Source organism: Brachybacterium sp. SGAir0954 (assembly GCF_005490785.1).
Taxonomy (GTDB): domain Bacteria; phylum Actinomycetota; class Actinomycetes; order Actinomycetales; family Dermabacteraceae; genus Brachybacterium; species Brachybacterium rhamnosum.
Genome location: NZ_CP027295.1, coordinates 1,359,295 through 1,579,400, shown reverse-complemented (window position 1 = coordinate 1,579,400; position 220,106 = coordinate 1,359,295). Strand labels below are relative to the sequence as shown.

Here is a 220,106-nt window from a genome sequence, read left to right as displayed (position 1 = left end):
GGAGGTACCGCACCTGCGCCTTGGCTTCCATCGTTTCCTGCTTTCTCTCGAATTCGAGAAGTGCTGCCGTGCTGACCGAGGTCAGCGGCGGCGGCCCTTCTTGTCGTCCTTCTCGTGGCCCTTGAAAGTCCGCGTGGGGGCGAACTCGCCGAGCTTGTGGCCGACCATCGACTCGGTGACGAACACCGTGACGTGCTTCCGACCGTCGTGCACTGCGAAGGTGTGACCCAGGAAGTCCGGAGTGATGACACTGCGGCGCGACCAGGTCTTGATGAGGTTCTTGGTGCCCTTCTCGTTCTGGACGTCCACCTTCTTCTGCAGGTGGTCGTCGACGAACGGGCCCTTGGCGATACTGCGAGGCATGTGCGGTTCTCCCTATCAGCGCTTCTTGCCGGTCCGTCGACGGCGCACGATGAGCTTGTCGCTCTCCTTGCCCGGACGACGGGTACGACCCTCGGGCTGACCCCAGGGCGAGACCGGGTGACGACCACCGGAGGTGCGGCCCTCGCCACCACCGTGCGGGTGATCGACCGGGTTCATGACCACGCCGCGGACGTGCGGGCGCTTGCCCTTCCAGCGCATGCGGCCGGCCTTGCCCCAGTTGATGTTGGACTGCTCGGCGTTGCCGACCTCGCCGATGGTCGCGCGGCAGCGCGCATCGACGTTGCGGATCTCGCCGGAGGGCATGCGCAGCTGCGCGAAGCGGCCCTCCTTGGCGACCAGCTGCACGGAAGCGCCGGCCGAGCGGGCGATCTTGGCACCGCCGCCGGGGCGCAGCTCGATCGCGTGGATCACGGTGCCCAGCGGGATGTTCTTGAGCGGCAGGTTGTTGCCGGGCTTGATGTCCGAGCCCTGACCGTTCTCCACCCAGTCACCCTGACGCAGCTTGGCCGGGGCGAGGATGTAGCGCTTCTCGCCGTCGGCGTAGTGCAGCAGCGCGATGCGCGCGGTGCGGTTGGGGTCGTACTCGATGTGCGCGACCTTCGCGTTCACGCCGTCCTTGTCGGAACGACGGAAGTCGATGACGCGGTAGGCCCGCTTGTGGCCGCCACCGCGGTGACGGGACGTGACACGACCGTTGGCGTTGCGGCCGCCGCTCTTGGAGAGCGGGCGGACCAGCGACTTCTCAGGCGTGTCGCGGGTGATCTCGACGAAGTCGGCGACGCTCGAGCCGCGACGGCCCGGCGTGGTCGGCTTGTGCTTGCGAATTCCCATGGTGGGTTTCCCTCAGACTCTCTTCGGCTCCTCGGACGTCGGCCGCGCTCAGGCGACCGACCCTCCGAAGATGTCGATGGCTCCGTCGGTCAGGGTGACGATGGCGCGCTTGGTGTCCTTGCGCTTGCCCATCCCGAAGCGCGTGCGACGCGCCTTGCCCTGACGGTTGATCGTGTTGACCGAAGAGACCTTGACGTCGAAGACCTTCTCGACGGCGATCTTGATCTCGGTCTTGTTGGCGTCGGCAGCCACCAGGAAGGTGTACTTGCCCTCGTCCATCAGCCCGTAGCTCTTCTCGGAGACGACCGGGGCCAGCAGGACGTCGCGGGGATCCTTGTTCAGCGCGCTCACTTGGCGGCCTCCTCATCGGACGAGGCGGACTCCTTGACGGCGTTCACGAACCCGGCGGCCTTGGCGGCCTCCTCCGTCGCGAACCAGACCTCGGCCTTGGTGCGGCCGTACCACGGAGAGTCCACCGTGTGGAACTTCATGGAGTCCTTCTTGCCCTTGATGCTGAAGCCCTCGGGGGCGGAGCCGTCGGCCAGGGGGGCCGCCGATCCCTCGCCGAAGGGGGCATCCTGCGCGGCAGCGGCGACCGGAGCGACCGGGGCGGACGCCTCGGTGCGGGCCTTCGCGAAGCCGGAGGTGGGCAGGGACAGGGTTGCGGCGGCCACGAAGTCCTCGAGCGCACCGGAGGTGAACACGACGTCGTCGGAGAGCATGACGTCGTAGGTGTTCAGCTGATCGGCGTACAGGACGTGCGCGGTCGGCAGGTTGCGCGAGCTCAGGGCGCCCAGGTCGTCGTCGCGACGCACGACCACCAGCAGGTGGCGACGGTCGGAGACGTTCGACAGGGTCGAGCGGACGGCCTTGGTGGACGGGGCGTCACCCTCGAGGAGGGAGGACACCACGTGCACGCGGCCGTTGCGCGCGCGGTCGGAGAGGGCACCGCGGAGGGCGGCGGCCTTCATCTTCTTGGGGGTGCGCTGCGAGTAGTCGCGCGGGACCGGTCCGTGGACCGTGCCGCCGCCGGCGAACTGCGGAGCGCGCAGCGAGCCCTGGCGCGCACGGCCGGTGCCCTTCTGCTTGTACGGCTTCTTGCCGCCACCGCGGACCTCGCCACGGGTCTTGGCCTTGTGCGTGCCCTGACGGGCGGCCGCCTGCTGGGCCACGACCACCTGGTGGATCAGGGGGACGTTCGTCTGCACGTCGAAGATCGACGTGGGGAGCTCGACGGTCCCGGCCTTCTTGCCGGCCGGGTCGAGCACGTCGACGGTCAGGTTGTCTGCCATCGGGCTCAGGCCTCCTTCGCGGGGCTCTTGACGGCCGAGCGGACCAGCACGAGGCCGCCCTTGGGGCCGGGGACGGCTCCCTTGACGAGCACGTAGCCCTTCTCGACATCGACCGCGTGAACGGTCAGGTTCTGGACAGAGGTGCGGTCGCTGCCCATGCGGCCCGCCATGCGCAGGCCCTTGAACACGCGACCCGGGGTGGAGGCGCCGCCGATGGAGCCCGGCTTGCGGTGGTTGCGGTGCGCACCGTGGGAGGCGCCGACACCGGAGAAGCCGTGACGCTTCATGACACCCGCGGTGCCCTTGCCCTTGGAGGTGCCGACGACGTCGACCTTCTGGCCGGCCTCGAAGACCGACACGTCGATCTCCTGGCCGAGGGTGAAGTCCGAGGCGTTGATGGTGCGCAGCTCCGCGAGGTGACGGCGCGGGGTGACGCCGGCCTTCTCGAAGTGGCCCTTCAGCGGCTTGGAGACCTTGCGGGGATCGATCTGCCCGTAGGCGATCTGGACCGCGTCGTAGCCGTCGGACTCGACGGACCGCACCTGGGTGACGACGTTCGGACCGGCGTGGACCACGGTCACGGGGACGAGCTTTCCGTTCTCGTCCCAGACCTGGGTCATGCCGAGCTTGGTGCCGAGCACGCCGGACACGGCGTGGGCACGCTGTCCCGTCAGTTCGTTGCTCATGTCGACCTGCCTCAGAGCTTGATCTCGATGTTGACGTCCGCCGGCAGGTCGAGACGCATGAGCGAATCCACGGCCTTCGGCGTGGGATCGACGATGTCGATCAGTCGCTTGTGCGTGCGCATCTCGAAGTGCTCACGGCTGTCCTTGTACTTGTGGGGAGAACGGATCACGCAGAACACGTTCTTCTCCGTCGGCAGCGGCACCGGGCCCACGACCGTCGCGCCCGCGTTGGTGACCGTGTCGACGATCTTGCGCGCCGAGGAGTCGATCACCTCGTGGTCGTACGACTTGAGCCGGATGCGGATCTTCTGTCCCGCCATGGCGTCCTGTCTCTCTTCTTCGTCTGTCATGGAACAGCCGCCCCGGTACCCGAGGACGGGCGTGTCGGCCTCCGCGGAGCGCGCGAGCGCGTGCGGATGCCGCCGCGTGACGGCTGCGTCTGCGCTTCTCCCTCCTCCGACGCGCGGTCGATGCGAGGCATCGTTCGCGTCCTGGGGATGGACCTCCTCCGGTGATCATTCGCCGCGGGAGGACCCACGGAGAACGGAACCGGGCATGGCGGCCCACGCAGACAACTCCCCAAGTATGCCCCGGACGCGTTCACCCCCACAAGGGAGGGGCGGGTGCGGCCAGTCACACCGGCCGCACCCGCCCCTCTCCCCCGCACCCGCGGACGAGGTCCCTACTTGTTCGTGCTGGGCCCGATCCCGCCCTGCAGCTGGCGCTGGAAGATCAGGTAGACGACGAGCACCGGCAGGATCGTGATCGTCACCGAGGCGAACATCGCCGCCCAGTCCGAGCGGTAGCCCTGCTGGGCCTGCAGGTTCGCGAGGCCCTGCGCGAGCACGAACTTCGACTCGTCGGTGTTCAGCACGACCGGGAGCAGGAACTGGTTCCACAGCCCCAGGAAGTTGAAGATCGTGACGCTGGCCATCCCCGGCCCGGCCATGGGGAGCATGACCTGGAAGAAGGTGCGGAAGTCCCCCGCGCCGTCGATCGCGGCCGCTTCGGCGATCTCCTCCGGCAGCTGCCGGAAGAACGCGTAGAGGAAGAAGACCGTGAAGGGCAGCGCGAAGCCCACGTAGCTCAGGATGAGCCCGAGGTAGGTGCCCCGCAGCCCCATCGACTCGAGGATGAAGAACAGCGGCACCACGGCCAGGAACAGAGGGAAGGTGAGCCCGGCGATCAGCGCGTAGTAGATGACCCGCCGGCCCGGGAACTCGTAGCGCGCGAGCACGTAGGCGCACATCGCGCCGAGGACCATGACGAGCACGAGCGCCGAGCCCACGACGAGCACGGTGTTGAAGAAGTACCGGCCGATCCCCGCCTGGTTCCAGGCCCGCACGAAGTTGTCGAGGTTCCAGTGCTCCGGCAGGGCGAACGGGGAGGTGAGGATCCCGCGGGTCGACTTGAAGGAGCTGAAGACCGTCCACAGCAGCGGGATGACGACGATCAGCGCCCAGAGCGCGAGGACGATCTGGGAGACCCCGCCGAAGACGCGGTCCCCGACGCTGCGGCGCGGCCGACGTCGGCGCGGGGGCGAGGAGCCCGCGGCGGCCGGTGCGGGCGCGGGCTCGGTGGCCCGCCCGGTGGTCGTGGTGCTCATGCCTCGTCCTTCCCGCGGCTGATGACGAGGACCAGCACGGCCATCGCCATCGTCAGCAGCGCCATCACGACGCCCATCGCGGAGGCGAGGCCGAACCTCGACTCGGAGAAGGCGGTCTCGTAGAGGTACCGCGAGACCACCTCGGTGCTCTTGCCCGTGCCGCCCGTCGGCGTCATGACGTTGACGAAGACGAACATGTCCAGCGCCATGATCCCCATGTAGACGGCGGCGGTGGAGACGTTGCCCCGCACCATCGGCAGGACGACCTGGACCGCGAGTCGCAACCGGCCGGCGCCGTCGATGCGCGCGGCCTCGACGACCTCCGACGGGATCGACTTGATCGCCGCGACGAAGAGCACCATGTAGAAGCCCACGAGGCTCCACACGACGGCCGCGATGATCGCCGCCATCGCGAAGCGTCGCTCACCGAGCCAGCCGATGGACACGTCCAGCCCGACCGCCTGCAGGAGTCCGTTGAGCAGGCCGCCGTTGGGCGAGTAGACGAAGGCGAACAGGATGCCGACGACGACCGCGGGGATCGCGTACGGGAAGAAGCTCACGACGCGGTAGACCGTCGCCCCGGGCACGCCGCGGATCGCCCCGCGGGAGTCGCCGCCCACCGTCACGAGCACCGCGAGGGTGAACGCGAGGGTGATGGTGATCAGCGGCAGGGTGACGAGCAGGATCAGGTTGTTGCGCAGCGCCTTGAGGAACACCGGGTCGTGGAACAGCGTCACGTAGTTCTCGAGCCCGATGAACTGCGGCGCGCGGGAGAGGCCGCGCCAGTCCGTGAGCGAGTAGTAGAACGCCTGCAGGAACGGGGAGACCACGAAGACGACGTAGATCGCGAGCGGCACCCCGAGGAAGATCAGGAAGAAGAGGACGCGGGCGGGCGTCAGCCGACGCAGCGCGCCGCGCGCCCCCCGGGGGCGGGCCGGCGCCGCCCCCGGGGTGGTGGACGTGGGGACTGCTGCCATCACTCGACGTCGAACTTCTCGATGCTGTCGTCCTCGCGCACCTTGTCGACGATCTCCTGCGTGCGCTCGAGGCACTCGTCGGCGGTGATGTCGCCGCCCAGGAACTCCGTCCACAGGGGCTTGATGTCAGGGCCCAGCCCATACCAGTCCTTGAAGTTGTAGGTGAAGACGTCCTCGCCCGCACCCTGGATGAGCTCGTTGACGGACGCGAGCGCGGTGGAGCCGAAGGCGTCCTCCGGCACCGTGTCCTTGACGATCGTGATGGAGCTCGTGAGCTTGGAGAAGTTCTGGCACTGCTCCTTGGAGAGCATGATGCGCAGGAACTCGAGGCCGCCGGCGCCGTTCTTGCCCTTGGAGGGGACCATGAACGGCTCGCCCGCGGCGCCGTGGATGGCGGCCGCCCCGAGCTTCGCGCCGTCGCTGAGCACCGGCGTGGAGAGGCCCGTCATCTTGAAGTCCTCGGGCGTGACGTCCCGCTGCTCGTTCTCGATCCAGGAGCCGGAGGGGTACATGACCGCCTTGCCGGTCACCCACTCCGCCTGGGCCTCGGTGTGCTTGATGCCGGCGCCGCCGGACATGAAGTACCCGGCCTTCACGGCCTCCTCGATCGCCTTGTGGGCGTCGACCACGGTCTGCTGGGAGAAGGCGTCGGCATCGAGCTTGTCGAGCTTCGTCGCGACCTCCTTGCCGCCCTCCTTGATCGCCATCGAGAGCGCGAGCTCCTGGTAGTAGTCCGCCGCGTTCTGACCGCCCCAGGCGAACAGCGGCAGCTTCGCGGACTTCGCCGACTCGCCGATCGCCATGACCTCGTCCCAGGAGGCGGGGGCCTTCCAGCCCTCCTTCTCGAACTGGGTGGCGGAGTACCAGAGGGCGAAGACGGTGTAGGTGTAGTTCAGCGCGAAGAGCTTGCCGGAGTAGGTGCCGGGCACGAGCACACCGGGGAGCAGGGACTCCTCGATGGTGCCCCCGTCGAGGCTCGGGGCCTTGATCAGCGCGCCGAGCTCCCCGAGGCTGCCGTCGCTGATGAGCGCCGAGGTGTTCATGCTCTGCGCGCCGGAGTTGTCGAAGAGGTCCGGCGGGTTGCCGCCGATGAACCGGGGCTGGAGATCCGGCTGGATGTTCACGGTCGAGGAGACCTTGACGTCCGCCTCCGGGTAGAGCTCCGCGTACTTCTTGCCGGCGTCCTTGCCGTACTGGTCGCCGAAGCCGCCGTTGAAGATCACGACGTCCACCGGTGCGGAGGCGTCCACGCCGAAGGGGTTCTCGTCGCTCACCTCGCCGCCGCCCTCGGCGACCGCGGCCCCGCCGCCGTCGCTCGAGGCGGCATCGTCCCCGCCGCCGCCCCCGGCGGCGCAGGCCGCGAGCCCGGCGGCACCCGCGGAGACGCCCGCGAGCGAGAGGAAGCGTCGACGGCTGGCGCCCAGCCGGTCGAGCGGGGTCTCCAGCGCGGCGGGGTCCTCCGCAGGGCGCTGATCACGTGCAGTCATGGTGGGTCCTCACTCCTCGTCGACGACGCTGTCCCCGGGACCTTACCGCGCACGGGGAGGCGCAGATCACTTCTGGCAGTTTCGACACCGTGTCGTGACATGAAAGTTTGTTCCCCCGCTCCGACGGGCCGCTCCGCGCCCGTCCCGACGGCCCTCCACAGGCCCCTTCGCAGCCCCCTCCGGCGCCGTCTCCCGGCACGGGGTCAGGGGACTCCCAGGCAGATCGGCGTCACTCCCTGGGAGCATCCGGACTCCTGTCCTAGGCTCAGCACATGACCTCACCGCAGCACTCGCCGCTCACCCAGCGGCTCTACGACCTCGAGTACCCCCGCTCCCTCGGCGTGTACAGCACCTACGCCGAGGTGCAGGCCGTCGTCGATGCGCTCGCGGACCGCCAGTTCCCCGTGCAGAACACCATGATCGTGGGCACGGACCTCAAGCTCATCGAGCGGGTCACCGGCCGCCGCACCTGGGGCAAGGTGATCGGCCAGGGCGTGCTCTCCGGCGTCTGGATGGGCCTGTTCATCGGTCTCATCCTCATGTTCCTCAACCCCGGTGGCAGCGTCGCGGCCGTCGTCTCGAGCGTGCTGCTCGGCATCATCTTCTTCACCGTCTGGGCCGTGATCGGCTACGCGATGACCGGCGGCAAGCGGGACTTCACGTCGATGACCGCGACGATCCCCATGCAGTACGAGCTCATGGTCGAGCACAGCCATGCCGAGCAGGCCCGCCGCGTGCTCGCCGAGGCCGGCGTGAACCCCGGCCCCGCGACCGGGCGCTCCTCGGTCCCCCCGGCCCAGGCTCCGGGCCTCGGCTCCCAGGGCGGCGGCGCCCCGGCCCCCGGGGCGGGCGCGAACGGCGTCGGCGACGGCGCCTCCGGTCCGGCGGTCGGCGGGACGGGTGCGCACGGCGCGTCCGGTTCCGGCGGGGCACCCATCCGACCGGACTCCCCCGCGGGCTCCTACGGGTACGGCGCTCCCGGCTCCCCCGCGGGCACGGGCGCGAGCCACCGCCCCAGCTACGGGCAGCCCGCACCCACGACGCCGGAGGCCCAGCGCGGCGCCGCCGCCCCCCGGCCCAGCTACGGCCGGCCCGCCGAGCAGGGGACGGCCCCGGCCACCGGGTCCCCGTCGGCGGCCGACGCCCCCTCCACCGCGTCGGGGCCCGACGACGCCACGCCGCCCGCGCCGACCGAGCGTGCCGACGCACCGCGCTGGGGCGAGGACGATCGTCGGGACGGCTGAACCGCCACCTCCCGACGCCGACAGGACGGGCGTCCACCTCCGGGTGGGCGCCCGTCCTGCATACGGACCGTGCACCCGCCGCCGGCTGGTCGCCGGTGCCGCACCCGCGTCGGCCGCCGGCCGCGTGCAGGTACCGGTGCCGCGGCCGGTGCCAGTGCCGGTGTCGGTGCCGGTCGACCACCGTGGACGAGCCGGGCACCGGGCCCTGTCCGGGGACCGCTGCTCCGGGGACCGCCGCTCCAGGGACCGCTGCAACCACGGCGACCACCGTCGGCCCTGCCGTCCCGCTAGCCGCCCCCGGACAGACGGAAGGACCCCTGACCGGTCTCCCGGTCAGGGGTCCTTCGAGCGCCGTTCACGGCTGCAGGGTCACCCCCGCGGTGATCACTTGGTGATCTTGGTGACGCGGCCGGAGCCCACGGTGCGGCCACCCTCACGGATGGCGAAGCCGAGGCCCTCCTCCATGGCGATGGGCTGGATGAGCTCCACCGTCATCTCGGTGTTGTCGCCGGGCATGACCATCTCGGTGCCCTCAGGCAGGGAGATGACGCCGGTGACGTCGGTGGTCCGGAAGTAGAACTGCGGACGGTAGTTCGAGTAGAACGGGTTGTGACGGCCGCCCTCGTCCTTGGACAGGATGTAGACCTGCGCCTCGAAGTTGGTGTGCGGGGTGATCGAACCCGGCTTCACGACGACCTGGCCGCGCTCGACGTCCTCGCGCTTGGTGCCGCGGAGGAGAAGACCGCAGTTCTCGCCGGCCCACGCCTCGTCCATCTGCTTGTGGAACATCTCGATGCCGGTGACCGTGGTCTTCTGCGGCTCGCGGATGCCGACGATCTCGACCTCGGAGTTGATGGCGAGCTTGCCGCGCTCCACCTTGCCGGTGACGACGGTGCCGCGACCGGTGATGGTGAAGACGTCCTCGACGGGCATGAGGAACGGCTTGTCCATGTCACGGACCGGGTCGGGGATGTTCTCGTCCACGGCCTCCATGAGCTCCTGCACGGACTTGACCCACTTCTCGTCGCCCTCGAGCGCCTTGAGAGCGGACACGCGCACGACGGGGGCGTCCTCGTCGAACTCCTGCGAACCCAGCAGCTCGCGGACCTCCATCTCGACGAGCTCGAGGATCTCCTCGTCGTCGACCATGTCGGACTTGTTCAGCGCGACCAGCAGGTAGGGGACGCCCACCTGGCGGGCGAGCAGAACGTGCTCACGGGTCTGGGCCATCGGGCCGTCGGTGGCGGCGACCACGAGGATCGCGCCGTCCATCTGAGCCGCGCCGGTGATCATGTTCTTGATGTAGTCGGCGTGGCCGGGGGCGTCGACGTGGGCGTAGTGACGCTTCTCGGTCTGGTACTCGATGTGCGAGATGTTGATCGTGATGCCGCGCTGCTTCTCCTCAGGCGCGTTATCGATCTGGTCGAAGTCCCGCTTCTCGTTGATGTCCGGGTACTGGTCGTACAGGACCTTCGAGATGGCAGCGGTCAGCGTGGTCTTGCCGTGGTCGACGTGACCGATGGTGCCGATGTTGACGTGCGGCTTGTTCCGCTCGAACTTGGCCTTCGCCATGGTGTGTCCTCCTAGGACTTCGTAATCTCTGGGTACTTCTGGTCGGGATCGGGTCCCCACCTTGCGGTGGCTCTCCGACGGAGGCGGAGGGAGCAGGCAGGAATGCTACCTGCTCCCCCGACCCTCACTCGCCCCGGGTCTTCGCGACGATCTCGTCCGAGATGTTCTTCGGGACCTCCGCGTAGCTGTCGAACTGCATCGAGTACATCGCACGACCCTGGGTCTTGGACCGCAGGTCGCCGACGTAGCCGAACATCTCCGACAGCGGGACGAGAGCGCGGACGATCTTGACCCCGCTCGCATCCTCCATCGACTGGACCTGACCTCGACGGGAGTTCAGGTCGCCGATGACATCTCCCATGTACTCCTCCGGAGTACGCACCTCGACGTCCATGAGCGGCTCGAGGATGACAGGGTTCGCCTTGCGCATGGCCTCCTTGGCGGCCATGGAACCGGCGATCTTGAAGGCCATCTCCGAGGAGTCGACGTCATGGTAGGCGCCGTCGGTGAGGGTGGCCTTCACGTTCACGACCGGGTAGCCGGCCAGGACACCGCTCTGCAGCGCGTCCTGGATGCCCGCGTCGACGCTCGGGATGTACTCGCGCGGGACGCGACCGCCGGTGACCGCGTTCTCGAACTCGTAGAACACGCCCTCCTCGGCACCCTCGAGCGGACCGAAGGTCAGCTGGACCTTCGCGAACTGGCCGGAGCCGCCGGTCTGCTTCTTGTGCGTGAAGTCGAACTTCTCGACGGCGCGCTTGATGGTCTCGCGGTACGCGACCTGCGGCTTGCCGATGTTCGCCTCGACCTTGAACTCGCGGCGCATGCGGTCCACGAGGATGTCGAGGTGCAGCTCGCCCATGCCGCGGATGACCGTCTGACCGGTCTCCTCGTCGAGCTCGACCTGGAAGGTCGGGTCCTCCTTGGCCAGCTTCTGGATGGCGACGCCGAGCTTCTCCTGGTCACCCTTGGTCTTGGGCTCGATGGCCACGGAGATCACGGGCTCGGGGAAGGTCATGGACTCCAGCGCGATCGGGGCCTGGAGGTCGCACAGCGTGTCACCGGTGTTGGTGTCCTTGAGACCGATGAACGCGTAGATGTGGCCCGCGAAGGCCTCATCGACCGGGTTCTCCTGGTTGGAGTGCATCTGGAAGAGCTTCCCGATGCGCTCCTTCTTGCCGGAGGTGGCGTTGAGGACCTGGTCGCCGGTCTTCACCTGGCCGGAGTACACGCGGACGTAGGTGAGCGCGCCGAAGAAGGGGTGCGCCGCGACCTTGAAGGCGAGCGCCGAGAAGGGCTCGTCCCAGTCGGGCTTGCGGGTGAGCTCCTTCTCCTCGTCCTTCGGGTCGTGGCCGATCATCGGCGGCACGTCGAGGGGCGAGGGGAGGAAGTCGATCACCGCGTCGAGCATGAGCTGGACGCCCTTGTTCTTGAACGCGGAGCCGGCGAACACCGGGTAGGCCTCGGAGTTCACGGTCATCTTGCGGATGCCGGTCTTGAGCTGCTCCTCGGTGAGGTCGCCCTCCTCGAGGTACGCCTCCATGAGCTCCTCGGTGGACTCGGCGACGTCCTCGACCAGCTTGGCGCGGTACTCGTCGACGGTGTCCTGGAGGTCGGCGGGGATCGCGATCTCCACCTGCAGCTGACCGAGGGTGGCGTCGCCGCCCTTCTTGCCGAACGGCGCGGCGGAGGCGTCGTCCGGGAAGACCTCGGGCCACTCGAAGGCCTTCTGCTTCACGAGGTCGACGATGCCGTTGAACTCGCTCTCGGCGCCGATCGGCACCTGCATGACGAGGGGCTTCGCGCCGAGGCGCTCGATGATGGTCTTGACGGTGAAGAAGAAGTCCGCGCCGAGCTTGTCCATCTTGTTGACGAAGCAGATGCGCGGGACGTCGTACTTGTCAGCCTGGCGCCAGACCGTCTCCGACTGGGGCTCCACGCCCTCCTTGCCGTCGAACACGGCGACGGCGCCGTCGAGCACGCGGAGCGAGCGCTCCACCTCGACGGTGAAGTCCACGTGACCCGGGGTGTCGATGATGTTGATCTGGTTGTCGTTCCAGTAGCAGGTCGTCGCGGCAGACGTGATCGTGATGCCGCGCTCCTTCTCCTGCTCCATCCAGTCCATCGTGCCCGCGCCGTCGTGGGTCTCACCGATCTTGTAGTTGACACCGGTGTAGTACAGGATGCGCTCGGTCGTGGTGGTCTTGCCGGCATCGATGTGGGCCATGATGCCGATGTTGCGGACCTTCGTGAGGTCGCTGAGCACTGCGAGTGCCACGGGCTTTGCCTTTCGTCTGGGCTGAAGCGGGAAGAGCGGCCGGGGGGTGCGGGGCGGGGGCCCGCCGGGTGGGCGGGCCCCCGACCGGACTCACCAGCGGTAGTGAGCGAAGGCGCGGTTGGACTCGGCCATCTTGTGCGTGTCCTCGCGACGCTTCACCGCGGCGCCGAGACCGTTCGAGGCGTCGAGGATCTCGTTCATCAGACGCTCGGTCATCGTGTGCTCGCGACGGGCGCGCGAGTAGCCCACGAGCCAGCGCAGCGCGAGGGTCGTGGAACGACCCGGCTTGACCTCGACCGGCACCTGGTAGGTCGCACCGCCGACGCGGCGGCTGCGGACCTCGAGGGTCGGGCGGATGTTGTCGAGAGCCTTCTTGAGGGTCGCGACGGGATCCTGACCGTTCTTCTCACGGGCGCCCTCGAGCGCGCCGTAGACGATGCGCTCGGCGACGGTCTTCTTGCCGTCGAGCAGGATCTTGTTGATGAGCTGGGTGACCATCGGGGACCCGTAGACCGGGTCGACCACGAGGTCGCGCTTCGGAGCTGCTCCCTTACGAGGCATTACTTCTTCTCCTTCTTCGCGCCGTAGCGGGAACGAGCCTGCTGACGACCCTTCACGCCCTGGGTGTCCAGAGAGCCGCGGATGATCTTGTAGCGCACGCCCGGGAGGTCCTTCACACGACCGCCGCGCACGAGCACGATGGAGTGCTCCTGGAGGTTGTGGCCCTCACCGGGGATGTACGCGGTGACCTCGACGCCCGTGGAGAGTCGGACACGCGCGATCTTGCGCAGCGCGGAGTTCGGCTTCTTCGGGGTCTGGGTGTACACGCGCGTGCACACACCGCGGCGCTGGGGCGAGCCCTTGAGCGCCGGCGTGTTGGACGCAGAGGGCTTGTCCTGCCGCCCCTTGCGCACCAGCTGCTGGATAGTAGGCACAGCTTCTCTTCCTGTTCGGCCCCGATCAGTATTGCTGAACGAGGATCAACTGCTTCGGTCGTCGAGACGACCGGCGACCCGCGGATCCGCTCCCATGCCCGGGATGACGGATGGCGACCCGCCCGTGCGGTGATGGCACCGCTCGGGCGTCCGGAGGACCGTGATCGGTGCCCGCGGGGAGGGGCCGGGCATGGCCTTCTCCCCGTCTTTCGGGCACGCCGCGAGGATCCGCTCCTCGCGGGGGACACCCTCCGTCCCCTCCGCCGCACGGGCGTCAGGTCCGGATCTCGTCCCGGGTCACGACCGGAGGGCACTCCGGACGCACGCGACAGTCTAGTGAGACCGCGTGTGAACGGTCAAAGGATCCGGCTCCATCCGACGCAGATCACACGGGATGCCCGGTGCGCCCGGTCGCGGCGACTCCGCCCCTCCCCCGGGGACGGCGAGAGCGCGCCGCGGGTTCCCGCGGCGCGCTCACGCACCGGATGTCGCCAGGGTCCTCCGGGACCCGTCGAGGGACCTCGTCAGCGGATGCCGAGCTTCGAGGTGCAGGACGGCCACGCGCCCCAGCCCTGGCCGGCCTGGACCTTCTTGCCGATCGCGATCTGCTGCTCACGGGTGGCGAGGTGCGCGTTCGAGGCGTACTGGCCGCCCCCGTAGGCGAGCCAGGTCGACTTGGTGAACTGCAGGCCGCCGTAGAAGCCGTTGCCCGTGTTGATCGACCAGTTGCCGCCGGACTCGCACTTGGCGAGCTTGTCCCACACGGAGCCGCCGGAGACCGAGGGGGCGGAGGAGCTCGACGAGGAGGAGCTCTCCTCCTTCTCGGAGGAGGAGTCGTCGCTCTTCGAGGAGGAGCTCTTCTTCTCGTCGGAGGAGCTCTCCTTCTCGGAGGACGAGGAGCGCTCGGAGCTGCGCGAGGACTCGGTGGTGCTGCGGGAGGTCGAGGCGGAGCTGCTCGAGGCGGCGCTCTCCTCGGTCTTCTCCTCGACGGGGGCCTTCTTGGTGCCCTCGACGACGACCTTCGCGACGGGCTCGGCGGTGACCTTCTCGGAGACCTTCTCGGACTCGGTGGTCTTCCCGTCGACGACGGTGTCCTTGTAGACGATCTCCTTGGAGCCCTTCTTGCCCTCGGTGGTCGTCCTCGTCGTGCCCTCGAGGAGGGTGTCGTCCTTCTTCGTGGTGGTCTCGAAGGGGATCTCCTCGGTCTCCGTGCGCTCCTTCTCGCGGGTGCGGTGCACCTCGATCGTGGCGCCGTCCTCGAGGAGCGCATCGCGCTCCACGGAGGCCGTGTCGGAGTCCTCGATGTTCGTGAGGAGCGAGGTCATCGCCTCGTCCACCGTCTTGGCGGTGGTCTCGAAGGTCGCGGAGCCGTACTGCCCGGTGAAGGTGACGGTCTTGAGCGTGGAGACGTCGACGGCGGTGGCCTCGGTCGCGGAGAGCTCGGTCTCCGGCGCGGGGGTGACCTTCGCGCCGTCGGCCTTGTAGTCGAGCTCGTCGAGCGCGTCCTGCACGGTGGTGCCGGCGGTGAGGACGTCCTTCTCGGCGCCGTCGATCGTCACGGTCGCGAGGTGGCGCTGGACGACCTGGATGTCCATGCCGTCGGTGACCGTCTCGTCGAGACCGGGGGTCACGAGATCGTTCTCCTGGACGGTGATGCCCTGGCTCTCGAGGAGCTCGGCCACGGTGAGGCTCGAGAACGTGCGGACGCTGCTCGCCTTGCCGTAGACGGTCACGTCGGCCTCGCTCGAGACGGCGTAGGCGGTGCCGCCGCCGCCCACGGCGAGCACGGCCACGGTCGCCGCGCCGATGATCCACGGGGTCTTCTTCACTGCATCCACCTGTTCCGCCGCCGGCGGTCGGCCGGCGGTGCTCGTTCCCGGAGCCGCACGCTCCGGGGGCGGAGGTGCGGGGCGGGCGCGAGCGCGTCCTCGGGTCACGAGGTGCTGCGGGGGAAGTTCGCGCGGTGTTCTCCGCCGTGGTCGATCCTCCCGGGCGCGCGCGGCGCGGCGGAAGGGCCGCCAGCGGACTTTGGGGAGACGCCCAGGGAGTCTTTACGAAGCGTTGAGGTTCGGCGCGGTCTCCGTCACCTCGGACGACCCTCCGCGTGCTCCCTGCCACGCACGACGGGAGACGGAGAGCACGCTCCAGGTCGCGGCCGCCGCACCGAGGACGACGCTCCCCCAGAGCGGGCTGGACGCGGGGAAGACGCTGCCGAGCAGGACGGAGCCGACGACGGCCGGCAGCAGCGCCCCGCCGAGCACCGCGGTCGCCGCGAGGGTCGAGGCGCCGCGCGTGGGACGCATCGCGACGGCCGTGAGGGCGCCCGTGCAGAGCACGAGCCAGGCGAGGAGCGCGGGCAGCAGCGCGGGGCGCAGCAGGGCCGCCTCGGCACGCCACCACGGCGCGCCCGCGAGCAGCGGATCGACGGCGAGGAGCAGGACGGCCGTCGCCGCGAGGGTGACGACGGGGAGCAGGCAGCGGCGTGACCTCTCCCCCGACATCACGTGCTCCTCCCCGCCGTCACCGGCACCCGTGCCCTGACCGGTCCACCGTACGGAGATCCGCCGCGGGGTGTCCTCCCCCGTACGGAGGAGGTCCCCGGGCGGATCGTCGAGCCTGCGCGCTGCGACGAGGATCAGGCGGGGGTGAAGTACTTGTGCTTCACGGCCTGGATGATCAGCTGCGCGTGGTTCGCCGCGCCCAGCTTCTCGCGCAGGCTGCGGGCGTGGCTCTTCACGGTGCTCACCTCGACGCACAGCTGCTGCGCGATCTGCTCGTACTCGAGTCCCTGGCACAGCAGGCGCAGGGTCTCCCGCTCGCGCTCGGTGAGGCGCGGGGCCGTCGCCGGCGCCTCCGGCAGCACGTCCCCGCTGATGACGATGTCCTCCGCGAGGGTGCCCAGGCGCAGCGGGGCCTCCCCCGCCGCGGCCCGGCGCACCGTGTCCACGAGCACCTCCTCCGCGGCCGTCTTGGCGACCGCGGCGATGGCCCCCGCCTCGAGGGCACGCGCGATCCCCGGGCCCGGGGAGACGGTCGTGAGCAGCACGATCCGGGCCGCGGGGTCCAGGCGGAGGATCTCGGCGGTCGCGTCGATGCCGTTCATCCCGGGCGCCATGTTCACGTCCATGAGCACGACGTCCGGGCGCAGCGCGCGGTACGCGGCGATCGCGTCCTCCCCGCTGTGCTCGGGCTCGAGCACCGTCAGCCCCGGGTCGTCGCCGAGCACGGCGGCGACGGCGCGCGTGGTCCAGCGGTCGTCGTCGACGATGAGCACCCGGACGACGGGCGCGTCGGCGCTCATGTGCAGTCCCTCTGGAAGCGCTCGTGGTCGGTGAAGCGCCAGTAGAGGCATCCCCACCGGATCTCCCCCGGCAGCCGCAGCAGCACGACGGCCCCCTCCGCGGGGACACCGCCCTCGGGGACGCCGACGGTCGCCGGCGCGCCGGCCCCCTCCGCCCGCTGCGCTCCGGGCGAGCACGGAACCAGCGCGTCCGCATGCTGCGCGGTCGTCAGTAACGACCCGGCGGCGAGGAGGAGGGCGACGAGGAGGCGCATGGCCTCATTCCACCCCGGCACGGCGATCCTCGGCCTCCCCCGCGCGGAGGAGATGCTCCCGGCGGCGGGGACGACCCGGTCCCCGGCCCTCCGCCGCACGTCCCTCGGGCGACGTGTCCGGGCCGAGGGCACCGACCGCCACGGGCCCGTCGAGGACCTCCTCGCCCTCCGCCCCCGGGGGATCCGTCTCGGGGAGCGCGGGCACCGGGAGCAGCACCCGCACCTCGAGGGTGCTCCCCGGGCCGTGCCCCACCGAGCAGTCCCCGCCGAGCGCCCGGGCGCGGCGCGTGAGGGTGCGCGGGGAGACCGGATCCGTCCCCTCCACGACGTTCCGGGAGACGAGCAGGAGCGCCTGCACACCGGGACCCTCCGCGAGGCCTGCCCGCACCGAGGCGCCGTCCGGCGAGCACGCGTGCTTGAGGACGTTCGTGGCGAGCTCGAAGAGCATCAGCTGCACCTCCGCGGCGAATCGCGCCTCGACCCGTCCGGGCAGGTCGCCGCGCGCGGTGAGGAGGTCGAAGCCTCCCGCGCGGGCCCCCGAGCGGATCGCCTCGAGGGAGGCCGGGATCTCCCGCCTCAGGTCGACGACGTCGTCGGAGTCCCGGGGCGAGTGCAGACGCGCGAGGAGCTGCCGCAGCTGACGCTGCGCGCGGGCGTTGACGAGGGCGAGCTCCGAGAGCACCCGCTCGTCGAGCCCCTCCTCCCGCGACCGCCCCATCATCCGGATGATCGCGGCCTCGGTCGCGAGCGCGTGGGAGACCGTGTCGTGGGTGTCGGTGGCGAGCTCGACCCGCAGTCGCTGCAGCTCCTGCTCGGCCAGCCGGGCCGCCCGCTCGCGGCGACGGATCTCCGCGTCGATCCGTGCCTGGAGCACGGCCGCGCTGAGTCCCAGGATCATCGTCAGCAGCCACAGGATCGGCTCAGTCCGGTCGATGCCGAAAGTCCTGTCCGGGCTCACGATGCCGCCCAGGAGCATGAGCGCCACGTACACGCCCGTCGCGGCGAGCAGCAGGCGCCAGCGACGGCCGGCGGCCGAGACGGCGACCACCGTCGCGCAGGTCGCGAGGAACGGGGTCGGGTCCGCGGGGGCCAGCACGGCGTGCACGGCCTCGCCCGGCAGGATCAGCACCAGCGCGAACGTGGGCCGCACCGTGGCGACGAGCAGGAGCGCCGCTGCCGCGGCCTCGGTGAGGTAGTCGGCGCGCAGCAGATCGGTCCCCGGGGAGGGCAGCACCATGGCCACCGCGAAGAGCCCGGCGAACAGACGCAGCGGCGGATCGATCACGCGCGGCCCCAGCAGGCGCTCGCGCAGCCGGGGCGGGAGCGCGAGCCGGCGGCGGGTGGCCCCGCGGGGCTCGCCCGGGCGCGTGCGCCGCTCCCCCGCCGCGCTCGCCGCCTGTCCGTCCTGTCCCATCGGGTCAGTATCCCAGCTCGCCCGCCCCGTCCGGCCCATCGCGCACCGGGGCACGGGCGCCCGGCGTCGAGGCCCGCGCGGGAGCGTCCGGCCGTCGCGGGCGGTGGTCACCGGCCCCGGGAACGCCGACGGGGCGGCCCCACCCGGAGGTGGGACCGCCCCGTCAGGAGCGTGCGGGCCGCAGGGCCCTCAGCAGGCTCGACTCAGCGGAAGTCCGTGCGGAACGGATCCGCGTAGTCGATGTCGTCCAGGTTCACGGAGCCGGTCGAGCCGAAGCCCGAGAAGTCCAGCTCGTCGTAGCCCGGCACCTGGTACATCTGCGCCTTCGCCTCGTCGGTCGGCTCGACCGCGATGTTGCGGAAGCGGGACAGACCCGTGCCGGCCGGGATGAGCTTGCCGAGGATGACGTTCTCCTTGAGCCCCACCAGCGAGTCGCTGCGGCGGTTCAGGGCGGCCTCGGTGAGCACGCGGGTGGTCTCCTGGAAGGAGGCCGCCGACAGCCACGAGTCCGTCGCGAGCGACGCCTTCGTGATGCCCATGAGCTCCGGGCGACCGGAGGCGGGCTGACCGCCCTCGGAGAGCACCCGACGGTTCTCCCGCTCGAAGATCACACGCTCGGCGAAGTCGCCGGGCAGCAGATCCGCGTCGCCGGACTCGATGACCGTGACGCGACGCAGCATCTGGCGCACGATGACCTCGATGTGCTTGGCGTGGATGTCCACACCCTGCGACACGTAGACCTTCTGGACCTCGTCCACCAGGTGCTTCTGCACGGCCCGCGGGCCGAGGATGCGCAGCACCTGCTTGGGGTCGACTGAGCCCTGCGAGAGCTGCTGGCCCACCGTGAGGTGATCGCCGTCCGCCACCAGCAGGGTGACGCGCTTGGAGACCGTGTAGGTGATCGGGTCGGTGCCGTCGTCCGGCGTGACCGTCAGCTTGCGCTGCTTGTCGCTCTCCTCGATCTCCAGGCGACCTGCGGCCTCGGTGATCGGCGCGAAGCCGGCCGGGGTGCGGGCCTCGAAGAGCTCCTGCACACGCGGCAGACCGTGCGTGATGTCGCCGTCCGCGCTCGCCACACCACCGGTGTGGAAGGTACGCATGGTCAGCTGCGTGCCGGGCTCGCCGATCGACTGCGCCGCGATGATGCCGACGGCCTCGCCGATGTCCACGAGCTGACCGGTGGCCAGCGAGCGGCCGTAGCATTTCGCGCAGGTGCCCACCGCGGAGTCGCAGGTCAGCACCGAGCGGATCTTCACGTCGCGGACGTTCGCCGCGACCAGCTGCTCGATCTGCACGTCGCCGATCTCCGCACCCGCGGGCAGCACCTCCTGGCCGTCCGCACCGAGGGCGGCGGCCGCGAGGATGCGTCCGTGGATGGTCGTCTCGAGGTTCTCCGCCGGGACGATCGCGCCGGCCTCCTCGACGGTCACCGCGAGGGTGAGGCCCTTCGAGGTGCCGCAGTCGGCCTCGCGGACGATGACGTCCTGCGAGACGTCGACGAGACGACGCGTGAGGTAGCCGGACTGGGCGGTCTTCAGCGCGGTGTCCGCGAGGCCCTTGCGGGAGCCGTGCGACGCGATGAAGTACTCCAGGACCGAGAGACCCTCCTTGTAGTTGGAGAGGATCGGGCGCGGGATGATCTCGCCCTTCGGGTTGTTCACCAGGCCGCGCATACCGGCGATCTGACGGATCTGCATCCAGTTGCCTCGGGCGCCCGAGTCCACCATCCGGAAGATGGTGTTGGAGCGCTCGAAGTTCTCACGCATGGCGTTGTCGACCTCGTTGGTCGCCTCGGTCCAGATGTCGATGAGCTCGATGTTGCGCTCGGCCTCGGAGACCAGACCCAGGTCGCGGTTCTCCTGGACCTGAGCGGCCTTCGCCTCGAACTTCGAGATGATCTCGCCCTTGTTCGGGGGCGCGACGACGTCGGACAGCGCGAAGGACACTCCCGAGCGGGTCGACCACGAGAAGCCGTAGGACTTCAGCGCGTCCAGGGACGCGGCGACCTGGCCCTTGTCGTAGCGCTCGGCGAGCGTGTTGACGATCGAGCCGAGGCGCTTCTTGCCGACCTGGCCCTGCACGAACGGGAAGTCCACCGGCAGCGTCTCGTTGAAGTAGACGGTGCCCAGGGTCGTCTCGAGGATGATCGGGTCACCCTCGGTCCAGCCCTCCGGAGCCTCCCAGTCGCTCGGCGGGACGATGTCCTCGAAGCGGATCTTCACGGGCGCGTTGAGGTGCAGCTCGCGGGCATCGTTCGCCATGATCGCCTCGGCGACCGAGGAGAACTGGCGCCCGGCGCCCACGGCGTCCTCGCGGACGGTCGTGAGGTGGTACAGACCGATGATCATGTCCTGTGCGGGCATGGTGACCGGGCGACCGTCGGACGGCTTGAGGATGTTGTTCGAGGACAGCATCAGGATGCGGGCCTCGGCCTGCGCCTCCGCGGAGAGCGGGAGGTGCACGGCCATCTGGTCGCCGTCGAAGTCCGCGTTGAAGGCGGCGCACACGAGCGGGTGCAGGTGGATGGCCTTGCCCTCGACGAGCTGCGGCTCGAAGGCCTGGATGCCCAGGCGGTGCAGGGTCGGCGCACGGTTCAGCAGCACCGGGTGCTCGGTGATGACCTCCTCGAGCACGTCCCAGACCTCGGGGCGGGCGCGCTCGACCATCCGCTTCGCGGCCTTGACGTTCTGCGCATGGCTGAGCTCGACGAGGCGCTTCATGACGAAGGGCTTGAAGAGCTCGAGGGCCATGGTCTTGGGCAGACCGCACTGGTGCAGGTTCAGCTGCGGGCCGTTCACGATGACGGAGCGGGCGGAGTAGTCCACGCGCTTGCCGAGCAGATTCTGGCGGAAGCGCCCCTGCTTGCCCTTGAGCATGTCGGAGAGCGACTTCAGCGGGCGGTTGCCCGGCCCGGTGACCGGGCGACCACGGCGGCCGTTGTCGAACAGCGAGTCGACCGACTCCTGCAGCATGCGCTTCTCGTTGTTCACGATGATCTCGGGGGCGCCGAGGTCGAGCAGCCGCTTGAGGCGGTTGTTGCGGTTGATGACACGGCGGTACAGGTCGTTGAGGTCGGAGGTCGCGAAGCGGCCGCCGTCCAGCTGCACCATCGGACGCAGGTCCGGAGGGATGACCGGGACCGCGTCGAGCACCATGCCGACGGGCGAGTTGGTGGTCGAGCGGAACGCGGAGACGACCTTGAGGCGCTTGAGGGCGCGGGCCTTCTTCTGGCCCTTGCCGGTCGCGATGATCTCGCGGAGCAGCTCGGCCTCGGCGTCCAGGTCGAAGTCCTGGAGGCGCTTCTGGATCGCCTCGGCGCCCATGCCGCCCTCGAAGTAGGTGCCGAAGCGCAGCTTCATCGCGCGGTAGAGCTGCTCGTCGCCCTCGAGGTCGGCGACCTTGAGGCCCTTGAAACGCTCCCACACGCGGGTGATGCGGTCGATCTCGGCGTCGTACTTCTTGCGGATCTGGGCCTGCTCGCGCTCGGAGGAGTCGCGGACCTTGCGCTTCGCGTCGGCCTTGGCACCCTCCTCCTCGAGCTGGGCGAGGTCCTTCTCCGCGGAGACGGCGCGGTCGTTCAGGGCCGCGTCGCGCTCCTTCTCCAGCTCCTTGACCTCGAGGTCGTGGCGGGCCTGGAGATCGGGCATGTCCTCGTGGCGAGCCTGCTCGTCCACGGAGGTCACCATGTAGGCGGCGAAGTAGATGATCTTCTCGAGATCCTTCGGCGCGAGGTCCAGCAGGTAGCCGAGACGGCTCGGCACGCCCTTGAAGTACCAGATGTGGGTGACGGGGGCGGCGAGCTCCACGTGGCCCATGCGCTCACGGCGCACGGAGGACTTGGTGACCTCCACGCCGCAGCGCTCGCAGACGATGCCCTTGAAGCGCACGCGCTTGTACTTGCCGCAGTAGCACTCCCAGTCCCGGGTGGGGCCGAAGATGCGCTCGCAGAAGAGGCCGTCCATCTCGGGCTTCAGGGTGCGGTAGTTGATGGTCTCCGGCTTCTTGACCTCGCCGTGCGACCAGGCGCGGATGTCATCGGCGGTCGCGAGGCCGATGCGCAGCTCGTCGAAGGTGTTGACGTCGAGCACAGGTGTCCTTCTCTCGAATCTGAAGTCGTGTGGTCTGAGGGATCAGGGCGGGGGCGGTGGGACGGGGCGCGAGGTGCGCTCCCGTCCCACCCCGTCGCTCAGACCTCTTCGATGGAGCCGACGCCCTCGTGGGGACGGCGGGACAGGTCGATGCCGAGCTCCTCCGCGGCGCGGAAGACCTCCTCGTCGCTCTCGCGCACCTCCTGGGCGGTGCCGTCGGAGGAGAGGACCTCGACGTTCAGGCACAGCGACTGCATCTCCTTGAGCAGCACCCGGAAGGACTCCGGGATGCCGGGCTCGGGGATGTTCTCGCCCTTGACGATGGCCTCGTAGACCTTCACGCGGCCGGAGATGTCGTCCGACTTGATGGTCAGCAGCTCCTGCAGGGCGTACGCGGCGCCGTAGGCCTCGAGGGCCCACACCTCCATCTCGCCGAAGCGCTGGCCGCCGAACTGGGCCTTACCGCCCAGGGGCTGCTGCGTGATCATCGAGTACGGGCCGGTGGAGCGCGCGTGCAGCTTGTCGTCCACGAGGTGGTGGAGCTTCAGGATGTACATGTAGCCCACGGAGATCGAGTCCGGGAACGGCTCGCCGGAGCGGCCGTCGAACAGCTGCGCCTTGCCGGAGGCCTTGACCATCTGCTCGCCGTCCCGGTTGGGGCGGTGGCTCGCGATCAGGCCGGTGACCTCCTCCGCGGAGAGACCGTCGAAGACGGGGACCGCGACGGGGGTGCCGGGCTCGCCGTGCAGCGCCGACGCCGGGAGCTCCGCGGCGGTCTCGCTCTCGGGGTCGATGTCCCAGCCGGACTTGGCGACCCACCCGAGGTGGGTCTCCATGACCTGGCCGATGTTCATGCGGCCGGGCACGCCCATGGGGTTGAGGATGATGTCCACGGGGGTGCCGTCCTCGAGGAACGGCATGTCCTCCACGGGCAGGATCTTCGCGATGACGCCCTTGTTGCCGTGGCGGCCGGCGAGCTTGTCGCCGTCGGTGATCTTGCGCTTCTGGGCCACGTAGACGCGGACCATCTCGTTCACGCCGGTCGGGAGGATGTCGCCGTCCTCCTCGTCGTTGAACACGTGCACACCGATGACCGTGCCGGTCTCGCCGTGGGGGACGCGCAGCGAGGTGTCGCGCACCTCGCGGGCCTTCTCGCCGAAGATCGCGCGCAGCAGGCGCTCCTCCGGGGTCAGCTCGGTCTCGCCCTTCGGGGTCACCTTGCCGACGAGGATGTCGCCCGGCTGCACCTCGGCGCCGACGCGGATGATGCCGCGCTCGTCGAGATCCGCGAGGACGTCGTCACCGACGTTGGGGATGTCGCGGGTGATCTCCTCCTTGCCGAGCTTGGTGTCGCGCGCGTCGACCTCGTGCTCCTCGATGTGGATCGAGGTGAGGACGTCGTCCTGGACCATCCGCGAGGACAGGATGATGCCGTCCTCGTAGTTGTGGCCCTCCCAGGACATGAACGCGACGAGCAGGTTCTTGCCCATCGAGAGCTCGCCCTCGTCGGTGGAGGGGCCGTCGGCGAGGACGGAGCCGGCCTCGACGCGGTCGCCCTCGTTCCAGAGCACACGGTGGTTGTAGCAATTGCCCGCGTTGGAGCGCTCGAACTTCGGCACCGGGTAGGTCTGGCGGGTGCCGTCGTCGGCCATCACCACGATGAGGTCCGCGGAGAGCTCCTCGATGATGCCGGCCTTGGAGGCGACGATGACGTCGCCGGCGTCCACGGCGGCGCGACGCTCCATGCCGGTGCCGACGAGCGGCATCTCGGTCTTGAGGAGCGGCACGGCCTGGCGCTGCATGTTCGAGCCCATGAGCGCGCGGTTGGCGTCGTCGTGCTCGAGGAACGGGATCATCGCGGTCGCGACGGAGACCATCTGACGCGCGGAGACGTCCATGTAGTCGACCTCGGCCGGCGGGACCAGCTCGGGCTCGCCGCCCGTGGTGCGGGAGAGCACGGCGTCCTCGAGGAACGTGCCGTCCTCGCCGACCTTCGCGTTCGCCTGGGCGATGACCAGGCGGTCCTCGTCGTCGGCGGTGAGGTAGACGATCTCGTCCGTCACGCGACCCTCGACGACCTTGCGGTACGGGGTCTCGATGAAGCCGAACGGGTTGATGCGCGCGAAGGTCGCGAGCGAGCCGATGAGGCCGATGTTCGGGCCCTCAGGGGTCTCGATCGGGCACATGCGGCCGTAGTGCGACGGGTGGACGTCACGGACCTCCATGCCGGCGCGGTCGCGCGAGAGGCCGCCCGGGCCGAGCGCGGAGAGACGGCGCTTGTGGGTCAGGCCCGACAGCGGGTTGTTCTGATCCATGAACTGCGAGAGCTGGGAGGTCCCGAAGAACTCCTTGATCGCCGCCGTGACCGGGCGGATGTTGATCAGGGTCAGCGGGGTGATCGCCTCGACGTCCTGCGTGGTCATGCGCTCGCGGACGACGCGCTCCATGCGGGACAGGCCCGTGCGGACCTGGTTCTGGATGAGCTCGCCCACGGCGCGGATGCGACGGTTGCCGAAGTGGTCGATGTCGTCGGTCTCGACGCGCACCGTGCGGCCGTCGACGCTCGTGTACTCGGTGACGCCGTCGTGCAGCGCGACGATGTACTTGATCGCGGCGACGATGTCCTGCAGGCGCAGGGTCGACTCCGAGAGGCTGCCCTCGAGACCGAGCTTCTTGCCGATCTTGTAGCGGCCGACCTTCGCGAGGTCGTAGCGCTTGTGGTTGAAGTACAGGTTGTTGAGCATGGCCTCGCCCGCATCGCGGCTCGGCGGCTCGCCCGGACGCTGCTTGCGGTAGATGTCCATGAGCGCCTCGTCCTGCGAGGACACACGGTCCTTCTCCAGGGTCGAACGCATCGACTCGAACTCGCCGAACTCCTCGAGGATGTCGCTGTGGGACATGCCGAGGGCCTGCAGCAGGGTCGTGACCGACTGCTTGCGCTTGCGGTCGATGCGCACGCCGACCTGGTCGCGCTTGTCGATCTCGAACTCCAGCCACGCACCGCGCGACGGGATGATCTTCGTCGAGAAGATGTGCTTGTCCGAGGTCTTGTCGATGCTCTCCTCGAAGTACACGCCGGGGGCGCGCACGAGCTGGGAGACGACGACGCGCTCGGTGCCGTTGATGATGAAGGTGCCCTTGTCCGTCATGAGCGGGAACTCGCCCATGAAGACCGTCTGGGTCTTGATCTCACCGGTCTCGTTGTTCATGAACTCCGCGATGACGTACAGCGGAGCGGCGTAGGTGAGGTCCTTCTCCTTGCACTCGTCGACCGTGTACTTCGGGTCGTCGAAGGTGTGGTCGCGGAACGACAGCGACATGTTGCCGGCGAAGTCCTCGATCGGGGAGATCTCCTCGAGGATGTCCGCGAGACCGGAGGTCTGCGGGACGTCCTCGCGGCCGGCGGCGGCGGCCTCGGCGGCACGCTCCTGCCAGCGCTCGTTGCCCAGCAGCCAGTCGAAGGACGTGGTCTGCAGGCTGAGCAGATCAGGGACCTCGATCGGGTCTCCGAGCTTCGCGAAGGTGACTCGCGGCGAAGCGGTGCGCAGCTGAATGTCAGTGGTGAGGTCGGTGCTCGAGGCAGCCAAGGGTGGGGTCCTTCCACAGGCCGATGACGGGTTCCCAGGCGCGGCGAGCGTCCTCCGGGGCGATGAGGCACAGGTGGAGCAGCGTGAAGCAGCGGGACCCGTGGACGACGCACAGCGCAAGGACCAAGCATACACAAATGCACGGATGGACGCAAGGGCCCTCAGAGCCCGGTCCATCCGCGTCGACCACCATATGCCTGGCGCGGAAGGCCTGCCTCCTGCCCGTCTCTCTCGACGTGACCGCGCCCGGTGCCCCGGGGGTCCTGCGGCAGGAACAGCAGCGCTGTTACGGGGAAGATTCTGGACCTCGGCGGCCCCGGAGTCAAGCACGCGCCGCTCCCCCGGCGCGGCGCGGCGCTCCCCGTCGAGCCGCGGTCCGCGCGCTCACGCTGGTCACAGCCGTCCACGCGACCCGCGCCATGCTCCCCCGGGAACGGCGGAGGAGCCGCCCCGCACAGCGGGACGGCTCCTCACGAAGCGATGCACGGCGCCGCGAGGGCGCCTCGGATCACTTGACGGTGACGGTGGCGCCGGCGGCCTCGAGCTTCTCCTTGGCGGCGTCGGCGTCCTCCTTCTTGACACCCTCGAGGACGGCCTTGGGCGCGCCGTCGACGAGCTCCTTGGCCTCCTTGAGGCCGAGCGAGGTGAGCGCGCGCACCTCCTTGATGACGCCGATCTTCGCGGAGCCGGCGGACTCGAGGACCACGTCGAACTCGGTCTTCTCCTCGGCGGCCGGGGCGTCAGCGGCGGCACCGCCGGCGGCGGCGACGGCCACGGGAGCGGCGGCGGTCACGTCGAAGACGTCCTCGAACTGCTTCACGAACTCGGAGAGCTCGATGAGGGACATCTCCTTGAAAGCCTCGATGAGCTCGTCGTTGCTGAGCTTCGCCATGGTGGCGTTCCTTCCTGTCGGTGGGACGGTGTCCCGGTGGTGTTGACGGCGCTCACGCGCCAGGTTCTACGGGCTGAGCCGGGGGGCTCAGGCCTCCTGCTTGGCGCGGAGCGCGTCCACGGTGCGCGCTGCCTTGGACAGCGGCGCCTGGAACACGGCAGCGGCCTTGGACATCGACGCCTTCATGGCGCCGGCGGCCTTGGCCAGCAGGACCTCGCGGGACTCGAGGTCCGCGAGCTTCTTGACGTCGTCCTCCGAGAGCGCCTTGCCCTCGAAGTAGCCGGACTTGATCACGAGCGCGTCGTGATCCTTGGCGAAGTCACGCAGAGCCTTCGCGGGCTCCACGGGCTCACCCTTGATGAACGCGATGGCGGTCGGACCGCTGAGCGTGCCATCGAAGGCGTCGATGCCGGCCTCGCGGGCGGCGATCTCCGTGAGCGTGTTCTTCACCACGGCGTAGGTAGTGTCGGAGCCGAGCGAACGACGCAGCTGCTTGAGCTGGCCGACGCTGAGCCCGCGGTACTCGGTGATGACGGCGGCGTCGGACTCGCGGAACAGCTCCGCGATCTCGGCGACGGCGTCCACCTTCTCGGGGTTCGCCATGGCCCTCCTTCCAGAGGTCTCTCGCCGCCGGCTGAAGGAGTCCCGGAACGGGAAAAGGCCTCGACACGCAGGTGTCGAGGCCAGACGCACGATCCGGCTCACCGGGGGATTCCTCCCCGCGGAGGGCGCGACCGTGCGGGTCGCTTCATTCACCTGCGCAGGCCATCCCGTGGGGGAATCCTTCGGTCGTCCTCCGGATGGAGGGCGACGACCGGCGGTCTTCGGTAGGTTCAGCCTAGACCAGCCCCCTCCCACGGCGCCACGGATCAGGGAGCACTCGGACGCACGTCACACCCGCGACGCGGACGAGGGCCCACCCGGCCGGGGCCGTGCGGAAGCGGACGAGCCCCCGCGTCCTCGAGGGATGCGGGGGCTCGTCGCAGGAGGACGACGGGGCTCAGGCCTCGTCGGTGTCCTCGAGGAGGTTGCGGGTGCGGTTCACGTCGACCGGGATGCCCGGGCCCATGGTGGTGGACACGGTGATCTTCGTGATGTAGCGACCCTTCGAGGAGGACGGCTTGAGCCGCAGGATCTCCTCGAGGGCGGCGACGTAGTTCTCGACCAGCTGCTGGTCGGAGAACGACACCTTGCCCACGATGTAGTGCAGGTTCGCCGCACGATCGGTGCGGAACTCGATCTTGCCGCCCTTGATGTCGTTCACAGCCTTCGTGACGTCCATCGTGACCGTGCCGGTCTTCGGGTTCGGCATGAGGCCGCGGGGGCCGAGCACGCGGCCCAGCTTGCCGACCTTGCCCATGAGGTTCGGCGTGGCCACGGCCGCGTCGAAGTCGGTCCAGCCCCCGGCGACCTTCTCGATGAGCTCGTCGTCGCCGACCTCGTCGGCGCCGGCCGCGAGAGCGGCCTCGGCCTGCGCGCCCGTCGCGAAGACGATCACGCGGGCGGTCTTGCCGGTGCCGTTCGGCAGGTTGACGGTGCCGCGCACCATCTGATCAGCCTTGCGGGGGTCGACGCCGAGACGCATCGCGACCTCGACCGAGGCATCGAACTTCGCCGGGTTCGTCTGCTGCGCGAGGCGCAGGGCGTCGAGCGGCGAGTACTGGCGGCCGGCCTCGATCTTGGCGGCGCCGTCCTTGTAAGCCTTGCTGCGGAATGCCATGTCGTCAGTCCTCCACCGTGATGCCCATGGAACGAGCGGTGCCGGCGACGATCTTCGCAGCGGCCTCGATGTCGTTCGCGTTCAGATCAGGCATCTTGGTCTCCGCGATCTCGCGGACCTGAGCCTGGGTGATCTTGCCGACCTTCACGGTGTGAGGGGTGGCGGAGCCCTTGGGAAGACCGGCGGCCTTCTTGATGAGCTCGGCGGCCGGCGGGGTCTTGGTGATGAAGGTGAACGAGCGGTCCTCGTACACCGTGATCTCGACCGGGATGATGTTGCCGCGCTGATCGGCGGTCGCATCGTTGTAGGCCTTGACGAACTCCATCATGTTCACGCCGGCAGCGCCGAGCGCGGGACCCACGGGCGGCGCAGGCGTGGCCTGGCCGGCCTGGATCTGGAGCTTGATGATGCTCGCGATCTTCTTCTTGGGAGCCATTGCTCTTCCTTACTGTGTCGTGGTCCGGGCGGAGCTCATCAAGCGCTCCTCCCACTGGCCCTGCGAGCCGGGGCGCGCGAGGACCGGATGCGACGCTACCTGTGCGCCGCGCCGCCGTCGAGCGGGACGAAGGGTGATCTTCGTCCGGTCGACGCCGGGGTCCGGGGTATCAGATCTTGGCGACCTGGTCGAAGGCGAGCTCGACGGGGGTCTCGCGGCCGAAGATCGAGACCAGCACCTGCAGCTTCTGGTGCTCGCTGTCGATCTCGGAGATGCTCGCCGGCATCGTCTCGAAGGGACCGTCCATGACGGTGACGGACTCGCCGATCTCGAAAGCCGGCACGGCCTTGGCGGCGGCCTTGGACGGCGCGCCGGAGCCGGAGCGCTTCTTCTCGGGCAGGCCCACGGACGGGGACAGCAGCGAGAAGATCTCGTCGAAGGAGAGCGGGGTCGGATCGGTCGCGTTGCCCACGAAGCCGGTGACGCCGGGGGTGTCGCGGACGACGCGCCAGGACTCCTCGGCGAGCTCCATGCGCACGAGCACGTAGCCGGGGATGCGCACGCGGCGCACGATCTTCTTCTGGCCGTTCTTGATCTCGGTCGCGTCCTCCATGGGGACCTCGACCTGGAAGATGTACTCCTCCATGTCCTGCGTCTCGATGCGCGTGGTCAGCTGCGTGCGCACGCGGTTCTCGTGACCGGAGTAGGAGTGGATGACGTACCAGTCGCCGGGCGCGGAGCGCAGGTGGCGCTTGAGGACCGCGACCGGGTCCTCCTCCTCGGGCTCCTCGGAGCCCTCGGACGCGGCGGCGTCCTCGTCGGCGTCCTCGGCGTCGGTGCTCTCGGCGGGCGCGCCCTCGACCGGCTCCTCGGCGGAGTCGTCGGCAGGGGCCTCGTCGGCCGCGACGGCCTCGGCGGGGTCCACGTCGACGGACTCGACGGCGGCGGGCTCCTCGGAGGCCTCGAGGGTCGCGTCGTCGGCGCCCTGCTCGGGGGAGGACGAGAACGACAGCGAGTCGTCGACGTCGTCGTAGGAGTCCTCGGGGGTGGAGGTCTGCTCGTTCACCGTCGTGAACCTGCCTTCCTGACAGCTGGGGATCGGATCGGACCGTGGTCCGGTGGGACTGCTGCGGATCCCGCTCAGTCAGGGACCGCGAAGGTGAGCCGGGACAGCCAGCTGAACAGGGCGTCGACGCCGAAGACGAAGGCGATCATCACGGCCACGAAGAGCAGCACGGTCAGCGTGTAGACCGCGAGCTCCTTGCGGGTGGGGACGACGACCTTGCGGAGCTCGGCGATCACCTGGCGCACGAACAGACCGATCGCCACGAACGGGTTGCGTGAGGCCTGGGCCTCGTCGTTCCGGCTGGAGTTCACGTCTGCAGGGTCCGATCTGGTCGTCGTCATCCGCATCCAGCCGGACGAACCCGGCCGGACGGGCAGGGTAGACAGGGCTCGAACCTGCAACCTGCGGTTTTGGAGACCGCTGCGCTACCAATTGCGCCACTACCCTTCACGGGGCGAACCCCGTGGGCCCGAGGGCCGAGGACCAGCATACAAGCAGCCGGGACCCGGGGCGAATCCGTCCGCGGCGGACCGGACCCACGTCACACTCGTCGTCCCGCTCCCCCGTCGCGCCCCGCCCGATCGCGCGCCGGCGGCCGATCGCCGGTCATCCTGGCGGGACGACGCCCGCTCTGCCACGATAGGCCCGTGAGCACCGACGACGCCCTTCCCGCCCCGTCCCTCAGCGCACGCGAGCACCGCATCTCCCAGCGGATCGCCGCGATCGCCCCATCCGCGACGCTCGCCGTCGACCAGGCCGCGAAGGCCCTCAAGGCCGCCGGCCGGCCGGTCATCGGCTTCGGCGCCGGGGAGCCGGACTTCCCGACGCCCGCGCACGTGGTGGAGGCCGCCGTGGCCGCCGCGCAGGACCCGGCGAACCACCGCTACACCGCCTCCGCCGGCCTCCCGGAGCTGCGCACAGCCGTCGCCGCGAGCGTCGCCGCCTCCACCGGGCTCGAGTTCTCCCCCGCGCAGACGCTCATCACCAACGGCGGCAAGCAGGCCGTCTACCAGACCTTCGCGACGCTCCTGGACCCGGGTGACGAGGTCATCCTGCCCGCGCCGTACTGGACCACGTACCCCGAGGCGATCCGTCTCGCCGGCGCCGTCGAGGTGCCCGTCCTCGCAGGAGCCGACCAGGGCTACCTCCCCACGATCGAGCAGCTCGAGGCGGCCCGCACGGAGCGCACCCGCGCGATCCTCGTGTGCTCCCCCTCGAACCCGACCGGCGCGGTCATGACCCCGGAGCAGGTCGAGGAGCTGGGCCGCTGGGCGCTCGAGCACCACCTGTGGGTGATCACCGACGAGATCTACCAGCACCTCACCTACGACGGCGTCGCCTTCACCTCGGTGCTGAAGGCCGTCCCCGAGCTCGCGGAGACCACCGTGCTGCTGGGCGGCGTCGCGAAGTCCTTCGCCATGACCGGCTGGCGCGTGGGCTGGATGGTGGGCCCGAAGGACGTCATCGCCGCCGCGTCCAACCTCCAGAGCCACCTCACCTCGAACGTCAACAACGTCGCCCAGCGCGCGGCGATCGCCGCGCTCACCGGTCCGATGGAGACCGTCGAGGAGATGCGCGAGGCCTTCGACCGCCGCCGTCGCACGATCGTCGAGAAGCTCTCCGCGGTGCCCGGCTTCTCGGTCCCCACCCCCACGGGCGCCTTCTACGCCTTCCCCGAGGTGACCGGGGCGCTGGGCCGGGAGATCCGCGGGACCCGTGTGGAGACCAGCTCCGACCTCGCCTCCGCGATCCTCGAGCACGCCGAGGTCGCCGCGGTGCCGGGAGAGGCCTTCGGCGCCCCCGGGCACCTGCGCTTCTCCTATGCGCTCGGCGACGAGGACCTCGCCGAGGGCATCGACCGCGTCATCGCCCTGCTCTCCGAGTGACGGCGGGCGGGCGGCGCGCATGAGCACGGGCCGCGACCTCGCGGCGCTGCCCAAGGCGCATCTGCACCTGCACTTCACGGGGTCGATGCGCCCGGGGACGCTGCGGGAGCTCGCCGAGGAGCGGGGCCTGCGGCTGCCGCGCTCGCTCACCGACGACGTCGCGCTGCAGGTCGAGCCGACCCGCCGCGGCTGGTTCCGCTTCCAGCGCGAGTACGACACCGCCCGTGCGGTGGTGGACTCCGAGGCGGCCATGCGGCGGATCCTGCGGGAGGCCGTCGAGGACGACGCCGCCGAGGGCTCCGGCCGGCTCGAGCTGCAGGTGGACCCCACGAGCTACGCCCCCTTCGTCGGCGGGCTCTCCCCCGCCCTCGAGATCGTGCTCGACGAGGCCGAGGCGAGCGAGCGCGCGACGGGCGTGAGCGTCGGCATCGTCGTCGCCGCCTCCCGCACGCGGCATCCCCTCGACGCGCGGACCCTCGCGCGGCTCGCGGCCCGGCACGCCGGCCGCGTCATCGGGTTCGGGCTGTCCAACGACGAGCGCCGCGGGGTGACCGCCGAGTTCGCCCCCGCGTTCCGGATCGCCCGCGAGGCGGGGCTGTGGTCGCTCCCCCACGGCGGTGAGCTGCTCGGGCCCGCCCACGTCGAGGCGGTCGTGGACGCGCTCGCCCCGCGGCGCCTGGGCCACGGGGTGCGCTCCGCGGAGGACCCGCGCCTGCTCGAGCGGATCGTCGAGCAGGGGATCGGCCTCGAGCTGTGCCCCGCCTCGAACGCCTCCCTGGGCGTCGTCGCCGAGCCGGAGGACGTCCCGCTGCGGGCGCTCGTCGGGGCCGGGGCGCAGATCGCCCTGGGGGCCGACGACCCGCTGCTGTTCGGCTCCCGGCTCGTGGAGCAGTACGCGATCGCCCGGCGGGTCGGCCTCACCGACGAGGAGCTCGCCGCGCTGGCCCTCTCCTCGATCGGGATCTCCGCGGCGGATCCCGCCACCGCCGCCCGGCTGCGGGCCGGGGTCGCGGACTGGCTCGCCGCTCCCCCGCCCTCAGCGGCAGCAACGGTGGATCAGCGGTCCTGACCCGCGCCCTCCGAGGGCAGGGCGAGGAAGAACTCCGGGGCGGTGAACCCGCGCTGGGCGAAGGCCTCGGCGATCGCCGCGGCGACACCGCCCGCGGCATCGGCCTCCACGAGCGCGATGATCGAGCCGCCGAAGCCGCCGCCGGTCATGCGGGCGCCGTGCGCCCCGGCCGCCCGGGCGGCGTCCACCGCGACGTCGAGCTGCTCGACGGTGACCTCGTAGTCGTCCCGCAGGGAGTCGTGCGAGGCGTTCAGCAGCGCGCCGAGCTCCGCGACGTGCTCCCGCACGGTGCCCTCGGCGAGCAGGGCGTCGACGTCCCGGACCCGCTGGATCTCGGTGACCACGTGCCGGGCACGGCGGCGCACGACATCGTCCTCGATACGCGGCAGCAGCTCCTCGAGCCGCGAGGCGTCCACGTCCCGCAGGGTCGCGACGCCGAGGGCCTCCGCGGCCCGCTCGCTGTCCGCCCGACGGGCCGTGTACTCGCCGTCCACGTGGGAGTGCTCGGCGCGCGCGTCCGTGATGAGCAGCGCGAGGCCCTGGCCGGCGAGGTCCCACGGCACGGGGCGCGTGGAGAAGTCGCGGCAGTCCAGGTACAGCGCGTGGCCGGCACGGGAGAGCACCGAGGCGGACTGGTCCAGTCCGCCGGTGGAGGCGCCCGCGAAGTCGGTCTCCGCGGTGATCGCCGCGCGCACCCGGTCCAGCGGGGCGGTGCCCAGGGTCAGGAGGGCGTCGATCGCCTCCGCCGCTGCGCACTCGAGGGCCGCGGAGCTCGAGAGCCCCGCGCCGAGCGGCACCTGGCCATCGATGAGGATGTCCATGCCCTGCGTGTGCGCGCCCGAGATGAAGGGTCGCAGCGCCCAGAGCACGCCGGCGACGTAGGCGGGCCAGCCCTCGACGGCGCCCGGCTCGAGGGCCGCCGCGTCGAGGTCGAGCTGGAGGTCGTCCTGCGCGGAGCGCAGGCGCACGCGGTCCGTGGGCGTGCGGGCGGCGGCCGCGAAGCAGCGGTGCGAGATCGCCATCGGCAGGCACAGGCCGTCCTGGTAGTCGACGTGCTCGCCGATGATGTTGACCCGGCCCGGGGCCGACCACACGCCGTCGGGGCGGTACCCGTAGGACTCGACGAACAGCTGCTCGGCACGCGCGGCGGCGGCCGCGCGGTCCGGGGCGGCCGAGAGCACGGGGGTGCCGGCGGTGGTGGCAGGGGTCATGGTGGGTCCTCCAGAGCGGGGCAGGGGGGCGGGCGCCCGGCAGAGTCTAGCCAGGGCCAGCCCGCCGCGGCGTCCAGGACCGGCCAGAGGACGGCGGGCCGTCGCCGAGGATCAGGGGCGAGGCGCGAGGCAGGAGACGCTCGGGGCGGGGATCGGGTCCCCCGCCACCTCGAGGGTGTCCTGGTGGCGGCGCAGCACGTCGATGCGGTCGCTCTCCTGCGCGGCGACCAGGATCGTCGTCCCCAGCTGGGTGAAGTGCCGCGGGTGGGCGCCGACGGGCACCTCCGCGACGAGCTCGGGACGCATGCCGGCGAGGCTGAACAGCGCGATCGTGTCCGGGCCCCGGTTGGCGACGAGGGCGTGGTGCTCGTCCGCGGCGAGCTCCACGTGCGAGAGCGCCGACTCCTCGGGGCGTCCGGACGCGGGGACCATCGAGCGCACCGACCACTCGAGCTCCGGGCCGCGCATGACCTGCAGCGCGCCGACGTCCTGCGGGACCTCGCCGCGCACGGCGACGCCGACCTTGCCGGAGAGCTCGCAGCTCACGAGGAGCTGGGAGGACTCGTGGTCCGCCGCGAGGTGCCGGGGCCCGCTGCCGCGGCTGAAGGGGATCTCCCCGGCCGGCTCGATGTGGCCGGTCTGCACCTGCCGGTAGAGCACCACGCGGTCCAGGCCCAGGTCCGGCACGGCGATCAGCTCGGTGCCCGGCAGCCGCACCACCTGGTGCGGGTGCGGGTCGCGGTCCTCCGCGTAGTCGTGGTGGTCGTCGAGGTCGAGGAGCTCGACGGGCAGGCCCTCGGCGTCCAGACGCACCGTCTCGACCGAGCCCGAGCCGTAGTTCGCGACGAGCAGGGTGTCCGGTCGGGTGCCGGGCGCGAGGTGGCAGCCCCCGGAGCCGGCGAGCTCGAGGTCGCCGATGATCTCCCCGCTCGAGCCGTCCTCCGCGACGCGGAGGGTGAGCACGTGCGTGGGGCTGGTCTCGGTGACCGCGTGCAGGAGGGAGCCGTCGGCGCTCCAGAGCAGGAACGAGGGATCCGCGGCGGCCACCTCCCAGAGGGTCTCCGCGGCGGCGCCGGAGTCGTCCGGGGTCACGCGCAGGAGCGCGATGCCGGTGCCGCGGCCGGAGCCGCTCGTGGAGTAGCCGCCGACGGCGACGAGTGCGGGAGAGGTCATGCTCGCTCCTCGGGATCGGTGCGGCGGTCCCCCGCGGCGGAGGTGGGGTCGAGCTCCTCGAGCATCGAGGGGGACAGCGCTGTCATCTCACCGGTCATCGTAGACGGCTCGACGAGGGCCACGCCGTCACGACCACGGGCGCGGCGGCGCGTGCCCACGGAGAGGCGACGGCGGCGCATCGTCGTGAAGGGCACCGAGATCATCGGCGTGTAGGCGATCTGGCGGGCGCCGACGACCCGCGAGGCGAGCAGCTGGCCCAGCACGGCGCCGGCGGCGATGCCGATTGCGATCTCCCCGGCGCTGAACAGCTCGAGCGCGCCGTCGGGCACGGCGTCGCCGAGGGCGAGCAGGCCCCGGTAGATCCGGCTGCCCGGGACGAGCGGCACCACGCCGCCCATGACGAACACGAGCGTGGGGGCGCGCATGCGGTCGCCGAGCACCACGGCCGCGACGCCGACGAGGAAGGAGGCGACGCCGACCGCGTAGACCCGGTCCACGACGTCGCTCAGCAGGTGCGAGAGCCCCGCCGAGCCCGCGGCGACCAGCGCGACCGCGGCGAGCATCCGCATGGGGACCTGGGCACCCACCCCGAACCCGAGGCCCATGACGGCTCCGGCGACCACGAGGACGAGCACGGAGGCGAGGGAGACCGGGGTCGCGGAGGAGATCGACACGTCCACCCCCACGAGGTCCGCGACGAGCAGCCCTCCGCGCACACCGGCGACGATGCCGACCGTGAGCATGAGGGTCTCGAGGATCCGCCCGGCGGCCGTCACGTACCAGCCGGTGACGGCGTCCTGCATGGCACCGATCGAGGTGAGGCCCGCGAGCAGCACGATGATGCACGCGACGACGACGATCGACGGGTTCAGCGAGGGGTCCAGCGCACCGAGCAGCACGGCGACGCCCACCGCGAGGAAGCCGCCGAGGGCCTGGCTGTAGAAGCGCGGGATGCGCCGCCGGGTGAGGACCGTGTCCACCAGGATCATCAGGGCCGCGGCGAGGGTCGCGGCGATCACCACGAGCCAGTTCGCCCCGAGGCTCAGCGCGGCGCCGCCGCCGAGCAGGCCGAAGCCCGCGCAGACGAGGGACAGGCGGTAGGGCGGCTTCTCCTGCGGGATCGCGGCGGCCTGGTGGCGGGCCTCCTCGAGGGAGAGGTCACCGCTGATGTAGCCGAAGGTGACGTCCTCGTAGGCGGCGAGCCGCGCGAAGTCCTGCACGCGCTCGCTCGCGGCGCGCACGCGGGTGAAGGGGGCGGAGAGCTCGTCCGGCAGGTAGGAGATCGTGACCTCGTCGAAGGTGACCTGGACGGCCACGTTGCGCAGGCCCGAGGAGCTCGTGATCCGCAGGACGGTCGCGGTGACCTCCGAGGCCGCGGCGCCGTTGGTCAGCAGGCCCTCGCCGACCCTCATGGCGAGGTCGAAGACGGCGTGCAGGCGGGCGGAATCGGTGGGCACGCCGCGATCGTGCCATACCCGCGGGCCTGCTCGGAACCGTGCCGGCGGGGCCTCCGGGGAGGCGCTCGGCACACTCCCGGATCAGAGGTTCGGGGAGCCCGTCAGCGCGCCGATCGCGATGCCCAGCGCGACGAGGCAGACGACGTCGACGAGCCGGGAGCGCACCGCGAGCGCGCCGACCGCGCGGGTGGGCAGCAGCAGCCGCAGGGCGGCGAGGACGAGCAGCTCGGCGCTCAGCAGCATCCCCGCGAGCGGGGCGTGCCCGGCGATGCCGAGCAGGGCGATGACCGCGAGCGCCAGGAGGGCCCCCGTGAGCACCGCCTGGCGGCGCACGGCGGCCCCGGCGGTGAAGGGTGATCTGGGCTCCGGCACGGGCACATGCTACGGGGCCGGGATGGATAGGCTGTCAGCGGCCGACGACGACGCCGGCCGTCCGAGAACCCGGAGGACAAGACCCATGACCCATCCCGGTGCGACGACAGGATCCGCCACCCGCCGCGAGCACGACCTGCTCGGCGATCGCGAGGTCCCCGCCCACGCCTATTACGGGATCCAGACCCTGCGGGCGCAGGAGAACTTCCACATCACGGGAGTCCCCCTGTCCCACTTCCCCCGCCTCATCGAGGCGCTCGCCCAGGTCAAGCGGGCCACCGCCCGGGCCAACCATGCTCTCGGGGCGCTCGACGACGAGCGTGCCGCCGCGATCGAGCAGGCCTGCGAGGAGATCGCGGGCGGTGCGCTGCACGAGCACTTCGTCGTGGACATGATCCAGGGCGGTGCGGGCACGAGCACCAACATGAACGCGAACGAGGTCATCGCGAACCGCGCGCTCGAGATCCTGGGGCACGAGAAGGGCGACTACGAGCACCTCCACCCCAACAACCACGTGAACCTCGCGCAGTCCACGAACGACGTCTACCCCACCGCCGTGCGGCTCGCGATGATGCTCTCCTTCCCCGCGCTCGCGGAGGCCATGGACACGCTCATCGGCGCGCTGCGGGACAAGGGCGACGAGTACGCGGACGTGCTGAAGATGGGTCGCACGCAGATGCAGGACGCGGTCCCGATGACGGTGGGCCAGGAGTTCCGCGCCTGGGCGACGACGATCAGCGAGGACGTGGAGCGGCTGACCCGCACGGCGCGGCTGTTCCAGGAGATCAACCTCGGCGCGACCGCGATCGGCACCGGCATCACGACCGACCCCCGCTACGCGCAGCTCGCGGCCCGCGAGCTCTCCGAGCTCACCGGGGTCGAGTTCACGGTCGCCGCGGACCTCGTCGAGGCGACGAGCGACACCGGTGCCTTCGTCACCTTCTCCGGGGTGCTCAAGCGCATCGCCGTGAAGATCTCGAAGATCTGCAACGACCTTCGCCTGCTCTCCTCCGGCCCGCGCGCGGGCTTCGCCGAGATCACCCTGCCGGCGGTGCAGCCGGGCTCCTCGATCATGCCGGGGAAGGTGAACCCGGTGATCCCCGAGGTCGTCAACCAGGTGGCCTTCGAGGTGATCGGCAACGACCTCACGGTGACCTTCGCGGCGGAGGGCGGCCAGCTGCAGCTGAACGCCTTCGAGCCGGTGATCTGCTTCAACATCCTGGAGTCCACGCGGGTCATGACCCGGGCGATGGACACGCTCGCGGAGCGCTGCATCCGCGGGATCACCGTGAACCGCGAGGTCGTGGACGACTACATCCACCGCTCGATCGGGGTGGTGACGGCGCTCGTCCCGGTGATCGGCTACGCCGCCGCGACGGACATCGCGAGCACCGCGCTCACCACGGGACGGCCGGTGCGCGAGCTCGTCCTCGAGCGGGGCCTCATCGACGAGCACCGGCTGGAGCTGCTGCTCTCCCCCGCCTCGATGACCCGCCCGGTGCGCGCGACGGCCACGGGCACGATCCCCGCGCTGACGGAGGAGGCACCCGACTCCGGGGAGATCGGCCGTCCGCTCGAGCAGGACCCGCAGGAGCTCCCGATCCCGGACGGCGGCACAGTCTGAGCCGCCCCGCCGACCCGCCGTCGGCCCGTCCCGCCCGGGGCGCGGAAGGGCCCGGCCCCGAGGGGACCGGGCCCTTCCGCACGTCACGAGGGACGGCGGGACGGCGAGCTCAGCGGCTCACTCGTCGGCCTCCTCCATCTTGCCGCGCATGACGAGCTTCGGATCGGGCTGGCCGACCACGTCGTGGTCCTTGTCCTCGTACTCGAACTGCGAGAGGAAGTAGCGCATCGCGTTGATGCGGGCGCGCTTCTTGTCGTTGCTGCGGATGATCGTCCACGGCGCGTACTTCTTGTCCGTGCGGCGGAACATCTCCTCCTTGGCCTGCGTGTAGGCCTCCCAGCGGTCGAGGGACTCGAGGTCCATCGGGGAGAGCTTCCAACGGCGCACCGGGTCGAGCTGGCGGATCGCGAAGCGGGTCCGCTGCTCCTTCTGCGAGACGGAGAACCAGAACTTCGTGAGGTGGATGCCGGAGTCCACGAGCATGCGCTCGAAGGACGGTGTCTGGTTCATGAAGGTCTCGTACTGCTCGGGGCTCGCGAAGCCCATGACCCGCTCGACGCCGGCGCGGTTGTACCAGGAGCGGTCGAAGAGCACCATCTCGCCCTCGGTGGGCAGGTGCTGGACGTAGCGCTGGAAGTACCACTGGCCGCGCTCGCGGTCGCTCGGCTTGTTCAGCGCGACGACGCGCGCGGTGCGCGGGTTCAGGTGCTCCGTGAAGCGCTTGATGGTGCCGCCCTTGCCGGCCGCGTCCCGCCCCTCGAAGATGATGACGGCCTTCTGGTCGTTGTCCTCGAGCCAGTACTGGAACTTCAGCAGCTCGACCTGGAGCTTGTACTTCTCCAGCTCGTAGTCCTCGCGGTCCATGCGGGTCTCGTAGGGGTACCCCTCCTGCCAGGTGTAGACGGGGTTGCCCTGCGGATCGATGAGGTCGGGGTCGGGGGTGTGACCGTCCTGGACCGTGTAGCCCTCCTCGCGCAGGTGCTCGATGTACTCGCGCAGGGACTGGTTGTCAGGGATTCTCACGGTCACTCCTTCGACACATGCTCATGTTGGGCACCACTGTAGGGGGCGTGCATGACGTCCAGGTGAACGGACGGCCTGCTCGGAGCGGGGACCGACCGGTCCGTCGCACGGCGTGCGCGAGGGACCGGTCGCGAGCCCCGACGGGGCTCAGTGGGCGAAGTGCCGGGTGCCCGTGAGGTACATCGTGACGCCCGCCGCGCGGCAGGCCTCGACGACCTCCTCGTCGCGGATGGAGCCGCCGGGCTGGACGATCGCCCGCACCCCGGCGTCGATGAGGATCTGGGCGCCGTCGGCGAAGGGGAAGAAGGCGTCCGACGAGGCGACCGCGCCGCGGGCCCGCTCCTCGCCGTCCTCGCCGAGCGTGTTCGCGCGGGTCACGGCGAGCCGGCAGGAGTCCAGGCGGTTGACCTGGCCCATGCCGATGCCGACGGCCGCGGAGTCCTTCGCGAGCAGGATCGCGTTGGACTTCGCGGCGCGCACCGAGCGCCAGGCGAAGGCGAGGTCCGCGAGGGTCGCGGCATCCGCCGCCTCGCCCGAGGCGAGGGTCCACTGCGCGGGGTCGTCGCCGTCCGCGTCGACCGCGTCGGCGTCCTGGATGAGGGTGCCGCCCCAGATCGGGCGCACCTCGACGCCGCCTCGGGTGCGGTCCTCGACCTGGAGGATGCGGAGGTTCTTCTTGCCCTGGAGCAGCGCGAGGGCGTCCTCCTCGTAGCCGGGGGCGAGGATGACCTCGGTGAAGATCGGCTTGACCTGCTGCGCCATCGCGAGGGTGACGGTGCGGTTGGCGGCGATGACGCCGCCGTAGGCGGAGAGCGGGTCCGTCGCGTGGGCGCGGGCGTGGGCGAGGGCGAGGTCCTCGCCCTCGGTGACGACGGCGATGCCGCAGGGGTTGTTGTGCTTCATGACGACGACGCACGGCTGGTCGTGGTCGAAGGCGGCGCGCGCGGCGGCGTCCGCGTCGACGTAGTTGTTGTAGCTCATGGGCTTGCCGCCCAGGAGCGTCGCTCCCGCGAGGCCCGGGGCCTCGGGATCGGTCACGGCGAGCCGCGCCCGCTGGTGGGGGTTCTCGCCGTAGCGGAGGGTCGCGGTGATGCCGAAGGCGGCGGCCTCGTCCTCGGGGAGGTCGAGCAGCGAGACGTCCTGGCCCTCCTCGGCGCCGTCGGTCTCCTCGCCGGCGTCCTCGGCGAGGCGCGCGGTCATCCACTCGGAGATCGCGGTGTCGTAGTCCGCGGTGACGGTGAAGGCGATCGCGGAGAGCTCCTGGCGCTCGGCGAGGGTGAAGCCGCCGGCGCGGGCGGCGCGCGCGGCGTCGGCGTAGCCGTCCTGCTCGACGACGACGGCGACGCTCGCGAAGTTCTTCGCCGCGCCGCGCACCATCGAGGGGCCGCCCACGTCGATCTTCTCGATGATCTCGTCGAAGCTGCCGCCGGCGGCGACGGTCTCGGAGAACGGGTAGAGGTTCACGACGACGAGGTCGAAGGGCTCGATGCCGTGCTCGGCGAGCTGGGCGCGGTGGGTCTCCTCGCGGAGGTCCGCGAGGATGCCGCCGTGCACGCGCGGGTGGAGGGTCTTCACGCGGCCGTCGAGCATCTCGGGGAAGCCGGTGACGGTCTCCACCTCGGTGACGGCGATGCCCGCGTCGCGGACGGTCGCGGCGGTCGAGCCGGTGGAGACGATCTCGGCGCCGGTCTCGGCGAGCGCGGTGGCGAGCTCGACGATGCCGGTCTTGTCGAAGACGGAGAGGAGGGCGCGGCGGATCGGGCGGCGATCGGTGGCGATCACGAGGGGGCTCCTGTTCGAGGGCGGGTGCGGTCCTTGCGACGAGCACCCAGGCGGTCGATGCTCGCGGTTCACTCCCCGGTGGTCCTCCCACCTGCGCCAGTCGTGTGGGGCCAGCCTACCGGGCGGCGAGGGTGCGCACCACGTCGACCAGGAGCGGCTGCTCCGCGGCCTTGATGCGCTCGTGGAGCGTGTCCTCGGTGTCGTCCTCGAGGACGGGGACGGCGACCTGGGCGAGGATCCGCCCGGTGTCCACCCCGGCGTCGACCTCGATGATGGTCGCGCCGGTGATCTTCACCCCGTGGGCGAGGGCGTCGCGCACGCCGTGGGCGCCGGGGAAGGAGGGCAGCAGGGCGGGGTGGGTGTTGACGATACGGCCGCCGTAGGCGTCCAGCAGCGGGCAGCCGACGAGCCGCATGAAGCCGGCGAGCACCACGAGCTCGGGGTCGTGGGCGGCGACGGCGGCGGCGAGCGCCTCGTCCCACGCGGCGCGGTCGGGGAAGTCGCGCAGGGCGACGACGGCGGTGGGGATCCCCGCGTCCCGGGCGATGTCGAGGCCGGCGGCGGGCTTGTCCGCGAGGACGCCGACGATCTCGTAGGGCGAGTCCGCGGCGCGGGAGGCCTCGAGGAGGGCGGCGAAGGTGGAGCCGGCGCCGGAGAGCAGGACGACGACGCGCGTGGGCGCCGTCCCGGCGGTCCCGGTGGTCGCAGGGGTCGCGGGGAGGGGGGTCGCGGGGGTCACCGGGCCAGGGTAGCGACGAGCGGGCACAATGGGGCGATGAGTCCCGCGAGCGACCCCTCCCCCGACGACAGCCGCCGGCACACGCGGCGGCTCGCGCTGCTCACGGTGCTCATGCTCCTGGCCTGGATCCTGCTGATCGCGCCGCTGCCGTGGTCGCTGCTCGCGGGGGTCGTCGCCGCGGCCGCGCTCGTGGTGCTCGTCCCGGTCACGGTCTCCGCGTTCCGCCGGGGCCGGCGCGGCTCGGCGGTGCTCGCCGCCGTGGTGGGGATGCCGGCGACGCTCATGATCATCACGAGCTCGCTCGTCTCGGTGCTGTTCTACGGCCCGATGTCGGAGCTCGAGGAGTGCCGGGACACGGCGCTCACGCAGCGTGCGGAGGCACAGTGCCGCCAGGACGTCGAGGACTCCGTCGCGACCTGGCTCGGGGACCTGACAGGGAGCTGACGGGGACCTAGCGCTCCGAGGGCGAGCCCGCCGCGAGGCTCGTCCCGCTCTCCTCCGCCGCCGCGGCATCGGACGCGGTGGAGGCATCGGGAGCGGTGGCGGCATCGGACGCGGTCGAGGCGCCGGATCCGGTGCTGTCCGCGTCAGCGGCGTCGTCGTCCATGACCTCGGAGCGAGCGGCGCCGACTCCGCGCTCCTCCTGCTCCGCGCGCTCGACCCGCTCGCGGAGGGAGCCCACGAGACCGCGCACCCACGGCACCGCCGGGGTCGCGAGCAGGCCGATCACGGCGGCGGTGCTCAGCACGACGATCCCCAGCAGCGGCAGCAGCATCGTGGACATCACCGGGCCGAGGTGCACCAGGCGGCCCTCGCCGATGCGCCCCGTGGAGAGGCCCGCGACGAGCAGGACCGCGACGACGACGAGCACCGGGTAGGCGACCCAGGCCGTCACGCGGTCCCGCAGCGCGAGCCCCGTGGTGTCCCGGACGAGCCGGTACGCGCCGAGGACCACCGCCGCGATCGGCAGCACGAGCAGCGCCCAGACCCAGACGGGGGCGGCGCCGGGCTGCGGGATCGCCGCGAGCATCGGCAGCGCGGGGAGCACACCGCTCTCGACGCCGTGCAGGGACAGGGCCGTGCCGCTGCCCACGGAGACGGTCCCGCCCAGCAGCACCGCCATCGCCCACACGATGAGCAGCGGCAGCAGGGCGAGCTGCAGCAGGGTCAGCACCGCGCCGCCCACGACGCCCGGGGCGAGCTGGTCGAAGAGCGCGGACTGGCCCGGGATCGAGATCACCAGCAGCATCACGACGAGCGCGGTCGCGGCGGCGACGAGCCCGCCCAGCGCGAGCAGCACGGCGCGGGCGACGGCGTCGAAGGGCGAGGGCAGCAGGGCGAGGACCCGCACCGCGGGGATCGTCGCGGTCGCCTCCCGGCGCACGGACCACAGCAGGCCCAGCAGCCCGCCCACCACGGCGATCAGCGCGGCGGAGACGAGCGCGGAGGCGATCACGGGGCTCGCCTCGCCGCTGCGGCCGAGCGCGCCGACGACCGCCATGCCGACGGCGTAGACCGCCGTGTACGCGCCGAGCGCCCCGCCGGCGTCCCGCAGCGCCCGGGTGCGCAGCACGCCGTCGTCGCGGACGAGGTCCAGGCCGCGGCCCACGCGCCGCATGCCGAGAGCGGAGACGGCGACGAGCAGCAGGCTGAGGCCCAGCGGCGTGAGGGTCGTGGCGCCTTCGATGACGCCTGTGCCGAGCGTGACCCCGCCGCCGTGGCCGAGGACGAGCAGGTTCAGGGCGATGAGGACGGCGTCCAGGGCGGTGGCGCTCGAGCCGCTCCCGGCGATCTGCGCGGCGAGCGCGGGGACCACGGTGATCGCGAGGACCGTGCCGAGGCTCACTGCGGCGGCGACGACCCCCCGGACCAGGGGTGTCGCGATGCTTCCGCCGCCGTTGCTGCTCACGCTCTGCTCCATCCGCCGGGTGTGCTGGTCGAGGTCCATGGTCGCACCCGGGACGGGCCGTCCGGTGTCGCATAATGACACGGATGCCATCCACGGACCTGAACCCCGACCCCGCTGCGGAGCAGCCGCGGCTCGTGGTGCGCACCTGGCGGATCGACGAGGACGTCGACCTCGCGGCGCACCTGCCGGCGGTCCCCTCGGGGGCGTGGCTGCAACACGGTCAGGGGCTCGTCGCCCTGGGCCGGGCCTGGGAGTTCACCTCCGCCGGGCCGGACCGCTTCACGGCGGCCTCCGCCGCCTTCCGGGCGCTCGCCGCCCGCGCCGACGTCGTCGACGAGGTCCTCGCCCGTGGCAGCGGCCTCGTCGCCCTCGGCTCCTTCTCCTACGCCGCCGCCTCCGAGCGCCCCTCGACGCTGCTGGTGCCGGAGGCCGTGCTCGGCGTGCACGACGGCAAGGTGTTCCTCACGCTCGTCTCCCGGGACGAGGAGCCGTCGGCCCCCGCGCACTTCACGTCGCTGTTCCCCGCCGTCCCCGCGGAGCCGCCGCTCCCCCCGGGGCGGCTCACGATCGAGGCGGACCACTCCCCCGACGAGTACCAGGCGCTCGTGCGCGAGGCCGTGCGGGCGATCCGGGCGGGGCAGGCGGAGAAGGTCGTGCTCTCCGAGACGACGACGGTGCGCACCGCGGAGCCCGCCGTGCCCGGCGCGCTGCTCGCCCGGCTCACCGCCGCCTACCCGAGCACGTGGACGTATCACGTGGCCGACATGATCGGGGCGAGCCCGGAGATGCTCGCCCAGGTCCAGGACGGCCGCCTCTTCTCCCGCGTGCTCGCGGGGACGCGCTCCGTGGCCGACGACGGGGAGCTCGCGGCGGACGACCGCCGCGCCTTCCTCGCCGATGCGAAGGAGCGCTCCGAGCACACCTTCGCGATCGACTCGGTGCTCGCGCGGCTCGCGGGCATCGCGGAGGTCGAGCACCGCTCCCCCGAGCCGTTCGTGCTGCGCCTGCCGGGGCTCGAGCACCTCGCCTCCGACGTCACCGCGCAGCTCTCCGAGGGCGTCACGAGCCTCGACGTGGCCGCGCGACTGCATCCCTCCGCGGCCGTCTCGGGGACCCCGCGCGAGGCGGCGGACGAGATCATCGCCCGGCTCGAGGCGCGGGACCGCGGCGGCTACGCGGCGCCCGTGGGCTGGATGGACGCGCGCGGCGACGGCCAGTGGGCGATCGCCCTGCGCGGCGGTCACCTGCTCGGGGACGGCGGCGTGCGGCTCCAGGCGGGCGGCGGGCTCGTCGCCGCCTCCGACCCGGTCTCCGAGCACGCCGAGGTGCTCGCGAAGTGCCGGCCGATGCTGCGGGCCCTGCGCGGCTGAGCCCCGCCGGCGCTCAGCCCCGGCCCCGGAGCGGCACCGTCAGGAGGCGGCCGTGAGGGTCACGGTGAGCTGCTGCTCGCTCCCGTCGCGCACCACCGTGAGCGTATGCTCCGAGTCCACCGCGAGGCCGCGCACGACGCCCGTGAGCGCGGCGGCCCCGTCGACCGGGGTGTCGTCGACCGCGACGACCACGTCGCCCTTGCGCAGCCCGGCCTTCGAGGCCGGGGTGCCGTCCTCCGCGGAGACGACCTCGGCGCCGGTGCGGGTGGTGCCGCTCGCCTCCGCGCTGCCGTCCGTCGTGGTGACGCCGAGGTAGGCGTGCTGGGCGGTGCCGCCGTCGATGAGCTGGTCCGCGATGAGCTTCGCGGTGCTCGCGGGGATCGCGAAGCCCAGGCCGATGCTGCCGGAGGTCTCCTGGCCGCTCGCGACGCCCGCGATCGAGGAGTTGATGCCGATCACGGCGCCGGTCGCGTCCACGAGCGGGCCGCCGGAGTTGCCGGGGTTGATCGAGGCGTCGGTCTGGATCGCGGAGGTGTAGGTCGAGTCGGACCCGTCGGGCTGCTGGCCCGTCGTCGTCACGGGGCGGGCGGTCGCGGAGACGATGCCGGTGGTGACCGTGTTCTGCAGCCCGAGCGGCGTGCCGATCGCCATGACGTCCTGGCCCACCGCGACGGAGCTCGAGTCGCCGAAGGTCGCGGGCTGGAGGTCGCTCGGCGGGTCGTCGAGGCGCAGCACGGCGAGGTCCGTGGAGGCGTCGGTGCCGACGATGCTCGCGGCGTAGACGGAGCCGTCGGAGAGGGTCACCTGCACCTGCTGGCCGCCGTCGACGACGTGGTTGTTCGTGAGGATGTTCCCCTTGGTGTCCAGCACGACGCCGGTGCCGGTGGAGGTGCCGCCCTGGGCGGCGACCTGGATCTCCACGGTGCTCGGGGTGACGGCCGCGGCGACCGCGGACCAGTCCGGGTCCGAGGTCGAGGAGGCGGTGCTCACGGGGCCCTGGGTCGAGGACGAGGACGTCGCCGCGGTGGAGGCGCCGTCGGAGCCGAGCAGCTGGTCGTAGGCGACGACACCGCCGAGGGTCACGCCGCTCGAGAGCAGCATGCCCGCGCCGACGAGCACGACGACGCCGCCCCAGCCGGGACCGCGGCGGGTGCGGGCGGGAGCGGGGGCGACCGCCGCCGACGTGTCGACCGGCACCGGTCCCGCGTACCCGGGATCGCCCGGTGCGCCGTACGAGCCGCCGGGGGCCGGGGCGCCGTAGGTCGGCGCCTCGCGGCTCGCCGCCCACCAGGGGTCGGCGGAGGCCTGCGCGGCGTCGGCCTGGGCAGGCTGCTGGGCGGTGGGCGCGGTGCCGAGCTGCTCCGTGGGCGGCTCACCCCACTGCGGGGCGAGCGTGTCGGTGGGCTGCTCAGCGCCCGGCCGGGAGTCCGGCGCCGCGTACCAGCCCTGCGGCGGGGACACAGTGGGGTCCTGGGGGGCCTGGGGCTGCTGGGGCTGCTGCGGCTGCGGGGGCGTGCTCTGCTCGTTCACGGGAGTCAGTGAAACGGAGCTTCCCCGGAGTCCGGCTGGAAGCGGCTGTGCATCTCCTGTGCGATGAGGACCCGCAGGCCGCAGGACGGTGCGGCGAGGGCGGCGGGCAGCTCCTCGGGCGCGAGGGTGCGGGACTCGGCGCCGAGCGCGGCCGCCGCCGCGGCGAGATCGGTGCCGTGCGGGGTGGTGAAGAAGCGCCGCAGCAGGGCTGGCGGCGCGGAGGCATGCTCGAGCCCGCCGAAGATCCTGCCGCCGTCGTCGTCCACCACCACGACGTCGAGGTCGGGGCGGCGCTCCTCGGGCCCGATGACGAGCCCGGTGAGGTCGTGCAGGGCGGTGAGGTCGCCGACGAGCAGTCGCACGCGGCCCGTGCTCCCCTGCCCCGAGGCGGAACGGGCGAGAGCGACGCCGCCCGCGACGGAGGTGGTGCCGTCGATGCCGGCGAGGCCGCGGTTGGCGAGGACGGTGCCCGCGACGGGTCCCGCGTGCTGCTCGAGGTCCCGCACGAGGCTCGAGGAGCCGAGCACGAGGACGTCCTGCTCACCGGTCGCGCTCCACACGGCGAGCGCGGCGCGCGCCTGCCACGGCAGCGGGGCCGCGGCGCTCTCCGGCTCAGGATCGGGCTCCTGCCAGGCGGCGAGGTGCTCGCGGCGCCGCGCGGCCTCGGCGGCGTCCGGGAGAGGCGCGGTGATCGCCGGGACCACGAGACGGGCCCGCCGGGCGGCGTCGGCGAAGTCCGGATGGGGATCGACGACGACCACGTCGACGTCGGCCGCACCGAGGAGCGCGCCGATCACGGGGCGGGAGAGCGTCGGGTGCCCCAGCACGATCGCCTGCCGCGGGCGCAGCGGGTGCGCGGGATCGGCCATGACCCGCGCGAGGAGCGCGGGGTAGCCGGGGACGAGGGAGCTCCCGCAGCGGGCGCCGGAGCTGGGCTCGGCGAGCAGCGGCAGCAGCTGCGCCTCCGCGAGCTCCCGGGCGGCGGGACCGGCGCCGTCCCCGGCGACGACGACCGCGCTCGGGTCGATCGGCACGGCGACCGGGGCGGGAGGCCCCGCGGGCACGCGATGCGTGAGGACGATCCCCGGCGCCTCGGCGGCCGGGGAAGGGCGCTGTGCGGGGGCGGCGGGTGCGAGGGGGTCGCGGAACCCGAGGTTCAGGTGCACGGGGCCGGGATGCTCGCCCGTCGCGGCGGCGACCGCGCGGGCGGCCGTCGAGACGAGCGTGCGCAGCTCGGTCGCGGTCGCGCCGGCGGCGGTCGGCGCGGGGAGGTCCGCGCGCAGTCGCGTGAAGTCGCGGTACAGGTCCGCCTGCCGGGTGGTCTGGTTCGCGCCGGTGCCGCGCAGCTCCGCGGGGCGGTCCGCGGTGAGCACGATCAGCGGCACCCGCGAGTGGTGGGCCTCCATGACGGCGGCGAGCAGGTGCGCGGTCGCGGTGCCCGAGGTGGTGAGCACGGCCGCGGGGTGCGCGGGGTCCTCCCGGGAGAGGCCCAGGGCGGTGAAGGCCGCGGCGCGCTCGTCGATCCGCACGTGCGCCTCGAGCAGCTCCGGGAGGTCGCCCTCGTGGAGGGCGTGGACGAGCGGGGCGGAGCGGGAGCCCGGCGCGGCGACCACGTGCCGCACGCCGAGCGCGGCGAGCGTGCGCCACAGGGTGACCGAGGCGTCCACCGCCCCCGATCCGGTGGGTGCCGGGACGGAGATCGTGGTGGGGCCGGGGAGAGCGGGCATGGGCCCAGCGTAGTCAGCGCCCCGGGGGCCGGTGCCCGCCGGCGGTGCGGGCCTCAGAGCAGCGCCGCGCACGCCGCGAGACGCTGCTCCCAGGCGGCCTCGAGGGCGGGGGCGGCGGCGTGCCGGTCCAGGAGGTCCTCCTCCGGCTCCGCCCGGACCACGGGGAGGACGCCGCCGCGGGCATGCAGCGGGCGCGCGGTGAGATCCGCGGTGAGCAGGCTCGCGGTGCCGAGTCCGCAGTCGTGCGCGAGCTCGGGCAGGGAGGCGGCGAGCGCGAGCCCCGCGGAGAGCCCGACGCTCGACTCGATCGCGGAGGAGACGACGACCGGCAGCCCCGCCTCCTGCGCGAGATCGAGGCAGCGGCGCACCCCGCCGAGCGGCTGCACCTTCATGACGAGGACGTCCGCGGCCTCGGCGCGGGCGACCCGCAGGGGGTCCTCGGCGCGGCGCACGGACTCGTCGGCCGCGATCGGCACGTCGAGGCGGCGGCGCAGGGCGGCGAGGTCCTCGATGCTCGCGCAGGGCTGCTCCGCGTACTCGAGCCCGCCGGCGGCGCGGTCCAGGCGGGGCAGTGCGTCGAGCGCCTCCTCGAGGGTCCAGGCGGCGTTCGCGTCCACGCGGATGCGGCCCTCCGGGCCCAGCGCGTCACGGACGGCGGCGACCCGGTCGAGGTCCTCCTCGGGGCTCGCGCCGGGATCGGCGACCTTCACCTTCGCGGTGCGTGCGCCGCCCACGCCCGCGAGCCGGGCGGCGAGCGCCGGCTGCACGACGGGGATCGTCGCGTTGACGCCGATCTCCTGGCGGATCGCGGAGGGGCGGGGCCGGGTCGCGTCCTCGATCGCGGCGCGCAGCCAGGCGGAGGACTCCTCCGCCTCGTAGTCCCAGAACGGGGAGAACTCCGCCCAGCCCTCCGGCCCGTGCAGGAGCACGCCGTCGCGCACCTCGATGCGGCGGAAACGGGTGGTCATGGCGATCGCCCAGGCGTGCGCCCGGTCGATGCCGAGGTCTCGGAGGGAGGCGGGAATCTGCATCCCTCGAGGGTAGTGCGACTCCCTCAGCCGTCCGCGCCCGGGCCGGCGGACGGGGCCTGCGGCGCGGCGTTCCAGGCGTCGGCCTCCCCCTGCTCCCGCGCGACCTGCTCGCGGAACGCGGCGCGCGCGGCGACGTGCTCGGGGCGGCGGCGCAGCAGCACGTAGCCCACCGCGATCACGACGAACCACACCGGCGTGGCGAGCATGCCCGCGAGCGTGTCCGGGTCACCGGTGAACGCCCACAGCAGGAACAGGAAGAAGGCGAGGACGACGCCCACCATGGCGCGCCCGCCGGGCATGGCGAAGCTGCTCGCGGCGTGCTCCTGCGGCCGCCGGCGGCGGTAGGCGAGGTAGCTCAGCAGGATCATCGTCCACACGAACATGAAGCACAGCGAGGAGACGGTCGTGACGACGGAGAACGCGGCGGACTCGCCGAGGCCGAAGGCCAGCAGGACGACCGAGGCGAGCAGCATCACGCCCGTGAGGTAGAGGGCGTTCTGGGGGACGCGGCGACGCGAGACCTTCGCGAACAGGGCCGGGGCGTCCTTCTGGGTGGCGAGGCCGAACACCATCCGTGAGGTCGAGTAGATGCCCGAGTTCGCCGAGGACATGGCGGAGGTCAGCACCACGAGGTTGACGATCGCGGCGGCCGCGGGCAGCCCCGCCGCGTCGAAGACCTGGATGAACGGGGAGTTGTCCGCGTCGTAGACCGTCCACGGCATGACGGACATGAGGATCACGAGCGAGCCGATGTAGAACAGCAGGATGCGCACGGGGATCGACCGGATCGCCCGGGGCAGGTTGTGCTCGGGGTCCTTGGTCTCCGCGGCGGTGGTGCCGACGAGCTCGATGCCGACGAAGGCGAAGGTCGCGATCTGGAAGGCGGCGACGAAGCCGGTGAAGCCGTTGCCGAAGAACCCGCCCTGGTCCCACAGGTGGGCGAAGCTCGCGGCGCCGTGACCCGAGTCGAAGCTCGTCAGGACGAGCACGAGGCCCACGACGATGAGGGCGAGGATCGCGACGATCTTCACCATCGCGAACCAGAACTCGGTCTCGCCGAAGGCGCGCACCGTCGGCAGGTTCAGCCCGATCAGCGCGACGATGACGACGAGCGCGATGACGGGCGTGGCCCAGGCCGGCAGCACGGGCACGAGGTGGCGCACGTACACGGAGGCGATGACGATGACGTCCGCGACGGCGGTGACGACCCAGCAGAACCAGTACGTCCAGCCGGTGAAGTAGGCGGCCCAGGGGCCCAGCAGGTCACCGGTGAAGTCGGCGAAGTTGCGGTACTCGCGGCGGGAGAGCAGCAGCTCCCCCATGGCGCGCATGACGAAATACAGCATGAAGCCGATGATCAGGTAGACGAGCAGCACGGACGGGCCGGCCACGGAGATCGTCTTGCCGGAGCCCATGAAGAGCCCGGTGCCGATGGCGCCGCCGATCGCGATGAGCTGGATGTGGCGGTTGCCGAGGGCGCGGTCCAGGTGCGGGGAGGACGGGTCGCCGTCGCCGCCCTGCCGGGTGGTGCGGGAGGTGGTGTCTGAGGTCACCGCGCGAGGCTACTCCTCGGTCATCGACCGTTCGCACGAGCGCCACGCCGTGGTCGCCCCACGGACGGACGGCCCGGGCGCCGCCCGCCGACCGCCTCCCCGGCCCTCCGCCCCGGCGATACCCTGAGCAGATGACCGTCGACCCCGCTCCCCTGCCCCGTCAGGTGTCCGACACCTTCGACCCCACACGCTGGCGGGAGGTGGGACTCGAGGAGCTCGGCGGCCCTGCGCTCACCGACGTCACCTACCACCGCGCCGTCGAGCGGATCGAGAGCCCCGACGGGGAGCGCACCGTGCGGGACCTCCCCACCGTGCGGATCGCCTTCGACCGGCCCGAGGTGCGCAACGCCTTCCGGCCGCAGAGCGTCGACGAGCTGTACCGGACGCTCGACCACGCCCGCCTGGACCCCTCCGTCGGCGTGATCCTGCTGACCGGCAACGGCCCCTCCCCCAAGGACGGCGGCCACGCCTTCTGCTCGGGCGGCGACCAGCGGATCCGCGGCCGCTCCGGCTACGAGTACGACGACGCCGAGGAGCTCGACGCGACCGCCTCCGTGCGCACCCGCTCCGCGGGACGGCTGCACATCCTCGAGGTGCAGCGCCTCATGCGCACCATGGGCAAGGTCGTCATCGCGGTCGTCAACGGCTGGGCCGCGGGCGGCGGCCACTCCCTGCACGTGGTCGCGGACCTCTCGATCGCCTCGCGGGAGCACGCGCGCTTCAAGCAGACCGATGCGGACGTCGGCTCCTTCGACGGCGGCTACGGCTCCGCCTATCTCGCCAAGCAGGTGGGCCAGAAGCGGGCCCGGGAGATCTTCTTCCTCGCCGAGGAGTACTCCGCGCAGGACGCCTACGAGTGGGGCGCCGTGAACCGGGTCGTGGACCATGCCGAGCTCGAGGACGCCGCGCTCGCGATGGCCGCGACGATCGCCACGAAGTCCCCGCAGGCGATCCGGATGCTGAAGTTCGCCTTCAACCTCGCCGACGACGGCCTCATGGGCCAGCAGGTGTTCGCCGGGGAGGCCACCCGCCTCGCGTACATGACCGACGAGGCCGCGGAGGGCCGCGACGCGTTCCTCGAGAAGCGCGTTCCGGAGTGGTCCTCCTTCCCGCACCCGCAGTGACCGCGGAGATCGCCCCGGCGGCGCCCTGGGCCCGGCCCGCCCCCTATGACGCCTCCGCGGCCTCGCTCGCGGAGCATGTCGCGGCGATCGGCGAGGTCATGGCCGGCCGCTCCCGGCTGTGGCTCGGCGCCGGGGACCCGCCGTCGTCCCTGCCCGCCGGCTTCGAGGACACGGTGCTCGTGGTCCCGACCTCCGGCTCGACGGGCACCGCGAAGTCGGTCGCGCATCCGCTGCGCACGCTGCTCGCCTCGCAGGACGCGACCGCCGCGGCGCTCGGCGGTCACGGCTTCTGGCTGCCGCTGCTGCCGCCCACGCACATCGCGGGCGTGCAGGTCATCGCGCGCGCCCATCGCACCGCCCAGGTGCTCGGGCTCGACGCCGCCGCCCTCCCGGAGGACCTGCCGGACCTGCGCGGCCACTTCGACGCGGCCGCGCTCGTGCGTGCGGCCGCTCCGGCGCTCGAGCAGGCGGAGGCCGCGGGCCTGCCGGCCTTCACCTCGCTCGTGCCCACGCAGCTGGCCCGCATCGTCACGGGCGCGACGGGGGACGACGCCCGGGCGCGCGCCCTGCTGCGCCGCTTCGCCGGGGTGCTCGTGGGCGGCGCGGCGACCCCGGGTGACGTGCTCGCCCGCGCCCGCGGCGCCCGGATCGCCGTGCGCACCACCTACGGCTCCTCGGAGACGGCGGGCGGATGCGTGTACGACGCCGCGCCGCTCGCGGGCGTGCACCTCCTCCTCGCCGATGCGCACGACGGCGAGGGGCGCCTGCTCGTCGACTCCCCCACGCTCGCGACCGGCTACCTCGGCGCGGACGGCGCCGGCGTGCAGGACGGCTTCGCCGAGGTCGACGGTCGGCGCGTGCTCGTCACGAGCGACCTCGCCCGGATCGCGGAGGACGGTTCGCTCACGGTCCTGGGACGCGCGGACGACGTCATCGTCACCGGCGGCCGGAAGGTGCTCCCGCAGGACGTGGAGCGCGCCGCCGAGGCCTCGCTCGTGCTGCGCGGGCTCGTGACCGGCTGCGCCGTCGTCGGCGTGCCGGACCCGGAGTGGGGGCAGCGCGTCGAGGCGCTCGTGACCCTCGGCGCGGGCGCCGCCCCGGAGGAGGCGACGGCACTCGTGCGTTCCGCGCTGCGGATCGCGGAGCTGCCCTCGTGGTCGATCCCCAAGCGCGTGCATGTGGTCGCCGAGCTCCCGCTGCGGGGCATCGGGAAGATCGACCGGGCGGCCGCCGCCGCGCTCGCCCGGAGCCGGGCAGAGGAGGCCACCACCGCTGTCGACGTCGGCGATGACACGGCCCCGGGCAGGACCTCCACGGGCGAACGGCGCGCCTGAGCGGCGTATCCTCGACGGGGCCGCGCAGCGCGGGACCGGACGGCGACAGGAGCATCATGGCCAGCCTCTCCCAGTGGGTGCAGGGGGCGCGCCCCCGGACCCTCCCGGCGGCCGTCGCCCCGGTCGCCGCCGGCACCGGGGTCGCCGTGCGCGAGATCCTCGCGAGCGGGGAGAGCCTCGGCTGGGGGCTGCTGCTCCCGCGGGTGCTGCTCGCCCTCGGCGTCGCGCTCGCGCTGCAGGTGGGCGTGAACTACGCCAACGACTACTCCGACGGGATCCGCGGCACGGACGACGACCGTGTGGGGCCGTTCCGCCTCACGGGCTCCCGCTCCGCGGAGCCCGCGACGGTCAAGCGCGCCGCGATCGGTGCCCTCGCCCTCGGCGCCCTGCTGGGCGTCGTGCTCATCGCGATCGCCGGGGTCTGGTGGATGCTCGTGGTCGGTGCGGCCGCCGTCGCCGCCGCGTGGATGTACACGGGCGGCAAGCACCCCTACGGCTACCTGGGCCTCGGGGAGCTGTTCGTGTTCGTGTTCTTCGGCCTCGTCGCCGTGAACGGCACCGCCTACGCGATCACCGGCGGATTCTCCCTCTCCGCGCTGCTGGTCTCCTGCGCGATCGGGCTGCTCGCGGTCTCGATCATGCTCACCAACAATCTGCGCGACATCCCCACGGACCGCGAGGCGGGGAAGACGACCCTCGCGGTGCGCCTGGGCGAGCGCGGCACCCGGCTGCTGTTCGCGGTCACCGTCATCGCGCCGTTCGTGCTCGTGGTGCCGCTCATGGTCCAGCACTGGCCGGCCGCGCTCGTGCTGCTCGCGCTGCCGCTCGCGATCGGCCCCGCGCGGGTGGTGCTCCGGGGCGCCCAGGGCCGGGCCCTGATCCCCGTGCTCGGCGCCGCCGGGCGCCTCGAGCTCGTCTTCGCGCTGCTGCTGCTCGCAGGTCTCTGCCTCTGAGCCCGCGCCGGCCCTGAGCCGGCCCGCGGCGTCGGGTGCGGACGCTCAGTCGCGGTCGCGCTCGTCGAGGAGCGCGTCCTCCTCCGCGGCGTCCTCGTCCACGACCGGGCCCCGCTTCTCGCGCCGGCGCTCGTCGACCTGCTGCAGGCCCTCCGCGGCCTTCTGCCGCCGGCCTCCCAGCAGGAGGAAGGAGATCATCATCGCGATGAGCACCGCGAGCAGCCCCGCGAGGATGACGCCCACGCCCACCAGGGTCAGCAGGTACCAGATCACCAGCCACAGGGCGATCCGGATCAGGGCGTAGCCGAGCACGTTGCGCATGGGGTCAGCGTAGGACGCCCACCTCCGAGGAGCCTCGGGAGCGGCCCGCTCCGGGGCGGAGGTCACTCCCCGGCCCGCGGTGCCGGTGCGGCCAGGACCTCCACTGCGGCCGGGACCTTCGCGCGGACCAGTGGGCGGCGTCGCCGCCTAGACTCGATCCATGCTCCGCGCCCTCGCCGCCGTCCTCTCGATCGGTCTGACGATCTTCGCCCTCGCCGACTGCGTGCAGACGGAGGACGCGAAGGTGCGCGGGATCCCGAAGTGGGCCTGGATCGTGCTCGTCGTGCTGATCCCGTGGATCGGGCCGATCACCTGGCTGCTCGTGGGCCGGGACCGGACCCCGGGCACCGGCACCGCCCGCCGCGGCGGTCCGCGCCGGGAGGGGCCCCTCGCCCCGGACGACGACCCGGAGTTCCTGCGCGACCTCGACGAGCAGATCCGCCGCGAGCGCCGCGACCGGGAGCGCCGGGAGCAGACCCCCGGGGACGACGACGCCCCCGAGGCCTGATCAGCCGGGGCCGATGCAGACCGCGGGGGCGGTCACGCCGAGGTCGGGTGGACCGTCGGCCTCGCGTGCGGCGACGGCTCAGCCGAGGCCCGAGTACGAGTGCAGGCCGTTGATCACCGTGTTGACGATCGTGTAGTTGAAGACCACGGCCGTGAAGCCGGCCAGCGCCAGCCAGGCCGCGCGCGTCCCGCGGAAGCCGCCGGTGGCGCGGGCGTGCAGGTAGGCGGCGTAGATGACCCAGATGATGAAGGTCCACACCTCCTTGGGGTCCCAGCCCCAGTAGCGGCCCCACGCCTCGCGTGCCCAGATCGCACCGAAGATCAGCGTGAAGGTCCAGCACACGAACGCGACGGAGTGGATGCGGAAGCTCAGCGCCTCGAGGGAGACCGAGCGGGGCAGGCGGTCCAGGACGTGGCCCACGCGGCCCCAGTGCTCCGGGTCCTCCTCGCCCGCGGCGACCTTCGCGGCGAGCACCTTCTCGTGCCGGGCGGAGGCGAGCTGCAGCCCGGCGACGACGGCGCCGAGGATCGACAGGGCCGTGGCGAGGATGGCGACGCCGATGTGGATGTAGATCCAGTGCGAGTTCTGCAGGCTCGGGGTGAGCTTCGCGGCGGGGACGATCCAGAAGGTCTGCGCGGCGAGCATGAGCAGCAGGATCGGGCCGAGCACGAAGGTGCCGAGGGCCCGCAGCTCCGTGCGGCGCACGGAGAAGACGAGGAAGGCGACCATGACGACCGCGGAGCTCGTGGTCGCGAACTCGTACATGTTCGCCCACGGGACGCGCTCGGTGGCGATCGCGCGCATGGCGACGCCGGCCACGTGCAGCAGGGCGCCGACGGCGGAGACGCCGAAGGCGAAGGTCTGGGCGCTCATGCCGCCGCGAGCCGCGGCGGGGGCGGCGACCTCCGCCGACGGCGGCTCGGCGACGGCGACTCCCCCGGCTCCTCCGCCGACGCCCGCGGGGACCGCGGCGCGCGCCCGGTCCTTGGCCGCGAGGCGCTCGTCGCTGCGGCGCTGGGAGGTCCCGGCGAGATCCGCCGCGAAACCGATGAGCGCGAGCACGTAGAGCACGATCGCGACGACGAGGGCGAGGTGGGAGACCTCCGCCAGCTGCTGGTCGATCACTGCGCTTCCCCTTCCGGGCTGTTCGTGGAGCCGGGACCGGCTCCCCTATCCTGCTCCGTCCCGAGCGTGCGGGCCAGGGCCCGGACGTCATCTGCGAGGGACGGGTCGTCACTGCGGGCGAGTCCCGCGACCTCGAGCACGGCGCCGCCGCCCTCACGCGGGGTGACGCGCACCCAGACGCGGCGACGCGGCACGAAGAGCGAGAGGATCAGCCCGGCGACCGCGGTGAGCGCGAAGATCAGCACCCACCGCTCGAAGGGGTCGTGGGCGACGTCGAAGGCCGCGTAGCGCTTCACGCCGTCGAAGCTCAGCGTCGAGCCGTCGGGCAGCCTCGTGGAGTCCCCCTGGTAGAGGCGCAGGAGCAGCGGGTCGTCGGAGCCCTCCGCGGTGAGCGGCGTGAGGGTCGAGAGGTCCACCTCGTAGGCGTTCTGCGGGACGCCCGAGTCCAGGCCGAGGTCCCCCTGGTAGACGGTCGCGACGACCTGCGGGTCGACGAGGTCCGGGTACGAGGAGTGCGGGCCGGTGTCGTCGATCGTGCCGGTGGGCAGGAAGTAGCCGACGACGGCGGTCTGCTCCGGGGAGGCGTCGGGCGCCTTGAGCACGAGCTGGCTGGTGTAGCCGGTGTCGCCGAGCGGCACGGTGATCAGCGGGCCGGAGGCGACGACGTTGCCCTCGGGGTCGGTGAGCGTGATCTCGGGGGCGTAGCCGTTGCCGAGCAGGTACATCGAGGAGCCGTCCACGTGCAGCGGCTTGTTGACCTGGAGCGTCTGTGAGAACTGGTCGCCGTCGGCGTCGACGGAGACGTCCGCCTCGAAGGAGAGCGGCTTGCCGAAGTTCTCCTCGGTCTGGGTCGTGTCGTACGTGGCCCGGAAGTCGTCGAGCGTGAAGCGGAAGTCCGGCAGCGAGGAGGAGTCGAACCAGGCGCCCGAGTCGAAGGAGTCGTACTGCGTGAGGGAGTTGGAGAAGCCGTCCCCCTCGATCACGGTGATCTGACCGCGGTAGGCGGTGAGCTGGCCGCCGGCCACGCAGATCAGGACGCCCACGAGCGCGATGTGGAACAGGAGGTTGCCGGTCTCGCGCAGCAGCCCGCGCTCCGCGCTCACCGAGGAGGAGCGCTTCTCCTCGCGCAGGTCGGTGCGGTAGCGGGAGCGGCGCAGGCGCTTGCGGGCGGCGCCGAGCAGCTCCTCGGGATCCGCGGCGGGCAGCTCGATGCGGGTGTGGCCCACGAAGCGGTCCAGCCGGGACGGGGTGCGCGGGGGCCGGGAGCGCAGCTGGCGCAGGTGCACGAGCACGCGAGGGATGATGCAGCCGATCAGCGAGATGAACAGCAGCAGGTAGATGGCGGAGAACCACGGCGAGGAGAAGACGTCGAAGAACCCGAGGGTGTCGAGGATCTCCCCCCACTTCCCGTTCTCGTCGAGGAACTGCTCGGTGAGGGTGGGGTTCACGCTGCGCTGCGGGTAGAGCGAGCCTGGCACGGCGGCGACGGCGAGCAGCATGAGCAGCACGAGGGCGGTCTGCATGCTCGTGAGCTGGCGCCAGAGGAACAGCAGGGTGCCGCGCAGCCCCAGCGAGGGGACGCCCACGGGCTCCTGCTTGCTGCTCCAGGAGTCGGAGCGGTCCGGGCCGGCGCTCTCGCCCTCCGGCGTCGTGTCCGTCGTTCGCTTGCGGGTCATCACACCACCGGTTCGAAGGTCGCGATCGCGCCCTGCAGGGCGGCCGTCCACTGGGCCCACTGCCCGGTCAGCAGCAGCACGCCGATGGCGATGAGCAGCGCTCCGGAGAGGAGTCCGATGCTGCGGCGGTGCCGGGAGAGCGCGCGGCTGAGGCCGAGCGCCTTCTCGAACAGCAGGGCGAAGAGGACGAAGGGGATGCCCAGCCCGAGGGCGTAGGCGAGGGACAGGAGGGCACCGCGGGTCGCGGCGCCGCCGCCCGAGCCGTCGAGCGTGAGGCCGAGGATCGCGGCGTAGGTGGGGCCGATGCACGGGGTCCAGGACAGGCCGAAGACGATGCCCATGAGCGGGGCGCCCAGCAGGCCGGCGTCGGGGCGGCGGCCGGTGAGGGACTTCGTGCCGCTGAGGCCGGGGAACACGCCCATGAACACGAGGCCCATGAGGATGACGACGACGCCGGCGATGCGGTTGATGAGCACGGCGTGGGCCTGCAGCAGGTAGCCGAGGGTGCCGGCGAAGCCGCCGAGGACCATGAAGACGATCGTGAAGCCGGCGACGAAGAGGCCGCTGCCGGCGAGCATGCGCCCGGTGCTGGGGCGGGCGGGCGGGCGCACGACGCCCGGCCCGGTGCCGGTGGTGGAGCCCTGCCCGGCGAGGCCGGAGACGTAGCCGAGGTAGCCGGGGACCACGGGCAGCACGCACGGGGACAGGAAGGCGACGAGCCCGGCCGCGGCGGCGACCGCGAGGGCGAGCAGGAGGGAGCCCGAGAGGGCGGTGGCCTGGAAGGCCTGGCCGATGTCCGCCGCGCTCATTCGTCGAGCACCCGGTCGAGCATGGCCCGCAGCACGGAGGGGTCCGCGGCGCCGGAGATGCGCGCGGCGACCCGGCCCTCGGTGTCGAGAACGAGGGTGGAGGGGACCGCGTTGGGGGCGACCTGGCCGCGCAGGGAGTACATGATCTGGGCGTCGAGATCGGGCATCGAGGGGTAGGTGATGCCGTACTTCTTCTCGAAGGCCGCGGCGGGGCCCTCCTCGTCGCGCACGTTGACACCGATGAGCTGGACGTCCTGGTCGGCGTAGTCCTGGTGGATCTTCTCCAGCTCCGGGGCCTCCTTGCGGCAGGGCGGGCAGGAGGCGTACCAGACGTTGATGACGAGCACGTGCCCGCGGGCGTCCTCCGAGGAGAAGGCGTCCCCCTCGTAGGTGGTGCCGGTGACGGTGAGCGGCTCGGCGCGGTCGGCGGCCGGGATCTCGGTGGTCACGCCGTCCCCGGAGACGTAGCCGGAGTCGTAGCGGGAGGAGGTGTCGGTGTCGCCGCAGGCGGCCAGGAGCGCCGCGCCGAGCAGCCCCCCGGAGCCGGCGAGGAACCGGCGCCTGGTGGATCGGGTCATGTGAGCCGGCCTCCGGTGGCGTCGACGGCGCCCGCGTACAGCTCCTGCGCGGGCTCGGTGTAGTCCACGCCGGCGAGGTGCGGCCCCGCGAAGCGGAAGCTGGTCACCGAGCACAGGCCGCATTCGCGGCGGCGCGGGTCGTGGACGAGCGGGCGGCCCTCGGCGCTCAGGCGCGTGAGCCAGATGGGCAGCTGGTGCAGGACGAGCACGGCCTCGTGACCCTCCGCCTCGGCGCGTGCGGCGTGCATGGCGGCGGTGACGCGGGAGACCTGCTCGCGGTACGGCTCGCCCCAGCTGGGACGGAGGGGGTTGGCGAACCAGCGCCAGTTGCGGGGGTCGGTGAGCTTGGCGTCGCCGTGGCCCATCCGCTGCCCCTCGAAGTGGTTCGCGGACTCGATGAGGCGCTGGTCCTGCGAGACGTCCAGGCCGTGGGCGGCGGCGATCGGCGCGGCCGTCTGCTGCGCGCGCAGCAGCGGGGAGGCCCGCACGAGGGTCACGTCGTTGCCGGTCAGGTGCTCCGCGACGCACTGCGCCATCCGCTCCCCGCGCTCGCTGAGGCGGTACCCGGGCAGGCGTCCGTAGAGGATGCGCTCGGGGTTGTGCACCTCGCCGTGGCGGACGAGGTGGACGGTGGTCGTGGTCATGGCGGCAGGATCCTCCTACGGTCCGTTCGCCCGCACGGTACCAACGGAACCTGCGGATCAGTCGGCCGCGGGAGCCCCTGCGTGAGGTGCCGGACACCCGAGGGCGACGGGGGCGTCCTCCGGCAGCGTCCGGGCGAGGATCCGGCCCAGCTCGAGGAGGTCGTCGTGGCCGATGACGTCGACGAGGCGGTCGCGCACCGAGCGCACGTGTACCGGGGCGGCCTGCTCGAGCAGCCGGCGGCCGACGGCGGTGAGGTGCGCCTCGCGGCCGCGGCCGTCGGCGGCGCAGCGCACGCGCTCCACGAGGCCGCGGCGCTCCATGCGGGTCACGGTGTGGGTGAGGCGCGATCGCGAATGGACGACCTGGTCGGCGAGGTCGGACATGCGGATGGCGCCGCCGTCGGCCTCGGAGAGGCGCACGAGGATCTCGTACTCGCCCAGGGTCAGATCGATCCCGGGGGCGGATTCGAGCGCCTCGGAGAGCTTCTCGCTCAGCAGCGTGGTGGCGTACAGGTACTGCCGCCAGGCCTCCTGCTCCTCGCGGGAGAGCCAGAGGTCCCCGGGGGTCGAGGCGGTCTCCACGGTTGACGGGGTGGTGTGCATCACGTTCTCCTATTCATCGGGACGAGTCCCGGTTGCATTCTCCGTCAGAACAGTTTAGATTTCAAGCACAAGCCCGGGGCGCTCGCCCCGGGTCAGCAGATCGACAGACAGAAAGGGATCTCGCATGAGCGACCTCACCCCCGGCACCTGGACCCTCGACGCCGCCCACACCTCCGCGGGCTTCACCGTCCGCCATGCGGGCATCTCCAAGGTGCGCGGCACCTTCGGCGAGCTCGAGGGCACCCTCACCGTCGGCGAGTCCGACAAGGACCTCGCGTTCTCCACGACCCTCCAGGTCGCCTCCATCTCCACCGGCAACGCGGACCGCGACGGCCACCTGCGCTCCGCGGACTTCTTCGACGCCGAGACCTACCCGACGATCACCTTCGTCTCCACCCGCGTGGAGGGCGACCAGCTCGTCGGCGACCTCACGATCCGCGACACCACTCGCGAGATCTCCCTCGACTTCACCTACGAGGGCGCCGCGACCGATCCCTTCGGCACCTACCGCGCCGGCTTCACCGGCGAGACCACGATCTCCCGCAAGGACTTCGGGCTGTCCTGGAACGCCGCGCTCGAGGCCGGCGGCGTGCTCGTCAGCGACTCGGTGAAGATCGTCGTCGAGGCGGAGTTCACCGCCCCGACCGCGGCCTGACCCGCAGCCGAGCCCTCCCCTCATACGCACAGGGGCCGCTCCCGCCACGGCGGTGAGCGGCCCCTGCCGCGTCCCGGCGATGGCTACAGTGCTCCCCATGACCTCTCGCATCCCCTCCCCCACGGACCCGGACGCCCGGGTGCTGTACCTGACCCGCGAGGGCTGCCACCTGTGCGACGAGGCGCTCCCCGTGGTGCGCGCCGAGGCGGACCGCGCAGGCAGCACCGTCGAGGTGCGCGACATCGACGAGGACCCCGCTCTGCTCGCGGACTGGAACCACGACGTTCCCGTGATCATCGTGGACGGCGCCGTCCACGCCCGCTACCGGGTCGACGCCGCCGCCCTGCGCACCGCGCTCGCGAAGCGGCCCCTGTGGCGGCGCCTGCTGCGCCGCTGAGCCGCCACCCCTCCCCACGACGCACCGACGCATCGGGGCCCCCGTCGAATCCGACGGGGGCCCCGATGTCGCTCAGCGAGCGCTCACTTCTTGTTGCGGCGCTGGTGGCGGGTCTTCCGGAGGAGCTTGCGGTGCTTCTTCTTCGACATGCGCTTGCGACGCTTCTTGACGACAGAACCCATGGGTGCCTCTGTTCTGCAGGCATGAGCCTGCGTGCGGATCGACGGATCGGGGATGCGCGGCCCGCGGATGCACCACGCCGGTGCTCATGCACCGGGTGCGCGCGGGTCCGGCGCCACGGTCGACCACCCATTTTACACGCGGATCACCCGGGCGGCCACGGCCGCCGATGCGAGATCGGACTCAACGGGCCGTGCCGGCTGCGAGGGCGAGGTCCGCATCGGCCGCGCGGGCCCGCTCGAGCTCCGCGTCGACCTCCGCGACGACGAGCCCGGAGCCCACGTCCTCGACCCGGTCGGTGAGGATCCGCCGCGCCCGGCGACGGTGCCAGGCGCCCACGGCCGCCGCGATCGCCGTGCCGAGCACGGCGAGCAGCACCCCCACGGCCACGCCCAGCACGATCAGCGCGGTGGGCAGCGGGACGGGGACGGGGAGGTCCTCGAGCATCGGGACCGGCAGCGGGGGCATGCCGAGGAAGGCGAGGCCCGCGTTCACGGCCAGCCAGCCGAGACCCACCACCCAGGTGAGGACGGCGAGCCACTGCAGCACGTCGAGCACGGGCCACCACCACGAGCCCGAGCGGGCCCGCAGATCCGCCTCCGCGACCGCCTGGTCGAGGGCGTCCGGGAGCTCCTCCTCGCGCGAGCGGGCCGCGCGGCGCACGGCCGAGCGCCAGGGGTCGCTGCCGCCCGCGCTCGCGGAGTCCGCGAAGCGGCGCACCCCGCCGGAGGCGCGGGCCCGGGTCGCGGCATCGGGCTCGGGCAGGGAGGTGCGCTCGAGACGGTTCGCGTCCCTCTCCTGGCCGATCCCCAGGCGGCGCAGCGGGTCCGGGCGGAAGCGGCGCATCCAGCGCAGCGGCGGCCAGCCCACCTTCCCCGCCGCACGGTGGCGGTAGGAGGCACCCACGGCCGTCGCGACCGGCTCGACGCGGGCCGCGACGGCGAGGTCGGCGGTGAGCGCGGCACGCTCCCGCGCGGAGCTCTGCGCCGCCATGCCGGCGGGGTCCGCGGCCGTGCGCAGACGGGTCGCGGCGGCGGTGACGTCGGCCCGCTGCCGCTCGGCGATCGCCCCGCGGGACCGTGCGACCTGCACGAGCCGCTCACGCAGCTCCTCGACCCCGTCCCCGGTCGTCGCCGAGGTCGCGAGCACCGGGGCGGAGGTGAGGCCGTCCGCGCGGGCGATCCCCTCGAGGGAGGCGAGCACGGGACGGCGCTCGTCCTCGCGGATGCGGTCGATCTGGTTCAGCACGAGCACGGTCACCGCGTCGTGCCCCGCGAGGGGGCGCACGAACTCCTGGTGGAGCACGGCGTCGGCGTACTTCTGGGGGTCGGTGACCCAGACGAGCACGTCCACCATGCCGGTCATGTGCTCGACGATCGCGCGGTTCGCCGCCTCGACGGAGTCCATGTCCGGGAGGTCCAGCAGCACGATCCCCGGGGCGCCCGGGTCCTCGCGGCGGGCGCGGCGCGAGCTGGGCACGGCGAGCGCCGCCTGCTCGAGCGCGGCCCCGGTGCCGTCCAGCAGGTGGCGGTCCTCGACGCCCAGCCAGTCCAGCAGCGGGTCGGCGCCCGTCTCGCCGACGACCGCGGCGACCGGGTGGCCCGTCGTGGGGCGGCGCACGGCGGCCCGCGTCACCTCACGCCCCACGACGGCGTTGACGAGGGAGGACTTCCCGGAGCCGGTCGCCCCGAAGACGCCGATGATCGTGTGCTCGGCGGAGAGCGCGCGCCGGCGGTCGATCCGCTCGAGCACCGCGGCGACGGCCTTCCCCTCCGACTCGGGGGCGACGGGGGCGATGACCGCGGCGGCCCGGTCCAGGGCCTCGATGCGCTCGGCGAGGCCCACGCCGGCGCGGCTGCCGCGGCGCCCGACGCGGGGGCTCATGCCTGCTCCCGGATCGAGGCGGCGAGCTGCTCGAGGGCGTCGGCGTCCCCGCCCAGCAGCTCTCCCCCGCGGAGGTCGCCGAGGGTGTCCAGCCGTTCGCGGAACGGAGCGGTGCGGCTGTTCACGAGCGCGTCCAGGCGGGCGGTGAGCCGCTCCCGGGCCACGGTCGCCATGCGCCGCACGGCCTCGTCGCCGAAGATCGACTCGAGCAGCTTCTGCCCCACGACCGCCGCGCCCGCCCCGACGCCCACCTCGAGGCCGGTCGGGATGAAGGCGGTGGAGACGAAGACGATCACCATGAGCGCGACGCCGAGCACGTTGACGCCGAGGGACAGCACGCGCGCCTTCGTGCGGCGGTCCGCGCCCTCGGTGCGCACGAGGTCCAGCACGTCCCCCTGCCAGGCGCGGATCGAGGCGGCGGCCTCCTCTCCGAAGCCGTCGGGCAGGCGGGAGAGGTCGTGGCCCTCGGCGAGGGAGCGGCCGGCGGGGCTGCGGCGCCAGGCGGTGTCCGCCCGCTCCGCGCCGCGCGCCGTCTCGTCGATGAGCACGTGGACGAGGCTCGCGCCGAGCGCCTGCTCGGCCTTCACGGCGGGGGCGGTGCGGCCGGTGAGCGCCATGCCGATGCGGTCCCGCAGCCGGCCCACGAGGCTCTCCACGCCGCGCAGGAACTCCCCCGTGCCGACGACGTCCTGCCAACGGGAGAGCACCTCGCCGCGCAGCAGCGAGCCGTCGCCGACGGCCTCGTCGATGCGCTCGCGGCTCGCCGCGAAGGCCGCGTCGACCTCGCCCTCGAGCCGCTCCGCCTCCTCGTGCTGGGCGGCGGCGTGGGCGGCGATCTCCCGGGCGGAGGCGGCGAGCCCGCCGACGGCGCCCGCGAGGGTGCGCCGGGCGATGCGGCCGCGGGTCTCGGCGTCCTCCGCGAGGGAGACGAGGCGCTCGCGCAGCGGGGCGATGACCTCCGCGGGGACCATGCCCTCCGCGTCGAGCCGGGTCTCGGGGACGAGCAGCAGGTGGTCCGCGTCGATGCCCTGCCGCTCGAGCATCGCGCGGAGGTCCCCGGCGAGCTCCTCGGCGACGCCCGGCGCCTCCGGCACCCGGTTCATGACGACGTCGACGGTCACGTCGCGCTCGGCGGCGGTGCGCAGCACCTCCCACGGCACGGCGTCGGCGTAGCGGTTCGCGGTCGTGACGAAGAGCCAGAGGTCCGCGGCGCGCAGAAGCTGCCGGGCCAGCTCGCGGTTGCCCGCGGCGACCGAGTCGATGTCCGGGGCGTCGAGCAGGGCGAGGCCCTGCGGGATCGCGGGCAGGGAGCGCAGCTCGAGGGACGTCGCCGCGACCGAGGCGTCCTCCGCCTCCGCCGTGGTGCCGCCGCCGCTGCCGGTCACGCGCGCGAGGCCGGGCAGGATCCGGGTGCCGGTGAACCAGGGCTCGTCGGCCGGGTGATGGAGCAGGACCGGCCGACGGGTCGTCGGGCGGATCGCGCCCGAGCGGCTCACCGCCTCCCCCACGACGGAGTTCACGAGCGTCGACTTCCCGGCGCCCGTCGACCCGCCGACGACGACCAGCAGCGGCGCGTCGAGGGACTCCACGCGTGGGATGACGTGGTCGTCGAGCTGGGTGAGCGCCGCGGCGACCTCACGGCGGGCGTCCTCCGCGCCCTCCACGGGCAGCGGCAGCTCGAGGGTGCGCAGGTGCTCGGCGAACGTGCCGAGCACGGCGGCGGGCGTGGTGGTCATGTCTCCCCCTCGGCGTGCGGTTCGGCGCCATTGTGGCAGGCCGCCCGTCCCGGTCCGGGGCGGGCGGGGCGATCAGTCGAGGAAGGGGTCCAGGCCCCACTCGGGGAAGGCGCCGCGGCGGGCCGCCTGGACCGCCCGGTCGAGGTCGTCCTCGGGGTCGTAGCCACCCGCCCAGTCGCGCACCGCGAGCGGGCGGCCGTCGCCGAAGGTGAGGATGCCGGGCTCCGGGGAGAGGCCGCTCTCCTCGCGGGCGCGAGCGGCGGCCTCGAGGAACTCGGCGGGCAGCGGGGCCTCCGCCGGGATCGCCTCGCCGGTCGCGACCGCCACGAGGTGCGCCCAGGAGCGGGGCACGACGTCGATCACGGCGTAGCCGCCGCCGCCGAGGGAGAGCCAGCGGCCCTCGCAGACCTCGTCGGCCATCTCCCGCAGCAGCAGCATGACCTCCCTCTGCGCCTCGAGCGTCACGCCGAGATCCGCGAGCGGGTCCGAGCGGTGGGTGTCCGCGCCATGCTGGGTGACGAGGAGGTCCGGGCGGATCGCGCGGGCGAGCGCCGGGACGACCGCGCGGATCGCGCGCACCCAGCCGTCGGCGTCGGTGCGGGGCGGCAGCGGCACGTTGATCGCGGAGCCGAGGGCGCCCGCACCGCCCGTGTCCTGCACGAACCCGGTGCCGGGGAACAGCCGCTCCCCCGTCTCGTGGATCGACAGGGTGATCGCGGCGGGCTCGTCCCACAGCGCGCGCTCCACACCGTCCCCGTGGTGGACGTCGACGTCGACGTAGAGCACGCGACGGGCCCCGCGGTCCAGCGCATGGAGCACGGCGAGCGCGGCGTCGTTGTAGACGCAGAAGCCGGAGGCGGCGCCGGGCTTCGCGTGGTGCATCCCGCCGGCGACGTGCACGGCGCGGCGCACCTGACCGTCGAGGATCGCGTCGACCGCGGCGATCGCCCCGCCCGCGATCCGTGCGGAGGCGGTGTGCATGCCGGGGAAGGACGGGACGTCGTCACCGCCGATCCCGAAGCGCAGCAGGTCCTCCCACTCGGCGCCGGGCTCCGAGGCGCGGCGCACGGCCGCGAGGTACTCCGGTTCGTGGACGCGCAGCAGCTGCTCGTCGGTCGCGACGGGAGCGGGCAGGGTGACCACTCCGGGACGGTCCAGCAGCCCGGTCGCCGCGGCGAGGGTGCGGGTCAGCTCGAGCCGGATCGGGGACATCGGGTGGTACGGGCCGAAGTCGTAGTCGCGCAGCGCGTCGTCCCACACCACCCCGGTCGCCATCGCTCCGTCATGCATGCCTCGAAGCCTACCGAGGTCAGCGCACTGCTCGACGTAGACTCCCCCGCGTCGGGCGCCGCCGGGGCGCACGGGACAGTGCACAGGGAAGGGGCGTGACATGGGACGAGGCCGTTCCCGTGCCGTGAAGGCCCCGCCCGGGACGCTCGCCCCGACCCCGCTGCACAGCGGCTGGCGCGCCACCCTGCGCGGCCTCACGAAGCCCACCCCCGCCCGGCTCGCGCTCGGCGCCTTCACGGGCCTCATCGCGATCGTCACCGTGCTGCTGATGATGCCCTTCGCGACGGCCGACGGCACCACGACCCCCTTCGTCGACGCCCTGTTCACCGCGATCTCCGCGATCTGCGTGACGGGCCTGTCCACCGTGGACACGGGTGCGCACTGGTCCGACGGCGGGCTCACCGTGATCATGGTCGCCGTGAAGCTGGGCGGCATGGGCATGCTGACCCTCGCCTCGCTGCTCACGCTCTCCGTGGCCCGCAGCATCGGCCTCGCGCAGCGGATCGGCACGGCGACGGAGACCCGCTCGGAGTCCATCGCCGAGGTGGGCGGGGTGCTGCGCACGATCGTCATCACCTCGACGAGCTTCGAGGTGCTCACCTTCATCGCGCTGACGCCCTACATGATCATCACCGACCACCCGTTCTGGCGCTCGGTGTTCCTCGGCATGTTCTACGCGATCAGCGCCTTCAACAACGCGGGCTTCGTGCCGGAGGCGGAGGGCGTCACCCAGTACGCGAGCGATCCGCTGTTCCTCGTGCCGATCGGCCTCGCGGTGCTCGTGGGCTCCCTCGGCTTCCCCGTGATCCTCGTGGTCGTGAAGAAGTGGCGCCGCCCGCGCCGCTGGTCCGTGCACGTGAAGCTGACCCTCGCCACCTCGGGACTGCTGCTCGCCGTCGCCTGGCTCGGCTACCTCGTCATGGAGTGGTCCAACGAGATGACGCTCGGGCCGCTCGGGATCGGCGAGAAGCTGCTGGCGTCGGGGTTCACGGCGATCATGCCGCGCTCGGGCGGCTTCGCGATCCTCGACGTGGGCCACCTGACCGGGGAGTCGCGCCTGCTCACGGACGTGCTCATGTTCATCGGCGGCGGCTCCGGCTCGACCGCGGGCGGCATCCGGGTGACGACCTTCGCGCTGCTCGTGCTGTCGATCTGGGCGGAGATGCGCGGCAACAAGGACGTCGAGGTGTTCCAGCGCCGCATCCCGCAGGAGACGATCCGCCAGGCGATCGGCGTGCTCGTCATGGGTTCCGCGGTCGTCCTCGCGGGCACCTTCGCGCTGCTGCGGCTGACCTCGTTCACGCTGGACCAGTCGCTGTTCGAGGTGCTCTCCGCCTTCGGCACCGTGGGCCTCAGCTACGGGATCACCGACGAGCTCTCCACGGGGGCGAAGCTCGTGCTCGCCGCGTGCATGTACATCGGCCGTGTGGGTCCCGTGACCCTCGGTGCGGCGCTCGCGCTGCGCTCGCGCACCCGAATGGTGCGCTTCCCCTCCGAACGTCCTATCGTCGGCTGACGGGCAGCCTCCCGATAGTCCGCCCCGATCCACCCATCCCCCAGGAGGAATCCCGTGCCCCGATCCCGTGCGGAAGCCAGCGGCGTGCTGGTGATCGGCCTGGGCCGCTTCGGCGCCGCGCTCGCCCTCACCCTCGAGCGGCTGGGCACCCGCGTGCTCGCCATGGACACCGACGCGGACCTCGTCCAGGCGCATGCCGCTCAGCTCACCCATGTGGTGCAGGCCGACGCCACGCAGGCGGAGGCCCTCGCGGAGGTCGGCGCGAGCGACTTCAAGGTCGCCGTGGTGGGGGTGGGCTCCTCGATCGAGTCGAGCGTGCTCATCACGGCGAACCTCGTGGACCTGGGCGGCCCCGTGATCTGGGCGAAGGCGATCTCCACCGCGCACGGGAAGATCCTGCGCCGCATCGGCGCCCATCACGTGGTGTTCCCGGAGGCGGATGCGGGCAGCCGCGTCGCCCACCTGGTCAACGGCCGGCTCATGGACTTCATCGAGTTCGACGACGACTTCGCGATCGTGAAGATGCGGCCGCCGCGCTCGATCCACGGCCTCTCCCTCACCGAGGCGGACATCCGCCGCACCTACGGCGTGACCGTGGTGGGTGTGAAGTCCCCCGGCAAGGAGTTCCGGTACGCGAGCCCTGACACGGTCGTCGAGGCGCACGACGTGGTGATCGTCGCGGGCGAGACGACGAAGATCGACCGCTTCACGCACCAGGCGAAGTAGCACCGATCGGCCCCGCCGCCCCGGCCCGAGGAGGAGCGGGGCGACGGGGCCGGGTCTCGATTTTGCAGGGAGGCGGGATCAGTTCCCGGTCATGGCGCGGGAGCGGTCCGCGGCGGCCTGCATGGCGCTCGCGATCGACCCGCGCACGCCCTGCCGCTCGAACTCGGCGAGGGCCTCGGCGGTGGTGCCGCCGGGGCTCGTGACGGCGTTCTTCGCGACGGCCGCGTGGACGCCGGTCTCCGTGAGCACGGTCGCGGCCCCGCGGACGGTCTGCTGGACGAGCTGCGCGGCGAGGTCGCGCTTGAGGCCCTGGCGCACGGCCTCGTCGGTCATCGACTCGAGCAGCGCGTAGACGACGGCGACGAGCGAGCCGGCGGCGCCGATGAAGGCGTGCACCTGGTCCTCGGTGATCGTCACGGCCACACCGGCGCGGGAGAAGAGCTCCTCGACGAGGCCGTACTGCTCGTCGGTGACGCTCGTTCCGCGCATGAGGCCGACGGCGCCCTCGCCCACGGCGATCGGCGTGGAGGGCATGGAGCGGACGACGGGGCGGCCGGCGGGCAGCGCGCCCTCCATCGCCTCGAGGGTCACGCCGGCGGCGAGGGACAGCACGACGGCCTGCACGGGCAGCTCGTCGGCGATCTCGCCGAGCAGGTCGATCACCTGGTAGGGCTTCACGCCGAGCACGACGAGGTCCGCACCGGCGAGCGCCTCGGAGCGGCTCGCGGCGGCGGTGACGCCGAGCTCGCCGGCGGCGCGCTCGCTGCTCCCGGGGGTGGAGTTCGCGACGTGGACGTTCTCCCCGCGGGCGCCGGCGGCGAGGAAGGTGCGCACGACGGGGCCGCCCATGTTCCCGGCGCCGATCACGGCGACGCGGGCGGTCGAGGGGGCGGGGACGGTGGTTGCGCTGGAAGTCATGCCGACCAGCGTAACGACCCGCTCAGGCGCCGGTCCCCCAGTGCGGGGGCCGGTCCCGGGCGAGGCGGGAGTCGTTGGACTCGTCGGCGCCGGGCTCGGGGGCGTCCTCGCGGACGCGGTCCGGGAGCACCTTGGGCTCCTCGCCGCGCGCCGCGGCCCCGGCGGGACCGGCGTGGTCCTCCGAGTCCTCCCAGGGGATCGGGCGGCCCGTCAGCGAGGAGATGACGACGCGGCCGCTCACTGGCGCTCCTGGTAGCGGCGGATCGCGCTCGAGACGGAGACGTCCAGCAGCACCGAGCGGCTCTCGAAGCCGAGGAAGCTGCGCACCTCGGTCGCGAGGTGCTCCTCGAGGCGGGCGCGGCCGTCGGAGCAGATGTACTCCACGACCTCGTCGAAGTCCTCGCTCGAGTAGAAGCTCAGGGGGTGGCCGGCGGGGATCTGCGGGCGCGGCAGGCGGTGGCGGATGGTACCCACGCCCGTCGGGGAGTCGGTGCTCTCCTCGGCCTGCACGATGCGCAGCGCGCGCTCGGTGGCACGGCGGATCCGCTCGGCTTCGCCGTCGGGATCGATGAACAGCGCCCAGGACCAGACCCGCTCGGTCGCCCAGCCCGCGGCCTCGAGGCGCTCGGCCCGCAGGCGGTCGCGCTCGCGCTGGCTCGCGGTCTCGACGTACCGGGCGCCGTCGGTGTCCACCGCGAGCAGCAGCCGGCCGGGGAGGTCGGGGTGCCCGAGGGCCAGCTCGATCCGGTCCGGGGTGGGGCCGAACTCGCGCTCGACCTGCAGGCCCATCCGCCAGAGGCGGTCGGCGAGGTCGCGCACGAGGGCGTCGGTCTCGAGCTCGCGCGGCGCGGTGGGCGCGGCCGCGGGCTCGTCGGCCGGCTCCGCGACGGGCTCGTCGGCCGGGTCGGCGGGGTCGGCGGGATCTGCGGGCTCCGCGTCGGCAGGATCGCCGGAGGGATCGACGGCGTCGGCCTCGGCGGCCTCGGCCTGCGCGCCCTCGGGGGCGTCCTCCGCCGCCGGGGCGGTCTCCTCGACGGGCTCGTCGGCGCCGTCCTCGACGACGGCCTCGGCGGCCTCGTCCGCGGAGGACTTCCGCGCGAGAGCCGCCTCGATCGCGGCGTCCATGTCCTCCTCGGACAGGTCCGCGGCCGGGACCTCGGCGTCGTCCGACGGGGCGGCGGGTGTGCGGGGCTCCTCCGTGGGCGCCGGTGCGGGGCTCGGCGCGAGGGGCGCCGGCACGGGCTCCGTGCTCCCGGCGAGAGCGGAGACGTGCGGGACGACCGGCACGTCCTGGCCGCCGCGCAGCACCCACAGCATCGCGCGCAGGTCCTCGGCGCCCTCGGTGCGCAGCCGCGCCGGATCGAGATCCTCGACGTCGATCGCGGAGACGACGGTGGTGCGGCCGCGGGCCCGGGTGATCACCGTGGCGAGGGCCTTGCGGCCGCCCGCCTCGGAGAGCGGCCCGAAGCGGTGCAGCAGGCGGCCGTGCGGGGTCTTGCCGAAGCCCACCGAGACGATGACGTCGTCGCGGACGATGCTGCTGGCCTGCGCGGCGGGCAGCACGGTGAAGTACTCCGTCGCGCCCGGGTCGAAGTAGGAGCGCAGCGCGGGGACCACGGAGACAGTGCTCATGATCCGCTCCATGAGCCGGCGCGCGTGCTCGGGCGTGAAGGTGAGCACCGCGAGGGAGCGCTCGGAGCGGGAGCGGGCGTGCTCGATGACGAGGTCGGTGACCTTGCGCAGCTCCGCCTCGGTGGACTCCACGTACTCCATGGACTCGGTGACGGGGCCGCGGCCGTTCTCGACGCGCACCAGGCGGTCGTCCTCCGGCGGGATCGGGCTCGGCACGGCGACGGTGCCCGCGCCGAGCGCGCGGCGGCGGGCGAAGGCGCGCAGTCCCTCGCGGGCCGGCTGCGGGTCCCGGGCGAGCTCGACGTGCGGGGCGATGCGGAGCATGTCGTCGAGCAGGCTCGGCTCGGAGTCGCCGCCGTACTCGAGCGGGTCGCCGACGACCACGGTGCGGGTGCCGCGCACGATCGAGGGGAGCGCCGCCGCGGTGGGCAGGCGCCCGCCGTCCGCGACGATGACCACGTCGAAGTGGCGGCCGCGCGGGATGACCTGCGGGACCAGGTAGGGCGAGGCGAGCCAGGCCGGTCGGGCGCGGAAGAGGATGTCCTCGTACTTCGCGGCGAGGTCGCGCACGGAGACGGTCGAGGCGCGGGCGAGCTCGGCGATCGCCGCCCGGGAGGTGTCCGGGTAGGACTTCATGGTCTCGACGCGCACCTCGTCCGCCGCGGCGTGCACGCGCGCGCCGGCGCCGGCGAGGTGCTCCGCGTCGAGCCGGCGGAAGCGCTCGGCGACCTGGGAGAGGGAGGTGCCGTCGTACTCGGAGATCGTGGGCTCGGCGCCCGCGATCAGCTCGAGGACGCTGCGCCACCACGCGAGCTCGAGCTCGGCGCCCACCTGGGCGGCGGGCACGCGACGCCGGCGGAGGTCCTCGACGAGCTCGCCCAGGCCGTCGAACTCGAGGCGGCGCAGCAGCTCGGTGCGGCGCGGCAGCGGCACGAGGTCCGCGCGGTCCGCGTCGAGCGCGTCCATGCGCTCCCCGAGGACGGTGAAGGACGTGGTCTGCAGGGACGCACCGGCGGGCATGCCGGCGAGCAGCACGCCGAGCTCGTCGAGCACCTTCTGGGTGCGGGCGGTGAGCGTGCGGACGTCCTCGAGGCCGGAGGGCACGGTGGGCGTGGAGCCGCTCCCGGCCGCGGCGCGGCGCCAGTCCTCGCGCACGCGGCGCGCCTTCTGGAGCTCGCCGTGCAGGTCCGGGGAGAGGGTCGCGGGGCGCTGGAGGGCGGCGGCCTCGCGGCGCAGCCGGCGTCGGACGCCCCAGCCCATGGTCACGCCGTGCTCGGCGCGCCAGGACTTGTCCCCCGTGGCCGCGACGAGGTCGGCGAGCTCGGCGCCGAAGACGGCGCCCTGGAAGGTGTCGAGGCGCTCGGCGACGCGGTCGAGCAGGGCGATCCGCTCGACGAGCGCGGCGGCGGAGTCCGCGGGCTCGAGACCGATCTCGACGCCCGTGTCCACGGAGGCCTTTTGCAGCGCGGGGAGGAGCTCCCCGCGCAGGAGGTCCACGAGCTCGGCGGCCCGCTGCGCCTGGGTGTCGGTGCTGATGGGGGCGCCGTACCAGGCGGTCTCCTCGGGGCCGGTGCTGAGCAGTCCCACCTCGGAGGCCTCGCGCAGGGCGTCCGCGTAGCGCTCGCGGTCCGCGCCGATCATCTGCTGGGCGACGTCCGCCCGCAGGCGCACGACGGTGCGCGGCGCGGGGCGACGGCGGGTGAGCGCGGCGAGGGCGGAGATCGCGTCGTGCGCGGAGGCCTGCCAGGGCTCCTGCACCCGGTGCATCGCCTCGACGTGGCCGGTGAGGATCTCGCGGGTGCGCTCGAGCTCCTCGGTGTCCGCGTCCTCGGGACCGAGCACGTGGCTGCCGGCGCGGCGCAGGCTGCGCAGCAGCGCGGCGGAGGCGTTGCGCTGCAGGGACGGGTCCGGGGAGAGGTCGAAGACGAGCTCGTCGATCCCGCGGCGGCGGGCGATCTCGACGAGCTGGGCGAGGTTGCGACGGCGCTGGGAGACGACGAGCACGCTCTTGCCGCGCGCGCCGAGCTCCTCGACGAGGTCGACGACGAGGTCCAGGGTGCCGGCGCCCGGGCCGGCCGCGACGGCGAGGTCCTGGCCGGCGAGGACCCGCTCGACGACGCGCTGGTGGTCGAGGTCCACGGCGGCGACGAGCTCGCGCTCGTCGAGGGCGGGGACCTCCGCGTCGCGCGCCTCGCGCAGGGTGCGGGCGGCCTCGGCGTCCCCGGCGAGGGCCGCGACGAGGTCGGAGGAGGTCCAGTCGGCGGGGTCGGTACTCAGGTCGGTGGCGACGGAGCCGGCGGCGTCCATGAGGTTGCCGACCACGAGGGCGTGGCTGATCCGGAAGCCGGGCAGCGGCTGGCCGAGCGCCCGGAACGCGTCGAGCACCGGAGTGGGGTCGAAGCCGTGGGTGGAGTCGGTGGTCGCGAGCAGCGAGCGGGCGTCGATCGCGACGCCCGCGTCCCGCAGGGCGCGCAGCAGCACGGGGTTCAGATCCGCGGTCGCGTCGATCTCGAGCTCGACGTCCTCGCGGGCGTTGCCGCGCAGGCGCAGGGTCAGGGGGCGCACGAGGACGGGCGCGTGGATCGGCGCGGAGCCGTCCTCCGGGTTCCAGGTGGCCTCGCCGATGCCGAGATGGCAGGTGGTCAGGCCCACCTCCTCCGCGTGGCGCTCGGCGATCTCGCGGATCGAGCGGGCGTGGGCGCGGGCGTCGGCCAGCGCGCCCACCTCGCGCACGAGGGAGGAGAGGCGCGTGGGCCCGCGGCCCGCGAGGAGCTGCGCGAGGCCCGAGGGATGGGAGTGCGAGAGGTCCAGGACGGTCGCCCCGGCGCGCATCTGCGTGAGGAAGGACGGGGCGGTGCGCCCGCCGGTGATCCGGTGGGTCCAGCGGTCCAGGGCGTCCGCGACGAGGTCCTCACGGCTGAGCGGGCGGTGCTCGCGCGGCGCGGTGAGCTGGTCGTCCTCGCTCTGCTCCGGGGCGATGCCGGCGCCGACGCTGCCGGCGGCGTCCAGGCGGTGCTGCACGACGATGCCCACGCCGTCCTGCGCGGATCGCGGAGCGGGCGCGGCGGAGGGGCTGCCGGGGCTCACGGGACCACCGGGGCGTGAGGACGCCGGGCGGTCCCCCGCCGACTGCTCCTGCTGCCCGTCCTGCTGCCGACCGCGGGCGCGATCGGCGAGGGCGGACAGGGCCTGATCACCCTCCGCCGGGGATGCCGTGACCTCGGAACGCTTCTTCCCGCGCAGGAAACTCCACATGGTCGCTCACGCTACCGGGAGCAGGGCTCCCGCACGTGCAGGCGTGCCGCGCGCGGACGCCCGGACGCGGGCGGGCTCACACCTCGTGCAGGCGCACCGAGGTCTCCTGGAGGTGCGCCCGGAGCTCCTCAGGGACGGGGCCCGCGATGACGAGGTCGGTGAGGGCGGAGACGGGGCAGATCCCGGCGAGCGCACGGTGACCGACCTTGTCCGCCGTCGCGAGGCCGACGACCCTCCTCGCGTGCCCGATCATCGTCCGGGTGACCCCGGCCTCGGCGTCGGAGTTGCAGGTGAGACCCGCAGGGACGTCGAGGCCGACGGTCCCCACGAACATCATGTCCAGCCACAGGTCCCGCATCGTCGCGGTCGCGAGCGGGCCGGTGAGCTCGAAGGAGTAGGGCTCCGCGACGCCGCCGAGGACGACCGTGCGCACCGAGGGCCGCAGCACGGTCTCGAGGGCGATGTTCAGCGCGGCGCAGACGACGGTGAGCCCAGGGACGCCGTCCTTGGAGTCGAGGTCGGGGCGGGCGACGATCCGCCGCGCGGTCGACGTGGTGGAGCGGCCGCCGTTCACTCCGATGATCTGGCCGGGCGTCACGAGCGTCGCGGCGGCCGCGGCGACGCGCTCGCGATCGGCGCCGTCCTGGTCGGTGGAGCGCGGAGAGGCGGCGAGGGAGTAGGCGACGTCCACGGCGACGATCCCGCCGTGGGTGCGCCGCGCGAGCTGCGCGCGCTCCATCTCGACGAAGTCGCGGCGCACCGTGGACTCGCTGATCCCGAGATCCGCGGCGACCTCGGAGACGCTGAGCCGCCGCTCCTGGGCGAGGAGGGAGAGCACGTGGTCCCAGCGGGCGGACTTGTGCATCCCGGAGGCGGGGTGGGGGGAGTCGGGCGCAGCGGCACTGGGGGTGCCGGCGACGGCCGGGGAGTCGGGACTGCTCGCATTCACGCAGTCAGTATTGCGCGGACCGCCCATCCCACGTGCCCGCCCGCTCAGATTCGGTCACTCCAGCGTCATTTTTCTGATCACGTTTGTGTCACAGGAGGGACGGGCCTACGTTGGGTTCTGTCGCCCCGGCTGGGGCGAGTACAGCGACGAAAGGATGTCTCACCATGGGTTTCGATGACGCGCTGAACAAGGCCAAGGACGTCGCCGGAGAGAACTCCGAGCAGGTCGAGCAGGGCATCGACGGTGCCAGCGATCAGATCAAGGAGCGCACTCCGGATCAGGTCGACGGCGGGGTCGATCAGGCGGGCGACGCCGCTCGCGATCACCTCGGCCTCGGCGGCGACGAGAACAAGTGAGTCCCGCGCCCTCGCGGCGCGCGTGACCGCAGGAACCCCCGGCACCCAAGGGTGCCGGGGGTTCCGTCATGTGCGGGCCCGCGCCACGGATCTCTCGTCCCGCACCGCGGCGCTGAGCGCGCTCGCTCCCTGCGCCGCGGGGCCGGGGTCACCTCTTCCGGCGCAGCGCGGCGACGGCCCCGCCGGCGACGGCGAGCACGGCCACGACGATGACGACGATCAGGACCACGGGGGCCCCGCCCTCGGAGTCCTCGGTCTGCGCGGCGGGAGCGGTGGTCTCCGCGGGAGCGCTCGTCGCGCCGCCCGCGTCGCTCGCCGGGGCGGAGGTCCGCCCGCCGGCGTCGGACGGCGCGCCGGCGGCACCCTGCTCGACCGTGAAGGACTGGGTTCCCTCGATGGGGTGGCCGTCGGAGGAGACCACGCGCCAGCGCACCTCGTAGTCGCCCGCGGCGAGCGGCTCGTCGAGCGCCGCGGTGACGGTGGACCCGTCGACCTCCGGATCGAGCTCGGCGACCACCTCGCCGCCCTCCCCCGTGATCCGCACGACGGGGCTCACGTCGAGGACGTCCGCCGAGTAGTCCAGCGTGACCTGCTCGGGCGAGGTCTCGAGGGTCGCGCCGTCCTCGGGATCGGAGGAGACGAGCGAGTCGTGCGCGGAGGCCGGCGCCGCGGTGAGCAGCAGCAGGAGGGCCGCGGCGACGAGCGCCGCGAGCGGGGCGAGCCGGAGCAGGAGCGGCGACGCCGCGTGCGGGCGCGCGAGGTGCACAGGAGTGGTCATACCCGGCAGGCTACGTCCGGCCTCTACCCACCCGGGGTCCAGGACCTCGGCGGGGTGTCGCGGGCCTCACAGCGGGGCCCGCGCGGCCTCACAGGGCGGAGTCGCCCGCGCCGTGCTCGAGCACGGGGAGCGCTCGACGCGCCTGCGCGATCTCCTCGAGGTCGATCTCGGCGAGGAGCATGCCCTCCTCACGGCCCAGGCGCGAGCGGACCTGCCCGAGCGGACCGATGACGGCGCTCTCGCCGATCCCGCGCGGAGCCCGGCCCGCGCACGCCGCCGGCGGGGCCTGGTCCGCGGCGAGCAGCACGCAGGTCGCGTCGAGAGCGCGGGCGCGCAGCAGGACCTGCAGCTGATCGCTCTTCCCTGGCCCGTCCCCCCAGGCGAGCGGCAGCACGACCGCCTGGGCGCCGCGTCTGGCGAGCGCCTGGAACTGCGCCGGGAAGCGCACGTCGTAGCAGGTCGCGAGGCCGATGCGCACGCCGTCGACCTCGATCACGACGAGCTCCTCCCCCGGCGCGACGGTCTCCGACTCCCGCGACCCGTAGGCGTCGTAGAGGTGGATCTTGCGGTACTCCGCGCTGACGCCGCCCCCGCGCACCAGGAGGGTGTTGTGCACACGGGTGCCGTCCGCCGGGGAGAAGGAGCCGGCGATGATCGTCAGCCCGTGCTGCTCGCCGAGCGCCTCGAGGAGGGCGGCGAAGCGCTCGTGGTGGGCCTCGGCGGCCGCGCGGAGGTCCGTGCCGAAGGGGGTGAGCGTCGCCTCGGGCAGCACGAGCACCCGCGCCCCCTCCCCCGCGGCGCGCTCGGCGGCACGGCGCACGGTCTCGAGGTTCGCGTCGACGTCCTCGGAGACCTCGATCTGGGCGAGGGCGATGCGGGGCCCGGCGGCGCGCTCCGCGGCGGCGACGTCCTCCGGGGTGTCGAGGTCCGCGGCCTCGGCGCCCGTCGCGGGGACCAGCTCGAGCTGCTCGGGCGCGAGCTGGGCGTACACCGCGCGCAGGGCGAGGTCCTGCCAGCCGGTGCCGGGCCGCTCGACGGCGGCGAGCGCCTGGCGCAGCAGGGCGAGCGGCCAGGCGGCGGTGAGGAACTGGGCGGTGCCGTCCTCCCGGGCGAGCGCCGCGACCCGGCCCAGCGCCGCCCGATCCAGCAGGGCGTGGAGCGTCTCCGTGCGCAGCAGCGGCATGTCCCCGCCGAGCACGAGCACCCGCGCCGTGTCGCCGAGATCCCCGAGCTCCGCGACGCCGCGCGCGAGGGCTGCGGCGGGGCCGGCGAGCTCGGGCTCCTCCCGCACGAACCGTGCTCCGTGGCGCTCGGCGATGCCGGCGCCGTCCTCCCCCTCGGGGCCGACGACGATCCGTCGCTGCACCGGCGCGCTGCGCAGCACCCGCTCGAGGGTGGGCACGCCACCGACGGGCAGGCGGGTCTTGTCGCGGCCGGCGAGCCGACGCGCGGCGCCGCCCGCGACCACGATCGCGGCGGTGCTCGGCGCAGGGGTGTGAGGGTGGTCCCGGTGTGCGTGCGGCATGCGGCGATCCTGCCACGGCCCGCTACGATGACCGAGGTCCGCGTCACGCCCCGACTTCGGGGCCGGCGCCCACGCCTCCGTAGCTCAGGGGATAGAGCACCGCTCTCCTAAAGCGGGTGTCGGCAGTTCGAATCTGCCCGGGGGCACCATCACGGCCGTACTGCTCCTCCCCGACGGGGCCCACCGGATGACGCCGTCGGCGGCGCGGCGAGGGTGACGCCCAGGAGTCAGGGTCCACCGAGCAGACCGCGAGCGAAGCCGTCGACGATGACGAGCACGCGCGACATCACCACACCCATCGCGGACCTCCCCGCTTTCGACACAGAACCCCCACGAACTGGATGATCGGCGGCGGCATACTCGCCGCATGACCTCCTCCGCCTCGCTCCCCGCCCGCCTCGTCGGCCCGGTCGGAGCGGCAGCCGTGCTGGCCTATGCGGCCTTCGCAGCACTGCAGATCCAGGTGCTCAACCCGCTCGCCACGATGCCCGACCTCACGCTGGAGGAGATCCACGACGTCATCGACGGGAGGGATTCCGAGGACACCATGGGCTGGGGACTGATGACGGTCACCCTCCTCATCGGACCTGTCACCGCGGTGATCGTGGCAATCCTCGGCGTGCGCGGGCGAGTGAGTGCCGGAACCGTCGCGATGATCATGCTCGGCCTGCTCTCGCTCGGCTCACTCGCCTACCTGGTGGCGTCCTTCCCGGCCGGGATGACCCTGGCCGACACCTTCATGGTCGGCGGCGCAGATCACGCTCCATGGGCGACGATCCTGCACAGCGTCAGCGCGGTCTCGCTCTTCGCACTGGCGGGGGCGGTGATCGCCCGAGCGGTGCGCACGTCGATGAGATGAGTGGCGGCGTTCCGTTGCGGCGTCGCCCCCGCAAGACATCCCGGTCCGCGACCGTCTCGAGGACGGGTCATCGAGGGACGTCGGAGCTGCTGCGCGCTCGCGGCGTGGCCGTCGTCGTCGTCGGACAGCCTCGTCCGGTCAGCTGAGAGCCGGCAGGGCCTACCTCACTCCCGGCCTGTCACCTCCCGCACCGCGCGGACGATCCTCGCCCGCGCCTCACGGCCCTCCGGGGTCGGCAGCAGCGGATGGACGTGGATCTGGCCCGGCGCCTCGTGGTGCTCGATCGGCCCCCCTCGCGCCGTGCGCGGCGCACGAACAGCCGCGTGTCGGTGTTCAGCAGGTCCCGCGTGCCGCTGAAGAGCAGCAGCGGGCCCAGTCCTCGGAGGTCGCCGAGGAACGGGTTCAGCACCGGATCCTCGCCGTGCTCGCCGATCCAGCGCTCGGTGAGATCGAGCTGCCCGGCCCTCACGAGCCAGGGGTCGTGGGGCTGCACGGCGTCGATCTCCGGGTCCTGCATCCACAGGTCAAGGGCGGGGGCGATGAGGACGGTGAGATCCGCCGCCCTCCCCCTGTCCCGCAGCAGGAGCGCCGCGGAGAGCGTGATGGTGCCGCCCGCGGTATCGCCGTGCAGCACGAGCGGGCGCGCCGCCTCCTCGGCGAGGCGGGCGACGACGGGGACGACCGTCTCCGCGGTGCCGCCGTGCTGGACCAGCGGGTAGACGGGCAGCAGCACCTCGACCCGCGCCTCGACGGCGAGCTGCTGGGCGAGCCGCGAGTGGGCCGGGGCGGCGGTCGGTCCGCTCGGGCCGGAGGGTCAGCTGCGCGAGGCGGCGCCGCACGTCCTCGCGGGTGCGGTGGTGGCGGTCCGCGCGGCGCACGCGCATGGCGGCCGGCATGAGGCGGGCCGCGAGGCTCAGCCGCGGAGCGCCGGACCCACCGGGCTCCCTCCGGTCACCGCCCACCTAGCCGGCCGGGGCCGGCTCCGGCACCTGCTCGTGCAGCGCACGGGCGAGGCCGGAGAGCTCAGGGATCTCGGCGGCCTCGGCGAGGGCGCTCTCGAGCACCCGGTCATGGGTGGGGTGCGCGGCCTCGAGAAGTGCGCGGCCGGGCGGGGTGAGCTCGGTGTAGATGCCGCGGCGGTCGTCGGTGCAGAGGATGCGCACGAGCAGGCCGCGGTCCTCGAGGCGGGTGACCAGGCGCGTGGTGGCGCTGCTGGAGAGCGCGGCGGCGCGCGCGAGCTGGCGCATGCGCATGTGCCAGCCGTCCTGCCTGCTCAGCGCGTCGAGCACGGTGAACTCGACGACGGAGAGCTGGTGCTCCTTCTGCAGCGCCTGCTCGAGCTCGCCCTCGATGAGCCCGTGGAGCGCGGCGAGCGTGCGCCATCCCCGTGCCCGGATCTCCACGGCGTCGTCCGCGATGCCCATGTGGCCTCCCTTACTCGTACGAACGCACCCAGCATACCCTCCTTGCGCCGATAGCGCGCGTGTGCAACGATCCCGTCCGTCAGATTCCTTTGCGTCTGCAACTACTGCAGACGCGCTTCATCGTCTGGCGCAGGTTATCCCGCGCCGCACACCAGGAGGATCACCCCTCATGCCCCTCGCACTCCTCGCCCTCGCCGCAGGCGGGTTCGGCATCGGACTCACCGAGTTCGTCATCGCCGGCCTCCTGCCCGAGGTCTCCACGAGCCTCGGCGTCTCCGAGGCCACCGCCGGCGGCCTCATCTCCGGCTACGCCCTCGCCGTCGCGGTGGGCGGGATCCTCATGACCGTCGCGCTCTCCCGCGTGGACCGCAAGCGCGCCCTCCTGGCCCTGATGGTCTTCTTCATCGCCGGCAACCTGCTCTCCGCGCTCTCGCCCGACTACGCGACCATGCTCGCCGGCCGCATCATCGCCGCCCTCACCCACGGCGCGTTCTTCGGCATCGGCTCCGTCGTCGCGGCCTCCCTGGTCGCCCCGCAGAAGCAGTCCGGCGCGATCGCGCTCATGTTCGCGGGTCTCACCATCGCCAACGTGCTCGGCGTGCCGCTGGGCACCCTGCTGGGCCAGGCCGCCGGCTGGCGCTCCACCTTCTGGGCCATCACCCTCATCGGGATCCTCGCCCTGATCGGCATCGCGGTCCTCGTGCCGCGCGGCGTCGCCGCCCCGCAGAGGAACGGCGGGAGCATCCTGCGCGAGTTCACGATCTTCCGCTCCGGCCAGGTGTGGGCCTCCATGCTCGTGACCGTGCTCGGCTACGGCGGCATGTTCGGCGCCTTCACCTACATCGCCTTCACCCTCACCGAGGTCTCCGGCTTCGCCTCCTCCTCGGTGCCGTGGCTGCTCGTGCTCTTCGGCGGCGGGCTCTTCATCGGCAACATCCTCGGCGGCCGCGCCGCGGACAAGCACGTGAGCCTCACCCTCGTCGTCGCGCTCTCCGCCCTGACCGCGGTGCTCGTGATCTTCGCGCTCACCGCGCAGAGCAAGCCCGCGACCATCGTCGCGCTCGTGCTCATGGGCGCCCTCGGCTTCGCGACCGTCCCGGCCCTGCAGACGCGGATCATGCGCCACGCGACCGCGGCGCCCACGCTCGGCTCCGGCGCGAACATCGCCGCGTTCAACCTCGGCAACGCCTTCGGCGCCTGGGTGGGCGGCGTGACCATCACCGCGGGCCTCGGCTACACCTCCCCGCTGTGGGCCGGCGCGGCGATCACCCTCGCGGGCCTCGCGATCCTGCTCGTCGCGGATCTCGCCCCCGGCGGCGAGCTGCGCCGACGGGGCGCCGCGGAGGTCACCCCCGCCGCCGAGCCCGCCCTCGCGACCCGGTGACCCCAGCGGCCCCCCCACCCGCTCCCCTCACCTCACCCACCTCCCGTCGGCCGACCCCGGCCGGCACCACCACCCGGAAGGACCCCTCATGACCACCTCCGTCCCCACCGTCCCCCTCCGCGACGGCAGCTCCATCCCGCAGCTCGGCTTCGGCGTCTTCCAGGTCCCGGACGACGAGACCACCGCCGCCGTGGGCCACGCGCTCGAGGCCGGCTACCGCAGCATCGACACGGCCGCCGTGTACGGCAACGAGCGCGGCGTGGGCCGGGCGATCGCCGCCGCGGGCCTCCCCCGCGAGGAGCTCTTCGTCACCACCAAGCTGTGGGTCGCCGACCTCGAGGACCCGCGCTTACCGCCGGCCAGGTGGTGCTGCGCTGGCACCTCCAGCAGGGTCGCGTGGTCATCCCGAAGTCCGTGACCCCGGCCCGGATCGCCCAGAACCTCGACGTGTTCGGCTTCGACCTCTCGCCGGAGGAGCTCACGGCGATCGACGCCCTGGAGCGCGACGGCCGCACCGGCCCCCACCCGGCCGAGTTCAACGGCTGATCCCCTCGACGGCCGACGGGGACGCCCGGCCCATCACCCGCGCGGTGGTGGGCCGGGCGTCCCCCGTTACGCTGTCCGGGACCGTTCGCCCTGAGGAGACCCGTGACCGACCGACCGCGCCGCCCCTTCGACGCCACCTGGCTGCCCTTCGGCATCCTCATCGGCACGATGCTCGGGATCGGCGTGGGGATCGAGGTGCTCGGCAACATCTGGGCCGGCGGCGCGGTGGGCGTGGGCCTGGGCCTCGCGATCGGGATCGCCCTGGGCCTGCGCGGCCGGCGCGGTCCGAGCGCCGAGGAGAGCGAGGACGCGATCATCGACGCGGCCGAGCGCGAGGCCGCCCGCCGGCGGGATCCTCGCAGCGACGACTGAGCGGGGGCGGGAGCGCGGATCGTTCCTCCCGAACGGTCTGTCATGCACATTCCAGGTGTCGTGCCCGAATCTCCGAGGTTCCGGTGCCATGCTGTGGATCACACCGGGTGAACCGGCGATGAACAGCCCCCTGCTTCCCGAGGAGGACTCGATGAAGATCACCGATACGCATGACACCGCAGCCGAGCACTTCGACTACCTGGCGGAGGAGACGGTCGACAGCGACGCCGACCTGATCGCACGCACTGCCGGCAGCTCCCGCCGCTCCGTCTCCGAGGAGCTCCAGGACAGGCGCTCCGCCTGACGGCACGGGGCGGAGCATGCTCCACCCCGTCTCCGCACCACCGCGAGCGGTGGGCGGCCCTTCCCCCTGGGCGGTCCACCGCTCGCGGCTTCTCCCTGCATCCCTGCGCGCGGCAGGGACCGGGCTCAGGCGCCGATGCCCACCTCGGCGCCCGCGGCGGCGGAGCGGTAGCAGGCCTCGAGGACCTCGGCGCGGCGCAGCGCGATCTCCCCGGTGTGCTCGGCGGGATCGCCGTTGCGCACCACCTCGATGAAGTCCGCGACCGCGGCGGCATGGCGGCCGTCGGGGCCGATGGCCGGCTTGACCTCCGCGGGGAGCCCCGCGACCTCGGTCCAGACGGTGAGGTGGTCCCCCTCCGGCGTACCGAAGACGAGCTCCGCGCCGCCCTCAGTGCCGTACAGCGTCACCGAGCAGCGGTCCGAGGGGATCATCTGCGCCCAGCTCGCCTCGAGCAGCACGGTCGCCCCGTCCTCGAGTCGCAGGAAGGCCGTCGCGAGGTCCTCGACCTCGAAGGGGACGCCGTCGGCCACGTCGGAGATGCCGAAGCCGGAGCCGCCGCGCCCGCGCGGGCCGAAGTCCGCGTAGGTGCTCGCGGAGGCCGTGCGCACGGCGGGCTCGCCCAGCAGGTGCAGGGTCATGTCGAGCATGTGCACACCGATGTCCGCGAGGGCGCCGCCGCCGGACTTCTCGGCCTGCGTGAACCAGGTCCCCAGGCCCGGGATGCCCGCGCGGCGCACCCAGCCTGTCTTCGCGTAGTGGATCTCGCCCAGCACGCCGGACTCGATGACCTGGGCGAGGGCGGCGACGTCGCCGCGGCGGCGATGGTTGAAGGACACCTCGAGGATGCGCCCGGTACGGCGGGAGGCCTCGACCATCGAGCGGGCGGCCTCGGCGGACTGCGCCATCGGCTTCTCTGTGAGGACGTGCACACCGGCCTCGAGGGCGGCGATCGCCATGGGCGCGTGGAGGAAGGTGGGCGTGGCGACGGAGACGATGTCGAGATCGGCCTTCTCGAGCATCTCCTGCCAGTCCGGGTAGCGCAGCTCGACGCCGTGCTCGTCGCCGAAGCGGGTGAGCAGATGGTCCTCCATCGCGGAGAGCGCGACGAGATCCACGGTGGGATCGGCGGCGTAGGCGGCGACGTGCTGCTGGCCGGCCCAGCCCAGGCCGATCACGCCGGCGCGGAGTCGTCGCGGGGCGGAGGTGGCGGGGGTGGCGGGGGTGGCGGTGGTCATCGGGAGGTCCCTTCGTCGGTGGAGGCGCCCGGCAACCCTAGTGGCTGCGGGGCCCCCGCGCCGTGGCGGGTCGGTGCCCGGGACCGCCGCCCCGGCGACGGCGCTCGCGGTGCACCGTCGACGGGCCGACCGACGGGGCTCCGGCTCAGGCGACGGGGACGAAGTCCTGCTCGGCGAAGTCCGCGACCTCGGTGGCCCAGCGGGAGGCGACGAAGCCGCGGTGGTCGGGGTGGGCGTCGTAGACGTCATAGGCGGCCTGGTCCGCGAAGGTCATGGCGAACTGGAAGCGGAAGGGGCTCTTGGTGCTCACCTGGCGGGAGACGGTGAAGTCCTGCACGCCGGGGATCGCGGAGAGCAGGGCGGGCCCGGCGGTGAGGAAGTCGCGCTCCTCGGCGGAGCCCTCGGCGTGGACGAGCGTGAAGGAGACGGTATGGCGGATCATGGAGGCACCGTAGCCGCCTGCCGTCCCCACGCTTGGCACGAGCCATATCGTGGGCGGTCCGCCCCGGAGGAGCACGACATGACCGCGACCGACGACCCCGCCCGGACCGTCCCCGCCCTGCTCGAGGAGCTCGACGGCCTCGCGGACCCGCGGATCCTCGAGGTCAACCGGCGCCACGGCGACGAGCACGCGGTGAACCTCTCCGCCCTGCGCGCCGTCGCGAAGCGCCTGCGCTCGGACCACGAGCTCGCCCTCGCGCTGTGGGCCACCGGTCAGGTGGACGCCCGGCTGCTCGCCCTGCTCATCGCGAAGCCGCGCCTGCTCTCGCCGGAGGAGCTCGATGCGATGCTCCGCGAGGCGGGCACCCCGAAGGTGCAGGACTGGCTGGTCAACTACATGGTCCGCAAGTCCAAGCACACCGAGGAGCTGCGGGGGCGCTGGATGGAGGACCCGGACCCGGTCGTGCAGAGCGCCGGCTGGGCGCTCACCTCCGAGGCCGTCGCGAAGCGCCCCGAGGTGCTCGACCTGCCCGCCCTCCTCGACGACGTCGAGGCGCGGATGGCGACAGCGCCGGAGCGCCTGCAGTGGGCGATGAACCAGACCCTCGCGACGATCGGCATCGAGCATCCGGAGCTGCGCGAGCGCGCCCTCACGATCGGTGAGCGGCTCGGCGTGCTGCGGGACTACCCGACGGCCGTCGGCTGCATCTCGCCCTTCGCCCCGATCTGGATCACGGAGATGGTGGCGCGGCGCGAGGAGGCCTGAGGCCCGTCGGCCACGTCGGCCACCGACTCCGCCCGAGTCACTTCGCGGAGCGCTCCGTGATCGTCAGGTCCAGCGGGAAGTCGACGGGGCTGCCGGGGAACAGCAGCCTTCCCGCGGCGTCCGCGGCGTCGCGGACCGCCTGCGCGGCCTCCTCCGCATGCTCGCGCGGGGCGTGCACGATCACCTCGTCGTGCAGGAAGAACGCCAGGTGGGGACGGTTCCCGAGCGCCGGCCCCGAGGCGGTCGCCGCATGCTCCTCGGGAACAGGGGCGATCCGCGACAGCCGCAGGCGGAGGTCCGCGAGCCACGCGAGGGCCCACTCCGCGGCGGTCCCCTGGACCACGAAGTTGCGGGTGAAGCGGCCCCGGTCACGGCCGGCACGGCGGGCCCGCTCCTCGTCGGCGGTCGTCGCGTCGACCACCCCGCCGCGGGTCTGCACCGCCGCCCACTCCGGGCCCGGCGGCGGAGAGGTGCGCCCGAGCCAGGTGTGCACGGTCCCGCCCCGCTCCCCCGTCGCCGCCGCCTCGTCCACGAGCGCCATCGCGCGGGGGAAGGTGCGCCGCAGCCGCGGGACGAGGCGCCCCGCGTCCCCCGTCGTCGACCCGTAGAGCGCCCCGAGCACGGCGACCTTCGCCTCCGCCCGGGTCGCGACGACCCCGGCCTCGACGATGCCGGAGTAGAGGTCCTTGCCGCGGCCGGCGTCGGCCATCGCCCGGTCTCCCGCCATCGCGGCGAGCACCCGCGGCTCCAGCTGGGAGACGTCCGCTCCCACGAGCATCCAGCCGGGATCGGCGCGCAGCGCGGGCCGCAGCTGCCGCGGGATCTGCAGCGCACCGCCGCCGTTGGACGCCCAGCGCCCGGTGACGACGCCGCCCGGCAGATAGACGGGCCGGTAGCGGCCCTCGTGCACCCATTCGTCGATCCACGCCCACCCGTTCGCCGTGAGCAGCCGCGAGAGCTTCTTGTAGCGCAGCAACGGCTCGATCACCGGGTGGTCGTGCTCGGCGAGCTCCCACTGCGAGGTCGAGGAGACGTCGATCCCCGCGCGGCGCAGCGCCTTCAGCACCCGCGGCGGCGAGTCCAGGGACAGCATCGGATCACCCAGCGCGGTCCGCACCTGAGCGCCCACCTCGACCATGCGGGCCGGCGGCTGGCCGTGCCCGGGCCGGGGGCCCAGCTGCTCGGCGAGGATCCGGTCGTGCTCGACCACGTCCCAGGGCATGCCCGCCGCCTGCAGCTCCGCCGCGACGAGCCCGCCGGCGGACTCCGCCGCGGCGAGCAGGCGCAGCGGTGAGGGATCCGCGGCGGAGGCGATCGCCGCCTGCTGCCGGGCGTGCTCGGCGAGCGTCTGCTCGAGGTCGTGGGGCACGGCGGAGCCCGCCGCGGGGGCGACGTCGAACAGGGTCGCGGCCGGGGGCCGGCCCTCCGCGGGGACGACGGGGCCGGTCTCCCAGGCGGTGGCGGCGCGCAGCGCGGCGCCGTCGGTGACCGCGGCGGCGTGCTGGAGGATCGTGTGGACCAGGCGCAGGTCGTGGCATCGCTCCACGCGCACCCCGGCGGCGAGCAGCCCCGGGTACCAGGTGGCCGTGTCGCTCCACACCCAGCGCGGGGTCCCCGCGGCCTCGTGCCCGGCGACGACCTCCGCCAGCCGCTCCTCGTCGAACTCCTGCCGCGGGCCGTGCTCGCCGTCCCCGCCGATCTCGCACAGCACCACCCGGCCGCCGCCCAGGCGTCCCAGGACGCACGTGGTGGGGCGAGGGGCGGCGGTCATGTGCCGAGGGTACTGCGGGTCCCCGACGCCGCCGGACGGGCGGACCGCTCACGGCCCGACCGCCCGGCGGTGGGGCCGACTACTTGATGTAGCCGTTGGGGTTCAGCACGTACTTCCTCGCCGCGCCCTGATCGAAGTCCGCGTAGGCCTGCGGCGCCTCGTCCAGCGGGATCGGGGTGGCCTTCACGGCCTTCGCGATCTGCACCTTGTCATGGAGGATCGCCTGCATCAGCCGGCGGTGGTACTTCATGACCGGGCACTGCCCGGTCGTGAACGACAGCGACTTCGCCCACCCGAGGCCCAGACGGATCGAGAGCGACCCCTCCTGCGCGGCGGCGTCCACGCCGCCGGGGTCGCCGGTGACATAGAGCCCGGGGATGCCGAGCGCGCCGCCCGCCTCCGTGAGGTCCATGAGCGAGTTCAGCACCGTCGCCGGCGCCTCGTGGCCGGCGTCGGAACCGTGACCGCGGGCCTCGAAGCCCACGGCGTCCACGCCGCACTCGACCTCCGGGACGCCGAGGATCTGCTCGATCTGGTCGCGCGGGTCCCCCTTGGAGACGTCGACTGTCTCGCAGCCGAAGGAGCGGGCCTGCTCGAGTCGGTCCGCGTTGAGGTCGCCGACGATCACGACGCCGGCGCCGAGCAGCTGCGCGCCGACGGCGGCGGCGAGGCCCACCGGACCGGCGCCCGCGATGTACACCGTCGAGCCCGGCTTCACGCCGGCGCTGTAGGCGCCGTGGAACCCGGTCGGGAAGATGTCCGAGAGCATCGTGAGATCGAGGATCTTCTCGAGGGCCTGGTCCCTGTCGGGGAACTTCAGCAGGTTCCAGTCCGCGTACGGGGCGAGGACGTACTCGGCCTGGCCTCCCACCCAGCCGCCCATGTCGACGTAGCCGTAGGCGCTGCCGGGACGGTCCGGGTTCACGTTCAGGCAGATCCCGGTCTTGCCCTCCTTGCAGTTGCGGCAGCGGCCGCAGGCGATGTTGAAGGGGACCGAGACGATGTCGCCCTTCTTGATGAACTCGACGTCCGGGCCGACCTCGACCACCTCGCCGGTGATCTCGTGGCCCAGGATGAGCCCCTCCGGGGCGGTGGTGCGGCCGCGCACCATGTGCTGGTCGGAGCCGCAGATGTTGGTCGCGACGGTGCGCAGGATCGCGCCGTGGGGCACCTTCCGGCCGACGTTGGCCGGGTTCACCCCCGGACCGTCCTTCAGCTCGAACTCGGGGTAGGGGGTGTCGACCACCTCGACGTGGCCTGCTCCCTTGTAGGCGACAGCTCTGTTCTCAGACATCATCGTCCTTCCGTGGAACCACTGACGAGCGGCACCGCGAGCGCACCGGGCGTCCGGTGCCGCGGGACCCGCGAGCACGGGACCCTCGCCGGCCAGCCTGCCCCGGCGATCAGGGAAAGACAAGGCCCGGAAGTTTTCCCTCCGGACATGACGGAGCGCCCGCCGGATCGTTCCGACGGGCGCTCCGAGAGCTGTGGGGCTCCGGGGCTCAGGCGCCCTGGATGTTCACGGCGGTGAGGCCGCGATCAGTGCGCTCGACCTCGAAGGAGACCTTCTGGTTCTCCTCGAGGTTGCGGTAGCCGGTGCCGGTGATGTTGCTGAAGTGGGCGAAGACGTCGTCCGAGCCGTCGTCGGGGGCGATGAAGCCGAAGCCCTTGTCGGCGTTGAACCACTTCACGGTGCCAGTAGCCATGTTCCTGTAATCCTTCGATGTCGTCGGCCGAGTCTCGGCCAATGATGCCTGCCGCCGGAAGACGCTCCGCCGACGACGTGGACCCCGATCAGGGTCCGGCGGCACGCCGCGGACGACGTGCCGAGCACTAGGTTCGCAGACTTTCGCCCCGGATGCGAGCACGATTCCCCGATTGTTCACCGAAGGAGACCGATCGCTCGGTGCCGACCGCTCGGAAGCGACCGATCGGAGGCCGCCGACGACGGACATCCATCTCTCACCGCTCCCCGGCGAGCGCGACCGCGTCGAGGTCCCCGTCGAGGTCCGCGGGGGCGAGGCGCGGGCCGAGCCGGGCGCCGAGGATCAGCAGCGCCGCCCCGAGCACCATGAGCAGCAGCACCGAGCCGCGGGGGCCGGTGACCCCGGCGAGCAGCGGCAGGTAGAAGGGGTACAGGGCCGGCAGCACGAGGGAGAGGCTGTAGGCGGAGCCGTAGCCCGTGGAGCGCACGGCCGTGGGGAACCGCTCGGAGAGGTACGCGGATACCGGGCCGTAGGCGGCGACGGTCACCACCTGCAGCAGCGCCGCGCAGAGCGCCGCCCGGGCGAGGCTCCCGGAGCCGACGGCCGCCCACCACAGGGGCGGCCCGAGGAGCAGGGCGGCGATCCCCCAGATCGTGAGCAGTCGGCGCCTGCCGATCACCGTCGAGAGGTGCCCGGCGAGCGCCATCGCGAGCGCCTGGGTGACGGAGGCGATGCCCATGGCGAGCGCGACCTCGGTGGCGGCGAGGGCACCGCCCTCCCCGAGCCGCGCGGTGAGCAGCAGGACGGTCGTGTTCGTGAGCAGCCAGAGCCCCGTCATCATGACGAAGGCCTGCCGGAAGGCGCCGGACCAGCGGCCCGCGAGCACCTGCCGGACGCCGCCCCGCACCGGCGCCGCGTCCCCGTCCGTCGGGGCGCGGCGGGCGATCGGCGCGTCGACGACGTGCGAGCGGTAGTACAGCAGCATCCCCAGCGAGAGCAGCGCCCCGACGACGAACAGCAGCCGCCAGCCCCAGACGGCGTACTCCTCCGGCCCGAGCACGAGCAGCAGCGTGGCGGTCGCGAAGGCGATCGCCCCCTGCGCCCACGGCGCCATCGAGAGGATCAGCCCGCTCATGAGGCCGCGGCGGCGCGGCGGCGACCACTCCATGGCGAGCGGGATCGCGGCGGAGTACTCCCCGGCGACGAAGATGCCGCCCAGGAAGCGCAGGCCGAGGATCAGCGCGATCGTCCCGGCGCCCAGCAGCTCGTGGGTGGGCATCGCGGCGATCAGCAGCGCGCAGCCGGCGGTGCCGGCGATCGCGACCTGCGTGGTGCGGGTGCGGCCCAGGCGGTCGGAGATCCGGCCGAAGACGACCCCGCCGACGGGCCGGCCGAGCATCATCGCGATGACGACGATCGCGCCGGTCGCCGCCGCGACCCCGGGCCCCGCGACCGTGGCCAGCGCCGGGGTGAGCGCGGTGAGCGGCAGGAACACGTGGACGTTGTCGATGAAGTTCCCGACCACGCCGGCGCGGAGCGCGGCACGCCCCGAGGGCGGCAGACGGTCCGGCGGGCCGGCGGGGGCGGCGGGGTCGGGGTGGTCGACGTCGTCGATGGTGGGTGCATCGGTCGCGGGCAGGCGCGAGCGCATGGCGGACATCCCTTCGTCAGTACGAGCTGCATCAGGTTCCACGGGTGTGATCTCAGCGCCGGCGGCGCACCCCGTGTCCGCGATCGAGTATCCCGGGTGCGGGTCGCGCCGGGCCGACGTGTCCACGGGACACCGCCGTCTTCGCGCCGAGGCCCGGGCGCGCCGACCGCCGTCGGCCGATCCGCTCCTGCCGGCGCGCCGCCCTCAGCCGATCTCGTCCGGCCAGCTCCCCGGCATCGAGCCGTCCTCGGCGGCGGGCACCATCCCGCAGTAGCCGGTGACCGTCCCCCACCGGTCTCCGCGGGCGCGGAGGAACAGGTAGACCTCGCCGGCGTCCTCGATGCCCGTGAGGGCGTCGCGGCTCTCCCCGCAGCTGTACGGCAACGAGAGCACCTCGATGCTCGACCCCTCGCCGTCCGCCGGGGCTCCGGAGACCCACTCGGCGACCTGAACGGTCCACAGCGGCACGTCGTACAGCTCGTAGCGTCCCGTCGCGGGCGGACCGTCGGCTGTGCCGCGCACGACGGCGTCGGACTCCGCCGCCGCGTCCGCGGGCGTCTCCAGTTCGATCCAGTCGATGCAGCTCGCGGCGGTGGTCTCGTCCTCCGGGCGCGTCGCCGGGCCGTCGCAGCCGCTGAGGGCGGCCGCTCCGGCGAGCGCGACGAGCAGAGTGCGTCGGCGGACCATGGGCACATCGTGCACCCGCCGGGCACCGTCGAGGAGGCCCGTGACCGCATCGCAACCGTGATCGCGCACCTGCCGTGGCCTGGCTCGATAGCGTGCAGGGATGACCGCTGACGCTCCCGCCTCCCCGTCCCTCGACCTCCGTGACGTGGAGGCGTTCCTGCGTGTGCCGCGGGTCTCCGCGATCGCCGCGGGCCCGGGCGGCCGGGCGGCCGCTGTGGTGCAGGAGGCCGACGAGCACCTCTCCCGTCTGGTCCCCGCCCTCTGGGAGCTCACGGCGGAGGGACCCGCCCGGCGGCTGACGGTCTCGGAGAAGGGCGAGTCCTCGCCGTGCTTCGCGCCGGACGGCTCGCTGCTGTTCACCTCCTCCCGACCCGATCCCACGGGCGAGGCGCCCGAGGGGACGACGGCGATCTGGCGGCTGCCGCTCGCCGGCGAGGCGCAGGTGCTCGCGCATGCGCCGGGCGGGCTCGAGCTGCTCGACGTGGCCGGCGACGGCACGATCCTCGCCGCGACGAGCGTGCTGCCCGGGGTGAGCCTCGAGGAGGACGCCGAGGCCCGCGCGGCGCGGAAGGACGCGAAGCGCACGACGATCTGGCACACGGGCATGCCGATCCGGCAGTGGGACCACGAGCGCGGCGACTCCTCCCGCCACCTCCTGATCGTCACCGCGCAGGGCGAGCTGCGGGACCTCACGCCGGACGCCGGCACGCTGCCGCTGCACACGTCCTCCGCCGCGCTCTCCCGTGACGGGCGCACCGTCGTCACCGAGTGGACCGAGCGGATCGCCCGCGGGGAGACCCGCACCGGCCTGGTCCGCATCGACGCGGCGACCCGCGAGCGCACGCCGCTGCTCGAGGCGACGGACGAGCACGGCTACGACTCCCCCGTGCTGTCCCCGGACGGCCGGCTCCTCGCCGTCACCCGCTCGACCGTCTCCACCCCGACGGACACGAGCTACGGGCGCCTGGAGATCCACGACCTCGAGGGCGACGGCGTGGTCGCGGTCGACCTCGGCGACCTCACCGCCGGCCAGGTGGTGTGGCAGGCCGACGGCGGCACGCTGCTCGTGAGCGGGGACCTGCACTCCTCCGGCGCGGTGCTCGCGGTCGACCCCTCGACCGGCGCCGTCTCCACGCTCGCCGACGGCGGCGTGTTCTCCTCCCTCTCCCCCGCGGAGGACGGCTCCGTGCTCGCCCTGCGCAGCGATGTGGCGACGCCGGCCCGCCCGGTGCGGATCACCGCGGAGGGCGTCGCGGAGCTGCCCGCGCCGGGCGCCGTCGGCCCCCTGCCCGGCACCCTCGAGAAGGTGACCACCACCGTGGGCGGTGTCGAGGTGCCCGGCTGGCTGTGCACGCCCGTGGGGGCGAGCGCCGAGGATCCCGCGCCCACGCTGCTGTGGGTGCACGGCGGCCCGCACTCCTCCTACAACGCGTGGAGCTGGCGCTGGTGCCCGTGGCTGTTCACCGCCCGCGGCTACGCGGTGCTGATGCCGGATCCGGCGATGTCCACCGGGTACGGGGACGCGGGGCTGAACCGCGGCTGGCCGCGCCGGCCCGACGTCGTCCTCGCCGACTGCGAGGCGCTGCTGGACCTCGTGCTCGAGCGGCCCGAGCTCGACGGGACGCGCACGGCGATGCTCGGCGCGAGCTTCGGCGGGTTCATGGCGAACTGGATCGCCGGGCACACGGACCGCTTCGACGCGATCGTGAGCCATGCGGGGCTGTGGGCACTGCCGCAGCAGCACCGCACCACCGACGCGGCCGCCTCGAAGATGCGGGTGCACGGACACGAGGACGCGGATCCCGAGTGGTACCGCGCCTGCTCCCCGCACGCGGCGGCCGCCGCGATCACCACGCCGATGCTCGTCACGCATGGCAGCCGCGACTTCCGGGTGCCGATCAGCGAGGCGCTGCGGCTGTGGTGGGACCTGGTCTCGCACTGGGACGGCGCCCCGGAGGACATGCCGCACCGCTTCCTGCAGCTCACGAGCGAGAACCACTGGGTGCTCACGCCGTCCAACGCGCTCACCTGGAACGAGACGGTGCTCGCCTTCCTCGACCAGCACGTGCGGGGAGGCGAGCCGATCCCCGAGGCGCTGCCCTGGTGACCGCCCCCGGCGACGCGACTTGACGAATGCTTGACCTTTTCTTGACCCTCTGGAACCGTGGGGCACCGCGGCCGGGGGAGCCGCGGGCGCTCGCTACGCCCCTCCCCTGCCGCGCAAGGGGGAAGAGAAGCATGGGCACCACCACACGCATCCCGCGGGCCGTCCTGGCCCTCGCCGCGAGCACGGCCCTGCTGGGCCTCGCGGCCTGCAGCTCGGGCAGCGCGACCGCCGAGGGGACGGACGGCGAGGCCACCACGAGCATCGCGGCGACCACCACGGACGCCCAGGAGAGCACGGGGATGGACGCATCCGACGGGGGCGGTACGCCGGTCGCGAGCGACGGCGGGGACGGGGCCGCCGCATCCGGCGGCGACCGCGCCTCGATCGTGCTCGAGCTCGACGTGCCGGAGGACTCCTCCGGCCACGCCGACGGGGCAGCGGTCGTCTCCGCGGAGGAACTCGGCGCCACCCTCGGAGCGACCCTCGGGGGCGACGCCACCTGCGAGGACGACCTCGACATGGAGCCGGGGAACGCCGCCACCTGCAACGGGCCCGCGAGCTCCGAGGGCACCGTGGACACGGTCCCCTGGACCGCCTACCCCGTCATGGTGCCCGCCGACGGCGCGTTCCCGGACGGGAGCACCACGGCGCTGCTCTTCGTGCGCGGGGAGAGCGCCCCCGACGGCCTCGAGTCGATCCTCGACGAGCGGGACGTGCTCACCGGACTCGGCTTCGGCTCCATGTTCGGCGCCTCGGACCTCAGCGCCGAGCAGCTCGCCCAGGACACCCTCGAGGTGCTCACCTCGGAGAATGCCTACGTCCCGCTCACGGACGCCGATTTCAGCGAGGTGACCTGCGAGGACGGCATGAGCTCGGAGCAGTTCCAGGCGCTCGAGCCGGTCACCTGCGAGGCGGCGACGGAGAGCGGGGAGAGCTACCCGCTCACCGTCGCGCCGGGCCCCTTCGCGGAGAACGACCCGGGGCTGCTGGTCGGGATCCGGATCGTCACGGGCTGATGGGATCGGGGCGGTGCAGGGCCGTGCCCCGTGCCGCTCCCCCGCCGGCCGCGATGCGACGGCGCCGGAGGTCCGGGAAGACGTACAGCCACGGGGTGCGCGGTCGCAGGTGCACCGCGCCGATGCACGCGGCGAGGGTGACTGTGCCGAGGATCAGCGCGCCCGGCAGACCGTCGGGCAGCGGCAGGTAGCGGGTGAGGATTTCGAGCACGGGCAGGTGCACGACGTACATGACGATCGAGCTGCGGCCCATCCACTCGAGCGCCCGCACGGGGGCGACGCGCGGGAGGCGCTGCGCCACCCCGATCGCGCCGAGGATCCCGATGACCACGACGACCTGGTCGAGCACGGGGATCTGCGGCTCGCCGTCCGCCCGCACGGCGAGGACCGCCCAGATCATCGCGACGACGATCCCGGGCACGGCCACCGCGAGCGGGACCTTCCGCGCGAGCAGGGTCCGGCCGAGCGCCGCGCCCGCGAAGAAGAACACCGCGTAGTAGACGAACTTGTCCGGGCGCAGCCCGTACAGGTCCGGGGAGACACCGAACAGCGGCGCGGCCGTCCAGACCACGATGCTCGCGATCGCGACCCAGCCCGGCGGCACGCGCTTCAGCACCAGGCCCACCACGTAGTAGCTCAGCAGCGCCATGAGGAACCACGTGTACATCCCGTTGATCCACCACAGCGGCTCGGCGGAGGACTCGAACAGCTGGGTGGCACCGAGGACGAGCGACCACACGAGCCACGGCCACAGGAGGTTGCGGGCCTTGCCCTCGAGGAAGCGGCCCGGCGGCTTCCTCAGCGAGCGGGGCAGCAGCATCCCGGAGACGAGCAGCAGCATCGGCATGCGGAACGGGGTCGTCGCCTGGGCGATGACCACGAGCGCGCGCGGCGTGTCGCCGTCCCAGATCCCCTGGAGGATCTCGAGGTGCAGCAGGACCACGAGCAGGATCGCCGTCCCGCGCACGAGGTCCATCCAGTGATGGCGGGCGCGCGGCACGGGCACGAGATCGGCGGCGCGATCGGTGACAGGCGTGGACATGGTCGTCCACGGTACGGTCCGTGCGCCGCGAGCGCTCCCCTTCGGGCCGACACGGTGTGTCGCGCCACGTCCTCCCGGCCGCGCCCCGGGCACCCGGCTCAAGGGGCGGGATCGTCCATCCGGGCGCGGAGCACGTCGAACTCGCAGCCCGGCGCGCCCGGGTCGAAGCCGTGCTCGAGCAGCTAGCGCGCGGCCGTCAGACTGCGCAGCGACCACCAGGCCCGGATCGCGGTGCGGTCCGCGGGCTCCCGGCCGTCGCCGTCGTAGCCGGCGAGCAGATCCTCGAGGCGCTCCTCGTGGCCGAGGGTGAGCACGGCGAGGTCCATCATCGGATCGCCCGGGGCGGCCTCGGACCAGTCGATGATCCCAGTGACCTCGTCACCATCGACGAACAGCAGCCAGTTGCATTCGCGGTCCAGCTCCGCCTGCAGCTCCGCGGCCAGGCGCATCGTGCCGGGTGGAAGCGGCGCCTCGTGCAGCCGCCGGATCACCCGCCCGGCAGCGTGCTAGGCGCCGGCCGTGGCCGGGGAGGGTTCGCCCGGCACGCCGAGCGCACGGCCCGGGACGCGCGCGATCGCGAGCACGGGCGGCCGGTGCCAGAGCACGGGCGGGGTCGGCACGGGGGCGAGCTGCACCCCGCGGATCTCGACGGCGGCGTGGGCGGGATCCGCGTCGACCTTGAGGAACACGTCCCCCACGCACAGCGTCGCCCGCTCGCTGTGGGCGACGACGACCTCGATCTCGTTCATGCCACCAGGATGTCGCTCGATCTCCGGGCTGTCCTCTACTTTCCGGCCGACGGCCGGGAGGGCCCGGTCAGGCGGGAACGGGCGGGGCGGCGAGCACGGTCGGCGCGGTGAGAGCGGCGGGGGCCGCGACCGCGGCGATCCAGTCGGCGAGCCTCTTCCCGGGGAGCGGGCCGACGGTCACCTCCGTCTCCCCGCTGGTGCAGGTGACCCAGATCCCTGCGGAGTCGGCGTGCAGGGTCAGGGCGTCGGTGTCGACGTCGGTCAGCTCGAGTGCGGGATGGTTCATGATCGCTCCGGATCCTCCGCCGGTGGCCGTCGTTGGTCGATGAAACGGCGGCACCGGATGGACGGATAGTACGCACGCCCGAAGCCCCGACAGGTCTCGGGAATGTAAAGGTTTCCGCTTTCACCGCTGTGAATCGTTTTCGCAGGTCACCCGCGTTTTTGTGACCCGTCGGAAACCTGCTGGGGAAAGCGCTTGGAGCGCCCTCGCAGGGCGATCGCGAGGGCGAGCACGAGCAGTCCCCAGAGCCCGCAGGCGGTGGGCAGGACCCCCATGAGGCGGTAGGCCTCACCACCCGTGTCGGGCACCCCCGAGTGCGCCGCACCCAGGACGAGAGCGCCGGCCATGAGCAGCGGGAGTGACAGCCAGCAGCCCCACCGGACCACGCCCGGTGCCGGCCGGACCGGTGCGATCGACTGCCTGCTGAGGCGCAGCGCGCCCCAGACGGCGAGCACCACGAGCCCGCCGATGCCCGAGGTGTACTGCACGACCTTGTAGCCGGGCAGCGGCCCCCACATCGCCGCGAGCTCCGGCACCCACTGCGTGCCGGCGCGGTGCGCATGGCTGAACGCGTCCCACAGGAGGTGGCTGCCGACGCCCGCGGCGAGCAGGAGCAGCAGGACCACCGATGCTCTCACCGAGGGGAAGGTCTCCCGGATCGCGCCGTCGCCGCTCCCGTCCCAGCACGACGGCAGCCGCTCGCCCACCCGTGGCGGTGCGAGCGCGCGGGCGGCGGGCCGCAGCAGGCCGCGCCAGATCAGCAGCAGGCCGAGGGCGAGCAGCGCGGTGACGGGGATCCAGCGTGGGTCATGGGTGAACGGGTAGACATTCGGGACGATCCCGCGCAGGAACAGCGGGAGGTCCGGGGCCATCGCACCGACGGCGAGCGGCGCGGCCACCCGGGCGCGGCGCGCGAACGGCAGCGCGACGATCGCGTGACTCGGGGTGAACGGCATGGCCGCATGCAAGATCGGCGGCGAGAGCTCAGCCGTCCGACGGCCGCCCGCGCTTTCGAAGGCGGCGGGCCACCCCGCGCTCACACCCCGGGGAAGAACGGCGCCGGCGGCGCCTGGCCGGGTGCGGCCGGCCCGTCGGCCAGGCCCTGCTCGGTGCGGCGCGCCCGGGCGGAGCGGCGGAACCAGTTCACGAGGAATCCCGGCACGAAGCGGTCCACGAACGGTGCGCCGAACCGGGAGATCGCCTCGATCACCGCGCCGATGACGAAGGCGAGCAGGGGCATCCAGAGGGCGAGGCCCATGTGCACCACGATCGAGCCCATCATCCCCAGGTGCGCCTGCGCGCTCGTCCACACCAGACCGAGCAGGACCATCGACCACGCGGTGTAGGCGAGCGGGAGGGCGGCCCACGAGGCGACCAGGGCGATGACGTTCCCCTTCTCGATCTCGCGGCCCCGGTTCCACAGCACGGCGACCAGGAGCGGCACGACGAGGGCGATCAGCACCATCGGGACCCACACGTACCAGGGCAGGTCGAAGAACCAGACGTACTCGCCGTCGCGGCGCAGCCCGAGGCTCTCGACGTCGCCCTGCGTGCTCACGCGCACCGGCACGACCAGCATCCCGAGCCCGGGCAGGAGGGCGAGGGCCGTCGGCCCCCAGATCGGGAGGGAGAGGAGCAGGGGCAGGACGGAGCCGCCGTCACCGTCGACGGCGAGGCCGATCGCGCCGCCGATCACGCCGAGGATCCCGACCGGGATCGCGAAGGTGAGCGCGTGGACGAGGGCGAGGCGGAAGCCGGCGGCGAGGTCCGCGACGAGCGGCCACCAGCGCGGCTTCGTCAGCCCTGCCATGTGGCCGAGGAACAGCGGCACCGTGATCAGCGCCCAGGTCCCGAAGAACATGTCCGCCCCGGCGGAGTGCATCGACAGCGACATCCCGAGGGACTCGTCGGCGTAGGAGAACGCGGTGAGGCGCACGATGATCACGGCGACGATCGCGACGCCCAGACCGGAGATGCCGGACCACAGGGCCGCGCCGAGCACGCCGTTGCTGCTCCAGCGGCGCTGCGCGAGGCGCGCCAGCACGAAGCCGGCGACGGCCATCGCGATCGTGATCAGCAGCGGGAGACCGCGCCAGCTCAGGCTGAAGCTGCCGAAGAACCCGAGGTCCATGTGCATCTCGTAGGAGCCGAAGGAGGCGAGGGAGACCAGCTGGAAGGGGATCCCGAGGAGTCCCACGATCGACTCGAACGCGCCGTCGCTGCTCGAGGGTGTGGTGCTGCCGCCGGTGGGGTCGAGGGTGCCGCCGGTGACGTCGCCGGTGTCCGCGGTGAGCGCGGCGGCGACGGCGGAGGCGATGACGACCAGCGAGGCCAGCAGCGCGATGATGTAGGCGACGGCCCCGGCGATGAAGGTGGGCAGCGGGTTCCCGATGCCGATCTTCTTCAGGGTCGCGCCGAGCTGCGCCGTCGACAGGTTCGAGCCGGCCGCCGGCTGCCATGCTGGCTGCGGCTCCGGGGCGCTGGGCACTGCGGCACTCGGCACAGCGGCACTGGGTGCCGAGGCGCTGGGCACCAGCGCGCCGTGCTGCCCGGGCGCCTGTCCCGGCTGCACCCCGCCCGGCTGCGCCGGGCTCCCGTTGCCGCCATAGGACTGATTCCACTCCGACATCTGCGTCCCTCTCACGTGCCTGACTCTTCTGGGCGCGGTGATGTACCCCCGAGCGGGAGTTTATCCGGGGGTGGGGACGATCCCGAGGCCGGGTGACCGGCCGTTCGGTGCCGGGCGCTAAGCCGGCGCCTGCGCCGTCGCGACCGTCGGGTGGCACTCGATCATCGCCGCGGGACGGGGCCGAGGGGCGGATCGAGGGCGGCAGGGCCAGGGCCTCCCGCGAAAAGACTGGTCATCATGTACATGATGACCAGTCTTCTCCGGCCATGAACCAGTCCGGAGCGGGCCGACGGGGTGCTCGCGGACCCCGGGATCGTGGCGTGACCAGGGTGAACCCGGAGGGGATCGAACCCTCGACCCGCGGATGAAAAGTCCGCCAGAGCATCGGCCGCAGAGCGTGTACAAGCAGGTCAGAGGGCTGGTACTGCTACCCGAAGCGCGACGGACACCATCGCGTTGCTGTCAAGAGGTGTTCGAGACGAGTCGGCATCTGTTCCTTGGGGATGGTGTCTCCAGAAGCCCTCGTCACACGTGCGCTCGGCTTTCCTCGACCTTGGATTGGAATGTCGAGTGGCTCGCGGGACAGCAAGCTGCCGATGAGCTCCTTGATGCGGGTACGGATCTCGTCGCGCACCGAGCGGACTTCCGCGACGCCCTTGCCGGCTGGGTCCTCGAGCTTCCAGTCCTCGTACCGCTTGCCGGGGTAGTAGGGGCAGGCGTCGCCGCATCCCATGGTGATGACCACATCGGAGGCCTGGACGGAATCGGGAGTGAGGATCTTCGGCTTCTGGTGGCAGATCTCGATGCCGACCTCCGCCATGGCCTCCACCGCTGCGGGGTTGATCGAGTCGGCGGGCGCAGACCCGGCGGAGGGGACCTCGATGCGGTCCCCGGCGAGCTCTCGCAGCCACCCGGCTGCCATCCGAGCTCGACCGGCGTTGTGGACACAGACGAACAAGACGCTGGGGCGAACGGTCAGGAGAGCCTCCCGACCGGGGGTGAGGTTCAGGCGATGTCGAGGAACGCACGGAGCTCGGCGAAAGCTGACGGGACGACGGAGTAGTGGGCCCAGCGGCCTTTCTGCTCGCGCGTGAGCAGGCCGGCGTCGACGAGCTTCTTCATGTGGTGGCTCACGGTGGGCTGACTGATGCCGAGCGGCTCGGTGAGATCGCATGCGCAGACCGATTCGCAGCCCTGGGCGGCGACGTGGGACAGGAGCCGGAGGCGCGTGGGGTCGGACAGCGCCTTCAGGAGAGAGGCGATCCGCTCGGCGTCGACAGTGTCGACAGGGCCTGCGGACAGCGTGCAGCACTCGCCAGAGCCGGTCCTCGCCGCGAATCCGGTGGCTGTGGCGTCGGTCGTCGTGGTCACGCCCTCACCTTACATTGACAGTCATCGATGTGGACCATAGCGTGCTCATCGATAACCGTCGATGGAAGGTTCCGAGGTCTGATGAGTACGACCACCAAGGATGCGGAGCAGCCGCGCGTGATGAAGGAGATGTCCTTTCTCGACCGCTGGCTCCCGGTATGGATTCTGGCCGCCATGGCTGCGGGGCTCCTGCTGGGGCGGTTCGTCCCCGGCCTGAACACCGCGCTGGAGGCGGTGAAGATCGGGTCCGTGTCCCTGCCCATCGCGTTCGGGCTGTTGGTGATGATGTACCCGGTCCTGGCGAAGGTCCGCTACGACGAGACCCGGCGCATCGGCGCGGACCGACGCCTGCTGGTGACCTCGCTGGTGCTGAACTGGATCGTCGGACCGGCCCTCATGTTCGGCCTCGCGTGGATCTTCCTTGCCGACCTGCCGGAGTACCGGACCGGCCTGATCATCGTCGGTCTCGCGCGCTGCATCGCGATGGTCCTCATATGGAACGACCTCGCCTGCGGTGATCGCGAAGCTGCCGCCGTGCTGGTCGCGATCAACTCCGTCTTCCAGGTGATCGCCTTCGGTGCCCTGGGCTGGTTCTACCTCCAGGCGCTACCGTCGTGGCTGGGGCTGCCGACCACGTCGGCCGAGTTCTCGATCGGCGCGATCGTCCTCAGCGTGCTGATCTTCCTCGGGATCCCTCTGGTCGCCGGGTTCCTGACCCGCATCCTCGGCGAGCGGGCGAAGGGCCGGACCTGGTACGAGGAGCGGTTCCTCCCGAGGATCGGCCCGTGGGCGCTGTACGGGCTGCTGTTCACCATCGTGCTGCTGTTCGCCCTCCAGGGCGACGCGATCCTCTCCGCCCCGGGCGACGTGGCCCGCATCGCTCTGCCGCTGCTGGTCTACTTCGTGGTCATGTTCCTCGGGTCCTTCCTGTTCGGACGGGCGATCGGCCTGAACTACGCGAAGTCCGCGACCGTCGCGTTCACGGCCGCGGGCAACAACTTCGAGCTCGCCATCGCCGTCGCCATCGGCACCTTCGGCGTCACCTCCGGCCAGGCCCTCGCCGGTGTCGTCGGCCCCCTGATCGAGGTCCCGGTCCTCGTCGCCCTCGTCTACGTCGCTCTCGCGATGGGCCGCCGGCTCTTCCCCGGCGACGCGACCGTTCCCACACGATGAACCAGCAGAGAGATCGAGTCACCATGACCGCGAAACGCCCCGCAGTCCTGTTCGTGTGCGTGAAGAACGGCGGTAAGTCCCAGATGGCGGCCGCCCTCATGCGCCATCACGCCGGAGATGCCGTCGAGGTGCACTCCGCCGGCACCCGCCCCGGCACCGCCATCAATGCCCAGTCCGCGGAGGCGATTGCCGAGGTCGGCGCGGACATGTCCTCCGCCGTCCCGCAGCCGGTCACCTCCGAGCTGCTGCGCAGCGTCGATCACGTGATCGTCATCGGCGGCGAAGCCGTCATCGAACCCGTCGAGGGAATGACCGCGCCGGTCACCACCTGGCACACCGATGAGCCCTCCCTGAGGGGCATCGAAGGGATGGAGCGCATGCGCCTGGTGCGGGACGACATCGACGCCCGCGTCCGTGCACTCCTGAACGACCTCACCCCTACCGCGAACTGACCACGTTTGCAGCGACACGGCCCGACCTCGCCACCGCATCGAACTCGCCTCCCTGGTCGTCATCGACCCTGGTCCATCGGCCCGGCCACTACCGCCCACCTCTGAGAACGCGGCTCTCGGCTCCTTGCCCCGGATGCCGGACCCGTCAATAGAGCGGCGCCTACCAGCGCCTCCGCCTGGGCACTCGCGCAGGCGAGACCGCGCTTCGACACCGATGGGTCGCCGACATGGTTCTCGCACCGTGTACACCCTGCTCGTCCCGCGGACGCAGCCGGCAGGCACTCCCCGCCATACGGGCCGGGTGTGCGACCAAGTTCCCGTCGACTCCCCACAGGACGCGGCCATGTCGCCGACGACAGGCTTCGACCAGGGTGGGCCCGGTGGGGATCGAACCCACGACCCGCGGATTAAAAGTCCGATGCTCTGCCGACTGAGCTACAGGCCCGTGCCCGCCAGGCGGGCCGTCCCATCGTAGCGGCGGGACGGGCCGTGGCGGGCACGGGCCTGCGGTGTGGGGAGGGGTGGGTCAGGCGGTGCGGCGGCGCTGCACGACCATCCTGATGATGCTCGCGAGGAGCAGCAGGAAGCCGAGGATGCCGCCGAGCACGGCGAGCAGCACGCCGTCGATGCCGCTGAAGATGCCGCCGATGGACACCGGCGGGCCGAGGGCGACGGGGCTGCCGGCGACGAGGCTGAGCACGAGGATCAGGGCACCGATGACCAGGAGGACCACGGGCCCCTTGGAGCGGCGCTTCGCGGGGGCGGCGGGGCCGGGCCGCCACTGGCCGCCCTGCGGGGCACCGGGGTATGCGGCGGTCATGAGGGGCTCCTTCATCGGTCCGTCCAGGATCTGCCCAGGCTGTCGCCCGCCCTAGACTCACCACCATGTCTGAAGCCGGTCACCGTGCCTGATCCGCTGGTCCTCGCCGCCGACGTCGAGACGGAGCTCGTGGAGAAGCGGTCCCGGTTCCTCACCCGTCTGCACCGCGTCACCTCGGTGGAGGAGGCCGACGAGCGGATCCTCGCGGCGCGCCGGGACCATCCCTCGGCCCGGCACCGCTGCACGGCGCTCGTGATCGGGGAGACGGAGACCGCCGCGGTCGTGCACCGCTCGAGCGACGACGGGGAGCCGTCGGGCACGGCGGGGATGCCGATGCTGCAGTCGCTGCTGCACGCGGAGCTCACGGACACCCTCGCGATCGTCATCCGCTACTTCGGCGGGGTGAAGCTCGGTGCGGGCGGGCTGGTGCGCGCGTACACGGCCGGTGTGGAGCAGGCGGTCGCTGCGGCGACGCTGCTGCGCCGCACCACGTTGAGCGTCGCGCGGATCGAGGTGGGCCACGCCGACGCGGGCGCGGCGGAGCATGCGGTGCGGACCTGGGCCGACGCGCACGGCGCCGCGATGGAGCCCACCGCCTACGGCTCCCGCACGGCGGTGCTGACGGTGCTCGTCGAGCCGTCCCTGCTGGAGGAGCTGCGGGCCGATGCCGCGCGGTGGTCCGCGGGCCGGGCACGGGTCGAGGAGGCTGGGAAGCGCCTCGCGGACGTCCCGCTCGCCGGAGCCTGACGCCTGCCGCTCAGAGCCCGCGCCTCAGAGCCCGGGCACGTCGACGTACCAGTCCGGCACGGTCTTCAGGGGCCGGCAGGATCCCGCCGCGGAGCCGACGAGCAGCGTGAGCACCTCGAAGGCCGTGTCCCGGGCGAGGGTCGCGAACTCCTCGATCCTCTCCTCCGGCACCACCGGATGCACCCAGCGCCAGTGGGAGGCGGGCTCGTCGCGCAGGTCCACGGGGTCGCGGGAGATCGCGAAGGTGGTGCCGGGCGGTCGCACGGCGTCGAGCACCGCTTCCAGCACGGGCCCCAGGTCGCCGTCCTCGACCCGGGCGAGGCTGTCCCCGCTGCCGCGGCCGCTCGCGACCTCGACGACGAGCGTCCCGGAGGCGGCCTCCTCCTCCCAGGCGAGCGCCTGGATCGAGTAGACCGCGCCGGGCGCCTCGAACTGCGCCATCAGCACGCGGGCCAGCAGCTGGGACCGCTCGATCGCGGCGGCCGCGCCGGTCACGCCCGCGCGCCGGGGCACGCCGACGTCCACGGCGAGCGCCCCCTCGAGCCGGCCGCGCTGCGCGTGCGCCTCCCGGGGCACGACGTTCGCGTTGTACAGCCACGCGTAGTGGGGCACCTCGAGGGCCTCGAGGAGCGCCGGGTCCGCGTGCTCGCGGTGGGCCAGGGGCCTGGCCCCCGGGCGCGCGTCGAGGCCGAAGCGATCACGCAGATGCTCCAGCTGCTCCTCGGGGGCGGGGGCTCGTCGGCGGGCGGCCATGCCCCCACGGTATCGGGACGGCCCGGTCCGGGACGGGCCGCACGGTCCGGGGACATGGCCCTCCCGCCGCTAGGATCCCTGCAGTCCCCACCCCGGAGAGAGGCACCGATGCCCGACGTGAAGGATCCCGCCCCGGCCGTCAGCCGCGCCCTGCGCGTGCTCACCGTGCTCGGCGCCTCCCCCGCGCAGCCGATGACGCTGACGACGATCGCCCGAGAGCTCGGGATCGCGAAGTCCTCGACCTCGAACCTGTGCGCGGCCCTCGAGCAGGGCCGGATGATCCGACGCGTCGAGGGCGGCTACGTGCTGGGCATGCGCACGGCGGAGCTGGGCGGCCAGTTCGCCCTCCAGTTCCACCAGATCCGGGAGTTCTTCCCCGTGGTCGAGGAGGAGGCGGAGCTCGCCGGGGAGCTCGTGCAGATCGCGGCGCACGACGACCTCGACACCCTGTACCTCGTCCGCTACGAGGGGCGCGAGCGGCGCCTCGGCTCGCCGTTGGGCACCCGCCTGCCGCTCGTGCTCACCGCGACCGGCCTCGCGATGCTCTCCGCCATGCCGGAGGCGGCGGTCGAGGACGTCCTCGCCCGCACGGAGATCCCGGCGCTCACGTCGCGCACGTCGACCTCCTCCGCGGCGATCCGCGCGCAGATCGAGCAGGCCCGCGAGCGGGGCGTCGCGATCGACGAGGGCGCCTCGACGGTGGGCGTCACCGGGATCGCGGCGCCGCTGCCGCCGTGGCACCCGGCCGATCCGATGCTCGCGGTGGGCACGGCGATCCCCTCCGCGGAGCTCGACCCTGCGCGCATCGAGAAGATCTCCGCGGCGATCCTCCGCGTCGCCGCCGCGCTGACGAATCCGCTCGGCGCGGCCTCGCGCCGCCGCTGAGCACTCTCCCCGTCTCCCCCGCCTCCGCCGCTCCTCCGCGAGAGGATGAGGGCGACCTGCCTCACACTGCCTCCCGGTTCAGGATGCTGAACCGTGTTCCCCAGAGAGGACCGGGTGTCGTAGTCTGGCGCTGGTCCTCGTCACCCGACGACGAGCACCACCGACATCGCCTCGCCAATGGAGCCGCCCCATGTCCGTCGCCGCCTTCGACCTCAGCGGTCGCCTCGCCCTCGTCACCGGATCCACCCGCGGGATCGGCCGGACCCTCGCCGAGGGGCTCTCCGCCGCCGGCGCGTCCGTCGTCGTCCACGGCCGCAGCCTCGAGCAGGCCACCGCCGAGGCCGCCGCGATCACCGACGCGACCGGCACCCCGGCCCTCGCGACCGCCTTCGACGTCACCGACACCGCCCAGATCGACGCGGCCCTCACCGCGCTCGAGGCGGAGCACGGCGCCCTCGACGTGCTCGTGAACAACGCCGGCATCCAGCGCCGCGCCCCGCTCACCGAGTTCACCGACGAGGACTGGGACGACCTCGTCGCCACGAACCTCTCGAGCGCCTTCAAGTGCGCCCGCCGCGCCGCCGCCGGCATGATCGCCCGCGGCTCCGGCCGCATCATCAACATCGGCTCCGTGCAGTCCCAGCTCGCGCGCCCCTCGATCGCCGCCTACAGCGCCACCAAGGGCGGCATCGTCATGCTCACCAAGGGCCTCACCGCCGATCTCGCGCCCCACGGCGTGCAGGTCAACGCTCTCGCCCCCGGCTACTTCGCAACCGAGCTGACCGCCGCCCTCGTGGCCGACGAGGAGTTCTCCGCCTGGGTCGCCGGGCGCACCCCCGCCGGCCGCTGGGGCGCGACCGAGGACCTCGTGGGTCCGCTCGTCTTCCTCGCCTCCGACGCGGCCGCCTTCGTGAACGGCCAGACCCTGTACGTCGACGGCGGCATGACCGCCGTCATCTGATCCCCCGGAGGCCCTCGCCTCCGCGTCCCACCACACCCCTCACCCCTCACCTCGACAAAGGAGTCCGACGATGGACGATCTCGTCCTGAACTGGGATCTCGGCACGGGCGGGCTGCTGATCCTCGCCGTCGCCGCGATCGCCGGCCTGCTCGTCATGATCATGGCGCTGCGCATGCATGCCTTCCTCGCCCTGCTCATCACGAGCCTGCTCACCGCCGTCATCGCCGGCGTGCCCGCCAACCGTTTGCTCGAGGCGATCGGCTTCGGCTTCAACTCGACGCTGGGCAACGTCATGCTGCTCGTGGGCCTCGGCGCGATGCTCGGCCGCATGATCGAGGCCTCCGGCGGCGCCCAGGTCCTCGCCGAGAAGATGATCGACCTGTTCGGCGAGCGCCGCGCGGGCATGGCCCTCTCCGTGGCGAGCCTGCTCATGGGCTTCCCGATCTTCTTCGACGCCGGCCTCGTCGTCATGATGCCGATCATCTACGCGGTGGCCCGCCGCACCGGCGCCTCGTTCCTCTCGATCGCCTTCCCGAGCGCCGTGGCGTTCTCGGCGATGCACATCTTCTCCCCGCCGCACCCCGGCCCCGTCGCCGCCTCGAACATCATGGGCGCCGACGTCGGCCTCGTGCTGCTCGTGGGCCTCGTGTTCGCGCTCATCATCTGGGCGACCGTCGCGCCGCTCGCCGGCAAGGTCTTCGGCGACCACATCCGCGTGCCCGTCCCCACGATCCTCGACTCGAACTCCGAGGAGACGGGCTTCGAGTCCCGCCCGTCGGTCCCCGCGATCATCTCGATGCTGCTGCTGCCGCTCGTCCTGATCCTGCTCAACACCGGCCTGAACACCCTCGCCGCGACGAAGGACGACCCCGACGCCTTCAAGGCCCTGCCGGTCGTGCAGGTGCTGCGCGTCCTCGGCGAGACCCCGATCGCGCTGCTCATCACCGTGCTGGTCTCGATGGTCGTGCTCGGCTGGGGCGCGGGGAAGAGCGGCACCCTCATCGAGAAGATCCAGGACTCCGCCCTCGGCCCGATCTGCTCCGTCGTCGTCGTCACCGGCGCGGGCGGCATGTTCGGCGGCGTGCTCCGCCTGACGGGCATCGGCGACGCGGTCGCCGGCTCGCTCAACAGCCTCGGCATGCCCGTGATCGTCGCGGCGTTCCTCATCGCCCAGATCGTGCGCATCGCGCAGGGCTCGGCGACGGTCGCGCTGACCACCGCCGCCTCCCTCATGACGGCCGTCGTGGCCGCCGGGGACTTCAACGCCCTGCAGGTCGTGGCGATCGTCATGGCGATGTCCGCGGGCTCCGTGGGCGTCGCGCACGTCAACGACTCGGGCTTCTGGCTGGTCTCCCGCTTCTTCGGCCTCTCGATGAAGCAGACCCTCGCCAGCTGGACCCTCATCCAGACCGCGATGGCCGTCGTCGGCTTCGCGCTCTCGCTCGTGCTGTTCGGGATCGCCTCGGTCGTCTGACCCGCGCCCAGGACGGCGGAAGCCCGGGACCGATCGGCGGATCGGTCCCGGGCTTCGTCGTTCCCGGGGGCCGGCACGGGGCCGGCGCGGGGAGGCTCAGGCGCGGTTGCGCGTGGCCAGGCCGTAGATCGCCATGACGACGATCGCGCCGACCACGGCGAGCAGGATCGTGCCGATGCTCCAGGGGTTGTTCATGATCCCTGAGATGCCGTCACCGCCGAAGAGGCTGCCGATGAAGCCGCCGACGACCGCGCCGACGACACCGAGGACGATGGTCATGCCCAGGCCCATGGCCTGCTTGCCCGGCATGACGGCGCGGGCGAGCAGCCCGATGATGGCGCCGATGATGAGCCACGAGATGATCAGGCCGATGAGACCCATGTCGTTCTCTCCTTACGTTCGGGGGAAGGGCGGAGGCGCAGACGCCTCCGTTCTCATAATGCCCTCCGACGAGCCGGAATGCCTGGAGTTCGGACGGACACGCCGGTCATCGCGACCGCGCGGTAGAGCGCACCCCTCCTGTGCAACGCGCGGGAGGGCCGACGCCGGCAGGCGCGGAGACGGCGCGTGTGATCTCGCGAACTCCCGCGGGCATCCCCGCACGTGGAAGGTGAACGGCAGATGAACGGCTCGATCGGCGGGTGGCACGGGGGCGGCGCCCGGTCGCATCCTGACGTCATGACCGGAGAACTCGTCATCCTCCTGCTGCTGATCGTCACGGCAGTCGCGTTCGACTTCACCAACGGCTTCCACGACACCGGCAACGCGATGGCGACCTCCATCGCGACCGGCGCGCTGAAGCCCAAGGTCGCCGTCGCGCTCTCGGCGATCCTCAACCTCGTCGGCGGGTTCCTCTCCGTCGAGGTCGCGGTCACCGTGACCACCTCGGTGCTGAAGATCCAGGACACCGACACGGGCGCCCTCATGGCTGGCCTCGATGCGGAGACGGCGATGTTCATCATCTTCGCCGGCCTCGTCGGCGGCATCCTGTGGAACCTGTTCACCTGGCTCCTGGGCCTGCCCTCCTCCTCGTCCCACGCCCTGTTCGGCGGCCTGCTCGGCGCGGGCCTCGCGGCGCTCGGGACCGCCGGCATCAACTGGTCCGGCCTCACCGCGAAGGTGATCATCCCGGCCCTGCTCTCCCCCTTCATCGCCGGCCTCGTCGCCGCGATCGGCGTGTGGCTCGTGTTCCGCGTGACCCGTGGCGTGCGCGAGGCCCGCCGTGAGCGCGGCTTCCGCTACGGCCAGATCGCGACCGCCTCCCTCGTCTCCCTCGCCCACGGCACGGGCGACGCGCAGAAGACGATGGGCGTCATCGCCCTCGGCCTCATCGCCCACGGCACCCTCTCCGACCAGGAGATCGAGGCCAACGGCCTCCCGGTCTGGATCATCGTCCTGTGCGCCGGCGCGATCGCGCTCGGCACCTACCTGGGCGGCTGGCGGATCATCCGCACCCTCGGCAAGGGTCTCGTCGAGCTCGACTCCCCGCAGGGCATGGCCGCCGAGGCCTCCTCCGCGGCGATCATCCTCACCTCGAGCCACCTCGGCATGGCGCTGTCCACGACCCACGTCGCGACCGGCTCGATCATCGGCTCCGGCGTCGGCCGACCCGGCGCGAAGGTGCGCTGGGGCGTCGCCGGCCGGATGGTCGTCGGCTGGCTCATGACCCTCCCGGCCGCCGCGATCGTCGGCGCCGTGACCTACTTCGTCGGCCACCTCGTGGGCGGCGTCGGCGGCGCCTTCCTCGTCTTCGGGATCCTCGTGGTCGCCGGCGGCGCGATCTACCGCCGCTCGCAGCAGCAGAAGGTCGACCACACGAACGTCAACGCCGAGTGGGAGGGTGAGGGCACCGAGCTCGCGCCCGAGCTCGCCACCGCAGGGAAGGACGCCTGACCATGGACATCGACCTCACCTCGATCGCCACCAGCACCCTCAGCGTGATCGTCGTCGGCATCCTGCTGGGCGCCGGTCTCCCCCTCCTGTTCAGCCTCGGCATCGTGCTGCAGGACCGCGGCGCCGGCGGCGAGCACGCCGACGGCAGCATCACCGCGCCGAACCCCGCCGCGCGCTACGCCTCCTGGGCGGTCTTCGCGGTCGTCGCGCTCGTGGTGCTCTACGGCCTGCTGTTCATCACCAAGGGCTCGATCAGCCACTACCTGGGCATCGAGCTCCCCCTCTGAGCCGGAACGGACCGACCATGGCCAACCCCGTCAGCCGTGTCCTGGACTGGCTGCACGCCGGCTACCCGGACGGCATCCCGCCCCGCGACTACACCCCCCTCCTCGCGCTGCTCACCCGCACCCTGAGCGAGTCCGAGGTCGACGAGATCGTCGCCTCGGTCATCACCGAGAACCCCGACGGCCGCATCGCCCCCGAGGCGGTCCACGAGAGCATCGAGCAGCGCAAGCGCGCCGCCGCGACCCCGGAGGACGTGCACCGCGTCGCCGGTCGACTCGCGGCCGTCGGCTGGCCGCTCAGCGACTCCCCCGACGACGTCGAGCTCCGCGCCGTGGCCCGCGCCCACGAGGCCGCCGCGGGCGCCGGCACGAGCACCGGCAGCGGCGCCGACGGCGGCACCGTCGGCCCGGCCGCCGTCACCACCGGCACCACCGGGGAGATCCCGCCCCCGGATCCCGCCGCCGAGGGCGCCGCGCTCGGGGTCCCCTCCCCGAACGCCGCCCAGCGGGTCATCTCCTGGCTCACCGAGGGCTACCCCGACGGCATCCCCGCCACCGACCGCGTGCCGCTCATGGCGCTGCTGCGCCGCCGGCTCACGGACAAGGAGGTCGAGGAGGTCGCCGCGCGGCTGATCGACGACGCGCGCGCCGGGGACATCGACACCGTCGACGCCGGCACGCTCATCACCCGCTACACCGACGAGCTCCCCGCCGAGCAGGACATGGCGCGCCTCGCCTCCCATCTCGCCGAGAAGGGCTGGCCGCTCCGCGCCGAGGGCTGACCCCTCCCCTGCGCCCGACCCTCCCCATGCCTCCCGGGTGAACGGCGAGCGCACGGCGGATGACCTCCTCCTGAACTGCAGGATGCGCAGGTCACACCGCACAGCAGGTCCCGTGGACGCTCCCTGTCCCCGGGGCGCGCGACGGGCGACAATCACGAGGTGACAGACCCCGTGCCCTCCCTCCTCCCCGAGCTCCTCGCCGGTGACCGCGCCCCCGCCGCGCGCACCCTCGTCGACGTCCTCGCCCGGACCGTCGCCGCGAACGGCGACGCCCCGGCCCTCGACACGGGACTGACCTCCCTCACCTACCGCGAGCTGCACGACGCCGCGGATGAGGTCGCCGACCGCCTCGCCGCGATCGGCGCGGGCCCCGGCGACGCCGTGGGCGTGCGCATCGCCTCCGGCACCACGGACCTCTACATCGCGATCATCGGGATCCTGCTCGCCAACTGCGCGTACGTGCCGGTCGACGCCGACGACCCCGACGAGCGGGCCCGCGTGGTCTTCGAGGAGTCCGCCGCCGTCGCCGTCATCGGCGACGAGCTCGCGATCACGGCGACCGACGTCGGCGCCGGCCGCGCCGCCCGCGAACGGGCCGCGGTCACCCCGGCCCAGGACGCCTGGATCATCTTCACCTCCGGCTCGACCGGCAAGCCCAAGGGCGTCGCCGTCTCCCACCGCAGCGCCGCCGCCTTCGTGGACGCCGAGTCGCGGATGTTCCTCCAGGACGCGCCCATCGGCCCCGGGGACCGGGTCATGGCCGGGCTCTCCGTCGCCTTCGACGCGAGCTGCGAGGAGATGTGGCTGGCCTGGGCCTACGGCGCCTGCCTCGTGCCCGCTCCGCGCTCCCTCGTGCGCTCCGGGGTCGACGTCGGCCCCTGGCTCACGGCCAACGCCATCACGATCGTCTCCACCGTCCCCACCCTCGTCTCGCTCTGGCCGAACTCCTCCCTGGAGAAGGTGCGCCTGCTCATCATGGGCGGCGAGGCCTGCCCGCCCGAGCTCGCCGCCCGCCTGCAGGCGCCCGGCCGCGAGGTCTGGAACACCTACGGGCCCACCGAGGCGACCGTCGTCGCCTGCGGCGCGCAGCTCGACGGGCAGGGCCCCGTGCGGATCGGCCTCCCGCTGGACGGCTGGGACCTCGCCGTCGTCGACGAGCAGGGCGTGCCCGTGCCGGAGGGCGGCACCGGGGAGCTGATCATCGGCGGCGTGGGCCTCGCCCGCTACCTCGACCCCGCCAAGGACGCCGAGAAGTACGCCCCGATGCCCACCCTCGGCTGGGAGCGCGCGTACCGCTCCGGGGACCGCGTGGTCAACGATCCCGCCGGCCTCCTCTTCGCGGGCCGCGCCGACGACCAGATCAAGCTCGGCGGCCGCCGCATCGAGCTCGGCGAGATCGACGACCAGATGCTGCGCCTGCCGGGCGTCGTCTCCGCGGCCGCCGCCGTGCGCCGCACCGCCTCCGGCAACCAGCTCCTCGTCGGCTACCTCACCGTCGACGCCGCCTACGACGCCTCCGCGGCGCGCGCCCTGCTGCGCGAGCGCATGCCCGCCGCGCTCGTGCCCCGGCTCGCGGTCGTCGACGAGCTGCCCACCCGCACCTCCGGCAAGGTGGACCGCGACGCGCTCCCCTGGCCGCTGCCCGCCTCCCGCACCGAGCAGGACGGCGGCTCCTCCCTGCACGGCACCGCCGCGTGGATCGCCGAGATCTGGGCGGACGTCCTCGGCGCGGAGGTCACCTCCGGCACGGAGGACTTCTTCGACCTGGGCGGCGGCTCCCTCACCGCGGCGCAGGTCGTGGGCCGCCTGCGGGAGCAGCACCCCGAGGTCGCCGTGGCCGACGTCTACACCCACCCGACCCTCGCCGGCCTCGCCGCCGCGGTCGAGTCGATGGGCGTGGCGACCGCCCGCAGCGACCGCGAGGTCCCGCCGCTGCGCCGCGGCTTCCAGCTCGCCCAGCTCGTGGCGCTGCTGCCGCTGCGGGCGCTCGGCGCGCTGCGCTGGGTGGCCTGGCTGCTCGTCGCCTCCGCCCTCGCCGCGCCCGTCCTGGACCTGCCGTGGCTGCCCGCGGTCCCGCTCGCGGTGACGATCCCGCTCGCCCTCGCCGTGCTGCTGCCGCCGGTGCGGATGACGATCGCGGCCCTCCTCGCCCGTCTGCTGCTCGCCGGGGTCCGTGAGGGCACGCACCACCGCGGCGGCCTCGTGCACCTGCGACTGTGGATCGCCGAGCGGGTCCAGGAGGAGCTCGGGGCGACCCACCTCACCGGGGCCCCGTGGATCCCGTTCTACGCGCGCCTGCTCGGGGCGCGCCTGGGCCGCGACGTGGACCTCCACTCCCTCCCGCCCGTCACCGGTCGCCTCCACGTCGGCACCGGCGCGAGCGTCGAGCCGGAGGTAGACCTCGCGGGGACCTGGATCGACGGGGACACCCTGCACATCGGCACCGTGCGCATCGGCAAGCACGCCCGCGTGGGCGCCCGCTCGACCCTCGGCCCCGGAGCCCGCATCGGCCACGACGCGGAGGTCGGCCCCGGCAGCGCCGTGCTCGGCGAGGTGCCCGCCGGCGAGTTCTGGTCCGGCTCCCCCGCGTCCCGTCGCGGCCGGGCCCGCGGCCCCTGGTCCCCCGAGCACCCCTCCCGCAGCCCGCTGTGGCTCGCCGCCTACGCGCTCGTCGCGCTCCTCGTCGGCTCCCTGCCCGGTCTCGCCGTGCTCGCCGGGGCCGCCGTGCTGCTGCCCGCCGCGAACGGCACCGCGTCCCTGCGCGAGGCGATCCTCGCCGCGCTCCCCTGGCTGCCGCTCGCCGCCCTCGCCGGCTACCTGCTGCTCGGCGTCGGCGTGCTCGTCCTGACCCGCCTCTTCGCCCTCGGCATCCGCCCCGGCCACCATCCCGTGCGCTCCGCCGCCGGCGTGCAGATCTGGGGCACCCTGCGCCTCCTCGACGAGGCCCGGAACTGGCTGTTCCCGCTGTACTCCGGGGCGCTCACCCCGATCTGGCTGCGCCTGCTCGGCGCGAAGGTCGGCAAGGGCGTCGAGGCCTCGACCGTGCTGCTCATCCCGAGCCTCGTCCAGGTGGGCGACCACGCCTTCCTCGCGGACGACACCATGGTGGGCTCCTACGAGCTCGGCGGCGGCTGGATCCGCGTGGAGCGCGTGAAGGTGGGCCGCCGCGCCTTCGTCGGCAACTCCGGCATGCTCGCCCCGGGCCGCAAGGTCCCCAAGAAGTCCCTCGTCGCCGTGCTCTCCGCGGCGCCGCGGCGCAAGGGCGCGAAGGCCGGCAGCTCCTGGATGGGCAGCCCGCCGCGCAGGCTGCGCCGCACCGGCGGCGAGGCCGACGAGTCCCGCACCTACGCGCCCGCGCGGCGCCTGCACGTGTATCGCGGCCTCGTGGAGACCTGCCGGATCGTGCCGCTGCTGCTCGCCGTGCTCCTGCACGCGGCCGTCAGCGCGACCCTGCTCGCGCTGCTCGTGCGGCCCGGCGACGGTCTCGCCGCGGCCCTGCTGCTCGGCGGGCCCGTGCTGCTCGCCGGCTCGGTCGCCGCGGCCCTCATGGCGGTGCTCGCGAAGTGGCTCGTCGTGGGCCGCCACCGCGAGGGCGAGCACGGTCTGTGGACCTCCTTCGTGTGGCGCAACGAGCTCGCGGACACCTTCACCGAGGTGCTCGCCGCGCCCTGGTTCGCCCGCGTCACCACCGGTTCCCCCGCGCTCGTGTGGTGGCTGCGGGCGATGGGCGCCCGCATCGGCCGCGGCGTCTGGTGCGAGAGCTACTGGCTGCCCGAGACAGACCTCGTCACCCTCGGCGCGGGCGCCACCGTGAACCGCGGCTGCGTCGTCCAGACCCACCTCTTCCACGACCGCGTGCTGAGCATGGACACGGTGACCCTCGACGCAGGTGCGACCCTGGGTCCGGGCAGCGTGATCCTCCCCGCCGCCCGGATCGACCGCCACGCGACCGTCGGGCCCGTCTCGCTGGTCATGCGCGGCGAGCGCGTGCCCCCGGGCACCCGCTGGACCGGCAACCCCATCAGCCCCTGGGCGGAAGAGGAGAGCGGATGAGCTCGCAGAGCAACCACCACCACGGCGGTCGCGGCGGCAGCGACCCGTACGTCCCCGGCCACGGCGACGCCTCCTACGGCGTGCTCCACTACGACCTCGACCTCGTCTACAAGGTCGACACGAACCGGCTCGACGCCGAGGCGACCCTCACCTGCCGCGGTCTCGCCGACGCCCCGTCGCTGCGCCTGGACCTGCGCGGCCTCACCGTCCGCGCCGTCAAGGTCGCCGGGAAGCCCGCCAAGCACACCCACGAGGGCGGCGCGCTCACCGTGAAGCACCCCGTGCGCGAGGGCGAGGAGCTCACCGTGCACGTGAAGTACGCGGGAAAGCCTCACCCGGTGCCCTCGAAGGTGCTGGGCAGCGCCGGCTGGGAGGAGCTGACGGACGGCGTCATCGTCGCCGCGCAGCCCCACGGCGCGCCCTCCTGGTACCCGTGCAACGACCGGCCGGACGACAAGGCCACCTACACGATGCGGGTCGCCGCCCCGCCCAGCCATTGGGTCGCCCTCGCCGGGGAGCTCGAGGGGAAGCACCGCAGCGGTGCCGTCACCACCTGGTCCTACCGCCAGGACGTGCCGATGCCGACCTACCTCGCGACCGTGCAGATCGGCCGGTACACGGCGGTCGAGCACGAGGGCGGCCCGGTGCCCGTGCGCACGCTCGTCCCCTCCGGGGTGGGCGAGCGGGACCTCGCGCCGACCTTCGGCCGGCAGGGCGAGATGATCGCCTTCTTCGCGGGCCTGTTCGGCGACTACCCCTTCGCCTCGTACACGGCCGTGATCACGGCCGACGACCTCGAGATCCCGCTCGAGTCGCAGGGCCTGTCCACCTTCGGGAAGAACTTCGTGGGCGAGGACTGGGAGTCCGAGCGGCTCGTCGCCCACGAGCTCTCCCACCAGTGGTTCGGCAACGCCGTGACCCTCGCCCGCTGGCAGGACATCTGGCTGCACGAGGGCTTCGCCTGCTACTGCGAGTGGCTGTGGGCGGAGGAGACGGGGCATGCGAGCGTCGCCGAGGAGGCGCGCCGCCACCACGCCGGCCTCGCCCGCAAGAAGCAGGACCTGCTGCTCGCGGATCCGGGCCCCGAGCTCATGTTCGACGACCGCGTCTACAAGCGGGGCGCCCTCACGGTCCACGCGCTGCGCCGCCGCGTGGGCGACGAGGCCTTCTTCGCCCTGGTCTCCTCGTGGATCGCGGAGCACTCGGGCGGCTCCGTCACCACCGAGATGTTCGAGGAGCACGCCCAGGCCGCCGCCGGGGACGACGACCTCTCCGACCTGTTCGGCGCCTGGCTGCACGAGCGCGAGCTGCCGGAGCTGCCGGACGAGCCCGCGCCGCGCGAGCCCACCCACCGCGGCCTGCGCGGACTGTTCAGCCGCTCCTGACGACGTGCCGGGCCCCGTCGGCCCGGTCGGCCGGGCCTGCCCTGCCGGGTCGCCCCCGTCGGCCCCGCCGCTCCGTCGGCCGGGCTGCGGGACCTCCTCGACCGCATGTCCGCTCCTGGGGCTCGACCCGTACGAAGAGGTCCCGCACTCCAGGAGCTCACGGGACGTCATCGCGCAGGTCCCCCGCATACGGGCCGCATCTGCGCGATAACGTCCCGACCCCGCCGCGGCTCAGCCCGGCGGGCCGACGGGCAACGCAACCGCGGGCCGCTACTCAGCCCGGCGGCCCGCCCGGCAGCGCGATCGCGGCGACGAAGCCGGGTGGCGCCGCGATCCGGCGCACGTCGACGTCGGCGAGCCGCACCTCCGGCATCGGGGTGCGCAGGCCCGTGCCGAGCAGCTTGAGCACTGCCTCCTTGCCTGCCCACAGCCGGGCCCGGCCCTCCGACGTGCGGGCGAGGTGCTCCTCCCCCGGCGCGAGGACGAGCGACGGGTCCCAGCGGGCATCGACCGCGGCGATCTCCTCGATGTCCACGCCGATCCCGCCTCCGAGGTGGACTGCGGTCAGCAGATGCGGACCGGACCGGGACAGGCTCACCCCGATCCGGACGCCGTCCCCATCGGCCTGCCCCGCCACCCGCGCCCAGGGCCGCCCGTGCGCGGAGGAGCCGCAGGCGGGGCACAGCCGCCCGGCGCGCACGTCGGCCGCCGTGATCCGCCTGGCCGGCACACCGGCCACGTCGGCCCCGGCGTCCGTGAGCAGATCGGCGACCTGCGCCCGCAGGGCCCTGTCGGCGTCGGTGGCCACCGGGAGCAGGCGCACATGCACGGACGGCGCCGGACCCGCTGGTCCGACGCCGTCCGCGCGCGAGGGGGTGATCACCGGGGGATCAGAAGTCCCAGTCCTCGTCGTCCGTGTCGACGGCCTTGCCCATGACGTAGCTCGAGCCGGAGCCGGAGAAGAAGTCGTGGTTCTCGTCCGCGTTCGGGGAGAGCGCCGCGAGGATCGCGGGGTTCACCTCGACCTGGTCCGCCGGGAAGAGCGCCTCGAAGCCGAGGTTCATGAGCGCCTTGTTCGCGTTGTACCGCAGGAAGGTCTTGACCTCCTCGGTCCAGCCCACCGGGTCGTAGAGGTCCTCGGTGTACTCCTCCTCGTTCTCGTACAGCTCGAAGAGCAGCGAGAAGGTGTAGTCCTTGAGCTCGGCCTGGCGCTCCGCGGAGGCCTGCTCGTAGGCCTTCTGGAACTTGTAGCCGATGTAGTAGCCGTGCACGGCCTCGTCACGGATGATCAGGCGGATGATGTCCGCGGTGTTCGTGAGCTGGCCGTGGCTCGAGTAGTGCATGGGCAGGTAGAAGCCCGAGTAGAAGAGGAACGACTCGAGCAGCGTCGAGGCGATCTTGCGCTTCTCCGGGTCGTCGCCCTGGTAGTAGCCCATGACGATCCCGGCCTTCTTCTGCAGCGCGGAGTTCTCCTCGCTCCAGCGGAAGGCGTCGTCGATCTGCTTCGTGTTCGAGAGCGTCGAGAAGATCTGCGAGTAGGACTTCGCGTGCACGGACTCCATGAACGCGATGTTCGTGTACACGGCCTCCTCGTGGGGCGTCACCGCGTCGGGGATCAGGGAGACCGCGCCCACCGTGCCCTGCACCGTGTCCAGGAGCGTGAGCCCCGTGAACACGCGCATGGTGAGGGTCTGCTCCTGCTCGGTGAGCCGGCCCCACGACTGGATGTCGTTGGAGAGCGGCACCTTCTCGGGGAGCCAGAAGTTGCCGGTCAGGCGATCCCAGACCTCCTGGTCCTTCGGATCCGGGATCCGGTTCCAGTTGATCGCCTGGACGGTCGTCTTCAGGTGGTCGTTCACCGCAGCCTCACTGTCACGTCTGGGAGTTGATCGTGGCCAGTCTAGGCGGGCGCGGCGGCCCGGAGCGGGCCCGCCGGGCCGTGACGCAGTGGGGCTTCCCACCCGCCCCAGGGCGCCCCACGGGAAGACCGAGGTCGGGGGCGCGGAGCAGCGTCCGCGGCCGACCGCGGAGCCCGCGAGCTCCGGCGCGAGGACGCGGTTCGAGGGCGAGTCGTGCGGCCGCGCGGCGTGAAGGCGAGTCGTGCAGGCGCGCGATGCGAGAGCGCGCGGCGTGAGGGCGCGCCGCTCGGGCGCAGGGGTCCGCGATCCCGCGCCGCGCGACGAGCGCCTCGCGCGGCGCCCGCCGGCGCCGGGCGCCGGGGTGGCGGGCCCACTCCCCCTCGACCTCCTGCTCGACGCCCGGGCGAGGGCCTGGACCTCCCGGCTACGGCGGGAGAGCCGGACGAGCCGGGCGCGGGCGTCGACAGGGTCCGAAGCCCCTCGTTCGACGCACCCCTTGCCGTAGTACGTCTGCCGTAGTACGGTCGTCGTAGCAGGGAGACGTCCTCCCCGCCGTCACGACGAGGAGGACCGATGATCGGAGCCGACGCGATCCGCGGGCACATCGATCTGATCCTGCTCGCGATCCTCGAGCACGGGCGCTCCTACGCCTACGAGATCTCCAAGACGCTCGAGCGCCGCTCCTCCGGCGAGTACACGATCAAGCAGACGACCCTCTACACGGCGGTCAAGCGCCTGCAGGCCCAGGGTCTGCTCGATGCGCACGAGGAGCTCTCCGAGACCGGCAAGCCCCGCACCTACTACGCCCTCACCGTCGAGGGCCACGAGCAGCTCGCCCTGAAGCGCGACGAATGGCGCAGCACCCGCGCCCTCGTCGACCAGTTCGCCGTCCCCACCGGGGACGCGCAGCCCTCCTCCGCAGCTCAGCCCTCCCACGAACAGGACCAGGTCCCGTCATGAGCGTCATCGACTCCTATCTCGACACCCTCTTCGCGCCCTACCCCGACACCGCCCGCATGCGGGAGGCCCGCATCGAGCTGCGGGACATGATGGAGGACTCCGTGCAGGGCCTCATGGGCGAGGGCCTGACCGAGTCGCAGGCCCTGGGCCGCGTCATCGCGGACTTCGGCAGCCTCGAGGAGGTCGCCGGCGAGCTCGGCATCGACCGCGAGCTGGGCCGCGCCGCGCACGGTGCGCACTCCGACACCGAGGACCGCCCCACCCTCGACCTCCCGCGGGCGCAGGAGTACGCCGCCGCCGCGCGCGGGGTCCAGGGCTTCTCGGCCGCCTCGATCGTGCTGTTCGTGCTGTGCCCCGTCCCCCTGATGCTCGCGATCGCCGTGCACGGCACGGTCGTCCCCGAGCCGGCCCCCTGGGCGATCGGGATCGGACTCGTGCTGCTGCTGGTGGTGGTCGCCGCCGGCGTGGTGCTGATGACCGTCCGTGGGGCCCGGCTCGCCGGGTTCGAGGACGTGACCGAGAGGACGTCACGCCCCTCCCCCGAGGTGCGTCGCTACGCCGCGGACCTCCGCACCGAGCACGCCCGCACCCGCGCGATCGGCGGCGCCGTCGCGACCACGCTGTGGATCCTCGCCGCCGCGCCGGTGGTGCTCACCGCCTTCGCGGCGGACGGCGACAGCAGCAGCGTGCTGCCGCTCTACGGCGTGGTGGGCACGCTGGTCATGGTCGCGCTCGGCATCGCCTTCATGTTCTCCACGAGCTGGTCCTCCGACGTCGCCGAGACGCTGCTCGCCACCGAGACCGGCGAGGAGTCGCTCGAGAACAGCTCGTCGCCCGCCGTCCGCGCGATCGCCGCGGTGTACTGGCCCGTCTTCGCAGGGGTCTACCTCGGATGGAGCTTCTTCACCGGCGACTGGGGACGCACCTGGATCATCTGGCCCGTGGCCGGTGTGCTCTACGCGGCGCTGTGGGCGCTGAACTCCGCGCTCGAACGCCCCGAGGAGCGGCGCCCCGCCCGCTGAGGGGCGGGGCGGCTCAGGCCGTCGCGCGGTGCCGGGTGCGTCCGGCGATCACCAGGCACGTGACCGAGGCGGCGACGCCGACGACCATGACGATGCCCATCGGCACGGCGGACTCGGTGCCCGCGACGCCCACGAGCGGCGAGGCGATCGAGGCGGAGAACGAGAAGCCGAGGCCCAGCAGGGCGGAGCCGGTGCCCGCGCGGTCCAGCGCCTCGCGCGAGGCGAGGGCGCCCGCGTTGCCGAAGATGAGGCCCTGCGGGGCGACCATGAGGAAGAAGCCCGGGATGACGATCCACGCCGGGGTGCCCAGCAGCAGCGCGCCGATCAGCAGGCTCACGGAGGCGACGGACGTCACCGAGAGGCCGACCTTCACGAGGGTGCGCGGGGCCACGCGGCCGGAGAGCCGCGCGGAGGTGAGCGACATCGCCATCATGCCCACCGAGTTGATCGCGAAGAGCACCGAGTACTCCTGCGAGCTGAAGCCGAGCATCTCCTGCATGACGAAGGAGGAGGCGGCGACGTAGGCCATGAGGGAGAACGCGGAGAAGGCGTTGACCATCATGTACGAGGTGAACTGGGGGCGGCGCAGGAGGTCCCCGGTGCTCGTGAGGAACAGCCGGAACCCGCCGCTGTGGCGCCGGGAGCGCGGCAGCGACTCGGGGATCAGCAACAGCACGCCGATCAGCGAGATCAGGGACATCGCGGCGATCACGAGGAACACCTCGCGCCACTGGCCGACCAGCAGGATCAGCCCGCCCAGCAGCGGGGCGACGATCGGGGCGACGCCGCCCACGCCCTGCATGATGTTCATGGTGCGGAACAGCTCGGGGCCGTCGGTGAGGTCGATGAGGACCGCGCGGCCCAGCACCATGCCGAAGCCCCCGCCGATCCCCTGCAGCACGCGGAAGATCAGGAGCACCTGGATGTTCGGCGCGAGCGCGCAGACGATCGAACCGACGAGGCACAGCACGATCCCGACGAGCAGCGGTCCGCGGCGGCCGAGGCGGTCGGAGAGCGGGCCGGCGACGATCTGACCGCCCGCGGTGCCGACGAAGAACGCGGTGATCGTCAGCTGCAGCAGGGCGGCCGTGGTGCCGAGGTCGCTCGTCACGTCCGGGAACGCCGGGATGTACATGTCGGTCGCGAGCGGGCCGATCGCGCTGAGCGTCGTGAGCACGACGATCACCATGACGGTGACCTTGGAGCGGGTGCGGGCGTACTCGGCCTCGCTGGGGAGGTGCGCGAGGTCGCGGTCGGCGAGGTCCTCGAGCACCGGGATGCCGCCGGTCATCGTGGTGGGGATGGGGCCGGTGAAGGTGCGCGGCTCGGCGTCCTCGTGGGAGGCGCCGGACCGGCGGGTCTCGGGTGCGGGGGTGGGCTGCGACGGGGTGCGGTCGTCGTCGGGCGCAGTCATCGGTGATCTCACATCGAGGGGAGGGAAGGGGACACGGGATGCCGGGGGCAGGGACCGCTCGCTCGAACCTACCCCCGCAGCGCGCGGATGTGCACGTTCACGGCCACGGAGTGGACCGGCCCCCTCTGTCGGCCCGCTGACACCGTCTCGCCGAGCCCCCGTCGGAGGGTCTATCCTCGTCGCCGCCACAGTCGGTTCGGGGGAATCCGCATGGTCGCCCCGATCCGGCGTCGTGCCAGACGTCCCCGAGCATCGGAGCCCTCCGTGTCCACTGAACCCCGCCGCACCGTCGCGGAGCCGCCCGACTCCCCCGCCCCCGGCGCGAAGGCTCTGAGCGCGCGCGTGCTCGCGCTGGCCCTCGCGGGAGCCCTCGGCGGGTTCCTGTTCGGCTTCGACTCCTCCGTGGTCAACGGCGCCGTCGGCGCCATCGAGGGGCAGTTCGGCCTCGACCCCGCGATCACCGGCTTCGCGGTCGCGAGCGCCCTGCTGGGCTGCGCGGTGGGCGCCTACTTCGCCGGTCGTCTCGCGAACCGCTGGGGCCGCATCCCGGTGATGCTCGTGGGCGCCGTCCTGTTCCTCTCCTCCTCGATCGGCGCGGGCCTCGCCTTCGGCGTCGCGGATCTCGTGATCTGGCGGATCATCGGCGGCCTCGGCATCGGCATCGCCTCGGTCACCGCCCCCACGTACATCGCGGAGATCGCCCCGCGGAAGATCCGCGGCCGCCTCGCCTCCCTCCAGCAGCTCGCGATCACGATCGGCATCTTCGCGGCGCTGCTGTCCAACGCGGTGCTCGCGAACAGCGCCGGCGGCGCCGCCCAGCAGCTCTGGCTGGGCCTGCCGGCCTGGCGCTGGATGTTCCTCGTGGGCGCCGTGCCCGCCGTCGTCTACGGCGTGGTCGCGCTCGTGATCCCCGAGTCCCCGCGCTTCCTCATGATGAAGGGCAAGGAGGAGAAGGCTCGCGAGGTGCTCGCGACGATCGTCGCGCCCGAGGAGATGGACCGCGAGCTGCGGGACATCCGCGAGGCGCTCAAGGACGAGGAGATCGGCCGCTCGGGCTCCCTCAAGGGCAGCCTGCTGGGCCTGAAGCCCATCGTGTGGGTCGGTATCGCCGCCGGCATGCTCCAGCAGTTCGTGGGCATCAACGCGATCTTCTACTACTCCACGACCCTGTGGCAGTCCGTGGGCTTCACCGAGTCCGACTCGTTCACGATCTCCGTGGTGACGGGTCTGGTGAACATCGCCGTCACGTTCATCGCGATCGGTCTCGTGGACCGGATCGGCCGTCGGCTGCTGCTGCTGATCGGCTCGAGCGGCATGATCGTCACCCTCGCGACGCTCGCCCTGTCCTTCTCGCAGTCCGTCGAGGTCGACGGCGCACCGTCCCTGCCGGGGGCGTGGGGCCCGATCGCGCTGGTCGCCGCGAACCTCTACGTGGTCTTCTTCGGCGCGACCTGGGGCCCCGTGCTGTGGGTGCTGCTGGGCGAGATCTTCCCGACCCGCCTGCGCGGCAAGGCGATGGGCGTGGCGACCGGCATGCACTGGATCGCGAACTTCATCGTCAGCACCTCCTTCCCGGTGGTGGCGGACGTGTCGCTGGGGCTCGCGTACGGCATCTTCACGGCCTTCGCGGTGATCTCGCTGCTGTTCGTGAAGCTGTTCCTGCCGGAGACGAACGGGCTGTCCCTCGAGCAGGCGGACACCCTGCTGCCCACGACCCGCAGCTCCGAGCGGTACCGCCGCCGCTCCTGAGCGGAGCACCCTCGAGGTGCACGACGAACGCCGGAGGGCGCTGGGAGATCTCCCAGCGCCCTCCGGCGTTCCTGCGCCCCGGGAGGGGCGGGTGCCGTCAGCCGGCGGTCGTCGGCAGCGGGGTCCGGCCCGCCCCGGCGGTCTCGGGGCCGACGGATGCGCGGCCGCCGTCCACGGCGCCGTCCGTCGGCACCGCATCCTGTGCGGGGACCTGGGCGAGAGCCGCGGCGGGCACGTCGGGGACGTCGTGGTCGTGCTCGTCGCAGGAGATGCGCAGGGCGTCCTCCGTGCGGAGCAGGTCACGGCCGCGGGTCTCGGGGACCAGGAAGGTCGAGGCGACGGTGATCGAGGCGAGCGTGCCCATGTAGACGGCGAGCACGGTCCAGTTGCCGCCGGTCCAGGCGAGCATCGACGCGCCGAGCACGCCGGCGAGGCCGCCGGCGAGCACCGCGGAGATCTCGCGGGCCATGGCCACGCCGAGGTAGCGGTGCTTGGCGCCGAAGAGCTCGGGCAGCATCGCGCACTGCGGGCCGAGCATGGTGTTCACGGCGACGCCGATGCCGATCGCGATGACGGCGACCGCGACGCCCTCCCCCGCGGAGGAGAGCAGGTACCAGGCCGGGAAGGTGTAGGCGAGCATGAAGACGGCGCCGGCGCGGTAGACGGGCACGCGGCCGAACCGGTCGGAGAGGTGGCCGGAGAGCGGGACCGTGATCATGCCGATGAGCGCACCGATCGTGACGCCCCAGGTGACGGTGCCGCGGTCCATGCCGATCGCGGCGGAGGTCACGAAGGCGAGGGCGAGCGACTGGAACATGTAGCTGCCGCCGTTCTCCGCCATGCGCAGGCCGATGCCGACGACGACCCCGGCGCGGCCGCGGGTGAAGATCTCGCGCAGGGGACGCTCGGCGACCTGCTCGTGCTTCTCGAGGTGCACGAAGGTGGGGGTCTCGCGCAGGTGGGAGCGGATGAACAGCGCGATGATGATCAGCACGAACGAGGCGAGGAAGGGCAGGCGCCAGCCCCAGGCGAGGAAGGACTCCTCGGGCATGAGGGTGAGCAGGGAGAAGACGAGCGCGGCGAGGAGCGTGCCGCCCTGGATGCCGATGAACGGCAGGGCGGAGAAGAAGCCGCGGCGGCGCACGGGCGAGTACTCGGCCATGAGCACGGTGGCCCCGGCCTGCTCGGCGCCCGCACCGAGTCCCTGCAGGAGGCGGAGCACCACGAGCATGATCGGGGCGAGGTAGCCGGCCTGATGGAAGGTGGGCAGCACGCCGATGAGGGTGGAGGCGCCACCCATGAGCAGCACCGTGATCACGAGGACCCACTTGCGGCCCAGGCGGTCGCCGAGGGTGCCGAAGATGAGTCCGCCGAAGGGGCGGGCGACGAAGCCGACGCCGTAGATGCCGAAGGCGGCGACGGTGTTCATCGCGGGGTTGCCCTCGGGGAAGAACAGTGTGTTGAACACGAGCGCGGTCATGAGGCCGTACATCGCGAAGTCGAAGTACTCCATCGCGCTGCCGATGCTCGAGGAGAGCGTGGCGCGGCGGAGGTTCGCGGCGTAGTCAGCGGACGCAGCGGCGGCAGCAGGGTCCGTGGCGTCGGGCTGCGGGGCCCCCGTGGGGTGAGGGGAGTTCGTCGTCGAGCTCATGGCATCTCCTTCGATGCGACCGAAGCGGGCAAGGGCGTCGGATGCGGGCGGCGTGCGCCGCGGGTGACGCCCACTGTACTCAATTCTGAACGCTGTGCAACAGGTTGAACGAACGGGTTTCCTGTGGATCCACGGCCGCGACGCCGGAGGGCCGGCCGGAGGTCAGGACGGGCGGCGCGAGAGCGGGTTCGTGAGCTGGGCGGCGATCCCCACGAGGGCCTCGCCGATGCCCGCGACGGTGCCCTCGTCCGCCTCGGCGGCGCTGAGGGCGACGCCGACGGCCATGCGGGGGTCACCGGGCTGCCAGGGATCCAGGGGCGCGGCGACGCCGTGGACGCCGGCGAAGGACTCCCCGCGGTCGATCGCGTAGCCGCGCTCCCGGGCGGCGGCGATCTTCTCGCGCACCTGCTGCGGGGTGCGCACGGACAGCTCGGTGGAGGGCGTGAAGGTCGAGGCCCCGAGGACCTCCTCGACCTCGGCATCGCCCATGGCGAGCAGCATGGCGTTGCCGACCGCGCAGTGCACGAGCGGCAGGCGCGAGCCGAGCGGCGTGCCGAGGCGCTCACGACGACCCTCGTGGCGGGCGAGGTAGATCGCGTCGGGCACGTCGAGCATGGCGACCTGCACGACCTGGCCGCGCAGCAGCGGATCCGCCTCGACGACGGCGTAGAACTCGCGCACCTGGTTGAACTGGGCGGCGAAGGCACCGCCGAGCTCCGCGGTGCGCAGCCCCAGGCGGTAGCCGCTCTCGGCACGCTGGATCATGCCCTCCACCTCGAGGGCCTGGCAGATGTTCGAGGCGGAGGACTTCGCGATCCCGAGGCCGCGGGCGACCTCGGAGAGGGTCAGCGGGGCGCCGGCGGCCTCGAGCGCCCGCAGCACCCCCATCGCACGGCTCACGGCGGGTGAGGGGTCGCGCCCCTCGGGGGTGGTGCTGGCGCTCATGGGCACTCCTGGTCGATCAGTAGAACTCGACGGTGTCCACCACGTTACGCAGCTCCCGCCCGTCGAGGAAGCGGTCGAGGTTGTCCACGAACAGCCGCACGATCCGCTCCTCCTCGCGCGAGGACAGCGCCGCCGTGTGGGGGCTGACCAGGACACGGGGATGATCCCACAGGGGGCTCGACTCCGGCAGCGGCTCGGTCGCGAAGACGTCGAGGGCGGCGAAGCCCACACGGCCGTCCTCGAGGGCGGCGTGGAGCGCGACCTCGTCGATCACGGTGCCGCGGCCGACGTTCACCACGATCGTGCCGGGACGCAGGGCACCGAGCACCTCCTCGCCCACGAGGCCCTCGGTCGCGGCGGTGCCGGGCAGGGTCACGACGATCGCGTCCGCGCGGGCGGCCGCGGCGGCGAGGTCGTCGATCGCGACGAGCTCGTCGACGCCCTCGAAGGCCTCGCCGCTTCGGGTCGTGCCGAGCACGCGCGCGCCCGCGGCGCGGAAGAGGGAGGCGCACGCGCGGCCGATGCCGCCGAGGCCCACGACGAGCACGGTCATCTCGTCGAGATGCTGCATCTCCCAGCGGTCGGTCCACTCGTGGGCCCGCTGCTGGGCGCCGAGGCGCGGGAGGGTCTTGGCGCCGGCGAGCACGCCGAAGAGGGCGAACTCGGCGAGCGGCCGGCCGTGCACGCCGGCGGTCGTGGTGAAGGTGATGCGGTCGAGGGCCTCGCGGTCGAGGCCGGCGGCGAGGACCTGCGAGCCGCCGCCGGCGGCCATGGCCTGCACCCAGCGCAGGCGCGGGTTCGCGGCGACGGTGCGGGCGAGCGCGGCGGGGTCGACGTCGGGCAGGGAGAAGAGCACGTCGGCGGAGTCCACCATCGCGTCGAAGGCGGCCTGCTGCTCGGCGGTGCGCTCGTGGGCGGGGTCGCCGGACCAGTCGGCCGGGCCGCGGCGGGGGCGGTAGAGCGCATGATCGCGGACGACCTCGACGCGGGGCTGCGCCTCCTCGATGCGGCGGCAGAGGTCCTCGGGGAGGTCCGTGGCGATGACGACGCGGAGCCGGTCGGTGGGCGCGGCGGCGCGATCACCGACGGCGGGGGCGGGAGAGGTGGTGGACACGGGAGCTCCTTCGCTCGGTCCTCTGCGGCGAGGCCGGTTCGGCAACGGGGGCGGCTCCACCCTAGCGCGTGTTCAACATATTGGACACTGTTCTACTGTTTGGTCTCGCGGTAACCTCGTGCCATGAGCCACGACGACGTCCTCCTCCCCGCCCCGACACCCCAGCCGGTGTCACCCGCCTCCGCTCCGGACGGCCCGGCGCCGACGGTGGGCGTGCTGGGCCTCGGCGCCATGGGCCTGCCCATGGCCGAGCACCTCCTCGCCGCCCACGGCGCGCTCACGGTGAGCTCCCGCCGGCCTCGGCCCGAGCTCACCGACCGGGGCGCCGCCTGGGCCGCGACCCCGCGCGAGCTCGCCGCGGCGAGCACCGCCGTGCTCGTCATGCTCCCGGACCTCCCCGAGCTCGAGCCCCTGCTCGAGGGCGAGGACGGCCTGCTCGCCGGCGCGGGCGACCTCCTGCTCATGATCGGCTCCACCTCCTCCCCCGTCGCCGTGCGCGCCCTCGACGCGGACCTCCGCTCCCGCACCGACGGCCGCGTGCGGGTCGTGGACTGCCCCGTCTCCGGCGGCGAGGACGGCGCCCGCGCCGGCACCCTGTCGATCATGCTCGGCGGCGCCGAGGAGGACACGGCCCTCGCGGCCCGCCTGCTCGCCGCCTGCGGCACTCCCGTGCGCCTGGGCCCGCTCGGCGCCGGCGAGGTCGCCAAGGCCTGCAACCAGCTCATCGTCGGCGCGACCGCGCTCGCCCTGGGCGAGGTGACCGTGCTCGCCGAGCGCAGCGGGATCGACCTCGAGACCCTCTTCGACGTGCTGGGCGGCGGCTACGCGGGCTCCGCGTTCCTCCGGGCGCGCCGCGAGAAGTTCACGACCGGCGACGACTCCCCGAGCGGCGTCGCGAAGTACATGGTCAAGGACCTCCGCTTCGCGGCGGAGACCGCGGAGGCCACCGGCACCCAGGGCACTCTGCTCCCGGCCCTGCGCGCCGCCTACGACGAGCTCGTCGACGCGGGCCTCGGCGATCTCGACCTCGCGGCCACCCGCCGCTTCACCGCCGGTCGGTCCGGAGCCCGCGAGGAGGGCTGAGCGCGCCGCGCCAGCGGGGTCGGCGTTCGCGCAGGGCTCAGTGGTCGTTCGCGCGCAGCCGCTCCCGCTCGGCGCGACGCTGCGGACGCAGCCAGGACGGGTAGACCCACAGCGGCATGACGCTGCGATAGCCGGTCATGAGCAGAACTGCTCCCCAGAGGATGAGCTCCCCGATCACCGCGACCGGGATCAGCACGGACGCCTCGGTGCTTCGCACGCTGTGGACGGACGTCACGGACGCCGACGGGCGGGCCTCCCCGTGGGGAGACCCGCCCGTCGGCGGAGGGGGACTTCAGAGCATGCAGCTCACGCAGCCCTCGACCTCGGTGCCCTCGATGGCCATCTGCCGCAGGCGGATGTAGTAGAGGGTCTTGATGCCCTTGCGCCAGGCGTAGATCTGCGCCTTGTTGACGTCACGGGTGGTGGCGGTGTCCGGGAAGAAGAGGGTCAGCGACAGACCCTGGTCCACGTGCTTCGTGGCCTCGGCGTAGGTGTCGATGATCTTCTCGTACCCGATCTCGTACGCATCCTCGTAGTACTCGAGGTTGTCGTTCGTCATGTACGGCGCCGGGTAGTACACGCGGCCGATCTTCCCCTCCTTGCGGATCTCGATCTTGGAGACGATCGGGTGGATCGAGGAGGTCGAGCCGTTGATGTAGGAGATGGAGCCCGTGGGCGGCACCGCCTGCAGGTAGGCGTTGTACATGCCGTGCTTCTTCACGTCCTCGCGCAGCTGCGTCCAGTCCGCCGGGGTGGGCAGGTGCACGCTCGAGGCCTCGAAGATGGCGCGGATCTTCTCGGTGCGGGGGACCCACTCGCCGTCGATGTACTTGTCGAAGTACTCGCCGGTGCCGTAGGCGGAGTTCTCGAAGTCGTAGAAGACCTCGCCGCGCTCCTTGGCGATCTCCATCGAGGCGCGGATCGCCTGGTAGGTCACCGCGTAGAAGTACATGTTGGTGAAGTCCAGGCCCTCCTCGGATCCGTAGTGGATCGCCTCGCGGGCGAGGTAGCCGTGGAGGTTCATCTGGCCCAGGCCGATCGCATGGGACTTCCGGTTGCCCTCCGCGATGGTGGGCACCGACTCGATGTCCGAGGTGTCGGAGACGGCGGAGAGGCCGCGGATCGACGTCGCGATGGTGCGGGCGAAGTCCGGGGAGTCCATCGCCTTGGCGATGTTCAGCGAGCCCAGGTTGCAGGAGATGTCGCGGCCCAGCTCGTCGTAGCTGAGGTCGTCGTTCATCGTGGACGGCGTGGCGACCTGCAGGATCTCCGAGCACAGGTTCGAGTGGGTGACCTTGCCGGGGATGGCGTTGGCCCGGTTCACCGTGTCCTCGAACATGATGTACGGGTAGCCGGACTCGAACTGCAGCTCGGCGAGGGTCTGGAAGAACTCGCGCGCCTTGATCTTCTTCTTCGCGATGCGCGGGTTGTCGACCATGTCGCGGTAGTTCTCGGTGACGTTGACGTCCGCGAAGGGCTTGCCGTACTCGCGCTCCACGTCGTACGGGGAGAACAGGTACATCGGCTCGTTCTTCTTCGCGAGCTCGAACGTGATGTCCGGGATCACGACGCCCAGGGAGAGGGTCTTGATGCGGATCTTCTCGTCGGCGTTCTCGCGCTTGGTGTCGAGGAAGCGCAGGATGTCCGGGTGGTGCGCGTGCAGGTACACGGCACCGGCGCCCTGGCGCGCGCCGAGCTGGTTCGCGTAGGAGAAGGAGTCCTCGAGGAGCTTCATCACGGGGATGACGCCGCTGGACTGGTTCTCGATGTGCTTGATCGGCGCGCCGTACTCGCGGATGTTCGAGAGCAGGAGGGCCACACCGCCGCCGCGCTTGGACAGCTGCAGGGCGGAGTTGATCGAGCGGCCGATCGACTCCATGTTGTCCTCGATGCGCAGCAGGAAGCAGGAGACGAGCTCGCCGCGCTGGGCCTTGCCGGCGTTGAGGAAGGTGGGGGTCGCGGGCTGGAAGCGGCCGTCGAGGATCTCGTCGACCAGGTCGCGGGCGAGCTGCTCGTCACCGCGCGCGAGGGCGAGGGCGACCATGAGGACGCGGTCCTCGAAGCGCTCGAGGTAGCGCTTCCCGTCGAACGTCTTCAGCGTGTACGAGGTGTAGTACTTGAACGCGCCGAGGAAGGTCGGGAAGCGGAACTTCTTCGCGTACGCCTGCTCGGAGAGCGACTCGATGAAGGAGAAGTCGTACTGGTCGAGCACGGCCTGCTCGTAGTACTCGTTCTCGACGAGGTAGTCGAGCTTCTCCTTGAGGGAGTGGAAGAACACCGTGTTGGGGTTCACGTGCTGCAGGAAGTACTCCCGCGCGGCGAGGCGGTCCTTGTCGAACTGGATCTTCCCGTCCGGTCCGTACAGGTTCAGCATCGCGTTGAGCGCGTGGTAGTCGAGCTGCTTGTGGTGCTCGACCGCTGGCATCTCGGTCAGTGTCGCCAAAACTCTTCCAATCCGTCGTGGACCCGCTGCACGTCGCGCGGCGTGCCCAGGAGTTCGAACTTGTACATGTGGGGGACCTGGCACTTGGCGGAGATGATGTCCCCCGCCAGGCAGTAGGTCTCGCCGAAGTTGGTGTTCCCCCCACCGATCACGCCCCGGATCAGGGTCCGGTTGCGCTGGTCGTTGAGGAACTTGATGACCTGCTTGGGGACGGCTCCGCGGCCGTTGCCCCCGCCGTAGGTCGGGACCATGAGGACGAACTCCTCGTCCATGACGAGGGGCTCCTCCTTGGGGTAGAGCGGGATCCGCTGCGCGGGGAGCCCGAGCTTCTCGACGAAGCGGCGGGTGTTGCCCGACACCGAGGAGAAGTAGACGAGGGCGGACACGCCTTCCTCCCTCCGGGTCGTCAGACGGCGGCGGTGCGGCGCGGCGCCGCGGCGCCGGCCGAGGCGACGACCGCCTTGATCTTGTCCGGGCGGAAGCCGGACCAGTGGTCCTCACCGGTGATGACGACGGGGGCCTGCACGTAGCCGAGCGACTTGATGTGCGCGAGGGCCTCGGCGTCCTCGGTCACGTCGACGACGTCGTAGGCCACGCCGGCCTTGTTCAGGGCGCGCTTGGTGGCGTCGCACTGGACGCAGAGGGGCTTGGAGTACACGGTGATGTCCACGGGAAGAGGGCCTTTCTCGAGCGCCGCGCCGAGGCGGCGCGAGGAGCGGTGTTCATGCGGTGAGCGGGGTGGGATCCCTCCGGCGAGGACCCCTGATCAGGGGCCCGTCCGGCGGTTCTGCGGTGGATCACCGCGACCTCTCCAACACTACACCTAGTGGTGCCCGGCTGGGGAGACCACAAGATGTACTGAACTACATGTCTGTCATCCACAGCACTCCTGTGGAGGGGATGTGGATGGCGGGGGACGGCGGTGGACGAGGACGACAGCGCGCCGCCCACCACGCACGAACCCCGAGGACGCGGGCCCTGAGGGCCTGTGGACGGGGGTCCGGGCGGCCCTCCGCCGGTGGGGACGGACCCCTCCGGGAGCAGCACCCCGGGGCTCGACGTGAGGTCCGTCGCCCGGCGAGGATCGTGATCCGCTCGGCGTGTCCCGGCGTCTCGTCCCCCGGGCTCCCCCGGCCGTCCCCAGACCGTCCCCAGCACGCCCCGCCGACGGCGCGGGGCCGACACGTCGCAGGGCGCCGCACCCGGGGGTGCGGCGCCCTGTGACGGTGTGGGGAAGGTGCCCGGTCAGCGGCCGGCGTCCGGCGCGGACCCCTCCCCCGTCGACGGCTCGGCGGCATCGGAGGCGGGGCCCTCGGCGGATCCGGCGGCGGCCGGGGGCCAGCTCGAGCGGATCGGACCGGTGGACTCGTGCGGGAGCGCGGGATCCTCGGACGACGAGGAGGCGGCGACGTCGTCCCCGACCGGCTCGCCCTCGACCGGCTCACCCTCGCTCGGCACGCCCTCGACGGACCAGGCATCGACGATGCCGTCGGTGCGCGTGGACGGCTCGGCCTCGCTGGAGAGGTCCGGGAGGACCTCGGTGGGCTCGCCCGCGAGCGGGGCCGGCTCCGACGGGAGCACGACGGGCTCCGCAGGAGCAGGGGGCTCGGCAGGCTCAGTAGCCTCGGTGGGCTCGGCAGGCTCCGTGACGGTCGAGGCGGCAGCGGCGGGGGCGACCACCTCGATCCCGGTCCCCTCCTCCGCGGCCACCGGGGCGTCGGCCTCCGGCTCCTCCTTCTCCACGACCGCGTCGATGTCGCGGCCGTCGGCCTCGACGATCGCGGCGAGCACCTTGCGCAGGAGCGCCACCTGCTGCTGGGCGGAGGCGGGGCCGGAGATCGGCGCCTCGCCCTTCTCGACGAAGGCGTGGAACGCCTCCCACATCGACTCCGCCGAGCCCAGGCCCGCGACGGTCGCGACCTCGGTGACGACGCCGGACTTCTTCTCCCGCAGGTGCAGGGTGGAGCGACGGTCCCCGTGGGAGGGGGCGAACAGCTCGAGGTCCAGGCGCTTGCGCGCGGAGAGGATCTGCAGGGTCTCGGAGTACTCGGGGGCGAAGGGCAGGTAGTGCCACACGAGGTGCACGTGCGCGCCGCCCTCGAGCTCGCCGAGCAGCTCGATCGAGCCGGGGATGACGCCCTTGGGCCAGTGGCGCACGGCGGTGAGCTCGGTGAGCGGGCCGTAGACGGACTCGATGACGGAGAGCTGATGGGCCACGCCCGTCAGCAGACCCTTGACGTAGAGGTCGCGGTCGCGCTGAGTGGCGCTCTCGCCGCTGCCGGCGACCACGGCCTCCTGCAGGGCGTTGCGGCGCTCGCTGCGCTGCTCCGCCGGCAGGTCGTAGGCCGAGGTGGTGACGTGGGCGCCGCCGAACAGCGGCTGGCTCGCAGGCATGAGGACCCGGTGCTCGATCATCCGCACGTCCTTGACGGCGATCTGCTCGGCGATGCGCCCCACGGAGTCGTCGTACTGCTGGGGGTACGCCATCATCACGAGGTTCCGGCCGGTCATCCGCTCGAAGTCCGCGATCTTCGCGATCTCCGCGGCGGAGTAGCCCAGCGGCGGCTCCACGAGCACGGGCACACCGCGGCGCAGGAGCTGCAGGAGGTCGTCGACGTGGAGACCGTCGGTGGACAGCAGTGCGGCGTCCACGGTGATCGCGCGAGAGCGGATCGCGTCGACGAGCTCGCCGACGGTCGCGTACCGCTTCTCCTCGGCGATGCCCCAGACCTCCGCGGACTCGCGGCGCCGACGCTCGGAGTGGTCCACCAGCGCGGTGACGGCGAAGCGGTCCCAGCGCCGTCGCAGCACCGGCAGATGGACCGCCTGGGCCATCGTCCCGGCGCCGATGACGGCGATGTTCAGGGTCTTGGGCATGTCGGGGGAGCTCCTCGGGCTGGGCGGGGCGGGCGCCCGGACCGCGTGCGGTCGCCGTGGGGCCTCACCGGCCCGGGGCGCCGCGCACGGCCGGCGCGGGCGCTGCGCCTGTTCTACCACACACACCGGGGCCCTCACGGGGCGGTCCCGCACGGCCCGGGAGCGCCCGCGGCGGTACGGTGTCCCCGATCGTCGACCCCTCCTGGAGGTACCGTGCCCACCGCGTTCTACTACGGGGCCCGCGCCCTGGTGCGCCCCTATGTCCGCCTGTTCTGGAAGCCCCGCGTGACCGGGCTCGAGAACGTGCCCCGGGAGGGCGGGTACGTCATGGCGGCGAACCACCTCGCCAACGTCGACTCCTTCCTCATCCCGGTCGTGTTCGACCGCGAGGTCCACTTCGTCTCCAAGGACGACTTCTGGAAGAAGCCCGGCCTCAAGGGCTGGATCCTCAAGACCTTCTTCGAGCAGGTGGGCGCGGTGCCGCTGGACCGGGAGGCGCTCTCGAGCGGCAAGGGCGCACTGCAGGCGGGCCTCGAGGTGCTGCGCGAGGGGCACGGGTTCGGCATCTACCCCGAGGGCACGCGCTCCAAGGACGGCCTGCTGCACCCGGGGAAGCAGGGCGCGGCATGGCTCGCGATCGAGTCCGGCTGCCCGGTGGTGCCGGTGGGCGTGAAGAACACCCCGTCGATCTTCTCCGTCCCGTGGCGGAAGGTGCGCGGCACGGTGTCCGTGCGCGTGGGCCGTCCGATCGAGGTCGCCGAGATCGATCCGAGCCTGAGCAAGGGCGCCCGTCGCCGCCTGCTGACGGCGCGGATCATGGACGAGATCCAGAAGCTCTCCGGCCAGACCCGCTCCGACGTCGTCCTCCCCGACGCCGAGGTCTGAGCCCGGCTCCCGCGGATCCGGCGGGAAGGGAGCGGACCCCGGACCGCCCGCCCCCGCGCACGCCGTAGGATCGGGGCAGATCGCGCACCGTCGCGGCGCCCCGGTCCCCGAGCAGCACCCCAGGAGTGGTCATGGCAGTCGTCGTCGGATTCATCCCCACCGACGTGGGGTTCGCGGCGCTCGACGCGGCCCGCACCGAGGCGGAGCGCCGCGGCGGCCCGCTGATCCTGGTCAACGTGGTGCGCGACGGCGTCGAGGACGATCCCCGGCACGCCGACGAGGGACAGCTGGACATCGCCGCCGATCACCTGCGCGGCGCCGCGGTGCGCGTGGAGGTGCGCCAGGAGCGCACGGAGGACGACATCGCCGACGTGCTGCTGCGGGTCGTCGAGCAGGAGCGGGCCGAGCTGCTCGTGCTCGGGATCCGCCGGCAGCGGGAGCTGGGCCGGCACCTCATGGGCCTCACCGTGCAGAAGCTGCTCCTCTCCTCCCCCTCCGAGGTGCTCGTCGTCTGAGCGCCCGACCCTGACGAACGCGAGCGGCCCGCCTCCTTCCGGAGGCGGGCCGCTGCGCGTCGGGCCGTGAGGTCAGATCACTCGTCGACGGGATCGGCGCCGGGGACCTGCTCCTCGAGGCCGGCCTTGACCGCCGCCTCGATCGCCGCACCGACCTCCTGGTCGATGTTCTTCCAGTACTGGAAGGCGTTCGAGAGCACGGGCTCCTGGACCGTGGAGAGGGCACCGGAGACGGTCTCCACGAGACGGCCGCGCTCGGCCTCGTCCATGACCTCGCGGATCAGGGTGTGCGCCTGACCGAAGTCGTCGTCCTCCGCGTGCAGGGAGTAGGCGGAGCGCACGAGCGCGCCGTCGGCCTCCCAGCCGTTGTCCACGGGCCCCTGCGCCTCCTGGTAGGCGCGACCGAAGGAGTTCGGCGCGTACACCGGGGCGTCACCGCTGTGCAGGAACTCCATCGCGCCCTCCTTGTCGTAGGAGTTCGTCTCCACGAGCGGGCGGTTCACGGGCAGCTGGTTGAAGTTCGTGCCGAGGCGGTTGCGCTGCGCGTCCGGGTAGGAGAAGACGCGGCCCAGCAGCATCTTGTCCGGGGAGACGCCGGTGCCCGGCACGGTGTTCGAGGGGCTGAACGCGGCCTGCTCGATCTGCGCATAGTGGTTGGTGGGGTTCTGGTTCAGCGTGAACCGGCCCAGCGGGATGCGCGGGTAGTCCTTCTTCGACCAGGTCTTCGTGAGGTCGAAGGGGTTGAAGCGGTAGTCCTTCGCCTCGTCGTAGGGCATGAGCTGCACCTCGACGCGCCAGGACGGGAACTCGCCGCCCGCGATCGCGTCGAAGAGGTCGCGACGGTGGTAGTCCGCGTCGGAGCCCGCGAGCTCGCCGGCCTCCTCGTTGGTGAGGAACTCCAGGCCCTGCTCGGTGAGGAAGTGGTACTTGACCCAGAACTTCTCGCCGGCCTCGTTGACCCACAGGTAGGTGTGGGAGGAGTAGCCGTTCATGTGACGCCAGGACTTGGGCAGGCCGCGATCGCCCATGAGGTAGGTGACCTGGTGGGCGCTCTCCGGGGAGAGGGTCCAGAAGTCCCACTGCATGGTGTTGTCGCGCAGGCCGGAGTCCGGGAGGCGCTTCTGGCTGTGGATGAAGTCGGGGAACTTCATCGGGTCGCGCAGGAAGAAGATCGGGGTGTTGTTGCCGACGATGTCGAAGTTGCCCTCGCCGGTGTAGAACTTCAGCGCGAAGCCGCGCACGTCCCGCCACGTGTCGGGCGAGCCCAGCTCACCGGCGACGGTGGAGAAGCGGGCCAGCATCGGGGTCTTCGCGCCCTTCTGGAAGAGCCCGGCCTTCGTGTACTGGGAGAGGTCCTCGGTGATCTCGAGCTCGCCGAAGGCGCCGGAGCCCTTCGCGTGGGGGCTGCGCTCCGGGATGCGCTCGCGGTCGAAGCGGGCGAGCTTCTCGACGAGGGCGACGTCGTGGAGGAGCAGGGGGCCGTCGGCGCCGACGCTGAGCGAATGGGCGTCGCTCTCGCGGGGGGCGCCGGACTCGGTGGTCGAGGGCAGCGACGAATCGTGGTGGGCCGTGGGATCCAGGTGGGTCATGGGCTTCTCCTTCGGTCGGACGGTGGTCGGGAAGGGCTGCCCCGGAGGGCAGGTCTGTGGGGCGGCGCTCAGCCGCGGGGGGTGGCGCCTGCGGGGGCGGCGGCCGGGGGAGCGTCCACGGAGCGCTCGCTCCGACAGCGGGTGCACACGCCGCGGTAGACGACCTCGGCGACCTCGATCTCGAAGCCGTGGTCCTCCTGCGGGGTGAGGCAGGGGGCGTGGCCGACGGCGCACGGGACGTCCTCCAGCCGGCCGCACCGCGTGCAGACGAGGTGGTGGTGGTTGTCGTGGCGGTGCATCTCGTAGAGCATGCTCCGGCCTCCCACCGACACCCGACGCAGGATCTCCGCCTCGGTGAGGGCGCCGAGGATGTCGTAGACGGCCTGACGGGAGATGGTGCCGAGGGTCGAGCGCACGGACTGGGCGACCGCGTCGGCATCGGCGTGAGGCAGCTTCTCGACGGCCTCGAGCGTGGCCAGCCGTGGCGCCGTCACCCGCAGTCCCGCGGCGCGCAGGGCGGTGGAGTGGTCAGCGGTGGACATGACCCCGACTGTACCCAGCTCTCTGGACTTGATCAAGAAACGGGCATCTTCCAGACAGCGGCGTTCATCCACAGTCCAGACACAAACTTCGATCAGACTTCTATCAGCATTACCCTTGCCGAGTGATCGAGCACACACTACGACCCGTCGGGGCCTCCGCACGCCCCCGCACGGGGCCGGGTGCGGACTCCCCCGACGGCCGGGACGCGCAGGCGGTGAGCAGGCTCCCGCGCCTCGACAGCCGCGCCGCGGCGGTCGTCGTCACCCTCCTGCTGCTCGGCGGCACGCTCCCCGTGGCCGACGGCATGGGCCCCGCCTCGCTCGCCGTCGCCGGCGCGCTCAGCGTCTCCGGCGGCCTCGCCCTGCGCCGCCCGGTCACCGCCGCGGCTCTCACGGGCGGCGTCCTCACGCTCGCCCTGGGACTCGGCCCCGCGCACATCGGCACCGGCATCCTCGCGAGCCCGCTCGCGATCGCCGCCCTCGCCGCGCACGGCCGCCCCCGTCTCGCGGTCGCGGTCGCGCTGTGGCACGTCGCCTCGCCCGCCGCGGCCGAGGTGCTGCGCGGCGTGCACCTCGACGCCGTCCTCGCCCAGACGATCGGCTGGATGACGCTCCAGGTGGCCGCCCTGCTGGGCGGCAGCTGGGGCCGGGCGCAGGTGCAGCGCGAGGTCGCCGAGCGCGCTCGGGCCGAGTCCGAGCTCGCCGAGCAGCGCCGCGCGATCGCCCGCGAGCTCCACGACACCGGGGTCCGGGCGATGGCCCGCGTCGTCATGCTCGCCGAGTCCGCCCCGCGGGAGCCGGGCGAGCAGCACCGGGCTCCCCTGCGCCGGATCTCCGCGACCGCGCGCGAGGGCACGGACCAGCTGCGCTCGCTCCTCGAGGAGCTTCGCGAGGAGCAGGCCGGCCCCGCCTCCGCCACGGCACCCGCCGTCGCCACCCGGGGGACCCCGTCCCCCACGGTCGCCGAGGAGGCCCCGCTCGCGGAGGCCCTCGAGACGCTGCGCGGGCGGCTCGCCGGCGACGGCTTCACCGTGCACCTCCACGCCGCGGGCGCCGAGGCGATCCCGGGTGGGCCGGGTGCCGTGGTGCGCCGCTGCCTCACGGAGATCGAGGAGAACGTGCTGCGCCACGGTGACCGCGAGGCCCCCGTCGCGATCCTCGTCGAGATCGAGCACGCCCCGGATCACGCACCGCGCGCCGCCACGGCTCCGCCCGGCCTCGGGGCGGGCGTCGACATCATCGTCCTGAACGCGGTGGACGACGACCGGCCCACCGCGCTCTCCGGCGGCCACGGCCTGACCGGCGTCACCGAGCGCCTCGCCGCGGTGGGCGGCACCCTCCACACGGAGCGCGACGGCCGCATGTTCCTCACCCGTCTCGCGATCCCGGCGCTCACGGACGCCGCCTGATGCCGCGCAGCGCCTCCTCCCCCGCCCCGAGCACCCGGGTGCTCGTGTGCGACGACGACCCGATCGTGCGGGAGGCGCTCGCGGCCTACCTGGACCGGGAGGAGGACCTCGAGGTCGTCGCGGTCGAGGAGACCGCGGAGGCCGCCCTCGCGCGCATCGAGGAGCTCGAGCCCGAGGTCGTGCTCATGGACCTCGTCCTGCCGGGCATGGACGGGATCGCGGCCACGTCGGCGATCGTCGAGCGCCGACCGCACACCTCCGTGCTCGTGCTGACCACCTTCGGCACCGAGGAGCAGGCCCGCGCCGCGCTCGGCGCGGGCGCCGCCGGGTTCCTCCTGAAGACGACCACGGCGACGGCCATCGTCGCGGCCGTCCGCGCCGCCCGACAGGAGGCGGTGACGGTGCTCTCTCCGGTCATCGCCGCGAACATCGCCGCCGCAGCGCCCACCGATCCCGAGGACCGGGACGCCGACGGCGACGCCGCCGCGGCCCTGGGCCTCAGCGAGCGCGAGCAGGAGGTGCTCGCCGCCGTGTGCCGGGCGAGCTCGAACGCTGAGATCGCCCAGGAGCTCGGCGTCACCGAGTCCACCGTGAAGTCGCACGTCACCGCGCTGAACGCGAAGCTCGGATGCCGGTCGCGCGTCGCGCTGACGGTGCGCGCCTTCACCTTGGGCCTCGTGGCCCTGCCTCCCGACCGCCGCGAGCAGGGCGGCCGGGACTGATCACCCGGCCACCGCTCCGCGCCGCGTCAGGAGGACGCACCGCCCGGACGCCGCCGAGGCATGGGGGGGGACGCGAGGGTGCCGAGCTGGCAGGGATGCACGGCCCTCGCCCTGCGATGCATGAGGACCCTCCTCAGGATAGGACGCCGCGTGAGCGCTCGACGGGCCCTAAGGCCCTGTCGGGAGTTGCCCTGACCGGTACTTTCGAAGTATCCGGAGCGGAGTTACCGCCCTCGGTCACCTCTCAAGGAGTCCGTTGTGACCGCATCCCCGACCCCCACCATCCCCGCCTCCACCACTCAGGCTCTCCACACCGAGCCGTCGCCCTGGGGCTTCACCGCACTGGGAATCGTTCGGATCCTCCTCGGCTTCACCTTCCTGTGGGCGTTCCTGGACAAGCTGTTCGGTCTGGGCTTCTCGACTCCCGCGGAGAGGGCGTGGCTCAACGGCGGCTCCCCCACCTCAGGATTCCTGGGCGGGTCGATCGAGGCAGGTAATCCGTTCGCCGGATTCTGGACGTTCTGGCTGAGCCTGAACCCCTTCACCGACGCCCTCTTCATGCTCGGCCTGCTCGGCATCGGCGTCGCGCTGCTGCTCGGCATCGGCATGCGCATCGCCGCCGTGAGCGGCACGGCCATGTACCTGCTGATGTACCTGGCGGCGTTTCCGATGACGACGAACCCGCTCTACGACGACCACGTCATCATGGCGGCGGTGCTCATCGCCATGGCCGGCCTCGCCGCGGGTGACCATGTGGGCCTCGGTCGCCGGTGGCGGAGGCTGGTCAGGGGCAACTCGTTCCTGATCTGACCTCATCGCATCGCGGGGCGTGCTCCGCTCTCCTCACGGAGGGTGGGGCACGTCCCTGCGTCTGCGGTCAGTGTCGACGGGGAGACCATGGGCGTCCGAGACGCGCCCGGGCGAGCGCCGGCAGTTCGGGCCGTGGGGCTCAGGACGGCGAACCGTGGTCCATCTTCAGCACCCAGTCATGATGGAACGCGCACAGCGGAACTCGTCGGAAGCCGTCGGCGTAGGGCAGCTCGACCTCGGCGACGGCGCGGTTCTCACAGGTGAAGAACCTGCACCGGCCGGCCTGCTCGTGACGGGTGTCGGTGACGTCCATCGGGTCCGGGATCATGGTCGGCGACGATGCTTCGCGATGATGTCCCAGTAGTCAGCGCCGTCGAGCTCCTGGACCGTGCCCTCAGGGGCCCGTCGGATCAGCTCGTCGACGATCGCGTCGATGTCGAAGTCGGCGGGTTCGTGCGAACCTTCGCTGCTGCGTGCGTCGATGGCCTGGGTGACGGCCAGCGTGAGTTTCTCTCGGTCCATGTCGGCCTCCTGGGGTCGCGTGGCGTCGAGGCTACTGCCATCACGAGCTGTCCGGCTCCCGCGAGGGCGGGATCGACCGGGCGGTCGACCGACCGCCATCCGGGCGGCCCGACCCCAGCCGGCACCTGAGCAGGCATCAGCCCGACCCCACGTCGACGAGGTCCGAGCTGCTCCCGCGGTGCCCGTTGGCCGTCGCCGCCCTCGCCTTCGCGATCGGCGCCTCGCCGCTCACCGACGACAACCCCCCTGGATCCTGCTGATCCGCATATCGGTCGCACTGCTCGTCCTGGTGGCGGCATCGGTCGTGCGACGCCGCCGTCGACGCTCGCGCACCACCCGCCGCGCACACAGCCGCTGCTGACGGTCGCAAGGGCGCCCTCACTCCCGACGGGACGGTGGAGGCCTGCATGCATCCCGGGAGGCCGGGGGTGCGTCGCACGGTCTCCCCTGCGAACCCCCTGGACCAGACGAACACACGACGAGCGCGAACGACCCCCACGGCGCACACACCGTGGGGGTCGTCCCGGGTCCTGACCTGTGGAGCCGCCTGCCGGAATCGAACCGGCGACCTATTCATTACGAGTGAATCGCTCTACCGACTGAGCTAAGGCGGCGTCACCGCCGATCACGGCGGACCGGAACACTGTAGGCGACCGGCGGCCCCCGGCGCAAAACGCCGGGGCGGATCCCGCCGCAGGTCACACCCGGCGCCGCGCGGGGTCAGCAGCGGGCGCCCTCCGCGGGTGTGGTGCCCTCGAGCAGGTAGGCGTCCACCTGTTCCTCGATGCAGCCGCCCGAGCGGCCGTAGGCGGTGTGCCCGTTGCCCTCGAAGGTCAGCAGCACGCCCGAGGAGAGCTGGTCGGCGAGGGACTCGGCCCACGTGTAGGGGGTGGCCGGGTCGCCGGTGGTGCCGATGACGACGATCGGGGCGGCGCCGTCGGCCGTGACGGGGGCGGGCTCGCGCACCGGCTTCTCGGGCCAGTAGCCGCAGGTGGTGGCGGCGTAGGAGAAGGAGGAGCCCCACACCGGGTCGTCCTTCGCGAGCTGGTGCGCGAGGGCGGTCTCCTCCTCCTCGCTCGCGAGACCGGGGCGGTCCAGGCAGTTCACGGCGGTGATGGCCTCGTTGCCGTTGCCGCTGTAGCTGCCATCTCGGTTGCGGCTCGCGGACTGGTCCGCGATGTTCAGCAGGATCTGGCCGTCCCCGTCGAGCGCGGCGGCGATCCCCTCACGGCCGTACTGCCAGGAGCTGTCGTCGTACATGAGCATGAGCACGGCGGAGCGGGCGAGGGCGCCGGTGAGCGGGCGATCCGGGTCGTCCGTGGGCAGGGGGTCCGACTGGGCCTTCTCGAACAGGTCCAGGAGCTGCTGGGCGGCGGCGTCGACGTCGCCGGTGAAGGGGCACTCGCCCTCTCCCTGCTTCAGGCAGTCCTCGAGGAAGGTGCGGGTGGCCTGCTCGAAACCGCCCGCCTGGCCGGCGCTGAAGTCGTCCGCGGTGAGCGTCGGGTCCACGGCGCCGTCGAGCACCATCCGCCCCACACGCTCGGGGTACAGGCCCGCGTAGGTCGAGCCCAGGAAGGTGCCGTAGGAGTAGCCGAAGTAGTCGAGCTGCTCGGAGCCGGCGGCCGCGCGGAGCACGTCCAGGTCCCGCGCCGAGGAGGCCGTGTCGAGGTACGGGAGCAGCTCCGCGGAGCCGGGATCGTCCTCGCAGCCCTCGGCGAGGCGCTCGACCCACGGGTGCTGCGCCCGCTCGCCGCCCTCGGTGAGGAGGTCGAAGGAATCGGCGCGCATCTGGTCGAGGTCCTCGTCGGTGAGGCAGTCGATGCCCTGGGAGCGGGCGACGCCGCGCGGGTCGAAGCCGACCACGTCGTAGGAGGCCATGACGTCGGCGGAGAAGTACGCATCCGCCTGGGCGGCCATGTCCACCCCGGACCCGCCGGGGCCGCCGGGGTTGACGACGAGCGAGCCCTTCGCGTCGACGGTCGCGCCCTGCCGGGCGACGGCGAGCTCCACGTCCCCGGCGGAGGGGTCGTCCCAGGCGAGCGGCACGGTGAGGGTGCCGCACTCGAGCCCGACGGAGCCGCTCACGTCCTCGCAGGCGCCCCAGTCGATCTGCTGGTCGTAGTACTGCGCGTAGGCCGGGTCCGAGGCCGGGTCGACGTCGAGATCCGCGGCGTGGGAGGTGCCCAGGTCCGCGAGCTCCGCGGCGGCCGTCCCGGTGCTCGCGGCGCCCTGGTCCGCGCCGCCGTCGGACGCGTCGGCCCCGTCGGACCCCCCTCCGGGGGTGCAGCCGGTGACCGCGAGGAGCGCGGCGGCGGCGAGCACGCCGAGCCGGGCGAGGGGGCGGCGGGACGCGGGGAGGGTGCTGCTCATGGAGGCTCCTGCGCGCCGGCGGGGACGAGCCGGCGCAGTCGACGGGCGAGGGACGGGCGGGGGTCGGGCGGGGGTCGGGGCGGTCGCGAGGACCGTCCTGCGGGCCCGCACATCCTAGGGCGCCGGGCGCGCCGCACCGCTCTCAGCGCCGATAGGCTGGGCGGATGGACGAGCTGGGGATGCCGGTCAGACGCCGGTGGCAGGAGGTGGGCCTCGCCCTCCTCGTCCTCCTCGAGACCATGCTGACCTTCGTGCTGCGCACCGGGCGCGCCGATCTCCTGGCCTGTGCGGTGACGCTCGTGCTCGGCGCCGCCCTGCTGTGGCGCTGGCCCCGCTGGACCTGGCTGCTGCCGCTCGTGCTCGCCCTCAACGCCCTGGCCGGCTCCCTCGTGGTGATGGTCGTGGGCACCTACGCCTACGCGACGCGCAGCGCCTCGCGGCTGCGCACGGTGCTCATCGCGGCCGTCGCGGGGGTCGCGGGCGCGATGCCCACGCTGTTCCTCGGCGACACGATGCTCTCGGTGACCGGTGCGCTCACGAGCGTGCTCGTCGTCGCGGCGGCGACCGCGACGGGCATGTACACCGCGACCCGGCGCCTGCTGCTGGGGCAGCTGCGCCAGCGCGCGGAGCAGGCGGAGTCCGGCCGCGGCCTCGCGGAGGAGCAGGCCCGTCGGGCCGAGCGCACCCGCATCGCCCGCGAGATGCACGACATCGTCGCCCACAAGATCTCCCTGGTCGCCCTGCAGGCCGGCGCCCTCGAGGTGAACCCGAACCTCGAGCGGGAGCAGGTGCAGGCCTCCGCCGGGCTCATCCGGCAGACCGCCGCCTCCGCGCTCAACGAGCTGCGGGAGGTGCTCGGCGTGCTCCGCGGCGACGGCGAGGAGGCGCCGCTCGCCCCGCAGCCCACCTGGGAGGACGTGCGCGCCCTGGTCGCCGGCTCCCGCGAGGCGGGGATCAGCGTGGAGATTTTCGACTTCATCGACGACCCGGTGCCGGACGCCCTGGCGCGCACCGCCTACCGGGTGGTGCAGGAGGGGCTGACGAACATCCACAAGCACGCGCGGCTCACCGACTCCCGGGTGGCGCTCATCGGCGAGCCCGGTACCGAGCTGATCATCGAGGTCAGTAATGTTCTTCCCCAGGGGTTCACCTCGGATCTGCCGGGCGCCCGCATGGGCCTGTCCGGGATCGAGACGCGTGTGCTGCACGCAGGAGGGACCATCACCTCCGGCCCCACCGACGACGGACGATTCGAAGTGAGGGCGGTGATCCCATGGCCGGCGACGTGACCCGCGTGGGACTGATCGACGACGACTCCCTGGTGCGCGCCGGGCTGGCCATGATCCTCGGCGCCGATCCCGGGATCGAGGTGGTGGGCGAGGGCAAGGACGGCTCCGAGGCCGTGACCCTCGTGCACCGCCACCGGCCCGACGTGCTGCTGATGGACGTGCGGATGCCGCAGATGGACGGCATCGCCGCGACGAAGGCGGTCGTGGCGCTCGCGGAGGCGCCGAAGATCATCATGCTCACCACCTTCGACATGGACGAGTACGTCTTCCAGGCGCTCGAGGCGGGGGCGAGCGGGTTCCTGCTCAAGGACACCCCGCCGCAGGACCTCGCCCGCGCCGTGCACGTGGTCGCGGGCGGCGAGGCGATGCTCGCGCCGACGGTCACCAAGCGGATGCTCTCGCACTTCTCGGAGGCGAACCCGGGCTCCCGGCAGGACCGCCACCCGGGGCTGGACCAGCTCACGGAGCGGGAGACGGAGGTCCTGGGCGCGGTGGGCGCGGGGCTGTCGAACGCGCAGATCGGCATGCGCCTGTTCATGAGCGAGGCGACCGTGAAGGCGCACGTCTCGAAGATCTTCTCGAAGCTCGACTGCACCAACCGCGTGCAGATCGCGATCATCGCCCACGAGGCGGGGCTCAGCGACCTCGACGTCGACCTGCCCGACTGAGCCGTCACGGCGCGGCCCGGGGCTCAGCCCCAGCCGAGCTCGTGGAGCCGCTTCTCGCTGAGGCCGAAGAGGTGCCCGAGCTCGTGCAGCACGGTGACCGCGATCTGCCGCACGAGGTCCTCGCGGCTGCGGGCGTGACGCTGCAGGGGCCCGCGGTAGACGAAGATCCGGTCCGGCTCGCGGAAGCCGTCGAACACGCTGCGACGGTCCAGGGGGATGCCGACGTACAGGCCCAGCAGCTCGGTGCCGTCGCCGCGCGGCTCCGGCTCCTCCTCGACGAGGATGACGACGTTGGACTCCGCGATGGTGCGGGCGATCTCGTCCGGCAGCGAGTCGAGGGCGTCGTCCACCGCCTCCTCGAAGTCCGCGCGGCTGATCTCGATCATGCGGTCATCGAAGCATGTCCGGGTGGGAGCACGATGGGGCCGGCACTCCGTGCTCCTCCGGCCGATCCTCACGCGGGCCGTCCCGAGGCAGGTCCCCCTGGGCCGCCGCGGGCTCTCCCCCTGGGCACGACGGCGCACGGGGACGACGGCGACCCGAGACGTGGCATCGGTGCCCGACGACCGCCCTGCACGATCGGGCCCGGACATGACCTGGCCACGACACGACGAAGGCCCCCTGCGATGCAGGGGGCCTTCCGCGGTGGCTCCGACCGGCGTCGATCCGGTGACCTTTCGATTTTCAGTCGAACGCTCTACCAACTGAGCTACAGAGCCGTGGCCGTCAGGCCGTGGTCGCGGGGCGACCGAGGAACAGGCTAGCAGGGCTCACGCCCCGCTCCCAACCGACGGCCGCCGGTGTAAGGCACACCACCCTCACGGACTCGACGGTCGCCCCGCTCCGGCCGGTCGAGTGCCGGTCGCGCCTCAGCCGAGGGTCACGAGGGCCTTGCCGAGGTTGTCCCCGCGCAGCATGCCGACGAACGCCTCCGGCGCCCGGTCCAGGCCCCGGGTGACGTCCTCCGCGTAGCGCACGGAGCCGTCCTGCACCCAGGCGGTCATCTCCCGCAGGAAGTCCTCGTGCATCTCCTCGCGGAACTCCCGCTGGATGAAGCCGCGCAGGGTCAGGCTCCGCGAGAGCACCTGCCCCAGCAGCTGCCCCGAGCGGTCCGGCCCCTCGGGCAGCGAGGTGGCGCTGTACTGGGCGGCGAGGCCGCACACGGGCACGCGAGCGTACTCGTTCAGCAGCGGCAGCACGGCGTCCCACACGGCGCCGCCCACGTTCTCGAAGTACACGTCGATGCCCCGCGGGGAGGCGGCCGCGAGGCGGCCCGGGAAGTCCGGGGAGCGATGCTCGAGGGCCTCGTCGAAGCCGAGGCCGCGCAGGTGCTCGACCTTGCGCTCGCCGCCGGCGATGCCGATCGCTCGGGCGCCGCGCAGGCGGGCGATCTGGCCGACGGCGGAGCCGACGGGCCCGGCGGCGGCGGCGACGGCGAGGGTCTCGCCCTGCTGGGGCTTGCCGATGGCGCGCAGGCCCGCATAGGCGGTGAAGCCGGGCATGCCGAGCACGCCGAGGGCGGTGGTGACGGGGGCGACGGCCGGGTCGAGGCGGCGCAGCGTCGCGGCGGGCTCGACGCTGTACTCCTGCCAGCCGCCGTAGCCGAGGACGATCTCCCCGGGCGCGAGGCCCTCCGCCTCCGAGGCGACGACCTCGGCGACGGTCGCGCCGACGATGACGTCCCCGATCTCCATGGGGGCCGCGTAGGAGCGGGCGTCGCTCATGCGGCCGCGCACGTACGGGTCCAGCGAGATGTGGAGGGTGCGCAGCAGTGCCTCCCCCGGGCCGGGGACGGGCAGCGGGGCGGAGTCGTGGACGAAGTCCTCCGGCGCGGGCACGCCGTGGGGACGGGAGGCGAGACGGATCCGGTGGTTGACAGGGGTGCTCATCCCTCAACCCTAGGATCCGTCCGCCCCTGCTCCTCGTGACCCTGTGCCCCCGGGCATGCAGAAGGCCCCGGAGCGATGCTCCGGGGCCTTCTGTGCGGGGCGACCCTGACCGGACTTGAACCGGCGACCTCCGCCGTGACAGGGCGGCGCTCTAACCAACTGAGCTACAGGGCCATTCGTCGTTCCGCCTCGCGGCCTCTCGACTCGGATAACTCTACCGGACGTCCGTGGGGGGTCATGACCACTTTCGCTGTGACGCCCCTCGCAGTCCTGCGAGCAGTACCCCCAACGGGATTCGAACCCGGTACTCCATGAGGGTCAGGAAAGCGCTTCGACCTGCGCAAACACCCTTCATTGACCATCTGGTGCATGGAGCAACGGCGAGCCCCTGACCTGCACCGATGGCAACACGTTGTGCACCGGGACACAGGCTAGGGCACGGTCACGCCGCCCGCCGGTACGCGGCGATGACGTCAAGGGTGACGCCGAGGTGCTGGGCGATCGCGCCGGCGGACGGGTCGAGCCGCTCCGCGGCCGCGTACTCGTCGTCGGGGACGAGGAGTCGAGCGGCCCACCTCCACGCGCGGCGCCCCACTGCAGGAGTGCAGAGGGTGTCCCCGTAGTAGAGGTGGGCGAGCTCGTGAGCGAGGGTGGAGACGGTGCGCCTCTCGGTCATGCCGTGACGGATGACGATGATGTCGATGCCCGGGTAGTAGCGGCCCCGCTCGGGGAGGTCGAGGGCCCAGACGACGCGGGCTCCCATGTCCTCGGCATGGAGGATCAGGTCAGTGCTGGTCCTCGCCGGGGTCGTCCCCGGGGCGCTGCTCGTCGGCGGCATACGGCATCTCCTTCAGCCCCTCAGGGGCATCTTCGGAGAGCAGTTTCAGACGACGGTCTGACGGTCGAGTTGTTGCGCCATCAGAGACAGGTCCACCCGGTACATCCGGGTCGCGCTCGTCGCCGGCGAGGTCTTCGATTCGTCGTTCAAGGTCGGCCATCCGATCGTTGTCGCGGACGAAGCCGCGGATCACATCTAGGACGACGCGTCGCTGATCGACAGTGAGGCGGTCTGCACCCTCAGGCACCTGCTCCGAGAAGGGCGCCATGGGGAGCGGGATCCCCGCAGCCTCGTAGACCTCCTCGAGCGGGAGCTCGGAGAGCACCGCCAGCGCCTCGATGGTGTTGCGCTGGGGCCGGCTCTCGTACTTCCCGGCGAGGATCCGGTCGACCGTCGCGTACGACAGCGTCAGACCCCGGCTCTCCGCGATGCGCTGCAGAGCGCGACCACCCTTGCCGCCGTTCCTGTCGGCAGCAAGGCGGGCAACGTCCTGCAGGGTTCGCTTCGAGTGGGTCATGGCTCGATCCTCTGGGCTGTTGTCTCACTTCTTCCACCAGGGCGAACGGAAGAAAGTACAACCAGACTACCGGGAAACACCCACCCACCTGCGGCGCAGGGGGTTGACGGGCGACAAGTGGCTGACATATGGTTCCCGCACCACTTGTCATCAGGGTTCAGGAGAGGCATCATGTTCGTCATCACCGAGCGCAAGCCGTACGGATACGGCCGACCGAAGGCTCGCTACTCAAGGGAGGCATGGATGAAGGTGAAGAGCCCCGTCCCCATCCGCTCCGGACGCAAGTCCCAGGGCTACAGCCAGCGGGACCTCGCAGCGCTCTGCCGCTGCACGCAGGCGGCAATCTCCGCACTTGAGACCGGCAAGATGACGCAGTGCAGCGACGACCTCGCCCGCACGATCTGCCACTGGATCAAGCGCGATCTGGAGGAGGTCTTCGAGGTCACCTCCGACTCCGCCAACCCCACCGTGACAAACGGTGCGAGCACCACCAGTCGGACCTCGCGCCGCACCGCCGCCTGACCCTCCCCCGCTTCACCCCCTCAAGTCCGTCGTTCGACGGCAAGCCCCAGGGCTTCATCCAAGGAGACAGCCATGCCCGGATTCCTCGAGACCCGAGACCTCGTGAAGCAGGCACTGACCGACATGGGCGAGCGCTGCTCGACCCGCCGCGCACACCGCCTCGCCGAGGTGCTGTTCGCGATCTGGCGCGGCGAGGCGACCCCCATGCAGTACGCCGACCCCACCGGCGAGACCGCGGTTCGCCGCATCCTCGCCACCCTCGAGGTCCGCGCGTGAGCCGGCGCCACACGCACTTCGTCTACCGGTGCCTCGACACCGAGGGACGGGTGATCTACGTGGGGTGCACCAAGGACGTGGCGGCGCGCATGAAGCAGCACGGCAAGACGGGGATAGCGGAGCAGACCCATCGTCTCCGCGTGACCGTCCACCCCAGCCGCGACACGGCACTCGAGGTGGAGCGGGAACAGATCGCCCTCCACGAGCCCCGGTTGAACCGCCAGATCTACCTCATGGACATCGCGTCCTGGCCCGAAGCGAAGCTGCGCGAGCGCCTGCAGGCGGAGCTCAAGCGTCGCCCGAGAGTCCACTTCCGAGGGGACGCGAACAGTGCGATCCGCTGTCTCCGCCGCGAGTACGCCCGCCGCTTCGGACCGATGACACCCACCCCTGGATCGAAGGAGCAGGCATGAGCAAGCCGATGAGCCGTGACGAGCGGATCCGCGCGGTGATGGCTGAGGCGATCACCCGCGACCGCCAGAAGCGGGAGGCAGCTGCCGAGCGTGCGGCGAGGGGGTCCGCCGGCCTCCCCCCGCGAGGAGTCGGCATCCGCACCAGTTCCGTCGTGACGAAGCCCCGCTACCGCTGACCCCATCTACCTCACACCACGGGCCCTCGCCATTCGGCGGGGGCCTTCTCTATGCCCTCAAGGAGGCACCCCGATGGATCACCAGAAGATCATCCGGCTCCGGCACCAGGCCGCCGACGCCCGCGAGCTGCACGAGAAGGCGTACGTCCACCCGGACGACCTCGATGCCCTCCTCGACCTCGCCCTCGCGCAGATCGAGGAGGTGGACGCCTGATGTCGACCCCCGTCCCCACGGTGCCCCCGTGGATCCAGCTGATGCAGGCCCACGCCGACCGCGCCGAGGCCGCCCTCGCCGCCGCCACCGAGGCACCGGCAACCGAACCCACCGAGGACACGGAGTGAGGGCCCGCCGACGCGGCCGCCACCACTGGCTCCGCGACCTCGCCCTCGCATTCGCATCCACCGCCCCCACCCACAGGAAGGCGATCCCGTGACCGTCCTCGACCACACCCCCATCTACACGTCCCTCGCCGCCCGCCTCGAGAACCCGCCCACGTCCCACGCGGCTGCGCCGGCGGTCGGGAAGGTCTGGGCGATCCAAGCGGAGATCCTCTCGATCCTCTCCGCCCACGGACCCCTCACCCACGACCAGATCCGCCGGCACTTCCTCGCCCGCAACGGCATGGTCCCCGGCTCCTCCGCCGCATCGATCCGCACCCGCACCGCCGAGCTCCACACCCTCGAAGGCGTCCGCGCCGTCGACCGGAACGGCCACACCCCCTCCGGCAGGTCCGCCACCCGCTGGGACATCCACCGAGAGGAGACCCCGTGACCGACTGGCTCACCCCCGATGACGCCGCCGAGGAGCTGCAGCTCTCGCCCTACACCGTCCGCCTGCTCTGCCGCACCAAGAAGCTCCCCGGCGCGCAGAAGTTCGGCCAGCAGTGGCGGATCCCCCGCACCGCGATCGAACCCCGAACGCCGGCCACCCCGCCGCTGATCGCACCCCGCAACCGCCGCTCCGCGGCCCAACAGAAGAGGACCGCATGAGCACCCCGACGCCCCGTGACATCCGCCCGCCCCGGGCGACCCCGCTCCCCGACCTCGCCGACTCCGACGCCGACGAGCGGTTCAAGGTGCTCCTCGCGATCCTCCCGTACTCGCGGGACAAGGCGATCGAGTACGCCGAGTGGGTGCTCCTCGGTCCCCTCGACGACGACGAGGAGGAGACCGCATGAGCCCGCTGGATGTGCCCCTCGGTTTGACGCTCGTCGCTCTCGGCGTCGGTTCCCTGGTCGGCATCGTCGCGTTCGCGGCCGCAGCCGAGCTCTTCGAGTGGATGCGGAGGGACCGATGACCCGCGACAGGCTCGCCGCTCTCCTCGACGCGGCGTACACGAAGCGCGCTGACGACAGTGACCTCCCCCGCCGGCCCGAGTCGAACAACCCGTGGCAGGCAGAACCGCGCCGCGAGCGCCGCACCCGCCCCACGTACTCGGACCCCACCGGAACCCAGGCCGTCGGCCACATCGAGAAGCAACGCAAGAAGGAGCAGAAGGCATGACCCCCGTCCTCACCGACACGGCGATCACCAAGGCCTGTGACGCCGACGCCGCCCAGAAGATGCCGTGGCGGCGCCTCACCCGATCTGAGACGACCGTCGCCCTCGGGAAGCCCGTCAAGCTCCACGCCTGGCAGGAGCCCTTCGACCTGTGGAAGGCGGTGGCCCGTTGAGCAACCCCGGCATCCTCACCATCGAGCAGCGGCGGAAGATGCTCGAGGACGTCACCATCAGCGATGAGCAGATGGCAGGCGCCCGCAGGTACCTCGAGCGGCACGGCGCGCTCGACGTCGCCGACATGCTCCTCGGGAGCGACCGATGACCCTCACCTTCAACGAGGCCTCGCACCGGTACCGCCTCGACGGAAAACCCGTCACCGGAGCGACAACGATCATCGGCGGCGGGATCCCGAAGCCGGCGCTCGCGTACTGGGCAGCGAACCAGGCCGCCGAGGCCGCCGCCGAATGGGCCCAGTCGTTCCGCGAACTGCCCCCGTCCGAGGCCGCCTGGAACCTCGCGAACATCGACCGGGACGACCTTTACGAACAGTGGCGGAAGGCGCCGTGGAAGAAGCGGGACGAGGCCGCCGTCCGCGGCACCGCCGTCCACGCCCTCGCCGAGCGCGTCGTCCACGGCGAGGACGTCGACGTACCCGACACACTGCTCGGTCACGTCGAGGGGTACGTCGACTTCCTCGACGCCTGGGACGTGACCCCGCTCCTCACCGAGAAGTCCGTCGCGAACCGGACCCACTGGTACGCCGGCCGCTTCGACCTCATCGCATCAGTCCCCTCCCTCCACGACGGGGCACCGATCGAGATCGACCTCAAGACCTCGACCGGCGTCTACCCGGACACGGCGATCCAGACCGCCGCCTACGCCCGCGCCGAGTTCTGGGTCGACGACACCGACCCCGACACGGAGCACCCGCTCCCCGACATCGCCGCCACCTACGTCGCCCACGTGACCGGGACCGGCACCCGCCTCTACGAACTGTCTCCCGACCGGGAGCACATCGACCAATCGTTCACCGCGTTCCTCGCCGCCCTCGCGGTGAAGAACCGGTGGAACCCGAAGACCCTCAAGGAGGTCACCCGATGAGTGAAGTCATCGTCCACGAGCCCGCCCCGCTCGGCCAGCAGATCGAGTTCGCGAAGGCCCTCGCCCCGTCCGGGCTGCTGCCCCGCGAGTACCAGCAGAACCCCGCGAACCTCCTCTTCGCCCTGCAGTACGCCGACGCGCTCGACGTGAAGCCGATCCACGCGATCACCAGCATCCACGTCATCAACGGGAAGCCGTCCGCGTCCGCTGAGCTGATCGCCTCCGTCGTCCGCCGCGCCGGACACAAGCTCCGCGTGACCGCCGACGACCAGGAAGCGACCGCCGTCCTCATCCGCGCCGACGACCAGGGCTTCGAGTACACGGCCACCTGGGACCTCAAGCGCGCCCAGACCGCCGGCCTCACCAGCAACCCGACGTGGAAGAAGTTCCCCGCCGCGATGCTCCGCTCCCGCGCGATCACCGAGGTGTGCCGCATGGGCGCCTCCGACGCCCTCTACGGCGTCACCCACACCCCCGACGAGCTCGGCGGGGAGTTCACCGACGCACCCGAGGCTGCCCCCTCCAAGCCGGCGGGCCCGACCACGAAGGTGTCCCGCAAGCGCAAGGACCCCGCACCCGTCGCCGAGACGAAGGGGCAGGACGACCTCCGCGCCGCAATCGCGGAGACCGGTGAGGTGCCGTCGGAAGCGCAGCTCCGAAAGATGTTCGCCGTCCTTAAGGAGAACGGCCTCGAGGGCCGCGACGAAGCGCTCGGCTACGTCAGCTCGGTCATCGGCCGCGACATCGAGTCGCGGTCGGAGCTCACCCGCCCGGAGATCAGCAAGGTGCTGGACTCCTTCACCCCCGCCCCCGAGGAGAACTGATCCATGGCAGACGCAACCATCCACTTCACCGGCAACCTCGGCGGCGCCCCGGAGGCACGCACCACGCAGGACGGCACGCCCGTCGTCTCCGCGTCGGTGGCGGTCAACAAGTCCAAGAAGGTCGGGAGCACCGGCGACGCTCGGCAGGACTACGAGACCGTGCACACGACCTGGTACCGGGTGTCCTGGTGGCGCGAGATCGCGCAGGCGGTCGCCGCGATGAACCTCGAGAAGGGCCAGACGATCACGGTCGACGGGGAGGTCTTCGAGGAGGAGTACACGACCCGCGACGGCGCACAGGGCAAGTCCCTGAACGTGACCGCGACCGGTGTGCGCGCCTACCCGAAGCGCCAGCAGCAGGGCGGCGCTCCGCAGTCCCCGCCGCAGTCCGGCTACGGCCAGCCCCAGGGCGCTCCGCAGTCCGACCCGTGGGTCGGCGGCGGCAACCAGGGCGGGTACGACGACCCACCCTTCTGAGCCCAGCAGCAACACCCCGGCATCTCTGAGGCCTCCGCTACGGCGGGGGCCTTCGTCATGCCCGCCCCGGTGACGCCGACCTCGAGCGACTCACGGCCTAGACCCGCACCGGGCGCGCTCCAACCACCCCTCCGAAAGGACCCACACCATGGCTTTCCAGAAGATGCCGAAGACCCACCAGAAGGCCCCGTCCGCGGGCCCGCAGATCACCCTCTCCGCTCACAAGACGAACGGGGCAACGAAGCTCGTCCTGTCCCGAGCACTGGTCGAGATGCTCGGCGAACCCGTCGCGATCTACTTCGAGTGGGACCCGGAAGACTTCCTCCTCCGGATCGTCTCCTCCTCCCCTGACGATCCCGCCGCGTACGTGATCCCGAAGAACCGGTACGTGTCCGTCACGGGCCTGTTCCGGCAGCTCGGCGTGAAGGTCACCGACACCGTCCGGATCCCCGTCGAGAAGCAAGGCCGCCTCGCCGGCATCGCCGACCTGTCCGACCTCCCCGCCGCCGGGAACGTGCACCCGATCCGTGGCGCGGCATGAGTCACCACACCCGTACTCGCCGCCGGGATCTCTGCCCGTGCGAAACGTGCACGCCCCGCCCCGGTCCCGCCCACGGGACGCAACGCATGTCCGCTGAGTGCGGCTGCATCTACTGCCGTCGCGCCGCCGCCACGTATGCCCGCCTCCGCGCCTACACGAAGGGAACGTCATGACCGCCGAGCATGGGACCCGCTCCCGGTACGTGCGGGAGAAGTGCCACTGCCCGGCGTGCCGGAAAGCGAACCGCGAGTACGCCCGCGACCGTGCACGCCGCCACGCCGAGCAGCTCGCGGCGGTCGCCGCTGGCACGGACCTCGACGCCCTCGTCGCTCACCTCGAGACCCGCGCTGTGCGGGTCAAGGATCCGGGCCGGCGGGACGAGATCGTCCAGCTCCTCAAGGTGATCGAGTCGGTCCGTCGTGGACGTGGCGGGGTCACCCTCGAGCGCGGCCCGGGGCGCACGACGTCGACGAGCGCGGAGCGGCTCGAGGATCTCGTGCACCTGCTCGAGCAGGGCGTCCCTCGTGAGGAGGCGATGCGCCGCTGTGGCTGGTCCCGTGAGGACTCCGCGCTCCGTGCGGCGCACCGGAACGGTCACGCCCGGGCCGCGTTCCTCCTGCAGGCGGTCGCGTCATGAGCGCCTGGGTGACGACTCCGCTCGCCGAGTCGGGCGGGAAGGTGCATTGGGTCGCGGAGCTCACCACGACCGGGGAGGACGGGGTGCCGCGCGCGCTCTGCGACCCGCTCCTCGCTATGCCGGATGCCCGGCCGGCGCGGACCCCGCACGGCTACTGCGTCGGCTGCCTCGCCCTCACAGCCGAGTCCTCGGACTGGTGCGTGACGGACCTGCGGATCCTCCGTGAGGCCGCCACCCCGTGGCTGCTCGCCCGCCTCATCACGGACGGGGAGCGGCTCGCACGGCACCTTCCTCAGCATCGCCCTGGCGCGACAGCGACGGGGTACGGGTCGTCCTACGCGTGGTGCCGTGACGGGCTCCGCGTGTGGGCCGGTGCCCGCCCCGGCGCGGACAGGGTCGACGACCTGCCCCCGACCCGCGTCCTGTCGTGGGCTGCGATCCAGGCACATGCCGCCGCGCACACCACGGACGAGGCGCGGTGGTGGCTGACCGAGCTCGCCGCCTGGCAGCGGCACTGGGTCGAGCAGTCGATCCTCCCGGACCGCGACCTCGAGGCCGCCCAGCAGTCCAGCCGCCGGCATCAGGCGGCGCTCCGTCACCAGTACATGCTCGCCGCCCCGACGTGGGCGGACGACACCCTCTCGCACCACCCGGTGCAGCTCGACATGCTTGCCCTCCTGGAAGGACCCACGTCATGAACCCCGACAACGACCGATCGCTGACCGCCGAGCCCTGCCACTGCGGGAGCGGGACGTCTCACTACCCCGACTCCCACCGCCGTCACGATGCTTCGCGCGCGGTGAGTGACTACGCGCTTCCCGCCGGTGAGCGGGCCGAGCGACGCCGGCGGAACAGGGCTGCGCGTTCAGCCCGCCGAGCACAGAGGAGGGCGTCATGACGATCCTCTACGACCAGTTCGGCGCGCCTATCACGTCCGCGATCCACGAGCCGATCCCGATCAAGCACCCCGGGACGTACGGGGACCGCCCCACCCCGTGGCAGGTCTCCTACGAGTGCGTGTGCGGGGCCGACCTGGACTGCATGGACGAGGAGGGTGGCCGGTACGGCGATGTGGATGCCGCGATGACGGAGCACCTCGAGGGCCTGGGACTCGGGGACTGCGGCGACGGGGGTGCGGCATGAGCCCCCGCCGGATCCAGCAGCGCCGCACGAAGGGGTGGCGGAAGCCCGAGGGTGCGGTGTCAGTGGCTCGGCCCGGGAAGTGGGGCAACCCCTTCCGCGCTGTGCGCGAGGGCGGGTTCCAGTGGGTCGCGGACCCCGATGGACGCCGTTTCTCGAGCCTCGTGTGCTCAACCGACCGCGGGGGGCTCCGCCTCGAAATGGTCGCCGAGTCCGTGCGGCTGTACGAGCTGCACATCGGGCCGATGGGCAACTACGAGATGGACCCCGATCAGATCCGCGCCGAGCTCGCGGGCCGGGACCTCATGTGCTGGTGCCCGCTCGACCAGCCGTGCCACGCCGACGTCCTCCTCGAGCTCGCGAACAGGGACGCCTCATGACCCCCGACCCCACCCCGTGGCTGCACGAGAACGGCACCCGCTACGCGACCCTCGACGACGCCCCACCGGGCGCCCTGTTCTGGATCCCCCGCCCCGAGTACACCACCGAGAAGGAGACCCCCGATGCCTGACCAGAAGACCTACACCGCCGCCGACTTCGCCAAGGCTGACTTCGCGCGCCGCCCGAGCGGGAGGACCGCGCACCGCTGCGGTCCCGACACCTGGCAGACGACGCTCCCGATGGAGCCTTGGACGACGTGGTGGGGTGCCGACGCCGACATGGCCGCCGACGGCTGGGTCCCGGTGACCGAGTACACGGTCACCGCCGCCCCGACGACCGACGAGGACGCCCGCCGCCCGCTCACGGACACGATCGACTTCGCCGCCCTGTGGAAGCAAGAGCACGCGCGCGCGGAGCAGGCCGAGCGGGAGCGTGACGACGCCCTCACCATGTCGGCCATGTGGAAGGAGACCGCGCGGAAGCTGGTACGCGACCAGCAGCCCCTGCGATACTCGCTCCGCCTCGCAGACCGCGCGGGTGACGCGCTCGAGCGCCGCGTGGAGGAGGCCGAGCGGGAGCGGGACGACGCGCGGGAGTCTCTGCGCGAGGCGAACGAGACCGTGAAGTCCCTCCGCGCCATGACCGCCCGCGAGCTCCTGGACGCCGCGTTGGAGGCCGCGCACGTGCCCGAGGACGGGATCATCCCCGCCGGGGCCGAGTACATGGAGCGGTACGGCGACGGGTCGTTCTACGGCCCCCTGACTTTTGACGGCAACCTGCCCGCCGTCCAGGGCCTTTTGGAGCGCCGCCTCGTGGACCCGCCCACCCCGAAGCGGCCCGAGGGTGCCGAGGAGATCGAGGCGTACATGCGCGAGCTCGTCGCCTCCCACCCGGAGGACCACTACGGCGAGCTGGCCGACCACCTGGCATCGCGAGGCGTCCTCCCTCCGCTCACCGACAAGTCGGAGCCCCGCCGCGTCGCCTCCGAGGAGGATGCCCGATGACCGCCGACGACTTCACCACCGCCGCACGCGCAGAGGCCGAGGCGTTCGTGCGGCAGGCCATGTCCGACGCCTGGACCGATGGGGAGGAGTTCGAGCACCTGCCCCGCGTTCTGGCCGAGCGCCTGCCCGGGTGGGCGCGTGCTCACCTCGCCGCGCAGGAGCCGACCGACGCCGAGGTCGTCGCGGCGCTCGGGGCCGCGAACCGGATCACCCTCTCGGGCTCACGGTTCGACGCGCCCCTCACCTTCTACTCGGATGCCGTCGTGAGGGCCATGCGCGCCGCGCTCCGTGCCGCCCGTGACGTGAGGGGGCAGGGATGAGCGACGACGAGCTGCGGGAGAAGATCGCGCGGGCTCTGGACGAGGTGCGCGACGACCTGTGCGGATTCAACGCCGAGGAGATGGCCGAGTCCGTCCTCCCCATCGTGGAGGCCGAGGTGCGCAAGGCGAAAGCCGAAGCACTCCGGGACGCGGCGGACAGCGTGCACGACAACGCCGCATCCCCCTACTGCCTGCCGTGCCACAGGGACGACGCCGACCTGCTTCGCACCATCGCCGACCAGATCGAGAAGGAGACCACCCGATGACCACCCTGTACCGCCCCGTCCTCATCGAGACCACCGAGCAGGCCGAGCAGCTGCCCCTGTCAACCCGCGCGATCCGCCCCGATGGACAGGCCGCGGCCCGCCTCGACGGGGTCAGCGAAGGCGGGCAGTGGACCTCGAAGCTCCGCCTCTACGCGCACGACGAGGTGATCGGCTGGACGGCTCTCGTGCCCGTCGAAGCCGAGGAGGAGCGGACCCGGCCCGTGCCGCTCTACGCGACGACCGCCCACGTCTCGCCGACGTCCATCGCTGAGACCCCGGCCCGCCGCCTCGTCACCCCCTGGGAGGACGCATGACCCACATCCACAAGGTCAAAGCGAAGCGATCAGCGGACGCCGCGAAGGCTGCGAAGGCGCTCATCACCGAGGCCAGCCACGGCGAGGGGTTCGCCCGCGATCGGGCCCACTTCAAGGCGGGTACCGAGTTCGCTGAGTTCCGTGCCCGCGACGCCGTCGATGACGAGCTCTGGCGGGCAGGCAGGCGCGCTGCTGTCGCGGAGGCCCGAGCTGAACGCGCGGAGGCGGTCCTCCGGGCCGTGCGGGACTACATCTCCGAGCCGTGGGCACCATCCCCGGACGGCGACGTGGCCCTCGTGGAACCGCTCCGACACATCCTGGAAGCAGGCGATGACGCATGACCGAGCACATCGACCGAGACGCACTGCGGAAGCTCACCGGCAGGTCGGGTGACGAGGAATTGGTGTCCTACACACTCCTGCTCTCCGAAGCGCTCGACCAGGCGGAGGCGCGGATCAAGGCCGTGCGGGACGTGCTCGACCAGGAAGCACCCGACCCCGACATCGCCACCCGCGTCCGATCGGACATGATCCGCCGTGCACTGGAAGGATGACCCGCATGTACGAATTCGGCCTTGATGACGCGGCTGCTCATGCCCACCTGACCAGAGCCCTGAGCACCATCGACCACATCACCAACCCCGACAACCGCTCCTGGCTGACCACAGCACCCGCCCCCGGTAGCGAGGTCGACCGCCTCGAGCAGGCGGTCCTCCAGGATCCAGTGGACCTCTCGCACTCCCTGGGCTTCGCCGCCACCGCGGCCCTCGACTCGCTCCAGGAGATCGCGATCATCGTCCGGGGCAACGCCTCCATCCTCACGCCGCTCCGCGGGATGATGCGCACCGCGCTCATGGGCGCCGGCAGGGTCGGATACGTCATCCTTCCCGACTCCCCGGAGGAGCGTGAGGCTCATGCGGGGATGGTCGTCTCGCACGAGGCGGTGAGCCTGGGCCGCGCCCTCGCATCCTTCGGCTCGTTCACGGAGCTCCCCGGGCTCGCTCCGACCCCGGACGAACTCGCGATGCTTCTCGAGCAGATCCAGGCGCACCCCCGTGGGAAGAAGGAAGGGGAGGCAGCGATGATCCAGGCATCGGCGGAGCTCGTCGCCCGGGCGATCGCAGAGCAGGATCCGGCCCAGCCGGCGGGAGTGCTGGCGGAGCAGCTGGCGTACATCTGGAACACCGCGAGCGGTGCTGCGCACGGGTTCTACTGGCAGCACGACTTCGAGCATGGGTCCTTCGTCGCGGACTTGGGCGCGGTGGTGTCAGCGGTGTACTACTCGCTGGATGCCTTGCGCGCGCGCTGGGAGTGAAGTGGCGAAGGCTCGGGAAGTGGAAGTAGCGCCGCCCGCTACTCACAGTTTCAGCCCCCCACCCACTCCCGGGTAGCGGGGCAGCCTCACGAGACCGAGATCGTCAGGTCCCTGCCTTGATCCGTCTGCTTCCACGTCATCGTCACGTTCGACCAGTGGTAGGTCGCTCCTAACGTGCCGTCGACACCGAGACCCCCCGTGTAATCGCGGTCAGCGAGACCAGTGGCGTCCATCTCGGTGACGAAACACTGGCGGTTTAGTGCCGGCCATTCATCCCCCGGCAACGTGACCGAATGATCCTCCACGACCGCACCGTCCAGCGCACAGGCGGCGATAGCCGCCTCAAGGTCCGCGTCCGTGTACGTCTTCTCCGCGAGCTCCGTGGGCACCTCCGCCGGCCGAGCAGCGCCGAGCGCGTACCCACCTAAAAGCGCCCCACCACCGACGGCAAGACCAGCGATCAGCACCGCCGCCGAAATCCCCACCACCGCACCACTGCCGATCGTCACCGACTGGCCCATCCGGCACACCCCACTCCACACACAGCCACATCCATCCTCTCCACATCCATCCCCGGAAACTACCCCCTCGCCCCGCCCCTCACCAGAGGCGGGGCTTCTTCATGCCCCGGAAGGACCCCATGACCCGCACCCGCGCATCCGCACGCGCAGCCGGCGCACGCTTCGAACGCCAGATCGCCGACTGGCTCGCCCACCACCTCGACGACCGCATCGACCGCCGCGTCAAGACCGGCGCGAAAGACCGAGGCGACATCGGCGGGATCCGCCACCGCGGCCACCGCGTCGTCCTCGAACTCAAAGACACCGCCCGCACCGACCTCGCCGGATGGATCCACGAAGCCCACCTCGAAGCCGGCAACGACGACGCCGCAATCGGGGTCGTCGTCCACAAGCGCCGCGGCACCACCGACCCCGCCCAGCAATGGGTCCACATGACCCTCGCCGACCTCGCCTGGCTCCTCGGAGCCGACCACCCCACCTACGACGAATAGGAGGCGCTGTGCGCATCCGCAGCATCCGCCCCGAGTTCTGGTCCTCCGAGGACATCGCAGCGATGGACTGGACGACCCGGCTCGTGTTCATCGGTCTCTGGTCCTACGTCGACGACAACGGCGTCGGCCGGGACGTGGAGAAGCTCATCGTGGCCGACCTGTTCCCCCTCGAAGACGACCCTCGCGACACCCTCGCGACAGTCTCGCGAAGCCTCGCGAGGCTTTCCGAAGGCGGCCAGATCACTCGCTACACCCTCGAGGGACGCCCCTACCTCCACATCACCGCCTGGACGAAGCACCAACGCATCGACAAGGCCGCGAAGTCCCGCTACCCCCTCCCCACCAGCGACGACGCCGAACCTCGCGAGACCGTCGCGACACCCTCGCGAGACCTTCGCGAAGGGTCACCCATTGGAGAAGGGGAGAAGGGGAGAAGAGGAGAAGGGGAGAAGCACTCCCCTACGGGGAGTGAGGCGCGCAAGCGCGCCACCCCCCTCCCCGACGACTGGACACCCACCGATGCACACCGACTCCTCGCCGCAGAACGCAACGTCGACTGCGACCTCGAAGCCGAGAAGATGCGCGACTGGGCAGCAGGCAAGGGCGAAACCGGCAAGGACTGGGACGCCCGCTTCCGCAACTGGCTGCGCAACGCACGCCCCGACCGCAACAGCAGCCACCGCCCCAACCGCGACGTCGACTCCCGCGACGCCCTCGTCCAAGCCCACTACGACATGCAAGCCCTCGGAGGCACCCAGTGACCGACCCCCAACCCATCGGCAACCAGCTCGACACCACCCCCAACGCACCCACCGAGACCGTCCGCGCCGCCGACGGAACCCGCGGCGTCATCAAGTGGCAAGGCACCCCCGTCACCAGCGAATGGCTCACCCAGTACGTCAACGCCCTCATCGCCGCCCGCCTCGTCGAACCCTGGCAGCTCGGCGGCACCACCACCCAGACCGAGCAAGCCCGAGCCGCGAACCGCGACCGCCTCACCCAATGGCACCACGCCCTCGCCGGCCTCCCGAAGGAGGGCCTCGACGCCGCCCGCGACCACTTCCTCAAGCACGGCCTCGACGACAAACGCTGGCACCTCCGCCCCACCGACGTGTCCCGCTGGGTCAGAGCCCGAGCAGCACGCCGCATCCCCACCGGCCGCGAATGCCCCCGCCACCCCGACCAGTGGCAGCACGACTGCCGCAAGTGCTCCACACCCCTACCCCCAGCAGAAGCCAAACAGCGCATCGCCCAGATCCGCGCAGAGCTCGCCAAGCGCAAGAAGGAGACCCACCCATGACCACGTTCGAACAGATCGGCACCATGCGCGACCGACTCGAGAACATCCGCCAGTGGCGCGGCCAGCTCTCCGACGTCATGCTCACCATCACCGGCTACTCCATGGACCTCACCGGCATCCGCGGCACCACCGACCGGATCCCCGGCGGCGACGCCCTCGCCATGCTTGCCCCCTGGGCACCCGACGCCACCCACGGCGACGACCTCCCGCACCCGGATCAGGTCATCAAGGAGTGGAGCCACACTATTCACGACCACCACGGCACCGTCCCCCCAGCCCGAGCCACCTGGGCCGAGCACTGGCGCTACCTCTGGGACGAGACCCAACGCATCCTCGAGTCCCCCTGGGCCGAAGCCTGGACCGCAGACATCACCGCCCTCTGGTGGCGCCTCGCCCGCCTCACCGGCAACGCACCCGCCCCCGAACCGGAACCCCTCCGGTCCGTCGACGACGTGTGGGCGGCGCTCGAGCAGAATCCCGAGCACGAACTCACCCGCCGCGATCTCACCCATCTCGGGATCAACCCATCGACCCTCACGACATGGCGGCACCGTGGGAAGATCAGCGAGTCCACCCCCGGCCGCTACCGCGCCGGCGACATCCTCGACGCCAGGAGAACCGCATGAGCCTCGACCCCAAGTACCTCGAGACCGGGGACTTCGACCCGAAGCGGAACCCCATCGCGTACCAGCTCGCGCAGCGCCTGATCGATGTCAACCGCCCCGATGCTGCCGCTGTCGAGATCACCGAGCTCGCCGACGACATCATGCGCGCCGTCGCGGTGCTCGAGGACCAGATCGCCGACCTCCGGGGCACCCGCTCCAAGCCCTCCGACTCGCTGATCCACATCACCGAGTCGATCGACGAAGAGGTGCGTGCAGTCGACGACGAAGTGTGAGACACTGTTCGCGCACGTAGTGCGCCCAGAAGCCCTGAGACCTCACCGGTCCGGGGCTTTTCTCATGCCCCCGCTCGAGCACACCAGCTCGCGGGACGCGCGCGCAGGAAGACCCATCCACCCCAAGGGGAACCAGCGCAGCGCCAACCCGCCCCCCGCCCGAGGAGAGACAACCCCGGGCGGGGCCGGCGGGCCCAACGAACGGGGAGGTGCACATGCCCCGCGCCAAGCACCCATGCGCCGAAGCGGACTGCCCGACCCCCGTCCCGCACGGCACCCCCCGGTGCCCCACCCACACCCGCACACGAGACCGAGCACGAGGCACCAGGCAAGCACGCGGCTACGACCGCGACTACGACCGCACCCGCCAAGCCCTCGCCCCACTCGTAGCCACCGGACGTGCCACCTGCTGGCGGTGCGGCCACCCCATCACCGCAGACGAACCATGGAACCTCGGACACGACGACCACAACCGCGCCATCATCCGAGGCCCAGAACACGAGCACTGCAACCTCAGCGCAGCAGGCCAAGCCAGCCACCCGACACGCTGAACAGCACCGATGCACACGTCATGCGACACAGCGCAACGCTCTGACCTGCAGTGATGCAACTCTTCAAGCGACTCTCTTCAAGCGAACGCGCAGGTCACAGCGTTGTACCAACCTTGTACCGCAAGCCCCTGACCAGGGGGGATACCCCGACGGCGGCAGCACGCCGGACCGCCGGGGAGGTGTCTCGCAGTCCACAGACCTGAAAACATCGCCGGCCGCGGCCGTCCAGCACTCGAGGTGGAGGTGGTCGCCGTGGCAGTCACCGCACCGAAGGGGCTGGGCTCTCGAGGGCGCCGGCTGTGGCGGGAGATCACCGAGGAGCACGACCTCGATCCGATGCAGCGGGTGCTGCTCGAGGAGGCGTGCCGGTGCGCGGATCGTCTCGATCGGCTCGAGGAGAAGCTGTCTGGGCGTGAGGGTGCGTGGGCGCATCTGATGTCCCGGGTGGATCTCGACGACGAGGACACTCGGGTGATCGAGCTCCGTGTCGATGGGGCTCTCTCTGAGGCTCGGCAGCAGCAGAACGTGTTCAAGCAGCTCCTCGCCTCGCTGCGTCTGCCGGATGCGGCGGGTGTTCGGCCTCAGCAGCGTGGTGGCGGGCGTGGTTCGTACGCTCCGAAGACGTCGGGGACCTCGGCGTCGAAGGTCGTGAGTCTGGCGGACCGGTTCGGATGACCTGGAACTCTGATCCGGCGTTCGACCCGCTCGGCTTCGGCTTCCCGACACTCGGCTATGAGGCTGGGCTGTGGATCGAGGCGTACACCTGCCATGGTCCGGGCGATGTGCAGGGTGAGCCTGTGGTCCTGGATCGTGAGATGTGGGAGTTCCTGGCGCATGCGTACCGGATCCATCCGGAGACGGGCCGCCGCGTGATGGACGAGGCCGTGCTGTCGCGTCCGAAGGGGCGCGCGAAGTCGGAGGTGGCTGGGTTCATCGGCTGCTTCGAGGCGTTCGGGCCGGCGCGGTTCTCGCACTGGGATGAGAACGGTCAGCCTGTGGGCCGGAAGATCGTCTCCCCGTTCCTGAAGTGCCTGGCGACGGAGGAGTCGCAGGCGGGGAACACGTTCGCGAACATCGCGTTCATCGCCGGCGAATGGGGCCAGGAGCACCACCCTGACGTGTACACGCTGGACTCGCACCTGCGGAACTGGCAGACGTCGAGTGCCCTGTACCTCGAGGGTGGCGGCGAGATCCGTGCATCGACTTCGGGTGCCGCGTCGAAGGACGGCGGCAAGGAAACGTGGGCGTGCGCTGATGAGACGCACCTGTACACGCTCCGCGAGCTGAAGGCGATGTACGGGACGGTTCGACGGAACCTCGGCAAGCGCAAGGCTGCGGAGCCCTGGATGATGCAGACCTCGACGGCGTACCGGCCGGGTGAGGGATCGATCTTCGAGGAGACCCTCACGATGTGGCGGAAGCAGGAGCTCCCGCCCGAGGTGTGGGTCGATCACCGTGAGGCGAAGGGCAAGGTCGACATCGAGGACCACGACCACACGCTCCGGCAGCTGAAGTACGTGTACGGCGCTGCGTCCGAGTGGATGGACCTCGAGCGGATCTACCGGACGATGCGGGATGTCCGCTCGTGCCCTGACGAGGAGACGGCGGCCCGGTACTACCTGAACCGGCCGCTGTCCTCGAAGGACGCGTGGATCCCTGCGGCGATCGTGGAGCGTCAGGAGCGTGCGGAGGAGATCGTGCCGGGCGAGGAGATCTCCCTCGGCTTCGACGGTTCGCTGAACGACGACTCGACGGTCCTGATCGGCTCTCGCATGTCCGATGGCTACCTGTTCCCTCTGGGGATCTGGTCGAAGCCGTCGGGCCCTGCAGGCGCCTGGTGGGAGGTCCCTCGTGCTGACGTCCTGGCGACGATCCGTGAGGCGTTCGGCCGGTACAAGGTGTCCCGGGCGTACTTCGACCCGCACGAGTGGCGGTCCGACATCGATCAGCTCTCCGAGGAGTTCGGGGACGAGACGGTGATGGCGTGGGACACCTCGAGGTACACGGCGATCGGCGGCGCGCTGGATCGTCTGCGCACGGACCTGATGAACGGGTCGGTGTGGCACTCGGGTGATCCGGTGTTCATGGAGCACTTCCGGAACGCCTATGTGCGGCAGCGCGGCATCCATCGTCTGGTCCGCAAGGAGCACGACAAGTCCGACCGCAAGATCGACTCCGTCATGGGGGCGACGCTCGCGTACGAGGCGCGATTCGACGCGATCCAGGCTGGCTGGGGTGCCGCCGAAGACAACCGACTGATCTTCTTCCGATGAGGGGTGAGCATGGCTATCGACCTTGAGGTCACGCTAACTCTCGACCGCCTGATGATCCTCCGCGATCACCTGTGGACGCAGGATGAGCACCTGGACCGCTACTACAACGGCTCCCAGCGGCTCCGGCAGATGGGCCTCGCGGTCCCGCCGGCACTGCGATCGTTCGAGACGGCGGTGAACTGGCCTCGGCTGACCGTCGATGCGCTCGAGGCGCGGCTGGACGTGAAGACGTTCTACCTGCCGTCCGGCGAGCGGGCTGATGCTGTGCTCGAGGGCTGGGCGTACAACAACTTGGACTCGGAGTCGTCGCTCGCTCACATCGACGCGCTGGTCTACGGCCGTTCCTTCGTGTGCGTCGGGGCGAATCCGGAGGATCCGAAGCACCCGCTGGTCACGGTCGAGTCGCCTCGCGAGATCACGGCTGACATCGACCCGAAGACGCGCAGGATCACTCGTGCTCTGCGGGTGTACGGCGTCTCGGAGACGACTGGTCAGCCGATGCACGCAACGCTGTACGAGCCTGACGTGACGACCTGGTTCCAGCGCGATGAGAGCGGCGGCAAGTGGCGCGAGACCGGCCGCGATGACCATCGTCTCGGGCGGGTTCCGATCGTGATGCTGGTGAACCGGCGGCGCGCTGGCGACTTCCGCGGGGTCTCGGAGATGGCTGACGTGATCGGCCTGACCGATGCGGCCGCTCGAGCTCTCACCAACCTGCAGGTCGCTTCGGAGACGCATGCGATCCCCGCGCGTCATGTCGCCGGCATCTCGAAGGGCGACTTCGTCGGTGCTGATGGGCAGCCGTTGGCGGTGTGGGAGTCGTACTTCACCGCGATCATGGCGACGGCGAACAAGGACGCGAAGTTCGGGCAGTTCTCGGCGTCGGACCTCGCCAACTTCCACGACACCGTGAACCACTACGCGGGGCTCGTCGCGTCGGTGACGAAGATGCCGGCGACATACCTCGGCCTGACGACGTCGAATCCGGCGTCGGCTGATGCGATTCGCTCGGCTGAGGCGCCGCACGTGAAGCTCGCGGAGCGGAAGCAGCGTGCGTTCGGTGACGCCTGGGCATGGGTCGGCGCTCTCTACGAGCGGTTCCGCACTGGCGAGTGGACCGCGGGCAACGCGATCCGCACCGAGTGGCACGACGCGGCGACGCCGACCACGGCAGCGCGCGCCGATGCCATCGTGAAGCTCACGGGCGGCAAGCCCGTGCTGTCTGTCGAGGGCGCATGGGACGAGCTCGGCTGGTCCGAGGCCCGAAAGGGGACCGAGCGTGAGCGTTTCGATCAGGAGTCCCTGGACTACTTCCAGATCGCGGAGAAGCCGCTGAGCGTGGAGGTCACTGATGGGGCAGACGGTTCCTCGTGACGTCGCGAACCACTACTGGCGAGTGCAGTCGTACCAGCGTGACGCGCTGAGGGCTGCACTCGCCGCGTGGCGCGAAGTGTCCCCCTCGGCGATCTCGGAGACGTGGGAGCCGCTGCTCCCCGCGGTGACGGTCGCGGTGACGTCGGCGCAGATCAGCGCTGCCGAGTCGGCCGTGACGTCCTACCGGGACATGGCCGTGGCGACGGGGCAGTACCAGCTGCCTGCCGCATTCGTCGACCCGGAGTCGTTCGCCGGGACGTCGTCCGATGGCGGCGACCTCGAGGGCGCGCTCTACGTGCCGGCGATTCGCGCGAAGGCCGCGATCGCGTCGGGGACTGCGCCGGCGCCTGCTCTCCGTGCGGTGCGTGGCGAGTTCGAGAAGATCGTCCGGGGCCTCGTGTCCGATGCTGGGCGGAAGGCCGCGACGGCGCTCAACGCGACCCGCTTCACCGGCGGGTACACGCGGATGCTGAACCCGCCGTCGTGCTCCCGATGCGCGATCCTGGCGGGCCGCTGGTTCCGCTGGAACGACGGGTTCCAGCGGCACCCGCAGTGCGACTGCGTCCACATCCCCGCGAAGTCCCAGCAGTGGGCTCGCGACGAGGGGTTCGTGATGGACCCCTACGAATACTTCAACTCCCTGTCCGAGAAGGACCAGGGACGACTGTTCGGCACCGGGAACGCGCAGGCAATCCGCGACGGCGCGGACATCTTCCAGGTGCAGAACGCGCGGCGTGGCCGTGCGTCCGACGGGATGACGACCACGGCGTCAACGTCTCGCCGTCGAGGGATCTACCGCGGGAGCACCGCTCGACTCACACCTGACGGGATCTACGAGCGCGCCGGCGGCAACCGCGACGCGGCGCTTCGCCTCCTCGAGCAGCACCGCTACGTGCTCCCCGGTGGGCAGGATCCCGACGGCGTGATCCGAGGCCAGCGTGAGGGCTACGGGCAGATGGGCCGAGGCGGGAAGCGCGTCGGTGCCCGCTGGTCTGTCGAGCAGGCCCGGAGGACCGGCGTCCGGCACCCGATGTCCCGCGCGACGATGACCGCCGCCGAGCGGCACCGTTTCGACGCCGGCGCGAACTGGGACGCCGTCCGCGAAGGCCGGAACCCGTTCGGGCGGGGCCCGCTGACGGACGACATCCGACGCCGAGTGGAACGCGACTTCGAGGTCGTGGTCCTCGGCTTCTACGGCGGGCGAGCCCGCTGACCACATGAACCTCCCTGCTGGCGCGATGCCGGTGGGGCAACCGCCCCTGCGATGGGGGCCTGCAGTAGAAGGAGTGCCGTATGGCTGACGAGCAGACCACCGAGGCCCCCGAGGCCACCCAGGAGCAGCAGGGCGAGCCTGCGGAGCAGCTGGGCGAGGGTGGCAAGAAGGCTCTCGACGCGGAGCGGAAGCGTGCCGCTGATGCCGAGAAGCGCGTGAAGGCGCTCGAGGCGCAGCTCGAGGAGAAGGCGAACGCGTCGCTCTCCGAGGCGGAGCTGATGCAGAAGCAGATCGAGGCCCTGTCCGCGAAGTACGAGGCGGCGCAGCAGGCGTCGCTTCGTGACCGTGTCGCGGTGTCCGAGCAGATCCCCGAGGGGCTGATCGGGTACCTGACCGGGTCCACGGAGGACGACATCCGTGACTCCGCGAAGCAGCTCAAGGCGGCCATCGCTGAGGCCGCGAAGCCGGGCACTCCGGCCCCCGACCCGTCCCAGGGCGCCCATGGCGCCTCGAGCGGCGGATCGACCGCTGACAAGTTCGCTCAGTTCTTCGCTGAGCGCATCAACAACTAACCCTGGAAGGGGTCCCCCATGGCAGGCATCGACCTGAACCGCACCTCCGCCGGTGTGGCGTCCAACCTCCCCCGCGAGATCTCCCAGGAGATCTGGTCCACCGCTGTGGACAACTCCGTCTTCATGCAGGCCGCCCGCCAGATCAACATCCCGGGCACCGGCGTGACCATCCCGATCATCACCGGCGACGCCGAGGCCGACTGGGTGGCGGAGACCGCTGAGAAGCCCGTCTCCAACGCGACGGTCTCCTCGAAGGTGCTCACGCCCTACAAGCTGGCCGTCATCGAGCCCTTCTCCGACGAGTTCCGTCGCGACCTGCCCGGCCTGTACGCCGAGCTCGCGCGCCGCCTCCCGCTCGCGCTGGGCAAGAAGTTCGACCAGACCATCCTGGGCAGCACCGCCCCCGGCTCCGGCTTCGACGTCCTCGGCGGTTCCGCTGCCGTGGCCGTCGGCGGTGCCGACGTCGTCGACGACCTCGCGACCGTCCTGTCGACCGTCGCGGCGGCCGGCGGCGACCTGTCGCACTGGCTCGTGTCCCCGCAGCTCGAGGGCACCGTCATGACCGCGAAGGACGGCCAGGGCAACTACGCCTTCCTCCGCGACGCCCGCACCGACTCCGGTGCGATCGGCTCGATCTTCGGCCGCGACGTGCTGAAGACCTCCGCCGTGTTCGACGGCACCGCCACCCCCGACGTCACCGGCATCGCCGGCGACTTCGCGCGCTCCGCGATCTGGGGCTCCGTCGAGGGCATCAAGGTCGGCATCTCGGACCAGGCCACGATCAACCGTGGCGGCACCCAGATCAACCTCTGGCAGCGCAACATGTTCGCGATCCGCGCTGAGGTCGAGATCGGCTTCATCGTCCGCGATCCCGCCCACTTCGTGAAGCTGACCGCGGACGCCGCGTGATCCAGCTGATCAACAGCGGCACGGGGAAGCTGGTCAATGTCCCCGAGGAGCTGGTCGAGCGCTTCCTGGCGGCGGGGTTCAAGCGCCCCGCCGCCGAGGAGCGGCCCGCTCCTACGTCCCGTCGGCGGAAGACCTCCACCGACTCCGAGTGAAGGGGTGAGTGCCCATGAGCATGCCGGACAACCTGGTCACGCTCGAGGACGTGCGAGAGCGCTTCTTCCGGGCACTCACTCCCGACGAGGAGCGCGTGATCCCCGCCTGGCTGTCTGACGCCTGGGACGAGCTGATGGACCTCCCGTACCTGCGCCTTACCGAGCGGCTCGCGGAGCCGCCTGAGGAGGGGCTCCTGGAACGGGTGGGGCGGGTTATCCGCTCTGCAGTCCTCCGGCGTCTGCAGAACCCGCAGGGCCGCCGGCAGTTCTCCTACACCGTCGACGACGCGACCGTCTCCGAGACGCTCGCGTCGGAGACGCTGTCGGGCGCCTGGTTCACGGACGACGAACTCGCCAAGCTCGAGCCCGCTGGGTTCGCCTCGGATGCGTTCACGATCCGCACCGACGCCGGCCTCCCCGGCCCCATCGCGCCTCTGCCTCCCCCGACGGATGAGTGGTACCCGTGGACTTCTCTCTGAGGATCGCTGAGGCCACCATCCGGGGGCAGCAGCTCGCCGAGTCGCTGATGGTCGATGAGCTCCGCCTTGATCGGCCGACCGGCCGCACCGTCCGAGTCGATGGGGACACGGTCCCTGAGATGGAGACGGTGTGGTCGGGCCGGGGGAAGGTCCAGTCGCAGCAGTCGTACCCGTCTCAGCCGGAGTCCGGCGGCGGCACCAGCACCCTCGCGACGTTCGAGGTGCACATCCCCGCGTCGGAGACCGTCACGGTGCTCGTCGATGACGTGTTCGTCGTCGACAGCTCTCGTGACGGGAACCTCGCGGGGGCACGGTTCCGGGTCCGCGTGGATCCGGTGAAGTCGTGGCGCACTGCTCGCCGATTCAACTGCGAGGAGATCGTGGCATGAGCATCGACGTGAGCGAGGTTCGGCGGCTCGCCACCGACCTCGGGAAGGCCCCTCGAGCTGTCGTCAGCGAGGCGGAGAAGGTGCTCGAGAAGGGCGCCCTCAACGTCAAGAGACGAATGGCGGAGGACGCGAAGCAACTCACCGGCTCCGCCCGCCACTTCCACGGCTCAATCTCCTACGACCCCACGCCGGGAGCGGGGGTCGGCTACGAGGTCGGACCGGACAAGGAGCGGATGCAGGGCGCCCTCGGCAACCTGCTCTACTTCGGGTCCCGGAAGAACGCCCCCGTCCTCGACGTCGAGGCGGGCCTCGCCGACGAGGAGCCTCGCCTCGTCACGGCGATGGAGCAGATGCTCGAGAAGGTGATGCGCGGTGCTTGAGCAGATCAAGGCGCTCCTCGAGGAGACCCAGCCGCGCGTCTACGGCACCGGCGACGTCCCGAACAAGGCGCGACTCCCCTACCTGCTGGTGTACACGCTTCAGCCCACGCAGATCCGGTCGCTCTCTCGCGAGGAGGGGGCGCGTCGGTTCCGGTTCGGCGTCACGGTCGTGGACCTCGGCGCTCAGTACATCGAGGCCGACGCGGACACGGTCGAGCAGGTCCTCGAGGGGTCTCGTGTGCTCGACGGCCTGTCGCGCATCGAGCTCGTCTCGCGGGGCCCAGTGCGTCGCGAGCCGGAGGTCACGAGCGACGGCCAGGAGTACACGACCCTGCCGTTGCACTTCACCGTCACGATCCCGAAGGGGGCTGCATGAGGTACGTCCGTGTCCGCACGGAGGTGGGGCACGAGATCTCCACCCCCGAGAACGACCCGTTCATCGAGAGCGGGCGGTTCAAGCTCGTCGGTCGGAAGAAGCCGACGAGCATTCCACTCCCCCCGAAGTTCAAGAAGACCTTGCCGCCGGCTGGTGGCGACACCCCTGATGAGGAGGCGTAATGCCCAACGCGATTCCCGCTACCCCGGCCGACGGCAATGTGAAGGTGGTCATCGCGACCGCTGTCGCCGGCGACATCCCCACCCTGGCTGAGCTCACGGCCGCGGTCGACATCTCCTGCTACCTGACGGCGGACGGCTTCGCCTACGCGGTCGAGCAGGCGGCGATCACCGATGAGCGCCTCTGCTCGACGGAGACGTTCAACCTGCCGGGCCGGAAGACGACCACGCTGGCGCTGACCGGCATCGACAACACGAACTCGCCGCTCGAGGACGAGTACAACGAGATGGCGGACACGCTCACCGAGGGTGCGCAGCGGTACGCCGTGTACCGCTCCGGTCTACCGTACGACGCACCGTTCGCGGCCGGCCAGAAGGTCCGCGTGATCCCGTTCCTGACGGGCGTGAAGACGGAGATCGCCCCGGAGGCGAACTCGGTGCTCCGCTCCACCTGGGCGACGTTCCCGAACGGCCCGTCGCAGCTGGTCACCCTCGCGGCCTGACCACTTCCGCATGTCCCAGGGGCTCCCATGAGGGGCCCCTTCTTCATGCCCACATTCGGGTGGGCGGGGCGTCCCCCTACGCGCCCCGCCCACCGTCATGCCGCCGTAGGGGAAGGAGTAGGGGAACCATGGAACTCAAGATCAACCGCCCCACGAAGGGCGTCGAGCTGTGCCTCGACCTCGAGAAGCGATCCCAGTGGGAGACGCTCGAGGCGCGCCGCACCGAGCTCGCGAAGGACCCCACGATCGACCAGCGCCTCAGCGGCGGCCCGGTCACTGAGGTCGCCCGCGAGATCACGCAGCTCGAGAAGGAGATGGCGGCCGCGACCGTCACCTTCACGCTGACGGCCCTGTCTCACCGCGAGTGGTCCCGCTTCAAGACGGAGCACCCGCCGCGGAAGGGCGACAAGGGCGACGAGGCGCTCGGCTTCAACGAGGAGACGATCTTCGACGCGGTCATCCCCGTCTCCATCGTCTCCGTCGCCGGCCCCGATGGTGAGCCCGTCGAGTGGGCCCCGGAGAAGTGGGCGCCCCTCGCCGACGAGATGACGACCGGGCAGTACGGCGACTTCAAGCGCGCCGCGTTCGGCCTGAACCTCGGGGAGGCGGCGGCTCGCCTCCCAAAATCGCTGGGCGCGTCGCTGGTGATGGCGCGCTCCGACGAGAGCTGAAGGCAGCTCGCACGCTCGGTGTCTCGCTGAAGCGGTTCCAGGGGTGGGAGCCGGTGACGACGTCCACCACGGTCGACGGGGTCACGACCACGACCCGTGAGGTCGAGTGGGATGACGAGCAGCGTGACTGGATGGTCGCGCTGGCAGCGTGGGAGGACGCGCTCTGCCCCGTGTGTGGCGGTCCGATCGATGAGTGCCAGTCACCGGAGGCGGAGTTCGCCTGGAAGGGCGCTCCGCCGGTCCGCTGTCACCGGACGGACGCAATGCTCATGTGGCAGGAGAAGGCCGCCGACTACAAGCGCCCGAAGGCGCTGCTGTGGCGCGCCGTCAAGCGCGAGTAGCGCTCTCGTCCCCCTCATCCCACCGACCACGTTCTTGCCACTGCCCGCAGAGGCGATTCGCATGTGAAGGAGGCAGGGATGGCAGACCGCTCGGTGAAGGTCCGGCTCGAGGCTGACGTGCAGGGCTTCGTCGCGAAGATGAAGACCGCTCAGCAGTCGGTCGCTGACTTCGCGAAGCGCTCCGGTGAGCAGGGCGGGAAGGCGCTCGACTGGGTCGGGAACCACAAGGACTCGATCAACGACGTGTCCAACGGCTTCCTCGGTGCCGGCGCGGTGCTGACGGGCTTCGCGGGCATCGCGGTCAAGTCCGCTGCCGACTTCGACTCGGCGATGTCGTCGGTGCAGGCCGCCACGATGGCGCCCAAGGCCGAGATGGACCAGCTCCGTCAGGCTGCCCTCGACGCCGGCGCGGACACGAAGTACAGCGCCACCGAGGCTGCCGGCGCGATCGAGGAGCTCGCGAAGGCCGGCGTCTCGACGGCGGACATCCTCAACGGTGGCCTCTCGGGCGCTCTGGACCTCGCCGCGTCCGACAACATCGAGGTCGCTGACGCCGCCGAGATCGCGTCGTCCGCGATGACCCAGTTCGGTCTCGCTGGCGAGGACGTCACGCACATCGCCGACCTCCTCGCCGCGGGTGCGGGTAAGGCGCAGGGCGGTGTGCAGGACCTCGGCTACGCCCTGCAGCAGGGTGGCCTCGTCGCCTCCCAGATGGGCCTCTCCATTGAGGAGACCGTCGGCGGTCTGACCGCCTTCGCCTCCGCTGGCCTCATGGGCTCCGACGCCGGCACGTCATTCAAGACGATGCTGCAGCGGCTCGCGAACCCGTCCGAGAAGGCCGCCCAGCAGATGTCCGACCTGGGCATCAACGCGTACGACGCGCAGGGCAACTTCGTGGGCCTCGCCGAGTTCTCTGGCCAGCTGCAGACCGCCATGCAGGACCTCACCCCCGAGGCCCGGAACGCGGCGATGTCGATCATCTTCGGCTCCGACGCGATCCGTGGCGCGAACGTCCTCTACTCCGAGGGCGAGGCCGGGATCCGCGACTGGATCACCGCCGTCGACGACCAGGGCTTCGCCGCCGAGCAGGCCTCCACGCGCATGGACAACCTCGCCGGCGACCTCGAGCAGATGCGTGGCGCGCTCGAGACCGCGTTCATCGGCGCGGGCGACGGCGCGGACTCGGTCCTGCGTCCCCTGGTGCAGACCATCACGAACCTCATCGACGCGTTCAACGGCCTGCCGGACGCCGCGAAGCAGGCCCTCGGGACGGGGACCGGCATCGCCGGTCTCTCGCTCCTCGCGATCGGTGGACTCGGCAAGGCGCTCAACTCGGTCGCGGACCTCAAGGGGTCCCTCAAAGATCTCGGCATCGCGACCGAGGGTGTCGGCCGGAAGATGAAGCTGCTGGGCGCCGCGACCGTCGCGGGCCTCGCGATCACTGGCCTCACCATGGCGATCGGTGCGTACTTCGAGTCCGTCGCCGAGGCGCAGGGCCGCACCGACGAGCTAGCCGACTCGCTCGACAAGCTGACCGGTGAGGCCACCAGTGCCACATCGGAGACGATCATCTCCCAGCTGTCGGACCAGCTCGACGAGGGTGACTGGGAGGCGCTCGAGAAGATCGGCCTCTCCCAGGCTGACCTCGCCGCAGCGGTCCTTGAGGGCGGCGACGCCTACGAGGCGGCGAAGTCGAAGCTCGACGAGTACGCCCTCGCGCAGGATGGCGTGACCGCGTCCGGGCAGAACGCCGAGGCGGCGTACGCGAAGGCTTCCGATGCGATCGCGGAGCAGAACGCAGCCCTCGAGGAGGGCCGGGACAAGGCGCAGCAGAACGCGGCCGCACAGGAAGAACTCGCGGGCAGTTCGGAGATGTCCGCTGAGGCGCAGCAGGCGCTTCAGGGCGCGATCGAGGAGACCGGAGTGTCCCTCGACGGCGTCATCGAGGACATGGAAACGTTCCTCGAGCTGCTCTTCGCGACGGGCCTGGCGACCATGTCGACCCGTGATGCGCAGTCCGCGTACCAGGAGTCGATCGCTGGGGTCTCCGACACGATCAAGGCGATCCAGGAGGACATGGGCGGCCTCGGTGAGGCGCTCAACGAGAGCCGCACCGACTTCGACCTGACGACCGAGGCGGGCCGTGAGGCGAACGGTGCCTTCCAGGACATCGCGCAGTCGGGCTTCGACGTCGCCACGGCGATGGGTGAGGCCGGCGCGTCCCAGGAGGAGATCCAGGGTTCCCTGCAGGGCACCTACAACTCGCTTGTCTCCGCAGCGGGGCAGTTCGGCATCACTGGAAAGGCCGCTGAGGACCTCGCACGCGAAGTGCTCGGCATCCCTGACGGCGTGTCGATCGAGTCGTGGATGTCGAGCGCAGCTGAGGAGCAGGCGCACCAGACGTCGCGGGCTGTCGATGGCATCGACCGCACGGTGACGGTGACGACGATCTTCGTGACGAAGGGGTCGCCGCCGAAGGTGTCCCCGAACGGGACGCGGACCGCGACGGTCTACGCCGACGGCGGCGTCAGCCTCCCCCGGGTGAAGGCGTTCGCGTCCGGCGCGGAGAACCATGTCGCGCAGATAGCTCCGGCGGGGGCGTGGCGCTTGTGGGCTGAGCCGGAGACCGGCGGCGAGGCGTACATCCCGCTCTCGAGCGCGAAGCGTGGCCGGTCCACGGCGATCCTCTCGGACGTCGCGTCCCGCTTCGGCTACCAGCTCATGCAGGCCGCGGATGGTCTCGTGCTGCCCTACCAGCCCCGGCAGAACGCCATGGCGGGCGCTACGCAGGCGCGGGCGTCGATGACGTACGCGCCGACGATCAACGGCTCCGATCCGCAGGAGGTGGCCGAGATCAGCTATCAGAAGTTCCAGCACTGGACCGTCACCGAGTCCACTGGTTACAGGGGGGCGTGATGACGGAGTGGCGACAGCCTGTCGTGCTCGAGTGGAGCCGGGCCCGCACCGACCAGGGCATCGACATCGACTGGTCGGGCATCACCTACTCGTCCAGGCACCTCCGGGGTGAGTTCCCCCGTTGGAGCATCGAGGACACGAACTGGTGGGACGGCACCGCGGAGGACACCGAGACCATGCGGGCCCTCCGGGGCGAGATGGATCTGGTCGAGCACTACCCGTCCCGGATGGTCTCGTGGTCGGGGAAGCTCTACACCTGGACCTACGACGAGCTGCTCGAGCAGATGCAGGACTTCCAGGCGGCGCAGGGGAAGTCGCTGAGGGTGTGGGAAGCAGGCTTCGGCCGGCAGGCCTCATGTAGGAAGTCGGCCGCGAGTATCACCCCGCTCACGGACCGCATCGCGACGTACACGGTGACGGTGGTGCTTCCTGACCCGCTGATCCACTCGATCGACGAGCTCGAGCTGAACCAGTCGGTGAGCGTGAGGAACGCGGGGAACACGCGTTCCTACCCGCGGGTGACGGTGGTCGGACCGACGGCGGCGGGTCCTAAGGTGACGATCGGCTCCTGGTCCACCACCGCGCAGCGCGCGCTCGTTGATGGGGAGACGTTCATCGTCGATACCCGGCAGCAGGATCTCTTCATCGGCGGCTCGAGGGTCTTTCCGATCCTGACGGACTTCGGGTCGATCTCGACGGGTGACACCGTCACCATCAGTACGGACCGCGGGACCGGCACGGTGGAGGGGGTCTCGGCGTGGATCTGAAAGCGTGGATCGTCGAGGCCACCACGGGTGACGTCGTCACGCAGGTGCTCCTCACGCGCGGATCGTCGGCGGAATCGATGATCGGCGGCGGCAGCCTCCGCGCGGAGGTGATCCTCGCCGGGTACACGAACTCGAATGGGGACCGTGACTCGGGCGCCATCGCGACGGTCCTCGGGCTCGTCACCGGCGGTCGGCACACCCTCCTCCTCACCGACGGCACGACCGTCGTCGGTGAGTGGCTGATGTGGACTCACGAGCGGGACCACGATGCGGTCACAGTGCCCGTGACTGGTTTCGAGTGGGAGAAGTACCCGCAGTACCGGTCGAACCATCAGAACTACAGGTACAAGAACGTCGACGCGGGCACGATCCACCGGAACGCCCTGTTCGACGCGTACAACACGTTCCAGCCCGGGTCCGCGCAGATGGTCGTCACGCCCGCGCCCTCCTTCGGGAAGACGATGGAGATGAACACCCCCGTGCGCACGGCGTACTACTCGGACATCCTCGAGGACATCGACGCGCTCGGCATCGCCGAGTGGCGGGTCGTGCCGACGGCGACATGGTCGAGCGGCGTGCCGGTGAAGGTGACCCGCACGGTCACCTACCAGAAGCCGATCATCTCGAGCTCGCACTCCGACCGTCTCGTGAAGGTGGGCGACGGACGCCGAGGCGGGAACATCATCGCCTTCACCCGGTCCCACGACTACTCGCGGCTCATCCAGTCCGCGTTCGGGTGGGGTGCGGGCAAGGGTGGCAAGCAGCGCTTCGCCATGTCCCAGGAGTTCTCGTGGACTGGCCGGGGCTACATCGCCACCACACGGAACTTCCGCTTCCAGGGTGAGTACAAGAACGCACAGCTGCAGGCGAAGACCGACGCGGCCCTCGCCGCCGGCCAGGATCCGTGGGAGACCACCCAGGCGACGCTCGACACGCGCCGCATGGGCACCCTCCCGCGGATCGGCGGCGTCCACGACGTCACCGTCCAGCCCTCCTGGACATACCCCAACGGCGGCTCCTGGCGGATGCGGGTCGGGCAGATCACCTGGACCTACGGCAGCCCCTTCGTGGGCGTGCAGATGGAGGAGGTCTGATGGTCTGGCAGCCACGCGTCACAGTCGGCGACGACCTCGCCCGCCTGCACGAGTCGTCTCGTGCCGCGGACATGTCCCGCGACCTCGGCTACTCCTCCATCTCCATGGGCGAGGGGTCCCTGGACCTGATCGTCGGCGACGACGCGGAGAACACGCGTGTCGTCCTCGGCGACCAGTCGGACGGCCGCTTCGGCATCGGCCTCTGGCACCGCGGCGGCATGAAGTACCTCCCCGACGTGCTCGAGGACGCCGAGGACCGGATCACCGGCACCGAGAACAAGAACACCCAGCAGGACGGGCGCCTCGACGGACACGACGATGACGTGGACCGGATCGACGCGAAGAACGGTGAGCAGGATGGCCGGCTCACTGGGGCCGAGGGGCGTCTCGGATCGGCCGAGGGGCGGCTCGACGGCGTCGAGGGCCGCATGGGCGAGGCGGAGGGCCGCCTCGACGGGCACGCGACCCGCCTCGGTGCCGTCGAGGGACGCAACGCGACGCAGGACAACCGTCTCGGCAACCACGACTCGGCCCTGTCCTCCCAAAGCTCGCGGATCACGGACGCACAGTCCGACGCCGACGCGGCCATGGCTCAGGCGGACACGGCGAAGAACCGCGCTGACGACGCGTGGACCCTCGCGAACGGCAAGCCCTCGCGGGACTACGTCGACAACCTGAACGAGAACCTGAACGACAAGCTCGACGCCCGGGTCGCGCAGCTCATGACCGCGATCCGCCTCGTCGCATCCAGGTCCGAGCAGCCCGACCCCTTCCTGTAGAAGCCCCTCAACCATCAGCCCCCACCGCGCGGTGACGGGGCCCTTCGGCATGCCCTCTAGGAGGTCCCCTTGACCAGCGTCGCAGTGCCCGACAACGACCTCGCACCGAACATGCCCTCCCGTGAGGTCACTATCTCGGCGTCCAACATCACCGAGGGCGGCGTCTCCCTGCGTGGGCAGTGGGTGAACTTCGCCCTGTCCGACTCGATCGACGTCACGCCCGGCGGCGACATGGTCGCCCGCACGTCGCAGAAGATCACCCTCGACTCCGCCGGAAACGGCCGGATCCGTCTCCCCGTCTACGACACCAGCCACGGGAAGGGCTGGGAGCACGACAAGGACTGGGCGATCATCGTCACCACCTCGTGGGGATCGTCGAAGGCGATCCGTGTCCCCGCCGGTTCCGGATCGATCCCCCTGTCGCATCTCCCCGCGGTACGGCCCCTGTCCCGGAGCGAGATGCGCTACGCGGTCACCGGCGTCGGTATCACTGTCGGTGTCGGCTCCACCCCCGGGCAGGCGTCCGGCACCGCCACCCTCGACGGGGGCATCCTCCGCCTCGGCCTCACCGTCCCCCCGTCCGGCCCCCACACCCACCCGACGGGCGACATCACCGGCCTCGCTTCGGCCCTCGCGGACCTCAAGCTCACGAAGGGCGCACCCGCAGGCGCGAACTTCAACACCTACTACACCGACGCGCACTCCGGCCACTGGTACTTCTCCGCCGCCGCGGCCGCCGGGATGTCCGGCCTCCCCGCCGGATTCACCGACAAGGCCGGGTCGATCCTCGTCCTCGGCTCCCCGTCCCGCGTGGCGACGCAGATCTACTTCCCCTACGGGTACTTCTCCACCGAACCGCTCCGGCGCACTATCACCACGATCGCGAGCAACACCTGGTCCCCGTGGGAGCCCATCGGCGGAACCCCCGACCCGGTCACCCCGTTCACCCGCGGGACGATGCCGCTGAACTCGAACATCAACGACTGGTGGGGCACGGACCGCAACGGCCTGTGGCACATGACCATCTCGTCATCAAACACCGTCACCGGTCTCCCCGACGGGATGCAGGGGCGGAACGGCCAGCTGCTCGTCCTCGCGTCGTCGCTCGGCGTGTCCACGCAGATGTATTTCCCCTACGCCTACTACGGCGGCGGGCCGATGATCCGCCAGACCACGAACGCCGGAACTCACACGTGGAGCGACTGGGCGGCGCTGGGCGGCACGCCGACCAGCAGCACCGGGTCCGGCCCTTGGACCCAGCACACGATGCGGCAGACGCGGTTCATGTCTGCGATGAACGGCCCCATCAGCACCGGGAAGAAGGCCGCCGTCGCACTCCGCTTCGACCACGGCCTGCTGAACTTCCGCGACAAGGTGCTGCCGCTGGTGAAGGCCCGCGGCATCAAGGTCTCCCAGGCCTACAACCCCCGCAACTGGCACTACCCCGAGAACGCCGGCGTCACTGCGACCGACCTGAACTCGTGGGTCGCCGCCGGCGACGTGGAGATCTGGAACCACTCGGCGTCCCATCAGGGAGCGGAGACCGAGGAGGAGCTCTACACGCAGATCGTCACTGGCCTCGCCGAGGTCGAGGCCGAGCTCCCTGCCGCCGCGGGGAAGGTGTGGGGCTGGTGCCCGCCGGGCGTCAGCACCGGCGACTACATGGGCTACCAGGACGGCCGCACCCCCGAGGGATGGGACTCGTATGCCGGGAACCTGATCCTGCAGCGCCACGCTGTCGCCTCTGGGTACCTGTCGGGGACGCAGATCCGCCCTCTCGACGGGACTATCCGCGACGGCCAGGGGCACTACACGATGGACTCCCTGAGCGTCGCCACGATCAAGGGCTACATCGACACGGCGATCTCCCGGAAGGCCGGCGTGCAGCTCATGCTTCACCCCTCCCAGCTGGACCTCGCGGGGAAGCTGACGACGGCGCAGTTCACGGAGATCCTCGACTACATCGTCGCGAAGCGGACCGCCGGGGACCTCGTCACCCTGTCTCCGTACCAGCTCACCGTCGCCGACTCCCGATTCTGACCCTGGCCGCCACGATCTGGTGGCGGCCCCTCTCGCCCGAAAGGGGCCCTCATGGCACTGCCCACCAACGCGGGAACCGGGCTCGTCACCGGACGGTTCATCGTCGGCGTCGCGGACGGTGACGACGCGGACTTCGAGCCTGACGGCATCCCCGCCCAGGGCACCGTCACGTTCGTCGCGTCGGTCCCGTACGTCCCGGACCCGACGGCGGCCCCGGACCCGACGACGATCCTGCAGGTGCCGATCATCGCGGTCCTCGACGAGGACGGCTACCTGTGCACCCCCGACCCGCTCGCCCCGACGTATGCCGGCGCGCAGGGCATCCGCCTCATCGCAACTGACGACCCGGACTTCTCCGTCGTCGACTGGACATGGAACGTGACCTACGCGTTCCAGCCCGTGAACGGCGTGACTCCCCGCATCGACGCTCACGCCATGGCCCTCCCGAGCGGCTCGACCGTCGACCTCGCGTCCGTGGTGCGTGTTCCTTCGACGGGCGGGATCGGCACCGAGCAGGCCGAGGCCCTTGCCGCGCAGGCCGCGGCATCCGCCGCAGCTGCAGCCGCCGCGGCACAGGAGGCCGCGGAGATCCTCGCAGAGGGGATCCCCGGCCCCGAGGGCCCGCCGAACACCCTCACCGTCGGCACCGTCTCAACCTCCGCACCGGGTGCCGCCGCGGTCGCCACGATCACTGGCCCCGCACCCACCCAGACGCTGTCGCTCACCCTGCCCCGCGGAGAGCCCGGCCCCCAGGGCCCCTCCGGCGATGGCGGCTTCGACGCGACCGTCGCCTGGGACGCCTACGTCTCGGCCGTCTCCTGAACCTCCCTCCCCACCCCAGAAAGGGGCCCTGATGGCCACCGACTTCGAGCTCTTCCAGCGCATCGGGAAGGACGTGAAGGGACGGCTCCCTGTCGCCACGGACGGCAGCGTGACCGTGGCTGGGACGCCGCTCAAGCCGCTCGCCAACGCCACCGGGTACGCGTACACCATCACCGACGAAGCGGGACGGATCGCACTGGGCGTGACGGATGATGGACGCGTGCACTCACAGCCCACTGATTCCTCCGGCGTCACCGAGGTCCATGCGTTCATCCTCGCCGGCCAGTCCAACATGTCCGGCCGCGCTCGCCCCTTCACTGGCCGCGACACTCCGGATCGGCGGGTGTTCCAGTACGGCGCAACGCATCGCATCATCGAACGCGCGAGCGTCCCCCTCGACATGCACGACACCCCGGCCGGCATGTCCTACGCGACCGTGTTCGCCCGCGAGTACCTCGCCACGCAGCCCGAGGGCGTCGCCGTCCTGCTGATCCCCACCGCTCACGGCGGCACGGGTTTCACCACCACCACGGAGAACCCTCCGCCGGCGGGAATGGTCACACATGCCGGTGGCACGTGGCAGGTCGGCTACACCGGCTCGGCAGTGAACCTCTACGACCTCATGCTCGCGCAGACCGCCGAGGCCATCACCGCCGGCACATCGGCGTTCGGCGTCACCCCGGTCGTGAAGGGTCTCCTGTGGCACCAGGGTGAGGCCGATGCGATGAACTCCGTCGCCGAGGCGACCTACTCGGGATACCTGGACGCGCTCATCGACGGGACCCGTGCCGCGCTCGGGAACAGTCGCCTCCCCGTCGTCATCGGTGGCATGTCCCCGGACTGGTCCGACACGTACGCGACCGCCGGGCCGATCATCAACGCCCTCACCGCGATGGTCGTCGTCAACGCGAACGTCGCCTACCACAAGGGCATCCCCGGAACCGGCCGCGTCGGCGACGAGATTCACTACGGTCTCGACGGCATCGACCGGCTCGGTCGGGACGCTCTGCGCGCCTACTACGCCGCGATCGCGAACCACTCCGACTACACCCTCGAGCCGCCCCCGACCGCGACCGCGACCCGCGTCGGATCGACGATCACCGTCTCCTGGGAGCGGCCCATGTGCCGCGTCTCCCACTACGACGTGCAGTGGCGGGCGAACGGCGGCGCGTGGACCGAGATCGCGTTCCCCTCCACCCACCGCCGCGAGGCGACTATCACCACCGCCCCCACGACCGGCGTCGAGGTCCGTGTCGGCACTGATCTTCTCGGCACCGTCGCATGGGGCCGACCCGTAACCGTGATCGGAGGCTGACCATGGGGCTCGACATGCGCCTCCCCACCGTGTTCACCAGCTCGGCAGGACTGCCCGTCCGCACCGGCTGGGAGGACAACTTCGACCGCGCCGACTCCACCGCGCTCGGCGTAACCACCATCGGACGCCGACCGTGGACGGTCCTCAAGGCCACCACCGCAACCGACGTCGTCCCCCGGATCCTGTCCAAGCAGCTCGCCTCGGCGGGCGCGACCGGCTACGTGGTCGCGTCGGCTGACGCCGGCACCGCTGACGTGCGCATCGAGGCGACGATCACCGTCCTCGACGCGTCCTCGTCGCTCGCCCCGAACATGCGCCTCGCCGTCCGATGCGTCGCCGCGGAGACCCCGCACTTCGTGTCCCTCCGGTGGACGAACACCACCGGCGTCCTCACCCTGAACTCCTACGTCCCGGGGCAGACGGGCGTGACCGTGAACTCGGCTGCGCAGGGGAACCTTCTCGGTCGCAGGATCGCGCTGCAGGCGGTGGGTGACGTCTTCTCCGGCTACCTGGACGGGGTGCAGGTCATCCCGGACACGACGATCCCAGGTCTCTCCGGGTACACCCGGCACGGGATCCAGGCGAACAACTCCGCGAACGCGGTCCGCTTCGACAACATGACCGTCACGCCCGTCTGACCTACCACGCACCTGCCAGGCCCCGCGACCGCCACGGTCCGGGGCCTTTCTCATGCCCAGGAGGCACCCCATGACCGACCAGCCCATCGACACGGACCTCACGCCCGAGGAGGCCGGGATCTGGGACCAGGGCTTCGACCCGGAGGACGCACCCGCGCCCCTCACGGGTGACGAGCTCACCCAGGCCCTCGCCGAGATCGACACGGACGCCCCCGCCGATCTCGCCACCGACGAGGAGGTGCAGCCGTGAAGGACTTCGCCACCGCGCGCGCGGACTACATCTCCTGGCACCAGGACCAGCTCCGCAAGGGGCCGTGGGAGGTCCCCGCGGGCTCGAACCGCAACCGCTACTCCCGCTCGCTCGGCCGGCCGGCGCAGGCGTGGTGCGTGGACTACGCGCAGGCGGGCCTCGAGGCGACCGGATCCGGCGGCGGGATCATCCCCACCGCGTCGACGCGCGCGCACATCGCGTGGGCGAAGACCACGGGCCGCTACCGGTCCCGAAACCGTCCCGCGCTCGGCGCGCTCGCCGCGGTCGCGAAGAACGGCACCTCCGTCCACACGGACGGGTGCGTCGTGAAGGCGTCCACGTCCCGGCTCCTCGCGATCGGTGGCAACACCTCCAACCGCGGCGGCAGCACGGCGGACGGCGGCGGCGTCTACCTCAACGACCGCACGTACATGCTCGGCTCCGGCACCTATCGGATCTACGGGTACACGGTCCCGTTCTTCGGCCTCACCCGTGAGGACGTGCTCGAGATCCAGGGGAAGCTCGGCGTGACCCGGACCGGGTACATGACCGCGGCCACGGTCGCCGCGGTGCGGGCCTTCCAGAAGCGCAGCGGCCTCGTCGCCGACGGCTTCCCGGGGCCGACGACCTTCTCCGCCCTCACCCTCGGCTCAGGCGGTGGGAAGGGTGCCGCGGCGAAGCCGGCCGCGAGCTCCACCTCGTCCCGGCTCGCCGAGGATGGGATCTTCGGCACCGCGTCGGCGAAGGCCCTCGAGGGCCGCCTCGGCCTCAAGCAGGACGGGGCCCTCGACGCCGCCGACATCCGTGCGTGGCAGAAGCACGAGGGCACCTTCGTGGACGGCGTGATCAGCGGGCAGGTGACCGCGATCGACCGTGCGTTCCCCGCGGTCAAGGACTCCCAGATCACGCGCGGCGGCGGCGGCTCGAACCTCCTCCGTGCCGTCCAGCGGAACCTCAACGTGACGCCGGTCGACGGGTACGGCGGCCACGATCTCGCGAAGGCCATGCAGCACGCGATCAACACGAACCCGACCGCGTTCAAGGCGAAGGGCTGACCCCGTGGCCCGCCACTTCGCGAAGTCCTTCGAGCGGGTCGTCCGCATCGCCGCCTACGTCGCCCTCCTCATCAGCGGCATCGGCGTGCTCGTGTGGACCCCGCAGTCCTACGAAGGCATCTCCCTGGCCTTCACCTACGCATGGGGGATCTTCCAGGTCCTCGGCGGGGGCGTGGCCTTGATCGCGCTGCTCGCCCGCCGGGTTCTGTGGGAGTGGCGGGTCGTGCTCGTCGCGGCCCTCGGGGTCGGCTTCTACGCCGGCCTGTCCTGGGTGCAGGTGCTCACCGAAGCCGCCGTGCACACCGCCCGCGCCGGCGACATCACCGCCCTGTTCCTCCTCCTCGTCGCACGCTGGGCGATGCTCTGGGTGAAGGTGGAGGAGGCCGAGGCCGTCGAGCGCGCCCGCAATCTCTCCGAGCGCGACGAGGAGGTCTGATGGAGGTCCTCGTACAAGCGATCGTCGCTCTGGTCTCCGCCTTCCTCCTGTTCCTCGGCACGGTCGTCACCGTCCGCGGGAAGGCCAGCGGTGACCAACCGAAGGTGACCAGCGAGCAGGTCGAGGCATCGAAGGACCCCGGCGTGGAAGCGCTCGCGCTGGCCCTGTCCATGTCCCGGCGCGTGGAGAAGCTCGAGGAGTCCAACGCCCGATTGGTCGTGCAGAACAAGCTCTTCCGCCGGGTGCTGCTCGAGGTCGCTGACCTCCTGCGGAAGATCCCCCCGCTCCCGCACGACACGATCCTCGCTCACATCCTCGACCGTCTCCCCGACCTCGGAGAGGACAACGACTGATGCCACCACCCTCCGACCCTTCCCTGTGGCTCGACATCCTCCGCGGGATCAACGCCGCCACGGCCCTCTACGTGCTGATCCTCGCCGCCCTCCTCGCCCCGTGGTGGACACGCCTCGACATGACCCTCCGCTTCCTCCTCCTGGGGATGCTCGCCCTGTCCACCGTCCTCGGCTGGGGAGCGCTCGAGAGCCTCCTCCGGGACGTCCCCGGCGGATCCCGCACCATCGCCGCCGTCCCCGCCCACCTGTGGACCTGCGTCGGCGTCACCCTCGCCTACCTCAAGCACCGCACCAAGGAGACCCCGTGAACACCCATCGCGCCACTGCCACGCAGACCGCCTACCCGTGGCGGGCGACCCTCCGCACCGTCCTCTGGGCGGTCGTGGCGTTCGCGGCCATGGCCCCGCTGATCTACTCCGCGGCCGCCGGCGGCGACCCCGAGCAGGCCGTCGGCTGGGTCGCCACTGCCCTCGGCATCCTCGCCGGCATCCAGCGCGTCATGACCCTCCCCGTCGTCGACGCCTTCCTCCACCGGTACGTACCGTGGCTCGCCGCGACCCCCGAGGACCGGGCCGATGGCTGACACAGGCCTCATCTGGCAGTGCCGGCGGTGCGGGTCCATGTGGACCTCCGACGCGGCCCGCCGGGAATGCGAGCTCGAGGACGACCTCGCCGACCGCGACGCACGACGACGATCACGATCATGATGATGGCGCCCCTGCTTCGACCCTCGCGGGTTGGAGTGGGGGTGCTTTCGTGCGTCAGGGGCTCCGCCTACTGTTCCGCCATGACATTCGTAGGTACTTGGCTCGTGATGGTCGGCTCCGGGCTGGCTCTGCTGCAGGCCGCATGGATCATCTTCGACATCGGTCGCAGACGGGCACAGCTCCGGGCGGAGCGTGAAGCCTCCGAGGCTCGAAAGGAGGAGCTCACCGAGGTCGTCGAACAACTCCGTGAACGGTGGGGAGACCAAGCGGCTGAGATCGACAACTTTGAGGACCTGCCGGGATACACGTCGTCCGAAGAGCTCGATGCGCTTCGCGAGCGCAGGCGCTCCATTAGGGCAGCTCAAAGCGGCGACGACTGGATACATTCGTGGAACTACTTCGGACGACAGAACACCCACAAGCACCGGGAGCTCCGCGAGGTCGAGCAGGAGTGGCGACGAATCTGGACCACGGGGGTCTTCGGACTCGGCGGAGCGGTCATGAGCCTCGCCGGAGCGGTCCTACTCGCACTCGCCACAACGTAGTCCCCGGGCGGGGCCCCTCATGCCCGCTCAGCCCGCTCCATCCGCTCGACCCAGTCCGCGTGCCAGTCGCACACCATGATCGGCTGCTCGCCGTCCTCGAGGCGCAGCTCGAGAACCATCGGCACCGTCCCGGGTGCGGTGCAGTCGAAGAGGTCGCAGGCGTCCATGGCGGGGAACGCTACCCGTCCGGGTGGACCTGGTGCCAGGCCTGCAGCCACTCCGGCGCGAGCCGCTTCGGATTCGTCTGGAGCTTCGCCGTCGCGAGGTCGATGTGCGCGAGCAGCCAGCCGAACATGCGAGCCTCCACCTCGTCGGTCCGCCCCACCCACTCGTCGGCCCGGAGGAGCAACTCGTGCCCGCCCGTGCTCACGCGCACCGAGTACGCCGGCAGTGATGGCTCCAGGTCCGAGTGCGTCCACTCCACCTCAGGACCGTCCAGTGTGACCCCGTACCGGATCACCAGACCCGCCACGTGCTGCTGCACAGCCTGGTGAGCCAGGTACACGGCATGCCGCCCCTCGAAGGGCCCGCTCTCGTCGCTCACGCCTCCACCTGCCTCGCGCGGAGCTCATCAAGGCGGGCCGCGTGCACGGCCGTGGGCCGCGTCCGGGAGGGCACCAGATGCCCGTAGACCCCAGTGGTGGTGGCGATGTCCCGGTGCCCGAGCGCACGGGACACCTCGAAGATGTCCGCGCCCTGGGAGAGCATGTAGGACGCGGCGAAGTGCCGGAGCCCATGGATCTTCGGCGCGGGATCGAGGCCTGCGCGCGCGACCGCTGGCGCCCAATGGGAGCGGTGGAAGGTGTGGTACACGATCTCCTTGCCGCGCGTGTTGGTAAACACGAAGTCCCCCTCGTCGCCGCGGTCACCCAGAGCCTTGATCACTGCCTTGGTCGTCTCGATGCGCCGGCGGCCCTGTCGCGTCTTCGGCGTACCGAGAATCCTCTTGTGCCCCTCCTCATCATGCTTCCACGCCTGCCGCACGTCGATGTGCTTCTCGTGCACGTCCCGCCACTGCAGGGCAGTCGCCTCACCCCAGCGCATCCCCGTCGCGGCGAGCAGCCAGACGAGCGGCTTATAGCGATCGGTCATCGCGGTGTGGAGAGCCAGGAACTCACCGTCGGTGAGGATCTCGAGCTCTGCGCGGTCGACCTTCGGAAGTCGGACACCCTTCGCGGAGTTCACGGGCACCTGCCCTCGCGAGAGTGCATGCCCCAGGATCGTGGACAGGAGGCCGTGCTCGTTGCGGAGCGTCTTCGGTGACACCTCCGCCGAGCGGTGCCTGGCCCACTTCTCGACGTCGGCCTTGTCGATGAGCTCGACGGGCAGGATTCCGAAGTCCCTCTCGAGGCCGCTCCGTGTGAGGATTCGGCGGTACTCGTTGGCCGTCGCGGGAGAGATGTCGGGTGCGGAGAGGATGTACGCCTCGAGCACCTCCGGGAGCGTGATGCGGGACGCGTTCAGTGCTGCACTGCGCTTCAGCTTGGCCGCTTCGCCGCCAATGCGGTCGACCAGCGAGGCGAAGGACACGGCGTCATCTGCGGTTTCGAAGGTCTCGACCGTGGGATTGGCGCCCGGCTTGGCACGGAAGCGGACGCGGTACGCGGTGGTTCCGTCACGTCGTTCGCGGGTCTCGATGGTGGCCATGTGACCCCTCCTGTGTCCTGGGCTGTGTACCTAAGACTACCGGAGGGGTCAGACATTCGGCCTGACCTGCATCAACAGCAGTACCCCCAACGGGATTCGAACCCGTGTCGCCGGCGTGAAAGGCCAGTGTCCTGGGCCGCTAGACGATGGGGGCCCGGGGCAGCGAGCTGCCCGGGCCGAGCATACCCATGCCCGAGACCCGCGTGCGAGACGTCCCCGCCGCGATGCGGCGCACCCGACACCGTCGGCGCCTCCGGGGCCACCGGGACCACCGGGCCGGAACCCGGCGAAGCCGCCGCGCGCCCCGCGCCACGACCCTAGGGTGAGGACTGCCGGCCACCCGCCGGCGCCGCCGCCGTCCCAGGACCGCCTCCGTCCCGAGAAAGAGGAACCGATGCCGTCCGAGAACCCGGATCTCGCCATCGCCCAGGCCGCGGCGCTGCGCCCCATCGCCGAGATCGCCGCCCGCGCGGGTATCCCCGAGGAGGCGCTGATCCCCCACGGCCACCACATCGCGAAGGTGGACCGCTCGCGCGTGACCCCGTCGGGCGGCACCGGGAAGCTCGTGCTCGTCTCCGCCATGTCCCCCACCCCCGCGGGCGAGGGGAAGTCGACGACGACCGTGGGCCTCGCCGACGCCCTCTCCCTCGCCGGGAGGCGGACCATGGTCGCGCTGCGGGAGCCGGCGCTCGGCCCCGTGATGGGCGTCAAGGGCGGCGCGACCGGCGGCGGCCACGCCCAGGTGGTGCCGATGGAGAACATCAACCTCCACTTCACGGGCGACTTCCACGCGATCCAGATCGCGAACAACACGCTCGCCGCCCTCGTGGACAACCACCTCCACCAGGGCAACGAGCTCGGCATCGATCCCCGTCGGGTCCAGTGGCGGCGCGTCGTCGACGTCAACGACCGCGCCCTGCGCCATGTCGTCGTCGGCCTCGGCGGCCCCACCCAGGGCGTGCCGCGCGAGGACGGCTTCGACATCGTCGTCGCCTCGGAGATCATGGCGATCCTGTGCCTCGCGACCGACGTCGCCGACCTCGAGCGCCGCATCGCCCGGATCGTCGTGGGCTTCCGCTACGACCGCTCCCCCGTCACCGCCGGCGACCTCGGCGTCGCGGGCGCGATCACGCTGCTGCTCAAGGACGCGCTGCTGCCGAACCTCGTGCAGACCCTCGGCGGCACCCCCGCACTCGTGCACGGCGGCCCCTTCGCGAACATCGCCCACGGCTGCAACTCCCTCGCCGCGACCCGCCTTGCCCTGGACCTCTCCGAGGTGGTCGTCACCGAGGCCGGCTTCGGCTCGGACCTCGGGGCGGAGAAGTTCCTCGACATCAAGGCCCGCCTGGGCGGCCTCCACCCCGACGCGGCGGTGCTCGTCGCGACGGTGCGGGCGCTGAAGATGCACGGCGGCCTCGCGAAGGACGACCTCGCCGCGGAGGACGTCGACGCCGCTCTGCGCGGCACCGCGAACCTGCGCCGCCACGTCGAGAACCTGCGGCGCTTCGGCCTGGAGCCCGTCATCGCCCTGAACCGCTTCCCCACGGACACCGAGGCCGAGATCGACGCGGTGCTCGACTGGGCCCGCGGGCAGGGATGCCGGGCGGCGCTCTCCGAGGTGTGGGCCTCCGGCGGCGAGGGCGGGCGCGCCCTCGCCGAGGAGGTCCTCGCCGTGCTCGAGGAGGGCTCGGACTACCGCCCGCTCTACGACCCCGCCGACGGCGTGGAGGCCTCGATCCGCACGATCGCGACCGAGGTCTACGGCGCGGGCGAGGTGCTCCTGACCGACCGCGCCCCCGCCCAGCTGCGGATGCTGCGGCGCCACGGCTGGGACACGCTCCCCGTGTGCATGGCGAAGACGCAGTACTCCTTCTCCGAGGACCCGACCGCGCTCGGCGCCCCGGACGGCCACACGCTCCACGTGCGCGACCTCGTGCCGCGGATCGGCGCGGGCTTCGTCGTCGCGCTCACCGGCGCGGTGATGACCATGCCGGGGCTGCCGAAGGAGCCGGCCGCCCTGCGCATGGGGGTCGAGGCCGACGGCACCGCCCGCGGGCTCTTCTGACGGACCTCATCGATCCCGCGCCGGGAGGGGGTCAGCGGCGCGCGTCGCGCTCCGCGACCTCCTCGGCCTCGCGCTCGGTCTCGTCGCCCAGGTCGAGGTCGTAGCTCTCGGGGTCCGGGCCGAGGCCGTCGTCCTCGTCCTCGGGCTCGTCCCAGTTGCGGTCGATGACGGCGCCCGCGGCGTCCTCCGCCGCGACGACGTTCTCGGGGAAGCGGTGGTCCTCCGCCTGCGCCGCGAGGCCCTCGTGCGGGTCGTCGCCCTCGTCGAGGAAGCCGTCCTCGTCGTCGTCCTCGTCGCCCGCGTCCGCGAGGCGCGGGGTGAGCTCGTCGATCGCGTACTCGCCCCCGCGCACGAAGCCGCGGCGGAACGCGGCGCGGCCCACCATCGTGCTCGCCACGGGGACCGTGAGCATCTGCGCGACGAGCACGAGCACGAGCATCCCCGCGAGCGCCCAGGAGCCCACGAGCAGGGCGACGCCGCCGAACACGAGCATGAGCCCCAGGGTCTGCGGCTTCGAGGTCGCGTGCATGCGGGCGAGCACGCCGTCGAAGCGGTGCAGGCCCACGGCGGCGACGACCGTGAGCAGCACGCCGAGGGACATGAGCGCCACGGCGAGGATCTCGAGCGCGGTCATCGCGGGCCCTCCTCACGGCCGAAGCCCTCAACGAGCTCGTCGTCCTCGTCCACCGGCCCCGGTCCGCCGTCGGCGTCCTCGTGGGCGTTGACGGGGATCTCCTCCCCCACCTCGACGTCCTGCCAGGTGTTCGCGCCGTCGGCCGCACCGCCGTCGGCCCCCTCGGGACTGTTCCCGTCGTCCCCGCCGGCGACCCTCCCGGGCTGCTCGAGGTCGAGCGCCCGGAATCCGCCCGTCGCGGAGGCCTCCCCGTGCGTGCGCCGGCCCGCGCGTGCCGGGTCCTCGCGCGCCACGAAGCGCGCGAAGGTGACGGTGCCGATGAAGGCGAGGCCCGTGAGGGTGAGCATCGAGGGCACGGCCCAGGCGGCGTGGGCGTGCGCCGTGTACAGGGCGAGGGCGAGCACCAGCAGCACCACGAGCATGTCGGTGGCGACGGCGCGGTCCAGGATCGTGGGGCCGATGATCATGCGCACCACGACCGCGATCGCGGTGAGGGCGAGCACGCCGCCGAGCACGAGCAGGGCGATGTCGACGGGGGTCATCGCAGTCCCGCCTCCTCGAGCACCTCGCGGCGGGCGAGGGCGAGCAGCAGCCGCCGCTCCTGCGCCCGGGTCGCCTCGCGCTGCGCCTCCGCCTGCTCCTCGTCCGCCGCGCCGATGACGTGGAGGAAGAGGGTGCCCGTGGCCCGCTGCGCCTCGACCACGACGGAACCGGGGATGAGGGTCGCGAGCACGGCGGTCATGGTGAGGAAGAAGTCGGAGCGGCTCGCGAGGGTCACCGCGATCACCGAGCTCGGCGGCTGTCCCGCGGGTCGGATCGCGTACCAGCCCACCTGGACCGCGGAGACCATGAGGTCGGCGAGGAAGCGCACGAGGAACGACGCGAAGCGCAGCGGCCGCAGCGTCAGCTCGTGGCCGACGGGCGGCATCGGGAACAGCACCATGACGAGCGCCGCGACGAGCAGGCCGCCGAGGACCGTCTTGAGGTCGACCGCGCCCCACAGCAGGCACCACACGGCGACCGCCAGGAGCAGCCCCACCCAGGAGCGGCGCAGGTCGCCGAACGTGCGGGTCATCGCTCCACCACCTTCTCGCCGGCGTCGTCGATGCGGTAATGGAGCTCACCGGCGGCCTCGTCACCGAGCACCGCGGAGACGTACGGGGTGCGCTCGAGCACGGCGCGGGCGGCCTCGTCGGAGTAGGTCATGAGCGGGCCCGCGGCCAGCGTGAGCCCCACCGAGAAGGCCACGAGGGCGGTCGTCGCCCCCGTCATCACGCGCGGCACGGGATGGTCGTTCGCGATGACGTCCTCCGAGGGCGCCTGCCAGAAGGCGCGGTTCCAGATCTTCGCGATCGCGTACAGGGTGAGCAGGCTCGTCAGCACGCTCGCCCCCACCAGGATCCAGCCGGCGGGCCGGTCGTAGGCGATGCCGGCCTCGACGAGCCCCACCTTGCCGATGAAGCCGGAGAACGGCGGGATGCCCGCGAGGTTCATGGCGGGCACGAAGAACAGCACCGCGATCACGGGCGCGGCCTTCGCGAGACCGCCCAGCCGCGCGAGGTTCGTGGTGCCGCCGCGCTGCTCGATGAGACCCGCGACCAGGAACATCGTGGACTGCACGGTGATGTGGTGGGCGACGTAGAAGATCGTCGCCGTCATGCCCAGGCGGGTGCTCACGCCGAGGCCGAGCAGCATGTAGCCCATGTGGGAGACGAGGGTGAAGGACAGCACGCGCTTGAGGTCCGTCTGCGCGACCGCGCCGAGGATGCCGATCACGAGGCTCAGCGCGGCGGCCGCGAGGAGCAGGTTCGACAGCTGCGAGGCGGGGAAGAGCAGCGTCTCCAGGCGCAGGATCGCGTAGATGCCGACCTTGGTGAGCAGGCCCGCGAAGACCGCTGTGACGGGCGCCGGCGCGGTGGGGTACGAGTCCGGCAGCCAGGCGCTCAGCGGGAAGATCGCGGCCTTGATCGCGAAGGCGACGAGCAGCAGCAGCTCGAGCACCATCCGCGTGCCCTCCTGCAGGCCGTCGAGCCGCACCGCGAGCATCGCCATGTTGACGGTGCCGGTCGCGGCGTAGATCGCGGCGATCGCGGAGAGGAAGATGACGGAGCTCAGCAGCGAGACGATGACGTAGGTCGTCGCGGCGCGCACGCGGCTCGCGGAACCGCCCAGGGTGAGCAGCACGTAGCTCGAGGCGAGCAGCACCTCGAAGCCCACGTAGAGGTTGAACAGGTCCCCCGCGAGGAAGGCCATGGACACCCCCGCGACGAGCGCGAGGTACGTGGGGTGGTAGATCGCGACCGGGGTGCGCTCGGAGTTCTCGGCGACCGTCTGGCCGCTCGAGTAGAGCAGCACCGCCAGGGTCACCGCGCTCGAGACGAGCAGCATGAGCGCGGTGATCCGGTCCGCGACCAGCACGATCCCCTGCGTGGGGGTCCAGTCGCCGATCTGGAGGACGAGCACGCCGCTCGCGGGGACCAGCGCGATGAGCGCGATCGCGACCGCGAGGATCGCGGCGAGGGTGAGGATCGTGAGCCACAGCTGGACCTTGTGGCGGTGGCGCAGCAGCAGGGTCGCGGCCGCCCCGGCGAGCGGCAGGACGACGGGGAGGGCGAGGAGCAGCTCCATGTCTCAGGCCTCCCCTCTGCCGTCGCGGTGGTGGTGGTCGGTCTCGACGGCGGGCCCGGCGCCGGGCGCCTGGGCGGGATCCCCCGTGGTCGGCGCGCTGTCGGTCTCGTCGGGGCCGCCGGGATCCTCGGGTCCGTCGGGCTCGTCGCGCGCACCCGCGGCCCCGGCGGGCCGGCGCGCGGGTCGCGCCTCGCCCTCGTCGGCCTCGGTCGCGTCCTGCGGGACGTCCTCGGCGCCGGAGAGGTCGTCGCCCAGCGGGTCCTCGGGCCGGCCCGCCTCCTGCGAGCGGCGCAGCGCACCGCGGCGCGCCTCCTCGCTCAGGGCCTGCGACCACGGGAGGTCGTCGGCGTCCCCGCTGCGGCGGCGGCTGCGGCGCAGCACGCGGCGGTCCTCGACGTCGTCGGGGACCTCGTCGTGGCCGAAGAGCTGCCAGGCCCGGTAGGCGAGGGCCATGCCGAAGGCGGTCACGCCGAGCGAGATGACGATCGCGGTGAGCACCATCGCGAGCGGCAGCGGGTCCGTCATCTCCGACGGCTCCGCCGTGCCCTCGAAGGGCGGCGTGCCGGGACGGCCGGCCGCGACGACGAACAGCAGGTTCACGCCGTTGCCGAGCAGCACGAAGCCGAGCACCACGCGGGTGAGGGTGCGTTCGAGGACGAGGTACACGCCGCAGGCGATGAGCACGCCGGCGGTGAGCAGGAGGGCGAGGCTAACGGACATCGGACTCCGCCTCCTGCTGCTGGTCGATCTGCGCGCCGAGGGTGCGCAGGAAGTCGAGGATCACGCCGAGGACCACGAGGTACACGCCCACGTCGAAGAGCAGGGCGCTCGGCAGGTGGACCTCGCCCAGCAGCGGCACGTGCAGGACCGGGGTGACGGTCTGGAAGATCGTGCCGCCGAACAGCAGCGGCAGCACCGCGGCGGCGGAGGCGATCGCCATGCCGGTGCCGAGCACGAGGCCCGCCTGGACGGGCGCGGCCTCGGTGAGCTCGTAGCGGCCGCCCGCGAGATAGCGCAGGGTCAGAGCGAGACCGGCGACGAGGCCGCCCGCGAACCCGCCGCCGGGCAGGTTGTGGCCCGCCATGAGCAGGTACACGGAGAACATCATCATCACCGGGAAGGCGAGGCGGGTGATGACCTCGAGGATCACCATGCGGCGCTCGGGGGCGAGGGTCAGGCCCGCGGAGAGCCAGGTGCGCCAGCGGTTCGCGCCGGTGACCTCGTCGGTGCGGGCGTCGAAGTTCAGGACGTTCTGCGGGAGCGGGGTGTCCGGGTGGCGGCGCCAGATCGAGGCGCCCGCGGTCAGGTCCCGCACGCGGGAGATGCCCTGCTCGCGGCGGGTGACGAAGATGAGGGAGGCGACGCCGGTCGCGACCACGAGCAGCACGGTGATCTCGCCGAAGGTGTCCCACACGCGGGCGTCGACGAGGGTCACGTTGACGACGTTGTGCCCGCCGCCGGAGGTGTAGGCGGGCTCGATGAGCTCGGGGCCCAGCGGGTCGAGGTAGCGGGCGTCGGCCGCGTAGAGCGCCGCGCCGCAGAGGGTGACGGCCGTGCCGATCGCGATCCCCCAGCGCCCGATCGCCCCGATCCTCAGCGGTCGGCGCGAGAAGTGCAGGGGCAGGCGGCGCAGGACCAGCACGAGCACGACCGTCATCGCGGTCTCGACGAGCACCTGGGTGAGGGCGACGTCCGGGGCACCGGAGACGAGGAACAGGACGGCGACGCCGTAGCCGGTGACGGAGATGAGGAAGACGGCCCGCAGCCGGCGCCGGGAGCGGGCCGCGCCGATCGCGGCGAGCGCGGCGACCGGGAGCACGAGCAGCTCGACCGGCGAGTGGAAGGGCACGAGGTTCTGCGGCAGCGGGGCCTGGGTGAGCGCGACGGGGACGGTCAGCGCGATCATCACGACGAGCATCGTGCCGAGCGTGTACGGCAGGGAGCCGCGCTGGAACAGCGGGGTCACGGCGACGGCGAGCGCGTCGACGCCGCGCATCGTGCGGCGGAACAGGCGCTCCGCGTCGAGGAACTCCTGGAGCCCCTCGCGCGCCCAGGTCATCGGGGAGACCGCACGCTGGAGCCGCTGCACCGGGCGGGCGGCGACCGCGAGCAGCGCGCCGAGGCCCAGGGTGACCACGGACGCCAGGAGCGGTACCCCCAGGTGGGGCACGACGAGCAGGTGGGCGTGGGTCTCCTGCTCCGGCAGCACCGCGGCCGCGCCGGCCAGCAGGTCCTCGAGCGGCCCCGCGAGGGCGACGAGCACCACCGAGAGCGCCGCGATCGCGGCAGGCGGCAGCCAGAACAGCACGGGGATCTGCGGGGTGCGGGCGCGCGGGGCACCGGCGGAGCGACCGAAGGCGCCCTGCACGAAGCGCCACGAGTAGGCGACGGTGAGCACGGAGCCCGCGACGAGCGCGACGAGCAGGCCCCGCTGGTAGGCGCCGCCGTACCAGAGCGCCGTGTACACGGACTCCTTCGCGACGAAGCCCAGCAGCGGCGGCACCGCGGCCATCGAGGCGGCCGAGACGATGCCGATCACGGCGACGACGGGCACGGCGCGCCCCACCCCGGAGAGGACGCGCAGGTCACGGGTGCCGAACTTCTTGTCGATGATCCCGACGACCATGAACAGGGGCGCCTTGAACACGGCGTGAGCGACGAGCATCGCGAGCCCCGCGAGCACCGCGTCCTGCGTGGCGAGGGCGCCGATCGCGGCGAGGAAGCCGAGCTGGGAGACGGTGCCGTAGGCGAGCAGGAGCTTGATGTCCGTCTGCCGCAGGGCGCGCCACCCGCCCAGCAGCATCGTCGCCGCCCCGATCACCGAGACGACGACCTGCAGCACGTCGAGCACGGACAGCGCCGGGGCGAGGCGCAGGATCAGGTACACGCCGGCCTTCACCATCGCGGCGGCATGGAGGTAGGCGGAGACGGGGGTGGGCGCGGCCATCGCGCCGGGCAGCCAGAAGTGCGTGGGCACGAGCGCGGACTTCGACATGGCGCCCGCGAGCACGAGCACGACGGCGGTGACGAGGTACGGGCCGGGGGCGGACCACATCGGGTCGGTGAGGATCGCGGAGAGCCGGAGGGACCCGGCGGCCTGGCCCAGCATCAGCAGGCCCACGAACATCGCGAGGCCGCCCGCGGTGGTCGAGACGAGCGCGTTCATCGCGGCGCGGCGTGAGGACTGCTTCTCCTGGTAGTGCCCGATGAGCAGGTAGGAGAAGACGGTCGTGAGCTCCCAGAAGGTGTAGAGCACCATGACGTCGTCCGCGAGGACGAGGCCCACCATCGCGCCGGCGAAGGCGGTGAGCACCCCGGCGAAGCGCCCCAGCGCGGGCTCGGTGTCCTTGAAGTAGCGGGCGCAGTACAGGAGCACGATCGCGCCGATCCCGGTCGCGATGAGCGCGAGCACCCAGCTCAGCGTGTCCACACGGAAGGCGAGCCCGATCCCGAAGGCCGGGATCCAGTCCGCGGAGATGTCGACCGGGGCGCTCGCGAGGGACGCCGGGTCGAAGGCCGTGGCGAGCCAGAGCGCGGAGCCCGCGGGCACGAGCGCGAGCGGGTAGAAGGCGTTGCGGCCCAGCATCCTCACCAGCAGCGGCGCGAGGAGCGCGGCGAGCAGATGGGCGAGGAGCATGAACAGCATGCGGTCTCCGTCCATCGCGGGGGAAAGGGCCTCGTCCAGTCTACTGTCCGGGGTCCGCCCCCTCCCGCCGTCCGGGACACTTCTCACTCTCGGCGAACACGGGCATCCTGCGCCGGCGCCCGCGGGCTTCGTACAGTGACCCCATGCCCGCGACCTCGCGCCCCGCCGCCCCCCGCTCCCTGCGCCGCGCGGTCACCGCCTTCGCGCTCTGGGACGGCGGGATGTCCGCCTTCAGCTCGGTGATCCTCACCTTCGTGTTCTCGACCTACGTCGCGAGCGCCGTCGCCGCGGAGGGCGCCGTGGGCGACGCCGCGGTGAAGGCGGCGCAGGACCACGGATCCCAGGTCCTCACCACCTGGCAGGCCGTCGGCGCGGTCGCGATCGCGCTGCTCGCCCCGCTCCTGGGGAACCTCGCGGACCGCGGCGGGGTGCGCAACGCCCTGCTGCGGATCACCACGCTCGCGACCGTCGCGATCGTCGCCCTCATGCCCACGGTCGCCCGGGACGCGGACTTCCTGGTCTGGGGCGCGGTCCTCATCGCGCTCGGCGTCGTGACGAGCGAGCTCGCGGGGGTGTTCGTGAACTCGGTGCTGCCGGAGATCTCCACGCCCGCGAACCGCGGCCGCATCTCGGGGACCGCGTGGGCGGTGGGCTACTGGGGCTCGATCGTGTGCCTGGGCGTGGTGCTGGTCGGCTTCGTCATGCCGGGCACGGGCCTGCTCGGGATCACGGGCGAGGCGGGCTGGAACCTGCGGGCGATCCCCGTGTTCGTCGCGCTGTGGATCCTCGCCCTGACCCTGCCGCTGCTGCTGTGGGCGCCCCGCCACGAGGCCCTCGAGCCCGTGGCGCGGTGGACGCCCTGGCAGGGCTACGCCGACATCGTCCGTCGCGTGGTGCGGGCGGTGCGTGAGGAGCCCGTCATGCTGCAGTACCTCGTGGCCTCGGCGATCTACCGCGACGGCCTGGGCGCCGTGTTCTCGATCGCGGGCGTGCTCGCGGCGAACGCGTACGGCTTCACGACCGTCGAGGTGATCGTGTTCGGCATCGCCGCGAACCTCGTCGCCGGGATCGGGGTGTTCCTGGGCGGCCGGATCGACGACGCCGTGGGGCCGCGGCCGGTGATCATCGGCGGCTGCGCGGCGATCGTGGTGCTGGGCCTCGTGGTCCTGTTCCTGCCGGCGACGGCCGTGTTCTGGGTCGCGGGCCTCGCGATCTGCCTCTTCGTGGGCCCGGTGCAGTCCGCCTCGCGGAACCTGCTCACGCGCCTCTCGCAGCCCGGCCGGGAGACGGAGAACTTCGGCCTCTACGCGACGACGGGCCGAGCGCTGGGCTTCCTCGGCACGGCGGCCTTCGCGCTCGTGGTCTGGATCGCGCAGGACACCCGCACCGGGATCCTCGGGATCGTCGTCGTCATCGCGATCGGCCTGCTGGCCTTCGTGCCGATCCGCCTGGGCGGCGCGGGGCGCGCGGCCTCCGCCTCGGTCTGAGCCCCGCTCGGGCGAGGACAGCTCAGGCGAGATCCGCAGGATCGACGAGGAAGCCCTCGAGGTCCACGACGTAGCCGCCGACGCTCTCGACGAGCAGGCCCGCGAGCAGCCCGATCCGGCGGTAGGCCGCCATCCAACGCTCCCCCGTGGCCGCATCGGGCAGCTCGGTCTCGTCCTCGTCGGGATCCGCGGGCAGGTGCACGATCGCGTAGTCCACGGCCCCGTCGATCCAGCCCAGCCGTGCGAGGGCCGTGGGAGCGGAGCTGCGTCCCACGCGCAGGGCGATCTCCTCGCCCTGCCCCACCGGGATCGTGACGCTGTAGCCGGTCGCGGAGGCGCCGTCCGGCACCTCGTCGAGCTCCGCCTCGGGCTCGAGCGGCGCGATGAGCTGCGCGAGGGACTCCGGGGCGAGTGCGTGCGGGCTCACCACGGTGAGGTCGCGGACGTGGAAGGGGTGCGGCTCGAGGCGCACGCCGCCGTCGGTGACGACCGCGCCGTGCAGGCGCCGCGCGAGGGACCACAGCAGGTCCAGCGCCTCGCGCTCCGCACCGAAGGGCAGGCCCCCGGGGAAGGCGCGGCCGTAGCCGCGGAGGTCGTCGCCGCCCTCGGGGGCCGGGTCCTCACGGTCCCGGTCGACCTCGAGGGTCCAGCGGCCCGCGCCGCGCGGCGAGGTGTCCGGGACGAGCAGCGCCGCGTCGCCGAGATCGAGCGCGCCGTCCTCACGGCGGGAGGCCGCGGGGCGCACGTTCGTGATCATCGTCAGCACGTCCTCCGGCGCGGTGTCCCGCGGGAGCTGCAGGCGGTGGGAGGTGCGAGCGGTCACTGCTCCTCCTGGAGGGGGATGCGGGTGCGGTGGAAGTTCAGGTGCGAGCGCGAGGCGGTGGGGCCGCGCTGCCCGTGGTAGCGGTTGAGGTTGCCCTCGCTGCCGTAGGGGCTGTCCGAGGCGGAGGACAGCCGGAAGAAGCACAGCTGCCCGATCTTCATGCCCGGCCACAGCGCCACGGGGAGCGTCGCCATGTTCGAGAGCTCGAGGGTGATGTGCCCCTGGAACCCCGGGTCGATGAAGCCCGCGGTGGAGTGGGTCAGCAGGCCCAGGCGCCCGAGCGAGCTCTTCCCCTCGAGCCGCGCGGCGACGTCGTCCGGCAGGGTCACCTGCTCGTAGGTGGAGGCGAGCACGAACTCGCCGGGGTGGAGCATGTACGGCTCGTCGGGGTCCACGGCGACCTCGCGCGTGAGCTCCCCCTGCTCGACCGACGGGTCGATCATCGCGTACTTGTGGTTGTCGAAGAGCCGGAAGTAGCGGTCGATGCGCACGTCGACCGAGGCCGGCTGGATCATCTGCGCGTCGAAGGGGTCCAGGCGCACGCGCCCGCCCTCGATCTCGGTCCGGATGTCGTGGTCGCTCAGCAGCACGCGTGCCAGCCTAGCCCGCCCCGTCGTGGTCGTCAGCCGGCGTCCGATTCGCGCCGCGGCCTGGGCACGGGGTATGCTCTCGGAGGTCGTCGGCCGATGCCGGCGCATGCGGGTGTAGTTCAATGGTAGAACTTCAGCTTCCCAAGCTGACAGCGCGGGTTCGATTCCCGTCACCCGCTCTCGGACAGGAACCGCAGGCCATCGGCCTGCGGTTCCTGCGTACACGGGGGCGTGGGCCCCACGACCCCGGAGGCGTGATGCCCAAGATCATCGGAGGCTCGCTCGAGGAGCACCGCGAGCGCACTCGGGAGAAGATCTTCGCGGCGCTCGGCGAGCTCCTCGAGGCGCAGGACTTCGACGCGGTGACCTTCTCGGCGATCGCCGAGCGCGCCGGGGTGGGTCGCACCGCCATGTACAACCACTTCCCGGACAAGGACACGCTCCTGGTCGCGTACGCGATGCACGAGACGGCCGGATACATCGAGCAGCTCCGCGCCTCGACCGCGGGCGCCCCCTCCCCCGTCGAGGCGGTGCGCCGCTACGTGCGCACCCAGCTCGAGCTGTCCCTCACCTTCCACATGCCGCAGTCCTCGACGATGCGCACCGCCCTCACGGCGGAGAACGCGGCGCGGATGCGGGAGCACGTCGTGCTCATCGAGGAGGTGCTGCGCACGATCGTCCGGGACGGCGTGGCCGACGGCTCCTTCTCGCCCGCGCTCGACGTCGACGCGACGGTGCGGATCGTCAACGGCCTCGTCGTGGGACCGACGGCCCGGCGCTACTCCCCCGAGGCGCTCGAGGACTTCGTCCTGCGCGGTCTCGGCGCGGATCCCACGGCCTGATCCCGCAGGCCGTCAGCGACGGTCCTCGTCGCTCTCCCAGCTCATCGAGTCGATGGTCTCGAGCTCCTCCTCGTCGCGGTCGTCCCGGCGGCCGAAGAGCGGCGCGGAGACCTCGCCCTCCCCGTCCTCGAGATCGACCTCGGGAGCGGTCGCGGCGACCACCCAGGTGACGACGACGATCGCGATCGCGACGACGGCCACGCCCCAGCGCAGGTAGTGGCTCGTGCCGCCGGTGATCATCGCGACCGGCGAGGAGACCACGAGGGCCCCCGCGAGCGCGCCGACCAGCAGCAGCGGGGCGGCGGTCGCGCCGAGCGTCGAGCGCAGGACGCCCGTGAGCACGGCGCCGCCGAGGGCGCCGGAATGGCCCCAGGAGCCGGGACCGCCGTAACGGCCCGCGGCGATCGTGTCCGCGGCGCCCTCGAGCGTCGCGGCGGAGCCGATCGCCCAGACGCCGAGCCCGGCCGCGGTGAGCGCCGCGCCGACCACGTAGCCGGCCAGGGCGCTCGGCCCCAGCCCGTAGGCGGCGACGACGGGGGCGAGCAGGGCGACGGCGAGGGCCGGCACGGCGGCGCGGCGCGAGCCGTCACGCAGGTCGCCGACGCTCAGACGGTCCTGGTCCTCGAGCAGCGCGGCGCGCGCGGCGACCACGGCGAGGGCGCCCGCCCGGCGCGCGGCGTCGGCGAGCGAGGCGAGGACCAGCAGCACGGCCATGATGCCGAGGGCGAGGCCGCCCAGCAGGGTCACGGACTGCGGGGTGACCGCGTGCAGCGCCCGCTCCTCCCACACCGAGGAGGCGCGGGCGGCGACCTGGACGGTCGTGACGACGGGGCCGACGGCCGCGAGGCCCCCGAGCACGGCGGCGAGCAGCAGCGCCAGGCGGGGGCCGGTCGCGGAGGCGGTGGCCGCCTCGCGCCGTTCGCGGTCCGCGCCGGGACGGTCCAGCAGGGTCGTCGCGAGGAAGGACGCCCCGAAGCCGCTCACGACGACGAGGGCGCCGAGACCCGCATGGACGAGCAGGGCGAGGGCGAGCGCGGGGATCCCGGCGGAGAGCACGCTGATCACGGCCGTGACGAGGACCACGAGGCCCAGGGCGGAGGCGGCGACGAGGGCCGCGGAGCCGAGGCCCGCGACGGTGCCGAGGGCCCCGCCGGTGCGGCTCGTGCGGGCCGCGCGCAGCACGCTCCGGCCGTGGCGGTCCGCGAGCGTCCCGCCGAGCAGCACGACGCCGAGGGCCACGAGGGCGCCGAGCGCCAGGGCGCCCGCGACCACGGTCGCCGGGGAGATCGTGTACAGGGTGAGGACGTCGAGGAAGGCGCCGGCGTCCCGGGAGTCGTCGGTCGCGGAGATCCACTGCGACATGTCGGTGACCGCGGACTCGATCTGCGGCTCGAGATCGGTGCGGGCCATCGGCTCGTTGCCCGCGATCGCGGTGTCGGTGAACTTGCCCATGCCGACCTGGTCGAAGCGCAGGTTCTTGTACGCCGAGGGCAGCCACAGCGCAGCGGCGACCACGGCGCCGACGCCGCCGGCGAGGGCGGGCGCGAGACCGCCCAGGCGCAGGCGCCCGGCGATCGGCCCCTCCCCGCGCACGACCGGCCAGAGGGCGGAGACGAGGGCGACGAGCAGGGACGTGCCGAGCGCGAGCAGCACCACGAGCACCGCCTCGCCCGCGAGCACGGGCAGGCCGATCTGCAGGCCGAGGGCCGCGAGGGCGGCGGCGACGGCGACGAGGTCCGCGGCGAGGCCGCCGCCGCGGCGGGCCATCCGCGCCGAGCGCAGCAGCGGGGCGCCGAGGTTGTCCTCGGCGTCGGCGGCGAGCTCGTGCTCGTCCGTGCCCACGAGCAGGGCGGCCGCGTCGCCCGCGGCGTCCGCGGTGACGGCGGTCGCGCGCAGGGCGAGGGCGGAGACGGCGGCGCCCGCGGCGAGCGCCACGAGCGGGGCGGAGGCCGCCTGCTGGAGGAACCACAGGGACAGCGAGACCGGGAGCACCACGAGCGCGAGGGCCCCGGCGACGGTCAGCGCGCCGAGGCGCGGCAGCAGGGTCCCCCGGCGCTCCTCGTCCAGGCCGAGCGCCGCGATCTGCACGGCGGTCCCGCGCCACGCGGCGAGCGGCCCCAGCAGCAGCCCCACGAGCATCAGGGCCGAGCGCAGGATCCGCTGGTCCGTGTCCCCCGGCAGGAGGAGCGCGAGCAGCACGAGCGGGAGACCGATCCACAGGATCACGGAGCCGCCCGCGCTGAGCCCGCGCCCGAGGCGCAGGCCGAGCTCGGGGTCGATCTCCGCGCCGTCCTCGTCGCGCCGCAGCCGGGAGGGCACGACGGCCCCCGCGACGAGTGCGGCGATCGAGAGGACGCCGAGGATGAGGAGCGCGACGGCGAGGTCGTCGCCGAGCGGGAAGTCGGTGATGAGGTCCACGATCAGCTTCCGGGAGGGGTCAGGCGAGCAGCGAGAGGTCCAGGGTGGTGGGCGCGCCCTCGACGACGCGGATCGGCACCCCCCAGTCCTGCTGGTGCATGTGGCAGGCGGGGAACTCGACGGCCGGGTCCGCATCGCACGAGGCGGCGCGCGCGTTGATGTGCAGCACGCCCTCGGTGTACGCGGGGTCCAGCTCGATGGTCCGCTCGAGGTCGGTGCCGACCCCGCCGCCCGCCGTGATCATCGTCTGCGGGGTCGTCGAGACGGTGACCTGGGTCGAGGGGCCGAGCGAGTTGTCGAGCTTGTGCCCCTCGGGCGGGGTGAACAGGACCCGCACGGTGAGCGGGCCGGGGCCCACCTCGGTCGCGGGGCGCTCGGAGCGCTGGGCACCGTGGTCAAGGACGCGCTCGGCGGCCTTCGCGACGGGCACCCAGGTCACACGGTGGGCACCGGACTCGACGACCACGAGCTGGCCGATCCCGTCCACGGGCGGGCCGACGATCGCGCCGGAGGGCTCGTCGAGATCGGTCGCGACGGTGACGACGGTCGCGGAGCCGTCCTCGGCGCCGTGCTCGTCGATCAGGCGGATCGCGCCGTTGTAGGTGTCCGCGACGGCGATCCGGCCGTCGGGCAGGGCGGTCACGCCGAGCGGGTGCTGCAGGCGCGCGTCCTCCGCCGGGCCGTCGACGTGGCCGAAGTCGAACAGGCCCTTGCCCACGAGCGTCGAGACGGTCATGGTCTGCGGGTCGATGACGCGCACGGCCGAGGACTCGGAGTCCGCGACGACGATGCGGCCGTCGGCGAGCTCGTCGACGCCCGAGGGCTGCGCCCACCAGGAGCTGACGACGGGGCCGTCGACGAGGCCCTCCTGCGTGGTGCCGGCGAGCACCATGAGCGCCCCGGTGACGGGGTCGAAGGTCCACATCTGGTGGATGCCGGCCATGGTGATCACGGCCCGGTTCAGCGCATGGGACCAGGTGAGGTCCCAGGGGGTGGAGAGGGAGAAGCTGCGGGGGTCGCCCTCGCCTCGGGGCAGCGGCTCGCCCTGCATCCACTGCGCGCCGGTGCCGGCGACGGTCGTGACCTCGGTGGCGGTGCGGGGGCGCAGCAGGCGGTCCTGCCCCACCTTCACACCGCGCAGGAGGTGGTTGGCGGTGTCCGCGACGAGCAGGTCGTAGCCGACCTCCTCCGCGATCTCCTCCGGGAGGGCGATGACGCCGTTGGGCTCGGCGAGCTGCGCGGTCTCCGCGTCGCCGTCGGTGCGGCCGCGCCGGCCCTCGCCGATGACCTCGTCGACGGTCGCGCCGTCGACCTCGAAGACGACGAGCCGGTGCTGGCCCGCGTCGGAGACGACGAGCCGGCCGTCGGGCAGGGCGGCGAGCTTCGAGGGGAAGCGGAGGGTCTGGGGCACGCGCTCGGCCAGCACGGTGGGGGCGGGCCCGCGGCGCAGGGAGCCGTCGGCCTCGCCCTCGGCGACGAGGCGGCCGATCAGCTGGTCGAGGTTCGCGGCGTGGCCCTCGCCGGAGAGGTTGCCGGCGATGCGGCCCTGTGTGTCGAGCACCATGAGGGTGGGCCAGGCGCGGGCGCCGTACTCGGTCCAGGTGAGCAGCTCGGGGTCGTCGAGCACGGGGTGGGTGACCTCGTACCGCTCGATGTTCGCCTCGAGCGCGACCGGGTCCTTCTCGAACTCGAACTTCGGGGAGTGCACGCCGATGACGACGAGCTCCTCCGCCCACTTCTCCTCGAGCGGCCGCAGCTCGTCGAGGACGTGGAGGCAGTTCACGCAGCAGAAGGTCCAGAAGTCGAGGAGCACGATCTTGCCGCGCAGGTCCTCCAGGCTGAGGTCCGCCCCGCCCGTGTTGAGCCAGCCGCGGCCCCGGAGGGCGGAGCCGTGCGCACGGGCGGTGAGGGGCCGGGAGGCGTCGTCGGGGGTCGTCATGGGGACCAGTGAACACCGCGAGCCTGGACGGTGGCCAACTCATCCACCAGGAGCAGACACGACGCGCCCGGGGGCGGACGAGTGCGTCACATCCGTGTCATCTGCGGGCCGCCGGACGCGACCTGGGTCACCAGGTGCGGATCCAGGCGGCGAGCTCCGGGTCCGCGAGGCTGCCGAGCACGAGGTCCGCCGGCGGCGCCGTGGCGCCGGCGGCGGGCACCGCGATGAGGCGCAGCCCGGCGGCCCGGGCGGCGCGGGCCCCGGTGCCGGAGTCCTCGAGGGCGAGGGCGGCGCCGGGCTCGACGCCGAGGGCGCGGGCCGCGGCGGCGTACATGTCCGGTGCGGGCTTGGGGTTCTCGACGGTGTCGGAGGCCTCGAGCACCGTGAAGCGGTCCCGCAGGCCGCCCGCGGTGAGCTTGTGCTCGAGCGCCTCGAGCCACGAGTTCGACGCGCAGCCCAGCGGCACTCGGGCCGCGGCCTCGCGCAGGGTGTCCTCGGCGCCGGGCATGAGGCGGATCCCGCCGGAGAGCTCGCGGTCGAACTCGCGGCGCAGCAGCGCGAGCACGGCGGGCTCCTCGCGTCCGGAGCGGGCGGCGAGGACCTCGGCGGCGACCTCGATCGTCGAGCCGTGGAGCACCTCGTCGTCCTCGGGGAGCAGCACGGCGCCGATCTGGGCGACGACGGCGTCCTGGGCGCTCTGCCAGACGGTCTCGGTGTCCAGGAGCAGGCCGTCGCAGTCGAAGACCACGGCCTGCGGGGTCCAGTCGCCGAAGGCCGCGCGGAAGCGGTCCGGGACGGGGCGGGGGGCGTCGGCGGTCATCGGCGGCGCTCCCATCCGGCGACCCACTCCCTCAGCACGGGGTCCTCGAGGGAGGCGAGGGTGCGCGGGGCCTCCGGCGCCTGGCCGGGGACGGAGGGCACGGCGAGGAGGTGCAGTCCCGCGGAGGTCGCGGCGCGGCCGCCCACCTCCGAGTCCTCGAGGGCGAGGCAGTCGCCCGGCGCGGCGCCGAGGGCCGCGGCGGCGGTGAGGTAGAGGTCCGGGGCCGGCTTGCCGTGGGCGACGTCGTCGATGCTGACGGTCGCGTCGACCACGTCGAGCAGACCGATCGCGGCGAGCTTCGCGTCGAGCATGTCCCTCGGGGAGTTCGAGGCGACGGCGACGGGGACGGCCGCGGCGGCGGCGCGCACGATCTCGACGGCGCCGGGGAGCGGGGGCTCCTGCTCGGTCACGTCCTCACGGTGCGCGGCGAACAGCTCGTCGGCGACGACGAGCGGCTCCTTGCCGACGTGCTCGGCGATCGTGGTGACGACGACCTTCGCGGACTGCCCGGTGACCGCGCGGCGGGTGGTCTCGTCGAAGGCGGCGCCGTGGGAGGCGAGGTACGCGTCCTGGAGCACGACCCAGCGCGACTCGGTGTCCACGAGCAGGCCGTCGCAGTCGAAGATGACGGCCGCGGGGGTCCACGCGGGCGGCCAGCTCGCGAGCGGGGACGGGAGCGGCTGCGGGCGGGCGGGGGCAGGGCGTCGGCTCATGATGTCCCCAGCGTATCGACCGCGCTGGGCGGGTGCCGAGGCACCCGCCCCGCGCGGCCCGGGTGGTCGCTCCTCAGAGCCCGAGCGCCGCGAAGCCGCGGTCGAGGTCCGCGAGGATGTCGTCGATGTGCTCGATGCCCACGCTGAGGCGCACGAAGCCCGGCTCGACGCCCGCCGCGCGCTGCTCCTCGGGGCTCAGCTGCGAGTGCGTCGTCGAGGCGGGGTGGATGACGAGGCTGCGCACGTCGCCGACGTTCGCGACGTGCGAGTGCAGCTCGAGGGCGTCGACGAAGGCTGTGCCCGCCTCGAGGCCGCCCTCGAGGGTGAAGCCCAGCACCGAGCCCGCGCCGAGCGGGAGGTACTTCTGCGCCCGCTCGAAGTAGGGCGAGTCCGGGAGGCCCGCGTAGGCGACGGAGACGATGCCCTTCTTCGTGGTCAGGTGCTCCGCGACCTTCTTGGCGTTCTCCACGTGGCGCTGCACGCGCAGCGGGAGGGTCTCGAGGCCCTGGGCGATGAGGAAGGCGCTGTGCGGGGCGATCGCGGGGCCCAGGTCGCGCAGCAGGGCCACGCGGGCGCGGATCGCGTACGGCGGGAGCGCGGGGACCAGCGAGGTGTAGACGAGGCCGTGGTAGCTCGGGTCGGGCTCGTTGAGCAGCGGGAAGCGCTCCGGCTCGGCCGCGTAGTCGAAGGTGCCGCCGTCGACGATGACACCGGCGATCGTGGTGCCGTGCCCGCCCAGGAACTTCGTGGCGGAGTGGACGACGACGTCGGCGCCGTGCTCGAGGGGGCGCAGCAGGTACGGGGTCGCGATGGTGCTGTCGACGATGAGCGGGACGCCCGCCTCGTGGGCGACGCCGGAGACGCCCTCGATGTCGAGCACGTCCTGGCGGGGGTTGGGGATCGTCTCGGCGAAGAAGGCCTTGGTGTTCGGGCGCACGGCGGCGCGCCAGGAGTCCAGGGAGTCGGGGTCCCCGACGAACACGGGCTCGATGCCGAGGCGGGAGAGGGTGTTCTTGAAGAGGTTGTAGGTGCCGCCGTACAGGCTCGGGGAGACGACGACGCTGTCCCCCGCCTGGGCGACCGTGAGGATCGAGAGCGTGATCGCGCTCTGCCCGGAGGCGACGAGCAGCGCGGCCGCGCCGCCCTCGAGGGCGGCGATGCGGTTCTCGACGGCCTCCTGGGTGGGGTTGGTGATGCGGGTGTAGATGGGGCCCAGCTCGGCGAGCGCGAAGCGGTCCGCGGCGGTCTTCGCGCTGTCGAAGACGTAGCTCGTGGTCTGGTAGATCGGCAGCGCGCGGGCGCCGGTCGTGGGATCGGGCTCCTGCCCCGCGTGGATCGCGAGGGTCTCGAAGCGCGGGCCGGGCGCGGCGGTGTCGGTCATCGTTCCTCCAGGGGTGCTGGGCGGCGGGGTGCCGGATGCGGCACAGCCTCGCCCGCGCCGGTGCTCAGCGGCCAGGAACGTGAACGGTCATGACGGGGCGTCGTCGCCGATCTCGAGCGTGCGTCCCCGCCAGCGCCGTCGCAGCCAGCGGTCGTGGGAGGCGATGACGACGGTGCCCTCCCAGTCCTGAACGGCCCGCTCGAGGCGGGTCGCGAGGTCGAGGGAGAGGTGGTTGGTCGGCTCGTCGAGCAGGAGCAGCCCGGGCGGGTCGGCGAGCAGGGCGGCGAGGGCGGCGCGCCGCTGCTGGCCCCGGGAGAGGAGTCCCAGGGGCCGGTCGAGGTCGCGGGGGTGGACGAGCCCCATGAGCTCGGGGGCGGCCTCGCCGGGCTGGCCGCCGAGCAGGGCGCGCACGGTCGTGTCCTCGTCGACCTCCTCGTCCTGGGCGAGCAGGGCCCGCCGGGAGGTCGTCGAGACGGTGCCGGAGGTGGGCTCGAGGGTCCCTGCGAGGAGGGCGAGCAGGGTCGACTTACCGCTGCCGTTGGGGCCGGCGATGAGCAGCTTCTCCCCCGCGCTGAGGCTCACCGAGGTCGGGGCGAGCCGTCCCTCGACGGCGGCGTCGGCCGCGGAGAGCAGCACGCCGCCGTCGGCGCGGCTCGCCCCGGGCACCCCGGTGAAGTGCAGCTCGGCCGGGGGCTTGCGCACCTGCGTGCGCTCGAGCTCCTGGAGGCGGCGCTCGGCGTCGCGCACGCGGCGGGAGACGACGGTCGCGTTGCGGTCGGAGTAGAACTTCTTCGAGGCGCGCGCCTCGGTGCGGGGACCGCGGCCCTCGTGGCCCACCTGGTGGGAGTCCTGGAGCTGGGTGCGCAGGCGCTTCAGCTCCTCCTGCTCGTCGCGGAAGCGGAGCTCCCAGCGCTCGCGGGCGTCGAGCCGGGCGTGGAGGTGGTCGGTGAAGGTGCCGGTGTACGCGGTGAGCCCGCCGGGCTCCTCCTCGAGCGGGCGGGGCGCGGGGTCGAGGTCGAGCTGGCCGCGGGTCGCGGCGTCGAGGAAGGCGCGGTCGTGGCTCGCGATGAGCACGGGCCCGGGATGCTCCCCGAGCAGGGTCGCGAGGTAGTCCGCGGCCTCGTCGTCGAGGTGGTTGGTGGGCTCGTCGAGCAGGAGCGTCGTGGGGCGCGTGATGAGCAGGTGGGCGAGGGCGAGGCGCCCGCGCTGCCCTCCGGAGACCCGGGCGATCAGCCGGTCCCCCGGCAGGCCCGCGAGGCCGAGGCCGGCGAGGACCTCCGCGGCGCGGACCTCCGCGTTCCAGACGTCCGCGAGGGTCGCGCGGGCGAGCAGCTCGTCGTAGCGCGCCGCGGCCGCGGCGGCGCCCGCGTCACCCGCGGGTCCGCCCTCGCCGACCTCGGCGAGCGCCTCCCCGGCGGCGGTGAGCTCCCGCTCGAGCCGGCGGGCGTGGCGCAGGGCGTCCTGGACGGCGCCGTCCACGGTGGTGCGCTCGGGGTCCAGGGGCAGCTCCTGGTGGAGCATGCCGACGGGGCCGGGGGCGTCGACCGTGCCGACGTCGGGGTGCAGCTCGCCGGCGAGGATCCGCAGCAGGGTGGACTTGCCGGAGCCGTTCTCGCCGAGCAGGCCGGTGGGGACGCCTGCGGGCACGGTGAGGCTCACGTCGGTGAGGACGCGGCGGTCGCCGAAGGCGTGGGAGATGCCCTCCGCACGCAGGTGCAGGGCGGCGAGGGAGGAGGCGTTCTGGGACATGGATCAGCTCCGGTGGGTGCGGGAAGCGGGCACGGACGGGGGCGGGTCACAGACGCATGGGGACGACGGTACGACCGTCCGTCCCGTCGCTCCACTTCTTTTCCGCTGCTTCTCCGCGTGACCCGCGCGCACTCCCCGGTCAGGCCGGTCGATCCCCGAGGAGGGCGGCGACGGCGGCGTCGAGCATGGTCCTCGAGGCGCCGAGGGCGCTCACGGTGCGCTCGGCCTCGGGCAGGGTCTCGCGCGGTCCCGTGTGGACGACGATCGCGTCCGGCCGCGCCGCGAGCAGCGCGCGCAGGCGCTCCGTCTCCCCCGGGTCCCGGGTCCCGCGGCCGGTGACCGCGAGGATCTGCGGCGCGGCCTCGAGATCCGCCGCGTAGAGCGGGGACTCCGCCTGCAGGTGGCGCGCCCGCAGCGCGTCCACGAGCGCGGCCGCGCCGGCCTGCGCGCGGAGGTCGACGACGGCGACGGGGCGCAGGTCGAGGGCGGCGCGGCGCGCCCGCACGGCCCGGAGGCCGAGGGCGGCGGAGCGCGCCGCGAGGACCGCGGCGGCCGCCGCGGGATCCGGGGTGGGCAGCCAACGGCGCCGGGCGCGCAGCGCGGCGAGCCGCTCCGCGGCGGCCCCGGTGCGCCGGGCGACGAGCTCCGGGGGCAGCTCCCCGGTTCGCTCGGCCTCCCGGAGCGCCGCGGCGGCGGGGGCCAGGGCCGACGGGTCGCCGACGTGCAGCACGTGCGCCCCGGCGCGGGCGGCGGCGAGGACCGCCGCGGGCAGGTCGAGGCCGTCGCGGGCGGCGGCGACGCCGAGCTCACCGGCGACGAGCAGGCCGTGGAAGGGGGCGTGGGCGGACTCCTCGAGCAGCCGCAGCGGCCAGGGAGCGAGGGCGGCGGTCCCCTCGCCGAGCGCGGAGGCCGCGACGGGGGCGGCGAGGACGGCGTCGAGCCACGGGGCGATCGCCCACGGGAGCAGGTGGTCGCGCCACTGGGCACCGGTGAGGGGCACCCCCTCCCCCGGCCGGTCCCCGGCCGCGTCGGCCCACGGGATCCCGCCGAGTCCCGGCAGGGCGAGCCCGCAGGCGGCGATCCCGGCGTCCCGCACGCCGGCGGCGAGCGCGCGCCCGTGCCGGGCGACGAGGTCCCCGTCCCGGCCCACGGCGGCGGTGCCGACGAGCGGGTCGGGTCCGCTCGCCACGTGCAGCACGGGGCCGAGGAGCACGTCGATGCCGAGTCCCGCGAGCAGGTCGCCGAGCGCGTCGCCGAGGGCGCGGGTCGCGTCCACGTCGTCGACGGTGCCCAGCGCCGCGGCCGAGGGGAGGAGCCCCGCCCCCGCCGCGAGACCCTCCCCCGTCGGGTCCCCCGCCGTCGGGTCCTCCTGCGCACGCACGGCGAGCAGCGCCCCGGGCTGGACCTCCCGGGCCGCGGCGGCGAGCTCCGCCCAGGGGCCCGGGTCCACGGCCGGCAGCTCGAGCACGGCCGGGTGCACGGGACGGGCGGCGATCCGCTCGAGGGTGCCGAGCGGATCGCCGGCGGGGAGGCGGGCCGCGAGCGGGAGCGGGCTCGTCCCCGGAGCGGGTTCCCCGGCCACGGGATCCCCTGCTGACCGTGCGATCATGTGCCCACCTCCTCGGGACGTGCGTCCCGCTCAGGATAGGACTGCGCAGGGAGAGCCCATGGACCCCGTCACCCCCTCCTCCGGCCCCTCGTCGAGCGCCCCGCTCGTGCTCGCGGGATTCATCGGCACGACCCGCAGCCGGGTGGTGCTCGCCCCGGTCGCCGCGGGCACGTCGCCCGTCCTCGACCTCGACGGCCCGGGGGCGACGCCCGGGGCCCGCCCCGAGCAGAAGCTCGACCTCCTCGGCGCGACCGCCCATCGCGCGATCGACGCGCTGCGGGTGGAGCGGGGCGCTCCCCCGCACCTGGTCGCCGTGTCCCTCGGCGTGCACGGCCTCGCCCACACGGAGCTCGAGGAGGCGCAGTCCCTCGGCGAGGGCCTCTTCTCCCCGCTCGCCCGCCCGGCGATCCCCGCCTCCCGGATCGTCGTGGGGCGCGGGCTGCTGACGTCCTTCCTCGCGGGCGGCGTGGGCGACTCGGGTCTGCTCGTCCGGGCCGGCACGGGCGCCGTCGCGGTGCGCATCGAGGACCGCCGGGTCGTCGCGCGGCGGGACGGCATGGGTCCCCTGCTGGGGGACGTGGGCTCCGCGGTGTGGATCGGACGGCGCACCCTGCAGGTCGTCGCCGCGGACATCGACGGCCGCGGCCGTCGCACGCTGCTCACCGAGCGTCTGGGCGACATGCTCGACCTCGACCTGCGCGACGGGCTGCTCCCGCCCTCGCCCACCGGGGACGTGCGCGACGACCTCGCGCGGGCGATCGCCCGCATCGCCCCTCCGGGCAACCTCGCCGAGCTGGGCCGCTTCGCGCCGCTGCCGGGCACGGTCCCCGAGGACCCCACGGCGCGGGACATCCTCGACTCGGTGGTGCGGCACGTGACGGAGACGGTGCGGCAGCTCGATCCGGCGCTCGACCTGCCGGTGGTGCTCGCCGGCTCGGTGCTCGCGACCCCGGGGCCGATCCACGACGAGCTCGTCACGGGCTTCGAGGCCGCGGGCCGCGAGCACCGCGAGGCGATCGACGGCCTCCCCGGCGCGCTCCAGCTGGCCCGGGAGGCGGCCACCGCGGGCGTCTAGGATGGGCCCGCCCGCTCCTCGATCCGAAAGGCTCTCCATGCCCGAGCAGCACGACCCGCACGATCCGGTCCCCACGCGCGCGAAGGTGCTCGTCATCGGTGCCGGTCCGGCGGGACTGGCCGCCGCGGCCGCGCTCAAGGCGCTCGAGGTCCCCTTCGACCTCGTGGACCGCGCGAAGGACGTGGGCGGCATCTGGAACCTGCAGCGCGAGGACTCCCCGGTGTGGCCCGCGCTCGAGATGGTCTCCTCCCGCGAGAGCACGCAGTACGAGGACATGCTGCAGCCGGTGTCCTTCCCCGAGTTCCTCACGCCCGGGCAGATGGCGAAGTACCTGCGCGCCTACGCCGCGCGCCATGACCTCACCGCGCACTTCCGCCCCGGCGTCGAGGTGCGCTCGGCGCGCCCCTTCGAGGACGGCGTGTGGCAGGTGGAGCTCTCCACCGGGGAGATCCACGTCTACGGCGCCGTCGTCTCCGCGCACGGCATCGCCGAGCGCCCCCACCGCCCCGCGTGGGCGTCGGAGGTGGGCCACGGCACCACGGTCATCCACTCCTCGCAGTGGAACGGGGCGGACGGCCTCGAGGGCCGGCGCGTGCTCGTCGTCGGCTCGGGGCAGTCCGCGGCCGACATCGCCGTGGACGCCGCCCGCCGCGCCCTCGAGGTGCAGTGGTCCGTCCGCACGGGCCACTGGGTGGTGCCGCGCCGCATCGCCGGGACCCCCGGCGACGTGCTCGCCGCGCGCGAGCCGGCAGTGCTGGGCCGCCTCAACGGGAGGATCGCCGAGGCGGTCGTCTCCCGCGCCGCGGGCGATCCGGCCTCCGTCGGCCTGCCCGCCCCGACCGCCCCGCTGCTCGAGGACTCCGTGATCGTCTCCGACGACGTCCTGGACCGCGTGCGCGAGGGCCGCATCACCCCCGTGGGCGCCGTGACCGGCATCGAGGACGGCCGTCCCGTGGTCGCAGGGCTCGGCCCGGTCGCCGCGGATCTCATCATCCTCGCGACCGGCTACGAGACCGGCGCCGGCCACCTCCCCGAGGGCGTCGTGCCCCGCACGGCGAACGGCGACCTGGACCTCTTCCTCGGCGCGTTCCCGCGCGGCCGCGACGACCTCGTGGTGCTCGGCCAGCAGCGGGTCACCGGCGGTGTGCTGCCGGTGCTCGTGGAGCAGGCCGACGTCGCCGCCTACCTCCTGCGCGCCCGCTTCGACGGCGCCGCAGGGTCGACGGGGATCGAGCAGTTCCGCCGCCTGCGCGCGGGCTCGGACTCCGCGGTCCCGACGGCCCCGGCCCCGGGCGGTGAGGGCCTGCGCGGCCGGCTCGGGTCGCTCCTGGGCGGCGGCGCGCGCCGGCCCGCCGCGGTCGAGGGCACCGGTGAGCGGCTCGTGCCGTTCACCGACCGCGAGCAGCTCCTCGCGCGCCTGCGGACGGTGCGCTCGCTGCTCTCCTGATCCGCGAGCGGCGGAGCAGCAGCGTCACGACGGCGGCGATCGCGGTGAGCAGGGCCACGCCCAGCACCGCGGCGCCGCCGCGGCGCTGATCGGCGAGGGCGTCGGCCCACCAGGTGCGTCCGGTCGCGCCGAACCAGCTCGCCGCGAGCAGCACGTCGGTGCCGAGCAGCGCGGCCCCGCCCGCCGCGGTGAGCGCGAGCGGCACGGCGGCCAGCAGGAGCGGCCGTGTCGAGGCCCGCACGGCGAGCACCGGCAGCACCCCCGCGAGCAGCGACAGCAGCTGCAGGGCGAGGTGCGCGGGATGCGAGTCCAGGGCGAGGTGCAGCACGGGTGAGACCGCATAGGCGGCGCCCACCAGCAGCAGCGGCGCCGCGGCGGGCAGCAGGAGCAGCAGCTGCGACCGCCCGGTGAGGGCGCGCCACCGCTCGGGCACCGTGAGGGCGCTGCCGATCAGCACCCCGGCGAGCGCGGCGAGCAGCACGTGCTGCAGCAGGTGCGCGGAGGAGGCGACGGTCGCGTAGACCTCGAAGGGGCCCTGCGTGAGCACGAGCAGCGCCCCGAGCCCCAGCAGCAGGCGCACCGTCGCGCGGCGCGGGCGGGCCGGGGCGGCGGCGCGCCACCACACGAGCAGCACGACCGCGCAGAGCGCCAGGTGGAAGGGCGCGGGGCGCCACTGGGCGAGCAGCGCGGGGAGCTCCGGCGCGGGCGGCAGCACGTAGCCCGTGAGCAGACCCGCGGGGCCCGAGGGCGGCGTGGACTGCTCGGCGGGCGGCGGGGAGGAGCTCATGGCCGCGGCCAGGGAGACGGCGAGCGCCATGAGCACGAGCTCGAGGAGGGCGAGGCGGCGGTAGGCGGCGACGGAGCCCCGCGCCCAGACGGTCCCCGCGGTCGCGAGCTCGCGGCGCTGCAGGGCGCCGAGCACGCCGAGGGCGATCAGCAGGGCCGCCTTCGCGAGGCCGATCTGCACGTAGGCGCTCGTGAGCAGGTCGCCGGGGCCGTTCATCCGCACCGCGAGCGCCCACACGCCGCTCAGGGCGAGGGCGATCCAGCACACGAGGGCGAGGTGCGAGTAGCCGCGCACCACGCGGGCGTCGTCCCGGGAGCGCTCGGGGAGCAGCTGGAGGGTGCCGAGGCCGCCGAGCCAGACGCCCACGGCGAGCAGGTGCACGAGCATCGTGGAGGTCGCGACCTCGTGGCTCGAGTCCCCCGCCGCGTGCCCGGTCATCGCGGCGCTGAAGGCGAGCATCCCGGCGAGCACGGCGACCGTGCGGGCGAGGCCCACCGAGGAGCCGGTCGCGGCGGCCGTGGTCGCGATCGCCGCGAGGACCACCGCCGTGATCAGCCAGACCCCGAGGTCGGTGGAGACGAAGACGAGCAGGTCCGAGCCGAAGCGTGCGCTGCCCACGGGCTGCCCGGTCGCGACCGCGTAGGAGAACAGGAGGGACACGCCGCGGGCGAGGGTCGTGACGCCGCCGGCGATCGCGACGAGGGCCATGGCGCGCACGCGGTCCTCGTCCTCGCGCAGCAGCCAGCCGGCGACGACGGCGCCGCCCAGCAGCACCGCGGCGGCGAGATCGGCGATCAGGGAGGCGACGGGGCCGCCGTGCCGGGCGACGGCGCCCGCGTCGGCCAGGGCGAGGGCGCCGCCGCCCGCGGCGTCGGCCGCGAGGACGGAGACGACGGCGACGAGCACGAGGACGCCGCCGGCGGCGAGGAGCGCGCCGGGATGGGGACGGGTGGTCACGAGCCGATCACCAGCCCCAGCCACAGGAAGGCCATGGAGACGCCGACGGAGAGCATGAGGTAGCCGAGCGCGATCGAGGCGGTGCCGCGGCGCACGAGGTCCACGACGTCCATCGCGGCGGTCGAGAGCACCGAGAGGCCACCGCAGAGCCCGGTCCCGAGCAGCAGGAACACGTAGCCGGCGCCGCCGGTCGCTGCGCCCAGGCGGGTGACGACGATGCCCAGCAGGAAGCTCGAGACGACGTTCGCCGTCCAGGTCATCCAGGGGCGCACGACGGCGAGGTCGACCTCGGGCAGGCGGCGTGCGAGGAGCCGCGGCCCGTGCTCGGCGAGGGCCCAGCGGCCGACGGTGCCGATGCCGGCGCCGATCATGACGAGGAGCAGGCCTCCGAGGCCCAGCAGCGCGGTGGTCATCGGGCCTCCCCCTCCACCGGCGACACCGGCGACTCGGCGGAGCGCACCCGGGCACCCGGGCCGGGCAGCGCGGCGGGCGTGCGGGAGCCGTCGTGGAGGGCCGGGTCCGCGACGGGGCGGGCGATCCGGCGGGCGATCAGCAGGCCCAGCACCACCGCGCCGAGGCTCAGGGAGACGGTGAGCATGCCGTAGGCGAGGGCCAGGATCGGGAAGTCGGCGCCGAGCATCGCCGAGCCCTCGAGAACCACCGCTGACATCGTCGTGAAGCCGCCGCACAGCCCCGTGCCCAGCAGCGGCATCGTCCAGGCCGGGGCGCGGCGCACCTCGAGCACGCCGGTGAGCGCGCCGAGCGCGAGGCAGCCGATGACGTTCGCCCAGAGGGTCGCCCACGGGATCTCGACGAGGGTGGGCGTCGTGACGGTCGGCGCGATGACCGAGATCAGGTACCGCAGGCCGCCGCCCACGGCGCCGCCGATGCCGACGAGCAGGGCGGTGCGCCGCGCGGTGAGCCCGCCGGGCTGCACGGGGCCGGAGCCGAGCACCCGCGAAGCCTCGACCTCGTCGAGCTGCAGGGCGGCCATCTCGACCGTGTGCATCCGCGGGTCGTCGCGGCGCGCGGAGCTGTCGCGGGCTGGAGGGGTCGAGGTCACCGGATCAGGGTACCGATGCTCGTCCCGACCGGACCCAGGGTGGCCCCGGACCGGCCACCGGTCACCCCCAGACCAGGCCCATGCTCGGGTTCTCGAGCACCGCGGAGACGTCCCGCAGGAGCTCCGCGCCGAGGGCGCCGTCGATGAGGCGGTGGTCGAAGCTCGCGGCGAGCTGCACGACGCGGCGGGGGACGATCTGGCCGTCCACCACCCACGGCTTCTCCTTGATCGCGCCCACGCCGAGGATCACGGACTCGCCCGGGTTGAGGATCGGGGTGCCCGAGTCGATGCCGAACACGCCGAAGTTCGTGATGGTGATCGTGCCCTGGCGGGTCGCGGAGAGCGGGGTGCGGCCGGCGCGGGCGGTGCGGGCGAGGTCGTCGATCGCGTCGGCGAGCTCGCGCAGGGTCATGAGGTGCGCGTCCTTGATGTTGGGCACGATGAGCCCGCGCGGGGTGGCCGCGGCGATGCCGAGGTTCACGAAGTGCTTGTAGACGATCTCGCCGGCGGCCTCGTCCCAGGAGGCGTTCACCTCGGGGTTGCGGCGGATCGCGACGAGCAGCGCCTTCGCGACCACGACGAGCGGGGAGACCTTGACGTCCTTCCACTCCCGTGACGCCTTCAGCTGCTGGACGATGTCCCAGGTCGCGGTGATGTCCACCTCGTTGAACACGGTGACGTGGGGGGCGGTGAAGGCGGAGGCCACCATCGCCTCGGCGGTGCGCTTGCGCACGGAGCGGATGGGCGCGCGGGTGGTGCGCTCGTCGCTCGTGACGCCGGCGAAGGGCTGGTCGCGGACGGACTTCATGGCGCCGCCGAGCCCCTCGGGGACCTGCGGGGACTCCTCGGGGAAGAAGTCGGCGTCGCTCTCGCCGGAGGTCGTGCCGGAGATCGCGCGCTGCTGGGCGCCGAGCACGTCCTCGCGGGTCACGGTGCCGCCGGGGCCCGTCGCGATCACGGAGGACAGGGCGATGCCGAGGTCGCGGGCGAGCTTGCGCACGGGCGGCTTCGCGAGGGCGCGCTCGGCCGGGTACTGCTCGTCCCCCGCCTGCTCCTCCTGGGCCGCGGGGCGGCGGCGCCGGCGCTGCGGGGCCTCCTTCGCGCCGTAGCCCACGAGGTTCTTCGGCTCGGCGTCGGCAGGGTCCGGCGCCGCGGCCGCGGGCTCCTCGGGCGAGGGCACCTCGGTGTCGACGTCGGGCGTCGCTGCGCCGGAGGGCGCTGCGCCGCCCGCGGTGTCGACCTCGATGAGCGGGGCGCCCACGGCGACCTCGTCGCCCACGGCGACGAGCACGCGGGTGACGGTGCCGGCGACGTGGCTGGGGAGCTCGACGGCGCTCTTGGCGGTCTCGACCTCGATCACCGGGTCGTTGATGGCGACGGCGTCACCGGGCTTCACCTTGATGTCGAGGATCTCCGCCTCGGTGAGGCCCTCACCGGGATCGGTGAGGTCGATCGTGACGAGCGACGGGGTGGGCTGGGAGCTCATGGCGGTGATCCTTTCAGTGCTGCAGGACGCGGTCCACCGCATCGAGCACCCGGTCGAGGTCGGGGAGGTAGGCGTGCTCGGTGCGCGCGGGCGGATACGGCGTGGAGTAGCCGCCCACCCGCGTCACGGGCGCCTCGAGGTGGTAGAAGCACTCCTCGGCGACGCGGGCGGCGATCTCCCCGCCGAGGCCGCCGGTCACGGGCGCCTCGTGGACGATGACGAGGCGGCCGGTGCGGCGCACCGAGTCGGTGACGGTGGGCAGGTCCAAGGGCGCGAGGGAGCGCAGGTCGATCACCTCGAGCGAGGTGCCGTCCTCCTCCGCGGCGCCGGCGGACTCGAGGGCGAGCGGCACGCTCGGCCCCCAGGCGAGCAGCGTCGCGTCGGTCCCCTCGCGCAGCACGCGGGCCTGCCACGGGGACAGCTCGGGGCGGTGGTCGGGGTCGACGTCGCCCTTGATCCAGTAGCGCTTCTTGGGCTCGAGCATGATGACCGGGTCCTCGGACTCGATGGCCTGGCGGGTCATCCAGTAGGCGTCCTGCGCGGAGGCGGGGGCGAGGATCCGCAGGCCCGCGGTGTGCGCGAAGAGCGCCTCGGGGCTCTCGGAGTGGTGCTCGACCGCGCCGATGCCGCCGCCGTGCGGGATGCGGATGACCATCGGCAGGGTGACGCGGCCGCCGGTGCGGTAGTGCATCTTCGCGACCTGCGTGGTGATCTGGTTGAAGGCGGGGAAGACGAAGCCGTCGAACTGGATCTCGACGACGGGCCGGTAGCCGCGCATCGCGAGGCCGACGGCGGTGCCGACGATCCCCGCCTCGCCGAGCGGCGTGTCGACCACGCGCAGGGCGCCGAACTCGTCGAAGAGGCCGTCGGTCACGCGGAACACGCCGCCGAGGCGGCCGATGTCCTCGCCCATGAGCATGACGTGGTCGTCGGCGCGCATGGCGTCGCGGAGACCGGCGGTGATGGCCTTGGCGATGGGCAGCGTCGTGGCGTGCCCGGAGCGGGTCTCGGTCATCGCGCGGTCTCCTCGTCCTCGAACTGGGCGGCGTACTCGAGGTACTGCTCGCGCTCGGCGTCCACGACGGGGTGGGGCTCGGCGTAGACGTGGTCGAAGATCATCACCGGGTCCGGGTCCTCCAT

At 72.3% G+C, this 220,106-nt stretch carries 233 protein-coding genes, 9 tRNA genes, 2 pseudogenes and 1 riboswitch (2 of these 245 only partly in view); of the genes and pseudogenes, 116 read left to right on the top strand and 128 right to left on the bottom strand.

The window, feature by feature from the left end; genetic code table 11:
* The 10 genes from rplV to ngcE form a co-directional block, all read right to left on the bottom strand.
* Window positions 1-31, bottom strand: partial view of a 50S ribosomal protein L22 gene (gene rplV, locus C1N80_RS07065; RefSeq protein WP_103384703.1) — the beginning only. The gene continues 323 nt to the left of window position 1, outside the view; 31 of the gene's 354 nt are visible here — the first part of the coding sequence; it begins with the start codon at window positions 29-31; its stop codon lies beyond the left edge, outside the window.
* A 50-nt stretch (window positions 32-81) separates the two neighbouring features.
* On the bottom strand, window positions 82-363 hold the full coding sequence (gene rpsS / locus C1N80_RS07060) for a 30S ribosomal protein S19 (RefSeq protein ID WP_114853748.1): 282 nt from the start codon (window positions 361-363) through the stop codon (window positions 82-84).
* Between the two features lie 15 nt (window positions 364-378).
* Complete coding sequence (gene rplB / locus C1N80_RS07055; protein ID WP_103384749.1) at window positions 379-1,215, bottom strand: 50S ribosomal protein L2; 837 nt, start codon at window positions 1,213-1,215, stop codon at window positions 379-381.
* Between the two features lie 48 nt (window positions 1,216-1,263).
* On the bottom strand, window positions 1,264-1,566 hold the full coding sequence (gene rplW / locus C1N80_RS07050) for a 50S ribosomal protein L23 (RefSeq protein ID WP_103384748.1): 303 nt from the start codon (window positions 1,564-1,566) through the stop codon (window positions 1,264-1,266).
* Window positions 1,563-2,507, bottom strand: a complete 945-nt coding sequence (gene rplD, locus C1N80_RS07045; protein ID WP_137770126.1) for a 50S ribosomal protein L4 — start codon at window positions 2,505-2,507, stop codon at window positions 1,563-1,565. Before rplD ends, rplW begins: the two co-directional genes overlap by 4 nt.
* A 5-nt stretch (window positions 2,508-2,512) precedes the next feature.
* Window positions 2,513-3,193 (bottom strand): 50S ribosomal protein L3, encoded by a 681-nt coding sequence (rplC, locus tag C1N80_RS07040; RefSeq protein ID WP_137770125.1) that lies wholly within the window; start codon window positions 3,191-3,193, stop codon window positions 2,513-2,515.
* An 11-nt stretch (window positions 3,194-3,204) separates the two neighbouring features.
* On the bottom strand, window positions 3,205-3,513 hold the full coding sequence (rpsJ, locus tag C1N80_RS07035; RefSeq protein WP_137770124.1) for a 30S ribosomal protein S10: 309 nt from the start codon (window positions 3,511-3,513) through the stop codon (window positions 3,205-3,207).
* Window positions 3,514-3,875: 362 nt separating this feature from the next.
* Window positions 3,876-4,799, bottom strand: a complete 924-nt coding sequence (locus tag C1N80_RS07030; RefSeq protein WP_137770123.1) for a carbohydrate ABC transporter permease — start codon at window positions 4,797-4,799, stop codon at window positions 3,876-3,878.
* The gene (locus tag C1N80_RS07025) at window positions 4,796-5,776 is read right to left on the bottom strand and encodes a carbohydrate ABC transporter permease (protein WP_168198051.1); all 981 of its coding nucleotides are present in this window, start codon (window positions 5,774-5,776) and stop codon (window positions 4,796-4,798) included. The genes C1N80_RS07030 and C1N80_RS07025 overlap by 4 nt, the downstream gene beginning before the upstream one ends.
* Window positions 5,776-7,263 carry an N-acetylglucosamine/diacetylchitobiose ABC transporter substrate-binding protein gene (gene ngcE, locus C1N80_RS07020; protein ID WP_137770121.1) on the bottom strand — a complete coding sequence of 496 codons (1,488 nt, stop codon included), beginning with the start codon at window positions 7,261-7,263 and terminating at the stop codon, window positions 5,776-5,778. The genes C1N80_RS07025 and ngcE overlap by 1 nt, the downstream gene beginning before the upstream one ends.
* Before the next feature lie 272 nt (window positions 7,264-7,535).
* On the opposite strand from ngcE, the gene C1N80_RS07015 reads away from it, so the two are divergent.
* Window positions 7,536-8,507, top strand: a complete 972-nt coding sequence (locus C1N80_RS07015; RefSeq protein ID WP_205750686.1) for a general stress protein — start codon at window positions 7,536-7,538, stop codon at window positions 8,505-8,507.
* A 384-nt stretch (window positions 8,508-8,891) separates the two neighbouring features.
* Here C1N80_RS07015 and tuf read toward each other — a convergent pair whose 3' ends face one another.
* From tuf to C1N80_RS06935, 18 genes are all read right to left on the bottom strand, one after another.
* Entirely contained in the window at window positions 8,892-10,079 is a 1,188-nt protein-coding gene (tuf, locus tag C1N80_RS07010) for an elongation factor Tu (protein ID WP_137770120.1), read from the bottom strand.
* A gap of 124 nt (window positions 10,080-10,203) precedes the next feature.
* The gene (fusA, locus tag C1N80_RS07005; protein WP_137770119.1) at window positions 10,204-12,357 is read right to left on the bottom strand and encodes an elongation factor G; all 2,154 of its coding nucleotides are present in this window, start codon (window positions 12,355-12,357) and stop codon (window positions 10,204-10,206) included.
* Between the two features lie 90 nt (window positions 12,358-12,447).
* Window positions 12,448-12,918 (bottom strand): 30S ribosomal protein S7, encoded by a 471-nt coding sequence (rpsG, locus tag C1N80_RS07000; protein WP_137770118.1) that lies wholly within the window; start codon window positions 12,916-12,918, stop codon window positions 12,448-12,450.
* A complete protein-coding gene (gene rpsL / locus C1N80_RS06995) occupies window positions 12,918-13,292 on the bottom strand; it encodes a 30S ribosomal protein S12 (protein WP_103384966.1) in 375 nt (124 codons plus the stop codon). Before rpsL ends, rpsG begins: the two co-directional genes overlap by 1 nt.
* A gap of 524 nt (window positions 13,293-13,816) precedes the next feature.
* Entirely contained in the window at window positions 13,817-15,121 is a 1,305-nt protein-coding gene (locus C1N80_RS15940) for a resuscitation-promoting factor (RefSeq protein ID WP_137770117.1), read from the bottom strand.
* Between the two features lie 222 nt (window positions 15,122-15,343).
* Complete coding sequence (locus C1N80_RS15500) at window positions 15,344-15,793, bottom strand: hypothetical protein (protein WP_168197976.1); 450 nt, start codon at window positions 15,791-15,793, stop codon at window positions 15,344-15,346.
* A gap of 134 nt (window positions 15,794-15,927) precedes the next feature.
* On the bottom strand, window positions 15,928-16,593 hold the full coding sequence (locus C1N80_RS06985; protein WP_240811262.1) for a response regulator transcription factor: 666 nt from the start codon (window positions 16,591-16,593) through the stop codon (window positions 15,928-15,930).
* Complete coding sequence (locus tag C1N80_RS15495) at window positions 16,590-16,847, bottom strand: hypothetical protein (protein WP_168197975.1); 258 nt, start codon at window positions 16,845-16,847, stop codon at window positions 16,590-16,592. The genes C1N80_RS06985 and C1N80_RS15495 overlap by 4 nt, the downstream gene beginning before the upstream one ends.
* Before the next feature lie 4 nt (window positions 16,848-16,851).
* Window positions 16,852-18,261: a hypothetical protein gene (locus C1N80_RS06980; RefSeq protein ID WP_137770116.1), complete on the bottom strand. Its 1,410-nt coding sequence runs from the start codon at window positions 18,259-18,261 to the stop codon at window positions 16,852-16,854.
* Window positions 18,262-18,464: 203 nt separating this feature from the next.
* Window positions 18,465-22,349 (bottom strand): DNA-directed RNA polymerase subunit beta', encoded by a 3,885-nt coding sequence (locus C1N80_RS06975; protein ID WP_137770115.1) that lies wholly within the window; start codon window positions 22,347-22,349, stop codon window positions 18,465-18,467.
* A gap of 98 nt (window positions 22,350-22,447) precedes the next feature.
* Window positions 22,448-25,936, bottom strand: coding sequence for a DNA-directed RNA polymerase subunit beta (gene rpoB, locus C1N80_RS06970; RefSeq protein ID WP_137770114.1), 3,489 nt, complete (start codon window positions 25,934-25,936; stop codon window positions 22,448-22,450).
* A 508-nt stretch (window positions 25,937-26,444) separates the two neighbouring features.
* Window positions 26,445-26,828 carry a 50S ribosomal protein L7/L12 gene (gene rplL, locus C1N80_RS06965; protein WP_103384855.1) on the bottom strand — a complete coding sequence of 128 codons (384 nt, stop codon included), beginning with the start codon at window positions 26,826-26,828 and terminating at the stop codon, window positions 26,445-26,447.
* An 87-nt stretch (window positions 26,829-26,915) separates the two neighbouring features.
* The gene (gene rplJ, locus C1N80_RS06960; RefSeq protein ID WP_137770113.1) at window positions 26,916-27,431 is read right to left on the bottom strand and encodes a 50S ribosomal protein L10; all 516 of its coding nucleotides are present in this window, start codon (window positions 27,429-27,431) and stop codon (window positions 26,916-26,918) included.
* Window positions 27,432-27,828: 397 nt separating this feature from the next.
* A complete protein-coding gene (gene rplA, locus C1N80_RS06955; RefSeq protein ID WP_137770112.1) occupies window positions 27,829-28,548 on the bottom strand; it encodes a 50S ribosomal protein L1 in 720 nt (239 codons plus the stop codon).
* 4 nt (window positions 28,549-28,552) lie between these two features.
* Window positions 28,553-28,984, bottom strand: a complete 432-nt coding sequence (gene rplK / locus C1N80_RS06950) for a 50S ribosomal protein L11 (protein ID WP_137770111.1) — start codon at window positions 28,982-28,984, stop codon at window positions 28,553-28,555.
* A 169-nt stretch (window positions 28,985-29,153) separates the two neighbouring features.
* Entirely contained in the window at window positions 29,154-30,050 is an 897-nt protein-coding gene (nusG, locus tag C1N80_RS06945) for a transcription termination/antitermination protein NusG (RefSeq protein ID WP_137770110.1), read from the bottom strand.
* 74 nt (window positions 30,051-30,124) lie between these two features.
* On the bottom strand, window positions 30,125-30,361 hold the full coding sequence (secE, locus tag C1N80_RS06940) for a preprotein translocase subunit SecE (RefSeq protein ID WP_240811261.1): 237 nt from the start codon (window positions 30,359-30,361) through the stop codon (window positions 30,125-30,127).
* Window positions 30,362-30,424: 63 nt separating this feature from the next.
* Window positions 30,425-30,497, bottom strand: a tRNA-Trp gene (locus tag C1N80_RS06935).
* A 200-nt stretch (window positions 30,498-30,697) separates the two neighbouring features.
* Between C1N80_RS06935 and C1N80_RS06930 the strand changes: the two genes are divergently transcribed.
* Together C1N80_RS06930 and C1N80_RS06925 are read left to right on the top strand one after the other, a co-directional pair.
* A complete protein-coding gene (locus C1N80_RS06930) occupies window positions 30,698-31,936 on the top strand; it encodes a pyridoxal phosphate-dependent aminotransferase (RefSeq protein ID WP_137770108.1) in 1,239 nt (412 codons plus the stop codon).
* Window positions 31,937-31,955: 19 nt separating this feature from the next.
* On the top strand, window positions 31,956-33,005 hold the full coding sequence (locus tag C1N80_RS06925) for an adenosine deaminase (protein ID WP_137770107.1): 1,050 nt from the start codon (window positions 31,956-31,958) through the stop codon (window positions 33,003-33,005).
* Here the strand turns inward: C1N80_RS06925 and galK are convergent.
* From galK to C1N80_RS06905, 4 genes are all read right to left on the bottom strand, one after another.
* Window positions 32,993-34,216 (bottom strand): galactokinase, encoded by a 1,224-nt coding sequence (gene galK / locus C1N80_RS06920; protein ID WP_137770106.1) that lies wholly within the window; start codon window positions 34,214-34,216, stop codon window positions 32,993-32,995. The two genes, C1N80_RS06925 and galK, sit on opposite strands and share 13 nt — an antisense overlap.
* A 111-nt stretch (window positions 34,217-34,327) precedes the next feature.
* The gene (locus tag C1N80_RS06915) at window positions 34,328-35,389 is read right to left on the bottom strand and encodes a beta-propeller fold lactonase family protein (RefSeq protein ID WP_137770105.1); all 1,062 of its coding nucleotides are present in this window, start codon (window positions 35,387-35,389) and stop codon (window positions 34,328-34,330) included.
* Window positions 35,386-36,846 (bottom strand): threonine/serine exporter ThrE family protein, encoded by a 1,461-nt coding sequence (locus tag C1N80_RS06910; RefSeq protein WP_137770104.1) that lies wholly within the window; start codon window positions 36,844-36,846, stop codon window positions 35,386-35,388. Before C1N80_RS06910 ends, C1N80_RS06915 begins: the two co-directional genes overlap by 4 nt.
* 81 nt (window positions 36,847-36,927) lie before the next feature.
* A complete protein-coding gene (locus C1N80_RS06905; RefSeq protein ID WP_137770103.1) occupies window positions 36,928-37,218 on the bottom strand; it encodes a DUF3017 domain-containing protein in 291 nt (96 codons plus the stop codon).
* An 85-nt stretch (window positions 37,219-37,303) separates the two neighbouring features.
* On the opposite strand from C1N80_RS06905, the gene C1N80_RS06900 reads away from it, so the two are divergent.
* On the top strand, window positions 37,304-38,842 hold the full coding sequence (locus tag C1N80_RS06900; RefSeq protein WP_137770102.1) for an aspartate ammonia-lyase: 1,539 nt from the start codon (window positions 37,304-37,306) through the stop codon (window positions 38,840-38,842).
* Window positions 38,843-38,959: 117 nt separating this feature from the next.
* Here the strand turns inward: C1N80_RS06900 and ppk2 are convergent, their stop codons facing one another.
* The 3 genes from ppk2 to purN form a co-directional block, all read right to left on the bottom strand.
* Window positions 38,960-39,865 carry a polyphosphate kinase 2 gene (gene ppk2 / locus C1N80_RS06895; protein ID WP_137770101.1) on the bottom strand — a complete coding sequence of 302 codons (906 nt, stop codon included), beginning with the start codon at window positions 39,863-39,865 and terminating at the stop codon, window positions 38,960-38,962.
* Between the two features lie 147 nt (window positions 39,866-40,012).
* On the bottom strand, window positions 40,013-41,647 hold the full coding sequence (purH, locus tag C1N80_RS06890) for a bifunctional phosphoribosylaminoimidazolecarboxamide formyltransferase/IMP cyclohydrolase (RefSeq protein WP_137770100.1): 1,635 nt from the start codon (window positions 41,645-41,647) through the stop codon (window positions 40,013-40,015).
* Window positions 41,648-41,762: 115 nt separating this feature from the next.
* A complete protein-coding gene (purN, locus tag C1N80_RS06885) occupies window positions 41,763-42,386 on the bottom strand; it encodes a phosphoribosylglycinamide formyltransferase (protein ID WP_137770099.1) in 624 nt (207 codons plus the stop codon).
* 36 nt (window positions 42,387-42,422) lie between these two features.
* Between purN and C1N80_RS06880 the strand changes: the two genes are divergently transcribed.
* Complete coding sequence (locus tag C1N80_RS06880; RefSeq protein WP_137770098.1) at window positions 42,423-42,830, top strand: hypothetical protein; 408 nt, start codon at window positions 42,423-42,425, stop codon at window positions 42,828-42,830.
* A gap of 7 nt (window positions 42,831-42,837) precedes the next feature.
* On the opposite strand, the gene C1N80_RS06875 is transcribed toward C1N80_RS06880, so the two are convergent.
* A complete protein-coding gene (locus C1N80_RS06875) occupies window positions 42,838-44,295 on the bottom strand; it encodes a DUF6350 family protein (RefSeq protein ID WP_240811260.1) in 1,458 nt (485 codons plus the stop codon).
* An 83-nt stretch (window positions 44,296-44,378) separates the two neighbouring features.
* On the opposite strand from C1N80_RS06875, the gene C1N80_RS06870 reads away from it, so the two are divergent.
* Complete coding sequence (locus C1N80_RS06870) at window positions 44,379-45,665, top strand: isochorismate synthase MenF (protein WP_240811259.1); 1,287 nt, start codon at window positions 44,379-44,381, stop codon at window positions 45,663-45,665.
* 39 nt (window positions 45,666-45,704) lie between these two features.
* Here C1N80_RS06870 and C1N80_RS06865 read toward each other — a convergent pair whose 3' ends face one another.
* The 4 genes from C1N80_RS06865 to C1N80_RS06850 are packed head-to-tail and all read right to left on the bottom strand — an operon-like array spanning window position 45,705 to window position 51,506.
* Window positions 45,705-47,195: a S1C family serine protease gene (locus C1N80_RS06865; RefSeq protein WP_240811258.1), complete on the bottom strand. Its 1,491-nt coding sequence runs from the start codon at window positions 47,193-47,195 to the stop codon at window positions 45,705-45,707.
* Window positions 47,196-47,200: 5 nt separating this feature from the next.
* Window positions 47,201-48,922, bottom strand: coding sequence for a 2-succinyl-5-enolpyruvyl-6-hydroxy-3-cyclohexene-1-carboxylic-acid synthase (gene menD, locus C1N80_RS06860; protein WP_137770096.1), 1,722 nt, complete (start codon window positions 48,920-48,922; stop codon window positions 47,201-47,203).
* A 53-nt stretch (window positions 48,923-48,975) separates the two neighbouring features.
* Entirely contained in the window at window positions 48,976-49,953 is a 978-nt protein-coding gene (locus C1N80_RS06855; protein ID WP_137770095.1) for an o-succinylbenzoate synthase, read from the bottom strand.
* A 23-nt stretch (window positions 49,954-49,976) separates the two neighbouring features.
* Window positions 49,977-51,506 (bottom strand): amino acid permease, encoded by a 1,530-nt coding sequence (locus C1N80_RS06850; protein WP_205750685.1) that lies wholly within the window; start codon window positions 51,504-51,506, stop codon window positions 49,977-49,979.
* Window positions 51,507-51,637: 131 nt separating this feature from the next.
* On the opposite strand from C1N80_RS06850, the gene C1N80_RS06845 reads away from it, so the two are divergent.
* The 3 genes from C1N80_RS06845 to C1N80_RS06835 are packed head-to-tail and all read left to right on the top strand — an operon-like array spanning window position 51,638 to window position 54,917.
* On the top strand, window positions 51,638-52,630 hold the full coding sequence (locus C1N80_RS06845; RefSeq protein WP_137770094.1) for a 1,4-dihydroxy-2-naphthoyl-CoA synthase: 993 nt from the start codon (window positions 51,638-51,640) through the stop codon (window positions 52,628-52,630).
* The gene (locus tag C1N80_RS06840; protein WP_240811257.1) at window positions 52,627-53,964 is read left to right on the top strand and encodes an AMP-binding protein; all 1,338 of its coding nucleotides are present in this window, start codon (window positions 52,627-52,629) and stop codon (window positions 53,962-53,964) included. Before C1N80_RS06845 ends, C1N80_RS06840 begins: the two co-directional genes overlap by 4 nt.
* A gap of 56 nt (window positions 53,965-54,020) precedes the next feature.
* Window positions 54,021-54,917, top strand: coding sequence for a 1,4-dihydroxy-2-naphthoate polyprenyltransferase (locus C1N80_RS06835; RefSeq protein WP_137770093.1), 897 nt, complete (start codon window positions 54,021-54,023; stop codon window positions 54,915-54,917).
* Between the two features lie 45 nt (window positions 54,918-54,962).
* Here the strand turns inward: C1N80_RS06835 and C1N80_RS06830 are convergent, their stop codons facing one another.
* Window positions 54,963-55,238 carry a DUF4229 domain-containing protein gene (locus C1N80_RS06830; RefSeq protein WP_137770092.1) on the bottom strand — a complete coding sequence of 92 codons (276 nt, stop codon included), beginning with the start codon at window positions 55,236-55,238 and terminating at the stop codon, window positions 54,963-54,965.
* A gap of 160 nt (window positions 55,239-55,398) precedes the next feature.
* Here C1N80_RS06830 and C1N80_RS06825 point away from each other — a divergent pair, with 160 nt between their 5' ends.
* On the top strand, window positions 55,399-55,746 hold the full coding sequence (locus C1N80_RS06825; RefSeq protein ID WP_137770091.1) for a PLD nuclease N-terminal domain-containing protein: 348 nt from the start codon (window positions 55,399-55,401) through the stop codon (window positions 55,744-55,746).
* A 78-nt stretch (window positions 55,747-55,824) separates the two neighbouring features.
* Here the strand turns inward: C1N80_RS06825 and ccsB are convergent, their stop codons facing one another.
* From ccsB to C1N80_RS06795, 6 genes are read right to left on the bottom strand one after another with little or no spacing between them, the layout of a single operon-like run.
* On the bottom strand, window positions 55,825-56,871 hold the full coding sequence (ccsB, locus tag C1N80_RS06820; protein ID WP_137770090.1) for a c-type cytochrome biogenesis protein CcsB: 1,047 nt from the start codon (window positions 56,869-56,871) through the stop codon (window positions 55,825-55,827).
* Window positions 56,868-58,547, bottom strand: coding sequence for a cytochrome c biogenesis protein ResB (locus C1N80_RS06815; protein WP_137770089.1), 1,680 nt, complete (start codon window positions 58,545-58,547; stop codon window positions 56,868-56,870). Before C1N80_RS06815 ends, ccsB begins: the two co-directional genes overlap by 4 nt.
* Window positions 58,547-59,356, bottom strand: a complete 810-nt coding sequence (locus tag C1N80_RS06810; protein ID WP_137770088.1) for a cytochrome c biogenesis CcdA family protein — start codon at window positions 59,354-59,356, stop codon at window positions 58,547-58,549. Before C1N80_RS06810 ends, C1N80_RS06815 begins: the two co-directional genes overlap by 1 nt.
* Window positions 59,353-59,934, bottom strand: a complete 582-nt coding sequence (locus tag C1N80_RS06805; RefSeq protein ID WP_137770087.1) for a TlpA disulfide reductase family protein — start codon at window positions 59,932-59,934, stop codon at window positions 59,353-59,355. The genes C1N80_RS06810 and C1N80_RS06805 overlap by 4 nt, the downstream gene beginning before the upstream one ends.
* The gene (locus tag C1N80_RS06800; protein WP_137770086.1) at window positions 59,931-60,578 is read right to left on the bottom strand and encodes a histidine phosphatase family protein; all 648 of its coding nucleotides are present in this window, start codon (window positions 60,576-60,578) and stop codon (window positions 59,931-59,933) included. Before C1N80_RS06800 ends, C1N80_RS06805 begins: the two co-directional genes overlap by 4 nt.
* Before the next feature lie 57 nt (window positions 60,579-60,635).
* Window positions 60,636-61,181 carry a MarR family winged helix-turn-helix transcriptional regulator gene (locus C1N80_RS06795; protein WP_137770085.1) on the bottom strand — a complete coding sequence of 182 codons (546 nt, stop codon included), beginning with the start codon at window positions 61,179-61,181 and terminating at the stop codon, window positions 60,636-60,638.
* 124 nt (window positions 61,182-61,305) lie between these two features.
* On the opposite strand from C1N80_RS06795, the gene C1N80_RS06790 reads away from it, so the two are divergent.
* Together C1N80_RS06790 and C1N80_RS06785 are read left to right on the top strand one after the other, a co-directional pair.
* Complete coding sequence (locus tag C1N80_RS06790) at window positions 61,306-61,836, top strand: YceI family protein (RefSeq protein WP_137770084.1); 531 nt, start codon at window positions 61,306-61,308, stop codon at window positions 61,834-61,836.
* Between the two features lie 97 nt (window positions 61,837-61,933).
* Window positions 61,934-62,233: a glutaredoxin family protein gene (locus tag C1N80_RS06785; protein ID WP_137770083.1), complete on the top strand. Its 300-nt coding sequence runs from the start codon at window positions 61,934-61,936 to the stop codon at window positions 62,231-62,233.
* 83 nt (window positions 62,234-62,316) lie between these two features.
* Here C1N80_RS06785 and C1N80_RS06780 read toward each other — a convergent pair whose 3' ends face one another.
* The 4 genes from C1N80_RS06780 to C1N80_RS06765 form a co-directional block, all read right to left on the bottom strand.
* Window positions 62,317-62,415: a 30S ribosomal protein bS22 gene (locus C1N80_RS06780; protein ID WP_019174583.1), complete on the bottom strand. Its 99-nt coding sequence runs from the start codon at window positions 62,413-62,415 to the stop codon at window positions 62,317-62,319.
* 181 nt (window positions 62,416-62,596) lie between these two features.
* Window positions 62,597-64,297: a dynamin family protein gene (locus tag C1N80_RS06775; RefSeq protein ID WP_137770082.1), complete on the bottom strand. Its 1,701-nt coding sequence runs from the start codon at window positions 64,295-64,297 to the stop codon at window positions 62,597-62,599.
* Window positions 64,294-66,033: a dynamin family protein gene (locus tag C1N80_RS06770; protein ID WP_137770081.1), complete on the bottom strand. Its 1,740-nt coding sequence runs from the start codon at window positions 66,031-66,033 to the stop codon at window positions 64,294-64,296. Before C1N80_RS06770 ends, C1N80_RS06775 begins: the two co-directional genes overlap by 4 nt.
* A 72-nt stretch (window positions 66,034-66,105) precedes the next feature.
* Window positions 66,106-67,323 (bottom strand): acetoin utilization protein AcuC, encoded by a 1,218-nt coding sequence (locus tag C1N80_RS06765; RefSeq protein WP_137770080.1) that lies wholly within the window; start codon window positions 67,321-67,323, stop codon window positions 66,106-66,108.
* 100 nt (window positions 67,324-67,423) lie between these two features.
* Between C1N80_RS06765 and C1N80_RS06760 the strand changes: the two genes are divergently transcribed.
* Both C1N80_RS06760 and C1N80_RS06755 read left to right on the top strand, forming a co-directional pair.
* Window positions 67,424-68,839 (top strand): TrkH family potassium uptake protein, encoded by a 1,416-nt coding sequence (locus tag C1N80_RS06760; RefSeq protein ID WP_137770079.1) that lies wholly within the window; start codon window positions 67,424-67,426, stop codon window positions 68,837-68,839.
* A gap of 54 nt (window positions 68,840-68,893) precedes the next feature.
* Window positions 68,894-69,565, top strand: coding sequence for a TrkA family potassium uptake protein (locus C1N80_RS06755; protein ID WP_137770078.1), 672 nt, complete (start codon window positions 68,894-68,896; stop codon window positions 69,563-69,565).
* 78 nt (window positions 69,566-69,643) lie between these two features.
* Here C1N80_RS06755 and proC read toward each other — a convergent pair whose 3' ends face one another.
* The 4 genes from proC to C1N80_RS06735 all read right to left on the bottom strand — a co-directional run bounded on the left by proC (window position 69,644) and on the right by C1N80_RS06735 (window position 76,319).
* Window positions 69,644-70,483: a pyrroline-5-carboxylate reductase gene (gene proC, locus C1N80_RS06750; RefSeq protein ID WP_137770077.1), complete on the bottom strand. Its 840-nt coding sequence runs from the start codon at window positions 70,481-70,483 to the stop codon at window positions 69,644-69,646.
* Window positions 70,484-70,505: 22 nt separating this feature from the next.
* Window positions 70,506-70,724 carry a hypothetical protein gene (locus tag C1N80_RS06745; protein WP_137770076.1) on the bottom strand — a complete coding sequence of 73 codons (219 nt, stop codon included), beginning with the start codon at window positions 70,722-70,724 and terminating at the stop codon, window positions 70,506-70,508.
* Entirely contained in the window at window positions 70,721-75,370 is a 4,650-nt protein-coding gene (locus C1N80_RS06740; protein ID WP_137770075.1) for a hypothetical protein, read from the bottom strand. The genes C1N80_RS06745 and C1N80_RS06740 overlap by 4 nt, the downstream gene beginning before the upstream one ends.
* Before the next feature lie 76 nt (window positions 75,371-75,446).
* Entirely contained in the window at window positions 75,447-76,319 is an 873-nt protein-coding gene (locus C1N80_RS06735) for a DeoR/GlpR family DNA-binding transcription regulator (RefSeq protein WP_240811256.1), read from the bottom strand.
* A 164-nt stretch (window positions 76,320-76,483) separates the two neighbouring features.
* On the opposite strand from C1N80_RS06735, the gene C1N80_RS06730 reads away from it, so the two are divergent.
* On the top strand, window positions 76,484-76,675 hold the full coding sequence (locus tag C1N80_RS06730; protein ID WP_137770074.1) for an antitoxin: 192 nt from the start codon (window positions 76,484-76,486) through the stop codon (window positions 76,673-76,675).
* 148 nt (window positions 76,676-76,823) lie between these two features.
* Here C1N80_RS06730 and C1N80_RS06725 read toward each other — a convergent pair whose 3' ends face one another.
* Together C1N80_RS06725 and C1N80_RS06720 are read right to left on the bottom strand one after the other, a co-directional pair.
* Window positions 76,824-77,453 carry a copper resistance CopC family protein gene (locus C1N80_RS06725; RefSeq protein ID WP_137770073.1) on the bottom strand — a complete coding sequence of 210 codons (630 nt, stop codon included), beginning with the start codon at window positions 77,451-77,453 and terminating at the stop codon, window positions 76,824-76,826.
* A gap of 88 nt (window positions 77,454-77,541) precedes the next feature.
* On the bottom strand, window positions 77,542-78,978 hold the full coding sequence (locus C1N80_RS06720; protein WP_137770072.1) for a nitrilase-related carbon-nitrogen hydrolase: 1,437 nt from the start codon (window positions 78,976-78,978) through the stop codon (window positions 77,542-77,544).
* A 73-nt stretch (window positions 78,979-79,051) separates the two neighbouring features.
* On the opposite strand from C1N80_RS06720, the gene C1N80_RS06715 reads away from it, so the two are divergent.
* Together C1N80_RS06715 and C1N80_RS06710 are read left to right on the top strand one after the other, a co-directional pair.
* Window positions 79,052-79,127: transfer RNA gene (locus C1N80_RS06715), tRNA-Arg, on the top strand.
* 218 nt (window positions 79,128-79,345) lie between these two features.
* The gene (locus C1N80_RS06710; protein WP_137770071.1) at window positions 79,346-79,837 is read left to right on the top strand and encodes a hypothetical protein; all 492 of its coding nucleotides are present in this window, start codon (window positions 79,346-79,348) and stop codon (window positions 79,835-79,837) included.
* 178 nt (window positions 79,838-80,015) lie between these two features.
* Here the strand turns inward: C1N80_RS06710 and C1N80_RS06705 are convergent, their stop codons facing one another.
* Window positions 80,016-80,570: an alpha/beta hydrolase fold domain-containing protein gene (locus C1N80_RS06705; RefSeq protein WP_137770070.1), complete on the bottom strand. Its 555-nt coding sequence runs from the start codon at window positions 80,568-80,570 to the stop codon at window positions 80,016-80,018.
* A gap of 229 nt (window positions 80,571-80,799) precedes the next feature.
* Entirely contained in the window at window positions 80,800-81,261 is a 462-nt protein-coding gene (locus C1N80_RS06700; protein WP_137770069.1) for a MarR family winged helix-turn-helix transcriptional regulator, read from the bottom strand.
* A 169-nt stretch (window positions 81,262-81,430) separates the two neighbouring features.
* Between C1N80_RS06700 and C1N80_RS06695 the strand changes: the two genes are divergently transcribed.
* From C1N80_RS06695 to C1N80_RS15490, 4 genes and pseudogenes are all read left to right on the top strand, one after another.
* The gene (locus C1N80_RS06695) at window positions 81,431-82,645 is read left to right on the top strand and encodes an MFS transporter (protein ID WP_137770068.1); all 1,215 of its coding nucleotides are present in this window, start codon (window positions 81,431-81,433) and stop codon (window positions 82,643-82,645) included.
* Between the two features lie 88 nt (window positions 82,646-82,733).
* A pseudogene (locus C1N80_RS06690) lies at window positions 82,734-83,191 on the top strand (aldo/keto reductase).
* Between the two features lie 102 nt (window positions 83,192-83,293).
* Window positions 83,294-83,563 (top strand): hypothetical protein, encoded by a 270-nt coding sequence (locus C1N80_RS06685; RefSeq protein ID WP_205750684.1) that lies wholly within the window; start codon window positions 83,294-83,296, stop codon window positions 83,561-83,563.
* Window positions 83,564-83,714: 151 nt separating this feature from the next.
* Complete coding sequence (locus C1N80_RS15490; RefSeq protein ID WP_168198050.1) at window positions 83,715-83,867, top strand: hypothetical protein; 153 nt, start codon at window positions 83,715-83,717, stop codon at window positions 83,865-83,867.
* Window positions 83,868-83,992: 125 nt separating this feature from the next.
* On the opposite strand, the gene C1N80_RS06680 is transcribed toward C1N80_RS15490, so the two are convergent.
* The gene (locus C1N80_RS06680; protein WP_137770067.1) at window positions 83,993-85,102 is read right to left on the bottom strand and encodes a Gfo/Idh/MocA family protein; all 1,110 of its coding nucleotides are present in this window, start codon (window positions 85,100-85,102) and stop codon (window positions 83,993-83,995) included.
* Window positions 85,103-85,247: 145 nt separating this feature from the next.
* Window positions 85,248-85,544, bottom strand: a complete 297-nt coding sequence (locus C1N80_RS06675) for a Dabb family protein (RefSeq protein WP_137770066.1) — start codon at window positions 85,542-85,544, stop codon at window positions 85,248-85,250.
* A gap of 78 nt (window positions 85,545-85,622) precedes the next feature.
* Here C1N80_RS06675 and C1N80_RS06670 point away from each other — a divergent pair, with 78 nt between their 5' ends.
* A complete protein-coding gene (locus C1N80_RS06670; RefSeq protein ID WP_137770065.1) occupies window positions 85,623-86,309 on the top strand; it encodes a DNA alkylation repair protein in 687 nt (228 codons plus the stop codon).
* Between the two features lie 37 nt (window positions 86,310-86,346).
* Here C1N80_RS06670 and C1N80_RS06665 read toward each other — a convergent pair whose 3' ends face one another.
* From C1N80_RS06665 to C1N80_RS06645, 5 genes are all read right to left on the bottom strand, one after another.
* The gene (locus C1N80_RS06665; protein WP_137770064.1) at window positions 86,347-88,080 is read right to left on the bottom strand and encodes a bifunctional 3'-5' exonuclease/DNA polymerase; all 1,734 of its coding nucleotides are present in this window, start codon (window positions 88,078-88,080) and stop codon (window positions 86,347-86,349) included.
* A 79-nt stretch (window positions 88,081-88,159) separates the two neighbouring features.
* A complete protein-coding gene (fdhA, locus tag C1N80_RS06660; protein ID WP_137770063.1) occupies window positions 88,160-89,374 on the bottom strand; it encodes a formaldehyde dehydrogenase, glutathione-independent in 1,215 nt (404 codons plus the stop codon).
* A gap of 208 nt (window positions 89,375-89,582) precedes the next feature.
* Window positions 89,583-89,786: a cold-shock protein gene (locus C1N80_RS06655; RefSeq protein WP_137770062.1), complete on the bottom strand. Its 204-nt coding sequence runs from the start codon at window positions 89,784-89,786 to the stop codon at window positions 89,583-89,585.
* Window positions 89,787-90,042: 256 nt separating this feature from the next.
* The gene (locus C1N80_RS06650; protein WP_137770061.1) at window positions 90,043-91,437 is read right to left on the bottom strand and encodes an MFS transporter; all 1,395 of its coding nucleotides are present in this window, start codon (window positions 91,435-91,437) and stop codon (window positions 90,043-90,045) included.
* Window positions 91,429-91,521, bottom strand: a riboswitch (TPP riboswitch). Its footprint overlaps the gene before it by 9 nt.
* A gap of 120 nt (window positions 91,522-91,641) precedes the next feature.
* Entirely contained in the window at window positions 91,642-92,124 is a 483-nt protein-coding gene (locus C1N80_RS06645) for a hypothetical protein (protein ID WP_137770060.1), read from the bottom strand.
* 100 nt (window positions 92,125-92,224) lie between these two features.
* On the opposite strand from C1N80_RS06645, the gene C1N80_RS06640 reads away from it, so the two are divergent.
* Together C1N80_RS06640 and C1N80_RS06635 are read left to right on the top strand one after the other, a co-directional pair.
* Window positions 92,225-94,231, top strand: a complete 2,007-nt coding sequence (locus C1N80_RS06640) for an alpha/beta fold hydrolase (RefSeq protein WP_137770059.1) — start codon at window positions 92,225-92,227, stop codon at window positions 94,229-94,231.
* Window positions 94,232-94,362: 131 nt separating this feature from the next.
* Window positions 94,363-95,247: a hypothetical protein gene (locus C1N80_RS06635; protein ID WP_137770058.1), complete on the top strand. Its 885-nt coding sequence runs from the start codon at window positions 94,363-94,365 to the stop codon at window positions 95,245-95,247.
* Here C1N80_RS06635 and C1N80_RS06630 read toward each other — a convergent pair.
* From C1N80_RS06630 to C1N80_RS06600, 9 genes and pseudogenes are all read right to left on the bottom strand, one after another.
* Window positions 95,237-96,289, bottom strand: a complete 1,053-nt coding sequence (locus C1N80_RS06630; RefSeq protein ID WP_137770057.1) for an acyltransferase — start codon at window positions 96,287-96,289, stop codon at window positions 95,237-95,239. The two genes, C1N80_RS06635 and C1N80_RS06630, sit on opposite strands and share 11 nt — an antisense overlap.
* 182 nt (window positions 96,290-96,471) lie before the next feature.
* Window positions 96,472-96,738, bottom strand: coding sequence for a phosphotransferase (locus tag C1N80_RS15780; protein WP_240811255.1), 267 nt, complete (start codon window positions 96,736-96,738; stop codon window positions 96,472-96,474).
* A 57-nt stretch (window positions 96,739-96,795) separates the two neighbouring features.
* Window positions 96,796-97,038 (bottom strand): hypothetical protein, encoded by a 243-nt coding sequence (locus C1N80_RS15775; RefSeq protein ID WP_240811254.1) that lies wholly within the window; start codon window positions 97,036-97,038, stop codon window positions 96,796-96,798.
* Window positions 97,039-97,105: 67 nt separating this feature from the next.
* Entirely contained in the window at window positions 97,106-97,324 is a 219-nt protein-coding gene (locus C1N80_RS06620) for a hypothetical protein (protein WP_137770056.1), read from the bottom strand.
* 146 nt (window positions 97,325-97,470) lie between these two features.
* Entirely contained in the window at window positions 97,471-98,277 is an 807-nt protein-coding gene (locus tag C1N80_RS06615; RefSeq protein WP_137770055.1) for a DUF4184 family protein, read from the bottom strand.
* An 80-nt stretch (window positions 98,278-98,357) separates the two neighbouring features.
* A complete protein-coding gene (locus C1N80_RS06610; protein ID WP_137770054.1) occupies window positions 98,358-99,809 on the bottom strand; it encodes a hypothetical protein in 1,452 nt (483 codons plus the stop codon).
* A 471-nt stretch (window positions 99,810-100,280) separates the two neighbouring features.
* Window positions 100,281-100,383, bottom strand: a tRNA-Lys gene (locus C1N80_RS15485).
* 150 nt (window positions 100,384-100,533) lie between these two features.
* Window positions 100,534-100,872, bottom strand: a pseudogene (locus C1N80_RS06605) (arsenate reductase ArsC); the annotation flags it as partial.
* An 83-nt stretch (window positions 100,873-100,955) separates the two neighbouring features.
* Window positions 100,956-101,321: a helix-turn-helix transcriptional regulator gene (locus C1N80_RS06600; RefSeq protein ID WP_137770053.1), complete on the bottom strand. Its 366-nt coding sequence runs from the start codon at window positions 101,319-101,321 to the stop codon at window positions 100,956-100,958.
* Window positions 101,322-101,402: 81 nt separating this feature from the next.
* On the opposite strand from C1N80_RS06600, the gene arsB reads away from it, so the two are divergent.
* Both arsB and C1N80_RS06590 read left to right on the top strand, forming a co-directional pair.
* Window positions 101,403-102,494, top strand: coding sequence for an ACR3 family arsenite efflux transporter (gene arsB, locus C1N80_RS06595; RefSeq protein ID WP_137770052.1), 1,092 nt, complete (start codon window positions 101,403-101,405; stop codon window positions 102,492-102,494).
* A gap of 23 nt (window positions 102,495-102,517) precedes the next feature.
* Window positions 102,518-102,946 (top strand): low molecular weight phosphatase family protein, encoded by a 429-nt coding sequence (locus tag C1N80_RS06590; protein ID WP_137771682.1) that lies wholly within the window; start codon window positions 102,518-102,520, stop codon window positions 102,944-102,946.
* A gap of 372 nt (window positions 102,947-103,318) precedes the next feature.
* Here C1N80_RS06590 and C1N80_RS06585 read toward each other — a convergent pair.
* Together C1N80_RS06585 and C1N80_RS06580 are read right to left on the bottom strand one after the other, a co-directional pair.
* A tRNA-Lys gene (locus C1N80_RS06585) sits at window positions 103,319-103,391 on the bottom strand.
* 81 nt (window positions 103,392-103,472) lie between these two features.
* Window positions 103,473-103,766, bottom strand: coding sequence for a hypothetical protein (locus C1N80_RS06580; RefSeq protein ID WP_137770051.1), 294 nt, complete (start codon window positions 103,764-103,766; stop codon window positions 103,473-103,475).
* Window positions 103,767-103,850: 84 nt separating this feature from the next.
* Here C1N80_RS06580 and C1N80_RS06575 point away from each other — a divergent pair, with 84 nt between their 5' ends.
* Window positions 103,851-104,513 (top strand): YigZ family protein, encoded by a 663-nt coding sequence (locus C1N80_RS06575; protein ID WP_137770050.1) that lies wholly within the window; start codon window positions 103,851-103,853, stop codon window positions 104,511-104,513.
* A gap of 24 nt (window positions 104,514-104,537) precedes the next feature.
* Here the strand turns inward: C1N80_RS06575 and C1N80_RS06570 are convergent, their stop codons facing one another.
* Entirely contained in the window at window positions 104,538-105,266 is a 729-nt protein-coding gene (locus C1N80_RS06570) for a hypothetical protein (protein WP_137770049.1), read from the bottom strand.
* A gap of 108 nt (window positions 105,267-105,374) precedes the next feature.
* On the opposite strand from C1N80_RS06570, the gene C1N80_RS06565 reads away from it, so the two are divergent.
* The 3 genes from C1N80_RS06565 to C1N80_RS06555 all read left to right on the top strand — a co-directional run bounded on the left by C1N80_RS06565 (window position 105,375) and on the right by C1N80_RS06555 (window position 108,586).
* Window positions 105,375-106,151 carry an IclR family transcriptional regulator gene (locus tag C1N80_RS06565; RefSeq protein ID WP_137770048.1) on the top strand — a complete coding sequence of 259 codons (777 nt, stop codon included), beginning with the start codon at window positions 105,375-105,377 and terminating at the stop codon, window positions 106,149-106,151.
* A 190-nt stretch (window positions 106,152-106,341) separates the two neighbouring features.
* Window positions 106,342-107,112, top strand: a complete 771-nt coding sequence (locus C1N80_RS06560) for a glucose 1-dehydrogenase (RefSeq protein ID WP_137770047.1) — start codon at window positions 106,342-106,344, stop codon at window positions 107,110-107,112.
* Window positions 107,113-107,182: 70 nt separating this feature from the next.
* Entirely contained in the window at window positions 107,183-108,586 is a 1,404-nt protein-coding gene (locus C1N80_RS06555) for a GntP family permease (RefSeq protein WP_137770046.1), read from the top strand.
* A gap of 96 nt (window positions 108,587-108,682) precedes the next feature.
* Here C1N80_RS06555 and C1N80_RS06550 read toward each other — a convergent pair whose 3' ends face one another.
* Window positions 108,683-108,967: a GlsB/YeaQ/YmgE family stress response membrane protein gene (locus C1N80_RS06550; RefSeq protein ID WP_137770045.1), complete on the bottom strand. Its 285-nt coding sequence runs from the start codon at window positions 108,965-108,967 to the stop codon at window positions 108,683-108,685.
* A 297-nt stretch (window positions 108,968-109,264) separates the two neighbouring features.
* On the opposite strand from C1N80_RS06550, the gene C1N80_RS06545 reads away from it, so the two are divergent.
* The 5 genes from C1N80_RS06545 (at window position 109,265) to C1N80_RS06520 (ending at window position 116,983) form a co-directional block, all read left to right on the top strand.
* Window positions 109,265-110,479, top strand: a complete 1,215-nt coding sequence (locus C1N80_RS06545) for an inorganic phosphate transporter (protein ID WP_137770044.1) — start codon at window positions 109,265-109,267, stop codon at window positions 110,477-110,479.
* 2 nt (window positions 110,480-110,481) lie between these two features.
* Window positions 110,482-110,766, top strand: coding sequence for a hypothetical protein (locus tag C1N80_RS06540; RefSeq protein ID WP_137770043.1), 285 nt, complete (start codon window positions 110,482-110,484; stop codon window positions 110,764-110,766).
* A 17-nt stretch (window positions 110,767-110,783) separates the two neighbouring features.
* Window positions 110,784-111,545, top strand: coding sequence for a DUF3349 domain-containing protein (locus C1N80_RS15770; protein WP_240811253.1), 762 nt, complete (start codon window positions 110,784-110,786; stop codon window positions 111,543-111,545).
* Between the two features lie 159 nt (window positions 111,546-111,704).
* Window positions 111,705-115,598, top strand: coding sequence for a Pls/PosA family non-ribosomal peptide synthetase (locus tag C1N80_RS06525; protein ID WP_137770042.1), 3,894 nt, complete (start codon window positions 111,705-111,707; stop codon window positions 115,596-115,598).
* On the top strand, window positions 115,595-116,983 hold the full coding sequence (locus C1N80_RS06520; RefSeq protein WP_137770041.1) for a M1 family metallopeptidase: 1,389 nt from the start codon (window positions 115,595-115,597) through the stop codon (window positions 116,981-116,983). The genes C1N80_RS06525 and C1N80_RS06520 overlap by 4 nt, the downstream gene beginning before the upstream one ends.
* Before the next feature lie 274 nt (window positions 116,984-117,257).
* Here the strand turns inward: C1N80_RS06520 and C1N80_RS06515 are convergent, their stop codons facing one another.
* Both C1N80_RS06515 and nrdF read right to left on the bottom strand, forming a co-directional pair.
* On the bottom strand, window positions 117,258-117,791 hold the full coding sequence (locus C1N80_RS06515; protein ID WP_168198049.1) for a 4'-phosphopantetheinyl transferase superfamily protein: 534 nt from the start codon (window positions 117,789-117,791) through the stop codon (window positions 117,258-117,260).
* Between the two features lie 82 nt (window positions 117,792-117,873).
* Window positions 117,874-118,842 carry a class 1b ribonucleoside-diphosphate reductase subunit beta gene (gene nrdF / locus C1N80_RS06510; protein WP_137770039.1) on the bottom strand — a complete coding sequence of 323 codons (969 nt, stop codon included), beginning with the start codon at window positions 118,840-118,842 and terminating at the stop codon, window positions 117,874-117,876.
* Window positions 118,843-119,415: 573 nt separating this feature from the next.
* Between nrdF and C1N80_RS06505 the strand changes: the two genes are divergently transcribed.
* Both C1N80_RS06505 and C1N80_RS06500 read left to right on the top strand, forming a co-directional pair.
* Window positions 119,416-119,802, top strand: coding sequence for a PadR family transcriptional regulator (locus C1N80_RS06505; RefSeq protein WP_103385104.1), 387 nt, complete (start codon window positions 119,416-119,418; stop codon window positions 119,800-119,802).
* A complete protein-coding gene (locus C1N80_RS06500) occupies window positions 119,799-120,824 on the top strand; it encodes a permease prefix domain 1-containing protein (RefSeq protein ID WP_137770038.1) in 1,026 nt (341 codons plus the stop codon). Before C1N80_RS06505 ends, C1N80_RS06500 begins: the two co-directional genes overlap by 4 nt.
* Before the next feature lie 13 nt (window positions 120,825-120,837).
* Here C1N80_RS06500 and C1N80_RS06495 read toward each other — a convergent pair whose 3' ends face one another.
* Window positions 120,838-122,238, bottom strand: a complete 1,401-nt coding sequence (locus C1N80_RS06495; RefSeq protein ID WP_168198048.1) for a multidrug effflux MFS transporter — start codon at window positions 122,236-122,238, stop codon at window positions 120,838-120,840.
* Window positions 122,239-122,502: 264 nt separating this feature from the next.
* Between C1N80_RS06495 and C1N80_RS06490 the strand changes: the two genes are divergently transcribed.
* Window positions 122,503-123,987 (top strand): sugar porter family MFS transporter, encoded by a 1,485-nt coding sequence (locus C1N80_RS06490; RefSeq protein ID WP_370297245.1) that lies wholly within the window; start codon window positions 122,503-122,505, stop codon window positions 123,985-123,987.
* Between the two features lie 97 nt (window positions 123,988-124,084).
* On the opposite strand, the gene C1N80_RS06485 is transcribed toward C1N80_RS06490, so the two are convergent.
* The 3 genes from C1N80_RS06485 to C1N80_RS06475 all read right to left on the bottom strand — a co-directional run bounded on the left by C1N80_RS06485 (window position 124,085) and on the right by C1N80_RS06475 (window position 127,697).
* Window positions 124,085-125,638, bottom strand: a complete 1,554-nt coding sequence (locus tag C1N80_RS06485) for an MFS transporter (RefSeq protein WP_137770036.1) — start codon at window positions 125,636-125,638, stop codon at window positions 124,085-124,087.
* Window positions 125,639-125,800: 162 nt separating this feature from the next.
* Complete coding sequence (locus tag C1N80_RS06480; RefSeq protein WP_137770035.1) at window positions 125,801-126,583, bottom strand: IclR family transcriptional regulator; 783 nt, start codon at window positions 126,581-126,583, stop codon at window positions 125,801-125,803.
* A gap of 16 nt (window positions 126,584-126,599) precedes the next feature.
* Window positions 126,600-127,697: a D-2-hydroxyacid dehydrogenase gene (locus tag C1N80_RS06475; protein WP_137770034.1), complete on the bottom strand. Its 1,098-nt coding sequence runs from the start codon at window positions 127,695-127,697 to the stop codon at window positions 126,600-126,602.
* Window positions 127,698-127,820: 123 nt separating this feature from the next.
* Between C1N80_RS06475 and C1N80_RS06470 the strand changes: the two genes are divergently transcribed.
* Entirely contained in the window at window positions 127,821-128,780 is a 960-nt protein-coding gene (locus C1N80_RS06470) for an NAD(P)-dependent oxidoreductase (RefSeq protein ID WP_137770033.1), read from the top strand.
* A 37-nt stretch (window positions 128,781-128,817) separates the two neighbouring features.
* Here C1N80_RS06470 and C1N80_RS06465 read toward each other — a convergent pair whose 3' ends face one another.
* The 5 genes from C1N80_RS06465 to C1N80_RS06445 form a co-directional block, all read right to left on the bottom strand.
* Window positions 128,818-128,997: a hypothetical protein gene (locus C1N80_RS06465; RefSeq protein ID WP_137770032.1), complete on the bottom strand. Its 180-nt coding sequence runs from the start codon at window positions 128,995-128,997 to the stop codon at window positions 128,818-128,820.
* Window positions 128,998-129,072: 75 nt separating this feature from the next.
* Window positions 129,073-131,205, bottom strand: a complete 2,133-nt coding sequence (nrdE, locus tag C1N80_RS06460; protein ID WP_137770031.1) for a class 1b ribonucleoside-diphosphate reductase subunit alpha — start codon at window positions 131,203-131,205, stop codon at window positions 129,073-129,075.
* Between the two features lie 5 nt (window positions 131,206-131,210).
* Window positions 131,211-131,609, bottom strand: a complete 399-nt coding sequence (gene nrdI / locus C1N80_RS06455) for a class Ib ribonucleoside-diphosphate reductase assembly flavoprotein NrdI (RefSeq protein ID WP_137770030.1) — start codon at window positions 131,607-131,609, stop codon at window positions 131,211-131,213.
* A 20-nt stretch (window positions 131,610-131,629) separates the two neighbouring features.
* A complete protein-coding gene (gene nrdH, locus C1N80_RS06450) occupies window positions 131,630-131,893 on the bottom strand; it encodes a glutaredoxin-like protein NrdH (RefSeq protein ID WP_168198047.1) in 264 nt (87 codons plus the stop codon).
* A 575-nt stretch (window positions 131,894-132,468) separates the two neighbouring features.
* Window positions 132,469-134,100 (bottom strand): Gfo/Idh/MocA family oxidoreductase, encoded by a 1,632-nt coding sequence (locus C1N80_RS06445; protein WP_137770029.1) that lies wholly within the window; start codon window positions 134,098-134,100, stop codon window positions 132,469-132,471.
* 213 nt (window positions 134,101-134,313) lie between these two features.
* On the opposite strand from C1N80_RS06445, the gene C1N80_RS06440 reads away from it, so the two are divergent.
* Together C1N80_RS06440 and C1N80_RS06435 are read left to right on the top strand one after the other, a co-directional pair.
* On the top strand, window positions 134,314-134,985 hold the full coding sequence (locus C1N80_RS06440; RefSeq protein ID WP_137770028.1) for a 1-acyl-sn-glycerol-3-phosphate acyltransferase: 672 nt from the start codon (window positions 134,314-134,316) through the stop codon (window positions 134,983-134,985).
* Window positions 134,986-135,116: 131 nt separating this feature from the next.
* Window positions 135,117-135,500, top strand: a complete 384-nt coding sequence (locus C1N80_RS06435; protein WP_137770027.1) for a universal stress protein — start codon at window positions 135,117-135,119, stop codon at window positions 135,498-135,500.
* A gap of 77 nt (window positions 135,501-135,577) precedes the next feature.
* Here C1N80_RS06435 and C1N80_RS06430 read toward each other — a convergent pair whose 3' ends face one another.
* The gene (locus C1N80_RS06430) at window positions 135,578-137,089 is read right to left on the bottom strand and encodes a catalase (protein ID WP_137770026.1); all 1,512 of its coding nucleotides are present in this window, start codon (window positions 137,087-137,089) and stop codon (window positions 135,578-135,580) included.
* 68 nt (window positions 137,090-137,157) lie between these two features.
* Window positions 137,158-137,631, bottom strand: a complete 474-nt coding sequence (locus tag C1N80_RS06425; RefSeq protein ID WP_137770025.1) for a Fur family transcriptional regulator — start codon at window positions 137,629-137,631, stop codon at window positions 137,158-137,160.
* A 122-nt stretch (window positions 137,632-137,753) separates the two neighbouring features.
* Here C1N80_RS06425 and C1N80_RS06420 point away from each other — a divergent pair, with 122 nt between their 5' ends.
* The 3 genes from C1N80_RS06420 to C1N80_RS06410 all read left to right on the top strand — a co-directional run bounded on the left by C1N80_RS06420 (window position 137,754) and on the right by C1N80_RS06410 (window position 140,572).
* Window positions 137,754-139,040 (top strand): sensor histidine kinase, encoded by a 1,287-nt coding sequence (locus C1N80_RS06420; RefSeq protein WP_137770024.1) that lies wholly within the window; start codon window positions 137,754-137,756, stop codon window positions 139,038-139,040.
* Window positions 139,040-139,762, top strand: coding sequence for a response regulator transcription factor (locus tag C1N80_RS06415; protein ID WP_137770023.1), 723 nt, complete (start codon window positions 139,040-139,042; stop codon window positions 139,760-139,762). The genes C1N80_RS06420 and C1N80_RS06415 overlap by 1 nt, the downstream gene beginning before the upstream one ends.
* A 258-nt stretch (window positions 139,763-140,020) precedes the next feature.
* Window positions 140,021-140,572 (top strand): hypothetical protein, encoded by a 552-nt coding sequence (locus C1N80_RS06410; RefSeq protein ID WP_137770022.1) that lies wholly within the window; start codon window positions 140,021-140,023, stop codon window positions 140,570-140,572.
* Between the two features lie 139 nt (window positions 140,573-140,711).
* On the opposite strand, the gene C1N80_RS15480 is transcribed toward C1N80_RS06410, so the two are convergent.
* From C1N80_RS15480 to C1N80_RS06395, 4 genes are all read right to left on the bottom strand, one after another.
* The gene (locus C1N80_RS15480) at window positions 140,712-140,885 is read right to left on the bottom strand and encodes a hypothetical protein (RefSeq protein ID WP_168198046.1); all 174 of its coding nucleotides are present in this window, start codon (window positions 140,883-140,885) and stop codon (window positions 140,712-140,714) included.
* Window positions 140,886-140,896: 11 nt separating this feature from the next.
* Window positions 140,897-141,094 (bottom strand): hypothetical protein, encoded by a 198-nt coding sequence (locus C1N80_RS06405; protein WP_137770021.1) that lies wholly within the window; start codon window positions 141,092-141,094, stop codon window positions 140,897-140,899.
* Between the two features lie 538 nt (window positions 141,095-141,632).
* A tRNA-Thr gene (locus C1N80_RS06400) sits at window positions 141,633-141,708 on the bottom strand.
* Window positions 141,709-141,814: 106 nt separating this feature from the next.
* On the bottom strand, window positions 141,815-143,464 hold the full coding sequence (locus C1N80_RS06395) for an alpha/beta hydrolase (protein ID WP_137770020.1): 1,650 nt from the start codon (window positions 143,462-143,464) through the stop codon (window positions 141,815-141,817).
* A 164-nt stretch (window positions 143,465-143,628) separates the two neighbouring features.
* On the opposite strand from C1N80_RS06395, the gene C1N80_RS06390 reads away from it, so the two are divergent.
* Together C1N80_RS06390 and C1N80_RS06385 are read left to right on the top strand one after the other, a co-directional pair.
* The gene (locus C1N80_RS06390) at window positions 143,629-144,753 is read left to right on the top strand and encodes a sensor histidine kinase (RefSeq protein ID WP_240811252.1); all 1,125 of its coding nucleotides are present in this window, start codon (window positions 143,629-143,631) and stop codon (window positions 144,751-144,753) included.
* Window positions 144,738-145,421 (top strand): response regulator transcription factor, encoded by a 684-nt coding sequence (locus C1N80_RS06385; RefSeq protein ID WP_168198045.1) that lies wholly within the window; start codon window positions 144,738-144,740, stop codon window positions 145,419-145,421. Before C1N80_RS06390 ends, C1N80_RS06385 begins: the two co-directional genes overlap by 16 nt.
* A gap of 23 nt (window positions 145,422-145,444) precedes the next feature.
* Here C1N80_RS06385 and C1N80_RS15475 read toward each other — a convergent pair whose 3' ends face one another.
* The 6 genes from C1N80_RS15475 to C1N80_RS06355 form a co-directional block, all read right to left on the bottom strand.
* On the bottom strand, window positions 145,445-145,807 hold the full coding sequence (locus C1N80_RS15475; protein ID WP_168198044.1) for a metallopeptidase family protein: 363 nt from the start codon (window positions 145,805-145,807) through the stop codon (window positions 145,445-145,447).
* 260 nt (window positions 145,808-146,067) lie between these two features.
* Window positions 146,068-146,140 (bottom strand) — tRNA-Phe (locus C1N80_RS06375).
* Window positions 146,141-146,290: 150 nt separating this feature from the next.
* Complete coding sequence (locus tag C1N80_RS06370) at window positions 146,291-147,310, bottom strand: NADP-dependent oxidoreductase (RefSeq protein WP_137770018.1); 1,020 nt, start codon at window positions 147,308-147,310, stop codon at window positions 146,291-146,293.
* A 100-nt stretch (window positions 147,311-147,410) separates the two neighbouring features.
* Window positions 147,411-147,484, bottom strand: a tRNA-Asp gene (locus C1N80_RS06365).
* A gap of 268 nt (window positions 147,485-147,752) precedes the next feature.
* On the bottom strand, window positions 147,753-148,073 hold the full coding sequence (locus tag C1N80_RS06360; protein WP_205750682.1) for an ImmA/IrrE family metallo-endopeptidase: 321 nt from the start codon (window positions 148,071-148,073) through the stop codon (window positions 147,753-147,755).
* Window positions 148,074-148,095: 22 nt separating this feature from the next.
* On the bottom strand, window positions 148,096-148,665 hold the full coding sequence (locus C1N80_RS06355; RefSeq protein ID WP_137770016.1) for a hypothetical protein: 570 nt from the start codon (window positions 148,663-148,665) through the stop codon (window positions 148,096-148,098).
* Window positions 148,666-148,836: 171 nt separating this feature from the next.
* On the opposite strand from C1N80_RS06355, the gene C1N80_RS06350 reads away from it, so the two are divergent.
* From C1N80_RS06350 to C1N80_RS06250, 29 genes are all read left to right on the top strand, one after another.
* Complete coding sequence (locus tag C1N80_RS06350; RefSeq protein WP_137770015.1) at window positions 148,837-149,187, top strand: helix-turn-helix transcriptional regulator; 351 nt, start codon at window positions 148,837-148,839, stop codon at window positions 149,185-149,187.
* A 72-nt stretch (window positions 149,188-149,259) separates the two neighbouring features.
* The gene (locus C1N80_RS15470) at window positions 149,260-149,463 is read left to right on the top strand and encodes a hypothetical protein (RefSeq protein WP_168198043.1); all 204 of its coding nucleotides are present in this window, start codon (window positions 149,260-149,262) and stop codon (window positions 149,461-149,463) included.
* Entirely contained in the window at window positions 149,460-149,876 is a 417-nt protein-coding gene (locus C1N80_RS15465) for a GIY-YIG nuclease family protein (protein ID WP_168198042.1), read from the top strand. Before C1N80_RS15470 ends, C1N80_RS15465 begins: the two co-directional genes overlap by 4 nt.
* Entirely contained in the window at window positions 149,873-150,052 is a 180-nt protein-coding gene (locus tag C1N80_RS06340) for a hypothetical protein (RefSeq protein WP_137770013.1), read from the top strand. Before C1N80_RS15465 ends, C1N80_RS06340 begins: the two co-directional genes overlap by 4 nt.
* Window positions 150,053-150,125: 73 nt before the next feature.
* Window positions 150,126-150,266, top strand: coding sequence for a hypothetical protein (locus C1N80_RS15460; RefSeq protein ID WP_168198041.1), 141 nt, complete (start codon window positions 150,126-150,128; stop codon window positions 150,264-150,266).
* Window positions 150,266-150,394 carry a hypothetical protein gene (locus C1N80_RS15895; RefSeq protein WP_255430917.1) on the top strand — a complete coding sequence of 43 codons (129 nt, stop codon included), beginning with the start codon at window positions 150,266-150,268 and terminating at the stop codon, window positions 150,392-150,394. The genes C1N80_RS15460 and C1N80_RS15895 overlap by 1 nt, the downstream gene beginning before the upstream one ends.
* Window positions 150,395-150,482: 88 nt before the next feature.
* The gene (locus C1N80_RS15455) at window positions 150,483-150,824 is read left to right on the top strand and encodes a hypothetical protein (RefSeq protein ID WP_168198040.1); all 342 of its coding nucleotides are present in this window, start codon (window positions 150,483-150,485) and stop codon (window positions 150,822-150,824) included.
* Window positions 150,821-151,042, top strand: coding sequence for a helix-turn-helix domain-containing protein (locus C1N80_RS15450; RefSeq protein ID WP_168198039.1), 222 nt, complete (start codon window positions 150,821-150,823; stop codon window positions 151,040-151,042). Before C1N80_RS15455 ends, C1N80_RS15450 begins: the two co-directional genes overlap by 4 nt.
* Window positions 151,039-151,230 carry a hypothetical protein gene (locus tag C1N80_RS06330; protein ID WP_137770011.1) on the top strand — a complete coding sequence of 64 codons (192 nt, stop codon included), beginning with the start codon at window positions 151,039-151,041 and terminating at the stop codon, window positions 151,228-151,230. The genes C1N80_RS15450 and C1N80_RS06330 overlap by 4 nt, the downstream gene beginning before the upstream one ends.
* Window positions 151,227-151,349, top strand: a complete 123-nt coding sequence (locus tag C1N80_RS15890; protein WP_255430916.1) for a hypothetical protein — start codon at window positions 151,227-151,229, stop codon at window positions 151,347-151,349. Before C1N80_RS06330 ends, C1N80_RS15890 begins: the two co-directional genes overlap by 4 nt.
* The gene (locus C1N80_RS06325; protein ID WP_137770010.1) at window positions 151,346-151,555 is read left to right on the top strand and encodes a hypothetical protein; all 210 of its coding nucleotides are present in this window, start codon (window positions 151,346-151,348) and stop codon (window positions 151,553-151,555) included. The genes C1N80_RS15890 and C1N80_RS06325 overlap by 4 nt, the downstream gene beginning before the upstream one ends.
* Complete coding sequence (locus C1N80_RS15445; protein ID WP_168198038.1) at window positions 151,552-151,725, top strand: hypothetical protein; 174 nt, start codon at window positions 151,552-151,554, stop codon at window positions 151,723-151,725. Before C1N80_RS06325 ends, C1N80_RS15445 begins: the two co-directional genes overlap by 4 nt.
* Window positions 151,722-151,874: a hypothetical protein gene (locus C1N80_RS15440; RefSeq protein ID WP_168198037.1), complete on the top strand. Its 153-nt coding sequence runs from the start codon at window positions 151,722-151,724 to the stop codon at window positions 151,872-151,874. The genes C1N80_RS15445 and C1N80_RS15440 overlap by 4 nt, the downstream gene beginning before the upstream one ends.
* Window positions 151,871-152,653, top strand: coding sequence for a hypothetical protein (locus C1N80_RS06320; protein WP_137770009.1), 783 nt, complete (start codon window positions 151,871-151,873; stop codon window positions 152,651-152,653). Before C1N80_RS15440 ends, C1N80_RS06320 begins: the two co-directional genes overlap by 4 nt.
* The gene (locus C1N80_RS06315; protein WP_137770008.1) at window positions 152,650-153,477 is read left to right on the top strand and encodes a recombinase RecT; all 828 of its coding nucleotides are present in this window, start codon (window positions 152,650-152,652) and stop codon (window positions 153,475-153,477) included. The genes C1N80_RS06320 and C1N80_RS06315 overlap by 4 nt, the downstream gene beginning before the upstream one ends.
* A 3-nt stretch (window positions 153,478-153,480) precedes the next feature.
* Window positions 153,481-153,954: a single-stranded DNA-binding protein gene (locus tag C1N80_RS06310; protein ID WP_137770007.1), complete on the top strand. Its 474-nt coding sequence runs from the start codon at window positions 153,481-153,483 to the stop codon at window positions 153,952-153,954.
* A gap of 148 nt (window positions 153,955-154,102) precedes the next feature.
* Window positions 154,103-154,495 (top strand): hypothetical protein, encoded by a 393-nt coding sequence (locus C1N80_RS06305; RefSeq protein ID WP_137770006.1) that lies wholly within the window; start codon window positions 154,103-154,105, stop codon window positions 154,493-154,495.
* Between the two features lie 169 nt (window positions 154,496-154,664).
* A complete protein-coding gene (locus C1N80_RS06300; protein WP_137770005.1) occupies window positions 154,665-155,132 on the top strand; it encodes a hypothetical protein in 468 nt (155 codons plus the stop codon).
* Window positions 155,129-155,830, top strand: a complete 702-nt coding sequence (locus tag C1N80_RS06295) for a hypothetical protein (RefSeq protein WP_137770004.1) — start codon at window positions 155,129-155,131, stop codon at window positions 155,828-155,830. The genes C1N80_RS06300 and C1N80_RS06295 overlap by 4 nt, the downstream gene beginning before the upstream one ends.
* A 196-nt stretch (window positions 155,831-156,026) precedes the next feature.
* Window positions 156,027-156,275 (top strand): hypothetical protein, encoded by a 249-nt coding sequence (locus tag C1N80_RS06290; RefSeq protein ID WP_137770003.1) that lies wholly within the window; start codon window positions 156,027-156,029, stop codon window positions 156,273-156,275.
* Window positions 156,272-156,652 (top strand): DUF4326 domain-containing protein, encoded by a 381-nt coding sequence (locus C1N80_RS06285; protein WP_137770002.1) that lies wholly within the window; start codon window positions 156,272-156,274, stop codon window positions 156,650-156,652. The genes C1N80_RS06290 and C1N80_RS06285 overlap by 4 nt, the downstream gene beginning before the upstream one ends.
* Window positions 156,649-156,783: a hypothetical protein gene (locus C1N80_RS15885; protein ID WP_255430915.1), complete on the top strand. Its 135-nt coding sequence runs from the start codon at window positions 156,649-156,651 to the stop codon at window positions 156,781-156,783. The genes C1N80_RS06285 and C1N80_RS15885 overlap by 4 nt, the downstream gene beginning before the upstream one ends.
* The gene (locus C1N80_RS06280) at window positions 156,776-157,657 is read left to right on the top strand and encodes a hypothetical protein (protein ID WP_137770001.1); all 882 of its coding nucleotides are present in this window, start codon (window positions 156,776-156,778) and stop codon (window positions 157,655-157,657) included. Before C1N80_RS15885 ends, C1N80_RS06280 begins: the two co-directional genes overlap by 8 nt.
* Window positions 157,654-157,977 (top strand): hypothetical protein, encoded by a 324-nt coding sequence (locus C1N80_RS06275; RefSeq protein WP_137770000.1) that lies wholly within the window; start codon window positions 157,654-157,656, stop codon window positions 157,975-157,977. The genes C1N80_RS06280 and C1N80_RS06275 overlap by 4 nt, the downstream gene beginning before the upstream one ends.
* Window positions 157,974-158,243: a hypothetical protein gene (locus C1N80_RS06270; RefSeq protein ID WP_137769999.1), complete on the top strand. Its 270-nt coding sequence runs from the start codon at window positions 157,974-157,976 to the stop codon at window positions 158,241-158,243. The genes C1N80_RS06275 and C1N80_RS06270 overlap by 4 nt, the downstream gene beginning before the upstream one ends.
* Window positions 158,240-158,557, top strand: coding sequence for a hypothetical protein (locus tag C1N80_RS06265; RefSeq protein WP_137769998.1), 318 nt, complete (start codon window positions 158,240-158,242; stop codon window positions 158,555-158,557). Before C1N80_RS06270 ends, C1N80_RS06265 begins: the two co-directional genes overlap by 4 nt.
* Window positions 158,554-158,898, top strand: a complete 345-nt coding sequence (locus C1N80_RS06260) for a hypothetical protein (protein WP_137769997.1) — start codon at window positions 158,554-158,556, stop codon at window positions 158,896-158,898. Before C1N80_RS06265 ends, C1N80_RS06260 begins: the two co-directional genes overlap by 4 nt.
* A complete protein-coding gene (locus C1N80_RS06255) occupies window positions 158,895-159,110 on the top strand; it encodes a hypothetical protein (protein WP_137769996.1) in 216 nt (71 codons plus the stop codon). The genes C1N80_RS06260 and C1N80_RS06255 overlap by 4 nt, the downstream gene beginning before the upstream one ends.
* Window positions 159,107-159,871: a hypothetical protein gene (locus C1N80_RS06250; protein WP_137769995.1), complete on the top strand. Its 765-nt coding sequence runs from the start codon at window positions 159,107-159,109 to the stop codon at window positions 159,869-159,871. The genes C1N80_RS06255 and C1N80_RS06250 overlap by 4 nt, the downstream gene beginning before the upstream one ends.
* A gap of 86 nt (window positions 159,872-159,957) precedes the next feature.
* On the opposite strand, the gene C1N80_RS06245 is transcribed toward C1N80_RS06250, so the two are convergent.
* Window positions 159,958-160,392, bottom strand: a complete 435-nt coding sequence (locus C1N80_RS06245; protein ID WP_137769994.1) for a hypothetical protein — start codon at window positions 160,390-160,392, stop codon at window positions 159,958-159,960.
* A 119-nt stretch (window positions 160,393-160,511) separates the two neighbouring features.
* On the opposite strand from C1N80_RS06245, the gene C1N80_RS06240 reads away from it, so the two are divergent.
* From C1N80_RS06240 to C1N80_RS06075, 35 genes are all read left to right on the top strand, one after another.
* A complete protein-coding gene (locus C1N80_RS06240; protein ID WP_137769993.1) occupies window positions 160,512-160,883 on the top strand; it encodes a hypothetical protein in 372 nt (123 codons plus the stop codon).
* Between the two features lie 8 nt (window positions 160,884-160,891).
* Window positions 160,892-161,644 carry a hypothetical protein gene (locus C1N80_RS06235; protein WP_137769992.1) on the top strand — a complete coding sequence of 251 codons (753 nt, stop codon included), beginning with the start codon at window positions 160,892-160,894 and terminating at the stop codon, window positions 161,642-161,644.
* Complete coding sequence (locus C1N80_RS06230; protein ID WP_137769991.1) at window positions 161,641-162,183, top strand: hypothetical protein; 543 nt, start codon at window positions 161,641-161,643, stop codon at window positions 162,181-162,183. Before C1N80_RS06235 ends, C1N80_RS06230 begins: the two co-directional genes overlap by 4 nt.
* Window positions 162,180-162,809, top strand: a complete 630-nt coding sequence (locus tag C1N80_RS06225; protein WP_137769990.1) for a hypothetical protein — start codon at window positions 162,180-162,182, stop codon at window positions 162,807-162,809. The genes C1N80_RS06230 and C1N80_RS06225 overlap by 4 nt, the downstream gene beginning before the upstream one ends.
* On the top strand, window positions 162,806-163,081 hold the full coding sequence (locus C1N80_RS06220; protein ID WP_137769989.1) for a hypothetical protein: 276 nt from the start codon (window positions 162,806-162,808) through the stop codon (window positions 163,079-163,081). The genes C1N80_RS06225 and C1N80_RS06220 overlap by 4 nt, the downstream gene beginning before the upstream one ends.
* An 803-nt stretch (window positions 163,082-163,884) precedes the next feature.
* A complete protein-coding gene (locus C1N80_RS06215; RefSeq protein ID WP_137769988.1) occupies window positions 163,885-164,307 on the top strand; it encodes a hypothetical protein in 423 nt (140 codons plus the stop codon).
* Window positions 164,304-165,905, top strand: coding sequence for a hypothetical protein (locus C1N80_RS06210; protein ID WP_137769987.1), 1,602 nt, complete (start codon window positions 164,304-164,306; stop codon window positions 165,903-165,905). The genes C1N80_RS06215 and C1N80_RS06210 overlap by 4 nt, the downstream gene beginning before the upstream one ends.
* Before the next feature lie 9 nt (window positions 165,906-165,914).
* Complete coding sequence (locus tag C1N80_RS06205; protein WP_137769986.1) at window positions 165,915-167,279, top strand: phage portal protein; 1,365 nt, start codon at window positions 165,915-165,917, stop codon at window positions 167,277-167,279.
* 124 nt (window positions 167,280-167,403) lie between these two features.
* Window positions 167,404-168,492 (top strand): hypothetical protein, encoded by a 1,089-nt coding sequence (locus C1N80_RS06200; RefSeq protein ID WP_137769985.1) that lies wholly within the window; start codon window positions 167,404-167,406, stop codon window positions 168,490-168,492.
* 80 nt (window positions 168,493-168,572) lie between these two features.
* Window positions 168,573-169,064, top strand: a complete 492-nt coding sequence (locus tag C1N80_RS06195) for a hypothetical protein (protein WP_137769984.1) — start codon at window positions 168,573-168,575, stop codon at window positions 169,062-169,064.
* A gap of 18 nt (window positions 169,065-169,082) precedes the next feature.
* Complete coding sequence (locus C1N80_RS06190; protein ID WP_137769983.1) at window positions 169,083-169,973, top strand: phage major capsid protein; 891 nt, start codon at window positions 169,083-169,085, stop codon at window positions 169,971-169,973.
* Window positions 169,970-170,125, top strand: coding sequence for a hypothetical protein (locus C1N80_RS15435; RefSeq protein WP_168198035.1), 156 nt, complete (start codon window positions 169,970-169,972; stop codon window positions 170,123-170,125). The genes C1N80_RS06190 and C1N80_RS15435 overlap by 4 nt, the downstream gene beginning before the upstream one ends.
* Window positions 170,126-170,139: 14 nt before the next feature.
* Window positions 170,140-170,604, top strand: coding sequence for a hypothetical protein (locus C1N80_RS06185; RefSeq protein WP_137769982.1), 465 nt, complete (start codon window positions 170,140-170,142; stop codon window positions 170,602-170,604).
* Window positions 170,580-170,993, top strand: coding sequence for a DUF6093 family protein (locus tag C1N80_RS06180; protein ID WP_137769981.1), 414 nt, complete (start codon window positions 170,580-170,582; stop codon window positions 170,991-170,993). Before C1N80_RS06185 ends, C1N80_RS06180 begins: the two co-directional genes overlap by 25 nt.
* Complete coding sequence (locus tag C1N80_RS06175) at window positions 170,990-171,373, top strand: hypothetical protein (RefSeq protein ID WP_137769980.1); 384 nt, start codon at window positions 170,990-170,992, stop codon at window positions 171,371-171,373. Before C1N80_RS06180 ends, C1N80_RS06175 begins: the two co-directional genes overlap by 4 nt.
* Window positions 171,366-171,749: a hypothetical protein gene (locus C1N80_RS06170; RefSeq protein WP_137769979.1), complete on the top strand. Its 384-nt coding sequence runs from the start codon at window positions 171,366-171,368 to the stop codon at window positions 171,747-171,749. Before C1N80_RS06175 ends, C1N80_RS06170 begins: the two co-directional genes overlap by 8 nt.
* Complete coding sequence (locus C1N80_RS06165) at window positions 171,746-171,931, top strand: hypothetical protein (protein WP_137769978.1); 186 nt, start codon at window positions 171,746-171,748, stop codon at window positions 171,929-171,931. Before C1N80_RS06170 ends, C1N80_RS06165 begins: the two co-directional genes overlap by 4 nt.
* A complete protein-coding gene (locus C1N80_RS06160) occupies window positions 171,931-172,431 on the top strand; it encodes a hypothetical protein (protein WP_137769977.1) in 501 nt (166 codons plus the stop codon). Before C1N80_RS06165 ends, C1N80_RS06160 begins: the two co-directional genes overlap by 1 nt.
* Window positions 172,432-172,559: 128 nt before the next feature.
* Window positions 172,560-173,102 carry a hypothetical protein gene (locus C1N80_RS06155; RefSeq protein ID WP_137769976.1) on the top strand — a complete coding sequence of 181 codons (543 nt, stop codon included), beginning with the start codon at window positions 172,560-172,562 and terminating at the stop codon, window positions 173,100-173,102.
* Between the two features lie 53 nt (window positions 173,103-173,155).
* The gene (locus tag C1N80_RS06150; RefSeq protein ID WP_137769975.1) at window positions 173,156-173,443 is read left to right on the top strand and encodes a hypothetical protein; all 288 of its coding nucleotides are present in this window, start codon (window positions 173,156-173,158) and stop codon (window positions 173,441-173,443) included.
* Between the two features lie 78 nt (window positions 173,444-173,521).
* Entirely contained in the window at window positions 173,522-176,359 is a 2,838-nt protein-coding gene (locus C1N80_RS06145) for a phage tail tape measure protein (RefSeq protein ID WP_137769974.1), read from the top strand.
* Window positions 176,359-177,126 (top strand): hypothetical protein, encoded by a 768-nt coding sequence (locus C1N80_RS06140; RefSeq protein WP_137769973.1) that lies wholly within the window; start codon window positions 176,359-176,361, stop codon window positions 177,124-177,126. Before C1N80_RS06145 ends, C1N80_RS06140 begins: the two co-directional genes overlap by 1 nt.
* Entirely contained in the window at window positions 177,117-178,220 is a 1,104-nt protein-coding gene (locus C1N80_RS06135; RefSeq protein ID WP_137769972.1) for a hypothetical protein, read from the top strand. Before C1N80_RS06140 ends, C1N80_RS06135 begins: the two co-directional genes overlap by 10 nt.
* Window positions 178,220-178,999 carry a hypothetical protein gene (locus C1N80_RS06130; protein WP_137769971.1) on the top strand — a complete coding sequence of 260 codons (780 nt, stop codon included), beginning with the start codon at window positions 178,220-178,222 and terminating at the stop codon, window positions 178,997-178,999. The genes C1N80_RS06135 and C1N80_RS06130 overlap by 1 nt, the downstream gene beginning before the upstream one ends.
* 69 nt (window positions 179,000-179,068) lie before the next feature.
* The gene (locus tag C1N80_RS06125; RefSeq protein WP_137769970.1) at window positions 179,069-181,039 is read left to right on the top strand and encodes a polysaccharide deacetylase family protein; all 1,971 of its coding nucleotides are present in this window, start codon (window positions 179,069-179,071) and stop codon (window positions 181,037-181,039) included.
* A gap of 51 nt (window positions 181,040-181,090) precedes the next feature.
* Window positions 181,091-181,861 (top strand): hypothetical protein, encoded by a 771-nt coding sequence (locus C1N80_RS06120; RefSeq protein WP_137769969.1) that lies wholly within the window; start codon window positions 181,091-181,093, stop codon window positions 181,859-181,861.
* Window positions 181,862-181,892: 31 nt separating this feature from the next.
* On the top strand, window positions 181,893-183,176 hold the full coding sequence (locus C1N80_RS06115) for a sialate O-acetylesterase (protein WP_168198034.1): 1,284 nt from the start codon (window positions 181,893-181,895) through the stop codon (window positions 183,174-183,176).
* 14 nt (window positions 183,177-183,190) lie between these two features.
* Complete coding sequence (locus C1N80_RS06110) at window positions 183,191-183,814, top strand: hypothetical protein (RefSeq protein WP_137769967.1); 624 nt, start codon at window positions 183,191-183,193, stop codon at window positions 183,812-183,814.
* Window positions 183,815-183,884: 70 nt separating this feature from the next.
* Window positions 183,885-184,064 carry a hypothetical protein gene (locus C1N80_RS06105; RefSeq protein WP_137769966.1) on the top strand — a complete coding sequence of 60 codons (180 nt, stop codon included), beginning with the start codon at window positions 183,885-183,887 and terminating at the stop codon, window positions 184,062-184,064.
* On the top strand, window positions 184,061-185,119 hold the full coding sequence (locus C1N80_RS06100; RefSeq protein ID WP_137769965.1) for a peptidoglycan-binding protein: 1,059 nt from the start codon (window positions 184,061-184,063) through the stop codon (window positions 185,117-185,119). The genes C1N80_RS06105 and C1N80_RS06100 overlap by 4 nt, the downstream gene beginning before the upstream one ends.
* Before the next feature lie 4 nt (window positions 185,120-185,123).
* A complete protein-coding gene (locus tag C1N80_RS06095) occupies window positions 185,124-185,555 on the top strand; it encodes a hypothetical protein (protein ID WP_137769964.1) in 432 nt (143 codons plus the stop codon).
* Window positions 185,555-185,908 carry a hypothetical protein gene (locus tag C1N80_RS06090; RefSeq protein ID WP_137769963.1) on the top strand — a complete coding sequence of 118 codons (354 nt, stop codon included), beginning with the start codon at window positions 185,555-185,557 and terminating at the stop codon, window positions 185,906-185,908. Before C1N80_RS06095 ends, C1N80_RS06090 begins: the two co-directional genes overlap by 1 nt.
* A complete protein-coding gene (locus tag C1N80_RS06085; protein WP_137769962.1) occupies window positions 185,908-186,216 on the top strand; it encodes a hypothetical protein in 309 nt (102 codons plus the stop codon). Before C1N80_RS06090 ends, C1N80_RS06085 begins: the two co-directional genes overlap by 1 nt.
* A complete protein-coding gene (locus C1N80_RS06080; protein ID WP_137769961.1) occupies window positions 186,213-186,491 on the top strand; it encodes a hypothetical protein in 279 nt (92 codons plus the stop codon). The genes C1N80_RS06085 and C1N80_RS06080 overlap by 4 nt, the downstream gene beginning before the upstream one ends.
* Before the next feature lie 204 nt (window positions 186,492-186,695).
* Window positions 186,696-187,160, top strand: a complete 465-nt coding sequence (locus C1N80_RS06075) for a hypothetical protein (RefSeq protein WP_137769960.1) — start codon at window positions 186,696-186,698, stop codon at window positions 187,158-187,160.
* A 17-nt stretch (window positions 187,161-187,177) separates the two neighbouring features.
* Here C1N80_RS06075 and C1N80_RS15430 read toward each other — a convergent pair whose 3' ends face one another.
* The 4 genes from C1N80_RS15430 to C1N80_RS06060 all read right to left on the bottom strand — a co-directional run bounded on the left by C1N80_RS15430 (window position 187,178) and on the right by C1N80_RS06060 (window position 188,961).
* Window positions 187,178-187,327 carry a hypothetical protein gene (locus C1N80_RS15430; protein ID WP_168198033.1) on the bottom strand — a complete coding sequence of 50 codons (150 nt, stop codon included), beginning with the start codon at window positions 187,325-187,327 and terminating at the stop codon, window positions 187,178-187,180.
* 11 nt (window positions 187,328-187,338) lie between these two features.
* A complete protein-coding gene (locus C1N80_RS06070) occupies window positions 187,339-187,704 on the bottom strand; it encodes a hypothetical protein (protein WP_137769959.1) in 366 nt (121 codons plus the stop codon).
* Entirely contained in the window at window positions 187,701-188,807 is a 1,107-nt protein-coding gene (locus tag C1N80_RS06065) for a site-specific integrase (RefSeq protein WP_137769958.1), read from the bottom strand. Before C1N80_RS06065 ends, C1N80_RS06070 begins: the two co-directional genes overlap by 4 nt.
* A gap of 81 nt (window positions 188,808-188,888) precedes the next feature.
* Window positions 188,889-188,961: transfer RNA gene (locus C1N80_RS06060), tRNA-Glu, on the bottom strand.
* A gap of 240 nt (window positions 188,962-189,201) precedes the next feature.
* On the opposite strand from C1N80_RS06060, the gene C1N80_RS06055 reads away from it, so the two are divergent.
* On the top strand, window positions 189,202-190,872 hold the full coding sequence (locus C1N80_RS06055; protein WP_137769957.1) for a formate--tetrahydrofolate ligase: 1,671 nt from the start codon (window positions 189,202-189,204) through the stop codon (window positions 190,870-190,872).
* Window positions 190,873-190,903: 31 nt separating this feature from the next.
* Here C1N80_RS06055 and mnhG read toward each other — a convergent pair whose 3' ends face one another.
* Genes mnhG through C1N80_RS06025 form a run of 6 tightly spaced genes read right to left on the bottom strand, consistent with a single transcriptional unit; the run spans window position 190,904 to window position 197,780 of the window.
* Window positions 190,904-191,506: a monovalent cation/H(+) antiporter subunit G gene (mnhG, locus tag C1N80_RS06050; RefSeq protein ID WP_137769956.1), complete on the bottom strand. Its 603-nt coding sequence runs from the start codon at window positions 191,504-191,506 to the stop codon at window positions 190,904-190,906.
* On the bottom strand, window positions 191,503-192,048 hold the full coding sequence (locus C1N80_RS06045; protein ID WP_137769955.1) for a monovalent cation/H+ antiporter complex subunit F: 546 nt from the start codon (window positions 192,046-192,048) through the stop codon (window positions 191,503-191,505). Before C1N80_RS06045 ends, mnhG begins: the two co-directional genes overlap by 4 nt.
* Window positions 192,045-192,581 carry a Na+/H+ antiporter subunit E gene (locus tag C1N80_RS06040; protein ID WP_137769954.1) on the bottom strand — a complete coding sequence of 179 codons (537 nt, stop codon included), beginning with the start codon at window positions 192,579-192,581 and terminating at the stop codon, window positions 192,045-192,047. Before C1N80_RS06040 ends, C1N80_RS06045 begins: the two co-directional genes overlap by 4 nt.
* The gene (locus C1N80_RS06035) at window positions 192,578-194,134 is read right to left on the bottom strand and encodes a Na+/H+ antiporter subunit D (RefSeq protein WP_137769953.1); all 1,557 of its coding nucleotides are present in this window, start codon (window positions 194,132-194,134) and stop codon (window positions 192,578-192,580) included. Before C1N80_RS06035 ends, C1N80_RS06040 begins: the two co-directional genes overlap by 4 nt.
* Before the next feature lie 3 nt (window positions 194,135-194,137).
* On the bottom strand, window positions 194,138-194,854 hold the full coding sequence (locus tag C1N80_RS06030) for a Na(+)/H(+) antiporter subunit C (protein ID WP_137769952.1): 717 nt from the start codon (window positions 194,852-194,854) through the stop codon (window positions 194,138-194,140).
* Entirely contained in the window at window positions 194,844-197,780 is a 2,937-nt protein-coding gene (locus tag C1N80_RS06025; RefSeq protein WP_137769951.1) for a Na+/H+ antiporter subunit A, read from the bottom strand. Before C1N80_RS06025 ends, C1N80_RS06030 begins: the two co-directional genes overlap by 11 nt.
* Before the next feature lie 143 nt (window positions 197,781-197,923).
* Here C1N80_RS06025 and C1N80_RS06020 point away from each other — a divergent pair, with 143 nt between their 5' ends.
* Window positions 197,924-199,267, top strand: a complete 1,344-nt coding sequence (locus C1N80_RS06020; RefSeq protein ID WP_137769950.1) for an MFS transporter — start codon at window positions 197,924-197,926, stop codon at window positions 199,265-199,267.
* 22 nt (window positions 199,268-199,289) lie between these two features.
* On the opposite strand, the gene C1N80_RS06015 is transcribed toward C1N80_RS06020, so the two are convergent.
* On the bottom strand, window positions 199,290-200,090 hold the full coding sequence (locus tag C1N80_RS06015; protein WP_137769949.1) for a hypothetical protein: 801 nt from the start codon (window positions 200,088-200,090) through the stop codon (window positions 199,290-199,292).
* Window positions 200,087-200,680 carry a dCTP deaminase gene (gene dcd, locus C1N80_RS06010; RefSeq protein ID WP_168198032.1) on the bottom strand — a complete coding sequence of 198 codons (594 nt, stop codon included), beginning with the start codon at window positions 200,678-200,680 and terminating at the stop codon, window positions 200,087-200,089. Before dcd ends, C1N80_RS06015 begins: the two co-directional genes overlap by 4 nt.
* 108 nt (window positions 200,681-200,788) lie before the next feature.
* Between dcd and C1N80_RS06005 the strand changes: the two genes are divergently transcribed.
* Both C1N80_RS06005 and C1N80_RS06000 read left to right on the top strand, forming a co-directional pair.
* A tRNA-Gly gene (locus tag C1N80_RS06005) sits at window positions 200,789-200,859 on the top strand.
* A gap of 78 nt (window positions 200,860-200,937) precedes the next feature.
* Window positions 200,938-201,522, top strand: coding sequence for a TetR/AcrR family transcriptional regulator (locus C1N80_RS06000; RefSeq protein WP_137769947.1), 585 nt, complete (start codon window positions 200,938-200,940; stop codon window positions 201,520-201,522).
* Between the two features lie 12 nt (window positions 201,523-201,534).
* Here the strand turns inward: C1N80_RS06000 and C1N80_RS05995 are convergent, their stop codons facing one another.
* From C1N80_RS05995 to C1N80_RS05965, 7 genes are all read right to left on the bottom strand, one after another.
* Window positions 201,535-203,940 carry a pyrophosphatase gene (locus C1N80_RS05995; protein WP_137769946.1) on the bottom strand — a complete coding sequence of 802 codons (2,406 nt, stop codon included), beginning with the start codon at window positions 203,938-203,940 and terminating at the stop codon, window positions 201,535-201,537.
* Between the two features lie 19 nt (window positions 203,941-203,959).
* The gene (locus C1N80_RS05990) at window positions 203,960-205,879 is read right to left on the bottom strand and encodes a redoxin domain-containing protein (RefSeq protein ID WP_137769945.1); all 1,920 of its coding nucleotides are present in this window, start codon (window positions 205,877-205,879) and stop codon (window positions 203,960-203,962) included.
* 127 nt (window positions 205,880-206,006) lie between these two features.
* A complete protein-coding gene (locus C1N80_RS05985; RefSeq protein ID WP_137769944.1) occupies window positions 206,007-206,699 on the bottom strand; it encodes an HAD family phosphatase in 693 nt (230 codons plus the stop codon).
* On the bottom strand, window positions 206,696-207,412 hold the full coding sequence (locus tag C1N80_RS05980; RefSeq protein ID WP_137769943.1) for an HAD family phosphatase: 717 nt from the start codon (window positions 207,410-207,412) through the stop codon (window positions 206,696-206,698). Before C1N80_RS05980 ends, C1N80_RS05985 begins: the two co-directional genes overlap by 4 nt.
* Window positions 207,413-207,485: 73 nt before the next feature.
* Window positions 207,486-208,793: a bifunctional o-acetylhomoserine/o-acetylserine sulfhydrylase gene (locus C1N80_RS05975; RefSeq protein ID WP_137769942.1), complete on the bottom strand. Its 1,308-nt coding sequence runs from the start codon at window positions 208,791-208,793 to the stop codon at window positions 207,486-207,488.
* A gap of 87 nt (window positions 208,794-208,880) precedes the next feature.
* Complete coding sequence (locus C1N80_RS05970) at window positions 208,881-210,542, bottom strand: ABC-F family ATP-binding cassette domain-containing protein (RefSeq protein ID WP_137769941.1); 1,662 nt, start codon at window positions 210,540-210,542, stop codon at window positions 208,881-208,883.
* Between the two features lie 139 nt (window positions 210,543-210,681).
* A complete protein-coding gene (locus tag C1N80_RS05965) occupies window positions 210,682-212,151 on the bottom strand; it encodes a glycoside hydrolase family 3 N-terminal domain-containing protein (RefSeq protein WP_137769940.1) in 1,470 nt (489 codons plus the stop codon).
* A gap of 58 nt (window positions 212,152-212,209) precedes the next feature.
* On the opposite strand from C1N80_RS05965, the gene C1N80_RS05960 reads away from it, so the two are divergent.
* Together C1N80_RS05960 and C1N80_RS05955 are read left to right on the top strand one after the other, a co-directional pair.
* The gene (locus tag C1N80_RS05960; protein WP_137769939.1) at window positions 212,210-213,226 is read left to right on the top strand and encodes a BadF/BadG/BcrA/BcrD ATPase family protein; all 1,017 of its coding nucleotides are present in this window, start codon (window positions 212,210-212,212) and stop codon (window positions 213,224-213,226) included.
* 37 nt (window positions 213,227-213,263) lie between these two features.
* On the top strand, window positions 213,264-214,673 hold the full coding sequence (locus tag C1N80_RS05955) for an NAD(P)/FAD-dependent oxidoreductase (protein WP_137769938.1): 1,410 nt from the start codon (window positions 213,264-213,266) through the stop codon (window positions 214,671-214,673).
* Here the strand turns inward: C1N80_RS05955 and C1N80_RS05950 are convergent.
* The 6 genes from C1N80_RS05950 to C1N80_RS05925 all read right to left on the bottom strand — a co-directional run.
* On the bottom strand, window positions 214,615-216,417 hold the full coding sequence (locus C1N80_RS05950) for a copper resistance D family protein (protein WP_137769937.1): 1,803 nt from the start codon (window positions 216,415-216,417) through the stop codon (window positions 214,615-214,617). The two genes, C1N80_RS05955 and C1N80_RS05950, sit on opposite strands and share 59 nt — an antisense overlap.
* Complete coding sequence (locus tag C1N80_RS05945) at window positions 216,414-216,830, bottom strand: CrcB family protein (RefSeq protein WP_137769936.1); 417 nt, start codon at window positions 216,828-216,830, stop codon at window positions 216,414-216,416. The genes C1N80_RS05950 and C1N80_RS05945 overlap by 4 nt, the downstream gene beginning before the upstream one ends.
* Window positions 216,827-217,480, bottom strand: coding sequence for a CrcB family protein (locus C1N80_RS05940; protein ID WP_240811251.1), 654 nt, complete (start codon window positions 217,478-217,480; stop codon window positions 216,827-216,829). The genes C1N80_RS05945 and C1N80_RS05940 overlap by 4 nt, the downstream gene beginning before the upstream one ends.
* A gap of 61 nt (window positions 217,481-217,541) precedes the next feature.
* On the bottom strand, window positions 217,542-218,966 hold the full coding sequence (locus tag C1N80_RS05935) for a dihydrolipoamide acetyltransferase family protein (protein ID WP_137769935.1): 1,425 nt from the start codon (window positions 218,964-218,966) through the stop codon (window positions 217,542-217,544).
* A 13-nt stretch (window positions 218,967-218,979) separates the two neighbouring features.
* Complete coding sequence (locus C1N80_RS05930; RefSeq protein WP_137769934.1) at window positions 218,980-219,981, bottom strand: alpha-ketoacid dehydrogenase subunit beta; 1,002 nt, start codon at window positions 219,979-219,981, stop codon at window positions 218,980-218,982.
* Window positions 219,978-220,106: the 3' portion of a thiamine pyrophosphate-dependent enzyme gene (locus tag C1N80_RS05925; protein ID WP_137771675.1), read on the bottom strand. 999 nt of this gene lie beyond the right edge of the window; the window shows 129 of its 1,128 coding nt (coding positions 1,000-1,128); its start codon lies beyond the right edge, outside the window; its stop codon occupies window positions 219,978-219,980. Before C1N80_RS05925 ends, C1N80_RS05930 begins: the two co-directional genes overlap by 4 nt.

Bases quoted from the DNA above. Each gene is read 5' to 3' on its own strand.
- C1N80_RS06055 (WP_137769957.1), top strand. From the start codon at position 189,202: ATGCCGTCCGAGAACCCGGATCTCGCCATCGCCCAGGCCGCGGCGCTG.
- C1N80_RS06085 (WP_137769962.1), top strand. From the start codon at position 185,908: ATGCCACCACCCTCCGACCCTTCCCTGTGGCTCGACATCCTCCGCGGG.
- C1N80_RS06390 (WP_240811252.1), top strand. From the start codon at position 143,629: ATGGACGAGCTGGGGATGCCGGTCAGACGCCGGTGGCAGGAGGTGGGC.
- rplJ (WP_137770113.1), bottom strand. From the start codon at position 27,431: ATGGCGAACCCCGAGAAGGTGGACGCCGTCGCCGAGATCGCGGAGCTG.
- C1N80_RS06665 (WP_137770064.1), bottom strand. From the start codon at position 88,080: ATGACCGCCGCCCCTCGCCCCACCACGTGCGTCCTGGGACGCCTGGGC.
- C1N80_RS06265 (WP_137769998.1), top strand. From the start codon at position 158,240: ATGACCACCCTGTACCGCCCCGTCCTCATCGAGACCACCGAGCAGGCC.
- C1N80_RS06020 (WP_137769950.1), top strand. From the start codon at position 197,924: ATGCCCGCGACCTCGCGCCCCGCCGCCCCCCGCTCCCTGCGCCGCGCG.
- C1N80_RS06880 (WP_137770098.1), top strand. From the start codon at position 42,423: ATGAGTCCCGCGAGCGACCCCTCCCCCGACGACAGCCGCCGGCACACG.
- C1N80_RS06210 (WP_137769987.1), top strand. From the start codon at position 164,304: ATGACCTGGAACTCTGATCCGGCGTTCGACCCGCTCGGCTTCGGCTTC.
- C1N80_RS06580 (WP_137770051.1), bottom strand. From the start codon at position 103,766: ATGACCGCCGCATACCCCGGTGCCCCGCAGGGCGGCCAGTGGCGGCCC.
- C1N80_RS05985 (WP_137769944.1), bottom strand. From the start codon at position 206,699: ATGACCGCCGACGCCCCCCGCCCCGTCCCGGACCGCTTCCGCGCGGCC.
- C1N80_RS05930 (WP_137769934.1), bottom strand. From the start codon at position 219,981: ATGACCGAGACCCGCTCCGGGCACGCCACGACGCTGCCCATCGCCAAG.
- rplB (WP_103384749.1), bottom strand. From the start codon at position 1,215: ATGGGAATTCGCAAGCACAAGCCGACCACGCCGGGCCGTCGCGGCTCG.
- fdhA (WP_137770063.1), bottom strand. From the start codon at position 89,374: ATGTCTGAGAACAGAGCTGTCGCCTACAAGGGAGCAGGCCACGTCGAG.
- C1N80_RS06550 (WP_137770045.1), bottom strand. From the start codon at position 108,967: ATGGGTCTCATCGGCCTGATCATCTCGTGGCTCATCATCGGCGCCATC.
- C1N80_RS06305 (WP_137770006.1), top strand. From the start codon at position 154,103: ATGGCTTTCCAGAAGATGCCGAAGACCCACCAGAAGGCCCCGTCCGCG.
- C1N80_RS06740 (WP_137770075.1), bottom strand. From the start codon at position 75,370: ATGTGGAGTTTCCTGCGCGGGAAGAAGCGTTCCGAGGTCACGGCATCC.
- C1N80_RS06065 (WP_137769958.1), bottom strand. From the start codon at position 188,807: ATGGCCACCATCGAGACCCGCGAACGACGTGACGGAACCACCGCGTAC.
- arsB (WP_137770052.1), top strand. From the start codon at position 101,403: ATGAGTACGACCACCAAGGATGCGGAGCAGCCGCGCGTGATGAAGGAG.
- C1N80_RS05975 (WP_137769942.1), bottom strand. From the start codon at position 208,793: ATGACCGACACCGCCGCGCCCGGCCCGCGCTTCGAGACCCTCGCGATC.
- nrdE (WP_137770031.1), bottom strand. From the start codon at position 131,205: ATGCCAGCGGTCGAGCACCACAAGCAGCTCGACTACCACGCGCTCAAC.
- C1N80_RS06915 (WP_137770105.1), bottom strand. From the start codon at position 35,389: ATGACCTCTCCCGCACTCGTCGCCGTCGGCGGCTACTCCACGAGCGGC.
- C1N80_RS06190 (WP_137769983.1), top strand. From the start codon at position 169,083: ATGGCAGGCATCGACCTGAACCGCACCTCCGCCGGTGTGGCGTCCAAC.
- C1N80_RS06670 (WP_137770065.1), top strand. From the start codon at position 85,623: ATGACCGCGACCGACGACCCCGCCCGGACCGTCCCCGCCCTGCTCGAG.
- C1N80_RS15895 (WP_255430917.1), top strand. From the start codon at position 150,266: ATGTCGACCCCCGTCCCCACGGTGCCCCCGTGGATCCAGCTGATGCAG.
- C1N80_RS06770 (WP_137770081.1), bottom strand. From the start codon at position 66,033: ATGACCACCACGCCCGCCGCCGTGCTCGGCACGTTCGCCGAGCACCTG.
- C1N80_RS06655 (WP_137770062.1), bottom strand. From the start codon at position 89,786: ATGGCTACTGGCACCGTGAAGTGGTTCAACGCCGACAAGGGCTTCGGC.
- C1N80_RS05990 (WP_137769945.1), bottom strand. From the start codon at position 205,879: ATGACGACCCCCGACGACGCCTCCCGGCCCCTCACCGCCCGTGCGCAC.
- C1N80_RS06165 (WP_137769978.1), top strand. From the start codon at position 171,746: ATGAGGTACGTCCGTGTCCGCACGGAGGTGGGGCACGAGATCTCCACC.
- C1N80_RS06795 (WP_137770085.1), bottom strand. From the start codon at position 61,181: ATGCACACCACCCCGTCAACCGTGGAGACCGCCTCGACCCCCGGGGAC.
- C1N80_RS06045 (WP_137769955.1), bottom strand. From the start codon at position 192,048: ATGACCCCCGTCGACATCGCCCTGCTCGTGCTCGGCGGCGTGCTCGCC.
- proC (WP_137770077.1), bottom strand. From the start codon at position 70,483: ATGACTTCCAGCGCAACCACCGTCCCCGCCCCCTCGACCGCCCGCGTC.
- C1N80_RS06845 (WP_137770094.1), top strand. From the start codon at position 51,638: ATGACCGTCGACCCCGCTCCCCTGCCCCGTCAGGTGTCCGACACCTTC.
- C1N80_RS06645 (WP_137770060.1), bottom strand. From the start codon at position 92,124: ATGGTCCGCCGACGCACTCTGCTCGTCGCGCTCGCCGGAGCGGCCGCC.
- C1N80_RS06805 (WP_137770087.1), bottom strand. From the start codon at position 59,934: ATGACCCGATCCACCAGGCGCCGGTTCCTCGCCGGCTCCGGGGGGCTG.
- C1N80_RS06710 (WP_137770071.1), top strand. From the start codon at position 79,346: ATGACCTCCTCCGCCTCGCTCCCCGCCCGCCTCGTCGGCCCGGTCGGA.
- C1N80_RS06405 (WP_137770021.1), bottom strand. From the start codon at position 141,094: ATGGACCGAGAGAAACTCACGCTGGCCGTCACCCAGGCCATCGACGCA.
- C1N80_RS06700 (WP_137770069.1), bottom strand. From the start codon at position 81,261: ATGGGCATCGCGGACGACGCCGTGGAGATCCGGGCACGGGGATGGCGC.
- rpsG (WP_137770118.1), bottom strand. From the start codon at position 12,918: ATGCCTCGTAAGGGAGCAGCTCCGAAGCGCGACCTCGTGGTCGACCCG.
- C1N80_RS06615 (WP_137770055.1), bottom strand. From the start codon at position 98,277: ATGCCGTTCACCCCGAGTCACGCGATCGTCGCGCTGCCGTTCGCGCGC.
- rplK (WP_137770111.1), bottom strand. From the start codon at position 28,984: ATGGCTCCCAAGAAGAAGATCGCGAGCATCATCAAGCTCCAGATCCAG.
- C1N80_RS15445 (WP_168198038.1), top strand. From the start codon at position 151,552: ATGACCCCCGTCCTCACCGACACGGCGATCACCAAGGCCTGTGACGCC.
- C1N80_RS06220 (WP_137769989.1), top strand. From the start codon at position 162,806: ATGAGCCTCGACCCCAAGTACCTCGAGACCGGGGACTTCGACCCGAAG.
- rplA (WP_137770112.1), bottom strand. From the start codon at position 28,548: ATGGCATTCCGCAGCAAGGCTTACAAGGACGGCGCCGCCAAGATCGAG.
- C1N80_RS06250 (WP_137769995.1), top strand. From the start codon at position 159,107: ATGACCCGCATGTACGAATTCGGCCTTGATGACGCGGCTGCTCATGCC.
- C1N80_RS06445 (WP_137770029.1), bottom strand. From the start codon at position 134,100: ATGCCCAAGACCCTGAACATCGCCGTCATCGGCGCCGGGACGATGGCC.
- C1N80_RS06780 (WP_019174583.1), bottom strand. From the start codon at position 62,415: ATGGGTTCTGTCGTCAAGAAGCGTCGCAAGCGCATGTCGAAGAAGAAG.
- C1N80_RS06185 (WP_137769982.1), top strand. From the start codon at position 170,140: ATGAGCATGCCGGACAACCTGGTCACGCTCGAGGACGTGCGAGAGCGC.
- C1N80_RS15430 (WP_168198033.1), bottom strand. From the start codon at position 187,327: ATGGACGCCTGCGACCTCTTCGACTGCACCGCACCCGGGACGGTGCCG.
- C1N80_RS06355 (WP_137770016.1), bottom strand. From the start codon at position 148,665: ATGACCCACTCGAAGCGAACCCTGCAGGACGTTGCCCGCCTTGCTGCC.
- rpsJ (WP_137770124.1), bottom strand. From the start codon at position 3,513: ATGGCGGGACAGAAGATCCGCATCCGGCTCAAGTCGTACGACCACGAG.
- C1N80_RS06925 (WP_137770107.1), top strand. From the start codon at position 31,956: ATGAGCACGGGCCGCGACCTCGCGGCGCTGCCCAAGGCGCATCTGCAC.
- C1N80_RS06350 (WP_137770015.1), top strand. From the start codon at position 148,837: ATGTTCGTCATCACCGAGCGCAAGCCGTACGGATACGGCCGACCGAAG.
- C1N80_RS06140 (WP_137769973.1), top strand. From the start codon at position 176,359: ATGACGGAGTGGCGACAGCCTGTCGTGCTCGAGTGGAGCCGGGCCCGC.
- ngcE (WP_137770121.1), bottom strand. From the start codon at position 7,263: ATGACTGCACGTGATCAGCGCCCTGCGGAGGACCCCGCCGCGCTGGAG.
- rplL (WP_103384855.1), bottom strand. From the start codon at position 26,828: ATGGCGAAGCTCAGCAACGACGAGCTCATCGAGGCTTTCAAGGAGATG.
- C1N80_RS06855 (WP_137770095.1), bottom strand. From the start codon at position 49,953: ATGCAGATTCCCGCCTCCCTCCGAGACCTCGGCATCGACCGGGCGCAC.
- C1N80_RS06800 (WP_137770086.1), bottom strand. From the start codon at position 60,578: ATGACCACGACCACCGTCCACCTCGTCCGCCACGGCGAGGTGCACAAC.
- C1N80_RS06155 (WP_137769976.1), top strand. From the start codon at position 172,560: ATGGAACTCAAGATCAACCGCCCCACGAAGGGCGTCGAGCTGTGCCTC.
- C1N80_RS05980 (WP_137769943.1), bottom strand. From the start codon at position 207,412: ATGAGCCGACGCCCTGCCCCCGCCCGCCCGCAGCCGCTCCCGTCCCCG.
- C1N80_RS06290 (WP_137770003.1), top strand. From the start codon at position 156,027: ATGACGATCCTCTACGACCAGTTCGGCGCGCCTATCACGTCCGCGATC.
- C1N80_RS06720 (WP_137770072.1), bottom strand. From the start codon at position 78,978: ATGCCGCACGCACACCGGGACCACCCTCACACCCCTGCGCCGAGCACC.
- C1N80_RS05945 (WP_137769936.1), bottom strand. From the start codon at position 216,830: ATGACCACCGCGCTGCTGGGCCTCGGAGGCCTGCTCCTCGTCATGATC.
- C1N80_RS06000 (WP_137769947.1), top strand. From the start codon at position 200,938: ATGCCCAAGATCATCGGAGGCTCGCTCGAGGAGCACCGCGAGCGCACT.
- C1N80_RS06030 (WP_137769952.1), bottom strand. From the start codon at position 194,854: ATGTCCGTTAGCCTCGCCCTCCTGCTCACCGCCGGCGTGCTCATCGCC.
- C1N80_RS15890 (WP_255430916.1), top strand. From the start codon at position 151,227: ATGAGCCCGCTGGATGTGCCCCTCGGTTTGACGCTCGTCGCTCTCGGC.
- galK (WP_137770106.1), bottom strand. From the start codon at position 34,216: ATGACCCCTGCCACCACCGCCGGCACCCCCGTGCTCTCGGCCGCCCCG.
- C1N80_RS06680 (WP_137770067.1), bottom strand. From the start codon at position 85,102: ATGACCACCGCCACCCCCGCCACCCCCGCCACCTCCGCCCCGCGACGA.
- C1N80_RS06810 (WP_137770088.1), bottom strand. From the start codon at position 59,356: ATGAGCGCGGCGGACATCGGCCAGGCCTTCCAGGCCACCGCCCTCTCG.
- C1N80_RS06395 (WP_137770020.1), bottom strand. From the start codon at position 143,464: ATGAGCAGCACCCTCCCCGCGTCCCGCCGCCCCCTCGCCCGGCTCGGC.
- C1N80_RS05960 (WP_137769939.1), top strand. From the start codon at position 212,210: ATGGACCCCGTCACCCCCTCCTCCGGCCCCTCGTCGAGCGCCCCGCTC.
- C1N80_RS06370 (WP_137770018.1), bottom strand. From the start codon at position 147,310: ATGAGCACCCCTGTCAACCACCGGATCCGTCTCGCCTCCCGTCCCCAC.
- C1N80_RS06650 (WP_137770061.1), bottom strand. From the start codon at position 91,437: ATGCGCTCGCGCCTGCCCGCGACCGATGCACCCACCATCGACGACGTC.
- C1N80_RS06815 (WP_137770089.1), bottom strand. From the start codon at position 58,547: ATGACCCGCAAGCGAACGACGGACACGACGCCGGAGGGCGAGAGCGCC.
- C1N80_RS15475 (WP_168198044.1), bottom strand. From the start codon at position 145,807: ATGATCGAGATCAGCCGCGCGGACTTCGAGGAGGCGGTGGACGACGCC.
- C1N80_RS15490 (WP_168198050.1), top strand. From the start codon at position 83,715: ATGAAGATCACCGATACGCATGACACCGCAGCCGAGCACTTCGACTAC.
- C1N80_RS05955 (WP_137769938.1), top strand. From the start codon at position 213,264: ATGCCCGAGCAGCACGACCCGCACGATCCGGTCCCCACGCGCGCGAAG.
- C1N80_RS06105 (WP_137769966.1), top strand. From the start codon at position 183,885: ATGACCGACCAGCCCATCGACACGGACCTCACGCCCGAGGAGGCCGGG.
- C1N80_RS15780 (WP_240811255.1), bottom strand. From the start codon at position 96,738: ATGCGCCTGGCCGCGGAGCTGCAGGCGGAGCTGGACCGCGAATGCAAC.
- C1N80_RS06825 (WP_137770091.1), top strand. From the start codon at position 55,399: ATGCTCCGCGCCCTCGCCGCCGTCCTCTCGATCGGTCTGACGATCTTC.
- C1N80_RS06245 (WP_137769994.1), bottom strand. From the start codon at position 160,392: ATGGGCCAGTCGGTGACGATCGGCAGTGGTGCGGTGGTGGGGATTTCG.
- C1N80_RS06130 (WP_137769971.1), top strand. From the start codon at position 178,220: ATGGTCTGGCAGCCACGCGTCACAGTCGGCGACGACCTCGCCCGCCTG.
- C1N80_RS06485 (WP_137770036.1), bottom strand. From the start codon at position 125,638: ATGAGCTCGACGACGAACTCCCCTCACCCCACGGGGGCCCCGCAGCCC.
- C1N80_RS06765 (WP_137770080.1), bottom strand. From the start codon at position 67,323: ATGCATGACGGAGCGATGGCGACCGGGGTGGTGTGGGACGACGCGCTG.
- C1N80_RS15500 (WP_168197976.1), bottom strand. From the start codon at position 15,793: ATGTCGGGGGAGAGGTCACGCCGCTGCCTGCTCCCCGTCGTCACCCTC.
- C1N80_RS06640 (WP_137770059.1), top strand. From the start codon at position 92,225: ATGACCGCTGACGCTCCCGCCTCCCCGTCCCTCGACCTCCGTGACGTG.
- C1N80_RS06760 (WP_137770079.1), top strand. From the start codon at position 67,424: ATGGGACGAGGCCGTTCCCGTGCCGTGAAGGCCCCGCCCGGGACGCTC.
- C1N80_RS06635 (WP_137770058.1), top strand. From the start codon at position 94,363: ATGGGCACCACCACACGCATCCCGCGGGCCGTCCTGGCCCTCGCCGCG.
- C1N80_RS15470 (WP_168198043.1), top strand. From the start codon at position 149,260: ATGCCCGGATTCCTCGAGACCCGAGACCTCGTGAAGCAGGCACTGACC.
- C1N80_RS07015 (WP_205750686.1), top strand. From the start codon at position 7,536: ATGACCTCACCGCAGCACTCGCCGCTCACCCAGCGGCTCTACGACCTC.
- C1N80_RS06560 (WP_137770047.1), top strand. From the start codon at position 106,342: ATGTCCGTCGCCGCCTTCGACCTCAGCGGTCGCCTCGCCCTCGTCACC.
- C1N80_RS06435 (WP_137770027.1), top strand. From the start codon at position 135,117: ATGGCAGTCGTCGTCGGATTCATCCCCACCGACGTGGGGTTCGCGGCG.
- C1N80_RS06225 (WP_137769990.1), top strand. From the start codon at position 162,180: ATGACCACGTTCGAACAGATCGGCACCATGCGCGACCGACTCGAGAAC.
- C1N80_RS15775 (WP_240811254.1), bottom strand. From the start codon at position 97,038: ATGAACGAGATCGAGGTCGTCGTCGCCCACAGCGAGCGGGCGACGCTG.
- C1N80_RS06090 (WP_137769963.1), top strand. From the start codon at position 185,555: ATGGAGGTCCTCGTACAAGCGATCGTCGCTCTGGTCTCCGCCTTCCTC.
- C1N80_RS06565 (WP_137770048.1), top strand. From the start codon at position 105,375: ATGCCCGACGTGAAGGATCCCGCCCCGGCCGTCAGCCGCGCCCTGCGC.
- C1N80_RS05970 (WP_137769941.1), bottom strand. From the start codon at position 210,542: ATGTCCCAGAACGCCTCCTCCCTCGCCGCCCTGCACCTGCGTGCGGAG.
- C1N80_RS06260 (WP_137769997.1), top strand. From the start codon at position 158,554: ATGACCCACATCCACAAGGTCAAAGCGAAGCGATCAGCGGACGCCGCG.
- C1N80_RS06870 (WP_240811259.1), top strand. From the start codon at position 44,379: ATGCCATCCACGGACCTGAACCCCGACCCCGCTGCGGAGCAGCCGCGG.
- C1N80_RS06360 (WP_205750682.1), bottom strand. From the start codon at position 148,073: ATGGGAGCCCGCGTCGTCTGGGCCCTCGACCTCCCCGAGCGGGGCCGC.
- C1N80_RS06280 (WP_137770001.1), top strand. From the start codon at position 156,776: ATGCCTGACCAGAAGACCTACACCGCCGCCGACTTCGCCAAGGCTGAC.
- C1N80_RS06275 (WP_137770000.1), top strand. From the start codon at position 157,654: ATGACCGCCGACGACTTCACCACCGCCGCACGCGCAGAGGCCGAGGCG.
- C1N80_RS06430 (WP_137770026.1), bottom strand. From the start codon at position 137,089: ATGACCCACCTGGATCCCACGGCCCACCACGATTCGTCGCTGCCCTCG.
- mnhG (WP_137769956.1), bottom strand. From the start codon at position 191,506: ATGACCGCGCTCGAGATCCTCGCCGTGGCGCTCATGTCCCTCGGCGTG.
- C1N80_RS06255 (WP_137769996.1), top strand. From the start codon at position 158,895: ATGACCGAGCACATCGACCGAGACGCACTGCGGAAGCTCACCGGCAGG.
- C1N80_RS06630 (WP_137770057.1), bottom strand. From the start codon at position 96,289: ATGTCCACGCCTGTCACCGATCGCGCCGCCGATCTCGTGCCCGTGCCG.
- C1N80_RS06980 (WP_137770116.1), bottom strand. From the start codon at position 18,261: ATGGGACAGGACGGACAGGCGGCGAGCGCGGCGGGGGAGCGGCGCACG.
- C1N80_RS06240 (WP_137769993.1), top strand. From the start codon at position 160,512: ATGACCCGCACCCGCGCATCCGCACGCGCAGCCGGCGCACGCTTCGAA.
- C1N80_RS06480 (WP_137770035.1), bottom strand. From the start codon at position 126,583: ATGAGCGCCAGCACCACCCCCGAGGGGCGCGACCCCTCACCCGCCGTG.
- C1N80_RS06545 (WP_137770044.1), top strand. From the start codon at position 109,265: ATGACCGGAGAACTCGTCATCCTCCTGCTGCTGATCGTCACGGCAGTC.
- C1N80_RS06175 (WP_137769980.1), top strand. From the start codon at position 170,990: ATGAGCATCGACGTGAGCGAGGTTCGGCGGCTCGCCACCGACCTCGGG.
- C1N80_RS06320 (WP_137770009.1), top strand. From the start codon at position 151,871: ATGACCCTCACCTTCAACGAGGCCTCGCACCGGTACCGCCTCGACGGA.
- C1N80_RS06115 (WP_168198034.1), top strand. From the start codon at position 181,893: ATGGCCACCGACTTCGAGCTCTTCCAGCGCATCGGGAAGGACGTGAAG.
- C1N80_RS06270 (WP_137769999.1), top strand. From the start codon at position 157,974: ATGAGCGACGACGAGCTGCGGGAGAAGATCGCGCGGGCTCTGGACGAG.
- C1N80_RS06900 (WP_137770102.1), top strand. From the start codon at position 37,304: ATGACCCATCCCGGTGCGACGACAGGATCCGCCACCCGCCGCGAGCAC.
- C1N80_RS06315 (WP_137770008.1), top strand. From the start codon at position 152,650: ATGAGTGAAGTCATCGTCCACGAGCCCGCCCCGCTCGGCCAGCAGATC.
- C1N80_RS06470 (WP_137770033.1), top strand. From the start codon at position 127,821: ATGAGCCACGACGACGTCCTCCTCCCCGCCCCGACACCCCAGCCGGTG.
- C1N80_RS06500 (WP_137770038.1), top strand. From the start codon at position 119,799: ATGAGCGTCATCGACTCCTATCTCGACACCCTCTTCGCGCCCTACCCC.
- C1N80_RS15495 (WP_168197975.1), bottom strand. From the start codon at position 16,847: ATGCGCCTCCTCGTCGCCCTCCTCCTCGCCGCCGGGTCGTTACTGACG.
- C1N80_RS15770 (WP_240811253.1), top strand. From the start codon at position 110,784: ATGGCCAACCCCGTCAGCCGTGTCCTGGACTGGCTGCACGCCGGCTAC.
- C1N80_RS06075 (WP_137769960.1), top strand. From the start codon at position 186,696: ATGACATTCGTAGGTACTTGGCTCGTGATGGTCGGCTCCGGGCTGGCT.
- tuf (WP_137770120.1), bottom strand. From the start codon at position 10,079: ATGGCGAAGGCCAAGTTCGAGCGGAACAAGCCGCACGTCAACATCGGC.
- C1N80_RS06145 (WP_137769974.1), top strand. From the start codon at position 173,522: ATGGCAGACCGCTCGGTGAAGGTCCGGCTCGAGGCTGACGTGCAGGGC.
- C1N80_RS06775 (WP_137770082.1), bottom strand. From the start codon at position 64,297: ATGAGCCCCCGCGTCGGGCGCCGCGGCAGCCGCGCCGGCGTGGGCCTC.
- C1N80_RS06620 (WP_137770056.1), bottom strand. From the start codon at position 97,324: ATGAACCATCCCGCACTCGAGCTGACCGACGTCGACACCGACGCCCTG.
- C1N80_RS06385 (WP_168198045.1), top strand. From the start codon at position 144,738: ATGGCCGGCGACGTGACCCGCGTGGGACTGATCGACGACGACTCCCTG.
- C1N80_RS06340 (WP_137770013.1), top strand. From the start codon at position 149,873: ATGAGCAAGCCGATGAGCCGTGACGAGCGGATCCGCGCGGTGATGGCT.
- C1N80_RS06415 (WP_137770023.1), top strand. From the start codon at position 139,040: ATGCCGCGCAGCGCCTCCTCCCCCGCCCCGAGCACCCGGGTGCTCGTG.
- C1N80_RS06790 (WP_137770084.1), top strand. From the start codon at position 61,306: ATGAGCGACCTCACCCCCGGCACCTGGACCCTCGACGCCGCCCACACC.
- C1N80_RS06295 (WP_137770004.1), top strand. From the start codon at position 155,129: ATGAGCGCCTGGGTGACGACTCCGCTCGCCGAGTCGGGCGGGAAGGTG.
- C1N80_RS06835 (WP_137770093.1), top strand. From the start codon at position 54,021: ATGGCCAGCCTCTCCCAGTGGGTGCAGGGGGCGCGCCCCCGGACCCTC.
- C1N80_RS06830 (WP_137770092.1), bottom strand. From the start codon at position 55,238: ATGCGCAACGTGCTCGGCTACGCCCTGATCCGGATCGCCCTGTGGCTG.
- C1N80_RS15480 (WP_168198046.1), bottom strand. From the start codon at position 140,885: ATGGACGTCACCGACACCCGTCACGAGCAGGCCGGCCGGTGCAGGTTC.
- rplC (WP_137770125.1), bottom strand. From the start codon at position 3,193: ATGAGCAACGAACTGACGGGACAGCGTGCCCACGCCGTGTCCGGCGTG.
- C1N80_RS06310 (WP_137770007.1), top strand. From the start codon at position 153,481: ATGGCAGACGCAACCATCCACTTCACCGGCAACCTCGGCGGCGCCCCG.
- C1N80_RS06285 (WP_137770002.1), top strand. From the start codon at position 156,272: ATGAGCCCCCGCCGGATCCAGCAGCGCCGCACGAAGGGGTGGCGGAAG.
- C1N80_RS06040 (WP_137769954.1), bottom strand. From the start codon at position 192,581: ATGACCCGCACGTTCGGCGACCTGCGCCGCTCCTGGGTGGGGCTGCTC.
- rplD (WP_137770126.1), bottom strand. From the start codon at position 2,507: ATGGCAGACAACCTGACCGTCGACGTGCTCGACCCGGCCGGCAAGAAG.
- C1N80_RS15460 (WP_168198041.1), top strand. From the start codon at position 150,126: ATGGATCACCAGAAGATCATCCGGCTCCGGCACCAGGCCGCCGACGCC.
- C1N80_RS06520 (WP_137770041.1), top strand. From the start codon at position 115,595: ATGAGCTCGCAGAGCAACCACCACCACGGCGGTCGCGGCGGCAGCGAC.
- C1N80_RS15885 (WP_255430915.1), top strand. From the start codon at position 156,649: ATGACCCCCGACCCCACCCCGTGGCTGCACGAGAACGGCACCCGCTAC.
- C1N80_RS06540 (WP_137770043.1), top strand. From the start codon at position 110,482: ATGGACATCGACCTCACCTCGATCGCCACCAGCACCCTCAGCGTGATC.
- C1N80_RS06730 (WP_137770074.1), top strand. From the start codon at position 76,484: ATGGGTTTCGATGACGCGCTGAACAAGGCCAAGGACGTCGCCGGAGAG.
- C1N80_RS06160 (WP_137769977.1), top strand. From the start codon at position 171,931: ATGCCCAACGCGATTCCCGCTACCCCGGCCGACGGCAATGTGAAGGTG.
- C1N80_RS06330 (WP_137770011.1), top strand. From the start codon at position 151,039: ATGAGCACCCCGACGCCCCGTGACATCCGCCCGCCCCGGGCGACCCCG.
- C1N80_RS07030 (WP_137770123.1), bottom strand. From the start codon at position 4,799: ATGAGCACCACGACCACCGGGCGGGCCACCGAGCCCGCGCCCGCACCG.
- C1N80_RS06495 (WP_168198048.1), bottom strand. From the start codon at position 122,238: ATGACTGCGCCCGACGACGACCGCACCCCGTCGCAGCCCACCCCCGCA.
- C1N80_RS06505 (WP_103385104.1), top strand. From the start codon at position 119,416: ATGATCGGAGCCGACGCGATCCGCGGGCACATCGATCTGATCCTGCTC.
- C1N80_RS07025 (WP_168198051.1), bottom strand. From the start codon at position 5,776: ATGGCAGCAGTCCCCACGTCCACCACCCCGGGGGCGGCGCCGGCCCGC.
- C1N80_RS06025 (WP_137769951.1), bottom strand. From the start codon at position 197,780: ATGCTGTTCATGCTCCTCGCCCATCTGCTCGCCGCGCTCCTCGCGCCG.
- C1N80_RS05935 (WP_137769935.1), bottom strand. From the start codon at position 218,966: ATGAGCTCCCAGCCCACCCCGTCGCTCGTCACGATCGACCTCACCGAT.
- C1N80_RS06695 (WP_137770068.1), top strand. From the start codon at position 81,431: ATGCCCCTCGCACTCCTCGCCCTCGCCGCAGGCGGGTTCGGCATCGGA.
- C1N80_RS06590 (WP_137771682.1), top strand. From the start codon at position 102,518: ATGACCGCGAAACGCCCCGCAGTCCTGTTCGTGTGCGTGAAGAACGGC.
- C1N80_RS06570 (WP_137770049.1), bottom strand. From the start codon at position 105,266: ATGGCCGCCCGCCGACGAGCCCCCGCCCCCGAGGAGCAGCTGGAGCAT.
- menD (WP_137770096.1), bottom strand. From the start codon at position 48,922: ATGCCCGCTCTCCCCGGCCCCACCACGATCTCCGTCCCGGCACCCACC.
- C1N80_RS06725 (WP_137770073.1), bottom strand. From the start codon at position 77,453: ATGACCACTCCTGTGCACCTCGCGCGCCCGCACGCGGCGTCGCCGCTC.
- C1N80_RS06110 (WP_137769967.1), top strand. From the start codon at position 183,191: ATGCGCCTCCCCACCGTGTTCACCAGCTCGGCAGGACTGCCCGTCCGC.
- C1N80_RS06300 (WP_137770005.1), top strand. From the start codon at position 154,665: ATGACCGCCGAGCATGGGACCCGCTCCCGGTACGTGCGGGAGAAGTGC.
- rpsS (WP_114853748.1), bottom strand. From the start codon at position 363: ATGCCTCGCAGTATCGCCAAGGGCCCGTTCGTCGACGACCACCTGCAG.
- C1N80_RS06985 (WP_240811262.1), bottom strand. From the start codon at position 16,593: ATGAGCGCCGACGCGCCCGTCGTCCGGGTGCTCATCGTCGACGACGAC.
- C1N80_RS06675 (WP_137770066.1), bottom strand. From the start codon at position 85,544: ATGATCCGCCATACCGTCTCCTTCACGCTCGTCCACGCCGAGGGCTCC.
- C1N80_RS06785 (WP_137770083.1), top strand. From the start codon at position 61,934: ATGACCTCTCGCATCCCCTCCCCCACGGACCCGGACGCCCGGGTGCTG.
- C1N80_RS05965 (WP_137769940.1), bottom strand. From the start codon at position 212,151: ATGATCGCACGGTCAGCAGGGGATCCCGTGGCCGGGGAACCCGCTCCG.
- C1N80_RS06555 (WP_137770046.1), top strand. From the start codon at position 107,183: ATGGACGATCTCGTCCTGAACTGGGATCTCGGCACGGGCGGGCTGCTG.
- C1N80_RS06195 (WP_137769984.1), top strand. From the start codon at position 168,573: ATGGCTGACGAGCAGACCACCGAGGCCCCCGAGGCCACCCAGGAGCAG.
- C1N80_RS06425 (WP_137770025.1), bottom strand. From the start codon at position 137,631: ATGTCCACCGCTGACCACTCCACCGCCCTGCGCGCCGCGGGACTGCGG.
- C1N80_RS06035 (WP_137769953.1), bottom strand. From the start codon at position 194,134: ATGGAGCTGCTCCTCGCCCTCCCCGTCGTCCTGCCGCTCGCCGGGGCG.
- C1N80_RS06120 (WP_137769969.1), top strand. From the start codon at position 181,091: ATGGCACTGCCCACCAACGCGGGAACCGGGCTCGTCACCGGACGGTTC.
- C1N80_RS06325 (WP_137770010.1), top strand. From the start codon at position 151,346: ATGACCCGCGACAGGCTCGCCGCTCTCCTCGACGCGGCGTACACGAAG.
- C1N80_RS06205 (WP_137769986.1), top strand. From the start codon at position 165,915: ATGGCTATCGACCTTGAGGTCACGCTAACTCTCGACCGCCTGATGATC.